Consider the following 223,716-nt stretch of genomic DNA (forward strand, 5'->3'; position numbering starts at 1 on the left):
GCTACAACAACCTGGATGAGCTGGACGGCATTCTGGCGCACATCAAATAGGCGGGGCCTCTTGGTCCATCTACATCAAATAACTTGACTGAAATCCGTTCGAGGCGTTAGCTTTCCACACACGCTGATACAAATTGATCCGTTTTGTAGGGCGTCAACAGACTTTTTCTCCTCTCGCCCGGCACTTTCAAGGCAAACAATTGCCCGTGCCGGTTGATACCGCTATGCCTTCCTCATATACTTCCCGCGCCAAAGATCAGGGGGTACCCGCGACCTTCACCTGATACACCCAGGCGTAGCCAGCGACGAAACCCGGGAGCAAGGTGGCCAATTTAGACGAATCAGCCCGCAGGACCTTGTTCTGGGGCTTGATGCGCGCCCAGACCACCAGCGTGGTCATCATCGCCGCGCTGGCCGCCGTGATCGCCGGAAGCACTATCGGTCTGGCGGCGCTCTGGGGCGGGACCATCAGCCTGATCGCCTATGCTTGGGGTGGCTTCCAAGTGTGGCTGCACCCGGGAAACCGTGCGGCCAAGCGCATGGCCGGCGCCGCGGTAAGAGCGGAGCTCGGCAAAATCGCCATCATGCTGGTGCTGTTCTGGCTGACGTTCGCCGAAGTACCGCAAATGCGCGAATCAATGACAGCAATGGTTTTGTTCCTCGCCTTCATGTCGGCGCAAATCGCCGGCTGGGTTCAGGTCGCGCGCCTGGATGCCCGCCTTGGAACGGAACATTACGGGCAAGAAGACTAGACTGTAGGTAACGATATGGCAGCGAGCTCCGCCAGCGAATATATCAAGCACCATCTAGGGAATCTCACCTATGGCCGTTTGCCCGAGGGCTACGAGCGTTTAGACCACCACGGGGATGTGGTTGAGACGCTGGAGACCAGCACCTGGACGTTCGCGCACAACGGTCAGGAAGCCGTCGACATGGGCTTCATGGCGTTCCATGTGGACTCCCTGGCGTGGGCCGGCGGTCTCGGCATCATCATGTGTCTGATGTTCTGGCTGGTGGCGCGCAAAGCCACCGCCGGCGTGCCCTCCGGTTTCATGAATTTCATGGAATCCATCATCGAATTCGTCGACAACCAGGTGCGTGACACCTTCCACGGCAAAAGCAAGCTGATTGCGCCGCTGTCTCTGGTGATCTTCTGTTGGGTGTTCCTGATGAACCTGATGGATCTGATCCCCGTCGACCTGTTCCCCAAGCTTTTCGAGTGGACCATGGTCACCTTCTTCGGCTGGGACGCGCACCAGGCCTACTTCAAGATCGTGCCCACCACCGACCCCAACATCACCCTGGCCATGTCCTTCTCGGTGATGCTGCTGATCATCGGCTTCACGGTCAAAGCCAAGGGCTTTGGCGGCTTTGTCGGTGAGCTGGCGTTCAAGCCTTTCGAGACGGATAACATCGTTCTCAAATTCCTTCTTCTGCCGGTCAACCTGGTCCTGGAAACCATCAGCCTGCTGTCCAAGCCGGTGTCTCTGGGTCTGCGGCTTTTCGGCAACATGTACGCCGGTGAATTCGTATTCATCCTGGTGGCGGCCATGATGGGGACCTGGCAGTTTATCGGCGCGTGGCCGTGGGCGGTTTTCCACATCCTGGTCATCACCCTCCAGGCGTTCATCTTCATGGTCCTGACCATCGTCTACCTGAGTATGGCGGTGGAAGAGCACTAAGTTTCATTTTCCAAACCAACTGAGCACTTACGGGAGTGTAACAATGGAAGGCATTCAATTTCTTGCTGCTGCAATCGTTGCTGGCCTGGCGGCCATCGGCGCCGGTCTCGGCTTCGGCATGATGGGCGGTCGTTTTCTGGAATCCGTCGCACGGCAGCCGGAACTGGCACCGATGCTGCAAACCCGCATGTTCATCATCGCGGGCCTGCTGGACGCCGTGCCGATTATCTGTATCGCTATCGCGTTCCTGCTGATTTTCCAGTAAATCGCGCTTTTCGAAATAAGCCCCGATTTTGGGAAATCTATGCAACGCGGATTGAGGTGTTGGCATGAATATTAATGCGACACTAATTGGCCAGGCCATCTGGTTCGCCCTGTTCGTGATCTTCTGCATGAAGTTCGTCTGGCCGCCTATTTCCAAGGCGCTGGAAGAACGGAAGCAGAAAATCGCAGAGGGCCTGAGCGCCGCGGATCGGGCTGAGCGCGATCTGGTGCTGGCGCAGGAAAAAGCCTCCTCGAACCTCAAGGAAGCCAAAGAAAAGGCGTCCGAGATTATCGAGCAGGCCAACAAACGGGCGAATCAGATCGTCGAGGAAGCCAAAGACCAGGCACGCACCGAAGGTGAGCGTCTGATCGAGAAGGCCCAGTCCGAGATCGATCAGGAGATCAACCGCGCCCGTGAAGAGCTGCGCAAAGAGGTGTCCGCTCTGGCATTGAGTGGCGCCGAGCAAGTGCTGGGCCGCGAAGTGAACCGCGACGCACACAAGCAGCTGCTGGACGACTTGGCGGCTCAACTCTGAGTGATACGGATGGCACCCCATGGCTGAATTGACCACCATCGCACGCCCATACGCCAAGGCCGCGTTCATGTTCGCCAAAGAACAGAACGCGCTGGCGGAATGGGAGCAGATGCTGGGCCTGGCGGCGGCAGTGGCGCAGGAAGCCACCATGCGTGCCTACCTGGACCAGCCGGAGCTGGACAGCGAGACACAGGCGAAAGCGATAGGCGACGTTTGTGGCGATGAGCTCAATGAGAGCGCTCGCAATTTTATCGCCCAGCTCGCGGACAACAAGCGTCTGGCCCTGTTGCCGACCATCGCAATGTTGTTCCACGAACTGGCGGCGGAAGATCAACGCACCATTGATGTGGAGTTGATCGCGCCGTTCGAACTGGAAGACGCCGAGACCGACAAACTGGTGACAGCGCTGAAGACGCGTCTGGGCCGGAATGTGCAGGTGTCCACCTCCGTTGACGAGTCACTCATTGGTGGCGTGCTGGTGAGAGCCGGCGATACCGTAATTGATGGCAGTGTGCGCGGCCGGCTTAACCGCCTGGCAGAGCAACTGAACTCTTGAGTTTGAGGGATTAGAGATGCAGCAACTCAACCCGTCCGAAATCAGCGAGATTATCAAGTCGCGCATCGCGAAACTTGATACCTCCACCGAGGCACGGAACGAAGGTACGGTGGTATCCGTATTTGACGGCATCGTGCGCATTCATGGTCTGGCCGACGTGATGTTCGGCGAAATGATCGAGTTTGAGGGCGGCATCTTCGGCATGGCCCTCAACCTGGAGCAGGACTCCGTGGGCGCCGTGGTGCTGGGTGATTACCTGGGTCTGGCGGAGGGCCAGAAGGTCCGCTGCACCGGCCGCATTCTGGAAGTGCCGGTGGGCCCGGAATTGCTCGGCCGCGTGGTCGACGCCCTGGGTAACCCGGTGGACGGCAAAGGTCCGGTGGACGCCGCCGAAACCGACGCCGTCGAGAAAGTGGCGCCCGGCGTGATCTGGCGTAAAGAGGTGAACGAGCCGGTACAGACCGGTTTCAAATCCATCGACGCCATGACCCCGATCGGCCGTGGCCAGCGTGAGCTGATCATCGGCGACCGCCAGATCGGTAAGACCGCCGTGGCGGTGGACACCATCATTAACCAGAAAGACTCTGGCATTAAGTGTGTCTACGTGGCCATCGGTCAGAAGCAGTCCACCATCGCCAACGTGGTGAGCAAGCTGGAAGAGCACGGCGCCATGGAAAACACCGTGATCGTGGCGGCCTCCGCTTCCGATCCGGCTTCCATGCAGTTCCTGGCCCCGTTCGCCGGCTGCGCCATGGGTGAGTACTTCCGTGACCGCGGCGAAGACGCCCTGATCGTTTATGACGATCTCACCAAGCAAGCCTGGGCCTACCGTCAGATTTCCCTGCTGCTGCGCCGCCCGCCGGGCCGTGAAGCCTACCCGGGTGACGTGTTCTACCTGCACTCCCGTCTGCTGGAACGCGCCGCCAAGGTAAACGAGGAATTCGTCGAGAAGTTCACCGACGGTAAAGTGAAAGGCAAGACCGGTTCCCTGACCGCACTGCCGATCATTGAGACCCAGGGCGGTGACGTGTCCGCGTTCGTACCCACCAACGTGATCTCCATTACCGATGGTCAGATCTTCCTGGAAACCAGCCTGTTCAACGCCGGCATCCGCCCGGCCATGAACGCCGGCATCTCGGTTTCCCGTGTGGGCGGTTCCGCGCAGACCAAGATCGTCAAGAAGCTCGGCGGTGGTATCCGTCTGGCACTGGCCCAGTACCGGGAACTGGCGGCGTTCGCTCAGTTCGCTTCCGACCTGGACGAGGCCACCCGTGAGCAGCTCGAGCACGGCCAGGCCGTCACCGAGCTGATGAAGCAGAAGCAATACAGCCCGATGTCCGTTGCCGAAATGGGCGTGGTGCTGTACGCGGCGAACAACGGCTACCTGAAAGGCATCGAGATCAGCAAGATCGGCGCCTTCGAAGCCGCGCTGCTGGATTATATGAACAGCGAACAGAAAGCGTTGATGGACAAGATCAACGAAAAGGGTGACTACAACGATGAGATCGAGGCCGGTATCAAAGACGCCATCGATCAATTCAAGTCCACCCAAACCTGGTAATTCGCTAAGAAAGGATTAGTCCTATGGCTAGCGGTAAAGAGATCAAAGGCAAGATCTCTAGTGTCCAGAGCACGAAGAAGATCACTCGTGCGATGGAGATGGTGGCAGCCAGCAAAATGCGCAAAGCGCAGGACCGTATGGCTGCCAGCAAGCCCTACGCGAGCCGTATGCGTCAGGTGGTTGCCCATCTTGCCAACGCTGATCTGGAGTACCGGCACATTTACCTGCACGAGCGGGAAGTGAAGAACGTCGGTTACATCGTGGTGACCTCCGACCGGGGCCTGAGTGGCGGCTTGAACGCCAACCTGCTGAAGAAGGTCGTGAAAAGCACCCGTCAGTGGGAGCAGGAAGGCGCCAAGACGCAGTACTGCGTGGTAGGCAGCAAGGGCATCGCCTTCTTCAAGAGCGTCGGCGGCGACGTTCAGGCCACCGTTAACGGCCTGGGCGACACCCCGCACCTGAGCGATCTGATCGGCTCCATCAAGGTGATGCTCGACGCCTTTGAAAATGGTGAGATCGACCGTTTGTACCTGGTGTACAACGAGTTCGTGAACACCATGACGCAGTCACCCAAAAGCATTCAGTTGCTGCCGCTTGAAGCTTCGCAAGACGAAGAGTTTCAGCGTCATTGGGACTATATCTACGAGCCTGAGCCCAAGGAAATCCTGGATGAGCTGCTGGTCCGGTTCATTGAATCCCAGGTTTATCAAGGCGTGGTCGAGAACAATGCCTGTGAACAGGCAGCGCGCATGGTCGCCATGAAGGCGGCCAGTGACAACGCCGGCGAGATCATTAATGACCTCCAGCTGGTGTACAACAAGGCGCGCCAGGCGGCCATTACCCAGGAAATTTCTGAAATCGTTGGTGGTGCCGCCGCGGTCTAGTGTCTGTTTCAGACAGCACGCGGCGAAAACGCAAGTTAAGAGGATGCAAGCATGAGTAGCGGTCGTATTGTTCAGATCATCGGTGCTGTGATCGACGTCGAATTCCCGCGCGAAAACGTGCCAAAGGTGTATGACGCTCTCACCGTGGACGGTACCGAAACCACGCTGGAAGTTCAGCAGCAGTTGGGTGACGGCGTGGTGCGCACCATCGCGATGGGCTCCACTGAAGGTCTGAAGCGTGGCCTGGGTGTCACCGACACCGGCGAACCGATTCAGGTGCCGGTGGGCACCAAGACCCTGGGCCGGATCATGGACGTGCTCGGTCGCCCGATCGACGAAGCGGGTCCGATCGGTGAAGAAGAGCGCATGTCCATTCACCGTGAGGCACCCTCTTACGCGGATCAGGCAGCCACCAACGAACTGCTTGAAACCGGCATCAAGGTGATCGACCTGGTCTGCCCGTTCGCCAAGGGCGGTAAGGTTGGCCTGTTCGGCGGCGCCGGCGTGGGTAAAACCGTGAACATGATGGAGCTGATCCGGAACATCGCGATCGAGCACTCCGGTTTCTCCGTGTTCGCCGGTGTGGGTGAGCGTACCCGTGAGGGTAACGACTTCTACCACGAGATGAAGGACTCCAACGTTCTCGACAAGGTGTCCCTGGTCTACGGCCAGATGAACGAGCCGCCGGGCAACCGTCTGCGCGTGGCGCTGACCGGTCTGACCATGGCCGAGAAGTTCCGTGACGAAGGCCGTGACGTTCTGTTCTTCGTGGATAACATCTACCGTTACACCCTGGCGGGTACCGAGGTATCGGCACTGCTGGGCCGGATGCCCTCCGCGGTGGGTTACCAGCCGACCCTGGCGGAAGAGATGGGCGTTCTGCAGGAACGGATCACCTCCACCAAGACCGGTTCCATTACCTCCGTGCAGGCGGTATACGTGCCCGCGGATGACTTGACCGACCCGTCCCCGGCGACCACCTTCGCCCACCTGGACGCCACCGTGGTACTGAGCCGTGACATCGCCTCCAAGGGTATCTACCCGGCGATCGACCCGCTCGACTCCACCTCCCGCCAGCTGGATCCGCTGGTGATCGGCCAGGAGCACTACGAGGCGGCCCGTGGCGTGCAGACCGTTCTGCAGGGCTACAAGGAACTCAAGGACATCATCGCGATTCTGGGTATGGACGAGCTGTCCGAAGAGGATAAGCTGACCGTATCCCGCGCGCGTAAGATCGAACGCTTCCTGTCACAGCCGTTTTTCGTGGCGGAAGTATTCACCGGCGCACCGGGCAAATACGTCTCCCTGAAGGACACCATCCGTTCCTTCCAGGGTATCCTGAACGGTGATTATGACCACATCCCCGAGCAGGACTTCTACATGAAGGGCTCCATCGACGAGGTTGTAGAGGCCTACAACAAACGCGGTGACAAGTAACCGCCCGGGGAGGAACACAGATGGCGATGACCGTGCATTGCGATATCGTTAGTGCCGAAAAGCAGCTGTTCTCCGGACTGGTCGAGTTGGTAGTGGCCGCCGGTGTGGAAGGGGACCTGGGTGTCATGCCCGGTCACGCGCCCTTGCTCACCCGGCTCAAGCCCGGCCCGGTTCGCGTGAAGAAGCAGAACGGGGACGAAGAAGTGTTCTACGTCTCCGGCGGCTTCCTGGAAGTCCAGCCGAAACTGGTCACCGTGCTGGCGGACACCGCCGAGCGCGCCCAGGATATGGACGGCGCCCAGGCGGAAGAAGCCAAGCAGCGTGCCAAGGAAGCCCTGGAAGGCAAGAACGCCGACATGGACTACTCGCGCGCCGCCATCACCCTGGCCGAAGCGTCCGCGCGCTTGCGTACCATCGAGCAAATCAAGAAGATGGCCAAGCGGTAACGCCCGGCTTTCGGTACAAGCTGAATTAAAAAAGGGTGGCTCTGAGCTGCCCTTTTTTTGTTATCACCACAGAACTCAAGGAAGCGGAGCATGAATCTGGCGGTAGTGATTCTCGCGGCGGGCAAGGGAACCCGCATGAAATCGGATCTCCCCAAGGTACTCCACCCGATTGCCGGGCGCCCCATGGTGCAGCACGTGGTGGACGCCGCCGGCGCCCTCGACCCGGACAACACCGTGCTGATTTACGGTCACGGCGGCGATGCCGTCCGCCAGGCGGTGACCGGTTCGCGGCTGCAATGGGCGGAGCAGGCCGAACAGCTCGGCACCGGCCACGCCGTGGCGCAGGCCCTGCCGCACCTGGAAGAAGACGTGGTGCTGGTGCTGTACGGCGACGTGCCTCTGATCCAGCCGCAGACCCTGCGTGACTTCGTCGCCCGCGTGGACGACCAGAGCCTGGCGCTGATGACCCTGACTCTGGATGACCCCTCCGGCTACGGCCGTGTGATTCGCGACGGCGACGGCAAGGTACGGCGGGTGGTGGAGCAGAAAGACGCCAGCGACGACGAAAAAGCGGTCCGCGAAATCAATACCGGCATTCTCGCCTGCACCCGCCGCTTCCTGAACGACAGCCTGCCGCGACTCTCCAACAGCAACGCCCAGGGCGAATACTACCTCACCGACCTGATCGCCATGGCCGTGGACGCGGGCATGGAGGTGGTCACCGAGCAGCCCGGCCACGCCTGGGAAGTGGACGGCGTCAACGACCGGGTGCAGCTGGCGCGCCTGGAACGGGTCTATCAGCGGGTCCGCGCGGAATCGCTGATGCGCGCCGGCGTCACCCTGCTGGATCCCGCCCGCCTGGATATCCGTGGAAACCTGCAGTGCGGCCAGGACGTCACCCTCGACATCAACACCGTGCTGGTGGGCGACGTGGTGATCGGCGACCGCGTCACCGTGGGCCCGAACTGTTTGATCCGCAACGCCCGCATCGGCAGCGGCACCCACATCGAGGCGAACTCGGTGGTGGACGGCGCGGTGGTCGGTGAAGAGTGTCAGGTGGGTCCGTTCGCCCGTCTGCGTCCGGGCACCGAGCTGGCCGCCCGGGCCAAGGTCGGCAACTTCGTGGAGACCAAGAAAGCCTATGTGGGCGAGGGCTCGAAAGTGAACCACCTCACCTACATTGGCGACAGCCGTATCGGCAAGGGCGTCAACGTGGGCGCCGGCACCATTACCTGCAACTACGACGGCGTGAACAAGTTCCAGACGGTGATGAAGGACGGTGCCTTTATCGGTTCCAATTCGTCGCTGGTGGCGCCGGTCACCATCGGCGAGAATGCCACCGTGGGCGCCGGCAGCGTGGTGACCAAGGACGTGCCCGACCAGGGCCTGGCGGTGGCCCGTGGCCAGCAGCGCAACATTCAGAACTGGTCGCGGCCGGAAAAGAAATAGGCACGGAACGGACAAAAAGGAAAAGCACATGTGTGGAATCGTCGGCGCCATTGCCCATCGTAATGTCAGCAACATCCTGATCACCGGCCTGAAGCGCCTGGAATATCGGGGCTACGACAGCGCGGGCGTGGCCCTGCTCAACGACCAGGGCCTGCTCCGCGTGCGCCGCCAGGGTAAGGTGGCGGCGCTGGAAGCGGCGGTGCGCGAGCAGAACAGTGCCGGCTTCCTGGGTATCGCACACACGCGCTGGGCCACCCATGGCCGTCCGTCCGAGGACAACGCCCACCCGCATATGTCCGGTAACGGGCTGGCGGTGGTGCATAACGGCATCATCGAGAACTTCCAGGAACTCAAGGACGAACTGGAAGCCGACGGTTACGCCTTCAGCTCGCAGACCGACACCGAGGTGATCGCCCACCTGATCCACCGCGCCCTCAAGGACACCGGCAATCTGGTGGCCGCGGTACGCGCCAGCGTGGCGCGTCTGCACGGCGCCTATGCGCTGGGCGTGATCGACCAGAATGAACCCGACCGGCTGGTGGCGGTGCGCTCCGGTTCGCCGCTGGTGGTGGGCCTGGGCATCGACGAAAACTACGTGGCCTCCGATCAGCTGGCCCTGTTGCCGGTGACCAACCGCTTCATCTTTCTTGAAGAGGGCGATCTGGTGGACGTCACCGTGGACGCCGTCACCATCACCGACGCCGACGGTGAGCCGGCGGAGCGTACCGTCCACGAACTGGACGGCACCCACGAGGACGCCGACAAAGGGCCGTACCGGCACTACATGCAGAAGGAAATCTTCGAGCAGCCCGCCGCCATCCAGCGCACCCTGGAAGGACGTATCGATTCGCCCGACGCGGTGAGCGCCGCCTTCGGCGACAGCGCCGCCGCCATCTTCGACCGGGTACGCACGGTGCAAATTGTCGCCTGCGGCACCAGCTACCACGCCGGCATGGTGGCCCGTTACTGGCTGGAAGCCATGGCGGGCATTCCCTGCCAGGTGGAAGTGGCCAGTGAATTCCGCTACCGCCGGCACGTGGTGCCGGAAGGCACCCTGTTCGTCACCATTTCACAGAGTGGTGAAACCGCCGATACCCTGGCCGCGCTGCGCGACACCGGCGGCAAGGATTACGTCGGTCGCCTGGCGATCTGCAACGTGGACGGTTCCTCGCTGGTGCGCGAGTCCGAGCTGGTGTTTCTCACCAAGGCCGGGCCGGAAATCGGCGTGGCGTCCACCAAGGCGTTCACCACCCAGCTCACCGGGCTGATGATGCTGGTGCTGGCCCTGGGCCGCCGTAAGGGCCTGGGCGACGACCAGATCGAAACGATTCTGTCCGAACTGCGTCAGCTGCCCAATCTCCTGGAGCAGGCGGCGGCCCTGGACAAGCCCATCGAAACCCTGTCGCGCGCCTTCGTGGAAAAGCACCACACCCTGTTCCTGGGCCGCGGCGTGCACTTCCCGGTGGCCATGGAAGGGGCGCTCAAGCTCAAGGAAATCTCCTATATCCACGCCGAGGCCTACCCGGCCGGCGAGCTCAAGCACGGCCCGCTGGCCCTGGTGGATAAGGAAATGCCGGTGGTGGCGGTGGCGCCCAACGACCAGCTGCTGGAAAAGCTGAAGTCGAACCTGCAGGAAGTGCGCGCCCGGGGCGGCGAACTCTATGTGTTCGCCGACAAGAACGCCCACGTTAAAGAGGGCGAGGGCATCCATGTGCTGAACATGCCCGCAGTGCCGGAAAGCATCGCGCCGATCGTCTACACCGTGCCGCTGCAACTGCTCAGCTACCATGTGGCGGTGCTGCGCGGCACCGATGTGGATCAGCCGCGCAACCTCGCCAAATCGGTCACCGTGGAGTAACCGGCCCTAGTCTTCGAACAGGGACAGATACTCCCCGTAGCCGAGCTCTTCCATCTTCTCGCGGGGGATGAACTCCATGGCGGCGGAGTTCATGCACCAGCGCTGGCCGGTGGGCGCCGGCCCGTCGTCGAACACATGGCCCAGGTGCGAATCCGCGTAGCGGCTGCGCACCTCGGTGCGGGTGGCCCACCACAGACTGTTGTCTTCGCGGGTGGTCACGAAGCGGTCGTCGATGGGCCGGGTGAAGCTCGGCCAGCCGGTGCCGGAATCGTACTTGTCCGTGGAGGAGAACAACGGCTCGCCGCTGATCACGTCCACATAGATGCCTTCTTTCTTCAGGTCGTGATACGGGTTCTTGAACGCCCGCTCGGTGGCGTCGTCACGCGTCACCTGAAAGGCGATCTCCGGCAGCGCCTTCTTGAGCACCTCATCGGAGGGGCGCTTGAACTTCTCCGGGCCTTCCCAGGGCGCACCCAGATCCAGCTCTTCCTGTTCCTCTTCTTCCTCCACCGAGGCGCTCAGCCAGGGGCGTGCGTCCGGGTCTTCCCAGTGCTTCTCCAGAAACTGATCACGGCCTGAGTTGTAGCGATAGAACTTATAGCGCAGGGCACTCTTCTTGTAATAGTCCTGGTGGTAGTCCTCGGCTTCGTAAAACGCTTTCAACGGCACGATCTCGGTGACCACGTCCTTATCGAAACGGCCGCTCTCATCGAGGGCCTTTTTGGACGCTTCCGCCAGCGCACGCTCCTCGTCGTTCTGGTAGAAGATCGCGCTGCGGTACTGCGAGCCCTGGTCAATAAACTGGCCGTCCGGGTCGGTCGGGTCGATGTGCTTCCAGAACCAGGCGAGCAGATTCTCGTAGCTCACCACCTCCGGGTCGTAGAGCACCTTCACCACCTCGGTGTGGCCGGTTTGCCCACCGGCTACCTGCTGGTAGGTGGGGTCCACCTCTTCGCCGCCGGCGTAGCCGCTGATCGCTTCGGACACCCCGTCCAGCTTTTCGAAATCCGCTTCGGTACACCAGAAGCAGCCGCCGGCGAACACGGCGCTGGCCTGGGCGGCCATGGCCGGCCCGGCCACCAACACCATTAGGAAAACCAATACGCGCATCATAGTTGCCTCCTTTAGCGAACCTTGGATGCATCCGGAGAGAGAATGTTACATCGGCCTCCCGGTCGGCACGGCCCGCCACTCCCATGATTGTGCGCCGCCCACCGTGTGGATGGCGACAACGCCGCTAACCGTTTCGCCGCGGCGCGCATCCGGGCTACCATACTTCCAGCCGGGACCGGTCCGGTCATAAAGGGAGCGATGACGATGAGCATGATCAAGGAATTCCGTGAATTCGCCGTGCGCGGCAATGTGGTCGATATGGCCGTGGGGATCATTATCGGCGGCGCCTTCGGCACCATCGCCAAGAGCCTGGTGTCCGACGTGATCATGCCCCCGGTGGGGCTGCTCCTGGCGGACGTGGATTTCGTCGATTTGTTCCTGGTGCTCAAGGGCGACGGGCCCTTCGCCACCCTGGCCGACGCCCAGGCGGCGGGCGCGGTGACGCTCAACTACGGCGTATTTATCAACAACGTGATCAGCTTCCTGATCGTCGCCTGGGCGGTGTTCTTCCTGGTGCGCGGGCTCAACCGGGTCAAGCGCAAGGAAGAACAGGCCGCCCCGGTGGAGCCGCCGCCCACCCCCGAGGTGCCGGAAGACATTCTGCTGCTGCGCGAAATCCGCGATAACCTCAAGCGTTGATGAGTGAGCAAGCCCAGGGGCACGGGCAAGGTGCCCCCCGTCAGAACGTCGAGAACTCTCACTTTTGTCTGGTCGCGGACAGCGAGGAAGCCTTCGTGCTGCGCGCCGCCACCGCGCGGCTGGCCCAGCGCACCCTGGACCTGCAGTACTACGTCTGGGAGGACGACCGGATCGGCAAGCTGCTGGTCTACCGGGCCCTGGAAGCGGCCCGCCGGGGCGTCAAGGTGCGGCTGCTGCTAGACCACGCCAACCAGCTCGGCCGGGATGTGAAATGGGCGGCGCTGAACGCGCACCCGAACGTGGAAATCCGGCTGTTCAACCCGTTCCGGGGCCGCTACAAGCACTTTATTCAGTGGCTCTATCACGCCCCCCGGCTCAACCACCGGATGCACAACAAGGCCTGGATCGTGGACGGCGAGCGGGCCATCGTCGGCGGCCGCAACCTGTCCGAGCACTACTTCGGTGTCCACCCGGAAGCCAACTTCCGCGACCTGGACATCTACGCCCGGGGGCCGATCGTGGCGGAAACCCGCGCCGCCTTCGACGCCTACTGGGACAGCGACGTCTGCGTGCGCCTGCGCTCCCTGCGCCGCCGCTCGCGGGTCCACGCCGACCGGTTGTGGCAGCAGCTGGTGGCGTGGCGTAAAAGCCTGGACGGTTTTCCCTACCGTTACGAACAGGATGTCGCCCATTTCGAAGACGTTCTCGGCGCCGCCGACCGACGACAGATTCAGGCGCCGGCCGCGCTGCTGTTCGATCCGCCGGACAAGGCCAAGGGCGCCACCCAGCGCCTGATGGGCGACCAGCTCGGCCGGCTGCTCGGGCAGCGCTCCCTGAACGAGATCCTGATCGAGGCCAGCTACTTTATCCCCGGGGACGAATTCACCGCCGCCCTGGCCGACATGCACCGCAACGGCTGCCGGGTGGCGCTGCTCACCAACAGCCTGGCCACCAACGACGTGATCGCCGCCCACGCCGCCTACGCCCGCTACCGCCCGGCGCTGCTGCGCGGCGGTGTCGAGGTCCACGAGCTGCAGGCCAACGCCCGCGCCCGCCGCCACCACGCCCGGCTGTTGCGCGGCCGGGGCCGCTCCAAGTCCAGCCTGCACACCAAAGCCATGGTGCTCGACCGCAAGGAGCTGTTCGTGGGCTCGTTCAACCTGGACCCGCGCTCGGTGAACGTGAACACGGAGATGGGCTACTACGTGGACAGCGAAGCGCTGGCCGGCGAGGTGGCGGCGTTCGTGGAGGAAGGGATGGCGCCCCAGAACAGCTACCGGGTCACGAGTGACGACCAGGGGCTGCTATGGGGCGCCGGCGACGAGCGGGGCCCGGTTCAGTACCGAAGCGAACCCCGGGTCAGTCCGTTGCGGCGGCTGGCGTCGCAACTGTGCGCGCTGCTGCCGATCGAGAACCTGCTGTAGCGCGGGTGAGCGCGGGCGCGCTCAGTCCCGCTTGCTCTGTTCCAGATTCTTCCAGTACGGGTCGCGCAGCTCGCGCTTGAGGATCTTGCCGATGGTGCTGCGCGGCAGCTCGTCGCGGCGCTCCAGGCCGGACAAACGCTGCCCCTTGCCCAGTTGCTGGTTGGCCCGCTCGCGGATCGCCTCCAGGTCGCCCTCGGCGCCCTCGCGCAGCACCACCAGGCCCAGGGGCGTTTCCCCCCACTGCTCGCTGGGGACCGCGATCACCGCCGCGTCCACCACGTCGTCGTCCTTGAGCAGCACCTTCTCCAGGTCCTCCGCGTAGACGTTGAAGCCGCCGGAAATGATCATGTCCTTGCGGCGGTCGAGCACCGACAGGAAGCCGTCCTCGTCCAGGCGTCCCATGTCGCCGGTGCGGTAAAACACCTCGCCCTCGGGGCTGGTCCACAGCAGCTCGCTGGTCTTGTCTTCACGCTTGTAGTAGCCGCGCATCATGGCGCCGCTGCGGCCCACGATCTCGCCGATCTCGCCGGCGGGCAGCTCTTTCAGGTCCTCGCCGATAATGCGCAGCTCGCAGCCCGGGCTGGCCTTGCCCACGGTGGCCCATTTGGTGGGGTTCTCGGCGCAGTTCAGGGTGGTGGTCACGCCGCCCTCGGTGAGGCCGTAGAACTCCAGAATGTTGCCCGGCCAGCGCGCCATGGCGTCGGCGATCACGTGGGCGCGCAGCGGCGCGCTGGTGGAGAACTTCACCTTGAAGCTGCTCAGGTCGAAGCGGTCGAAATCCGGTTCGGCGAGAATGCGCTGGTACTGCACCGGCACCAGCATGGCGTGGGTGACGCGGTGCTGCTCGGCCAGCTCCAGGAAGCGGTGGGCGTCGAACTTGGCCATGCTGACGATGGTACCGCCACCGAACAGGGTGGGCAGCACCGACACCAGGGTGGTGTTGGAGTACAGCGGCGTGGACACCAGGTTCACCGCCGTGTCGTCGTAGCCCAGGGCCGCCACGCGCTCCAGCTGACGGGCGCGCAGGCGGTGATCGTGGAGAATGCCCTTGGGCACCCCGGTGGTGCCGGAGCTGTAGATGATGTTGAACGGGTCGTCCAGCGACGGCGTGTGGTCCGGCGCGTCCGTGGCCGGGTCGCCCAGCCAGTCCTCGAAGGCCAGCCAGCCGTCGGCCTGGAAATCCAGGCTGATGCGGGTGTTCTTATCAATGTTGTCGAGCCCGTCGAGCAGCGGCTCGATCAGGTCGCGGTGCTTGGCGGACACGAACAGAAAACGCGCGTCGCAGTCGTTGACCATCAGCGCCAGGGTTTCGCCGGCGGCCATGCCGGACAGCGGCACCATGCAGCCGCCGGCGGTGAGGGTGCCCATGAACAGGGTCAGGTAGCGGGCGCTGTTCTCGGACAGGCCGGCCACGGTCTCGCCGCGCTGCAGACCGGCGGCGCGCAGGCGGTTGGCCACCCGGTTCACGTTATCCACGAACTGACGCCAGGTGAGCATGCCGGTTTCGTCGTACACCGCCGGTTTGTCCGGCTGGGCCGCCGCCAGCTGCTGCAGGCGTTCGGGCACGGATACAAAGGCCTCCGCGTCCATTTCTGGTGCGTAGACGGGCATCGCTTCACTTACCGCGGTCATGGGTCTCTCCCGATTAGCTGGAATTCCGTTAAAGTGGAATTTTGTTTTAAATTTGGCCAGGAAGCATACTCTCCGGTATGCCCGGGCTCAATACTGACCGGTCACGCTCCGCCGGCGTCCGCTCGACCAAAGGCTAATAACACCGTTTTCAGGGGGCGTGCTAGTTGTCTCGTAAGAGGCCTGCGGGTCCGCTTTCACCGCGGCCACAAGCAGATAACAACAATTCTGGGGAACCGCCATGGGACTCAAAAAAAGCTTGGGTATCGTTGCCGCCTGCTTGCTGGCGAGCGCCGCGCACGCGGCCACGCCGGTGAAGCTGGGCCTTAACTACCCGCACACCGGTGAATACAGTGAAGAGGGGCTGATGCAAAAGCGCGGCGCCCTGATGGCCATTGATGAAATCAACGCCGCCGGTGGCGTGCGCGGCCGGCCGCTGGAGCTGATCGAGCGCGATTCCGCCTCCCAGGCGGAGCGCTCCCGGCGCAACGTGGACGAGCTCGCCGCCGAAGGCGCGGCCATGCTGTTCGGCGGCTCGTCCAGCGGCGTCGCCATCGCCGCCAGCAAGCAGGCGCGCAAGCACGACCTGCTCTACTTCGGCACGCTCACCTATTCCAACGATACCACCGGCAAGGACGGCCACCTGGGCATGTTCCGCGAGTGCTACAACGCCTGGATGGCGGCGCGGGTGCTGGGCGACTACCTCAAGCGCGAGTACCAGGACAAGAAGTACTTCTACGTCACCGCCGACTACACCTGGGGCCACACCACCGAAGCCTCCATGCGCGAATTCACCGACACCAAGGACGGCGAGCGCCACGGCTCGGTGCTGGTGCCGTTCCCCGGCGGCCGCTACCACGAAATCGAAGAGGCCATGCAGGCGGCGGCGGACAGCGACGCGGACGTCCTGGTGATGGTGTTGTTCGGCGAGCAAATGGTGCGCGGCATGACTATCGCCCAGCAGAAAAAGCTGCCCGAACGGATGCAGATCGTGGTGCCCAATCTCACCCTCAGCATGGTCGAGCAGACCGGGCCCTTCATCATGGCCGGGGTGATCGGCGCCGCACCCTGGACCTGGAACGTACCCTACGAATACGGCTTTGAGCGCGGCCAGCAGTTCGTGGAAGAATTCTCCCAGCGCTACCGTACCCGCCCCTCCACTTCGGCGGCATCCGCCTACAGCATTGTGTATCAGTGGAAAGAGGCGGTGGAACGGGCCGGCAGCTTCGCCTCCGACAACGTGCGGCGTGCCCTGGAGGGCCACAGCTACACGCTGCTCAAGGACCAACAGCAGTGGCGTGCCTTTGATCACCAGAACGTGCAAAGTGTCTACGCCGTGCGCATCAAGGCCCGTGACCAGGTCATGAAAGACGAGTACCGGCAGAATTTCTTTGAGATTATCAGCCGCATGTCCGGCGAGGACGCCGCCATCACGCGCAGCCAGTGGCTCGCGGAACGGCGCCGCGCGGGCATGCCCGAACAACTTGAATAGGAGTTTTCATGAGCGAGCGCTTCCGCTTCCGTTTCCGGGTCCGCTACAACGAATGCGACGCCCAACTGGTGGTGTTCAATGCCCGCTACGCGGACTACGTGGACCTGGCGATGACCGAGTTCATGCGCTCCCTGGGGCGGGACTACAAGGCGTTGCTGGCCCGGGGGCTGGACAACCAGGTGGTGAAAATGACCCTGGAATGGCAGGCGCCGGCGCGCTTCGACGACGTCATCGACGTGCACGTGCGCACGCTCAAGGTAGGCAACAGCTCGTTCACGCTGGAGCACGAACTGGTGAAGGCGGAAGACGGCACCACGCTGTGCCGGGCGGAAGTGGTCTATGTGCTGATGACCACCGAACCGTTCGAGAAAACCACGGTGCCCGATGATCTGCGGGCGGCCCTGCTGGAGGGCGCGCCCGGCAAGATCATCGACCAGAGTGGCGGGGCTCCGGCAGCGACTTAGTCGCTGACCTTGAGAACCACCTTGCCCTTGGCGCGGCGCGAGCTCAGCGCCGCCAGGGCGTCTTCGTACTGCTCGAAGGGGAACACCTCGCTGACGCGCGGGTTGATCTTGCCTTCGGCGAACAGCTGCATCAGTTCCTTCACGTTCTGGATGTGCGCTTTCGGCTCCTTGGCGGTGAAGGCGCCCCAGAACACGCCCACCACGCTGCAGCCCTTGAGCAGGGTCAGGTTGGCGGGGATCTTGGGAATCTCGCCGGCGGCGAAGCCGACGATCAGGAAGCGGCCGTTCCAGGCCATGTTGCGCAACGCCGGCTCGGTGAAGCGGTCGCCCACCGGGTCGTAGATCACGTCGATGCCCTGCGGGTAGCGGCTCTTGAGCGCTTCCTTGAGGTCTTCGTCGGTGTAGTTGATCAGGTCGTCGGCGCCGGCTTCCTTGGCCACCTGCAGCTTGTCGTCGCTGCTGGCGGCGGCGATCACCTTGGCGCCCATGGCCTTGCCCAGCTCCACCGCGGCGAGGCCCACGCCGCCGCTGGCGCCCAGCACCAGCAGGGTCTCGCCGGGCTGAATGTTGGCGCGCTGCTTGAGGGCGTGATAGCTGGTGCCGTAGACCATGCTGAAGGCGGCGGCGGTTTCGTCCTTCATGCCGTCGGGCACCGGGATCACGCGGCTTTCGCCGATCACCATCTCCTCGGCGAAGGAGCCGTAGCCGGTCAGGCCCATCACCCGCATGCCGGGCTTCAGGTTTTTCACGTCCGGACCCACCTCGATGATCTCGCCGGCCATTTCGCCGCCCGGTGAAAACGGCAGCTCCGGTTTGATCTGGTACTTGCCCTCAATAATCAGGGTGTCGGGAAAGTTCAGGCCGGCCGCCTTCACTTTCACTTTGACCCCGTCACCGCTCACCTGGGGTGACGGTACGTCCTCGATCACCAGCTTGTCCGCCGGCCCCAGTTCCTTGCAGAGAATGGCGCGCATGCTTATCTCCCGAATAGTGCCTGTTATAAAAATAGCTCAGTGAAACGGACACGCTAACGCCGGCCCGTCAATTAAACAAATGCATAAGAATCATCGAACGGCATAAGCGGTGTGCATCATGGCCGACGAGTGTCAGCACTCACTTACTTCGAAGTGCCCGGATCCCGGCAGCTCCTCCACCAGTTGAGCGCCGCAGAGTTTCGAGGGCGTATAGCAGCCGGGGGCCGGTGCCTGTTCCTCGATAAAGCGCCGCACCGCCAGGGCGCCGTCCACGGTCAGCGCGTAGCCGTTGGCGGTGCGCAGCCGGATCACCCGCTGTTCGCCGGCGCCGTTACGTGCCTCGCCCCAAACGTGGGTGGTCAGGCGGGCGCGGGTTTGCTCGTCCGGCCCTTTCACGCGACGGTCCACCAGGGACTTTAAATAGCCTTGAATCACCGGCAGAGACATCAGCGGTCGGGTCACGTTGCCGGCCTTGGCGGCCCAGATCAGCCAGCGCGGCGCGGGCACGAACACCTGAATGTTTTCAATCCCGGTGCTCTGCCAGGCGGTGGTCACGTCGCCCCAGGGGATGGTCATGGCCCATTGCGGGCCGGCGCCGAAATCAATGCGCCGTACCTTCCAGCCCAGCGGCACCTCGGCGAGTTGCCCGTTGATACGGGCGCGGCCGCCGTCGGCGAGGCCTTCCACCAGGGTTTTGGCGGTGCCGGGGGACAGGCCCGAGCGAGTGGAGAAGCCCAGCGACAGCTCGCGGGCATCGGGCAGGGCTTCCTTGAGGCGGGCGGCCACGCAATCGGTGGGAATCACATCGAAACCGACCCCCGGGCAGGCGATGATGCCGGCCTGCTCGACGCGCGCCGCCTGGGCGAATACATGCTCGAACACCGCCACTTCGCCGGTGATGTCCAGATAGTGGGTGCGCGCCTTGAGACAACCTTCCAGCATCGCCCGGCTGGTGCGCGAAAACGGGCCGGCGCAGTGCAGCACCAGATCCACGTCGGCCAGCTCGTCCGCCAGGGTGTCCGGGTCGTCCAGGGAAAACACCCGGTACTCCAGCCCCTCCTGCTCGGCGAGCGGCGCCACCTTGGCCTCCCGGCGGCCGGCCAGGATCGGCTTCAGTCCCTGGCCACGGGCATTGCGGGCGATCAGCTCGCCGGTGTAGCCATTGGCACCGTAGATCATCCAACGCATAGCCATCGCTCCACGGGTTATTAATGGTGAAAGAGTACTCTCCCGCCACGAGACGTAACACCGTCCCAACCTTTCTACGAAGCGGTCTTTGTAGGAGCGGGCCTAGCCCGCGAAAGGCCGGCGAAGCCGGCCGGTAGGATCCCAGAGACTTTTCTAACGCGTACCAACAGCGTCTCTGGAATCCTGCCGGGAGCTTCGCTCCCTTTCGCGGGCAAGGCCCGCTCCCACCATCCTTTGTTTCTCGGGGCTTAGCGGTGGTTGGTGAACTCCACCACCTGTTGGAAGGTGGGGCGGTTCTGCCAGTGGATCGCTGGCACCGAGGAGAGCCCGATGGCGCGGTGCTGGATGGCGTCCAGGCTTTCGTCCACGTCCCAGTTGTCCCTGTTCGCCAGGCCGCCGAGATCGTCCAGGGCCAGCGTCAGGCTTTCCGCCAGGGCGGCGCGGCAGACCTCGGCGCGGTCGCTGTCCGCGCAGCGCAGCCGCTGGTAGGGCCGTGCGCTGTTGCCCAGGGCCTGTTCCAGCACCCGCTCCAGGTAGCCGTAGTAGCCGTTCTGGTAGGCCGAGCCGCCGGCGCCGGGCGCATTGTCGCGGCCCACCAGCGACACATTGCCGGCCGTCGTGTCTTCCAGAGCGGTGACCTGCGGCAGCAGCGTCTCGATCATCCGGGTGTACCAGGCGTCCATCAGCGCCACTTGCGCCTGGGCGTCGTATTCGCCGTCGCCGTCCCGGTCGCGCCGGTAGGCGCCGCCGTCCACCCAGGCCTGCATCATCTCCACCACCGAGGCCTCGTCGCCGGTGACCGGCGTGCTTTGCAGCAGCGCCAGGGCCTTGGGCAGCACCTCCTGGCCGCGCAGATCGACCACCGCCGCGTCGCCCATGGCCTCGACCATGTTGGCGCGGGTCACGTTGCCCTGTTGCACCAGATCCCGCAGGCGCACGTCGAGCATGTCGTTGCGGTGGGCGGAGCTGTAGGTGGCGTTGGCGTCGGCGGCCCACCAGTCGCGGGCCGGGCGGTTGTTCCAGCTGGCCAGGTAGCCGCGCTCCGGGTTGGCGTCGTTGGGGTGCGCCTCCAGGTCGATGAAGCCCTGCCAGTCGAACTGGCCGTTGCCCCAGCTGGGCAGCTCCGGGTGTACCCCGGCGGCACGGCGCGGATAGAGGCCGGAATGGAAGAAGGCGATGTCGCGGTCGTCGATGTAGAACCAGTTGAAACTGCCGGTGGTGTTGTTGAACACCTCCTGGAAGCTGCGCACGTCGTGGACGTCGTTGCGGGTCGCCTGCAGGAACGGCAGCGCGGTATCCAGCTCGGCGAAATAGGTGCTGCGCTGGCGGGTCAGCGCCACCGGCTGGCCGCCCACGGCGGCGAAGCCGATCACCGGGCCGTACTCGGCGGTGCGGATCACGCGGCGCTGCACCGCCACGTTCTGGCCGATGGTGGCCGGGTCGTCGGTGGGCACCGCCAGGTTCCAGCGCGCCGCCCAGGTCTCGTCGATCACATCGAAAGGCCGGCACTGGCCGCCCACCTGGTAGCCGCCTTCGCCGTGGGCCGGCGCCTCGGCGGGCTGGCAACGGCGCACCACGCGCACGTCGGTGAGGTCCGAGCTGCCGGAGGTGGCGCTCCAGGCGAAATCCGGGCCGCGCCCGATCACCACATAGGGCAGGCCGGTGAAGGTCATGCCGCGGCTGTTGATGTCGCCGCCGTGCACCGACATTTCCAGCAGCAACTGGGGCACGAAGTAGCTGGTTTGCGGGCCGAATACCGCCAGCGGCCGGCCGCTGGCGCTGTGTTCGCCGTTGAGCAGCAGGGCGTTGGAGATGGCGTTGGGGAAGCCGTCGCGCAGGCCCGCCACGCCTTTGGCCAGCTGGCCCACCCGCTCGCGCACCGCGAGCCGCTGGGCGTCGCTCAGCGCGCCGGGCAGGGCGGTGGGCTCGGGGGTGTCGCGCCACAGTTCATCGAACTCGATGGTGACCCGCGCCCAGCGGGCCGCCAGGGTCGGTTCGCCGTCCGGCAGGTCGGACGACGCCAGTGACAGCAGGCCGCCGAGCAACTCACCGACCGCGTCCAGCAAGCCGCCCACGGCGCCGGTGCCCGGCAGGGCCGGCACATTACCCACCGCCGTGGGGCAGGTGGGCTGGCCCGGGGGGCCGCAGGGCTCGGTGGTCAGCGGCTGGTAGCTCTGGAAGGAGCCGGCGTCGAACAGCACCGCGCCCGGGAAGCGGCCGGCCAGTTCGCCGGACAGCGGACACAGCGTCTCGTCGATCTCCGGCGGCGACTGGGTGGCGAAGCGCCGTTCGGTGGTCACCGAGGATTCGCCGTCGGTGGCGTGGCGCAGGTCGCGCCACAGTTCACAGGCGGCCTGGTCGGAGCCGGTCTGCTCGCGCAGCGCCTGAAGCAGCAGCACGTTGTCGTGCTCGCCGCCGCCGCCGCCGGCGAAGATGCCCTGGATCAGGGTGGCGATGGCCACCACGTCCTCGATCACGAAGGGCTCCAGTTGCACGCCCAGGCCCACGTATTCGATGGGTGCCTTGAGCAGGCCGCTTTGCACGTCTTCCACGTACTTGTTGAGGCCGGCCACATAGTGGACGGCGTCCTGGTAGATCTGCGCGCCGTCGTCGCCGAAGCGGGCGATGGCGTTGGCGATCTGTTCGGTGCGGTCTTCCTCCCGGTAGGGCGCGTCCACGGCGATGTCCCGGTCGAAGGAGAAGTCCGCCGGGCCGAGGAACTTTGACAGTTCGCCGCGTCCGGCGCGGCGCAGCACGTCGAGCAGGAACAGGCGGTCGGCGGCGGTCACGTAGCCGGTGCCGAACAGGGCGTCGGGGCGGCTGTCGCCGAAGATATGCGGCACGCCGAAGCGGTCGCGCTTGATCGCCACGCTGCGGTTGCCCGCCGCCACCGTGATCTCGCTTTCCCAGTCGCCGGCGTCCGGTGCCAGCAGCGGCGCGTCCTTGAAGTAGTCGCCGAGCTCGCCGTCGGTGAGGTTTTCGGGGCTGCGCACCAGCGCGTCGTACAGGTCCAGCTGGTCGTCGAAGTGCGGCTCTTTACTGAGCGCCGGCACCAGGCCGGTTTCCGCCACCAGGTCATCGAGCAGCGTGCTGATCAGGTCGGAGAGGCCGGGAATGTCGGCGGTCAGGTTGCTCAGGCCGCCGTTGTCGTCCTGGCCGGGCGGCAGCACATTGAGCACCCGGCCGTAGTCGGCGAACGGCGCGCTGACCTGGGAAGGGCGCTGCTCGGGCAGAGTCGGCTGGGCGGGCTCTTCGGGTTCCGGCTCCGGCGGTGGCGCCGGGTTATTGGGGCTGGGGGCGCCGCCGCCGTTGCCGCCGCCGCCGCCTCCGCAGGCACTGAGAAAAAGGGCCAGCAACACGCTGAGCATCAGTCGATGAATCATACCGCCTCCCGGTTATTGTTTTATGGGGTGTAGGGGTTCATCGCCAGATTGGCACGATGGTTCAAGTCGCGGGAGGCGAAGCTACAAAAAGCCAGCGAAATGCTACCCGCCGGTTAAAAAGCAACGGCTTTCATATTGACAGTGTTCAATGGCGGGTTTGATGATGAAATAACCAGAGGCCGGCCAGGAGGATAACAACATGAATACGGCGGCGATGAATACGGAATGGCGGGACACCCGCCGTTATTGGTGGTTACTGAGCACCCTCACCATGCTGTTGCCGGTGGGCGCGGTGCAGATGGTCCAGCTCACCGGCTGGCCGGTGATGTGGTGGTTCGGGTTTCTGTTCGTGTTCGGGGTGATTCCCCTGTTCGACGTGATCCTCGGCGAGGAAACCGCCAACCCGCCGGAAGACCGGGTCAGCGAGCTGGAGAACGACCGCTATTACCGCTACGCGGTCTATATCTCGGTGCCAATGCTGTACGGCGCTTTCGTCTACGCCGCCTGGGTGGCCGGCACCTGGGCCCTGCCCTGGTACAGCTACCTGGGGCTGGCGATCTCCACCGGCTGCGCCACCGGCATCGCCATCAATACCGGCCACGAGCTGGGCCACAAGAACGACCGCCTGGAGAAGTGGCTGGCCAAACTGGCGCTGGCGCCGGTGTTCTACGGGCACTTCTTCGTCGAGCACAACCGCGGCCATCATGTGCGGGTGTCCACGCCGGAGGACCCGGCCTCGTCCCGCTTCGGGGAAACCTTCTGGGAGTTTCTGCCGCGCACCGTGCTGGGCAGCCTGAAATCCGCCTGGCACCTGGAAAAGCAGCGCCTGGAGCGCCAGGGCAAATCGGTGTGGCACTGGCGCAACGACAACCTGCAGGCCTGGGGCCTGTCGGTGCTGTTATGGGGCGCGCTGATCGTCTGGCTGGGCTGGGCGGTGCTGCCGTTCCTGATTATCCAGAGCCTGTTCGGTTTCCAGTTGCTGGAGGTGGTGAACTACCTGGAGCACTACGGCCTGCTGCGGCAGAAGAAGGAAAACGGACGCTACGAACGGTGCCGGCCGGAGCACTCCTGGAACTCCAACCGCCGGGTCACCAACATCTTTCTGTATCAGCTGCAGCGCCACTCCGACCACCACGCCTACCCGACGCGCAGCTACCAGGCCCTGCGGCACTTCGACGAATCACCGCAGCTGCCCGGCGGCTACGCCTCGATGATCCTGCTGGCGTGGATACCGCCGCTGTGGTTCCGGGTGATGGACCACCGCGTGGTGGCGCACTACGACGGCGACATGAGCCGGGCCAACATCAAGCCCTCGATCCGCGACCGGGTGATCGCTCAATATTCCTGACCGCGGGCCCGGTGGGAGCGGGCCCCGCCCGCGAAAGGCAAGCAAAGCTTGCTGGCGGGATTCCAGAGAGGGAGGGTGTTCGTTCTAGTGGTGCTTTTCCAAATGCGCCAGCACGTTCTCGAGCCGGTCCACCAGCACCTTGTTGATGCTCTTCTCCAGCACCCGGCCCAGCTCGTCGTTGACCACCGCCTCGGCGAGCGGGCGGATGCGGGTGATGAATTCCGCCAGGCGCGCCACGTCCTCGCCTTCGGGCAGGCTGTTGGGGCCGTACTTCTCGTCCACCAGGTGCTCGACGATCATGTCGATAAAGCGCTCGGCGAGCTTGTCCACTTCCTGGCGCACCAGCCGCACATGGGTGAGCACCGCGTCCAGGGGCACGCCGTTTTCCACCAGCTCCTTGCCGGCGTTGTAGATGCGCGGGTAGGGCACGCGCAGGCGCATGCCTTCGGGGATCATATAGCCCAGCGACACCGCCTTGGTCATCACCTCCGGGGTGATGTCCTCGCCGAAATCGTCGATCAGATCCTGATAATCCTTGTAGGAGGGCACCTCCGGGTTCTGCCAGGAGGTCACCGCCACTTCCAGGCCGAGAATGTCGTTCAGGTCGCGGCCCTGTTCCCAGGCGCTGAGCAGATCGCGGATGTTGTTGAGCGTGTAGCCGCGCTCCAGCAGCGCGCCGATGATCTTCAGGCGGGCCAGATGCACATCGGTGTAAATGCCGGTGCGGCCGCGCTTTTCCGGCGGCGGCAGCAGGCCCCGGTCCTGGTAGGCGCGCACGTTGCGCACCGTGGAGCCGGCTTCGCGGGCCAGCTGGTCGATGGTGAACTCCTGGCGCTTTTCCAGCTCCGGAAGTTCGCCTTTACCGTCGGGCGCGCTTTGCTTGAGGCGGCGTAGAATCGCCGCCGGGGATTTCCGTGAAGAACTCATGAGCGCGATGATAGACCGGTTGCCGGCCCGGTGCCATGCATCCGGGACGCCATCGTCATGGCGCCACGTCCAGGCGGGCCAGGCGGCGCGCCAGCCCCGGCGCCCAGCGGCCGATCAGACGCATGCCGCTGGCCTCCACGCTCACCGGCACTTCGGCGCGGTTGCCCTGCACCGCGTCGACGATGGCGCGGGCCACCCGGTCGGCGGTGAAGCCGCGCTTGTGGTAAAGCCGTTGGGCGGCGTCGCGGCGGCGGCTCTGCTCGTCGTCGTCGACACCGACGAAGCGGGCCCGGCCGGTGATCGGTGTATCAATGATGCCGGGGCAGATCGCCGACACACCGATGCCCTGGTCCGCCAGTTCCGCGCGCAGGCACTCGGTGAGCATCAGCACTGCGGATTTGCTGGTGGCGTAGGCCGGCAGCGCCCGGGACGGCAGATAGGCGGACGCCGAAGAGACGTTGACGATATGGCCGCTCTTGGCCTGGTCCACCATCTGCCGGGCGAACAGCCGGCAGCCGTGGATCACGCCCCACAGGTTCACGTCCAGCACCTGCTTCCAGTCCTGCACGGTGGTGTCCAGCAGCGGGCCGGCCAGGCCGATGCCGGCGTTATTGACGACCACGTCCGGGGCGCCCAGCTCCTTGTCCACGTAGCGCGCCAGCGCCTCCATGGAGCGGCTGTTGCCGACGTCGGTCTTGCGGCTCAGGGCCTGGCCGCCGGCGTCCTGGATTTTGCGCGCGGTGCGCGCGGCGGAATCCGGATCAATGTCGGTGCACAGCACGGTGGCGCCCCGGGCGCCGAACGCCAGCGCCGTTTGCTCGCCGATGCCGGAACCGGCGCCGGTGATCACCACCAGCTTGCCGCTGTCCGGTCCGTCGGCGGCGGTCACCCGGGCCCGCTGCAGGGCCGCGTCCGCCGGCGCCCCTTCAATATGCTCGATAAAGGCTTTTAGATAGCGGGCGGTCAGCGGTGCGTGGCCCAGCAACGGGCCCCAGTGGCCGGTGTTCAGCTCCCGGCGCCACAACTGGCCGGTCCAGGGCGGCACGCTGTCCAGCAGCGCCGGGCCCACATAGCGGTCGCGGCGCGCCACCAGCAGCTGCACCGGCACCGTGGTGCGCCGCTCCCGGGGGTGCAGCAGGCGCGGCAGCATGTTGGCCCGGTAGAGCGCCACGCCCTGGGCGCCGTCCCGGGTCTGGGTGGCGCTGACCGGCGCGCTGAGGCCTTCGGTGCGCCGCAACAGGTCGGGCCAGGCGTCACCGAGGCCCAGCTTCCAGGCCATCGGCGCCAGGGCGGGGATATGGAAGGCGCCGATGTACCAGCTCTTCGCCAGCTGCCGCAGGCTGGCCGTCAGATCGGCGGCGCCGGTGCCGCGCATGCTGTGCCCGACATGGTCCAGGCAGGGCCCGGACAGGCTGGTGTAGGAGGCGATGCGCTTTTCCGCCCCCGGTTCGGTGACCGCCTCCCAGGCCTGGATCGAACCCCAGTCGTGGCCCACCAGGTGCACCGGCCGGCCCGGGCTCAGGGCATCGATCACCGCGAACAGATCGTCGCGCAGTTCTTCCAGGCGGTAGGCCTGGCGGCCGCGCGGCGAGGACGAGGCGCCGGCGCCGCGCACGTCATAGGTGATCAGGTGGTAGTCGTCGCCGAGGGCTTCGGCCACCGCGTCCCAGACGTCGCCGTTATCCGGGTAGCCGTGGACGAACAGCACCGCCGGGCCGTCCGGGTTGCCCCGCCGCCGGGTCGCCAGGTTGATGCCGTCCCGAATCACGGTACGGTGATGCCACTGTTCCATGCGTCTGTCTCTCGTCGAATCCACTTGGGGAAGAACGTTTACACCGTTTGATGTAACAGTCAAACTACGCCGTTGGCCGCCTGACCGGTTTGCCGCGTAGTTTGGGTCAATCTCGTTGATTTCTTGTTATAACCCCGCCGGCGCCGTCGAATCGAGCGCCGTCTTGTCGTAGTCTTCACGCATTAATGCCGTGCGACCCTTTAGCGTACGGTGGCCCTGCGCACTGATTCAAAAGGAGGAGAGCGTGCCTTTACACCGTCTCACGTCCATGGCCCTAGCCGGCCTGTTATCCCTGGTCATGCTGCTGCTGGCGGCACCGTCTTTGGCCCAGGAGGCGGGCGCGGACAGCGATCCCGCCTACGGCACCCTGGCGGACCTGATCGAAGACGACGCCTCGCGCAACGCGTTGATCGAGGAGCTGCGGGCCCTGCAGGCCGCCCGCGCCAGCGTTGACGAGGAAGGCACGGTCCCCGCGGAACAGATCGCCGCGGAGTCCCCCAGCGACCAACAGCCCGAAGAGGTGTCGTTCGCCCGCCGCATGGCCGCCACCACCGGGAATCTGGCCGCCAACATGGGCGAGCAGTTCGCGGCGCTCGGGGCCGCCGTGGGCGGCCTGGTGGGCGCCGGCCAAGCGCAGGCCGACGACGCCGTGGCCAGTGAGGTGAACCTGCAGGAAGTGGGCGCCGCGGCGGTCAATCTGGCGATTCTGGTGATCGCCACCTTCGTGGTGTTCCTGGTGCTGCGCGCCATCGCCTCGCCGGCTTTCCGGTCGTTCAGTGCCTGGGCCCAGCGCGGCTCGGAAAAGTTCGCCATGCTGCGCACCATCGTCGCCGTGGCGGTGGCCGCCCTGGTGGACGTGATCGTGGTGGCGCTGGCCTATGTGGCCGGCGGCTTTGTGTCCTCCCTGCTGGTCAACGAAGTGAACGCCGACGCCACCCGCCTGGCGCTGTTCCTGAACGCCTTCCTGGTGGTGGAGCTGGTCAAGGCCGCCCTGCGGATGATGTTCTCCTCCGGCTATGAAGGCCTGCGGCTGATCCCGGTGGGCGCCGGCCAGGCCCGCTACGCCAACCGTTTCCTGGCCAATCTGACCGGCTTTATCGGCTACGGCATGCTGGTGCTGGTGCCGATTCTGAATTTCCATATGTCTCCGGTGCTGGGCACCGCCGTGGGCACCCTGGTGATGCTGCTGGCGCTGCTCTATGCGGTGGCGGTGATCCTCAAGAAACGCACCGTGATCCGTGACCGGCTGCTCGATAAAGCCGAGGCGACCACCGGCCCCGGCCGGCTCGCCCTGGGCGTCAGCGCCCGCCTCTGGCACCTGGCCGCGCTGGCCTATGCGCTGATGGTGTTCGCGGTCACCGTGATCAACCCGGAAACGGCGCTGCCCTACGTCGCCCTGGCGACCCTGGAAACGCTGATCTACGTCGGCGTCGGCCTGCTGGTGTCGGTGGTGCTGACGCAGATGATCGGCAAGGAAATCCAGCTTTCCGACCGCGTTAACGAAAAGCTGCCGCGCCTGCAGGCGCGGGTGAACACCTATGTGCCCACCGGCCTCAAGGTGATCCGTGCGCTGATCCTGGCGCTGGTGGTGATCCTCTCCCTGGACGCCTGGGAGGTGTACGACCTGGCCGCCTGGTACGCCACCGCCGCCGGCGCCCAGACGGTCGGCGTGGTGATCCATATTCTGGTGATCCTGGCCGTCGCCGCGGCGGTCTGGATCGGCATCGCCAGCCTGCTGGAGCACAAGCTGACCCCGGCCGAGGACGCCGACCCGGCCACCGTGGCCCGCGCCAACACTCTGATGGGCCTGTTCCACACCACCCTGGCCATCGCCATCATCATCATGACGCTGATGATCGTGCTGGCGGAAATCGGCATCAATATCGGCCCGCTGATCGCCGGCGCCGGTGTGCTCGGCCTGGCCATCGGTTTCGGTGCCCAGAAGCTGGTCCAGGACGTGATCACCGGGGTCTTCATCCAGCTGGAAAACGCCATGAACACCGGCGACTTCGTCACCGCCGGCAGCAACTCCGGCACCGTGGAGCGCGTCGGCATCCGTTCGGTGGCGCTGCGTGATCTGTACGGCACCTACCACATCGTGCCGTTCTCCTCGGTGGACGCGGTGTCCAACTTCACCCGCGAATACGGCAACCACGTGGGTGAATACGGCATCGGCTACCGCGAGAGCATCGACGATGCCATCGTCCAGCTGGAAGCCGCCTTCGAGGAGCTCAAGGAAGGGCCGCACAAGGACAACATCCTGGCGCCGATGACGGTGGCCGGCGTCACCGCCCTGGCCGACAGCTCGGTGAACATCCGCGTGGTGATCAAGACCACCCCGGGCAACCAGTGGGCGGTGGGCCGCGCCTACAACCGTCTGGTGAAGATCTACTTCGACAAGGCCGGCATCGAGATTCCGTTCCCGCACACCACGCTGTACTTCGGCGAGGACCGGGACGGCAACGCGCCGCCGGCCAACGTGCGCATGCTCGGCGACGAGCGTGTGGTGGACACCCAAAAGGACGGCATGTCCTCCGACCGCTCCGAGTAACCCGCTCTTGTGCGAGCGGGCCCTGCCCGCGAAAGGGTGGCGTTAGCCACCCGGCGGGATACCAGAGACCTTTTTCTCCAGAGAGCCCACCCGATCCCGGCGCTCCTTGGAAAATTCAAAGGCCTGGCGCTTTCTCTGAGAGGGTGGATCTGACCCGTGGCGGTGACGCTGCCAAGTGAGCGGGGCAATGGTGGTGCCTGGAGGGAGCTGTTTGGCCAGGGAGGGCCAAACTAACAGCGGCCATGGATGGCTTGAGCGGTCCCGGAAGGCACCACCATTGCACCGCGTCTCGGATACGGAGCACCGAACATCCAAAGAGCCCACCCCTGGAGAACGGCGCAAAAAAAAGCCGGCGGGGAGCCGGCTTGAGGAATGATCGCGTCGCGATCCGGGAAGTCAGAGGGGGGTGAGGCGGTCAGGCCGCCTCTTCCAGAGCGTGGGCCACCAGCTCGTCGAACTGCTCCAGGAACTCACGGTTGTCGTGGTCCCAGGGATGGAAGCCGGGCTTGAACCAATCCAGCCACGCCTTGGCGGTGTAGCGGAAGATGCCTTTCTTGCCCAGGGTGTGCCGCGCGACCGCGCGCCAGCCCTTGCCGTCGAACAGGCCGCCGCTGACGCGCACGTTGTGCAGGTAGAACGGCAGGAACAGGGCGAAGAACACACTGGTGGAGAACACCAGCGCGAAGCTGCGCATGGCGTAGGCGCCGACCTGGTCGTCACTGCCCACCGCCAGCCGGTAGACATCGAACGCCACCGCTTTATGCTCGGTCTCTTCCAGGGCGTGCCAGTTCCACAGGGCGCGGTAGCCCTCATCGGAGCCTTCCATGATCTCCGGCAGGCTGAGCAGGCCGTCGGCGAGGATCGCGGTGAGGTGCTCCAGGGCCACGGTGCCGGCCAGCTGGAAGGACGCCGGGGTGTATTTCTGCACCGCCTTGAGCAGATTGTCGACCAGCTGCTCCTGGGCTTCGATGGGCACGCCGGCCTCATTGACGAAGCCGTTGTACTCTTCGTGCTCGCGGCCGTGCATGGCTTCCTGGCCAATAAAGGCGGTCACCGCCTTCTTCAGTTCCGGGTCCTGGACGACATCGCGATAGTGGCGCACGCTGTCGATAAAGAAGCGTTCGCCAACCGGGAAAAACAGGCTCAGGGTATTGAGAAACTGGCTCACGTTGCGCCCGTCCTGGTGCCAGGTCAGCGCTTTGCTGGGGTTCAGCTTGAAGCGCAGGTTCCGGCGGGTGGGCAGTATGTTGATCGCCATGGTTAAGTACCTCTGATGATTGTTACATTGAACGATGATACATTCGCCCGCGCAGTGGGCAAGTGGCCCTTGGTTAAGGAAGGCATGTCGTGACGGCAAATAAACAAGAAAAGGCAAATCGTTTACTTGAGGCGCTGATCGCTCATCTCAGCGAGTCCCTCGACCCGGACCGCCTGGACGACTGGCTGGAACAGGAGCTGGACGCTCTGCTGGCTCAGGCCGACACGGTGCGCCTGAGTGAAGCGGTGACCGCCGAGCAGATCGGCGTCACGGTGCGCAAATACGCGGTGCAGATGGAGCTGGGCGGCGGCATTCCGGAGCTGGTGGGCGAGATGGTGGATCGTCTCTATAACCACGGTATCCAGGGAGAGCGCCGGGTCGGCGAGCTGGTGGACGAGAGCACCGTGGCGGCGCTGGTCGACAAGGTGCTGGAGATCCCGCTGTCCCGGCGGGGCGTGGGCTGGCTGAGCAGCAACCCGGTGTTGCTGGCACTGCTGGCCGGCGGCGCCCATCTGGGCCTCAAGACCTGGCTGCACCAGGGCATCCCGGAAAGCCTGCGGGGCCTGGTGGGGCGGCGGTTGCCGCCGCGCTGGCGGGCCAGCCTGGAGATGCGTCTGCAGGAGTGGCTGCTGGAGCGCACCGAGGCGCTGCTGTCCGACCCCTGGCTGTACAGCGACGATAACCTGGGCGAGCTGCGCGAACTGGTGCTGGTGGCCTGGCAGGACTTCGCCGAGCGCCCGGTGACCGAGTTGCGCGAGCTGCTCAGCAGCGAGGACATCCAGGAACTGTTCGTGATCGGCTATGATTTCTGGCGGGAGTTCCGGCACAGCGATTACTTCGCCACCATGCTGGACACCGGCATCAATGCCTTCTTCGAAAAGTACGGCGACACCACCCTGCGCGACCTGATCGACGAAGTGGGCATTGCCCGCGACGACCTGCTCGATGACGCCCGCCGTTTCGCGCCGCCGGTGCTGCGGCTGCTGCGCGAGCGTGGCCTGCTGGACGCCTGGCTGCGCCGTCATCTGGCGCCGTTTTTCGAGAAGCCGGAGACCCTGGCGATTCTCGACCAATAGCCGGCAAGCGGAGGGTCAGGCGGGGCCGTCCCCGGCCTGGCCCTGTTGCTGCAGCGCCAGGATGTCGTGCAGTTGATCCTCCGGCACCGGCCGGCTGATCAGGTAACCCTGAATGCTGTCGCAGCCCATTTCGCGCAGGATGTTCAGGTGCTGGTCGGTTTCCACCCCTTCCGCCACCACGCTCATGGTCAGGCTGTGCGCCATCTCGATGATGGCCCGGGTGATAGCCGCGTCGTCCGGGTTGTCCGCCAGGTCGGTGATGAAGGTGCGGTCGATCTTGAGCGTATCCACCGGGAACCGCTTCAAATAATTAAGCGATGAGTAACCGGTGCCGAAGTCGTCCAGGGACAGGCCCACGCCGCGGGCGCGCAGCCGCTCCAGCAGGGCGATGTTCTGGTCCATGTCTTCCATGATCAGGCTCTCTGTGAGCTCCAGTTCCAGCAGTTCCGCCGGCAGGCCGGTGAGCGCCAGGATGCGGTCCACCACGTCCGCCAGGTTGCCTTTGCGGAACTGATGGGCGGACAGGTTCACCGACACGCGGATATCGCCCAGCCCCCGATCCAGCCACTGCCGCGCCTGACGGCAGGCGCGCTCCAGCACCAGCTCGCCGATCGCGGAAATCAGGCCGGATTCTTCCGCCAGCGGAATGAACTCGGACGGCGCCAGCAGGCCCATGGTCGGGTGCTGCCAGCGCACCAGCGCTTCCACCGATGAGATGCGGCTGTCCGCCAGGTCCATCTTGGGCTGGTAGTGGACCACGAATTCGTTCTTGAAGATCGCCTTGCGCAGGCTGGTCTCCAGCGCCAGCTGTTCCACCGACGCCATCTGCATGCCGGTACGGTAGAACTGGAAATTATTGCCGCCGCTGCGTTTCGCCTGATGCACCGCCATCTCCGCCTGGTTGATCATCGACTGGGCTTCCTGGCCCGGGTTGGGGAACACGCTGATGCCGATGCTGGCGCCCAGCAGCAGTTCATGGCCGTCGATCAGGAACGGCTTTTTCATCATGTTGATCAGTTTCTGGCAGAGCACGCCGATCTGCGCCTCGGCGCCGCAGTTTTCCAGCACCAGGGTGAATTCGTCGCCGCCCACCCGGGCCAGGTTTTCATCGTTGACGCCGCACCGGCAGATGCGCTCCGCGGCCAGCTTGAGCAGGCGGTCGCCGATTTCATGGCCGAGGCTTTCGTTGATCGGTTTAAAGCGGTCCAGGTCGATCATCAGCAGCGCCGCTTTTTCCCGGTTCAGCCGCGCCAGGGTCAGCGCCCGCTGCAGACGTTCGCGGAACAGCGCCCGGTTGGGCAGGCCGGTGAGGCGGTCGTAGTTGGAGAGAAACTGCACCCGCTCCTCGGCTTCCTTGCGCGACGTCAGATCGGACAGCATCCCCACATAGCGGATCACCCGTTGTTTCTCGTCCAGCACGCTGCTGATCTGCAGCCATTCCGGGAAGGGCTCGCCGTTGCGCCGCCGTTCGTTGATCTCGCCTTCCCAGAACCCGGTGCGGCGCAGCGCCAGGGTGATCGCGCGGTAAGTGCTGCGGTTGCGGTCGATGTGGTCGGTGTCGGCGATGGTGCGGCCGAGCACGTCCTGCTCCGGGTAGCCGGTGATCTGCTCGAAGCGGGCGTTCACCGCCAGGAATTGGAAGTTGCGGTTCAGAATGAAGATGCCTTCCGGGGCGTTCTCGAACACCGTCGCCGCCAGCCGCTGCTGTTCCTGGGCTTCGCGGGTGGCGGTGATGTCCCGGCGGGTGCCGATCATGCGCAGGGCGCGGCCCTTGTCGTTCCAGTCCACCACCCGGCCTTCGTCCTCGATCCAGCACCAGGGGCCCTCGGCGTGGCGCAGCCGGTAGATGGCGTGGTAGCGGTCGGTCTCGCCCTTGAAGTGGGCGATCATGGCGCGGCGGATGGCGGGGAAATCGTCCGGGTGGACCAGTTGCTGCAGGTCGCCGAAGAAGTTTCTGAAATACTCGCTTTCGTAGCCCAGCAGCCGGTCGAAGTTGGTGTGGTAATTGGTGCCGGTGACCAGATTCCAGTCCCACAGCCCGATGTTGCTGGCGTCCAGCGCCAGTTGCAGGCGCTCGCCGGTGGCGCTTAATTCCCGGTTGGCCTGCTCCAGGGCGCGGGTGCGGTCGCTGACCATGGACTCCAGCCGGTCGTTGGCTTCCTGCAGGCGCCGGCGCGCCTCCTTGCGTTCCATGATTTCGTCGGCCAGTTTTTCATTGAGCGCTTCGGCGTTGGCCCGCGCCCGGTCCAGGTAGTCAATCAGCGCGGTGTTGCTGATCTGCAGATCCAGGGCCTGGTGCGTGGTCATATTGATGCGGCGGGCGGCGACGAACAGAAAGGCGCCGGTGGCCACCAGCATGGCCGCCAGGGCCGGCTCGTTGTCGTTGGCCAGCAGCAGCTGCACGCACGACGGCGCCAGCAGGCAAATCTGATACATGAGCACGGTGGGCAAATGGCTGCTGTACGCCGACAGCGCCAGGATGCTCAGGCCGGTGCCCAGGCTGCTCATGGTCAGCTGCGCGTAGAGCATCGACTCGGAGAGCAGGGTGTCCGTGGGGTTGAACAGAAAGCCGCCGATGCCCATCGCCACCGCGGTGGCCAGCACGCTCACCGACACCTTGCGCAGATCGGCGCGGTCGCCGTTGCGCAGCGGCCGGCTCAACAGCAGCCAGCTCACCCGGGCAAGAATCAGCGTGGTGACCGCCAGTGCCCACACCAGCAAGGTGGCGCGCGGCACCGGCGAGTCCCAGTAAGCCCAGGTCGCCGCGATCACCGCCAGGCCTTCCAGCACGTTCATGCCTTTGATCCCGGAAAGGAGATGCTGGCATTGAGCGCGGGTCACGGCCTGCTGCTGCTTGCTTGGTTGTGACTCGAATGCTGTCGACACGGATAAAGATTCCAGGCTCGGAGCCTTGGGCGCCGGTGAGTAAGTCGCTCCCGCGTATGGCTCGGGAACCCGTAGGCATAAGTGACGCCCGGCTTTTTCTTTGGCAGTTTACCCAGCCCCACCGCGAAGGGAAACCGGATCACCGGGGCTGCGTCACAACCTGCCGCGCCAAAGCGGCGGTTCTGGTAAACTCCGCCGCCATGGATGATGTGACTTCCCTTATTGAAGGCCTTAACCCGGCTCAGCGCGACGCGGTGACCGCCGAAGACCGGCACCTGCTGGTGCTGGCCGGTGCCGGCTCGGGCAAGACCCGGGTGCTGGTGCACCGTATCGCCTGGCAGATCGCCACCGAACAGGCGTCGCCGTTCGGTATTCTCGCCGTGACATTCACCAACAAGGCGGCGGCGGAAATGCGCGGCCGCATCGAGCAGCTGCTCGACATGCCCGCCGGCGGCATGTGGGTGGGCACCTTCCACGGCATCGCCCACCGCCTGCTGCGCCAGCACTGGCAGGAAGCGGGCCTGCCGCAGAACTTCGAGATCATCGACGCCGACGATCAGCAGCGTCTGATCAAGCGGGTGATCCGCGAGCTGGGGCTGGACGAACAGCGCTGGCCGGCGCGCCAGGCCACCTGGTTCATCAACGGCCAGAAGGACGAGGGCCTGCGCGCCGCGCATATGGACGTGGCCGGCGGCGACCTGTTTCTGCAGACCATGCAGAAAATCTATCTGGCCTACGAGGAAGCCTGCGCCCGGGGCGGCCTGGTGGACTTCAACGAGATGCTGCTGCGTGTGCTGGAGCTGTTCCGCGACAACGACGAGCTGCGCGGGCACTATCAGCGCCGCTTCCGGCACATTCTGGTGGACGAGTTCCAGGACACCAACGCCATTCAGTACGCCTGGCTGCGGCTGCTCACCAACGACGACAACGCCGCCACCATCGTCGGCGACGACGACCAGTCCATCTACGGCTGGCGCGGCGCCAAGATCGAGAACATCCACAAGTTCAGCCGTGACTTCCCCGACACCCGTACCGTGCGCCTGGAGCAGAACTACCGCTCCACCGGCACCATCCTGAACGCCGCCAACGCGGTGATCAGCGTCAACAGTGACCGGCTCGGCAAGGAGCTGTGGACCGACGGCGGCGACGGCGAGCCGATCCGCCTGTACGCCGGGTTCAACGAGGTGGACGAAGCGCGCTTTATCGCCGGCAAGGTGGAAAGCCTGGGCCAGCAGGGCATGGCGCGCCGGGAAATGGCGGTGCTGTACCGCTCCAACGCCCAGTCCCGGGTGCTGGAGGAGGCCTTTCTGCAGGCCGGTATTCCGTACCGCATCTACGGCGGCCAGCGCTTCTTCGAGCGCGCCGAGATCAAGAACGCCCTGGCCTACCTGCGCCTGCTCAACAACCGCCGGGCGGACGCCGCCTTCGAGCGGGTGGTCAACACCCCCACCCGGGGCATCGGCGCCAAGACCCTGGAGATCCTCCGCGATCTGGCCCGCCAGCGCGGCGTGCCGCTGTGGGACGCGGCGGCGGCGCTGATCAACGAGCGGCTGCTCACCGCCCGCGCCGGCAATGCCTTGCTCGCCTTCCTCAAGCTGGTGGACAAGCTGGACGAGGAAACCGAAGGGTTAGGGCTGGCGGAAACCACCGAACACGTGATCGCCGCCAGCGGACTGCTGGATTACCACGGCCAGGACAAGGGCGAAAAAGCCCAGCAGCGCCTGGACAACCTGCGCGAGCTGGTTTCCGCCACCCGCCAGTTCGGTGACGAAGAGGGCGAGGAGGATCCGCTCAGCGCCTTCCTGGACCACGCCGCGCTGGAATCCGGCGAAGGCCAGGCCGATGCCCATGAGGACGCGGTGCAGATGATGACCCTGCACTCCGCCAAGGGGCTGGAATTTCCGGTGGTGTTCATCACCGGCCTGGAAGAGGGCCTGTTCCCGCACCAGATGTCCTCGGACGATCCGGTGCGTCTCGCCGAGGAGCGGCGGCTCTGCTACGTGGGGCTGACCCGGGCGATGCGCGAGCTCTACCTGACCCACGCGGAAAGCCGGCGCCTGTACGGCAACGAAACGCTCAACCCGCCCAGCCGCTTTCTGCGGGAGATTCCCGCCGAGCTGGTCGAGGAGGTGCGCGCCCGGGCCGGCTTCAGCCGTCCGCTGGGCGGCGGGGCCGGGGGGCCGCGCCAGCAGGACGCCAATGGTATTGTGTTGGGGGCGCGCGTCCTGCATCCCAAATTCGGTGAGGGCACGGTGCTGCATTTCGAGGGCCAGGGGCCCAATGCGCGGCTGCAAATCAACTTCGACGGCGTCGGCACCAAATGGCTGGTCAGCCAGTACGCCCGACTCGATGTGATCTAGGGCCGCCCGGCGGCCCACTAACAATAAAACCAACGGGAGAGTTCCATGGATCGTCGTAAATTCGTCTCCGCGCTGGGCCTCGGCCTGGGCGCCGCGGCGCTGGCCGGTTGCGGCCAGAACGAAAGCGAGAACAAGCCGGCCGCCGGCGGCGACAACGCCCCGGCCAAAGCCGCCGATAACGAAGTCCGCGAGTGGAAGCTGGTCACCGCCTGGCCGAAGAATTATCCGGGCCTGGGCACCGGCGCCAACCGCTTCGCGGAACGGGTCACCGCCATGTCCGGCGGCCGTCTGACCATCAAGGTGCACGGCGCCGGCGAGCTGGTGCCGGCCATGGGCGTATTCGACGCGGTGCGCGACGGCAGCGCCGAGATGGGCCACTCCGCCTCCTACTACTGGAAAGGCAAGCACCCGGCCACGCCCTTCTTCACCGCGGTGCCGTTCGGCCTCACCGCCCAGGAGCTCAACAGCTGGGTCAACTTCGGCGGCGGCCAGGAGCTGTGGGACGAGTTGTACGGCGAGTTCGGCCTCAAGCCGCTGCCGTGCGGTAACAGCGGCACCCAGATGGCCGGCTGGTTCCGTAAGGAGATCAACAGCCTGGAAGACATCAAAGGGCTCAAGATCCGCGCCCCCGGCCTGGCCGGCGAAGTGATGCAGCGCATCGGCGCCACCCCGGTGCAGATGCCCGGCGGTGAGGTGTTCACCTCCATGCAGACCGGCGCCCTGGACGCCGCCGACTGGGTCGGCCCCTATAACGACCTGACCTTCGGCCTGCACAAAGTGGCCAAGTACTACTACTACCCCGGTTGGCAGGAACCCGGCGCCATGCTGGAGATGATGATCAACAAGGAGAAGTGGGACGCGCTGCCGGAAGATTTGCAGGCCATCGTCAAGAACGCCGCCGAAGCCGAAAACCAGCACATCTACGACGAGTTCACCGCGCGCAACGCGGAAGCGCTCAAGCAGTTGGTGAACGAGCACGGCGTCGAGCTGCGCCGGCTGCCGGACGAGGTGCTTGAGGTGCTGGAAAAAACCAGCCAGGAGGCGGTGGAGGATCTGGTCGCCGGCAACGACCAGGCGCGGCGGATTTATGAGTCCTATCGCGACTTCCGGGATTCGGTGATGCCGTACATCGCGGTGGCCGAGCAGTCCGCGCTTAACGTCCGTTCCACGGTGTTGGGCCAGAAGGCGCCGTAAGGCGCCCTTCGGCGTTTCAGTCCCGGGGCACCGAGCGGGTGCGGCCGTTCTCGTCGATGGCGACGAACGTGAAGTGCCCCTCGGTGACCTTCGCCAGACCGCCCTCATCCTCGACGATCCACACTTCCACCAGAATCTGCATGGAGCTGCGGCCGATGTCCTGCATCCGCGTGTAGCAGCTCACCACCGCGCCCACCGGCACCGGCCGCAGAAACGCCATGGAGTCGATCGCCACCGTGGCGACCCGGCCCTTGGCGCGCGCCCGCGCGGTCACCGCGCCGGCCAGGTCCATCTGCGATACCAGCCAGCCGCCGAAAATATCCCCGTTCCAGTTGGCGTTCTCGGGCATGGCGATGGTTTGCAGGGCCAGCGTGCCCTGCGGTTGGGGAATGTCGTCGTTGGTCATGTCTTGTTATCCATATAAAAGCCCCGGCAACCAGGTGGCCAGTTCCGGGAACAGCGCCAGGATGCCGAGCATCGTCAATTGAATCAGGATGAAGGGTATCACGCCTTTATAGATCTGCGAGGTGCGCACTTCCGGCGGCGCCACGCCGCGCAGATAGAACAGCGCGAAGCCGAACGGCGGCGTCAGGAACGAGGTCTGCAGGTTGAGCGCGATCATCACCCCCAGCCACACCGGGTCCACGCCCATGGACAGCAGCACCGGCCCCACGATCGGCACCACCACGAAGGTGATTTCCATAAAGTCGAGGATAAAGCCGAGCAGAAACACGATCAGCATCACCACCAGGGTGGCGCCCAGCACGCCGCCGGGCAGGGCGTCGAACAGGTGCTCCACGGTCTCGTCGCCGCCGAACGCGCGGAACACCAGCGAAAACAGGCTGGCGCCGATCAGAATCATGAACACCATGGCGGTGACGCGGGTGGTGCTGCGCACCGTTTCGCGCAGGATGTGCCGGTCCAGATGGCGGCCGAACGCGGCCAGCAGCAGGGCGCCGAAGGCGCCCACGCCGGCCGCTTCCGTGGGCGTGGCCAGGCCGGTGAGAATGGAGCCCAGCACCGCGGTGATCAGCAGCAGCGGCGCCACCAACCCGCCCAGCAGGGACACCGCCTCCGCGCCGCCTTCGATGTTGGCGTCTTCCCGTTTCATGGCCGGCGCCTGCTCCGGCCGCAGGGTGCTGATCACCACCACGTAGAGCAGGTACATGCCGACCAGAATCAGGCCCGGTACCAGCGCGCCGACGAACAGATCCCCCACCGACACCGTGTCCAGCGACCACAGGCCCTGGCGCAATTGGGCTTCCTGGTAGGCGGTGGAGAGCACGTCGCCGAGCAGCACCAGGGCGATGGACGGCGGAATGATCTGCCCCAGGGTGCCGGTGGCGCAGATCAGGCCGGTGGCCAGGCCCGGGTTATAGCCGTGGCGCAACATGGTGGGCAGCGACAGCAGCCCCATGGTCACCACGGTGGCGCCGACGATGCCGGTGCTGGCGGCCAGCAGCGCGCCCACCAGTACGATGGCCAGGCCCAGGCCGCCGGGGAACACCGCCAGCAGGCGCCCCATGCTGGCCAGCAGGCGCTCGGCGACCCGGGATTTCTCCAGCATCACGCCCATGAACACGAACAGCGGCACCGCCATCAGGCTGGTGTTTTCGATGATGCCGAACAGCCGTCCGGGCAGGAACGTCAGGTCGGTCATGCTCAGGCTGCCGCCGAGCAGGCCGCCGGCGGCGAATATCAACGCCACGCCGCCCAGGCAGAACGCCACCGGGTAGCCGCTCAGCAGGGTCACGCCCACGGCCACGAACATCAGCAGGGGGATCAGCTCCATGCGTCCCCCTCGTCCTCAAGATCCTCTTGCGGCGGGGTGGCGCCGGCCAGCGTCAGGCCGTGGCGGATCAGCTCCGCCACCGCCTGCAGGGTCAGCAGCGCGGGCAGCGCCAGCAGCAGGCTCTTGAGCAGGAACACCAGCGGCAGGCCGCCGTTGTCGGACTTTTCCAGGCCGGCCCAGCTGCGCATCACATACTGAAAACTCAGTCCGAAGATCGCCGCGCACACTGGCAGCAGCAGGAACAGCGTGCCCAGCACATTGACCAGTGCCCGCTTGCGGGGGCTGAAATGCTGGTAAAACACGTCCACCCGTACATGCTCATCCAGGGCCAGGGCGTAGGCGGCGCCCAGCATGAACAGAGAGCCATGCAAATAAATGAGGCTCTCCTGAAGGGCGATATTGCCGATGCCGAACCCGTAGCGCAGCACCACCACCAGCACCATCAGCAGCACCATGGCCAGGGAAAACCAGGCGCACAGATGCCCGACGCCGCAGGTGAAGGCGGTCAGGCGCTGTTGCCAGCGTTTCAGGAGCTGCAGGCGTTGTCGGGTCAAAATAGCCTCGCCGGGGGTGTCCGATGCGGCGCGATTATACGGGTGATGGGCGCCGGGGTCAGCAAAACCGGGCCCCCGGGCGTCCCGGGCGCAGCGGTGCGGGTGCGCAAAGAGTCCGGTTTATGTAATGTTGCTGTCACATATCGCCTCTAGCATGCGTCATGCCTGAAGAGAAGAAGCCGGGTTGAGACCAACGCCGGCGCCATGCAACCAGGAGGCTAACAGTGAAATTTCAAATGAAAGCGACTCTCGTCGGCGCCGCCGCCGCCGTGGCCCTCGCCAGCGCCCCGGCCACCGCGATCGCCCGTGACACCATTTCCATCGTGGGTTCCTCCACGGTATACCCGTTCGCCACCACCGTGGCCGAGCGCTTCGGTCGTAGCGGCAACCCGACGCCGAAGATCGAATCCACCGGTTCCGGCGGCGGCCTGAAGCTGTTCTGCCAGGGCATCGGCACCGAGAACCCGGACATCACCAACGCGTCCCGCCGGATGAAGGCGTCCGAGTTCGAGATGTGCCAGAAGAACGGCGTTAAAGAGATCACCGAAGTCGTGGTCGGCTATGACGGCATCGTTATCGCCAACTCCGTCGAAGGCGAGAAGGTCGACCTGTCCAAGCGCGATATCTTCCTGGCGCTGGGCAAGGAAGTGCCGGATCCGAAGGGCGGCGAGAAGCTGGTGCCCAACCCGTACAAGACCTGGAACGAAGTGAACTCGGACCTGCCGAACACCAAAATCGAAGTGCTGGGCCCGCCGCCCACCTCCGGTACCCGTGACGCGTTCAACGAGCTGGCCATCGAAGGCGGTTGCAAAACCTTCGACTGGATCGCCGCCATCAAGAAAGAAGACAAGTCCAAGTACAAGTCCATCTGCCGCAGCATCCGTGAAGACGGCGCCTACGTGGAAGCCGGCGAGAACGATAACCTGATCGTGCAGAAGCTGGGTTCCAACCCGCAGGCGCTGGGCGTATTCGGCTACTCCTTCCTGGATCAGAACCGTGGCAAGGTACAGGCCGCCACCATCGAAGGCGTTGAGCCGCAGATGGAAACCATCGCCAGCGGCGATTACCCGGTATCCCGCTCCCTGTTCTTCTACGTGAAGAAAGCGCACGTGGGCGTGGTACCCGGCATCGAAGGCTACATCAAGGAATTCACCAGCGAACGCGCCTGGGGCCCGGACGGCTACCTGGTCGACAAAGGTATGATTCCGCTGCCGGACGACATGCGCGCCAAGATGGCCAAGCAGGCACAAAGCCTGAAGAGCATGACCGGTAAGGAACTGTAAGACAGGACGTGGGCTTACGCAGGGACGCGTAACGAACCAAGCCCGGTGACGCTGAGTCACCGGGCTTTCTTCGCCCCGGCGGGGCGCGGATAAACCCGGTTTTTTCTCTCAAACCTCAGGTTTGCGCGAGAAAATCATCCACTCGGAGTTGTTGGCATGCAAACAGGCAACCTGTTGTTGCTGCTGGTCGCCATGGTGGCGGCGGCCTACTACATAGGCTGGCAAAAATCCCTGGCCCAGGCGCGGCCTTTGGGGGGAATACGCCACCTTGAGTCGCTGCCCTTCTACTACGCGATGCGGGCGGCACTGTGGTGCGCGATCCCGGCGCTGGTGGTACTGGGCACCTGGCTGATCTTCGACGACGCCATTATCCAAAGCACGGTGATGCTGAGTCTGCCGGAGGACGTCCGTCCGGCCACCGAAGGCGGTCGGGGCCTGCTGCTCAGCCAGATTCAGAACGTCGCCAGCGGCGCCCTGGCGGCGGATTCGGTGCGCCCCGAGATCGCCGGCGCCGCCGAGTTGCTGCGCGGGCTGCGCGGCACCAACACCATGGCGCTGACGGTGGTCTTTATCGTCGTCGCCATGCTCGGCGGCGCCTGGGGCTGGCTGAAGATCGCGCCGCAACTGCGCGCCCGCCAGCAGGTGGAAAAGATCCTGCGGGTGCTGTTCATGCTGTGCGCGCTGGTGGCGATCATGACCACGGTCGGCATTGTCATGTCGGTGCTGTTCGAGTCGATCCGTTTCTTCGGTCAGGTGTCGCCGGTGGACTTCCTGTTCGGCACCCAGTGGAGCCCGCAGACCGCCCTGCGCGCCGACCAGGTGGCCTCCGAAGGCGCCTTCGGCGCCATCCCGCTGTTCATGGGCACGCTGCTGATCTCGGCCATCGCGCTGCTGGTGGCGGTGCCGGTTGGCCTGATGTCGGCCATCTACCTGGCCGAATACGCCCACGCCAAGGTGCGCGCCGTGGCCAAGCCGTTGCTGGAGATCCTCGCCGGTGTGCCGACCGTGGTCTACGGCTTCTTCGCCGCCCTGACCGTGGCGCCGTTCATCCGTGACGTGGGTGAAAGCATCGGGCTGGACGTGGCCTCCGAATCCGCGCTGGCCGCCGGTCTGGTGATGGGCGTGATGATTATTCCCTTTGTCTCCTCGATTTCCGATGACGTGATTACCGCCGTGCCCCAGGTGATGCGTGACGGCTCCCTGGGTCTGGGCGCCACCAAGTCCGAGACCATTCGCAAGGTGGTCTTCCCGGCCGCGCTGCCGGGCATCATGGGCGGCATTCTGCTGGCCGCGTCCCGCGCCATCGGCGAAACCATGATCGTGGTGATGGCGGCGGGCCTTGCCGCCAACCTGACGGTAAACCCGCTGGAAGCGGTCACCACCGTTACCGTGCAGATCGTCACCCTGCTTACCGGTGACCAGGAGTTTGACAGCGCCAAGACGCTGGCCGCCTTCGCGCTCGGTCTGATGCTGTTCATTACCACCCTGGTGCTCAATGTGGTCGCGCTGCACATCGTCAAGAAATACCGGGAGCAGTACGAATGAACCGACTGACAATCCACCGGGAGGCGGCGTAATGAGCGAGACCACGGCGAAAGTACGTAAAAGCCTGGCGCGGCGTTATCGGCAGGAGAAGCGTTTCCAGGCTTACGGCATTCTGTCCATCGGTGTCGGGCTGCTGGCGCTGCTGATTCTGTTCACCGACATTATCGGCAAGGGCCACAGCGCCTTCTTCGAGCACTACATCCAGCTGGAAATCAGCCTCGACCGGGACGTGCTCGGCGTGGACGACGCCAGCGACGACGAGCAGCTCAACTACGCCAATTTCGGTGGCGTCATCAAGGAAGCGCTGCGCGAGCGCTTTCCCGGTGTCGACGACCGTCAGCAGCAACGCCAGCTCTATGCCCTGGTGAGCAGCGGCGCCAGCTACAACCTGCGCGACGAGCTGAAAGCCGACCCCAGCCTGCTGGGTGGCACCCGCAACCTCTGGTTGCTGGCCGACGACGATGTCGACCTGTATCTGAAAACATCCGAGAAAAAGCGGCCCGAGGCCCGTCTCGGCGATCAGCAGAAGCAGTGGATCGAAGATCTGGAAGCGGCCGGTGATACGGAAAAGCGTTTCAACGCCTCGTTCTTCTCCCACGGTGATTCCCGCGAGCCGGAGCTGGCCGGTATCGGCAGCGCCATTGTCGGCTCCTTCTTCACCATGCTCGTCACGCTCTGCCTGTCCTTCCCGATCGGCGTGGCGGCGGCGATCTATCTGGAAGAGTTCGCGCCGCGCAATAAATTCACCGATTTCATCGAGGTGAACATCAACAACCTGGCGGCGGTGCCGTCGATTATCTTCGGTCTGCTGGGTCTGGCGATCTTTATCAATCTGTTCGGGTTGCCCCGTTCGGTGCCGCTGCTGGGCGGTCTGGTGCTGACGCTGATGACGCTGCCGACCATCATTATCACCAGCCGCGCCGCGATCAAGACCGTGCCGCCCTCAGTGCGCGAAGGGGCCCTGGCCCTGGGCGCGTCGAAGATGCAGGTGGTGCTGCACCATGTGCTGCCGCTGGCGCTGCCGGGCATGCTGACCGGCTCGATCATCGGCATGGCCCAGGCACTGGGTGAAACCGCGCCGCTGCTGTTGATCGGCATGGTCGCCTTTATCGTCGACATTCCCGGTGGCCCCACTGACCCGGCCACGGTATTGCCGGTGCAGATTTATCTGTGGGCGGACAGCCCCGAGCAGTCCTTCGTGGCCATGACATCGGCGGCGATCATGGTCCTGCTCGCCTTCCTGATCACCATGAACACGCTGGCGGTGGTACTGCGCAAGCGCCTTGAGCGCCGTTGGTAAGGAGAGGAACATGGATACCGCACGAGAACTGGACAACCGCAACCGCGCCGATGATGATGCGGCGAAGCCCTTGATCGACGTGGAAGAAAGGTCAATGCAGGATACTCCCTACCCGGAAAAAACCGTGGGTAAGCCGTTCGTGGACGCGCCCAAGATGAAGCTGCGCCACGTGAACGTGTTTTACGCCGACAATCAGGCGATCCATGACGTCAGCCTGGATATCGGCAAGAACGAAGTGATTTCCCTGATCGGTCCTTCCGGTTGCGGTAAATCCACCTTCCTGCGGTCGCTCAACCGCATGAACGACACCATTGATATCTGCCGGGTGAAAGGCGAGCTGCACCTGGACGAGCAGGACCTCTACGACCCCAAGCTGGACGTGGTGGAACTGCGCGCCCGGGTCGGCATGGTGTTCCAGAAGCCCAACCCGTTCCCCAAGTCGATCTACGACAACGTGGCCTACGGCCCGCGGCTGCACGGTCTGGCGGACAAAAAATACGATCTTGATGAAATCGTCGAGAACAGCCTGCGCAGCGCCGGCCTCTGGAACGAGGTGAAGGACCGTCTGCACTCTTCCGGCACCGGCCTCTCCGGTGGCCAGCAGCAGCGGCTTTGCATCGCCCGCACCATCGCGGTGAGCCCGGAAGTAGTGCTGATGGACGAGCCCTGTTCGGCGCTGGACCCGATCGCCACCGCCAAGATCGAAGAGCTGATCGACGAGCTCTCCGAGTCCTACACCATTGCCATCGTCACTCACTCCATGCAGCAGGCCGCGCGCGTATCCCACCGCACCGCCTACTTCCACCTGGGGCGGCTGATCGAGGTCAACGACACCGAAACCGTATTCACCAGGCCGGAGCACGAGCTCACGGAAGCCTACATCACCGGCCGCTTCGGCTAAGGCCAACGGGTCCAAGGAGAGACAACATGGATCGCATGCATTTTGGTCAGCACAGCTCCTCGCAATTCAACGAGGCGCTGGAATCCATCCGCAACCATCTGATGGAGATGGGCGGCCTGGTGGAAAAACAGGTGGTGGACGCGCTGGAAGCGCTGCTGCACGCCGACTCCGCCCTGGCGGAAAAAGTGCTTACCACGGAAGACCGGGTCGACGACCTGGAAATCCAGATCGACGAAGAGTGCGCCCGCGTACTGGCGCTGCGCCAGCCGGCGGCCTCGGACCTGCGGTTGATCATCGCCGTGTCCAAGGCGGTGTCGGACCTGGAGCGCATCGGTGACGAGTCCGCCAAGATCGCCGCCATGGCGCTGCAACTGGCCGAGGACGGTGAATCACCGCGCGGCTACGTGGAAGTCCGGCACATCGGCAACCACGTGCGCAACATGCTGCGCGACGCCCTGGACGCCTTCGCCCGCTTCGACGCCGACAAGGCCGTGGAAGTGGCCGCCGAGGACAGCGAAGTGGACCTGGAGTACCGCTCCGCCATGCGCGCCCTGGTGACCTTCATGATGGAAGACCCGCGCGCCATCTCCCGGGTGCTCAACATCATCTGGTCCCTGCGCGCCCTGGAGCGCATCGGCGACCACGCCCGCAACATCGGCGAGCAGGTGATCTTCCTGGTCAAAGGCACCGACGTGCGCCACATCTCCATCGACGAAATGGAAAAAGAAGTCCGCAAAAAGGACTAACCCCTGTCCGGGCCCGCGATGAATGCGGGCCTTGTGGAAGCGTCCTGTAGGAGCGGCCTGTGGGAGCGGGCCCCGCCCGCGAAAGGGCGGCTACGCCGCCCGGCAGGATTCCAGAGACCTTGAAAAAGATCGGCGTCTGCTCCAATATATCCGTAATTCCGAATATACGAATATAGGCTCCCACCGCGCCATGACCAACCTCACCGCCACCAAACTCTGCAAATGCCTCGGCGACGACCTGCGCCTGAGCCTGGTCTGCCTGATGGACGTGCAGCGCGAGATCTGCGTCTGCGATCTGGTGGACGCGCTGGACGCCCCCCAGTCCACCATTTCCCGGCATCTGGCTCAGCTTCGCCAGTGCGAACTGGTGGTGGCGCGCCGGCAGGGCACCTGGATGCATTACCGCCTTAACCCCGAGTTGCCGGAGTGGGCACTCACTGTCATCGAAACCCTGGCCGAGCCGGCCCGGGCACAACTGGGCCTGCGCACACCGGCGCCGGTCTGCTGTTAATGGAGACTCCCATGGAACTGCCCCTGAACGTGCTGTTTCTGTGTACCGGCAACTCCTGCCGGTCGATTCTCGGCGAAGCGCTCGCCAACCACCTCGGCGAAGGCCGCATCCGCGCCCGCAGCGCCGGCAGCCAGCCCACCGGGCAGGTGCACCCGCGTGCCCTGGCGGTGCTGGAACGCCACGGCGTGCCGGTGGACCAGCCCGCCTCCAAGTCCATGGACGATCTGGAAGGCCAGCGCTTCGACGTGATCATTACGGTGTGCGACGCCGCCGCCGGCGAGGCCTGCCCGGTGTGGCTGTCCGAGGCCGCCAAGGTGCACTGGGGCATCCCCGATCCGGCCGGCGCCGAGGGCAGCGACGACGAAATCGACGCCGTCTTTGAGCGCACCTACCAGCGTCTGCGCCAGCGCCTGGAAAAGCTGGCGGCACTGGACCTCGCCGCCACCACGCCGCTCGGCCTGGTCGCCTCCATGCAGAAGATCCACCGCGAGCTGGGTCAGGAATAAAGGATCGCAATCGATGCCGTTTTTTGAGCGTTTTCTCAGCGTCTGGGTGGGGCTGGCGATCGTCGCCGGCGTCGCCCTCGGACTGGCGGTGCCGGGCCTGTTCCAGGCGGTGGCCGCCTTCGAGGTAGCCCATGTGAACCTGGCGGTGGCGGTGTTCATCTGGGTGATGATCTACCCGATGATGATCCAGATCGACTTCGCCGCCATGAAGCGCGTCGGCGACAAGCCCAAGGGCCTGCTGCTCACCCTGGTGGTGAACTGGCTGATCAAGCCGTTCACCATGGCGGCGCTGGGCTGGCTGTTCTTCAAGGTGCTGTTCGCCGACATGGTGGACCCGCAGACCGGCAGCGAGTACATCGCCGGCATGATCCTGCTGGGCGTGGCGCCGTGCACCGCCATGGTGTTCGTGTGGAGCCACCTCACCAAGGGCGACGCCAACTACACCCTGGTGCAGGTGTCGGTGAACGACGTGATCATGGTGTTCGCCTTCGCCCCCATCGCCGCGCTGTTGCTGGGCGTCAGCGACATCACCGTGCCCTGGGACACCCTGGTGCTGTCCACGGTGCTGTACGTGCTACTGCCGCTGGTGGCCGGGGCGCTCACCCGGCGCTGGCTGAGCGGGCGCGGCGGTGAGAAGGCGGTGGACGATTTCGTGCACGCCCTCAAGCCGGTCAGCATCCTGGGCCTGCTGGCCACGGTGGTGCTGCTGTTCGGCTTCCAGGCGGAGACCATCCTCGCCAAGCCCCAGGCCATCGTACTGATCGCCATTCCGCTGCTGATCCAGACCTACGGTATCTTTCTGGTCGCCTTCGTCGCCGCCCGCTGGCTGCGCCTGCCCCATAACGTGGCCGGTCCGGCCTGCCTGATCGGCACCTCCAACTTCTTCGAGCTGGCGGTGGCGGTGGCGATCAGCCTGTTCGGGCTGTCCTCCGGCGCCGCCCTGGCCACGGTGGTGGGCGTGCTGGTGGAGGTGCCGGTGATGTTGTCGCTGGTGGCGATTGTTAACCGCACCAAGCACTGGTTTGAGGACGGCGGTGAGCAGTGAACAGTTAAGAGTGAACAGTTAAGAGTGAACAGCTAAACCAAAAGTGTTGAAGTTATCGCCATGACAGACCTTTTTAATCTCGACGACAACTGCTTCCAGGTTCCCGGCGTGGACCGCGTGTTCCAGGATCAGCCGTCCACTCACAAACCCCGGATTCTGTTGCTTTACGGGTCCCTGCGGGCGCGCTCGTTCAGCCGTCTGGCGGTGGAGGAGGCGGCACGCCTGCTGGAGGCCATGGGCGCCGAAACGCGGATCTTCGACCCGCGCGGGCTGCCGCTGCCGGACGCCGAGCCGGCGGAGCACCCCAAGGTCCAGGAACTGCGCGAGCTGGCGCAGTGGTCCGAAGGCATGGTGTGGTGCTCGCCGGAGCGCCACGGCGCCATGACCGGCATCATGAAGGCGCAGATCGACTGGATTCCGCTGGCGCTGGGCGGCGTGCGCCCCACCCAGGGTAAAACCCTGGCGGTGATGCAGGTGAGCGGCGGCTCGCAGTCGTTCAACACCGTCAATCACCTGCGCGTGCTGGGCCGCTGGATGCGCATGGTGACCATCCCCAATCAGTCGTCGGTGCCCAAGGCGTTCCTGGAATTCGACGACAACGACCGCATGAAGCCGTCCCCCTACTATGATCGTATAGTCGACGTCATGGAGGAGCTGGTGAAATTCACCCTGCTGGTCCGTGATCGCAGCGACTACCTCACCGATCGATACTCCGAACGCAAGGAGAGCGCGGAAGAGGTGTCCCGCCGGGTCAATCAGCGCACCATGTAAGCCCGTACCTGGCCAAAAGGGGAAGCCATGCCCGCCGAAACCCTGTCCCGCTTCCCCCTGGCGGTGATTGTCGCCGCCCAGTTTCTGGGCACCTCGCTGTGGTTCAGCGTTAACGGCGTGGGGCTGTCCCTGGGCCAGGAACTGGGCCTCACCGAGACCGACCTGGGGCGCCTCACCATCGCCACCCAGGCGGGCTTTATCCTCGGCACCCTGGCGCTGGCGGCCACCGGCCTGGCCGACCGCTTCCGCGCCAGCCGGGTGTTCGCGGTAGCGGCGGTCCTGGGCGCGCTGATCAACGGCGCCTTCGTGCTGGTGGCCTGGCAGCCCGCGGCAGCACTGGTAATGCGCTTCGCCACCGGGCTCTGCCTGGCCGGTATTTACCCCCTGGGCATGAAGCTGGTGATCAGCTGGACACCGCGTCACACCGGCGCCGCCCTGGCCTGGCTGGTGGGCATGCTGACCCTGGGCACCGCCGTGCCGCACCTGTTGCGCGGCGCCACCCTGGGCCTGCCCTGGCAGTGGCCGCTGCTCACCGCCTCGCTGCTGGCGCTGGTGGCGGCGTGGCTGATCCGCGCCCTGGGCGACGGCCCCCATCTGCCGCCGCCCGGCCGGAAGAAGCCGCTACGCGAAGGCTTCGCCGCCTTCGCCAGTGGCGATTTCCGCGCCGCCGCCCTGGGCTACTTCGGCCATTGCTGGGAGCTCTATGCGTTCTGGACGCTGACACCGCTGCTGGTGGCCCGGGAGCTGCAGCGCCTGGGCGCCGATCAGGCGCTGGTGCCGTGGCTGGCGTTCCTGGTGATCGCTTTGGGGCTGGTGGGCTGTGTTTATGGCGGTCGTGTCAGCCGCGGGCGCGGCAGCCTGTGGGTGGCGAGGGCGGCGCTGGCCGTATCCGGCCTGCTGTGCCTGGTCTATCCGCTGCTGGGAAGTCTGTCCCCTTTTCTGCTGCTGGCGCTGTTGCTGCTGTGGGGCTTCACGGTGATCGCCGATTCGCCGCAGCTTTCCGCCCTGGCCGCCGCCACCGCGCCGCGGGACCGGGTCGGCTCGACCCTGGCGGTGATGAACGCCATCGGCTTCGCGCTCACCATTCCGGCGATCTTCCTGGTCTCTGAGTTCTGGTCGGCGCTGGATCTGCGCGTCGCCTGGCTGCTGTTGCCGGGGCCGGTGGTGGGGTTGTTCTACCTGTGCCGGGCGCGGCTATAGCTGGGATTCCAGCGCCACCGCCACACTTTCCCCGTCGTCCCCCAGCCACAGCTGCCCGTCCTGGATCATGGCGTTCAGGCGCATCTGGCGGTGGGCCAGGGACGCCAGCGCCGCTTCGGTTTCCGGCATCACGCGCAGCACGGTGAGGTTGTCGAAGCGGTCCAGCTTGCGGCCCAGGGCCTCGCGCCAGGCCAGCGGCGCCTGGCGGCCGTAGGTGTAGACCACCACGGCATCGGCCAGGCCGCAGGCCTTGCGCAGCCGCTTCTCATCCGGCATGCCCAGCTCGATCCACTCTTCCAGGGTGCCGTTGGGGTGGTGCCGCCACAGATCCGGCTCGTCGGTGGACGACAGGCCCCGGGTGAAGCTCAGGTCCTCGTGGGCGTGGCGGGCGAAGGCCATCAGCCGCAGCATCATGCGGGCCTCGGTTTCCGAGGGGTGCAGCGCCACCGTCAGGTTATGGGTGGCGTAGTAATCCCGGTCCATATCCGAAACGGTGAGTTCGGCTTTGTAGATGGTGGCGGTAAGGGCCATGGCATAGCTCGCTGTGATTCGCGGTCAGATCAACGCCCAGACGCCGAAGGCGATGAACAGCGCCGCGCTGATCCGGTGGGCCCAGGTCTCGAAACGCTCGCCGGCGAGGCGGTGGGCCACCCAGATCACCGGCAGGTTGGCGGCGATCATACCCGCTGTGGTGCCGAGAAGCACCGGCCAGAACTCCTGAAAGCGCACTGCCAGGGCCACGGTGGCCACCTGGGTCTTGTCGCCGATCTCGGCGATGAAGAACAGGATCAGGCTGGTGAGGAAGGGGCCGAAGCGGACACTCTCGTCCACGCCCTCGTCCTTATCCGGGATCAGCATCCACAGCCCCAGGGCGATAAAACTGCCGCCCAGAATCCAGGTCAGCCAGTCCGCCGGAATGGCGTCGGCCAGCCAGTCGCCGAACCAGACACTGAGGCCATGGTTGACCAGCGTGGCGACCACCACGCCGGCGAGGATCGGCCAGGGCTTGCGGAACCGGCACACCAGCGCCAGCGACAGTAACTGGGTTTTATCGCCGATTTCGCCCAGGGCGACCAGCAGGGTGGAAGAGAGAAAAGCGTCCAACGGAAAACCTTACAGGGGCGGGACCGAACGATTACCAGAGACACTGCCCACCGATCCCGCCCCCGCGGAATGCAGACAATGTCTCAGGTCTCGTCGATCCATCCGCCGATGCGGCGGAGGACACGGCCACCATGCGCATTGAGGCGCAAATATGTTGACGACCGTCCAGGGTGGGAACCCGGGTGACTACTCCCCCAAGACGGCGGAAACCTTAGCCGCGGCAGGGATTTAAATCAAGCGCCGAACAGCCAGCCGCTGATCAGCCGGCCCGGCGCCAGGGTACCCAGCCCGGCGCCCACCAGCCCCAGATAGGCACCCACCAGGAAATTACGGTGCGTATCCAGGCGCCGGCGGCGCACCGCCAGCATCGAGATCACCAGGCACACCAGGGTCCACACGGACAGCAGATGTATCACGCTGAACGGCCCCAGCAGCGCCAGGCCGCCGCTCAGCCAGAACGACGACACCGCCGTGACCACCATGGCCAGCACCCACGACCAGCCGAGCCAGCGGTGCCGCCGCGACCCCTTCGCGGACAGCAACTGCACGGCACCGAAGACCAGCGCCCAGAGCGCCGCGACGAGATGAATCCAGACCGCCACCATCACTTTTCTCCCCCGGCGGGCTGGGCCCGTACCGGCTTAATGTGTATGCTGTGAACATAAGATAGAAAAGGATGTGTACAGTGTCAACATCAAACAAGGATCCCTCTCCGGACCGCTACCACCACGGCGACCTGCGCCGGGCCCTGGTGGACGAGGCCCTGGTGCTGCTGGCGGAAAGCGGCGACGGCGGCTTCAGCCTGCGCGAGCTGGCCCGCCGGGTGGGCGTCACCGCCAACGCCAGCTACCGCCATTTCGCCAACAAGGACGCGCTGCTGCAGGCGCTGGCGTCGGAGGGGTTCCGGCGCCTCAGCGCCGCCCAGCGCGAGGCCGAAGCGCGGGCGGAGGGCGACGAAAAACTGCTGGCCGGGGGGCGCAGCTATATTCGCTTCGCCCACGCCAACCCGGCGCTGTTCCGCTTGATGTTCAGCGTGATTCCGCCGCACCGCCGCGAAGACGAGCTGCGCGAGGCCTCGCGGGCGGCGTTCGAGACCCTGCGCCAGGCGGTGTCGCGTGGCTGGCCCGGCGGCGAGCCGGACCCGGACAGCGTGACCCGGGCGGCGCTGCGCGCCTGGGCGCTGGTGCACGGGTTGGGGCAGTTGCTGCTGGACGGTCAGCTGGACTGGCTGGAGGAGGATCCGCTGGGGCTGGCGGAGGCGGTGCTGGCGGACACCGTCTAGCGCTATACTGCCGGCCCGCGCCAGGCCCACGTCAGGAGAGCCCATGAGCGACGACCGCTTTCTCGATATCGAAACCAAACTGGCCTACCAGGAAGACCTGGTGGCCAGCCTTAATCAGATCGTCAGTGACCAGCAGCGCAAGCTCGACGAGCTGGAAGCCGCCTACCGCAAACTGGTGGACCGGGTGGTGGAGCAGAGCGAGGAGCTCGCCGCCCTGCGCATCGAGGACGCCCCGCCGCCGCACTATTAAAACGCCGGCGGACGGTCAGCCGCTGGCCAGGGCGGTGGGCTTGCTGACCAGCCGGCTGGCGGGGAAATGGCAGGTGAAGTTGCTGCCGCTGCCGAGCTCGCTTTTGATCTCCAGCTTGCCGTTATGGCGGATCATCACATGCTTGACGATGGCCAGCCCCAGGCCGGTGCCGCCGGTCTGGGTGACGCGGCTGTTGTCCGGCCGGTAAAAACGCTCGGTGAGGCGGGGGATGTGCGCCGGGTCGATGCCGATGCCGTTGTCGCGCACCGAAAGGTGGGCGCCGTCGGCGTCCTGCCACCAGTGAATGCGGATCACGCCGTGGGCGGGGGTGTATTTCACCGCGTTGACGATCAGGTTGCCGAAGGCGCTTTCCAGTTCCGCCGGGTTGGCGATCAGGCGGGCGCTTTCCGGCACGTCCAGCTCGATGGTCTGCTGCTTCTCCGGCGCCAGCGCCAGGGCGCTTTCGCGCATGCGCTGCAGCATGCCGTGCACCGCCACCGCCTGTTGCAGGTTGTCCGCCTCGGTGTTCTCAAGGCGCGACAGCAGCAACAGGTCCTGCACCAGCGCCTCCATGCGCTGGCTCTGGGCGTCCATTTGCGTCAGCGCCCGGCGCAGCCGGGTCTGCTCCTCGGGCACCGTGTCGAGCAGCGTTTCCAGGTAGCCCTTGAGCACCGTGAGCGGCGTTTTCAGCTCATGGCTGACGTTGGCCACGAAGTCCTTGCGCATCTGTTCCAGGTGGTGAATGCGGGTCACGTCCCGGGCCAGAATCAGCTGATCGCCGACGCCGAACTCGGTGATGCGCAATTGCAGGATGCGGTTGTCGTCCACCGGCGAGGGTATCTCCAGCGGTTCGCGGAAATCGCCCTGGGTCAGGTAGTCGGTGAAACGCGGGTGGCGGATCAGGTTGGTGAGCGGCTGGCCCAGGTCCTTGTCGGCGCGGAAGCCGAGATGCCGGCCGGCGGCGTGGTTCCAGTATTCCAGGTAGCCGTGCTGGTCGATCAGCACCACCACGTCCTCCAGGGCGTTCACCGACTGCTGGGCGCGCACGATGATGCTCTGCAGGTTGTCCTGGGCGCGCCGTTCCTTCTGGAAAAGGTGCTCCAGGCGGGTGTAGAACTCACCCCAGAGGCCGACGCTGTCCGGCGGTTCGGTGTGCTCCTCGCGCACCAGCCAGGCGTACAGGGCGAACAGCTGCCGGGTGCTCCAGATGATATACAGCGACAGGCCCGCCACCAGCGGCCAGATGCTGCGCAGGGCCAGACAAACCGCCACGGACACCGCCACCAGGATGACGATGCGGTTCACTTCCTTGCCGAGACTGGCTTTCATGCCCGCCGGATCTTTCATTCACCGCCCTTCCGGCTCCGTTGGTCCGCGTCGCGGACCCGATCATTATGACGCCTGACTGGACTTCACCGAGAACCGGTAACCGGTCCCGCGCACCGTCTGGATGAAACCATCGAACCCGTGCGGCGACAACGCCTTGCGCAGGCGCCGGATGTGCACGTCGATGGTACGGTCTTCCACGTAGACGTTGGCGCCCCACACCTGGTCCAGCAACTGGGTGCGCGAGTAGGCCCGCTCCTGGTGGCTCATAAAGAACTCCAGCAGGCGGTATTCCGTGGGGCCCATGTCCACCGGGTCGCCGTTGGCGCTGATCCGGTGGCTCACCGGGTCCAGGCACAGGCCTTCCACGTCGATGGCTTTCTCCGCCGCCACCACCGAGGTGCGGCGCAGCACCGCCTTGATGCGCGAGATCAGCTCGCGGGTGGAAAACGGCTTGGTGATGTAGTCGTCGGCGCCCACGTCCAGGCCCTGGATCTTGTTGTCCTCTTCGCTCTTCGCCGTAAGCATGATGATCGGCACTTCGGCGGTGGCGTCCTCGCGCTTGAGGCGCCGGGCCAGCTCGATACCGCTCACCGACGGCAACATCCAGTCCAGCAGCACCAGGTCCGGTCGCTCGTCGACAATGTACTCGTGGGCGCGCTGGGCGTTGTCCGCCTCCAGCACGTCGAAATCCGCCAGCTCCAGCGCCACCGCCACCATTTCGCGGATCGCGGGTTCGTCGTCAACAATCAGAATTCGATTACGGGACATGGCTTATTCTCAGGGGTTGCCCATTTAAGTGCCCCTATTACATTGCCTTTTTATGACATGATGATGACAACTTTGCACGCTTCTCGCGGCGGCGGCGACCCCGCCGCCCGCGATCACGGGCCGGGCGCGGCCAGCAGGTATTGAAAATAAAGTCCCGCGAACACGCTGGCCCCGGCCCAGTGGTTGCTTAGAAAAGCGTGGAAGCAGGGCCAGGGCTCGCGGTAGCGGATGCGCCACTGCTGATGGGCGAAGCCCGCCGCCATGCCGGCCAGGCCCAGATACCAGGGCCAGGTGAAGCCCAGCCGCTGGCCGAGCACCCACAGCGCCACCAGGGTCAGCACCTGCAGCGCGCCGACCATCACCTTGTCCAGATCACCGAACAGGATGGCGGTGCTTTTAATGCCCACCTTGAGGTCGTCTTCCCGGTCGCACATGGCGTATTCGGTGTCGTAGGCCACCGTCCACAGCAGGTTGGTGGTGAACAGCAGCCAGGCGATTTCCGGCACGCTCTCGGTCTCGGCGGCGAACGCCATCGGAATCGCCCAGCTGAAGGCGGCGCCCAGGAACAGCTGCGGCAGATAGGTAAATCGCTTGGTGAAGGGGTACAGCACCGCCAGCCCCAGGCCGCCGAACGACAGCACCAGGGTGAAACGGTTGAGGCACAGCACCAGGCCCAGCGCGATCAGCCCCAGGGCGGCGAACAGCATCAGCGCCTGGCGGGCGGACAGGGCGCCGGTGGCCAGCGGCCGGCCCCGGGTGCGCGTGACATGACCGTCGAAGTCGCGGTCGGCGAAATCGTTGATCACGCAGCCGGCGGCGCGCATCACGAACACCCCCAGCACGAAAATGACGATGTGTTTGAGGCTGGGCGTGCCGCCGCCGGCGATCCACAGCGCCCACAGGGTGGGCCACATCAGCAGCATGCTGCCGATCGGCCGGTCCAGGCGCATCAGCTGGATCCAGGGCCAGAGAGCGGGGTAGCGGTGTTCCACGAAAGCCAGCATAGGCGTCCTCAGCGATCCATGTCCTCGACCCGCCGCCATAGCGCGGGCAGGAAGTGCTCGGCCACCAGCAAGGGCCGGCCGCGCTTGATGAACCGGGATTGTCGCCCCCAGCAGGGCGTCTGGCCAGAGGGGGCGGCGCCGTGGCGCACCCAGACCCGGTCACGGCGCGCCATGGGCCGCCGGTACAGCTCGCTGCCCAGCGAGCGGCTGCCCATGTGCGCCAGGCCGCGGTTGGGTCCGCGCAGGCTGGCCAGCGGCAGCACGCTGCGCGCCTCCACCATCGGCTCCTCGTCCACCAGCAGGGTGACTTCCCGCACCAGGGCGCGGCCACGGCCGATGCGGCCCAGCAGCTGCTGCTCGGCGAGGGTGGGGCGAATAATGCGGTCCTCACGGGGTACCACCCGGAAGGCGCCGTACAGGCGCAGGCGGGCGGTCAGGGAGCCGGGGTCGGCCAGCCAGTCGCGCACCAGCGGCGGCAGGCTGAGCTGTTCCTGGGGACGCCAGCGGGCGTCGGCGCGCATTGCGGTATCGGGCATGGGGACTCGCTTTGCTCGCGCCCGGGGCGCGGGATCTCGAGCGCGCGACTATGGCCCATGAAGCGCGGATCGGCAAGACGTCGGCCGTCGGGCAACGCTACCATTATCCGCTGTCATTGATTTTTCACGCGCCCGTGGATACGTTAGCGGCCCCTGGAAGGGCCCGCGTACCGGGCCCGGCTTCCCCCGACCAGACGAGGTTCAGCATGAAAAAATGGGAATGCGTGGTTTGCGGCTTTATTTACGACGAGGAAGAAGGCCTGCCTGAAGAGGGCATCGAACCCGGCACCAAGTGGGACGACATTCCCGATGACTGGGTGTGCCCGGACTGCGGCGTCGGCAAAGAAGACTTCGAGATGGTGGAAATCTGAAACAGGACACTCCCATGAATCCAATCGTGATCATCGGCTCCGGCCTGGCCGGCTTCAACACGGTCAAGGAATTCCGCAAGCTGGATAAAGAGACGCCGGTGGTGGTGCTCACCGCCGACGACGGGCGTAATTACTCCAAGCCCATGCTCTCCACCGGCTTCACCAAGGAAAAAACCGCCGATGAGCTGGCCATGGCGACCCCCGAGCAGGTCGCCGAGCAGTTCAACGTGACGGTGCGCACCGGCGTCCACGTGGCCGGCATCGACACCGACAAACAGCGCGTGCTGCTGCCCGATGATCACCTGGATTACAGCAGCCTGGTGCTGGCCCTGGGCGCCGACACCTGGACGCCGCCGTTGGAAGGCGACGCCGTCGGCGAGGTGTTCTCGGTCAACGATCTGATGGATTACGGCCGTTTCCGCCAGGCCCTGGAGGGCAAGCGTGAGGTCACCATTCTCGGCGGCGGCCTGATCGGCTGCGAATTCGCCAACGACCTCTCCAACGGCGGCTTCCAGGTCAACCTGGTGGAGCCCATGGGCCGCTGCCTGCCCATGCTGCTGCCGGAGCCGGCTTCCGCCGCCGTCGGCCGCGGCCTGGAAGACCTGGGTGTGCGTTTCCACTTCGGCCCCCTGGCCAAGGCCGTGCACCACGGCAAGGACAACCCGGACAAGCTGGTCACCGAGCTCTCCGACGGCACCCACCTGGAATCCGACGTGGTGCTCGCCGCCATCGGCCTGCGGCCGCGCATCGGCATCGCCAAGGACGCCGGTTTGAAGACCAACCGGGGCATCGTCACCGACCAGAGCCTGCGCACCAGCGCCGACAACGTCTACGCCCTGGGTGACTGCGCCGAAGTGCAGGGCCATGTGCTGCCCTATGTGCTGCCGCTGATGGCGTCCGCCCGGGCGCTGGCCAAGACCCTGGCCAGCGAGCCGACGCCGGTGAGCTACGGCGTGATGCCGGTGACCATCAAGACGCCGGCCTGCCCGGTGGTGGTGTGCCCGGTGCCCGAAGAGCTGGAAGGCGACTGGGACACCGAGGAAGAGGGCAACACCGTCAAGGCCCTGTTCCGCGACCGCGACGGCAACCTGCGCGGCTACGCCCTCACCGGTGACGCGGTGAAGGAAAAAATGAAGCTCAATAAAGAGCTTCCGGCGCTGATGCCATGAAGTTCCGTCTGATCCTGATGGTCCTGGGCTGGCGACTCGCCTGGCTGGCCGGCCGCGACGAGGGCTTCCGCAAGCAGCTCGCGCACCGCGACGTGGTGATGCAGTGGCGCACCTTCAACGGCGGCGTGGCGCGCTGGTATCACTTCCAGCCGGACCGGGTGACCAGCCGCCGGGGCCTGCACCCGACGCCGTCCGTGACCCTCAATTTCAAGGACGCGGACTACGCGTTCCGCACCCTCAAGGCCTCCGGCAAGAACCAGATGGCGTTCATGGAAGGCATGCAGGCCGGCGACATCAAGGTGGAAGGCGACCCCGGCCACCTGATGTGGTTCATGACCCTGATGAAGTTCATTCTGCCCAAGCGCTGATCCGGTACCACACCCACCCCATCAGCACGCCGCGGCTGGCCATGAACAGATTCATGGCCAGCCACAGGCCGTGATTGCCCCAGCCGCTGGTCAGCCACCAGACCGGAAAGAACAACGCCGTGGCCACCATCATGGTGTTGCGCATCTGCCGGGCCAGGGTGGCGCCCACGAACACGCCGTCCAGCCAGAAGCCGGCGCTGGCGGTGAGCGGCAGCAACAGCATCCAGGGCAGGTAGGTGGTGGCGGTGTCGCGCACCCCCGGCAGATCGGTGAGCAGGCGGATCAGGGGGCCGCCGCCGGCGACGAAGGCCAGCAGCGCCGCCGCGGCGATGATCAGCGTCCACTTGCCGGTGCCGGCCACCGCCGCGCCCAGGGCGCGCCGGTCACGGCGGCCGGTGGCGTCGCCCACCAGGGCCTCGGCGGCGTTGGCGAAACCGTCCAGGGTATTGCTGAGCAGCAGCAGGAAGGTGATCAGCACCGCGTTGGCGGCCAGCACCGTGTCGCCCAGCCGCGCGCCCTGGGCGGTGAAGAAGAAAAACACCGTCAGCAGCGCCAGGCTGCGGATAAAAATATCCCGGTTCACCGCCAGCAGTTGCAGCATCGGCGCCACCTGTTTGAGCGCGCCCACCGGCAGCGCCCGCCAGGCGGCGCCGAAGATCTCCCGGCGCAGCCAGAACAGCCCGCCGGCCAGGCCCAGGTATTCGGACACGGCGCTGGCCACCGCCACGCCGCGCACATCGAAATGCCACACCTGCACCAGCAGCACATCCAGCAGCACATTGCTGGAGTGCATCAGAACGGTCATTTTCAGCGGCACGCTGGTGCGGTGCAGGCCGATGGCGAAGCCGATCAGCGCGAAATTCCCCAACGCCGCCGGCGCGCCGAGAATACGGATGCCGATGTATTCCCGCGCCAGCCCCTGCACCTCGTCGCTGCCGCCCAGCAACCACAGCGCCGCGTCGCTGAGCAGCGGCCGCAGCAGGATCAGCGCGCTGCCCACCAGCGTCGACAACAGCAGCGCCCGCAGCAGCACCACCAGAGTCGCCTCACCGGCGCCGCGCGCCTGGGAGGTGAACCCGGTGGTGCCCATGCGCAGGAAGTTGAACGAGAAATACAGAAACATGAAGACGTTGCTGCCCAGCGCCACCGCCGCCAGATACACCGGCGAATCCAGATGGCCGACCACGGCGGTGTCCACCAGGCCGAGCAGCGGCGCGGTGATATTGGAGAGCAGCAACGGCCACGCCAGCATCCAGATGCGGCGGTCCAGGGCGGGGTCCTTCGCGATCATGGCTAGGCGTCGGGTCGGCGCAGCAGGGTGAAGCCGAACAGCACGGCGGCGGCCACCACGATCGACGGGCCCACCGGAGTGTCCGCGTACCAGCTCATCGCCAGCCCCAGGGACACGGCGGCCAGCCCCAGCAGGCTGGCCAGGGCGGCCATCTGTTCCGGGGTGCGCGACAGGCGGCGGGCGCCGGCGGCGGGGATCACCAGCAGCGAGGTGATCAGCAGCACGCCGACGGTGCGGATGGCGCCGGCGATCAGCAGCGCCAGCAGCAGCATCAGGATCAGCCGGGTGCGGGTCACCGGCACGCCCTCCACCTGGGCCAGGTCTTCGTTCACGGTGATGCTGAGCAGCGCCCGCCAGTGCCAGGCCAGCAGCACCAGAATCAGCACCGCGCCGGCCCACAGCGCCAGCACGTCGCCCCAGTTCACCGCCAGCAGATCGCCGAACAGGTAGGCGAACAGATCCACCTGCACGCTCTTCTGCAGGCTGATGGCGATCACGCCCAGCGCCAGGGTGGTGTGGGCGACGATGCCCAGCAGGGTGTCGCCGGTGATCTGGCGCTGCTGCTGCAGCCCCGCCAGGGCGCCGGCGATGGCCAGGCAGGCCACCACCACGGCGACGTACAGGTTCACGTCCAGAGCCAGGGCCAGGGCCGCGCCCAGCAGGGCGCCGTGGGCCAGGGTGTCGCCGAAGAACGCCATCCGCCGCCACACCACGAAGGACCCCATGGGGCCGGCCACCAGGGCCACCGCCAGGCCCGCCAGCAGCGCCGGCGCGAGCAGTTCAATCATGGTGGTGGCCCCCCGTGTGCCCGTGGTGGTCGTGGTGCGGGTCGCCGCTCAGGTCATGGTCGTGGTCATGATCGTGGGTGTACACGGCCAGATTGGGCATGCCGCCGCTGGGGCCGAACAGGCGGTGGTAGGCCGGGTCGCGGCTGACCGCCTCCGGGGTGCCGGAGCAGCACACATGGTGGTGCAGGCACACCACCTGGTCGGTGCGCGCCATCACCAGGTGCAGGTCATGGGAAATCAGCAGAATGCCGCAGCCGGTCTCGTCGCGGACCTGGCCGAGCAGGCCGTAGAGGGCGTCCTGGCCGGCCACGTCCACGCCCTGGGCGGGCTCGTCGAGCACCAGCAGGTCGGGCTTGCGCAGCAGCGCCCGGGCCAGCAGCACCCGCTGCATTTCGCCGCCGGACAGCCCGCGCACCGCGCGCCGGCGCAGATGGGCCACGCCGGTGCGTTGCAGGGCGTCGCGGCGGGCGCGGGTGCGGCCCGGCGCCGCCAGCCAGAGAAAGCGGTCGACGGTCAGTGGCAGGCTTTCATCCACCTGCAGGTGCTGAGGCATATAGCCCACGCGCAGGCCCGGGCGGCGCTCCACGCGGCCGCGATCGGGCCGCGCCAGGCCCAGCACCAGCCGCGCCAGGGTGCTCTTGCCGGCGCCGTTGGGGCCGATCAGCGTGGTGATGCGGCCCGGCTCCAGGGTCAGGGAGACGTCGTCGAGCACGCTGTGCGCCCCATACGCCAGGCCGGCGCCGTGCACCGCCACCAAGGTTCCCGTGTCAGCCCGCTGCTGCGACATGTAACAGCCCCCGTTGAACAAAGCGGTGATGATATACTATTTCCCCGGTCAATCGCTTGGGCCCGGCGGCGCCGTTCCGGCTTGACGGCTCGGGCACACTGATTGCACTGACGCTCCCGATGAGCACTTTCACGGTTCCGGACATACCCATGCGATACCTGCTCGTTCCTCTTTTGTTGGCGCTGTGCGCGCCGTTACCGGCGCGTACCCTGGTGGCCAGCGTCGAGCCCCTGGCCATGGTGCTGCGCGACCTGTACGGCGACAGCGCCGAGGTGGTCACCCTGCTGGAGGCCAACCAGAACCCGCACAACCCGATGTTGTCGCCGCGCCAGATGCTCACCCTCCGCCGCGCCGACCTGCTGGTGTGGCTGGGCGAGGCGGCGGAGCCGGCGGTGGCCAGCCTGGCGGCGAAACGTGACGGCGACAGCCTGGCGTTGCTGTCGCTGCCCGGCGTCACCCGCCGCGAGGGCGGCCACCGTCATGACGGCGAGCACGACCACGGCCACCACCACGAAGCCGGCGAGCTGGACCCGCATCTGTGGCTGGACCCGCGCAATATGGCGCTGCTCGCCAAGGCCCTGGGCGACCGGGATCAATTGCCCGAGGGGCAGCCGGCGGCGTTCCTGGCCGACCTGGAACGGACCGAAACGGCGCTGCGCGAGCGTCTGGCGCCGGTGGCCGATACCCCCTGGCTGACCTTCCACCACCCCTGGGGCTACTTCCAGCAGCGGCTGGAGCTGCGCGCGCCGGTGATCGTCAGCGAGCAGCTCGGCGCCGGCCCCAGCAGCCGTCGCTTCGTGGCGCTGGCGCAGCAGTTGGAAAGCGAACAGGTGCGCTGCGCGATCCTCGAGCCGGAGGCCCAGGCCGACCTGGTGGCGCGCCTGTGCCCGGACTGCCGGCGGGTGGCCCTGGACCCGCTCGGCCGCGACGTCCCCGCCCGTGGCCAGGGCAATGATTACAGCCACTGGCTGAGTGAACGGGTGGCGGCGACGTTCGCCACCTGTCTGGCGCGATGACGCGGGACTGGCCCGGGCGCCGCTTTTTGGCCCGACCGGGTCCATTGAGCCGGCGCGTGAAACCGGTATGCTGATGCGTTTGTCGGGTCAAGGAGAAGGCATGGGGCAGTCGCAGGGTGCGCAAGACGAATCGGCCACGGAGGTCCTGCCGGACCTGGGCCGTCTCGCGCTCACATGCTGGGATTACGCCTGGCCGCTGCGGCGCGAATACGGCCCCGGCGGCGGCGCCGTGGAGCGCGCCCTGGACGAAGCGGTGGAACGCGGCTTCAACGCCGTTCGCCTGGACCCCTATCCGCATTTGCTGGCCACGCCGGCCAACAGCGTCCACCTGGACCGTTGCGAAATCTTCGCCGAGCCGGACGCCCGCCGGGGCATCGGCGCCGGCGCCGAGACCGTGCAGATTCGCAAAGCGTTCCGGCGCCTGCTCAACGGCGCCGCCGACCGCGGCCTGAAGCTGTGGCTGAGCGGCTTTTTCATCGCCGACAGCCGCGCCCGCCGCTCGTTCGTGCGCCGCCCCGCCGACTTCATCGACGTCTGGGTGCAGACCCTGGAACTGGTGCGCGAATGGGGCCACCTGGACACCGTGGTGGCGGTGGATTTCTGCCACCATTTTCCGTTTCCGCCCTGGAGCCACGGCGTTATCCGCCGGGTGTTCGGCCAGCCGCCCCAGCGGTCCCTGCCGGAGCGTTGGCGCAGCGAGCAGGAGCAGGCGGTGGAGCAGTACCTGTTGGAAGTGCCGCGCGCCCTGCGTGCGCTGTTTCCGACCATCCATTTCGGGGTCAGCGCCGCCGCCGGCGAGACCGACCATCTGCGCCAACTGGACACCAGCGAGCTGGATTTCCTGGAACTGGGCCTGTGGCTGGACGACGACCCGCGCTACCGGCTGGCCACCGGCGCCGATCTGCCGGTGCCCGGGCTGCTCGACCGGCGCCTGGGCGCGCCGCTGCGGCGGGCGCTGATGGAAGCCACCGGCGAGCACTGGCGCGGCCGCCTTCAGCAGCAGCTACAGCGGCGGCTGGCGTTCACCCGCCTGCGGCGCCTGCAGCCGGTGCTCGGTGAAGGGTATCTCAATCCGCAGGCGACCCCGGAGCAGCTGCCCCGGGGCTGGGCCGGGTTCACCGAGGCGCTGGTGGGCCAGGCGGTGGCGGACGGCGTGGCGGTGATGACGCCCACCAGCCTGGCCCGGCCGCACAGCCCCTGGCTGTGGCGGGAAGCCGACTGGCTGGCGCACCTCAACCATCTGATTCTGACCGGCCCGGGCCGTTAGTCGTTGCCATCGCCGAGGGCGTTAAAGCGATAGCCGAAAATCCGCGCGAACTCGGCCGGGTCCTTGCTGCCCTGGCCCTCCGACTCCCCGGACACCGGCCCGGCCAGACGCGACAGCCAGAAGCGCAGCGCCGCCACCGCCAACGCCAGCGCCAGCACGGATTCGTCCCACTCGCCCCCGCCGTCCCGGTAGCCGGCCAGCAAGGCGCCCTGCCGGCGCGGTACCGGGCGCCCGTCCGAGGCCACCGCCCAGTCGTTCAGCGCCACCGCCAGATCGTACTCGGGCCGTTCCAGGCAGGCGTTGTAGAAATCCAGCACCCCGGTGAGCCGGCCCTCGGCGTTGAACAGCGCGTTGTCGCGGAACAGATCGCCGTGGATCAGGGTGCGGGTGGCGGGTACTTTCCGCCAGCGGCGCAGCACGGTCTCGGCGCGGTGCTGGTCGTCTTCATTCAGGCGGCACAGGTGCTCGCCCAGGCTTTTCAGGCGCCGGCGCTCGTCGGGCAGCGCCTTTCCCGCTTCCGTCGGCTGGCGGTGCAGGGCGGCGAGCAGGGCGCCCACCTGCCGGCAGTGCTCGCTGCCCACCTCGAAACAGTGCTCGCCGGGCAGGCGCGGCACCAGCACCGCCGGTTTGCCGGCCACGTGGCGCAGCCGCTGGCCGTGGCGGTCCACCAGCGCCGCCGGCACCGGCAGGCCCGCCGCCGCCAGGGTCGCCAGCAACGCCAGATAGGGCGCCAGGGCCTCGCCGTCGAACTGCTCGAACACGGTCAGGACTACCGCCCGCGGGCCGCCGTCCTCGGCCCGGGCGTCGATCAGGAAGGTGCTGTTCTCAATGCCGTGGCGCGCCGCCTGCGCGTGCTCCAGCCGCAGCGCGTAGTCGGCCAGCAGGGCGGCCAGGTCCCGATCATCGACACGGGTATAGACGGACATCAACGTTTCCTAGTGTTCAACGCGAAAAAAAGGCCGGGGATGACCGGGCCGTTTGCTTGGGGCGATGGTATAACCCCTGTCCATTGGTGGAAATACACGCCGGGTTTAATTAAGGAGAAACCATGTCCCTGCAACACAAGATCGAGCGCACCACGGTGCGGACCCTGATGAAAATGCCCGGCGCCCTGGCCGGCCGGCTGGCCGGCATGGTGGAAAGCGTCAGCCGCGAGGGGCTGGACCCCAAGCTGCGCCTGCTGCTGGCCCTGGGTGACGGTCGCAAGGGCTTCCACGAGTTGCCGCTGGCCCAGGGCCGCGCCCTCTACGGGCACATGATCGACATGCTCGACGTGGACCGGCAGGAGGTGGCGCTGACCCGGGATATCCGCGTGCCGGTGGAAGGCGGCGATATGCTGGTGCGTCTGTATCGCCCCAAGAGCGCGCCCACCGAGGACAGCCCGGCGATCATGTTCTTCCATGGCGGCGGCTTCACCATCGGCAGCGCCGTGGAATACGACCGCCTGTGCCGCCACATCGCCAACGTCACCGGCGCGGTGGTGCTGAATGTGGACTACCGGCTGGCGCCGGAACACCCCGCGCCCACCGCCGCCGACGACTGCATCGCCGCCTGGCGCTGGCTCGGTGAGCAGGCCGGCGACCTGGGCATCGACACCCGGCGTCTGGCGACCATGGGCGACAGCGCCGGCGGCAATCTGTCCATCGTGGTGGCCCAGCAAGCGGCGCTCCAGGGGCTGTCCGTGCCCAAGCTGGTGGTGGCGGTGTACCCGAAAACCGACGGCGCCTCGGATATGCCCTCGATCACCCAGCTCGGTGGCGGCCAGGGCGGGCTGGATGGCGACATGATCCACTGGTTCCACAACCATTACATTCAGGACGACACCCTGGTGGGCGATTACCGCATCTCGCCGCTGCGCAACCCGGACATCGCCGGCCACCCGGACACCATCGTGGTCACCGCCACCGACCCGCTGCGCGACGAGGGCCTCGCCTACAGCGAGAAGCTCAAGGACGCCGGCGTCAACGTGGTCAACCTGGACTACCCGGAGCTGGTGCACGGCTTCATCACCATGGGCGGCGCCATCCCCAGCGCCCGCAAAGCGGTGAACGCCATCACCCGGCAGATCAAAGAGCGCCTCTGACCGCGGATCCTGTGGGAGCGGGCCCGCTCCCACAAGGCGCTCCTGCAAGGTCTTGCGTTACACTATGCGCTCCATGTCTTATCCAACCCCAAGGACTGCCATGACCGAGCGTAAACCGATCATCCTTGTCGACGGCTCCTCCTACCTGTACCGGGCCTTCCACGCGCTGCCGCCGCTGACCACCTCCACCGGCCAGCCCACCGGCGCGGTGCGCGGCGTCGCCTCGATGCTGCGCAAGATGATCAACGACTACGACCCCGAGTACATGGCGGTGGTGTTCGACGCCAAGGGCAAAACCTTCCGCGACGAGCTGTTCGAGCAGTACAAGGCCAACCGGCCGCCGATGCCCGACGAGCTGCGCGAGCAGGTGCAGCCGCTGCACGATCTGATCCGCGCCATGGGCCTGCCGCTGATCATCGAGGACGGCGTCGAAGCCGACGACGTGATCGGCACCTTCGCGCGCATTTTCAGCGCCGAACAAAAGCCGGTGCTGATCTCCACCGGCGACAAGGACATGGCGCAGCTGGTCAACGACCACGTCACCCTGATCAACACCATGAACAACGCCGTCTACGACATCGACGGCGTGCGTGAAAAATTCGGTGTCGGCCCGGAGCTGATCATCGATTTCCTGGCGCTGATGGGCGACAAGGTGGACAACATTCCCGGTGTCCCCGGGGTCGGCGAAAAGACCGCCCTGGCCCTGCTCACCGGCCTGGGTTCGCTGGAAAACATTTACGACAACCTGGACAAGGTCGCCGAGCTGAATTTCCGTGGCGCCAAGTCCATGGGCAAGAAACTGGAAGAGCATCGCGAGCAGGCGTTTCTCTCCTACGAGCTGGCCACCATCAAGGTGGACTGCGAGCTCAAGGAAGCCCTGGACGACCTCAAACTGCTGACGCCCGACGCGGAAAAGCTGGCCGGTTACTACCGCGATCTGGAATTCAAAGGCTGGCTCAATGAATTGCTGGAAGGCGATGACCCGGCGGTAGAGGGCGCTCCGGACATCGAGAGCGAACAAAGCATCGACCGGGACGGCTACCAGACCGTGCTTACCGAGGAAGAACTGGACGCCTGGCTCGACAAACTTAAGAAAGCCGAGCTGTTCGCTTTCGACACCGAAACCACCAGCCTCAATTACATGGAAGCGGACCTGGTGGGCGTCAGCTTCGCCACCGCCGCAGGCGACGCCGCCTACGTACCCTTCGGCCACGACTATCCGGGCGCGCCGGATCAGCTCGATCGCGCTCTGGTACTGGACAAGCTCAAGCCCGTTCTCGAAGACGAACAGAGCAAAAAAGTCGGCCAGAACCTCAAGTACGATATGAGCGTACTGGCCCGCGCCGGCATCACCCTGCGCGGTGTGGAATACGACACCATGCTGGAATCCTACGTGCTCGACTCCGTGGCCACCCGCCACGATATGGACTCCCTGTCGCTGAAATATCTGGGCCACAAAAACATCAGCTTCCAGGAGATCGCCGGCAAGGGCGTCAAGCAGCTCACCTTCAACCAGGTCGGGCTCGATGAAGCCGGCCCCTACGCCTCCGAAGACGCGGACATCACCCTGCGCCTGCACCAGACCCTGTGGCCGCGCCTGGAAAAGGAAGCGGGCCTGAAAAGCGTGTTCCACGACATCGAAATGCCGCTGGTGCCGGTGCTCAGCCGCATCGAGCGCAACGGCACCTACGTGGACGCGGACATGCTAAAAAAGCAGAGCACTTTTCTCGCCAAGCGCATGATGGAGCTGGAAGAAAAAGCGTTCGAGGAAGCGGGCCAGAAATTCAATCTCGGCTCGCCCAAACAGCTCGGCGAAATTCTTTACGAAAAACTGGAAATCCCGGTCATCAAGAAGACGCCCAAGGGCGCACCGTCCACCGCCGAAGCCGTGCTTCAGGACCTGGCGCTGCAAGGCTACCCGCTGCCCCAGGTGATCATGGACTACCGGGGCGTTTCTAAACTCAAGAACACCTACACCGATAAGCTGCCGGAACTGATCAACCCCAACACCGGCCGCGTGCACACCTCCTACCACCAGGCGGTGGCCGCCACCGGCCGGCTGTCGTCCAGTGATCCCAACCTGCAGAACATTCCGGTGCGCAGCGAAGAAGGCCGCAAGATCCGCCTGGCGTTCTCGGCACCCCAAGGCAAAAAGATCGTCGCCTGCGACTACTCACAGATCGAACTGCGCATCATGGCGCATCTGTCCGGCGACAAAGGTCTCACCCACGCCTTTGAACACAACCTGGACATTCACCGCGCCACCGCCGCCGAAGTCTGGGGCAAAACCCTCGACGACGTCAGCGACAACGAACGCCGCAACGCCAAGGCCATCAACTTCGGCTTGATCTACGGCATGAGCGCCTTCGGCCTCGCCAAACAACTCGGCATCCCGCGCGGCGAAGCCCAGGAATACATCGACCGCTACTTCGAAAAATACCCCGGCGTAAAACGCTACATGGAAAACACCCGCGCCGACGCCGCCGAAAAAGGCTACGTGGAAACCCTGTTCGGCCGCCGCCTCTACCTGCCGGAAATCAACAGCCGCAACGGCCAGCGCCGCCAGGCCGCCGAGCGCACCGCCATCAACGCGCCCATGCAAGGCACCGCCGCCGACATCATCAAGCACGCCATGATCAAGGTTCACCACTGGCTGGAAGACAGCAAACTGGACGCCCTGATGATCATGCAGGTGCACGATGAGCTGGTGTTCGAAGTGAAGGAAAGCCAGGTCGACGACCTGGTCAAAGAAGTCGCCCAGCGCATGGAAGCCGCCGCCAAACTGGACGTGCCGCTGATCGTCGACGCCGGGATCGGGAACAACTGGGAAGAAGCGCACTAAAAGCAGAAAAGGGGAGAAGCAGGATGCTTAACACTTTGGGTGAGACCAAGGCGCCTTCGGCGCGGCAACTTACGGTGCTTTGGTTTGTGCCGCTTTCCGCACCACTGATGATCGGGGTGGCGCTGTCACTCTTGGCGATGTTCGCACACTACCCGCCACCGGCTGAGTTGCTGAGCAGGGAAACGCTATGGGGTGTCAGCCTTGCCGCCATGGCGTTGGTGTTGTTGGTCGGCCGGCGGTTGCGCAATCTTGTCATGGCCCCGGAGAGGATCGCGCATCGACCGTTGCCTGGTAGCGCCGAATCTTCGCGGGATATTAAGACGCAGGCGGCGTCCAAGGTGCAGCACAGCATGTTCATACTTCTGGGCCTGTTGAACTTCGTATCCGTGTTGGTGGTGGCCGCTTGTTTCATGCACGCGGACGCGGAACTGGCGCTGCTTAACGGCGTTTATACCCTGGTGCTGGCGGTCGTTACCAAGCCGGACTTTGCGTTGGCAATGCGCGAGACCGAAGCGGTACTGCGACGCCGGGGCTAAACCCTCGGGAGACCGTTCGATGGAAAAACAGTTCTGGGAAGAAAAATGGGAAGCGCAGGAGCTGGGCTTCCATCTGTCGTTCGTGCACCCGATCCTGAAGCGTAATCTCGCTGCTTTCGATCTGCCCGCCGGGGCGACGGTCTTTCTGCCGCTGTGCGGCAAGACGCTGGATATCGGCTGGCTGCTGGAGCAGGAGTTGCGTGTGGTCGGGGTCGAGCTCAGCGAGTTGGCGGTGAGCCAACTGTTCGAGTCGCTGGGCGTTAGTCCGGACGTGTCCTCCTGGGGCGACGGCCGGGTGTGGCGCCACGGCGCGCTGACGGTGTTCCAGGGTGATGTCTTCGCGCTCACGGCGGACGACCTGGGTGACGTGGCGATGGTCTACGACCGGGCGGCGCTGGTGGCTTTGCCGGCGGCCATGCGCGAGCGCTATGCGTCGCACCTGGCCTCTGTCACGGCGCACGCCCCGCAGTTACTGATTACCTTCGAGTACGACCAGGATCGCATGGACGGGCCGCCGTTCGCTGTGCCCGCCGAAGAAGTGAAGCGCTTGTATGGCAGTAGCCATGCGCTGGACTGCCTGTCCCGCAAGGACGTGATCGACAACCAGCCGGCGTTCCGCGAACGCGGTCTCGACCGTTTCGAGGAAATCGCCTGGCGGTTGGCCCCTCTCTGACCCACCGTTCTGACACCCTTTTACATCCCCCGCCTTGTGCTCGCCTCTGTAGCCACTAAGTTGGAAGCATTCGACTTCCGATGATTTCAGTGAGGAGACGGACCATGTTGAATGTGAGCGGGGAGACCGTGTGCCGCCTGGTGGAATTGGCCCAAGCCTTCCAGGCGCGGGACACGGTGGCCATGCCGGAGGACGCCGGCAACCCCATCGACGATGCGGCTGGCGCGGAGGCGCTGACGGAGCCGGCGGGCGGCGAAGAGGACGGCTCGGTGGCGGAGTTCCGCACCATTATCGAGGACCTGGAGCCGGATCAGCAGACCGAGGTGGTGGCGCTGATGTGGCTGGGCCGTGGCGATTTCCAGGAGGACGAGTGGGAGGAGGCCCTGCGTCTGGCCCGCGACGAGTGGACCCCGGACACCGCCGACTTTCTGCTCGGCCACCCGCTGCTGTCCGAATACCTGGTGGAAGGCCTCGCCGTGTTCGGCGTGCAGTGCGACCTCTAATAATACCGGTCGGCAACACTGGTCATCGCCAATGCCTACCAGCGGAACGCCACCAATAAATTCAATTTGTAGCCACCATAGGGAACCTTCACTGCCGTCATAAAAATGTCACGGCTATAGTCCTTCGCGTTTGCGAATCATTCACAACGCGAGGAGAGACCGTGAATATAACAAAAGCCGCCTTAGTGGCCGCCTTTACGCTTGCAACGTCCACGGCCGTGTCGGCCAGCCCCCTGGGTCAGCCCGGGGGCTACCACCACGGCTATCAGAAAAGCCCCGCCCGTTCGCCGATGGCCAGCCCGTACTGGTGGCCGGAAACCCTGGATCTGCGCCCGCTGCGCCAGCACGCGGAAAAATCCAGCCCGGTGGCGGACGATTTTGATTACGCCGAGGCCTTCGCCGAGCTGGATCTGGACGCGCTGAAAGCGGACCTGCGCGCGCTGATGACCGACTCTCAGGATTGGTGGCCCGCGGATTACGGCCACTACGGCCCGTTCTTTATCCGCATGGCCTGGCACAGCGCCGGCACCTACCGCGTGCACGATGGCCGCGGCGGCGCCCGCGGTGCCCAGCAGCGTTTCGAGCCGCTCAACAGCTGGCCGGACAACGTCAGCCTGGATAAGGCCCGCCGTCTGTTGTGGCCGCTCAAACAGAAGTACGGCAACAGCATTTCCTGGGCCGACCTGATGGTGCTGGCCGGCACCGTGGCCATGGAAGACATGGGCTTCAAGACCTATGGCTTCGCCGGCGGCCGCGAGGACGATTGGGAAGCGGACATCACCTACTGGGGCTCGGAGACCGAGTGGCTGGGCGATGAGCGCCACGACGAGGACGGCAAGCTGGAGAAGCCGCTGGCCGCCGTGCAGATGGGCCTGATCTATGTGAACCCGGAGGGCCCCAACGGCAAGCCGGATCCAATGCTCTCGGCGCAGTCGATCCGTCAGAGTTTTGCCCGCATGGCCATGGGCGATGAAGAGGTGGTGGCGCTGATCGCCGGCGGTCACACCTTCGGCAAAGCCCACGGCGCGCACAAGCCGGAGGAGTGCCTGGAAGCGGAGCCCGCCGCCGCGCCCATCGAGCAACAGGGCCTGGGCTGGAAGAACAACTGCGGCTCCGGCAAGGGCGCCGACACCTACACCAGCGGCCTGGAAGGCGCCTGGTCGGTGAACCCCACCGCCTGGACGCACCAGTACCTGGACAACCTGTTTGGCTATGAGTGGGTGCAGACCAAGAGCCCGGCCGGCCACATTCAGTGGATCCCCGCCGACGGTCAGGCCGCCAATCTGGTGCCGGACGCGCACATCGAAGGCAAGCGCCATGCTCCGATCATGTTCACCACCGACCTGGCGCTGAAGGTCGATCCGCAATACCGCAAGATCGCCAAGCGTTTCCATGAAAACCCGGAAGAGTTCGAGGACGCCTTCGCGCGCGCCTGGTTCAAGCTGACCCACCGGGACATGGGCCCGCGCGCCGGCTACCTGGGCCCGGACGTGCCCGACGAAGCCTTGATCTGGCAGGACCCGATTCCGGAAGTGGATTACAAGCTGGTCTCCATGGGCGACGCGGAAGACCTTAAAGAGGAAATTCTCGCGTCCGGGCTCACCGTGCCGCAGCTGGTGCGCACCGCCTGGGCCTCCGCCTCCACCTTCCGGGGTTCCGACCTGCGCGGCGGGCCCAACGGCGGCCGGGTCGCGCTGGCGCCGCAAAAGGACTGGCCGGTGAACGACCCTGAAGAGCTGGATCAGGTGCTGGCGACGCTGGAACAGATCCGCGCCGACTTCAACGAAGGGGGCCTGTTCCGCCGCAGTAAAATCTCCCTGGCGGACATGATCGTGCTGGGCGGTGCTGCGGCCATCGAGAAAGCCGCCGCCGACGCCGGCCACGACATTGAGGTGCCGTTCACCCCGGGCCGTGCCGACGCCACCCAGGCCATGACCGATGTGGAGGCGTTCGCGGTGATGGAGCCCCAGGCGGACGGATTCCGGAACTACTTCAGTGAAGAGAGCCGGCTTTCCCCCACCGACAGCCTGGTGGACAAGGCCGACCTGCTGACGCTGAGCGTGCCGGAAATGACCGTGCTGGTGGGCGGCATGCGCAGCCTGGACGCCAACGTGGACGGCGCCGACCACGGCGTATTCACCGATCGCCCGGGCACCCTGAGCAACGACTTCTTCGTCAATCTGCTGGACATGTCCACCCGGTGGGCGCCGTCGGAAAACAACGAAGGTCTGTACGAAGGGCGCGATCGCCAGAGCGGCGAGCTGAAGTGGACCGCCACGCCGGTGGACCTGATCTTCGGTTCCAACGCCGAGCTGCGCGCGGTGGCGGAGTACTACGCTCTCAGCGACAACGACGATAAGTTCGTGAGCGACTTCGTGGCCGCCTGGACCAAGGTGATGAACCTGGACCGCGCCGCGCTCTGACACCCTGCTTCAGAACTTTTTCAGGCAACCCTCCCGCCGGCCCGTGCAAGGCCGGCGGACTTCCCCTAGCGGCGACACCCTGTCGCCGCTTTTTTTTTGCGCTAGCGGGCCAGTTTCTTCACCGGCGTAAAGCTGGTGTCCGCTTTCAGCCGCTGGACCCGTTTCGGGAACTGCTCCCGGCGCGCCCGTTCGCCCAGCCGTATCAGGCTCCGGTTCACCGACGGCACGCTCTTGCGCACCAGCTCCGCGCCCAAACGTAACGGTATCTGCGCCGGCCACACGTACTTGGTGGCGGTGCGCGGCAGCCCCAGCTTGTCGCCGGCGTCGTCGCCCAGGACGTAGCGGGTATAGCCGGCGCGCAGGGTGTATTCCAGCTTGCCGAGACGCTTCGCCAGCCAGCCGTCGCCGCTGTCTTGCAGCGAGGCCCGGGCCAGCGCCTCGCCCAGGCGGCGGCTGTCCTCGTCGCTCTCGCCGATGGTGGCGATCACCTGGTAGAGCGCGCGCATGGCATCCGCCTCGCAGGCCGGCAGCAGGCGTTCGTCCACGCCCATCAGGTAGCCCACGTAGCGCCACAGGTGCACCACCGCTTCCCGTTCGCGCTTGCTGAACAGAAAGCCCAGCGAGCGCAGGCCGGAGAGAAAGATCACCGAAAATTCCAGGATCGTGGCCATGGAATCCCACTGGTTCAGCGGGTGCCCCCAGGCCGGGTCCCACTTGTCCGACTTGAGCAGCATGGCGCGCACCTGGGCGTGCATCAGGCGCACGCGCACGGCGCTTTTGAAGCCGTCCCGGTCCCGCTCCAGGCCGCCGGGGGTGGTCACGTCGATCCAGAATTTGCCGGTCTCCACCAGCCGCCGGTTGGCCATGCGGTCCAGCTCGCCGGTGAACGCCAGCGGCTTGGCCGCCGCCGCCGCCAGATAGCCGCCCATCAGGGACAGATTGCGCAGCACCAGCTCGCCGGCCAGGCCCACCCGGTGGGAGACCTCGCAGGCCAGCCGCAGCTGCGCCCGGTCCAGCCAGATGGGTTCGTGGTCGACCTGGTGAAACAGGGCGGTCAGTTCTTCCGGCGGATCGTCGAGGGTGTGCAGGCCCTGTTCCAGGGCCTGGTCCAGCAGTTTGCGGCCCTGGCCCGCGGGCAGGCGGTGGTACATGGCGACCACCGCGTCGGCGAGCGGGTCCCCGGCCAGCATCGCCTGGCGGATCGACGCCATCTGCCCCGGCGTCGGGTGCGGGTCGGAGCCGAGCAGCCATTTGAACAGGCGCCGACCGCGCCGCATGCCGGGGCGGTCCGGGTCGCCGACCCGGTTAAGGCGGGCCGGATCGGTGAGGGGCTCGCGGATCATGGCGGTCATGGGGCGCTCCTTGCAGCGTGCGGCTGGCAATGTAGAACCGGTGAGTTCTATGCAGCATATCAAGCCGCCGTGCCGATGACATGACCGGAATGATCAGCGCGGCCGGTGTTTTCGGGCACCGGCCCGGAGCGGCTTACCAGGGCAGCTCGCTGCCGTCGGAGTGCCAGAAGGTGCCGGTGTTGTCCAGGTTGAGCTCGTCCATGCGCTGCACCAGGCGGTGGGCGGCCTTCTCGGCGGTGATGTGCCCGGTGTGGCCGGTCATGTCGGTCTGCACATAGCCCGGGTGCAGAATGGCCACGGCGATGCCCTTGTCCTTCAGGTCCACGGCGAGGGATTTGCCGGCGGCGTTGAGCCCGGCCTTGCTGATGCGGTAGCCGTACTTCTTGCCGGAATCGTTATCGGCGATGGAGCCCATGCGCGAGGTCATTAGGCCCACCTTGGCGCCGTCACCGAGGTTGTCCAGCAGGGCATGGGTGACGCGCAACGGGCCCAGGGTGTTCACTTCGAACTGCTTCTGGATCTGCTCGAAGTTCATGTCCTCCAGGGTTTCGCTCTCCATCATGCCGGCGTTGTTGTAGAGCACGTCCACGGGGGTGTCGCCCAGTTCCTGTTTGAGCGTTTGCACGTCCTCGGCGCGGCTCACGTCGATGCCCTCGATAACGCGCACGCCCAGATCGTGCAGGTCTTCGCCGCCCTTCTTCACGGCGGACGAGCGGCACACCGCGATAACGTGATTGCCGCGCGCTTTCCACAGGCGCGCCATGTCATAGCCGATGCCACGGTTGGCACCGGTGATTACGATGGTCTGGCTCATTGGTTCCGTCCTTGCGGTTGCATAGCGATGCCCCACAACCTGGGGCCTGCCGGCGCGCGGGGCAACCCGGGGGCGGTGTCCAAAACAGACTTTTACGTTCACTGCGTGGCAGTATTCGGCGCCGGGCGCGGGAACCTGTTACATTCCAAGTCCTTCACAATTTCCAGGTTAAAAGGATCGACCCATGACTATTTCCGTAGGCGATAAGATTCCCGACGTCACCATCAAGACCAACGGCGCCAAGGGCCCCGAGGACCTCTCCACCGGCGAGTTTTTCAAAGGCCGTAAAGTGGTGTTGTTCGCGGTGCCCGGTGCGTTCACTCCGGGGTGTTCCAACACCCACATGCCCGGCTTCGTGGTGGAAGCGGACGAGCTGCTCTCCAAGGTGGACGTGATCGCCTGCCTGGCCACCAACGACGCCTTCGTGATGGACGCCTGGCAGAAGGATCAGAACGCCGAGCGCATCACCATGCTGGCGGACGGCAACGCGGAATTCGTCAAAGCCCTGGGGTTGGAACTGGACGCCACCGGCGGCGGCATGGGCATCCGCAGCAAACGCTTCGCGCTGGTCGCCAATGACGGCGTGGTGGAATACCTGGGCGTGGATGAAAAGGGCGTGGAAGACAGCAGCGCCCAGACCGTGCTCAAGCACATCTGAACGCGCCGTGGCCGGGGCCGAGCGCCCCGGCCGTGATTCAGCGTTTCAGATATTTGGCCGCCATCGCCTTGACCGACTGGCGGATCTGCGGGCCGGCCTCCGGGTCGCCTTTCAGGATCGAGCTCAGGTAGCCCTTTACCTGATCCATCTCCAGATGGGTGGGCAGCGGTGGCACGTTGGGATCCACCACCGCGTTGATCACCACCGGACGGTCCGCGTTGAGGGCGTCCTCCAGCACCGCCACCACCTGGTCCGGGTCGTCCAGCCGCAGGCCGCGCAACCCCAGCATCTCCGCGTAGCGGTCGTAGTCGAAATCCGGCAGCGCCTGGGACGATTCGTACTTGGGATCGCCTTCCATCACCCGCTGCTCCCAGGTCACCTGGTTCAGGTCGCGGTTGTTCAGCACCAGAATCACCAGTCTCGGGTCCGGCCATTCCCGCCAATAGTGGGCGGCGGTGATCAGCCCGTTATTGCCGATCATCTGCATGGCGCCGTCGCCGACCATGGCCACCACCGGTTTGTCCGGCTCGGCGAACTTCGCCGCCAGGGCGTAGGGCACGCCGTTGCCCATGGAGGCGAGCCCGCCGGAGGTGGTGCCTTGCACCTTGCCGTTGACCTTCAGAAAGCGCGCGTACCAGTCGGTGGCGGTGCCCACGTCGGCGGCCAGCCGGGTGTCGTCCGGCAGCCGTGACGACAGCTCCCAGAAAATGCGCTGCGGATTAAGCGGCTCGGCGCTGGTGTAGGCGCGCGCTTCGACGGTGTCCCACCAGTCGGCGATCCGTTCTTCCAGATCCGCGCGCCAGCTTGTGTCCTGTTTCGGCGTGACCCGCTCCAGCAGCGCTTGCAGGGTGGCGGCGGCGTCGCCGTGCAGGTTCACCTCGGTGGGGTAGCGCAGCCCCAGGTTGGCCGCGTCGATGTCGATCTGCACCGCGCGCGCCTGATCCTCCTCGGGCAGAAACTCCGCGTAGGGGAAGCTGGTGCCCACCAGCAGCAGGGTGTCGCAATGGCGCATCATGCGGTCACTGGGTTCGGTGCCCAGCAACCCCAGGGTGCCGGTGACGCCCGGCTGGTAATCGGAAATCATGGTCTTGGCGAGCACCGCCTTGGCGATGCCGGCGCCCAGCGCGTCGGACAGCTTCAGCAGCGGCTCGACGGCGTCCTTGACCCCGGCGCCGGCCAGGATCGCCACTTTTTCGCCGGCGTTGAGCACCTCGGCGGCGGCGTCCAGGTCGGTGGCGGCGGCGTGCCGCACCGACGGCCGGTAGCCGACCCCGGACCAGGTGGCGCCGTGGCCGCCGGGTGGCTCCGCCATGGGCTCGTCCTGCAGATCATTGGGCACCACCACCACGCTGACGGTGCGCTCCGCCTCGGCGATGCGCACCGCCCGGTCGATCACGTGGCGCGCCTGGGCCGGTGCCATCAGCGTCTGCACGTAGCCGGCGGCGTCCTTGAACAGACTGCCCAGGTCCACCTCCTGCTGGAAGTCCGAACCCAGGCTGATGCGCGCCTGCTGGCCGACCACCGCGACCACCGGCATATGGTCCTTGGCGGCGTCGTAAAGGCCGTTGAGGGCGTGAATCGCCCCCGGGCCGGAGGTGGTCACCACGGCGCCCGGGCGGCCGGAGTATTTGGCGTGCCCGCAGGCCATGAACGCAGCCAGTTCCTCGTGGCGGGGTTGCACCAGGGTCACGCCGTCGTTGCGGCGCAGCGCGCTCATCACGCCGTTGATGCCGTCACCGGAATAACCGAACACGCGGTCGATGCCCCATTGCTGCAAGCGATCGACAATGAAGTCGCCTACCGTTGCCTTGCTCATACTGCCTCCTTGGCTATCGCAAAAACTCACGCAGCCTGCGCAAGCCGGTTTCGATGGTGTGCATGTCGGCGGCGAACGACACCCGCAGCCGTCCGGGGGCGCCGAAGCCGCTGCCCGGCACCACCGCCACGCCGGCCCTGTGCAGCAGCGCCTCGGCCAGCTGGCGGTCGTTGTCGATGCCGTCCAGGCGCGCGATCGCCTCGCGCACATCCGGGAAGGCGTAGAAGGTGCCGTCCGAGCGCGGGCACTGCACGCCGGGTATCTCGTTCAGCGCCGGCACGATGTGGTCGTGGCGGCGCCGGTAGGCCTCCACCATGCGCCGCACCGGCGTCTGGTCGCCGAGCAGCGCTTCCGTGGCGGCGTACTGGCTGATGCTGGCGGCGCCGGCGGTGCTCTGACCCTGCACCTTTTTCATCGCCGCGATGGCCTCGGCGGGGCCGGCCACGAAGCCCACCCGCCAGCCGGTCATGGCGTAGGCCTTGGACACGCCGTTGACGATGAAGCAGCGGTCCGCCAGATCCGGCGCCACGTTGAGCAGGTTGCGAAACGGTTGGCCGGTCCAGTTCAGGTGCTCGTAGATGTCGTCGCTGACCACGAACACCCGCGGGTAGCGGCGCAGCACCGCGGCCAGGGCGTTCAGGGTGTCGCGGTCGTAGAGGCGCCCGGTGGGGTTGTTGGGGCTGTTCAGGAACACCAGCCGGGTGGCGTCGGTGAGCGCCGCGTCCAGGCGCTCGGCGCGCGGCCGGTAACCGTCCTCGGCGTCGAGATCCAGATAGACGGTCTGCGCCTCGGCCAGCGTCACCTGGGCGGGGTAGGTGACCCAGTAGGGGCGCGGCACCACCGCCTCGTCGCCGGGGCGCAGCAGCGTCTGGCAGAGATCGTAAAGCGCCTGCTTGGCGCCGCAGGTCACCAGGATCTGATCGTCTTGAAAATGCAGGTCGTTATCACGGCGGAATTTTTCGCGCACCGCGTGCTTGAGGCCATCGTAGCCGTCCACCGCGGTGTAGTGGGTGAACCCCTGGTCGATGGCCTGGTGGGCGGCGCGTTTGACGCCGTCCGGGGTCGCGAAATCCGGTTCGCCGGCGCCCAGGCGGGCCACCGCGTCGCCGCCGCGGTGATCGGCCTGGATGGCCGCCGCTTCGGCGTTGATCTTCAGCGTCAGCGACGGCTGTATGCGTTCGACTCGGTCAGCGTAGGACATCCTTGCCTCCTGACGGAAATGCCCTTCAAGGGGTACGCCGATCAAGGAAGCGTGAAAAGGGAGGGAAGGGAAAAAGGTGTAAAAGGCCCCGAGGCTGGGAACTAGAAACGGTGCGGCGGCAGCACCACGCTGTGGACGCGCTCCCCGCGCAGCCGGGTTTCGCCTTGGTAGCGTTCGCCGCCGGTGACCGTGAACTCAAAGGCGTAGATGCGCCACAGGCCCCAGCGGCCGCGCTCGTCACGGGCCAGGCGGAAGCGCTTGAGGCCCACGGTCTGGTCGAGCAGCAGAACCTCTTCGCGCTCGCAATGCCGCCGGGTGGCGCGCAGCGCCGTTTCGCGAATGCGCTGGGAGCGCCAGAACAGCGCCGCGCCGATGGCCAGCGCCGCGAGCAGAAGAAGATCGGTGAGATTCAGGTTCACAACGGTTTCCGTTTCCCGGTAGTAAGGTGCACCATGATAAGCGTCGGACGTGGACGTTAAAACGCCGGCCAGGAGATACCATGAACGCATTGTTTGAAAAGCTTCGCCGGTTGTTCGGCGGGGCGCCTGAACCCGCCCGGGAAGACGCCGAGGTGCGCATGCACTATCCGGAACCGGGCCCCCACACCCATATGGGCGAGCACGGCGCCGCCCACCCGGACGACGACCCGGAGGATCTGCACCGCGGCCGCCGCCGGCTGAAGGAAAGCCACACCAGCCACTGGGACCTGGACTACATGTCCCGCGAGGAGATGGAGAAGCTTGCCGAAGCCAGCCGTCAGGCCCGGGATAAAGAACACCGGGATTAACTTTTCAGCCGGTATCCGGTTTTGAAAATCCACCAGATGGTGGCCAGGCACAGCAGCATGAACATCACCGTCATGCCCAGGCTCACCGCCACGTTCACATCGGCCACGCCGTAGAAGCTCCAGCGGAAGCCGCTGATCAGGTACACCACCGGGTTGAACAGCGTCACCGTTTGCCAGAACGGCGGCAGCATGTTCACCGAGTAGAAGGTGCCGCCCAGGAACGTCAGCGGCGTGACGATCATCATCGGGATGATCTGCAGCTTCTCGAAACCGTCCGCCCAGATGCCGATGATGAAGCCGAACAGGCTGAACGTCACCGCCGTGAGCACCAGGAAGAACAACATGGCGAACGGATGCTCGATGCCGAAATCCACGAACAACCGTGAGGTGGCGAGAATCAGCAGGCCGAGAATGATCGACTTGCTGGCGGCGGCGCCCACATAGCCGAGCACCACCTCCACATAGGACACCGGCGCCGACAGCACCTCGTAAATGGTGCCGCTGAACTTGGGCATGTAAATACCGAACGAGGCGTTGGAGATGCTCTCGTTGAGCAGCATCAGCATGATCAGCCCGGGGATGATGAAGGCGCCGTAGCTGATGCCGTCGATCTCCACCATGCGTGACCCGATCGCCGAACCGAACACCACGAAATACAGCGAGGTGGAAATCACCGGCGAAGCGATGCTCTGCATCAGGGTGCGCCAGGTGCGGGCCATTTCGAAAAGATAGATCGCGCGAATCGCATGCAGGTTCATTGGCTGTCTCCGGCCGCGGGTTGCGGGGTGTCCGTGCCGCCCGGTGTGCCGTTGTGGACCAGGTCGACGAAGATTTCTTCCAGCGAGCTTTCCCGCGTGCGCAGATCGCGGAACTCAATGCCCAGCTCGCCCAGGCGGCGCAGCAGGCCGGCGATGTCGCCGTGCTCGTGGCGGGCGTCGAAGCTGTACACCAGCTCGTGGCCGTCGGCGGACAACGTCAAGGACATCGGCGCCAGGCTTTCCGGCACCGCCGACAGCGGCTCGGAAAGCTGCAGGCGCAGTTCCTTGCGGCCCAGCTTCTCCATCAGGGTGTGCTTGTTTTCCACCAGCACAATCTCACCCCGGTTGATCACGCCGACCCGGTCGGCCATCTCCTCCGCTTCCTCGATGTAGTGGGTGGTGAGAATAATGGTGACACCGTTTTCGCGCAGGCCGCGCACCATTTCCCACATATCCCGGCGCAGCTCCACGTCGACACCGGCGGTGGGCTCGTCGAGAAACAGAATGCGCGGTTCATGGGCGAGGGCCTTGGCGATCATCACGCGCCGTTTCATGCCGCCGGACAGGGCGATGATCTTTTCCTTGCGCTTGTCCCACAGGGACAGGTCACGCAGCACTTTCTCCACATAGGCCGGGTTCTTGGGCTTGCCGAACAGCCCGCGGCTGAACGTGACCGTGGCCCAGACCGTCTCGAAGGCGTCGGTGGACAGCTCCTGGGGCACCAGGCCGATGGTGGACCGGGCGGCGCGGAAATCCCGCACGATGTCATGGCCGTCGGCCAGCACGGTGCCGGCGGTGGGATTGACGATGCCGCAGATGACGCTGATCAGGGTCGTCTTGCCGGCGCCGTTGGGGCCCAGCAAGGCAAAAATCTCGCCCCGGCGTATTTCCAGATTCACGTCCTTGAGAGCCTGGAAGCCGGAGTCATAGGTCTTGTTGAGTTGTTGCACGGAAATGATAGGACTCACGACCACTCCTTGAATGTTTTTGTTGCGCTCCCGGTGTGTCGTTCGGGCGCCGCGAAAAACGACACCGTAGTATGCCTGAGACGACAGGCCCCGGTCGTGCACGGGTTCATGACACCGTCCGGTAGTCGGCGCCCGCCCGGGCGTCGCGCAGCGCGGACGCCCACCAGCGCAATTGCGTCAGCAATACGTTCAGGTTGCGGTCCTCCCGTTCCATATCCCGCCAGCGGTGCTGCGGGTCGAAGTGCGCCCACACGTTGGGGAAGCTGACCACCTGACGGATGGTGGTGGCGTGCAGTTCGGCGAATATCTGGCGCAGTTGTTCCACGGCGCGGCTGCCCCCGGAAAGACCGCCGTAGGAGACGAACGCCACCGGTTTGGCGTGCCAGGGTTCATTGAAGCCGTCGATGAAGTGCTTCAGCGCCGCCGGGAAGCTGTGATTGTACTCGGGCGTCACCACGATGAAGGCGTCGGCCCGGCTGAGGCGGGCGGCGATGGCCTTCTCCGTCGCGCCGTCGGTACCGCGTAAATCGGTGAGACCCTCGGCAAGAGGGTCGATGATATCCAGCGTATAGTCGGCGCGCGCCTCGACCCGGTCGGCCACCCAGCCGGCAACCGCGTCACAGAGTCTTCCGTTGCGGACACTGCCGTAGATCACCGCGACCTTGATGGGTTTTGACATGGTTGGTCTCCTCACTTGTGTGCTGATCGTTGGACGGCACTTTGAGACCTGAAGTAAGGTTGAGATCAATAGCCATTGGGAAAGGTTGTCACGATGAGCAAGATAGCGGCCGCCGATATCGGCAAGGCGCTGACGCCGGGGGAAGTGGCCCGGCGCAGTGGCGTGGCGGTGTCGGCATTACACTTCTACGAGAAAAAGGGGCTGATCCACAGTCATCGGAGCAGCGGCAACCAGCGCCGCTACAGCCGTGACGTGCTGCGCCGCGTGGCGGTGATCAAGGTGGCGCAGCGGATCGGTATTCCACTGGCGGAGATCGGCCGGGCGCTGGCGGAGCTGCCGGACGGCCGCACCCCCAACGCCCACGACTGGAAGCGGCTGTCGGCGCATTGGCGCCATGATCTGAACGAGCGCATTCAAAGCCTGACGCAGCTCCGTGACCAGCTCGACGGCTGCATCGGCTGCGGGTGTTTGTCGATCAACGCTTGCCGGCTTCGCAACCCGCTGGATGAGTTGTCCGAGGACGGCCCCGGCCCGCGTCTGCTTAAGCCCGACTGATTCCACCGGCTGTAAATTCCGGTAAACAAAAACGCCGTTGGCGGCGGCTTCGGGTATCTTGGACGTCACTCACGACCCAGGATTCAAACCTCACAGCCAGCGCCCAGGGGAGGGCCAGCCATGACGTTGTTCGAAGCACTCAGAGAAGACCATGACACCCAGCGGACCCTGCTGGGCCTTTTGATCAAAACCCACGGCGACAGTGACGGCCGCGAGGAATTGTTCGAAAAAGTGAAGAAGGCGCTGACCAGCCACGCCGCCGCCGAGGAACGGGCGCTCTACATTCCGATGATGGAATTGGACATGACCCAGGAAAAAGCCCGCCACAGTGTCGCCGAGCATCACGAGATCGATGAACTGGTGGAAGAACTGGAAGATACGGATTTCAGTTCGCCGGGCTGGCTGGCCGCCGCCAGGAAGCTGCACGATCTGGTCACCCACCACCTGGACGAAGAAGAACAGGAGGTGTTCCAGCTCGCCGGGCGTGCCCTGAGCGACGACGCCAAGGCGCGTCTGGCGGACACCTACCGGGACGAAATGGCCGCCGCTCAATAAACCGGCCGGGCCTCAGTCCCGCTCCCAGGCCCGCAGCGCCGTTTCCAGCGTGCCGATGTCCGCCGCATGGTGCGCCATGTCCGCCCAGGGGTCGTCTTTCTGGCCGAGGCGCCGGAACAGGTTGTCGACGCGGTAGCGGCGCGGCCCGATATCCGCGTCGTTCACCTCGTTCCAGTCCAGCGGCGTGGCCACCGGCGCGCCCGGTTTGGCGCGCACCGCGTAGGGCGCCACCGCGGTCTGGCCGAAGGCGTTGCGCATGATGTCCAGGTAGAGCCGGCCGTGGCGTTTGTTCTTGCGCTGCTCAGCGGTGAGCGCGTCCGGGTGGCGGGCCACCAGGTGATCCGCCAGGCGCCGGCAGGCGCGCCGCACCCGGTCGAAGTCGGCGCCCGGTTTCAACGGCGCCACCACGTGCAGCCCGCGCGAGCCGGTGGTTTTCACGAACGGCGTCAGGCCGGCGTCGCGCAGTGCGTCGCCCACCTGCCAGGCGGCCCGGCGCACCGGCTCGAAATCATCGCCGGGCGGATCCAGGTCGAACACCAGTTGGTCGGGCCGGTGCGGCCGGTCCACCCGGCTGAGCCAGGCGTGCAGTGTCAGCGTCGCCTGGCTGGCCAGATAGACCAGATCGGCGGCGCGCTCGCAGAGAATATGCGTCACCGCGCCGGTGCCGCCGGGGTGATCGATGGACGCGGCGGGCAGCCAGTCCGGGAAATGATCGCTGCGGTTCTGCTGATAGAAGCCGTGCGCGCCGATGCCGTCCGGAAAGCGGTGCAGCGTCAGCGGGCGGCCGCGCAGGTGCGGCAGCATCATCGGCGCCACCCGCTGGTAGTAGTCCGCCAGATCCGATTTGCTCAGGCCGTGTTCCGGGAACAGCACCTTGTCCGGATGGGACAGGGTGATGGTCTCGCCGTCCACGGTCAGGGTGCGGTCACTCATGGTCGTGCTCCGCCTTGCCGTCGCGGGCGATGCGCGCCAGGGTGCGGCCGCTTTTCACCGAACGGTTCTGCGTGGAGGTGGGGTTGCGGCGCGCGTCGGCGTGCTCATCGTCCATCTTGATCAGCAGCCACTGGGGTTTGTCGCCGTCGCGGAAACGCTTCAGCGCGTAGCCGCCTTTCAGTTTGTCGCCGTCCAGCCACACTTCCAGCAGGCCGTCGCGGTAGGCGCTGGCCATGTCCTTGGGCGGGTCCTTGTCGGCGAGCAGATTGCGGTAGCCGCCCCGGTCCCAGACCATCACGGTGCCGGCGCCGTAGTGGCCTTCGGGAATCACGCCTTCGAAATCGGCGTAGTCCAGCGGATGGTCTTCCACCTGCACCGCCAGCCGCTTTTCGCGCGGGTCGGTGGACGGGCCCTTGGGCACCGCCCAGGACTTCAAAGCGCCGTCGAACGCCAGCCGGAAGTCATAATGCAGCCGGCTGGCGTCGTGCTTCTGGATCACGAACCGGGGCGCGTCGCCGTTGCCGCCGGCGGGCTCGCGGCTGGCGCCCAGGTTGCGCTTGCGGCGGTACTCATTGAGCGGGTCCTTGCTCATGGCGGTCTCCGTGCTGGTTGCTCGCCTGTCCGCCAGCATAGCCCCCCGGCGCGGACGAAATCAGCGGCCAAGCGTAAAAAATCTTCAAGTCCCCGGCCTGTAACAGGCGCTGTGATAAAGTTGCCGCATGAGTATTCTGCAGCTGCCCCACGATAAGCCGGCGGCCGTGTTGATCGACTGGCACGCGACCCTGGTGGACACCCACGACGCCATGTACCACGCGGTCGACGATGTTTTGCCCAGGCTTAAGGAGCTGGGTCTTTGGGACCGGCTGCTCAAACCGGAAGAATCGAAGACCATCGAGGACGCCAAGCTGGTCAAGTACGTGCGCGAGAACAACAAGCTGCACCCCAAGATCACCGCCCAGCGGAAAATCTCGCGCACCGATATCTTCGAAGTGCTGTTCGGCGCCGACGGCGACGCCAAGCGCCGCATCCATCAGGCCTTCGACGATTGCTATAAAAAATACGTGGACGAAGTTCACCCGCTGGAGAGTGACATCCGCGTTCAACTGGAGCGGTTGCGCCAGTCCGGAGTGCCGGTGGCGTTGATCTCCAACCGCAAGCGGGAGTTCCTCGAGCACGAGCTGCGCATCGTCGACGGCACCGGCTGGGAGGATCTGTTCGACACCATTGTCTGCGGCGACGACGTGGAACACCGCAAACCGGCGCCGGACATGCTGCTCAAGGCGCTGGACAACCTCGGCCTGACGCCGGCGGAGAACTGCTGGTACGTGGGCGACAGCACCACCGACGTGATCGCCGCCAAGGAAGCCGGCATCACCGCGATCTTCTATAACGGCGCCGGCTGGCCGGACTCCTGGCTGGACAAGATTTTCCCCAACACCGTCAGCCACCCGCACCGCCCGGACGCGGTGGTCACCAGCATCGCCGACCTGGTGCACCTGGCGCGGGTGATGCTCGCCCAGGGCAAGCGGGTGGACCGGGCCAGGGGCTAGGCTCTCATCGTCTTGCGATTGGCCCGCTGTGAATGTGGCACCATGGTACGATCTTTCGCCATCGACCGCCTTCACAGCAGGACACACCGATGAATCAATACGCCGGACCCGCCCCCGAAGCGCGCCTTCATGCCTTCCGTGATGACGCCCTCGGTGACCACGACGCCACCGCCCTGGCCGACCTGTTGCGCCGTGGCGAGCGCAGTGCGGCGCAGCTCACCGACGCCGCCATCGAGCGCATCCAGGCGGTGAACCCGGCGCTCAACGGTCTGGCGCTGGACACCTTTGAAACGGCCCGCCGAAGCGCGGACCAGCGCCTGCGGGACGGCGGGGAATTCGCCGGCGTGCCCAGCCTGATCAAGGACAACATCGACGTGGCGGGCCTGCCCACCGGCCACGGTGCCCGAGCCGTGCGACCGCGCAACGCCGCCAAGGACAGCCATTTCGCCCGTCAGTATCTGGACCAGGGCTTCGTGCTGCTGGGCAAAACCCGGCTGCCGGATTTCGGCTTCAGCGCCACCACCGAGTACGCCGGCGCGCCGGCCACCCGCAACCCCTGGGCGCCGGGCTATTCCAGCGGCGCCTCCTCCGGCGGCAGTGCCGCCCTGGTGGCGGCCGGCGCGGTGCCCATCGCCCACGGCAACGACGGCGGCGGCTCGATCCGCATTCCCGCCGCCTGCTGCGGCCTGGTGGGCCTTAAACCCACCCGCGGCCGGCTGGTGAAATCGGAAGCGTCCCGGTCGTTGCCGATCGACATCATCGCCGAGGGCGTGCTCACCCGCAGCGTGCGCGACACCGCCAATTTCTTCGCCGCCGCCGAGCAGTATTACCGCAACCCCAAGCTGCCGCCGATCGGCCGGGTGGAAGGGCCGGGCCGGCGGCGCCTGCGCGTGGGCCTGGTGGTGGACTCGATCACCGGCAGCCCCACCTGTCCGCAGACCCGGGCCGTGGTGGAGGACGCCGGCCATTTGCTGGCCGGGCTCGGCCACCGGGTGGAAGAGGCGCCGGTGCCGCTGGAGCGCCGCTTTATCGACGACTTCGTGCTCTACTACGGCTTTATGGCGTTCATGGTGAGCACCTTCGGCCGCGCCCTGTTCGGGCCCGGCTTCGACCCCCGGCAGCTGGACGGCCTGACCCGGGGCCTGAGCCGCTATTACCGGCGCAAGCTGTGGAAGACACCGGCGGTGCTCTACCAGCTCAAGCGCACCTGGCAGGCCTACGCCCGCTCGTTCCAGCATTACGACGTGGTGCTGTCGCCGGTGCTCGCCCACACCACGCCGCCGCTCGGCTACCTGAGCCCCAATGTGGACTTCGAGGTGCTGATCGACCGGCTGATCAAGTACGTCAGCTTCACCCCCGCCAACAATGCTTCCGGCAGCCCGGCCCTGTCGTTGCCGCTGGGCGAAAGCCGCGAGGGCCTGCCCATCGGCGTGCAGTTCTCGGCGCTGCAGGGCGACGAAAAAACGCTGCTGGAGCTGGCCTTCGAGCTGGAGCAGGCGCGCCCCTGGCGACGTATTCAGAACTGACGGGACGGCCACCTTGAAACCGGATTTATAGACCTTATAGTCACGCTGCCGGGCTCCCTCCTGGCGGCGGCCCGGCCTGATAACGCCAATCTGGACCTGATCCCAAATCTCAGGAGGTGATTTGATGTCAGTGCAGACGCCCACCCGACCCATTACCGGACCGGCTCCGGCGATTCAGGACCCTTACCCCACCCGTCTGGCGAAAAAGCCGGACATGCCCTGGCTGAACCGCCGCGAAAAAGTGGTTAAGGGCCAGGCCGCCGACGGCCCCCTTTCCCAGCAACAACTGGACGAGTTCGAGCAGCGCGGCTTTCTGTTCGAGCCGGACTTCCTGGATCAGCGGGAAGTGCAGGAGCTCACCGGCCATTTGCACGAACTGCTCGCCCGGGATGAATTCCGGGGCCGGGATTTCAGTGTCACCGAGCCCGGCAGTGAGGAAATCCGCTCCCTGTTCGCGGTGCACTTTCTGTCCGAACGTTTCCGCCAACTGGCCCGTGACCCGCGCCTGACCGGCCGCGCCCGGCAGATACTGGGCGGCGATGTCTATGTGCACCAGTCACGGATCAACTACAAGCCGGGCTTCCACGGCAAGGGATTCAACTGGCATTCGGACTTCGAGACCTGGCACGCCGAGGACGGCATGCCGTCCATGCACGCGGTGAGCGCCTCCATCGTGCTGACCGACAACCACCACTTCAACGGGCCCCTGATGCTGATTCCCGGCTCGCACAAGGTGTTCGTGCCGTGCCTGGGCGCCACCCCGGACGACCACCACAAGCAGTCCCTGAAGACCCAGGAATTCGGCGTGCCCGGCAACGACGTGCTGCAGGCGCTGATCGAGCGGGGCGGTATCGAGGCGCCCACCGGCAAGGCCGGCGGCCTGATTCTGTTCGACTGCAACACCCTGCACGGCTCCAACGCCAATATGTCGCCGGACCCGCGCAGCAATGTGTTCTTCGTCTACAACCGCCGCGACAACGTTTGCGACCGGCCCTACGCGGCCCGGCGGCGCCGTCCCTCGTTCCTGGCCCACGGGCCCGGGGAGACGTGGACGCCGTAACCCGGTCCGGTGTCAGAGTTCGCGGTGTTTGAAGAACGTCTGGATGCTGGAAAAGTCCTTGCCGCCCAGGCCCTGGTTGCCGAGGGCGGCGTACAGGCTTTTCGCCAGTGAGCCCATGGGCGTGCTGGACTGGCTGGCCAGCGCCGCTTCCAGCGCCAGGCCCAGATCCTTGTTCATCAGTTTCACCGCGAAACCGCCGTTGTAGTCGTTGCTGGACGGCACGCCCTCCATCACGCCGGGCCAGGGGTTGTACACCTCCAGGGACCAGTTGCGTCCGGAGCTGGCTTTCATGATGTCGGAGAGCACCGCCGGGTCCAGGCCGTGGTCGGCGCCCAGTTGCAGCGCTTCGGCGGTGCCGATCATGTGCACGGCCAGCAGCATGTTGTTGCAGATTTTCGCCACCTGGCCGGCGCCGTTGTCGCCGGCGCGGAACACGTTCTTGCCCATGCAGTCGAGCACCGGGCGGGCGCGTTCCACCGCCGCTTCCGGGCCGCCGCAGATAAACGTCAGCGTGCCCGCTTTGGCGCCGCCGACACCGCCGGACACCGGCGCGTCGATCATGGTGCGGCCGCTGTCGGCGGCGGCGCTGGCCACCCGGCGGGCGGTGTCGGCGTCGATGGTGGAGCAGTCGATGATCAGGGTGTCCGGGTGGATGGCGTCCAGCACGCCGTCGTCACCCAGATACAGGCCGGTGACCGCGCCGGCGGAGGGCAGCATGCTGATCACCACCTCGGCGCCGGCCACCGCCGCCGCCGGGTCGGCGGCCACGGCGACGCCGTCCGCTTCCACGGTCTTGAGCAGCTCGGGCACCAGGTCGAAGGCGGTCACCGTATGGCCGGCCTTGACCAGATTGGCGGCCATCGGCCCGCCCATGTTGCCGACGCCGAAGAATCCGATGTTCATATTGTTCTCCTTTTTGAATCGGGCCTTATAAAAAGCTCAGGTCTTTCAGTACCCGGCGGGCGATGATCACCCGCATGATTTCGTTGGTGCCTTCCAGAATCTGATGCACCCGGCTGTCGCGCACATAGCGCTCCAGCGGGTACTCCTTGATGTAGCCGTAGCCGCCGTGCAGCTGCAGGGCCTGGTTGCAGACGTCGAAGCACAGGTCGGTGGCGAGCCGCTTGGCCATGGCGCAGAAGGTGCCTTTGTCGGCGTCGCCGTTATCCAGCTTCCAGGCCGCCAGCCGCACCATCTGCTGGGCCGCCACCAGGTGGGTGGCCATGTCCGCCAGGGTGAACTGCACGCTCTGGAACTCGCTCACCGGCTGATCGAACTGGCGGCGCTCCTGCACGTAGCTCTGCGCCTGGGCCAGCGCCGCCGAGGCCGCGCCCAGCGAGCAGCTGGCGATATTGATACGGCCGCCGTCCAGGCCCGCCATGGCGATCTTGAAGCCCTGGCCCTCGTCGCCGATGCGGTTTTCCACCGGGACGCGCGCGTCCTCGAGAATCACCGCCCGGGTGGGCTGGCTTTTCCAGCCCATCTTGTCCTCGTTGCGGCCGTAGCTGACGCCGGGCGTGTCCGACGGGATCGCGAAGCAGGAAATGCCGCCGGCGCCGGGCCCGCCGGTGCGCGCCATCAGCACCAGCAGGTCGGTGTCGCCGGCGCCGGAGATGAACGCCTTGGCGCCGTTCAGCACATACTCGTCGCCGTCGCGGCGGGCGCTGGTCTTCAGCGACGCCGCGTCGGAGCCGGCGCCGGGTTCGGTGAGGCAATAGGAGGCCAGCGCCTCGCCGCTCATCAGCGGCCCGTTCCAGCGCTGGCGCACCGCCTCGGAGCCGAACCGGGACAGCATCCAGGTGGCCATGTTGTGGATGGTGATGAAGGCGGTGGTGGAGGTGCAGCCCGCCGCCATCTGCTCGAAGATCAGCGCCGCGTCGAGCCGGCTCAGGCCCATGCCGCCCTGGTCCTCGTCGCAGTACAGCGCGCAGAAGCCCAGCTCGCCGGCGCGGCGGATGGTGTCCTTGGGGAAGGTGCCGTGCTGGTCCCACTCGGCGGCGAACGGCGCCAGCTCCTTATCGGCGAACTGGCGCGCGGTGTCGCGGAACGCCAGCTGCTCGTCGGTGAAGTTGAAGTCCATGGCTATTTCAGGTTGATGGTCATGTTGGGGCCGCCGTGGGCGCCGTCCGGGATGTCGTCGTCGAACCAGCGGCTGGTGACGGTCTTGGTCTCGGTGTAGAAGCGCACCGCCTGTTTGCCGTAGGCGTGCTGGTCCCCGTAGAAGGATCCCTTCCAACCGGTGAAGCTGAAGAACGGCAGCGGCACCGGGATCGGCACATTGATGCCCACCTGGCCCACTTCCACCTCGTGCTGATACTTGCGCGCGGCGGCGCCACTGGCTGTGAAGATCGAGGTGCCGTTGCCGTAGGGGCTGTTGTTCACCAGCTCCAGGGCCTCTTCCAGGGTATCCACGGTCATGCAGCACAGCACCGGGCCGAAGATCTCTTCTTTGTAGAGCGCCATGTCCGGGGTCACGTCGCTGAACAGGGTGGGGCCCACCCAGTTGCCGTCCGGCAGCCCGTCCACGGTGCAATCGGAACCGTCCAGCAAACAGCTGGCGCCTTCCTCCTTGCCCTGCTTGATCAGCGTCAGCACCCGGTCGCGGGCCTTGGGGCTGATCTGCGGGCCATAGGCGGCGTTCTCGTCGTCCCAGGCGCCGGGGCGGATTTTCGCCAGCTCGTCCTTGAGTTCGTCGATCCACTGTTTGGACTCGCCCACGAACACCGCCACGCTGATCGCCATGCAGCGCTGGCCGGCGGCGCCGCAGGAAGCGCCCACCAGGTTGCTGATCACCTGATCCTTGCGCGCGTCCGGCATCACCACCATGTGGTTCTTGGCGCCGGCGAAACACTGGGCGCGTTTGAGGTGGTCGGTGGCGGTGCGGTAGACGTGCTGGCCCACCGGCACCGAGCCGACGAAGGACACCGCCTTGATCTCCGGGTGGGTGAGCAGGGTGTCCACCTGTTCCTTGCCGCCGTGGACCACCTGCAGCAGGTTCTTGGGCGCGCCGGCGCGCAGGAACAGCTCGGCGAGAATATTGGGGGTCATCGGGTCCTGCTCGGAGGGCTTGAGCACGAAGCTGTTGCCGCAGGCGATGGCCATCGGGAACATCCACAGCGGAATCATCGCCGGGAAGTTGAACGGGGTGATGCCCGCGCACACGCCCAGCGGCTGGGTCCAGGCGTGGCCGTCGATACCGCGCGCCACGTTTTCCACCGTCTCGCCCATCATCAGCGAGCCGATGTTGGCGGCGTGCTCCACCACCTCGATGCCGCGCCACACATCGCCCTTGGCGTCCGCGAACACCTTGCCGGTTTCCTTGGCCAGCACCTCGGCGATTTCATCGTGGTGCTCCTTGAGCAGGTGCTGGTAGCGCAGCATCACCCGGGCGCGCTCGGACACCGGGGTTTCCCGCCATTCCAGGAACGCCTCGCGGGCGGACTGGATGGCGCTCTCCATTTCCTCGGCGGTGGCCGCCGGCACTTCGCAGAGCACCTCCTGGGTGGCCGGGTTGGTGACTGGAATCCAGGTGTCGGTCCGGCTTTGCTGGAATTCGCCGTTGATCAGTTGCGGCAGTCGCGTGCTCATGGAGCCTCCGAAAGTGGGGGTGTTGTTCTATTATTGCTATGATTTACCACAGTATCGTCCCCATGCGGATGGTTTCTATTGACCAGTAATGGACTATATTGCGGTATGGATTCCAGTGACGTCCCGGTTATCGAGACCTCCCAGTGGCCACTGCCCCGGGACGGCCGCCGCATTGTGGTGCCCCAGGCGCTGATCCAGACGCTGGGCGCGCACCCGCTGTGCGGCGACTGCCTGCCCCACGGCGTGGGCTACTACCCGCGCGCCGCCGGCCATCAGATGGGGCGCGCCTCGCCCCGCGATCATCTGCTGATCTATTGCGTGGCCGGACGCGGTGAAGTGGATCTGGACGGCGACGCCCACCCGGTGGGGCCCGGCGACGTGCTGCTGTTCCGGGAAGGGCAGCCGCACCGCTACCGGGCCCGCCCGGACGACCCCTGGACCATCTACTGGGTGCACCTGGGCGGCGCCGCCGTGGATGCGTTTTTCGACGCCATCGAGCCGGATCCGCGCGTCGGGCTGGTGCCGGTGGGTCTGCACTCGCGGCTCAGCGAAGAGTTCGAAGTGCTGCTGGCCACCGCGGAGAGCTTCCAGATTCACCATCAGGTGCACGCCGCCAATGTGCTGCGCGGCCTGCTCACCTTCCTGGCGCTGGTACGCCGCCGCCAGCAGGCGCGGCAGGCGGCGCTGGACGTGGACCGGGTGCAGAGCTACCTGCAAAGCCGCCTGCACGAACGGCTGGCCCTGGACGACCTGGTCGCCGCCACCAGCACCCTGTCGCGCTATCACTTTATTCGCGAGTACAAACGCCTCACCGGGCAGACGCCGATGCAGGCGTTTCAGCACCTCAAGATCAGCCGTGCCTGCTACCTGCTGGACGTCAGCGACCTGGGCGTCAGCGACATCGCCCGCCACCTGGGCCACGACGACCCCTACTATTTCTCGCGCCTGTTCAAAAAAGTAATGGGCGTGGCCCCGCGCCACTACCGCCGCGAACGCTCCTCCCACTAACCCACCTTGTGCGAGCGGGCCCAGCCCGCGAAAGGGTGGCTTTCAGCCACCCGGCAGGATGCCAGAGACGCTTTTAAGACGCCGCCGATCGCCAAGTAAGAAACGCCTCACCCGCCTGCCCCACAGCGCTTTCCAGACCATCCCGGCGCTTCACATCCCCGGGCTCACGCGGCGGATCCTGCAACGCCTTCTGCAAACGCTGGCGCTGCCCCCGGGGCAACTGTTCCAGCCAGTGGCGGTCCGCGTCGCCCAGGGTGAGCGGGTCACGCCCGGCGTGGTTGCGGTGGCTGACCTGATGCCAGTGCTCCAGGGCCCGGCCCAGCACCACATAGCCGAACTGCGGATCGCGCACCGGCCCGAAGCCGGCCTCGGCGCCGCCGGTGAAGCGCTCCAGCACTTTCAGCGCGCCCAGTTTGTCGGCGTACTTGCCGCCGTAGAAGACGCTGCCGGCGGCGCCCAGCACGCCGCCGATCAGGGCACCGGCCCCCAGCGAGTGGCCGGCGGCGAGCGCGTCGATGCCGGCCCCGCCCAGGGCGCCGGCGCCGAAGCCGGCGGTGGCCAGGTAGGTGCGGCTGACGCCCCAGGTCCGGCGGGCCTGCTCGCTGAACAGGTCGCTGCCCGGCTGCCACGCCAGGGCCTGCTCCCGGCGGCGCAGGTGGCGGTGCTGATAGAGGGCTTCCACGTCGCGGCGCAGGCGCTGCTCCCGCTGGCGCTGCCAGTCCCGCCAGCGTTGGCCGAGTTCGTGCTCGAGGGCGTCGCGGTTGCCGTCGTCGCGCAGCCGGCCGGTTTCCCGGTGGGTGAGCATGTCCGCCAGGGCGGCGGCGATCAGTTGCAGCGCCTGATGCTGGCGGTGCCGGCGCTGATCGCGCAGATGGTGGGTGGCCTCCTCAAGCGGCGCTTCCCATTCCGGGGCCAGCTGGCCGAAACCGCGCAGCAGGCTCAGATGGGCCTCGAAGGGGGCGTGCACCGCGTCGAAATCGCGCACGATCTGGAAGTACTGACCCAGGGCGGCGCGCCAGTCGGCCAGGTGGTCGCCCGCGCCGATGCGGTTGATCAGCGCCAGGCTGGGGCGGCCGGTCCAGCGCAGGATTTCCATTTCCGCTTCCTGCTCGCGGCTGTAAGGCACCGCGCCGTCCACCACATAGAGAATGCCGGCGCCCTCCAGTATCGGCGTCAGCAGCTGGCATTCGTCATGGAAACGGGGGTCGTCGCGGTGCTGGGTGACGAAGGCGCGCACCGTGTCCGGCCGGTCCGACGCGGACAGGCTGTGCGCCTGCAGCCAGGCCAGCACCCGGCGCGGGCGCTGGAAGCCGGGGGTGTCGATCAGTTCGTACAGCAGCCGGTCGTCCACGCGCAGCGGGTAGTGGCCGTTCTCCCGGGTGGTGCCCGGCTCCAGGGCGATGGCGATGCCGTCGTTCTGGGCCAGGGTGGCGACAATGCTCGACTTGCCCTTGTTGGGGTGGCCGACCACGGCGAAACGGGGCAGGGGGCGCTCGCTCATGGGCGACACAGCCTGACCGGCCGGTGCCGGTCCACGAAGCGTTGCCACTGGGCCAGCAGCGCGCCGTCCACCAGAGCGGTTTGATCGTCGGCGGCGAGCGGCAGCAGCACGATGTCGGTGTCCGCCGGCAGGCTGTGGCGGGCGTCGTCGAGGAAGTCCGCCAGTTCGCCGGTGGGCGGCTCCCAGCCGCGCGTCAGCACCACCACCGGCAGGCCCAGGTCGGCGCGGGTGAGGGTGTCGCGGTCCTGTTCCAGGCTGGCGCTGCCGCCGGCTTCGAGCACCTGCATGGGGGCGTCCTGGAGCAGGTTTCGGGCGAGGTCGGCGCTGCCGGCGCCGGCCCAGCGGATCACCACGCCGCTTTCCGGCGGCGGCGCCAGCGTGTCGGCGGGCGGTACCGCGGGGCCGGCGCCGGCGGCGACCGGTGCCGGGCCGCTGTCCACCCAGGGCGTGGCGAAGCGCTGGCGCAGCGCCGCCCAGCCCGGGTGGCGTCGCAGCAGCACGCCGGCGCGGTGGTTCAGGTGCAGCCGCGCCAGCCCCAGCAGGATAAGCCGGGGCAGCAGCACATAGCAGAGCCACAGCATGGCCAGGAACGGCCACCAGGCGCCCAGGCGTTCCGGGTCGGCGGGAGCCTCACCGCCGAGCCGGAAGTAACGGGATTGCTCCACCAGTTCCAGGCCCGGCACGGCGCCGGGCAGCCAGCCGCGCCAGGGCCAGGCAAGCTGTTCCACCAGGGCGTGATAGGCGGGCGCGGAGGTCTGCAGGGTGGTGCTCCAGCCGAACGCCAGATCGCGCACCAGCACCTGGACCAGCAGGGTGAGCAGGGCGGTGGCGGCGAACGCCAGGCCGGCGCCGTGGGCGGCGCGGGCGGCCAGCTGCGGGTGCAGCTGGCGGAGTACCGGCGGCGCGCCGTCGCCCCGGCCCAGCAGCCGGCCCCAGGGGCGCCGGCCGCTTAACGCCTGGGCGGTGGTGGCCAGGGCGAGCAGCAGTTGCAGCAGGGCCAGCGCCAGAATCAGGGTGACGTTGATGCGGCCCTGGCCGTCCACGTACAGCACGCCGAGCATGGTCAGCACGCCCAGCACCGCGCCGGCCAGGGTCAGCGCGGCCCGGCCGCGGCGCCAGGGGCGCAGCGCCGCGCCGGCGCCGGGGGCGTCCACCGCGCTCAGCCAGGCGGCGGCGTCCGGCGGCGGCGCGCCGTCCTGTTCACGGGCCAGCGCCAGACGGCGGTCGCGGCGATGCAGAAAGTCCGGCGTGTGCTGCTGGTCGCGGCGGTATTGCGCGTCGAAGTCCAGTAACCGGCGTACGGGCGAAAGCGGCAAAGCGGTGTCCTTGGACGTTATTTAACCGGCACGGTATAGGCGACGCCTTCTTTGGCGCAGCCGCTGCAGGCGTTGCTGTATTCGCCCAGGGTTTCGCCGTTCTTGTCCAGGCCGATCACCGGGCGGTATTCCATGGTGCACATTTGCGGCCGCGGTTCCGGGCAGGGGCGGGCGTTGTCGGGGAGGTTCGCCGGGGTATGGGCGCAGCCCGCGGCTGCCAGGATCAGCGTAAGGCCGGCGAGAGGGAAGCGAATCATGGGTGTCTCCGGGGTCGGTTGCGTGTTTTATCCTGGGTCCATGTTAAAGGTGGACCCGGGGCGGGCAAGCAAGTTCTTTAGTCGCCGGGCCGACCGTGGCAATATTTTTGACCTGATTTCCAACGGGGACACCATGAATCACGTTGATTGGCGCGCGGAAGCGGCCGCCATCTGGCGGCCCAGACAGCAACGGCTGAGACCGGTGCGGCACCTGGACCCGGTGGCGCTGGACGATCTGCTCGGCGTGGACACGCAGAAACGGAAGCTGGTGCAGAACACCGAACGCTTCCTGGCCGGCAAGCCCGCCAACCATGCGCTGCTGTGGGGCAGCCGGGGCACCGGCAAGTCGTCGCTGGTGAAAGCGCTGCTGAACGAATACGCGCCGCGCGGGCTGCGCATGATCGAGGTGGAAAAGCACGACCTGGTGGACCTGCCGGAGATCGTCGATGATCTGCGCGAGCGCGCCCAGCGTTTCGTGGTGTACTGCGACGACATTGCCTTCGAGGACGGTGAAACCCAGTACAAGCACCTGAAAAGCGTGCTGGAAGGCTCGCTGGAGCTGCCGCCGGAGAACGTCCGCCTGTACGCCACCAGTAACCGCCGCCACCTGGTGTCCGAGTACCAGGCCGACAACGAGCAGAGCCGGGTGGTGGGCCGTGAGATCCACCACGGCGACGTGGTGGAAGAGAAGATTTCCCTGTCCGACCGGTTCGGCCTGTCGCTGAGCTTTTACCCGATCAATGAAGCGCAGTATTTCCAGATCGTCGATCACCTGTTCGGCGAGGTCGCCGACCGCGACCGGCTGCACATTCTCGCCCGCCGCTTTTCCATGGAGCGCGGCGGGCGCTCCGGGCGCACCGCCCGGCAGTTCTATAATCAATTCGTGGGCGAGCTCTGATACCCGGGTGGCGGGCCGGTCTTGTGTTCGCCCCGGATCGGCGTGGCATACTACGGACCCTTTTCAGTGATTCGGTTTTGTATGGACTGCCAATTGCGGCACCACAGAATGATCAGTATGCCCGCCCACTGCCCGCGGCGGGGCCGCCGCCCCTATTTCCCGGATCCGCCCGTTGTCACGCTGAGTTGATGATTTACTGATAAGCTCGACGCGGCGTTGCCGCAACTGACAACGGATTGCCTATGAATCTTTCCATTCTGGTGCTGCTGCCCTTTCTGGGGGCCGCACTGCCGCCGCTGGCCGAACGTTTCAGGGCCTCGCGCACGCTGCTGGCGCTGAGCGCCGCGGCGTTGCCGGCCCTGGCGCTGGCTTTGATGGTGGCGCCCGCGCGACGGGTGATCGCCGGCGAAACGGTGCTCTCTTCACTGCAGTGGCTGCCCAGCCTGGGCCTGGACCTGGCGTTCCGCCTGGACGGCCTGGCGCTGATGTTCGCCATGCTGGTGCTGGGCATCGGCCTGCTGATTATTCTGTACGCGCGCTACTACCTGTCCGCCGATGAAAAAGCCGGGCGGTTTTACGCCTACCTGCTGCTCTTCATGGGCGCCATGCTGGGGGTGGTGACCAGTGACAACCTGCTGCTGCTGGTGGTGTTCTGGGAGCTCACCAGCCTCAGCTCGTTCTTGCTGATCGGTTTCTGGTCGCACAACAGCGGCGCCAGGAAGGGCGCGCGCATGGCGCTCACGGTCACCGGCCTGGGCGGCCTGGCGCTGCTCGCCGGGGTGCTGCTGATCGGCCAGGTGGTGGGCAGCTATTCCCTGGGCGAGGCGCTGGCCAGCGGCGACGCCATCCGCGCCAGCGGGCTCTACCCGCTGATTCTGTGCCTGGTGCTGCTGGGTATTTTCACCAAGAGTGCCCAGTTCCCGTTCCACTTCTGGCTGCCCCATGCCATGGCGGCGCCGACGCCGGTAAGTGCTTACTTGCACTCCGCCACCATGGTCAAGGCGGGGGTGTTTTTGCTGGCCCGCTTCTACCCGATGCTGGCGGGCACCAACCTGTGGTTCGACCTGGTCACGCTGGCCGGCATGGCGACGCTGCTGTGGGGGGCGCTGGCGGCGCTGTTCCAGCACGACCTGAAAGGGTTGCTGGCCTATTCCACCATCAGCCATCTGGGTCTGATCACCCTGCTGTTCGGCCTGAACACCGAGCTGGCGGCGGTGGCGGCGGTGTTCCACATCATCAACCACGCCACCTTCAAGGCGTCGCTGTTCATGGCCGCCGGCATCATTGATCACGAAACCGGCACCCGGGACATGCGCCGTATCAACGGCTTGTGGCGTTACATGCCGTACACCGCGGTGCTCGCCATGGTGGCCTCGGCGGCGATGGCCGGGGTGCCGTTGCTCAACGGCTTCCTGTCCAAGGAGATGTTCTTCGCCGAGACCCTGCAGTCCGACCGCCTCGGGGCCCTGAGCTGGGTGCTGCCGCTGGGCGCCACCCTGGGCGGCGTGTTGTCGGTGGCCTATTCGGCGCGCTTTATCCACGACGTCTTCTTCAACGGCGAGCCGGTGAACCTGCCCAAGTTTCCGCCCCATGAGCCGCCCCGTTACATGAAAGTGCCGGTGGAGATACTGGTGGCGTTGTGCGTGGCGGTGGGCGTGTTCCCGGCGCTCACCGTGGCCGGGCTGCTGGCGGTGGCCGGCACCGCCACGCTTGGCGGCACCCTGCCGGAATACCATCTTTCCATCTGGCACGGCTTTAACCTGCCGTTGCTGATGAGCGTCATCGCCCTGGTCGGCGGCGTGCTGGTCTACAGCCAGCGGCAGCGCCTGTTCCGGTGGCACGCGCGCCTGCCCGAGATCAACGCCAACCTGATTTTCGAGCGCGCCATGCAGGCGGTGGCGGGGTTCGCCGGGGCGTTGAGCGGGCGCTTGCGCAACGGCTCCCTGCAGACCTATGTGGCCTGGTTGCTGGCGGTGGTCTCGCTGGTGCTGCTGACGCAGCTGGGGCCGCGTTTGCTGAGCGGCGACCGGGCGCTGCTGCCCCTGGACGGGGTGGCGCTGCTGGCCGGCGCCATGTTGATCGTGGCCGCGGTGATCACCGCCATTCTGCACCGCCACCGGATGACGGCGATCATGTCGATCAGCGTGGTGGGGCTGGTGGTGTCGCTGGTGTTCGTGCGCTTCTCGGCGCCGGATCTGGCGCTCACCCAGCTTTCCGTGGAAGTGGTCACGGTGATGCTGCTGATCCTGGCGATGTACTTTCTGCCGGTGCGCACCAGCGCCGAATCCGGCGTGTTCAGAGTGTTCCGCGATCTGTTCCTGTCGGTGGTGGTCGGCGGCGGCGTCGGCGTCATGGCGTTCGCCATGATGACCAGCGACTTCAACAGCATCAGCGGCTTCTTCCTGGAGAACGCGAAGCCGGGCGGCGGTGGCACCAATGTGGTCAACGTGATCCTGGTGGACTTCCGGGGCTTCGATACCTTCGGTGAGATCACCGTGCTGGGCATCGCCGCCATGGGCATCTACGCGCTGCTCAAGGATCTCAAGCTGACCTCGCCCCGGGCGGATTCCACTGGCCGGCCCTGGGCGCGGGACGCGCACCCGCTGGTGCTGGTGACCATCTCGCGGCCGTTGCTGCCGCTGGCCCTGCTGGTGTCGGTGTACATCTTCCTGCGCGGCCATAACCTGCCCGGCGGCGGCTTTATCGCCGGCCTGGTGACGTCGGTGGCGCTGTTGCTGCAGTACGTGGCCTCCGGGGTGGGCTGGATGCACCACCGCATGCCCGGCGACTACCACCCGGTGGTGGCGCTGGGCCTGCTGCTGGCCGGGATCACCGGGGTGGCCTCCTGGTTGTTCGGCCATCCGTTCCTGACCAGCACCTTCGATTACATCCACTGGCCGCTGGTGGGCAAGTTCGAGGTGGCCAGCGCCATGCTGTTCGATACCGGTGTGTTCCTCACCGTGGTGGGCGCCACGCTGCTGATGCTGGCGAACCTGGGCAAGCTGTCGCTGTTGGACGACAAGGGCGCCGGCACCGGCGCCGGGAATGACCCTGACCAAAGCGGCCAGAGAGGAGGCGCCTGATGGAAGTGATGCTTGCGTTGATCATCGCGACGCTGGTCGGTTGCGGCGTCTATCTGACCCTGCGCGCGCGCACCTTCCCGGTGATTCTGGGCATTACGCTGCTCAGTTACGGGGTCAACCTGTTCGTGTTCGTATCCGGCCGCTTGAGCCTGAACCAGGTGCCGGTGGTGGGCATGTCCGAAAACGCCAGCGACCCCTTGCCCCAGGCGCTGGTGCTGACCGCCATCGTGATCGGTTTCGCCATGACCGCCTTTCTGGTGGTGCTGGCCCTGCGCGGCCAGGGTGAAATGAAGAGCGATCACGTGGACGGTGGCTCCGACGGGGAGGACGGCTGATGGAACATTTGATCATCGCGCCGATTCTGATCCCCGCGTTCGCGGGCATGCTGCTTTTGCTGGAGGTCCGCGAACGCCAGCGCCTGCGCCGCCTCACCGGTCTGCTGGCGACCCTGGCATTGATCCCCGTGGCGCTGGGCCTGTGGCAGCAGGCGGCCAGCGGCGATATCGGCGTGTATCAGCTGGGTGACTGGCGGGCGCCGTTCGGCATCGTGCTGGTGCTCGACCGGCTGAGTGCCCTGATGGTGCTGCTCACGGCGGTGCTGGCGCTGCCGGCGCTGATCTACGGCAGCCGTGGCGACGACCGGCGCGGCGCCAACTTCCACGCGTTGTTCCAGCTGCAGCTGATGGGCATCAACGGCGCCTTCCTGACCGGCGACCTGTTCAACCTGTTCGTGTTCTTCGAGGTGCTGTTGATCGCCTCCTACGGGCTGGCCCTGCACGGCCGTGGCCCGGCCCGGGTGAAGGGCGGCATTCACTATGTGGTGCTCAACCTGATCGGTTCGGCGCTGTTCCTGGTTGCGCTGGGGCTCGCCTACGGCACCACCGGTACGCTCAATATGGCCGACTTTGCGGTCAAAGTGAGTGAGATGGAGGGTAACAGCCTGGATCTGGCGCGCCTTTCCGGCCTGCTGATGTGGGTGGTGTTCGGCCTGAAGGCGGCGCTGTTCCCGCTCTACTTTTGGCTGCCGGCCACCTACGCCAGCGCCACGGCGCCGGTGGCGGCCTTGTTCGCGATCATGACCAAGGTGGGCATTTACGCCATCGCCCGGGTGTACGGCCTGGCGTTCAGCGGCGGCGCGCTGGCCGGGCTGGGCCGGGACCCGCTGTGGATTCTGGCGCTGATCACCCTGGGCCTGGCGGCGGTGGGCGTGCTCGGCGCCCGCCGCCTCGGCGAAATGGTGGCCTATTTGCTGGTGATGTCGGTGGGCACGCTGGTGGCCGGGCTGGCCTGGTCGTCGCCGGAGGCCTTCGGCGCCATGCTTTACTACCTGATCCACTCGACCCTGGTGTGCGGCGGCCTGTTTCTGCTGGCGGACCTGGTGTCCCGGGGGCGTGGGGAACTGGCGGACCGGCTTGAAGCGGGGCCGTCCCCCGTCGGCCGCGGGGTGCTCGGCGCGCTGTTTTTCGCCGGCGCCATCGCCGTGGTCGGCCTGCCGCCGTTATCCGGCTTTATCGGCAAGGTCGCCCTGATGCAGGCGGTGCCGGCGCCGGTCTATTGGTTGCTGTTGCTGGGCGGCGGCCTGATCGCCCTGATCGGCCTGAGCCGGGCCGGGTCGACGCTGTTCTGGCGGGCCACCGGCGACGGCGAAGAACGCAGCCTGGACGGGCCGCGCCTGGCGGCCACGGTGGCGCTGCTGGCCACCACCCCGGCGCTGGCGATCTGGGGCGAGCCGGTGCTTGAAGCCTGCCTGGCGGTGGCCGGGCAGTGGGCGCAGCCCGGCCTGTATATCGACGCGGTGCTGGGCGCCGGGGAGAGTGCGTTATGAGTCGAGTATTGCCGTTTCCGCTGTTGAGCCTGTTTCTGTGGGCCACCTGGATGCTGCTTAACGGCTTCTCCTGGGGGCACGCCCTGCTCGGTCTGGTGCTCGCGGTGGTGCTGCCGCTGGGCACCCAGTCTTTCTGGCCCAATGTGCCGCGCCTGCGCAACTTCCCCAAGCTGGTGCGGTTCGTCTTGGTGGTGCATTGGGACATTCTCACCGCCAATATGGCGGTGGCGATTCTGATCCTCGGGCCGCCCCGGCGTTTGCGGCCCGGGTTCGTGGAGCTGCCGCTGGACCTCACCGACGAGTTCGCCATCACGCTGCTCGCCAGCACCATCTCGCTGACGCCGGGCACGGTCAGTGCCGATGTCAGCGAGGACCGGCGCACCCTGCTGATCCATGCCCTCGACGTGGACGACCAAGACGCCATGATCCGGCAGATCAAGCAGCGCTATGAGCGGCCACTGAAGGAGATTTTCGAATGCTAGAGACCGCGCTGACGATTGCCTTCGGGCTGTTCGTGCTGGCCCTGCTGCTCAACCTGTACCGGTTGTTGCGCGGGCCCACGCTGCCGGACCGGGCCCTGGCCCTGGACACCATGTACATCAACACCATCGGGCTGATCGTGCTGTACGGCATTTCCTCGGACAGCAAGCTCTATTTCGAGGCCGCCATGCTGATCGCGTTGATCGGCTTCGTGAGCACCGTGGCGGTGGCCAAATACATGTTGCGTGGCGACATCATCGAGTAGGGACGACACTATGAACGAGATCGTTGAATTTCTGGTCAGTGCCTTCATTCTGGTCGGGGCGGTGTTCGCGCTGGTGGGGTCCATCGGCCTGGTGCGGCTTTCGGATTTTTATCTGCGTCTGCACGGCCCGACCAAAGCCAGCACCCTGGGCGTGGGCGGCACCATTCTCGGGTCGCTGCTGTTTTTCTCCTGGCAGGAGCGGGCGTTGCAGCTCCAGGAAGTGCTGATCGTTCTGTTCCTGTTTATCACCGCACCGGTATCGGCGCACATGCTGGCCAAGGCGGCCATGCACCGCAATCTGAAGCGCCGGGAAGATACCCGCGGCGGCCCCTGGAAGCAGTAGCCGCAAGCGGGTTTAATAGTGCTTGTTGTGCAGGAATTATGAAATTTGTAAAAGGTATTAGGACGTGGAAACTTTTTCCAAAGGCGGCCAGTCCTAATCAATAGCTACGGACCGGTACCCCCGATCCCCCAGTACCCTCACCGGTTCGTAGCTTCTGGACACCCCGGTCTCTCCCCCAGGAGGCTGGGGCGGCAAGCCTCCCTGGCAGCGCAGTCGTTCCCTTCCCCCACTTGCTGCCAGGGATTTTTTTTGCCCACTGAAAAGTGGGACTTCCCCTCTTCCTTCTTCTTGCCGTTCACTGAAGCAAGAGGCATGCCTGTTTTTGGAAATCGGTAAAAGACGTTTTATGTCAGTGGGTTACACTGAGTCGGCACGCTTTGGCCGGTGCCGCCCCTGCGCCAGAGCGGTGTCGTAAAACGTCGCCGGAGTGACGGACCCGGTCAGCCCGCCGGGTCCGGCGGCACCGCCAACCAGGTGCCGAGCTGGCGCCAGGCCTCGTCGCAGCCGCTGCCGTTGGTGGCGGAAAACAGCTGGGCGCTGAGCGGCGCCGGGTGATCGCGGACGTCCTTGAGCACCTGCAGCAGGGTGTTCTTGGCGGCGCCGTACTTGAGTTTGTCCGCCTTGGTGATCAGCAGGTGCAGCGGCATGCCGGCGCGCGCCGACCATTCCAGAATCAGACGGTCGAAATCCTTGAGCGGATGGCGGATGTCCATCAGCAGCACCAGCCCGGTGAGGCTTTGCCGGCGCGCCAGATAATCGTCCAGGTCGCGCTGCCATTGCTGGCGGGTCACCTTGTCCACCTTGGCGTAGCCGTAGCCGGGCAGGTCCACCAGGCGCCGCTCCTCGTCCAGCTCGAAGAAGTTCAGCAGCTGGGTGCGGCCCGGGGTCTTGGAGGTGCGCGCCAGGGTCCGCTGGCCGGTGAGGCGGTTGATGGCGCTGGATTTGCCGGCGTTGGAGCGGCCGGCGAAGGCCACCTCGAAACCCGCGTCCGGGGGGCACTGTTCCACGTTCTGGGCGCTTTTCAGGAAGCGGGCCTGGTGGAGAAGGCGCTGGGTCGGATCTTGGGCCATTATCGGTCTCTCAGTGAGCGCGGACAGCGAATACCCGCGCCTTTAATAAGGCATATGACGGGAGCGAACCTCTAGTATATAATGCGCGCCGTCGCGCGTTCGCCGTGCGGCCGACGTTCTACAGGTGTTTGTGTGCAAAGGCAAATTCGGCGCCGACGCCTGAGTAAGCCAGCATGTCGCCAGCTCATGGGGAGATTCACATGAAAGGTTTTGCCACGGGGCTCGCCCTCGCCATCGCTATGAGCCTGTCGGCCGGTGCCCAGGCCGAATCCGTCAAAGAGCTCTATGATCAGAGCTGCACCTACTGCCATGCCAGCGGTGCCGCCGGCGCCCCCAAAACCGGGGACCAGGCCGCCTGGAAGCCGCGCATGGACAAAGGCATGGACACGCTGGTCAAGCACGTCGAGGAGGGCTACAACGCCATGCCCCCGGGCGGCATGTGCGGCGACTGCTCCAAAGAAGATTATCGTGCTCTTATTGAATACATGACCAAGTAATCCCTGCTCTTGAAGGAAAGGCCATGAAGTGTTTCAAGCTGTTCGTGCTGTTGGCTGCCGTGGTGGCCACCCCCTTCGCCCTGGCCGAGGGCGACCCGGAAGCCGGTAAAGAGAAAGCCCAGGTATGCGCGGCCTGCCATGGCCCGGACGGCAATTCCCCCTCCGGCCAGTACCCGAGTCTGGCGGGGCAGGGCGAGCGCTACCTGATCAAGCAGCTTAAGGCCTACAAATCCGGTGAGCGCGAGAACGCCATCATGCAGGGCCAGGCCGCCAATCTGAGCGAGCAGGACATGCAGGACCTGGCCGCCTTCTTCACCGAGCAGTCCGTGAAAACCGGCCAGGTGAAGCCGGACCTGGTGGAAATGGGCGAGCGTATCTATCGCGGTGGCGACGTGGAGCAGGGCATCCCCGCCTGCGCCGGTTGTCACGGCCCCGCCGGTCAGGGCGTCGACGCCGCCGGTTTCCCGGCACTGGCCGGCCAGCAGCCCGCCTACACGGAAAGCCAGCTGAAAGCGTTCCGCGCCGTCGGCCGCGAGGACATCGGCGACATGGCCAAGCGTGACAACGATCCCCAGGCGATGATGCGCACCCTGGCGGCGAAGATGAGCGACGCCCAGATCCAGGCGGTCTCCAGCTTCGTGGCGGGTCTCTCCGCGCCGGAGCGCGACAGCGACGAATAACCCGCTGTTGATCGGCGTTCAGCGAAAAGGCAGCCTCCGGCTGCCTTTTTTGTGGCCGCCGTTCATGGGCAAGACGGCGCCAATGCGGTAATAATGCAACTTTCCGTGACCGTGGGGAGCGTTTTCGCGTTATCACGGTCCTATCTGCCACGATCAAAGTGGAACAGCCAACAACAAGGAGAACCTCATGTTGCGAACGGTTATGGCGGTACTGCTCGGCCTGACTCTGACGGCGGCGGCCTGGGCACAGGAATCCGGCGGCGAGCACGCCCGCTACGCGGAAGGGACCCACTACAAGGTTCTGGATAATCCCGGCAATGTGGACGAGCCCGGTCAGGTGGAAGTGCGCGAGTTCTTCTCCTACATCTGCCCGCATTGCTTCAGTCTGGAGCCGGTGATCGAGGACTGGCTGGAAGACAAGCCGGAGCACGTTAACTACGTCCGCTCGCCGGTGACCTTCCTGCAGAACGCGGAGCCCCTGGCCCGCGCCTACTATGTGGCGGACATCCTCGACAAGGTGGATGAGATCCACAAACCCCTGTTCGACGCCATTCACAAGCACCGGGAGCCGCTGTTCACCCCCACCGCGCTGGCCGACTTCTTCGCCAAATACGGCGTGGAAGAGGATGAGTTCAACCAGCTCTACAGCTCTTTCGGGGTGTCCACCAAGCTGCGTCAGACCGACGCGCTGGCCCGCGACTACCAGATCCGCGGCGTACCGTCCTTCGTGGTCAACGGGAAGTATCTGATTCTTCGCGACGGCCTGCGTAACAATCAGGAAATGTTCGACGTGATCGACTTCCTGGTGAAGAAGGAACGCCGCTAGCCCTTTCGGGAGTTCAAGCTGAATGCTGTTGGAGCGCGCGCGAACCGCGTACCAGTCCTGGAAAACCCGGCCCGCCGGGTTTTCCTTCGTACGCGAAGGCCACCGCCGCACCCGCCGGGTGCGCGAGGTCACCCTGCCGGATGACACCCTCAGGCTGCTGAGCTTCAACATTCAGGCGGGCATCGGCACCAGCCGGTTCCGGGAGTATTTCACCGGCAGTTGGAAGCATCTGGTGGCGCACCCGCGCAGTGTCGAGACCATCGAGCAGATCGCCGATGTGGTTCGCCATTTCGATGTGGTCGGCCTGCAGGAGGTGGATGGCGGCAGTTTGCGTTCACGCAACGTGAATCAGCTGGTGCATCTGGCGTCCCTGGCCGATTTCCCCTTCTGGCATCAGCAACTCAACCGCAACCTGGGCCGGCTGGGCCAGTTCAGCAACGGCTTTCTGAGCCGCCTGACGCCCTATTCCGTGGAGGACCACATCCTCCCCGGCCTGCCCGGGCGCGGCGTGATCCTGGTCAAGTTCGGCCACCCGGTGGAGCCGCTGGTGCTGGCGGTGGTGCACCTGGCGCTGGGCGAGAAAATGCGCAACACCCAGTTGGCCTACATCACCCGCCTGCTGTCGCCGTTTCGTTACGCCGTGGTGGTGGGTGATTTCAATTGCCGGCTGGAGCACCTGGGCAGTTCGCCGCTGGCGGAGCTGGGCCTGCGCGCCGTGGAGGGCGACCTGAACACCTTCCCGAGCTGGGCCCCGGACCGGCACATCGATCATATCCTGGCGTCCCCCGAGCTGGAGGTCAGCCACAGCCGGGTGCTCACCGACTGCCTGCTTTCCGACCATCTGCCCCTGGCCACGGAAATCCGCATCCCCGACGCGGTGCGGGCCGCCACCCTGGAGCACCGGCTGCCGCTGATCGACTGAGCGGCGCTAGGACAGTTTGATCGGCAGCGTTTCCGCGGCGCGCAGGGCCGGCGAGCGGAGAATCCTCGCCGCCAGTTCGTTCTGCCGGCGGGTGCCGGTTTTCCGGAACACCGACTTCAGCTGCCCGCGCAGCGTATCCACCGACAACGACAGACCGGCCGCCAGGGTCTTGAGGTCGCCGCCTTCGGCGATGGCCCGGGCCACGCGGGCTTCCGCCGGGGTCAGATCAAACAGCTCGGCGATCTGCCCCTCGTCCACGGCGCCTTCGTACTCGGGCGCATGAAAGTACACCAGCGCGCGACCTTCCGGCGCCAGCAGAGCGGCGCTGTTTTCCGGTGCCATCGGGCTGACCATGCACACCAGCTGGCCGCCGCCGCGCCGGGGCAGGGTGACGGCACCTCCCGGGTGGCGCCAGTCCCGGCCCGCGCCGACGATCACCTCGTTCACCAGCGCCATGAAACGCTCGCGGAGGTCCTGCCGTTTCGGTGCCAGACGCCCATGCCGACAGCTCAGCGCCTCCTCCTTGGCGATCAGCGCCTGGGCCCGGTCGCAAAGGAATGCCACCCGGCCGCCGTGGCCCAGCACCGCGTACGGCCGGTGCCCGGCCAGCCGGCCACCGCGGCTGCTCCATTCCAGTTGATGGAGATGGCGGGTCAGATCGATGGCCCGGCGCACATGGGGCACCAGTTCATTGAACCAGGCGGTGTCCTGGGCCTCGTAGGGGCCCTGTCCGCCGGTGCGCTGCACCAGCAGCTGGATGGTGTATTCATCGGTCTGGTAGACGGTACCGCAGACGCCGTGGTGGATATCCAGCTTGCGGGCCCAGTCGTTATAGAACTCGGTCTTGTAAAAACGACGCTGACGGCAGGAAAAATCCAGGTAGGTGGAGTACAGGCGGCCGGCGGGCTTCTCCTTCAGTTCCGGTCGCCAGGGGCAGGTGTTGACGAAATGATCCACGTAGTTCTGGTGGGCGCGGTCGTCGATATTGATTTTGCTGCTGGAGCGCACCGTCTCCGCCGCCTTGTCGAGCACCAGCAGGCGGGCCGACCGGGATTGGCTGACGGCGACCAGCTGCTGGAGAAAGCCGCGCCAGAGCGACTGATCCGTGGGTGTGGCGTAAAGCGTATCCAGAAGCGCCTGATGGCCCGCCCCGGTGTAAGGCAGCCTGCCCGAACCTTCCATAAAACCCCCAATGTGTTCTTGTCCCCCGCGACCAACTATGTCACAAAACAAAGCGCGCCGGCGTCGCCGCCGCGTCAACGTAACGATTGGACTACCGACCGCAAAATGCCGACACCGCGAATTACGCTGCCGTCACGGGTGGAGACGTTTTCTTGAGAGTGTTTGTCTACGGCACGCTGCTGGCCGGGGAGAGCAACCACGCCTGGCTGAAGGGCGCGTCATGTCTCGGCCGGTGGACCACGCCGCCACGCTTCACGCTGACCGATCTGGGCCCTTACCCGGTGCTGTCGTCGGGTGGCCGCACCCGCACCGCCGTGACCGGCGAGGTCTATCGGATCAGCCGCCTGATTCTGCAGCGCCTGGACGTGCTTGAGGGCTATCCGGCTGACTACCAGCGGCGCCTGATCGACACGCCCTGGGGGCGCGCCTGGGTGTACCTGCGCGCCAGCGCCCCGGCCGGGCGGCCACTGCACCATGGCGACTGGCGGCGCCGTCCGCTGGCGCATCGAGCCTTTTATCCGCTTAGGGGGAAACAACTTGGAACGGGAAGTCATACTGAGTGACGGGCGCCGGCTGGCGGCCACCGAGAAGAACGGCGCCGGCGACACCCTGGTGGTGCTGGTGCACGGCTGGTGCTGCCGGCGCGGCGACTGGCACGCCTACCTGGACAGCGCGCCGGAGACGGTGAGTTTTCTGGCGCCGGATCTTCCCGGCCATGGCGACTCCGCCGCGACCCCGGGCACCTGGACGGTGGCGGGCATGGCGCGGGATATCGCCGACCTGGTGCGTGCCCGGCGGCCAGGCCGGGTGGTGCTGGTGGGCCACTCCATGGGCGGCGCCGTGGCCCTGGAGGCGGCGGCGCTGCTGGAATCCGTGGCCGCCGTGGTGTTCGTCGACACCTTCATCATTCCCTACGGCGATCTGTCCGAGGACGACGCCGCCGGCATCGAGCGCGGCTTCCACGAGGATTTCCCGGCGGCGGTGGGCAGGCTGGTGGACGCCAACACCTCCGACGCCATGCCGGAGCACCGCAAACAGGCGCTCGGCGGCCAGATGGCCTCCGCGCCCGCCGATAAAATGCTGCCCCTGTGGGGCGACCTGTTGCGCTGGAACCCGGAGCCCGCGTTCGCCGCCGTGACCGCGCCGCTGTTCGCGATCAACGGCGAAATGATTCCGGAAGCCGCGCGCCAGCGTTGCGCCGGCCGCGTCACCGAAACGGTGCTGGCGTACCCCGGCCATTTCCCCCAGTGGGAGCAGCCGGACGCGTTCAGCCAGGCCCTTACCAAGCAGCTCGAAGCGCTGCGGCTTTAGCGGGCCCGGTGCTTCAGTAGCGCGTCTCCGCCATGCCGGAGAACTGCTTGGCCAGATAGGTGGCGTAGTTGTCGGTCATGCCGGCAAGAAAATCCAGCGCCCGCATGATGCACTGGTAGAGCCGCTCCTGTTCGTCCATGTCCGCCAGGCCGTCCGGAAAGCTGTGGCGGCCGATCAGGTCGATGATGCGCTCGTGGCGGTAGTTGCGCGTGGCGCCGCGGGCGTGGGACAGCGACGCCTCGATCAGGCCGTCCAGCAGGGCGCCCATCACCTCGAAGGCGCCGATTTCCAGCTCGATCTTGCGCGGGTGCTCGAACACCTTGCCGCGCGCCAGCTGCTTGGCGTTCTCCACCACGTCGTAGACCGCCGGTTCGCAATGGTGCAGCAGGTCGCCGTCCATGCTGCCGGCCAGCAACGGCTGGTGGTTGGCGACGAAGGCCTCGACCCCCGCCTCGATAAACCGTTCGATGATCTTGCCGCGCAGCAGCGCCGCCTTGCGGCCGTCGCGCAGCTCGGAATGGACCAGGCGGCGCACTTCGTTGTTATCCGGCAGCGCCGGTTGCAGCAGGGCGTAGACCTCGTCCCAGTGCAGCAGGTCCATCTCCAGCCCGTCTTCCAGATCAATGATCGCGTAGCAGAAGTCGTCCGCCGCCTCCATCAGGTAGGCGAGCGGATGCCGGCAATGGCGGCCGGGCGCCAGCTCCCTGAGCCCGGTGGCCGCGCACACCTCCTGGAAGGCGTCGGCCTCGGACAGGAAGGCGCTGTACTTGCCCGGCTTGAGGCCGCCCTCGGCGGCACGGGACGACAGCCAGGGGTACTTAAGGAAGGTGGCCAGGGTGGCGTAGGTCAGGCGCATGCCGTCGTCGTACTGGTGGTATTCGCTCTTGGTGAGGATGCGGAAACCCTGGGCGTTACCCTCGAAGTAGATCAGGTCGGATTGCTGTTCCGGCGTGAGCAGGTCCAGATAACGCTGGCCGCGCTCCTGGAACCAGGCGCGGATCGCCCGCTCGCCGGTGTGGCCGAACGGCGGGTTGCCGATGTCGTGGGCCAGGCAGGCCGACTGCACGATATCGCCCAGGTCGGTGGCGCCGGCGCCCTCCGGCAGGTGGCCGAGGGCCTGCAGGCGCTCGCCGGCCCGAATCCCCAGGGTGCGGCCCACGCAGGACACTTCCAGGGAGTGGGTAAGCCGGTTGTGCACGTGGTCGTTGGTGGCCAGCGGGTGCACCTGGGTTTTGCGCGCCAGGCGCCGGAAGGCGCCGGAGAAGATGATCTTGTCATGGTCACGCAGGAAGGCGGTGCGGCCGGTCTCGTCCTTGGCGTCGCGGTGTCCCAGGCGGCCCTTGTTGAGCAATTGTTCCCAGTTCATGGTTTGAGTATCCGTCCGGGGCCGGTCGTTGAAATGGTGAAGGCCGCCCCCACGCTGTGGGAAACGGCGAATGAAGTTCATCACATCTTGATGCCGCGTCTGTCAGCGTCAAGCGGAATATCGACAAGGAGCCACTATGAATTTGGACAAGCCACTTCTGATGCTGGTCACCAGCGCATCGCAGATGGGTCAGGGGCAACAGACCGGTCTGTGGCTGGAAGAGTTTGCGATCCCCTACCAGATTTTCCGCGACAACAAGGTGCCGGTGCGTGTCGCCAGCCCCACCGGCGGCAAGGTGCCGATCGATCCCCGCTCGGTGCCCGACGATGAGCAGAAAGAGCAGTGGAAGGACGCCATCGCCGAGCTGGAGGACACCCGCCCCCTGGAGGAAATCTGGGAAGACGGCTTCGTCGGGGTATTCGTGCCCGGCGGTCACGGCGCCATGTTCGACATGCCCGACAACCCGCTGGTGGCCGGCGTGCTGGAGCGTACCTGGGCCCAGGGCGGTGTAATCAGCGCGGTCTGCCACGGCCCGGCGGCGCTGGTCGGGGTGCGCGACGAAAACGGCGTGCCGCTGGTCAAGGACCGCCGTGTGAGCTGCTTCACCAACGAAGAGGAGCGCGAAGTGGGCCTCGACGAGGTGATGCCGTTCCTGCTGGAAAGCCGTCTCCAGGAGCTGGGCGCGGAGATCCACAACAAGGGCAAGTTCGAGCCCCAGGTGGTCACCGACGGGCGCCTGGTCACCGGTCAGAACCCGCCGTCCAGCGAAGTGACCGCGAAAGCGGTGGTGGACGCGCTATACTCGGACTAGGCGCACCGCCGGGCCGGCGGGCCTGAGTGCCCGCCGGCGTTACCGCCCTTTGATAAGGAGAAGGTCCATGAGTCTTTTCGACTACAAGGCACGCACGCTCAACGGCGAGGAAAAGCCCCTCTCCGACTACAAGGGCAAGGTTCTGCTGGTGGTGAACACCGCCAGCAAGTGCGGCTTCACGCCGCAATACGAAGGGCTGCAGAAGCTGTACGCCAACTTCGCCGACCGGGGGCTGGAAGTACTGGGTTTCCCCTGCAACCAGTTCGGCCGCCAGGAGCCCGGCGAGGCCGAGGAAATCGGCGCCTTCTGCGAGAAGAATTACGGCGTCTCGTTCCCGATGTTCGAAAAAGTGGACGTCAACGGCGACAACGCCCATCCGGTGTTCAAGTTTCTGAAATCGGAATCGCCGGGCCTGCTGGGCACCGAGGCGATCAAATGGAACTTCACCAAGTTTCTGGTCGATCGCGACGGCAACGTGGTCAAGCGCTACGCGCCGAAAGACAAGCCGGAAAAGCTCGCCGACGACATCGAAGCGCTGCTCTGAGGCCCGTCAGGCGGGCAGCACCGCGTAGTAGATAGCGTAGAAATGGCAGACACTGCCGCCCACCACGAACAGATGCCAGATGGCGTGGTTGTACGGCAGCCGGTCGGCCAGATAAAACACCACGCCGGCGGTATAGGTGATGCCGCCGGCGAGCAGCAGCCAGAAGCCCAACGGGCTGACCGTGTCCATCAGCTCCCCGGACGCGAACATCACCAGCCAGCCCATGGCCAGATAAATCCCCACCCGGGCCAGTTTGTAGCGGTTACCGAAACGCAGCTTCAGAACGATACCGGTGAACGCCAGCCCCCAGATCACGCCGAACAGGGTCCAGCCCACGGTGCCGCGCATATTGACCAGCAGAAACGGCGTATAGGTGCCCGCGATCAACGCGAAAATCGCGCAGTGATCCAGCATCTTGTAGAGCGCCCGCCAATGCGGGCGCCGGCTGCCGTGGTAGAGCATGCTGGCGCCGTACAGCAGCGCCAGGCTGGCGCCGAACACGCTGAAGGAAACGATTTTCCAGGGGTCGCCCTGGACGCTGGCCGACGCCACCAGTACCGCGGTGCCGGCGATGCTCAGCAGCAGGCCGATGGCATGGGTGAGGCTGTTGATCACCTCTTCGATCAGAGGGTAGTCCGGCTGACCCGGCTCGGAAGACGCGGAGGGTGTAGAAGGTGTCGTCATACACGTTCCTTGAGTGTTAACCCGCCGTTCACTGAAAACGCGCATCATGAGCGCTGGCTTTGCGGCTTGCAAAGCGCGGATAAAGGTTCGATTGCACCAAGCTATGACGAGTATATCGAAAATGAGTTCGCGGTTCCGACCCCAAGGGCTTAGCGTGAAGGTATTGGAGTCAATCCGGACATTCCCGCAAAGGAGAGCACCATGATTGAACACAGCAAAGAAGTCTCCCAGGAGCTGAGTAAACTGCTCGCGGAGAGTTATACCCTGTATTTGAAAACCCACAATTACCACTGGAACGTCACCGGCCCGATGTTCCACAGCCTGCACCTGCTGTTCGAACAGCAGTACACCGAGCTGGCGACGGCGGTGGACACCATCGCGGAGCGCATTCGCGCCCTGGGCGATAAAGCGCCGGGCAGCTACGCGGCCTTCGCCCGTCTGTCTTCCGTGAAGGACGCCGAGGGCGAGCCGGACGCCACGGAAATGCTGAAGACGCTGACCGCGGACCATCGCATCGTGGCGGAGCGCGCCAACAAGGTGCTCAAGCTGGCCGCCGGCCATGAGGACGAAGGCACCGCGGCAATCGCCAGCGAGCGTATCGAGATCCACGAGAAGGCCGCCTGGATGCTGTCCGCCCACCTGGGCGATTGATAGCGAAGGGCTATTCGCTATATAGAAACTATCCGTTTTATTGATGAGGGCGCGGTGGCTACCATGCTCTCATCATTCAGCCACATTCCGATGCACCGAACAGGAGGAAGCATTTAATGTTGGAGAATCGTGAAGGCGAAAAAGTACCTGAAGTTACGTTCCGTACCCGCGAAGGGAACGAGTGGAAAGACGTTACCACTGATGATCTGTTCGCCGGCAAAAACGTAGTGGTGTTCGCCCTCCCCGGCGCGTTCACGCCGACCTGTTCGTCCACGCATCTGCCGCGTTACAACGAACTGGCGCCGGTGTTCAAAGCCAACGGCATTGACGAAATCATCTGTCTGTCGGTGAACGACGGCTTCGTGATGAACGCCTGGGCCGGTGATCAGGACGCCAACAACATCCGTTTCATTCCGGATGGCAACGGCGAGTTCAGCGAAAAGATGGGCATGCTGGTCGGCAAGCAGGATCTGGGTTTCGGTCCGCGCAGCTGGCGCTATTCCATGCTGGTGAAGGACGGCGTGATCGAGAAGATGTTCATTGAGCCGGAGAAGCCCGGCGACCCGTTCGAAGTGTCCGACGCCGACACCATGCTGACCCACATCAACGGTGAAGCGTCCCTGCCCCAACGGGTGACCATCTTCACCAAGCCGGGCTGCCCGCACTGTGCCCGCGCCAAGCGCGAACTGCGCGACGCCGGCTTCAAGTTCGAGGAAATCGAACTGGGCAACCGTGGCCTGAGCTACAGCACCCTGGCCGCCGTCACCGGCGCCGGCACCACGCCGCAGGTGTACATCGAAGGCCAGCGTATCGGTGGCGCCGACGAGCTGACCGACTGGCTCAAAGCCACCGCCTGAAACCCATTACGCGCTCACCGTAATGCTCAACCCCGGGCAAAAGGATGTGCCCACGGGCGCGGGTTCGCCCCGCGCCATGATCTTCCCCAACTGGCCGGCTCCCCGCCGGCCTTTTTTATGCGTGGCCGCCGCGGTCTCCGGGCGGGCCACCCGCGGATTAAAAAATGGCACAACCGGCCCTGGAGTGTTCCGGGTGCGCTGGCCCATATTGACGGTCATTACTCAAGGTTCCAGTGAGGCGTCGTCGAGGCGCCGCTCACCGCGACAGGGAAGATGATTGCTATGAACGCCAAAGCCCCGATTTCCCCGAACGAGCCGCGCCGCACCAACGGCAGCGACATTCAGCCCCGGCGTATGGATTTCCAGTTCGACCCGGACATGCCGCGCTACTGGTTCGCCGGCGACCAGTTCAAGACCATCCTGCTGACCGCGTTGTCCTGTACCTTCCCGGAAGGCGAGCGCTTCTTCGTGCGCTCGGTGCGCCACTACCAGAAACGGATCACCGACCCGGATCTGCGCGAGCGGGTGAAAGGGTTCATCGGCCAGGAGGCGCACCACGGTAACGAACACGAACAGTTCAACGCCTTCATGGAGAGCAAGGGCGTGCCCACTCAAAAGGTGCACGATTATGTTCATGAAGGCATGAAGTGGATCGCCAAGAAGTTTTCTCCGGAGCGGCAGCTCGCCAAGACCTGTGCCCTGGAGCATTTCACCGCCATGCTCGCCGAGCTGATGCTTGAGGAGCCCGAGTTCCTGGAAGGCATGGACGAGCGCATGCTGCCGCTGTGGCTGTGGCACGCCATCGAGGAAAGCGAGCACAAGGCGGTGGCGTTCGACGTCTATGCCGATCAGGTGGGCAGCTACTGGGTGCGCACGTCGGAGATGGCGCTGACCACGGTGGAATTCATCGGCTTCACCATCTTCCACTACATCCAGCTGCGCCAGGGCATGGACGACAAGCGTGATTTGCGCTCGGTGGGCAACGGCCTGAACTGGCTGCTCGGCCGCCCGGGCTGGCTGCGCCGGCTGGGTCGTTCCTACGCCGCTTACTACAAGCCGTCGTTCCACCCGGAAAAGAAAGACAGCCGCGCGGTGCGCGAGCGCGCCCTGGCACGGCTGGCCGAGATGCTGGACCGGCCGGAGCTGGCGCCCCGCTAACGCTCCGTTCAGTCGCGCAGTATCCGCGGCCGGGGAATCTCCTGGTCGCGGAACAGCGCGGTGACCCGCAACACCACGTCACTCTGGAACGCTTTTTCGTAGCGCACGTCCAGCACATAGGCCTTGGAGCGGAACCGCACCGCCAGGGCGTTGCCGATTTCCACCTCTTCAATGGCGAAGGTCACCGGCTTTTTCAAATAGGCGTAGCGGCTGGTGACGATCACTTCCTCGATAATGCCGCGCACCTGTTCCAGGTCCGCCTGCACCGACACATGGAAGTCGGTGACCACCATCATGTCCAGCTCGCCGGCGTTGCCGGAGGCCACCACGTCGGTGATGAAACGGGCGTTGGGAATCGTCACCAGGTTGTCGTCCAGCGTCTGCACGCGCACCGCGCGCAGGCCGATGGCGACGATCTCGCCGTAGGTGTCGCCGAAGCTGATCCGGTCACCGACCTGGAACGGCCGGTCGAACAGCAACAGCAGGCCGGCCACCAGCGACGCCGCCACGTCCTTGAGCGCGAAGCCCAGCGCCACCGCGATCGAGCCCGCCGCCGCCAGGATGAATTCCCGCGGCGGGTTGAGCACCCCGACGATCAGCGCGCCGGTGCCCAGGGTGTAGATCAGAAAGCCGATCAGCGTGGTGATCTGCAGGATCAGAAAGCGGCGTGCCGGCACCTTGTCCATCAGCGAGCCGCTGACTTTCTGAATGCCCCAGTTCAGCGCCCACAGGCAGAAGCCGCCGGCCACCAGCAAAAGAATGGCGTAGGCGTTGAACAGGTCCACCACCACCGCCAGGTCCGTGACAATATCGCCGCTTTCATTCATGGAGCAGATTCTTCCTGGTCAGATGGTTGATCACGGTGTGGTACCAGAGCGGCACCAGCCGGTACCGGCCGTCGTCGCTCTGGCGGATAAAGCCGGCGTCGAAGCCCGCCTTCAGGGCGTAACGCACCACGTTTTCCGGCAGGTCGGTGGCGGCCACGATCTCCCCGCTGGACAGGTTTTCGTGGGTGGCGATGGCGGCGTACACGAACAGCAGATTCTCGCCGGCCTTTTCCACCGCGGTGCCCTGCGGTTTGGCGGGCAGCCCCACCAGCACCTGGCGACGGGTCACCTTCACCGAGCTCAGCCACAGCCTCAGCGCCGCCATCGGGTTACCCCGGCAGGCGTCCCACAGCAGGCTGAAGTAGCGCTGCTCGGCGTTGCGCACATTGCCCGCCTCCGGTCCCCGGGAGGACAGCAGCACCTCGTCGTAACGCAGGGTCTGGCCGGAAAGATGATGCCGCGACAGAATCAGGGAGCGAATCTCGCTCTGCCCCCAGCGCTTCACCCGCACCACATTGCGGAACTGATACTCCCGGCCGAACACATTGCACAGGTACGCCCAGCTCTGGTTGTTGAGCAGCACCAGCCAGAACAGATTGTCCAGGCGCGCGTTGGTCAAACGCAGCAGCGTGCGCCAGCCTTCCAGACCGCCGATCCGGGCGAGGAAGAAATTCTGCGCTTCATCCAATACCAAAAGGGTGGGGCGGCGCTGCTCATCGTTCTTCACCAGGCTGGCGGGGCCCTCCTCGAGAGACTCGTCCAGGGCCTCGGCGACCAGGGCGATGACGTCCTCCGGGGCCAGGGTCTTGGGCGGCACCGCCACGGACACCACCCGCAGGCCCTCGTCGTTTTTCTCCAGGGCGCGGGTCAGGCGGCGCGCCGCCATGCTTTTGCCGCTGCCTTTCTCGCCGGCCACCAGCAGGGTGTTCTCGTCGGTTTTGTCCTCGCGCCAGCGTTGAATCGCCTTTTCCATGGCGTCGGTGAGCCCGGTATCGATAAAGGGCGCCGGCTCGTCGTCGGGCAGGCCGGCGTCGAACCACTGCTGGTACTCGCGGGCGGGCCGGGTGTCGTCTTCGGCCTTGTCGTCCTCGTCGCCGCTTTGCGCGCGCATCCGGAACCAGCGCGCCTTGAGGCGCAGGTACCAGTCGGCGCCGGCCAGCAGCTGGTCCAGGTAACGGAACACGAAGTACACCAGAGCCACCGGGAGCAGCAAGGGCGCGGTCCAGGAGAACAGCCGCTGACTAAGCAGGCGCGCCGCCAGGGGGTCGAGCCGCGACGGCAGAATGCTCTGCAGGCACACCAGGTAGTCCTCGCCGCGCTGCGTCAGCAGGCGGCCGATGGCGGCGTACAGCGCCACCCCCAGCAGCAGCCCGCTGAAATCGTGCAGCAGGCCGCCGCCGAGCAGTTGGTCCACCGCCAGGAACAGCGCCCAGGGCAGCGTCAGCCAGACCGCCACGCGGCGCGCCCGTTCGCCGGCCTGGTTGGCCTGTTCGCCGTTCAGGTAGGTGCCGGCGCCCTGGGCCACGCGCAGCACCAGCCATTCGCCGATCAGCCAGGTGAGCCCGAACACCACGTACAGCCGGGCCAGCGGCAGTAGCCACAGCAGCAAGCGGGTGGAGGGCGCCTGCAGCGCCGGTTCCACCAGGTCGAGGGCGAACCAGGGAATCAGCCACGGCAGCAGCGGCGCCAGCCCCGCCACCAGTCGGCTGAGGTTCCACAGCCAGCGGCGCCCGCCGCTGGCTTCCATGACGCGTGCGTGCAGCGACAGCAGGGCGCTTTTGCCGCGCCGGCTGAAATGGATCAGCACCGCGAACAGGGCGATACCCAGCAGCAGCGCCAGGGCGTTGCTGAGCAGCGGCAGATAGCGGCGCATCTCGCCGTTCAGGCGCCCCTCCTGGAAGGTGAGCTGGAACGCCTGATAGAGACGGTCCACGGCCAGCCCGGTTTCCAGATCAATCACCGTCAGCGCGGCGTCGAGCCCGCCGCCCCCGGTCAACAGCGACAGGCCGCCGGCCTGATCCCATAAAGCGGCGCGCAGCGCCAGCACCTGGCGTTGCGCCTCGGCGCTTTGCCGGCGCCAGAGCATCTCCTGGGCCGGTTCCGCCGCGCTCAGCCAGGGCGGGGTGCCCGGGCGCCGGGCCAGCCGGTCCAGCGCGGTGAAGGCGGCGGCCGGGTCCCGGCGCAGCAGCGGGGTCAGGGCGATCAGGCCGGCCAGGCGCTCGCGCAGATAATCGTCGGAGCCGCCCTCGGCCGGGGCGCCGGCCAGGTTCTGATAGAGCTCGTGCCAGGTGGTCAGGGCGCGCCGCTGTTCGTCGGCCAGCTCAAACCATTGCAGCCGTTTCGCCCGGCGTTGTTCGGTGAGCCGCAGGGTTCGTTCGCGCACCCCTTTGTACTCCGGGGCCAGGGCGTCGCAGCCGGGCACCACGGCGGCGGGCGCCCGCGACGGCGGCGGCGCGCTGCCGGTGGGGGCGGCGCCGAGCGCGTCGGTGAGCGCCGCCGGCGCCACCGGTTCCCCGGCCAGGGCCGCGTCCAGGTGCTCAAGATGCGTCTCCAGCCGCTGGTTGCCTTCGCGCCACTGGTTGAGCGCGGCCTGTTCGCGCTGGCACTGGGCGTCGCTGGCGGCAAGGGCCGGACCGGTAAGCCATAACGCCACAAGGACGAAATAAAACCGGTGCCGCCGCGAAAACCCCATGGTCTGTTCCTTTTTAATGGTTTCGCGCCATTGTAGGGACGCTGTGAGCGGGCGTCATCCGCGCCGCGGCGGTGTATAGTCGGGGTACGGACGTGATGATCGCGGCGGTGACAAGGAGATTGGCAAATGGCTTCGTTAGTGGTCAGGGATCTGATGGTGCGGCACCCGCCCTCTCTGGTGGCGGGCACCGAAATGACGTCGGTGGTGGCGACACTGTTGAACGGGCGCTATACCGGCTTGCCGGTGATCGACGGCGATCACCGGGTGATCGGTTTCGTCTCCGAGCAGGACTGCCTGCGCCATTTGCTGGTGTCCAGCTATCACCAGGAAGGGTCACTGCGGGTGGAAGAGCTGATGCACGATCAGCCGCTCACCGTGCGCGAGGACGATTCGGTGGTCGACGTGGCCGGGCTGATGGTCAAGCAGAAGCCGAAAATCTACCCGGTGCTGGACAGCGGCGACCGGCTGGTGGGCCTGCTGACCCGCCGGGCGGTGCTGCAGGCGCTGAACGACAGCCGCCGCGGCGATTGACCGCCGGCTGCTGGTCCGCCAGCCGCTGGGACGCCAGCCGCTACATACAAGTTTGCCGGCGTCCGCGTCGCTAGTGTTTGAGGTAGTGTGAACAGGCCCTAAAACAACAAGAGGAGTGTTGTCATGCGTGATCTGTCGACTTTTCTACATGATTACGGCGACAGCCATCGCCACCCGGTGAACCAGTGGGTGCATATTTTTTGTGTGCCGGCGATTTTCGTCTCCACGCTGGGGCTGTTCTGGCTGATTCCGGTCGGCCAGTGGCTGGGCCTGGAAGGCGCGGCGGCCTACTGGGTCAACGGCGGCACCCTGCTGGCGGTGCTTTGCATGCCGTTCTACCTGCGGCTTTCCATGGGGGTGTCCCTGCTGATGCTGGGCTGGCTGGCGGTGTCCATCGCGGTGGTCACGCTGGTCGACCGCAGTGCCCTGTCGCTGGGCTGGAGCGCGCTGGTGCTGTGGCTGGTGGCCTGGGCGGTGCAGGTCTGGGGCCACAAGGTGGAAGGCAAGAAGCCGTCGTTCACCGACGACCTGGTGTTCCTGCTGGTGGGCCCGGTGTTCGTCAGCCTGGAGCTGGCCTACAAGCTGGGGCTCAGCCGCACCCCGGGCCACGGCCGCCCGTCCTGAACCGGGCGCCGAATGGCGGACGCTGAAGCGCGCCCCCGCTCGCCCCTTTTCCTTTGGGAAGGGGGCTGGTGCATGCTGGCGCCGCATCTGCATAACCGGCCGCACAGCCATGTGGCGGCGTCGCTGCTGGTGAGCCTGGGCCGTGAGCCGATTCGCGTGCAGCTGGCCGGCCACTGGATCACCGCCGAGGCGGTCTGGGCGGCGCCGGATGTGGACCAGGCGCTGGACAGCGACGGTCCGGTGGCGGTGCTGCACCTGGACCCGGACCACCGTGCCTGGCGGGCGCTGCGGTTGCAGGGCCCGGGCGGTGAGTTTCCGCTGGCCGAACATCCCCGTTTCCGCGCCTGCCTGAACGAGCTGGCGGCGTCGCCGTCCGCCGCCGCGGCGTTGGCGGCGCGCGCCACCCTGGAAGCCGGTGAACCCCGTCCGCTGGATCCGCGCGTGGTGCTCGCCTGCCGCGCCCTGCGCCGGGGTGACGACGCCGCCGGCCTGGGCGGCGCCGCCCTGGCCGAGGCGGTGGGGTTGTCCGAATCCCGGTTCCGGCACCTTTTCCGCGAAGAACTGGGCGTCAATCTGAAGCGCTTCCAGCTGCATCTCAAGTGCCAGCGGGCGCTCACTCTGTGGCGTGACGGCATGAGCCTCACGGATCTGGCGCTGGCCGCCGGCTTCTACGATCAGCCGCATCTCAATCGCACCCTCCGTGCCATGTTCGACACCCTGCCTTCCCGCTATGCTAGAGCCTTCCCCATTCAGGTGGAGCATCTCGACGAGCCCCGCCTTCACGATCAATAAAAACCGGGAGTTATCATGGAGTACCAGCACATCCGCACCGAGCTGGCGGACAATATTCTCACCGTCACCCTGAACCGCCCTGACCGCATGAACGCCTTCACCCTGCGCATGAAAGACGAACTGGTGCATGTGTTCGGCGAGGCGGACCGCGACAACCAGGTGCGCGCGGTGGTGGTCACCGGCGCCGGGCGGGCGTTCTGTGCCGGCATGGAGATGCAGCCCGAGGACGGCGGCCATGTGTTCGGTTACGACGATGCCGAGGGCGAGGAGCCGCCGGTGGACACCATCCGTGATTCCGGCGGCGAGGTGTCGCTGGCGATCTTCAATTGCCGCAAGCCGGTGATCGGCGCGCTCAACGGCGCCGCCGTGGGCGTCGGCATCACCATGACCCTGCCGATGGATTTCCGCCTCGCCGCCGAGGGCGCCAAGATCGGTTTCGTCTTCACCCAGCGCGGCCTGACGCCGGAGGCGTGCTCCACCTGGTTCCTGCCCCGCGCGGTGGGCATGCAGAAAGCGCTGGAGTGGGTCTACAGCGGCGACATCTTCCTCGCCGAGGAAGGCCTGGAAGCGGGCCTGTTCCGCAGCCTGCACGGCAAGGAAGAGGTGCTCGACGCCGCCCTGACGCTGGCCCGCAAGCTGATCGCCAAAAGCTCACCGGTATCGGTGGCGCTGGCCAAGCAGATGCTGTGGCGTAACCCCACCTTCGACCATCCGATGCAGGCCCACGCGGTGGAGTCGAGAATGATCTACCGCGCCAATGAGTTCTGGGACGGCAAGGACGGCTTCACCGCCTTTTTGGAAAAACGGGACCCGGTGTTCGATACCGATCTCAACCATGTGCCCGCGGAGTTTAATTTCTGGCCCGAACCGCCGTTGAAATAACCCGCTAAAAAATCGAAGACCCAGCGAGGACACCATGAAAAAAGAGACCATAGCGATTCACGGCGGGTTCGCCGGTGATCCGGAAACCCACGCCGTGGCGGTGCCGATCTATCAGACCACCAGCTACTACTTCGACGACACCCAGCACGGCGCGGACCTGTTCGACCTGAAAGTGCCGGGCAACATCTACACGCGCATCATGAACCCGACCAACGCGGTGCTCGAAGAGCGCGTCGCCCAACTGGAAGGCGGCATCGGCGCCCTGGCGATGGCCTCGGGCATGGCCGCCACCACCGCGGCGATCCAGACCCTGGCCCGCGCCGGCGACAACATCGTCTCGGTGAGCCAGCTCTACGGCGGCACCTACAACCTGTTCGCCCACACCCTGCCGACCATGGGCATCGACGTGCGCATGGCGGACGGCCGCGATACGGCGGCCATGGCCGCGGCCATCGACGAGCGCACCAAAGCGGTGTTCTGCGAGTCGATCGGCAACCCGGCCGGCAACATCGTCGACCTGGCGGCGCTGGCCAAGGTGGCCCACGACGCCGGGGTGCCGCTGATCGTCGACAACACCGTGGCCACGCCGGCACTGTGCCGGCCGTTCGAGCACGGCGCGGACATCGTGGTGCATTCCCTGACCAAGTACATGGGCGGCCACGGCACCACCGTGGGCGGCGCCATCGTCGATTCCGGGCGTTTCCCGTGGAAGGACAACCCGCGCTTCCCGCAATTCAACGAGCCGGACCCCAGCTATCACGGCGTGATCTATTCCGAAGCCATGGGCGAGGCGGCGTTCATCGGCCGTGCCCGGGTGGTGCCGTTGCGCAACATGGGCGCCGCTCTGTCGCCGATGAACGCCTTCCTCATCCTCCAGGGTATCGAGACCCTGGGCCTGCGCATGGAGCGGCATTGCGAGAACGGCCTGGCGGTGGCCCGCTACCTGCGGGATCACAAGAAAGTGGCCTGGGTAAACTTCGCCGGCCTGGACAGCGACCAGGACTATCAACTGGCGCAGCGTTATATGGACGGCGGCGTGCCCGCGTCGATTCTCAGCTTCGGCATTGAAGGCGGCCGCGACGCGGGGGCCCGGTTCATCGATGCGTTGCTGCTGATCAAGCGTCTGGTGAACATCGGCGATGCCAAGTCGCTGGCCTGTCACCCGGCCACCACCACCCACCGGCAGTTGGACGAGGCGGAGCTCAAGACCGCCGGCGTCAGCGCCGACCTGGTGCGTCTGTCCGTGGGCATTGAGCACATCGACGACATCCTCGCCGACATCGAACAGGCGCTGGCCGCCGTTTAGTCGGGGCGCGCCTCCCGGAAGCGGGCCGGTGTGCTGCCGGTCCAGCGCTTGAACGCCTTGGCGAAGGCGCTCTCATCGGAAAAACCCAGATCCTCCGCGATCCGGCCGGTGCGGGCGCCGTTCGCCAGGGCCTGTTCGGCCAGATCCTGCAGTAAGGTATCCCGCAACAGCTTGAAGCTGGTGCCTTCGTCCGCCAGCTTGCGGATCAGATGGCGCCCGCTCATGCCCAGTTCCCCGGCGATGCGCTCCTTGCCCCAGCGTGGGTGATCGCGGATCAGGGTGCTGACGCGGGCGCCCAGGGACTGGCTGTCCAGGCGCGTCAGCAGCTCGTCGGCCAGGCCGCGCAGGTGGCGGCACAGGGCCGGGTTGGCGTGGATCAACGGCAGAGCCAGTTGATCGCTGGCGAACACCAGGGCGTTGTCGGCGCGGTTGAAATGCACCGGCAGCCCCAGTTTGTCCTGGTACCGCTCGGGTTGAGCCTGGGCCGCATGGCGGAACGTCAGGTGGTCCGGGCGGAAGGCATCGCCGGTGCTCCACCGGGTCAGATGAATCAGGCTGGCCATGACCGCTTCCACCCGCGTGGTGCGCCGTGTCCGGTAGACCGGCTCATAGCGCACCTCGCAGAAGCGCGGGCCGCGCGCCACCTGGAAGGCGCCGCCCTCGCCGACGATCGGGTGGTAATCGATCAGCGATTCCACCGCCTCGTCCAGCGTCTCGCAGCTCATCAGAATCATGCCGGCGGTATCCAGGTGCCCGACCTGCAGCGCCAGGCCCAGATCCACGCCCACCAGCGGATCGCCGGCGCCCTCGCAGAACGCCTCCCAGAGCCGGTCCTGGCTGGCCAGGTCGACCCGCTCGCGACGGTCGAGGCGTGCCACCAGGTCGCCGGGCAGGGCCAGCCCCAGGCGCTGGGCGGCCTGTATGATGGCTTGCGAGAAGTGCACCGTGACGGTGGGGCTGTGGCTCATCGAAAAGTCCTGGATGGAAAGGTCCTGAATTAACCGTACTCGGGTCGCGAATCAGCCGTGCCGGGCCAGGCTCGCCCGGTTAGGGTCTTAAACCATACTGAAATAATAACAAGCAGGCGTTACCCATGTACGCAGTGATCGGCGCCGGCCCCATGGGCCTGGCCACGGCAAGAAACCTCAGTAAACAGGGTCTGCCCTTCGTCGGCTATGAGTTGAACGGCGACGTGGGCGGTTTGTGGGACATCGATAACCCCCACAGCACCATGTACGAAACCGCGCATCTGATCTCCTCGAAGCGGATGACCGAGTTCCGCGAATTCCCCATGGACGAGCGGGTGGCCACCTACCCGCATCACGCGGAGCTGAAGCGCTACTTTCAGGATTACGCCCGGCATTTCGGTCTCTACGAGCATTACCGGTTCAACACCCGGGTGCTGTCGGTGACGCCGGAAGGCGAGGGCTGGCGCGTTACCGTGGAACGGGACGGCGAGCAGAGCAGCCGCTGGTTCGACGGCGTGCTGATCGCCAGCGGCACCCTGCATACCCCGAACCTGCCGGCGCTGCCCGGCCACTTCGACGGCGAGATACGGCACGCCCGGGAGTACCGCGACCCGTCCCTGTTCCGCGACAAGCGGGTGCTGATCGTCGGCTGCGGCAACTCCGCCTGCGACATGGCGGTGGACGCGGTGCACCAGGCGAAAAGCGTGGATCTGTCGGTGCGCCGGGGTTACTACTTCCTGCCCAAGTTCATCGGCGGCCGGCCATCGGATTCCATCGGCGGCAAGATCAAGCTGCCGCGCCGCCTGAAGCAGTGGCTGGACGCCCGGCTGATCCGCATGATCATCGGCCGACCCAGCGACTACGGCCTGCCGGACCCGGACTACCGGCTGTACGAGGCGCACCCGGTGATCAACTCCCTGGTGCTGCATCACCTCGGCCACGGCGACATCACCCCGCGCACCGACATCGCCGACATGCAGGGCCGCACCGTCACCTTCACCGACGGCGGCCGCGCCGACTACGACCTGATCCTGCTCGCCACCGGCTACAAGCTGGATTACCCCTTTATCGACAGCGACCTGCTCAACTGGCAGGGCGACGCGCCGCGCCTGTATCTGAACGTGTTCCACCCGCACTACGACAACCTGTTCATGATGGGCATGATCGAGGCCGCCGGTCTGGGCTGGGAGGGCCGCAACGAACAGGCCGAGCTGGTGGCGCTGTATCTCAAGCGCCGCGCCGAGGGCCATGCCGCCGCCGCGCGCCTGGAGAACACCAAGCGCGAGCGCGCCGGGGAATCCCTGGACGGCGGCTATCGTTATCTGAAGCTGTCGCGCATGGCCTATTACGTGCACAAGGACAGCTACCGGGCCGAAGTGGCCCGTCAGCGCCGGGCACTGCAAGAACAATAACCAGGAGGCGACGTATGTCCCCCGATAACCCGATTGATTTCAGCACCGGCAGTCTGGTCGTGCTCAATGTGATCCTCGCTCTGATGATGTTCGGGGTTTCCCTGACCCTGCGTGGCGAGGATTTCCGGCGCGTGCTGCGTATGCCGGAAGCGCCGGCGGCGGGGCTGCTGGCGCAGTTCGTATTGCTGCCGGCGCTGACCTGCGTGATCACCTGGTTTCTCGACGTGGAGCCGGAGCTGGCGCTGGGCATGATCCTGGTGGCCTCCTGCCCGGGCGGCACCTTTTCCAACATCATGACCTGGCTGGCGCGGGCCAATGTGGCGGTGTCCGTCAGCATGACGGCGGTGTCCAGCCTGGCCGCCACCGTGCTCACGCCGCTGAATTTCGCGCTCTACGGCTGGCTGAACCCCAACACCCGGGCGATGGTCACCGAGATCGCGCTCGACCCCTGGAACATCCTGCTGCTGGTGGCGCTGGTGCTGGCGTTGCCCCTGGTGCTGGGCATGCTGGCCGGCCGTCACTTTCCACGCTTCGCCGAGCGTGCCCAGAAGCCCATGCGCGTGATCACGCTGCTGGTGCTGTTCGCCTTCGTGGGCCTGGCGTTCGGTAAGAACATGGATGTGTTCCTGGAAAACGCGGACCGTATCGTGGCGCTGGTGATCGGCCAGAACGCCCTGGCACTGGGCGTCGGCGCCCTGGCCGGGCTGCTGGTGGGCCTCAACCGTGCCGACCGGCGCGCGGTCACCATGGAGGTGGGCATCCAGAACTCCGGTCTCGGGCTGGCGATTCTGTTCACCTTCTTCCCGCAGGCCGCGGGCATGATTCTGATCGCCGGCTTCTGGGGCGTCTGGCATCTGGTCAGCGGCCTGGCGCTGGCGCTGATCTGGTCGCGTTCCGCCGAGCCGGTGGCCAAGGAGGGCCTATGAGCCGGGTACTGATCACCGGCGCCGGCGGTTATATCGGGCGCCTGCTCGGCGAGCGGCTGGCCGAGGGCCACACCGTGCTGGGGCTGGATGTGCGGGTGCCGCCGGGGCTGCCGTTTGACTGCCGGGAAGGGGATATCCGCGACCCCGCACTGGGCGAGCTGCTGCGCGAGCAGCGCATCGATACCGTGGTCCACCTGGCCGCCGTGCTGGAGGACTCCGGCGACCGGGCCCGGGATTACGACATCGACGTGAACGGCACCCGCAATGTGCTCGACGCCTGTCTGAGCGCCGGGGTCGGCCAGCTTATCGTCACCAGCTCCGGCGCCGCCTACGGCTACCACCCGGACAACCCGGCCTGGCTGGACGAGCAGGACCCGCTGCGCGGCAATCCGGAATTCGCCTATTCCGACCACAAGCGTCTGGTGGAGGAGATGCTGGCGGACTACCGGCAACGCCATCCGGCGCTGCGGCAGTTGATTCTGCGCCCCGGCACCGTGCTCGGCGAGGGCACCCGCAACCAGATCACCGCGCTGTTCGAGCGCAAGCGGATACTGGCCATCGCCGGCGCGGACTCGCCGTTCGTGTTCATCTGGGACCGGGACGTGGTGGGCGCCATCGTGCGCGGCGTGGAGACCGGCGCCGAGGGCGTCTACAACCTGGCCGGCGACGGCGCCCTGGGCGTGCGCCAGGTGGCGGCGATGCTCGACAAGCCGGTGCTGGTGCTGCCGGCCGGCCTGTTGCGCGCTGCCCTGGGGCTGGGACACCGGCTGGGGCTGACGCCGCACACGCCGGACAAGCTGAATTTTCTCCGCTACCGGCCGGTGCTCAGCAACCGGCGCTTGAAAGAGGAGTTCGGTTACCGGCCGGAAAAGACCTCCGAGCAGGTGTTCCGCCTGTTCGTCGACGCGGCGCGGGCCAGGAGGCAACTATGACCGCCCCGACCACCACGCTGATTACCGGCGCCGCGTCCGGCCTGGGCTGGTCCCTGGCCAGGGCGGCGTTCGCGCGCGGCCACAGTGTGATTCTGGTGGACCGGGACGCCGATGCCCTGGCGGAGAAGCACGCCGAGCTGGCCGCCGAGGACGGGCACCGGGTGCGTCACTTCGCCGTGGATCTTACCGACGGGCCGGCCCTGGAGCGCTTGATCGAAGCGGTCACCGCCGGCGGCCGGCTGGACGTGCTGATCAACAACGCCGGCATCACCCACCGCTCGCCGGCGGCGCGCACCGAAATGAAGGTGTTCCGCCAGGTCATGGCGGTGGACTGGGAAGCGCCGGTGGCGCTGACCCTGGGCTGCCTGCCGTTGCTGCGCGAGAGCGGCGGCTGCGTGGTCAATATCGGCTCCATGGCCGGCTGGATGCCGGTGCTGGGCCGCGCCGGCTACTGCAGCGCCAAGGCGGCGCTGACCCAGTTCTTCGAAGTGCTGCGCGGCGAGGTGGCGGACCAGGGCATCCGCGTGCTGATGGTGTACCCCAGCTTTCTGGCCACGCCGATCGAAACCAACGCCCTCGGCTTCGACGGCAAACCCGCCGCCCACGCCCGCTCGTCGGTGGGCAAGGTGCGCAGCGCCGACTGGATGGCCGAGCGCATTCTGGAGGCGCTGGCGCGCGGCGAAAAGCGGCTGTTCCCGGACCGCTTCACGGTGTTCGCCAGCCTGTTGTGGCGGCTGGCGCCGAATACCTATCATCGTTTGATGCGCCGCCGCTTCGCCGTGGAACTGGAATCCTGAATGCTGGAACTGTTGCTGTCCCCGTGGGTGTTGCTGGGGCTGTTCGTGCTGCTGGCCTACACCACCGAGGCGATGACCGGCTTCGGCTCCATCGTCATCGCCCTGTCCCTGGGCGCGCTGGTATTGCCGATGGATACGCTGATGCCGGTGCTGGTGCCGCTGAACCTGCTGCTCAGCGGCTACCTGTCGATACGCTACCGGCGGCTGGTGCACTGGCGCCTGTTGTTGCGCGGCATTCTGCCGTTGATGGCGGCGGGCACCCTGGCCGGTTATCTGGCGCGGCCCTGGCTGGGCCAGGCGTTGCTGCAAACCCTGTTCGGTGTGCTGATCGCGGTGTTCAGTGTCCGCGAGCTCTGGCGCCTGCGCCGCGGGCCCGCGCCGGCCCGGCCCCACGGCGCCGGCTGGGGGCGGGTGTGGATGCTGCTGGCCGGGGTCACCCATGGCCTGTATGCCTCCGGCGGGCCCTTGCTGGTGTACGCGCTGAGCGGCGTGGACCTGGACAAAAGCCGTTTCCGGGCCACCCTGATCATGGTCTGGTTCACGCTCAACGGTCTGCTGACCCTGGGGTATGCCGCCCAGGGGGCGCTGCAGCCGGTGTGGCCCCAGCTTGCCGCGCTGGCGCCGGTGGTGCTGGCGGGCATCGTGCTGGGCGAGATCCTGCATCATCGCGTCGATGAGCATCGCTTCCGCCAGGTGCTGTTCAGTGTGTTGTTGCTGGCCGGACTGGCCTTGGTGTTCTAGGATTTAAGGCAGCAACAAGGAGGGCGCCATGTCCGCAGTGGAAATTCGACCGGTGAGCGGCATTGCCGTGGAGCCGTGGCTGGACGAGCTCGCGGATCTGCGTATCCGCATTTTTCGCGATTACCCTTACCTCTATGACGGTTCGGTGGAGTACGAACGGGACTACCTGGACCGCTACGCCCGCTCCAAGCAGAGCGTGGTGGTGTTGGCCATGGAGTACAACCGTCTGATCGGCGCCGCCACCGGCCTGCCGCTGACCGACGCCGACCCGGAATTCGTGGCACCGTTCGAACGCCACGGCCCGCCCCCCGAGCAGGTGTTTTACTTCGGCGAGTCGGTGTTGCTGCCCGAGTACCGGGGCGAGGGCGTGGGCCACCGCTTCTTCGATCTGCGCGAGTTGTACGCCCAGGACTTCGGCTACCCGCTGACCGCCTTCTGCGCGGTGGTGCGCGACCCGGCCCACCCGCGGCGCCCGGCCGATTACCGCTCGCTTGAGCCGTTCTGGCGGGGGCGCGGCTACCGGCCCGAGCCGGCCCTCACCGCCCGTTTCCCCTGGAAGGATCTGGGTGACAGCGAGGAGACCGAAAAGACCATGCAATTCTGGATGCGTGACGCCGATCAGGCGGAAGCTGAAATGTAAAATGTGAACGTCTAGTACGTTCGCCTCATGAAGGAAGCGTCAACGCCGGTCTATAGTCGAACCCACTGGAGGGGGTAACTATGGATTGGTCCTACCTGAAGGGTCGCCTGCTGCGCGGCCTGCTTATTATCGTGCCGCTGGCGCTGCTGGCGGCGTTGATCGCCATGGCGGTGGCCGGGTAAGCCCTCCGCCCGTGCCGGTATGACGTCGAGGCCGGCGTTACCGCCGGCGTAAGAGCGCCACCGGATTGTTCGCCATCACCAGTTCCCAGCCCTGCTCCCGCGCCAGCCATTGGAAGGTGGCCGGCTGCCAGAAACACACATGGGTGGGGTCGCGCCGGTAATGCCAGCGCGGAAAATGCCCGTCGTCGGTCAGGAAGCGGGTCATCACCCCCAGCCAGCCCCCCGGTTTCACCAGCGCCGCGAATCGTCGCCACTCCCGCTCCGGCCAGTGCAGGTGCTCCAGTACCTCGGTGCAGGTGACGAAATCGTACTGCTGATCGAGCACCGCCGGGTCCGGGGCGTAAATCGGATCGTAGATCCGCATCGGGTGGCCGCGTTCCTCCAACATGCGGGCCAGGGCCGGGCCCGGGCCGCAGCCGAAATCCAGCCCCCGGTCGCCGGCGCCCAGGCGCTCGCACAGCGGCGCCCCCAGCTGATCCAGGAAACGCCGGTAGCCGGGGTCGTCCGGTTCATTGCGGTGCAGGTCGTACTGGGCTTTTTCGTCGGCGCGGTCGGGTAACTGGGTAACGCCGAGAAACGTCAGGTGGCAGCGCGGGCAACGCAGATAGCGGCGCCCTTCCACGGAGGCGAAGAGCTCGGCGTTGGGTTGCCCGCACAGGCGGCAGTCGCTCATGGGGCGGTCAGCCACTCCCGCAGGCTGTCGTAGGTGCGCGGGTCTTCCAGCATCGCCATATGGCCCATGCGATGGAACAGCCGCCGGGTGAGGTTGTCGGCGTCGGGGTAGAGCCGTTCGGCCAGGGCGCTGTCCACCCGCACCAGCCAGTCGCCCAGCGGGTTGTCGGCGCCCTCGTCACTGAGCGAGCCGGCCAGGAACAGTTGTTTCACGTGCGGGTCCAGCGGCACCTTGCCGCTGGGCCGGGCTTCATCCAGTGGCCGGTCCCGCCATTGCTTTTCCAGCACGTAGCCGAAGCGCAGGTCGCGGATGCCGTCGGAGCGCAGATTGCCCAACCGCATCAGGGGCCGGGAGTAGGGGGTGACGCCCAGCAGCCGGTTGGCCTGGTTGCCGACCCGCTCGAGCACCGCCCCCTGGTGGGGCGCCCCGAGGCACGCCAGATGGCTGATGCGGTCGACCCAGGCGTCGCCCCGTTCGCGGCCCTGATGCAGGGCGCTGCGCGACACCAGGCCGCCCATGCTGTGGCCGATCAGAATGACGCGGGAGGGCAGCGCGATGCCGGCCAGCAGATCGGCCAGTGCACGGCCGTTCTCGGAAATATGCAGGCCGGTGTTGTAGCGCAGCGTGCGGGTCTGGGCATCCAGTTTCGGGCCGGCCCAGTCGCTGAAGGCGCGGGCGGCCGGGTTGTTCCAGCAGCCTTCGTTCAGGCATAGCCCGTGCACGAACAGAATCAGGGTGTCCCGTTCCAGGGACGGCGCCTGGGGCAGCATGGTCATCGGCAGCGCGTAGTCGCTGTCCTGGGTGTGCAGCAATTGCCCGAACACGCCGTTGACCACGCTGCGCAGGTCCAGGTTGTCGCGCAGCTCCTGGTCCGGATCGGCGGCCAGATTGGCGAACCCGGCGAGATTGCCGGCCTGGCGAAACCCGTAACGGATCAGGTCGTAGACGATGGGCGCGGCGGTATAGCCTTCGCCCCGGATCTTGAACGGGTTGGCGATGGTGCCGTGCATATCCTGCACCACCTGTGTGACTTCTCCGCCCATTGTTGTTAGTAGCTGGGCGAGCCCGCCCAGTTGTTGGCTCAGTCTTTTCATCCCCGGCTCCTCATGCGCTTATCGATCATAGCAGGGTTGGTGCGGCGTCCCAACGCCGCCCGGAGCCGCGCAGCGCCGGTTTGTCGGAACGTAAAATAGAGGAAAATCAAAGGGGTGGCCCCTGTTCACTGGCGAAGCGGAACGATAGATTGCTCCTCAACGATCACGACACGTCGAGGAGTGACTATGCGTACGTTCAGTAAAGGACTGTTAGTAGTAGTGTTTGGTGGCCTGCTGGGTCTGGCCGGTTGCGATCAGCAAGGCCCGATGGAAAAAGCTGGCGAAAACGTCGACGAGGCCGTTGAGGACGTCACCGAAGATCAGGGCCCCATGGAAGAGGCCGGTGAAGAGATGGGCGAAGCTTGGGATGAAACCAAGGAAGCCGGTAGCGAAATGGGCGAAGCCATGGACGGTGACGACAGCTAATACAGCTTCGTCAGCGACAAAAAAACCGCCGGTCACCCCGGCGGTTTTTTTATGCCCGGACGCCGGCGACGCCCGGGCCGAAAAGATACATTCGGCTACATCCGTTCACCCAAACGGGACGCATTGTGTCTTTGGTGCTCCCCCCCGGCTGGCTAGAGTGAATGCGTATTGGGTGGCCCTTTGCCACCCGTGATCAGGGGCGAATATTGCGGGCCGCCCGGCCCGTTAACCAGGAGTGATCCGATGGCTTCCGAGGGACAAAAGGCGGCGTCCGAATCGCCGTTGCGGCTCGCCATCGAGGCGCTTCACGGCCGCGCCCGGGCCCTTTCCGAGTACTACTCCGTATACCGTTCCGGGGCCGGCCCCCGGGCCCGTGGCCGCCGCCATCAGCGGGTCCGCGAGCTGCGCCACGATATCGTCCGCCTGCAGGCCTGGGCCTGGTACTTGTCGGTGGCCGATCGCCGGCCCTGGTGGTGGCGCGCGCTCTACCGGCTCAGTGGCGTGTTCGGCCGTGATCGGCGCGAGCAGGCCGGCCGGCGGCGCCACCGCCGCGCCGGCATTCAGCGCCTGAGCAGCTTCAGCGTGGTGGACCGGGCCTATGTGGCGCACATGGAGGACTTCCAGGGCCGCTTGCTGACCCTGCAGCTGGCCCAGCAAAGCCGGCCGGACCCGCGCCGCGCGGTCTGCCAGCAGCGGCTGGAAGACGCCGTGCGCAAGCTCGCCGAACACCGCCGCTGCCTGGCCGAAAACGCCGGCCGGGTGGCGGTGATCTGTTGGGCGCTGGCCCGGGTGCTGCGCGTGCGCGGCTGGCTGGGTCTGGACCGCGGCGAGCCCTGCGTGGTGGATTCATGAGCGCGTTATCCCGCGACCTCGATACCCGCCTGCCGGTGGTGTTCACCCTGGCCGACCTGAAGCAGCAGCTGCCCGGCGACGAGCAGGCCGCCATGGCGTTGGCCCTGCGCTGGCTGGAAAGTGGCCAGGTGCGTCAGGTGGCGCCGCCACGGCCGGTGTTCATCCGGCTGGGCAGCGGTGAGACACCCGCCGAGGCGGATCTGTGCCTGGCGCTGCGGCGCGCCTTCCCCTCCCTGGTGGTGGTGGGCGGCTCCGCGCTCTGGCGCCAGGGCATCAGCCACGAGCGGGATGCGGTGCTGGACTGCGCGGTCAGCGAGCCGGTGGACCGCTGCCCGCTGCCCGGCGTGCGCCTGCACCAACGGCCCGCCGGCTGGCTGGATGTGGTCTCCCGGGCCGGGGGACTGCACGGGCATCTCCACGAGGTGCCGCTGTTGAGCGCGGAAATGGCGGTGGCCGACGCCGCCCGCTTCACCGATGTCTGGGTGCCCGACCGGGACCACCTGGACTGGCGCGCGCTTAGCGCGGAGCGCATCACCGCCGCCCAGGACGCGATGAACTCTTTGTGACCCCCCTGCAATAAGACGCCGGCGCATTGACCCCTTGCCGTCTCAAGAGTATAAATGCGAATCGTTATCAGGATCACTTTGAGTTCACTATGCTGTTCCTTCTCGCCGCGGTGCTGCTGACCGGCACCGCGTTACTGTATCTCTCCGACCGCCAGCAGCGGGCCCTGGCCCAGCCGTTGCCGGCCGCCGCCCGCCTCGCCGGCGTGATTCTGGTGGTCGGTGGTTTTGCCGGCTGGGGTTGGCGTTTGGGGCCGGGCGTGGGGTTGTTCACCGCCTGCTGGGTGTTCGCCCTGGGCGCCATCTCGCTGCCCATGCTGGTGGGCCATCTGGTCGACAGCTACCGGCGCCCCGGCGCCTCCGGAGAGAGGGCATGAGGGCGCTTTTGGGGGGGGTGCTGGGCTTGCCGCTGGCGGCCATGTTGTGCGGCCTGCTGGCGGCGGCGATGCCGGTGGACTGGCACGACTGGCTGGTACTGATGATGTTGCTGTGCCTGGTGTTCTGGGCCGCTTTGATCGTGCTCGCCGGGGTTGCGTCCAGCCATTGGCGTGCCGGCGTGGTACTGCTGGCGGCCAACGGCCTGGCCTGGCTGTTGCTGCAAACCACCACGCTTTACGGGGGGGCCTGATGCGCGTCGACACCATGAAACGGCAGATCGATCTGCATGCCTGGGTGGGTATTGTTTCCGGGTTGGCCTTGTTCGTGGCGTTCTTCGCCGGCGCGGTCAACATGTTCCACCATGAGCTGCATCACTGGCAGGAGCCCTGGGAGACCGCCGAAGCCGGCGACGCCAACATGCAGGCCCTGCTGGACACGGTGATCGCCAGAAATCCGGAGGCCGGCAACTGGCTGTTCCTGATCCCCGGCGACGAGCCCGCCGCCATCTGGCAGGAAAGGGTGGACGGCGAGGCGGTCTGGCACACCGAGCACGCCAGCGACTTCAACGATGCCGGGGAGGCCGTCGAGCGGCCGCATTCGGAGCTGGCCGGGTTCATCAACGAGCTGCATTTCCAGCTCGGCATCCCGACGGTGGGGCTGTACCTGATGGGCGTGATTTCGGTGCTGTACGGCGCCGCGCTGATCGGTGGCCTGGTGATCCACTGGCCGAAAATGAAAAAGGAATTCTTCGCGCTCAAGCACCAGGGCAATCTGCGCCGCTATTGGAAAAACCTGCATAACCTGGTGGGGGTGATCAGCTTCCCGTTCCATCTGATCTTCGCGGTCACCGGCGCCGCCATGGGCTGTTTCGCCTTGCTCACGCTGACACTGGGCGCCCTGGTGTTCGGGCCCCAGTTCCAGGGTGCCGCCACCGAGGCCATGGAGGCCTGGCCGACCCCGGAAGCGAGCGGTAACGCCGCCGCCATGGCGCCGGTGGACCAGTATCTGGCCACCGCCCGCGAGCAGCTTCCGGACATGGAAGTGGGCTGGATCGAGTTGCAGCAGTACGGCGATGAAAACGGCGTGGTCGACGTGGGCGGCTCGGTGCCGGGCAATGTGGCCCACCACGCCCATGTGGTGATGCGCGCCGACAACGCCGAGCTGCTGACGGTGTCCGCGCCCGGCGCGCGGCCGTTCAATCATTTCCTGCTGTCGCCGGTCTATTCGCTGCACTTCGGGGATTATGGCGGCCTGTTCGTGCGCCTGCTGTATTTCGTGCTGGGGCTGCTGGGCTGCCTGCTGTTCGTCTCCGGCAACATCATGTGGAGCGAGCGGCGCACCGACCGCCAGGGCCCGAGCCGGGCGGCCGCCATCATGTTGCGCCTCACCCTGGGGGTGACCTTCGGCGTGATGGCCGGTATCGCCGCGTCCTTCATGGCCAATAAGCTGGCGATGTATTCGCCCTGGCCCGGCACCACCGTGGTGGCGGAAAAAGCCGCCTTCGTCGCCACCTTGCTGGTGGCGGTGCTGAGCGCGTTCCGTTTCCCGCCACTGACCACGGCGCGGGTCTGGCTGCCCCTGTGTGCCGCGCTCTATGTGCTGGTGCCGGTGCTGCAGGGTGCCATCGAAGGGTTCGCTTCCTGGCTGGATCCGGACCGCCTGCTGGTCAACGGCTCGCTGCTGGCGATCGCCGCCAGCCTGTTCCTGGTCGACCGCCTGCGGGTGCGCCGTCTGCGACAGGCCGGGCCGCATCCGCTCTGGGTGAGCGGCGTCCGCCGGGGCGCGGCCGGGCCCGCCGAGGCCGGCGTCGCCTGAACGCCGGGCCGGGTCCCGGCCGCCGCCGCGCGTCTTTTTGTACGCCGCTTTGCCGCCCGTTAGCCACCCGATAGGCGACGTTCGCTGCTGAAGCGGCGCTTTGTATCTGTCTGTAGCCTTTCCCGTCCGCGCCGTCATGGCCCGGTCATCCCGTAAAGGAATACTCGCGCCTTGTTCTGGTACGGGGGTTCCTTATGAGCGGTTGGCAGGATTCAGGGCGGGCACGCCGGTTTTGCATGGTGCCGGTGTTCTTGATCACCGCGTTGCTGGCGGCCTGTGGTGGGGGTGGGGGTAGCTCGGACAGTGACCCGGCGTCGCCCGAGCCCTCCAACCGGGCGCCCCAGGCGAGACTGGAAGGTCCGGCCCGGCTGACCGCCGGCACCGAGGGCACCTTCCGGCTCACCGCCGAGGACGACGACGGCCGGATCGAGTCGGTGACCTGGACCGTGGACGGGGCCCTGACCGTGGTCGAGGAGCAGCCACGCCGCCTGACGGTGCGGGTGCCGACTTCGGCGGTGGACGGCGAAGCCCGGGTTCGGGTGCGGGTCACCGACGACGGCGGCGCCTCCGCGGAGGCGGTGAGCACGGTGACCATCGAGGCCGCCGGCGGCGATGCGCCCCGCGTGGACGCCGGCCGGGACCAGCGCGTCGATGAGGGTGAGGCCCTGCAGCTCAACGGTGGCGCCACGGTGTCCCCGGGGCGCTCCCTGCGGCGCCTGGGCTGGCGGCAGACCCACGGGCCCGAAGCGGTCATCGACGGCGCCAGGGACCAGAACCTGTTGACTATCGTCGCGCCGCAGGTGGACGCCGATACCGCGCTGACCTTCGAACTGGAAGCCGAGGATTCCAGTGGCGCCGTGGGCCGCGATACGGTCACCGTCACCGTGGTGGATACCTTCAACAACCCCCTGCCGACGGTGGATGCCGGCGACGACCGCACCGTCACCGCCGGCGAGCGGGTGGTGCTGGACGGCACCGCCAGTGACGACGGCGCCGTGGTCAGCGTGCTGTGGCGGGTGACGCCGGGCGGCCCCGCCCTGACCCTGGAGGGCGACGACCGGCTGCAGGTGGCGTTTACCGCGCCGCCGGTGGCCGAGGCCACGGACGTCGAGCTGTCGCTGACCGCCGTGGACGATCAGGGCGGGCGCGCCAGCGACCGCGTCACCGTCACTATTCTTCCGGCACCGGCCAACGCTGCCCCCCGTATCGATGACGCCTATGCCGACCCGGGCGTCGCCAGCGGCGGCGAAACCGCACGGCTGCTGGCGGTCGCCTCGGACCCGGACAACCACCCGTTGCAATACCGCTGGACGCAACGGGATGACGGCGCGCCGGCGCTGGCGATCGACAACGCCGACACCGGCGACGCCCGGGTCACCCTGCCGCTGCTCGAGGAGGCCACCGTGTTCGGCTTCGAGGTGACGGTGTCCGACGGCGACCGCGAGACCAGCCGCACGGTGACCCTGCAGGCGACGCCCCGGGCGGAGGCCTCGCCGGGTGTGTTCCAGTGCCTGCTCAGCCCGCTGCAGGCCGGTTGCCCGCTGGCGGTGCTGGGCGGGTTGCTGGACCCGGACGGGATCGGCGCCTGCCTGGGCGATCCGCGTGATCCGGCCTGTCCGTTCTCGGCGCTGGCGAGCCTGGATGATGGCGTGGCGGGGTGCCTGCGCGATCCCGCCGGCGGCGGCTGCGAGGCGATTCTGGGCAAGCTCACCGACCCGCTCTACGTGCTGGAAACCCTGCCCCAGGCGGCGCCCGCCGACCAGTGCACGCCGGCCTTCGACGCGCGCACTTTCGAGCATTACATCGGCGCCATTCACGAACACACCGGTTATTCGGACGGCGCCATCAGCTCGCGGCCGGCGGAGGTGTTCGAGCGCACTCGGGCGCTGGGCCTGGATTTCACCGCCGTCACCGACCACTCGGACAACACCCGCCTGCCGCTTTCCGTTAACGGCGATTGTTTTTCCGAACGCTTCTTCGAATGTCTGATCGCCGATGACGACGCCCCCTTCGATTCGTTCCGCAAGTGGTCCGCCACCGAGGAACAGGCGCTCGCCGCCAGCGACGACGGCTTCACCGCCATCCGGGGTTTTGAGTGGACCTCGGACCGCTTCGGGCACATCAATCTGTTGTTCGGCGACAACGTGATCAACGCCAAAACCGGCCCCGGCTACGCGGTGTCCATGGGCCTGTTCTGGCAATGGTTCAGTTACCCCGCCGCGTTCGGTGGCGGCGGCGACAGCCTGCTGGTGTTCAATCACCCGGGGCGCGAGGACGCGCTGGAACAGATCGTCGAGCCGATCGGCGGCGATCCCGCCTACACCTTCAACGATTTCCGCTACGTGCCCGCCGCCGACCGCCGCGCGGTGGGCCTGGAGGTGTTCGGCAAAGGCTCGGAGTACGACTCCGGCGGCCCCGGCGGCAGCTGGCTGGCCTACGCGCTGGATAAAGGTTGGCATCTGGGCGCGGTGGGCTCGGAGGACCATCACGATGAGGAATGGGGCGATCCGGATCTGCCGAAAACGGTGTTGATCGCCCGGTCCCGCGACGCGGCGGACTTAAAGGAAGCGTTGTCCGCGCGTCGCTTCTACGCGGTGGCCCAGGGCTACAACGACCTGCGCATGACGGTGCGCGTGGACGACAAGCCCATGGGCAGCCGTCTGCGCCGCCCGGAGGGACAGCAACTGCCGTTGCGGGCATCGCTGAGCCGCGCCGGCGCGGATTTCACCGGGCGCATGGAGCTGGTCACCAACGGCAACCGGGTGGTCGCCACCGGCACCGGCGCGAGCTGGACCGCGACGCTCACCGTCGGCGACCAGGAGCGGTATTATTTTCTCCGCATTCTGGATCCGGACACGGGCCGCCCGGTGGCGTTCTCCAGCCCGGTGTGGGTGTTGCCCGGGGCGTCCCCGTTGCCGCTCTGCGAAGCCGACGGTGGCGGCGCCGGATCAATCCTGTAGCAGGCGGTCGAGACGGTCGAGGAAAAACGGAATTTCCTGTTCCAACTTGAACAGGCGAGGGGAGAACAACCAGGTCTGGGTGATGCCCATCAGATAGGTGTAGCACAGCAATCCCAGCTCGTCGGCGCCGTGGCGATCACTGATGAGCTGCTGTTGCTGGGCCTGCGTGACCAGGTTGGTGAGTACCGAGACCACGTCCCGGGTGAGTTTGCGCTCCCGTTTGAGGGTGCGCTCCATGGTCGAGGTGAGCTCGGTTTTATTGAGCAGAATTTCAAACGACTGACGGTGCCAGCGGTTATCCACCAACAGGCGCAGCCATTGTTCCGCGAATTCATGGATGGCGTTTAACGGATGTGCCAGCTCACCGCGTGCCTGGTTGATCAGGTCGGCCAGCGGCTGCTGCGAAAACGAAAGCACTTCCTCGAACAATTCATCCTTGTTGTTGAAGTGCCAGTAAATCGGTCCCCGGCTGAAGCCCGCCTCGGTGGCGATCTTGGCCAGCGTGGTGTTGGTGTAGCCGTTGCTGCTGAAAAGCTGCAACGCCACTTCGACGATTTTGCGGCGGGTTTTTTCCGCGTCTTCTTTTGTTCGTCTCATCGGCAACGCGGCCGCCACGCGCAAGCGAAACGTGGCGGCCGGCCTCCCTGTGCGGATTAATCTTACAGTTCGCCGTCGTCGGCCATCTGCATGTAGGTGGTGTCAAAGCGCAGCTTGATGTTGCCTTTGTCACCCAGCACCTTGCCACCCGGGAAGGCGATGCCGATAAAGTCCGCACTGGGGGCGCCTTCGCCGAGCAGACCGTGTTTGAACGAAAACTGACGCACGTCGTCCATGGCCTGGAAGGCTTCGTCGCTGTTGGCGAAGGCCACGGCGGTATCCGGCTCCCAGAACATCTTCATGCCGGCCAGTTGGTCTTCGTAACCTTTCTGGTCGGTGCCGGAGGCCTGGCCGAGAAAGGCGCGGGCGTCCTCGCCTTTCTGGGTGTTGCTCTCCAGGATCGCCATCACTTCGTACCAGGCGCCGGTCAGTGCCTTACCCAGCTTGGGATTGTCCTTCAGGGTTTCGGTGTTGACCAGGGTCAGGTCCTTGATGTGGCCGGGGATCTGGCTGGAATCGAACACGATCTCGGCGCCGGGGGTGGCGGCGGCTTCGGTGAGCAGCGGGTTCCAGGTGACGATGTTGCGCACGTCATCGCTGCTGAACGCCGCCACGATGTCGGCGTCCGAGGTGTTGACGATGTTCACGTCCCGCTCGCTCAGGCCCTGTTCTTCGAGCGCCCGGGCCAGCAGATAATGAGACACCGACAATTCCACCAGGTTGATGGTTTCGCCTTTCAGCGACGCCACGCCGCCTTCCGGGTCCTTCATCACCAGGCCGTCGTTGCCGTTGGAGTAGTCGCCGATCAGCAGGGCGGTGGAGTCGACACCGCCGGCGGCGGGGATCGACAGGGCGTCCATGCTGGTCAGGGTCACCGCGTCGTACTGGCCGGCGGTGAACTGGTTGATGGATTCGATGTAATCGTTGATCTGGGTGATCTCCACATCGATGTCGTACTTGTCGGCCCACTTGTCCATGATTCCGGATTCATCGGCGTACTTCCAGGGCATCCAGCCGGCGTAGATGGTCCAGGCCAGCCTGAAGCTGTCGCGTTCCCCGGCCTGCGCGGTGGACGGTGCCAGGAAAGAGGCGGACATCACCCCGGCCAGCGCCAGCGCACCGGTCCAGTGAAGAGTGCGTTTGATTAACTTCATGGTGTTCTCCTGTACGGTCGGATCAGAACATTTTCAGGTAGCGTTTCACTTCCCAGTCGGAAACCAGGTTGTGGTACTGCTCCCACTCGGAGCGTTTGAAGTCGATAAAGCTGTCGAACATCAGGTCCCCGAACACGTCACGGGAAAGCGGGTCCGCCTCGAAGGCGTCCACCGCTTCGCCCAGGGTGCGCGGCAGCATTTCAATGCCCATCGCCTTGATCTCGGCGAGGCTGTGGTCGTTCATGTTTTCCCGGTGCGGTTCACCCGGTTCCAGTTTTTCGCGAATCCCTTCCAGGCCGGCGGCCAGCATCATCGCCGCGCCCAGATAGGGGTTGCCGCTGATGTCCGGGGCGCGGCATTCCACGCGGCCGCCCTGGGACGGAATGCGCAGCATGTTGGTGCGGTTGTTGTTGCCGTAGCAGCAATACACCGGCGCCCAGGTGGAACCGGACATGGCGCCGCGCTGCACCAGACGCTTGTAGCTGTTCACGGTGGGCGCGATCACCGCGCAGATGGCGCGCGCGTGTTTCAGCACCCCGGCGATAAAGTGGTAGGCCAGCGGTGACACACCGCACTGGTGCGGGTCGTCGCCGTCCGGCTCGAACAGGTTCTTGCCGCTGTCGATGTCCGCCAGGGACATGTTGAAGTGGGCGCCGCTGCCGGTGCGGTCGGCGAACGGCTTGGCCATGAAGCTGGCGAAGGCGCCGTGCTTGCGGGCGATCTCGTTGGCCATCATGCGGAAGTACACCAGACGGTCGGCCATGTTGAGGGCGTCGGTGAACATGAAGTCGGTTTCGAACTGGCCGTTGGCGTCCTCGTGGTCGAAGGAATACACGTCCCAGCCCTGTTCGTTCATGGCGTCCACGATCTCGTCGATGATCGGCAGGTTGTCCATCAGCACGCTGGGGTCGTAGCAGGGCTTGTCGAGCACATCGCGGTCGCTGATCGGCGCGAAGCCGCCGTCCTCGGTGTCCTTGAACAGAAAGAACTCGGTCTCGATGCCCAGGTTGAAGCTGAAGCCCAGCTCGGCGGCGGCCGCCAGCTGGCGTTTGAGAATATGCCGGGAGCAGGCCTGGAACGGCTCGCCGTTCAGGTGCAGGTCGCTGGCGAACCAGGCGAGCTGACGGTTCCAGGTGCACTGGGTGGCGCTGGCCGCGTCGGGCATGGCCGCCACTTCGTCGTCGTTGATGTCCTGGGGCACACCGTCCAGGGCGGCGCCGGTGTACAGTTCCGAACCCTTCATCATACGGTCCAGGTGGTTGAGCGGCACGAACTTGCCCTTAATGGCGCCGTGGATATCCACGTAGCTGGCCATGGCGTACTTCACGCCTTTTTCCGCCAGATCCTGGCGCAGGGATTCAACGGGTTGGTACGCATTCATCGGTTTCTCTCCTGTCGGTTCCGTCGCTGGGCGCTCAGGGTGCGCCTTGGCACGATTCCTTCATTCAATATACATGCCAGCCTGTATATATAATTTCGGACGCGCGGCCTTCCCGGCCTGTTCGATCCGGCCTGCAAGGAGAGAAACAGTGGTTCAGAAACAAGGGTTTAGCAGAGAGATTCGACTGGGCGATCTGCCGCTTAAAAAAGGCGGTGTGCTGCGCGATGCCGTGCTGACCGGCTACCAGATCGGTGCGTTGAACGCGCGCCGGGACAACCTGGTGATCGTTCCCTGCTACTACGGTGGCACTTATGAGGGCAGCCTGCCCCTTGTTGGTGCGGGCGGCCCGCTGGCCGGCGGCGACTACTGCGTGGTGCTGTTTGATATGTTCGGCAACGGGCGCGCCAGCTCGCCGAGCCGGTGCCACCCGTCACAGGCGGGGCATCGTTTTCCCGCCGTGACTCTGGACGACAATGTGGAGGCCCAGCGCCGGGCGTTGCAGGCCTGGTTCGGCGACGTGGACATTGCCCTGGCCACCGGCTGGTCCATGGGCGGGATGCAGTCCTATCTGTGGGCGGCGCTGCATCCGCAGCGGGTGCGGCGCCTGCTGCCGGTGTGCGCCACCGCCCGCTGCTGGCCCCACAACCGGGTGTTTCTCGACGGCGTGCGCAGCGCCTTGATGGCGGACCCGGTGTACAACGGCGGTGATTATCAACGGGCGCCCGAGGCCGGGCTCAAGGCGTTTGCCCGGGTCTACGCCGGCTGGGCCTATAGCCAGGCGTTTTTTCGTCGCGGCCTGTACCGGAATCTGGGCTTCACCGATATCGACGCGCTGCTGCGCTTCTGGGAACAGGACCATCTGGCCCAGGACGCCAATGACCTGCTCGCCGTGATGCATGCCTGGGAGAGCGCCGACCCCGGCGACAACGCCCGGTACGGCGGCGACTACCGCGCCGCCCTGGGCGCGATCAGCGCGCGCACGCTGGTCATGCCGTCGCGGACCGATCTGTACTTCACCGTCGAGGACGCCCGCCACGAGGCCGGGCTGATTGCCGGTGCCCGCGTCGAGGTGCTCGACTCCGACTACGGGCACGCCGCCGGCGCCCCCGGCCGCGAGCCGGTGGCCATGGCGCAGTGGTGGCGTACCATGGCGGGCCTGCTTGCTGCTCCCTGAGCTGCTAATATTCAGCCATTAAATGACGTGGAAGGCCGGAGCCATGACAGCGAGGACCGAGATACGAAACTCCAAGAGTAAAAGCCGGGCGCTTAAGGGGACCCGCCTTGAGCTGACGCTGGCGGCGGAGCAGGTGTTCGCGGTAAAGGGTTTGCAAGGCGCCACGTTGCGTGAGATTCGTGAGCAGGCCGGGCAGAGAAACGAGTCCGTCATCCACTATCATTTCGGTTCCCGCGAGGCGATCGTGGAGTCGGTGTTGCAACTGCGCTCCGCGCCAGTGGACGCACGCCGAACCGAAATGCTTGATCAGGCACTGGCGGCAAGCAACGGCATGCCGTTGAGCACTGAGCAGATATCCCGTTGTTGTCTCATGCCGCTGGCCGAGTTGCTTCTCGACGGCTCTTCCCCAGGTCATTACATGCGCTTTTTGATACAGCTACGCGTGGACCGTGCTGTCTGGCGCCAGTTTCGTGGTCTTTACGGGTTGGGGCTGGAGGCTTGTCTTGCCGCCCTGCGCGACTGTAAACCCTACATGCCCGTGCAGATTGTCGATCAACGCTTTATAAGCGTCATGGATATGCAGGTTAATGGCCTGGCCGCGCTGGAGCAGATTCAGCACGCTCAAGGTTCCGCGTTCCGCTACGACGACGCGCGTGTGCGTATTGAAGATTTGATCGCCACCGGGGCGGCGATGTTTGATGCCCCGTTGTCGCCGGCCGTTGTGGCGGCGCTGGATAAGAGCACGGAACAGGTTCGCAAGGACGAAGGCAGAGGTTGAATGGTTACCGCGCAGCAACTGCAGCAACAATGGGCCGACATGGACGCGTCGCGGGCCCGGCGCATACAGCGGGACACCGCGACGCAGGTCAGGCTGAGCGACGATTTGCCGCCGGTGCGCACGGTTGCCGGCGTCGATGTGGGGTTCGAGAACGCCGACACCGCCCGTGCCGCCATTGTGGTGCTGGATTACCGCACCCTGGAGCCGCTTGATTACGCCCTGGCGCGACTTCCGGTGGCCTTTCCGTATGTGCCCGGGCTGCTGTCGTTCCGCGAATGTCCGGTGATCCTGCGCGCGCTGGAACAGCTTCGGGTGGGGCCGGATGTGCTGCTTTGCGATGGCCACGGTATCGCCCACCCGCGCCGGCTGGGTATCGCCGCGCACCTGGGCGTGCTGACCGGGCTGCCCACGGTGGGAGTCGCCAAGAAGCGCCTCACCGGCCGCCACGGCGAGGTGCCGGAGGGGCGCGGCGAATGGACACCGCTGCTGGACCGCGCCGGCGACACCCTGGGTGCCGTCCTGCGCACCCGTGTCAGCACCCGGCCGCTGATCGTGTCCCCGGGCCACCGCACCGATCTGGCCACGGCGCTGGAACTGGTGATGGCCTGCACCACCCGTTATCGGCTTCCCGAAACCACCCGTTGGGCGGACGGCCTGGCCTCGAACCGGGGCCAACGATGGCTCGCCCGCCTGGATGCGCTGCGCTAATCTGGATCGACAACATCGATAACAACCAGGGAGAGCGTACATGGACCATCTCAGAACATACCGCTGGCTGTCGCTGACCGCGCTGCTGCTGGGCGCCGCCGCCTGCAGCACCACGCCACCGCCGCCGCCGGAAGCGGAATACGGTGAACCGGTCGTCGTCGAGGGGCCGTTGCCCTACCTGGGCGTGCACGGCCTGGGCATCGACCCCCAGGGCCGGCTGCTGGCCGGCAGCGTGGTGGGGCAGTCGTTGTCCCTGGTGGACCGGGAGAGCGGCGCGGTCAGCCCGTTCGTGGGGCCACCGACGGGCATGGCCGATGACGTGGCGTTCGGGCCCGACGGCGAAGTCGCCTGGACCGCCTATCTGGTCGGCGAGCTGCGCATCCGCAACGCGGCCGGTGAGATTCGTACCGTGGCCAGTGGCCTGCCCGGGCTGAATTCCCTCGCCTATACCGAGGACGGCCGCCTGTTCGCCACCCAGGTGTTCATGGGCGACGCGCTCTACGAAATCGACCGCGGCGGTGAACAGCCTCCGCGCAAGATCATCGAAGGCATGGGCGGCCTCAATGGCTTCGAGTTCGGCCCCGACGGCCACCTGTACGGCCCGCTCTGGTTCAAGGGCGAGGTGGTGCGCGTCAATGTGGAGAGCGGTGAGATGGACACCGTCGCCGACGGCTTCCGGATACCGGCGGCGGTGAACTTCGACGGCCAGGGGCGCCTGTATGTGGTCGACAGCGCCACCGGCGAGCTGCTGCGCCTGCGACCGGATAGCGGCGAAAAAGTCCGGGTGGCCAGGCTCAAGCCGTCGCTGGACAACCTCGCCATCGATAAGAAAGCCGGCCTGCTTTATGTCTCCAACATGGCCGATAACAGCATCCAGGAAGTGGATCTGGCCGACGGCCGGGTTCGTGACCTGGTGCGCACCCGTCTGGCCGCGCCCTCCGGTCTGGCGATGGTCGGCGACCAGCTGCATATCGCCGACACCTTCGCCTACCGGGTGATGGACACCGGCAGCGGCGACATCCGCGAAGAGGGCCGCATGTGGGCGTCCCATCTGGAGTACCCGCTCAACGCCTGGGCGGACGAGCACGTGGTGGTGCTGACCAGTTGGGCCACCGGCACGGTGCAGGTGTTCGACCGCGCCAGCGGTGGAATGACCCACGGTTTCCACGACTTCCAGGCGCCCCACGACGCCGTGCAGCTGGCCGATGGCAGCCTGCTGGTGGCGGAGCTGGCCACCGGCCGTCTGCTGCGTGTCAGCGGTGAGCAGGGCGAGCAGCGGGAAGCGGTGGTGGTGGCGCTGGCCGGTCCGGCGGGCATGGCGTTCAACGCGGACCGCTCAACCCTGTTCGTGACCACGGCGGGCGGTTCGGTGTGGGCGGTGAACCCGGCGGACTGGTCCAAGCGGCGGGTCCGTGACGGCCTGGCGATGCCGGAAGGCATCAGTGTCAGCGCGGCCGGTAAGCTGCTGGTGATGGAAGTGGGCAAGCAGCGCCTGCTGGAGATTGATCCGGTGGACGGCGCCACCCGCACGCTGGCCGAGGACCTGCCGGTGGGGCTGCCGGCGCTGGAGGGGCTGCCGCCCACCGGGGTGTTCAACGACGTGGTGGAAGCGGCCAACGGGGATCTGTTCTTCACCGCCGACCGCGACGCCGGGCTGTACCGCCTGCCCCGGCGCTGACCTTCGTGCCTGCTACTGACTGGCGGGCAGCGTGATCCAATGACGGTCGTCCGGCGTCTGGCCGGACACCGTCTTCACCACCGCCAGGTAGTCGCCGACGAACTCCACGATTTCCACCCGCCCCACGCTTTGCCCGGGGCGGAACGCCACCACCTGGCCGGAGGGCGCGCGTACCGCCTTGCCCGGCTCCCGCACGTCCAGCCGCTGGCCCTGATTCAGACCGTTAACGCGGCTGGCACTGATATACAGGCCGCCGTCCTCGCCCTGGAAGACGCGGCTGGACCAGGGGGCCATGGCCACGCGCCGGTTGATCTCGTCCATGAGCGCGTCGGCACCGGCTTCACTGTTGGCGAAGCGGTCGATGCGGTAGTGGGCATTGAGGCTGGTGTCGTGCAGCTCGGCGCTGAGCCCGTTACCGTCCTGTGCCGGCGATATTTCCACCAGCATGCGAACCCCGGGATAAGCCGCCAGGCTGGCCAGGCACGCTTCCGCGGCCGTGTCCTGCCGGCAGGGCTCGGCGCTGTCCAGTGTCTCGGCGACCAGGCCGCCGGGCAGCGGGCGCAGCCCCTGTTCGGAGGCGTCGCTGTAAAGCGTGCTGATCAGGGCTTCGCCGTCGCTGATGGAGGGCGACAGCACCAGGCCGATATTGGCCAGCGGCGCTTCGCCGTCGGCGGTATCGGGGCGTTCCGCTTTGCCGGCGCTGGCATTATTGATCCAGCGCTCCCAGAACGGGGTTTCCCAATTGGGTGTGTCGGTATTGAAAGCGGCTTGCGAGTCCACCAGGGCGGTGGTGTCTTCGGTGGTCATGCCTTGGGTGGCACAGCCTGCCAGGGTACCGACGCTCAGCGGGCCGGCGATCAGGGCGGCGATCAGCGCGCGCCGGGGGATGATTTGAGTCATGGCGGTGGTTCCGGATACGTAACAATGAAGAAAGAGTGTGCGCAACCCTCGGTGGGCTTGTCCAGCGCCGTTTCAGGCTTTTAAAAACGACGAAACCGGGGCAGCTTGCACTGTCCCGGTTCCGAAGTGGTACACACTAAGTGGTACTAAGTGGACCTGTTGCTTAGAAGCTCACAGCCAGGTTAACGCTGGCGGCTTGTACGTCGTCCTGGGAGAAGTCAGCACTGGGCAGAGCGCCCAGCAGCGTGTTGCCGGACAGAGCGCCCGCTTCGTTCTCTTCCAGAATGCCGTAGGTTACCCAAGTGCGCAGAGTCTTGTTCACCTGGTAGCTCAGCTGCAGGTCGTAGAAAGTGCTTTCGTCGCTGACGCTGTTGCTGCCGCCCGGGGGGGCCGGGTTGTCGATGTCCAGCTGGCCCACGGCGCCGGTGATGGCGAGTTTCGGGGTTACGTTCCAGGTCAGTTTGCCGGCGAGCACGGACTCATCGTAACCTTCGACACCGTAACTCTGCGCCATGGTGTAAAGGCTGGTCGGGTTAGCGGTGCTCTCCGGGTTGTTTTGGATCAGGCTGGAGTACGTGTCGAAACCGGGGGAGATGTAGCCGCCATCCTGAGCGCCAACATATTGTACACCCCAATCCATTACCCCTACGGAGCCTTCCAAACGAATGTACTGGGAGAGGGCATCTTCGGTTACAAACTGGCCATTATTCGCCGGAGTAGTAACCTTGCCATTGGTGAAGTAGTTGGCGCCCACGGTTGCTTTCGCGACTTCGCCGATATTACCGGAGATATAGCCTGAAAACAGATCGGCACCACTAACTACGTAAGGGCCAGAGGTGTTTGTCGCCTGAGTAATATCGCCCTCATAGTTTTTTAAGTATTTGATGTACAAAGCACTAATGTCCAGGCCCATGGGCTTGCTCACGAAACCGAAGACAAACTGGTCACCGTTGTCAGTGTTTTCAAACGTGTCCAGGTCGCGACGGCGGTCATAGATGGCCAGAACCTGGAAGGTCTTGCTGAACGGTTGGATCAACAGGACGCGGTCACGGCGGTCGTCACAGACCAGGAAGCAGTTGTTGTAGCTGGTCGCCTGACGGCCCACGCGCAATACGGTATGGCCGAAGGGGATCTGCAAGTAGCCCAGGTCCAGACGTACGTTGTCACCGGTGTTGGTGGCGTTGAATGCCTGGGGGTTGGTGGGGCTGTTGCGGGTACTGTCACCGGACCAACGGTCGCCGGCCAGTTCCACGCTGGTGTGCAGGGAAATGCCGGTGTCTTCGTCCAGGAAGTCGCTCTTAACGCGAATCAGATGGGCGAAGCCGTTGTCATTATCGTTGCGAGGATCACCGACGACGTCGAAAGCGTCGGATTGTGCGTAAAAACCGGTGGCGCGGTATTCAACGCCGAAATCGGTTTTCAGTGCCTGGGCAGCGGGGGACAGCGCGGTGGCGGCGCCGAATACGGAAGCCAGGCCGATTGCTTTGGTCAGAGAAGAGATGCGGAGTTTACGGTCGGCACTGCTGTTCAGCGCCCCCTGAGCTTTATTGGTCCACTTAAGTGCCATTGTTTTTGTCCTGTTTTCTTCGAAGTTTATTGGTATTTGAGGGCTTATCCGGTTATCCAGCGCCGGCCTCGAAACCCTCTTATATGCCCTTCCCAGGGCATCGTCTCCCGAGCGGACACCTTTACGAAGAAAGAGTCCACTAGACTTTCGGCGAATACCTGAAAAATCAGCTGTTCACCCGGTTGTCACGAACTATCTTAGAACTCCTCTTGTCACAGACGCAATACTGTAAAACGCCAAAATACCCTTTGGTATGTGGTTTATTTTCAGAGCCGGAGGACAAATCCGGACGGCAATGTGAACACTGGTAAATTAAAGGATGGGCCGCCCTGACTTTTTAATGTAAACAAAAATACCGGTCGGTATGTACGGGGTGTTCCGGGCGCCTGAATCTTTAATAGTAGCGGCATCCGTGTTTTCGAAAAATGGAACAGGTCACAGGCCGCCGTTTCATTTTTCAGGAAAGGAACAAGTGTTCACTAATATCGGAGGGGGTTGGTCGGGGGCGGACGCCCTTTCTCTGGCAAGTCGAAAGTGTTGCAAGATATGTCCCTGAACGCCGCCCCGGCCCGGTTACCGGCTTACTCGAAAGGCGGCTCGCCCTGCCAGTCGAAGAAATCGGGCAGGTCCTCGGACACCTTGTCGGGGAAGACGGCGGCTCTTTTCTGCAGAAACGATTCCACGCCTTCGCGCACATCGGCGGATCCACCCCGTGACTTCATCGCCCGGCTGTCGAGTTTGTGCGCTTCCATGGGGTGCTCGGCACCGGCCATGCGCCAGATCATCTGACGGATCATCGCCACCGACACCGGCGCGGTCTGGTCGGCGAACTCCTTCGCTAGTGCCAGCGCCGCCGGGTAGAGTTCGTCCGGTGCATGCACCGAGCGCACCAGCCCACGCTCCTTGGCTTCCGCCGCGCTGAACACCCGCCCGGAGAAGCACCACTCCAGCGCCGAGGAAATGCCCACCACCCGGCTCAGAAACCAGGATGACGCCGCTTCATTGACGATGCCCCGGCGCGAAAACACGAAGCCGAACTTGGCATTTTCGGAGGCCATGCGCACGTCCATGGGCAACTGCATGGTCACGCCGACGCCCACCGCCGCGCCGTTGATCGCGCCGATCACGGGCTTGAGGCTGCGGTGGATGCGCAGGGCCACCTGGCCGCCACCGTCACGGTGGGCGTCGTCCGGGTTGGCGCCTTCGCCGCCGCGCTTCTTATAGTCGAAGGTGTCGCCGCCGGAGGACAGGTCGGCGCCGGCGCAGAAGGCCCGTCCGTGGCCGGTGACGATCACCGCGCGTACCGCGTCGTCGGCATCGGTGTAATCGAAGGCGGCGAGCAGCTCATCCTTCATTTCCCGGGTAAAGGCGTTCATGCGGTCCGGGCGGTTCAGATACAGCGTGGCGATGCCGTCATCGACGGTGATCTCCAGGGTGTTAAAAGAAGGCGTTTCCATGGTCTCTCCCGATGTTATTAAGTGTCTGTTTGATGGTGATGCCTGATAGCGGGCTTGCGGGCGGATCAGCCGCCGGCCTCGCCCACGGTGATGATTTTCAGGGTGTTGGTGCCGCCGCCCACGCGCACGGCGTCGCCCTTGGTGAGGATCAGGCGGTCGCCGTCCTCCACCAGCCCCAGCCGTTGAAGCTGATTGGCCGCGTCCCGGTTGACCTGGCCGGGGTCGCTGGCCATCTCGAAGTGCTGGGGCTCCACGCCCCGATACATCGCTACCCGGCGGCGGGTGCGCGGGTCCGGGGTAAAGGCGAAGATCGGCATGCCGGAGCGTACCCGTGACATCAGGCGCGCGGTGGTGCCGGTCTCGGTCATGGCGATGATCGCCTTGACGCCGTTCAGGTGGTTCGCCACATGCATGGCGGCGCGGGCGATGGCCTCGTCATTGTGGCTCATGCCCTGTTCCGGGCGGTCCTCGCTGGGCCGGCTCTGATAGGTGCGCTCGGCGCCGCGGATAATGCGGTCCATGGCCTGCACCGTGGCCACCGGGTAGTCGCCGACCGCGGTTTCCGCCGACAGCATCACCGCGTCGGTGCCGTCGAGCACCGCGTTGGCCACGTCGGACACTTCCGCGCGGGTCGGCTGGGGGCTGTGGATCATGGATTCCATCATCTGCGTGGCGGTGATCACGAACCGGTCCAGGGCGCGGGCGCGACGGATGATGTGCTTCTGTACGCCCACCAGCTCGGCGTCGCCGATTTCCACCGCCAGGTCGCCGCGCGCCACCATCACGCCGTCGGCGGCGATAATGATGTCGTCCAGCACCGCCGGGTCGGCGACCGCTTCCGCCCGCTCGATCTTGGCGACCATGTCGCCGTGACCGCCGGCTTCGCGATACAGGGCGCGGGCCTGATGGATGTCGTCGGCGTGGCGGGGGAACGACAGCGCCAGGAAATCCACTTCCAGGGAGGCCGCCAGCTTGATGTCCTCGCGGTCCTTGTCGGTGAGGGCCTGGGCGTTGAGTCCGCCGCCCTGGCGATTGATGCCTTTATTGTTGGACAGCTCGCCGCCCACCAGCACCCGGCACTCGACGCGGCTGCCGGCGACGTTCTCGACGCTCAAGGCGAGCAGGCCGTCGTTCAGCAGCAGGGTGTCGCCGGCCCGGCAGTCGTCGGCGAGCCCGGCGTAGTCGGTGCCCACCTGGCCGCTGTCGCCGGCCTCCTTGTCCAGGGCGGTGTCGATGGTGAAGGGCTGGCCGGGTTCCAGCATCACAGGACCGTCGCGGAAACGGGCGATGCGAATCTTGGGGCCCTGCAGATCGGCGAGGATCGCCACGTTGCGGGCCTGCGCGTCGGCCTGTTCGCGGACGCGGGCGGCGACGGCGCGGTGGTCGTCGGCGCTGCCGTGGGAGAAATTAAGGCGGAAGACGTTGACGCCGGCGTCGATCAACCGGGCAAGGAGATCGGCGTCTGAGGAGGCCGGGCCGAGGGTGGCGACGATTTTGGTGCGTCGGAACATGGGGCTGCCTTTTGCTGGGATCGGGTCAGGTGGGTTTCATTGTTGCAGATATTGAGGATCAGGTGAGGGGGCGGAGTGTTTGCGGATGTGTTTTGGGGCGTTTCCGTGAGGATTGATCGAAACGGCTTTTGGCCGTTTCGACCCCTGCGGGGCTTCGCGGCCTTTGGCCGCTCGTCGCCAACTCGCTTGTAAAGCGAGTTGGTCGAACCTGGAGAGGTCGATCCGACGGGCGTGCCAAATAAAAAGGCCCACCCCCTTCGCGGGGGTGGGCCTTTTTATTTGGCACGCCCGAGAGGATTCGAACCTCTGACCTTTGCCTCCGGAGGGCAACGCTCTATCCAGCTGAGCTACGGGCGCAAAACTTGTTGTCACAAAACCTGTCCGGCGGCGCCTTTAGTGGGCGGGGTGCCGATTCAGGACGCGCATGATAGCCGTTTGGGTGGGCGGCGTCCATGCTCCGCGCGGCCTTCGGCCCGGTGGGCCTGACCCTGTCAGCTGCGTATAATGCCGCCGCCGCTTCGTTCCGGTCGGGCGGCTGATGGTCCTGTCTCTTACGGGTTTCCGGCAGGTCCGTCCGCTACACGAGCCCGTTTGTCCGGGAGTTCAAGAAATGAATCCATACTGGTGGGTCCTGTTGGCGGCGGTGGTGGTGGAAATCGCCTGGGCGATGAGCCTGAAGTGGATACAGATGCAGCCGGGGGTGGCGTCGATCAGCACGTCGCTGGTGCTCACGGCGCTCAATATGCTGGCGCTGTCGTTCGCCATGCGGGGCATCCCGGTGGGCACCGCCTACGCGGTCTGGACCGGGCTCGGGGCGGTCGGCATTACCCTGCTGGGGGTGGTGTTTTTCCAGGATCCGCTGGGTACCGCGCGGTTGGGCTTTCTGGCTCTGATCATCGTCGGCGTGGTGGGGTTGAAGCTTTCCACGCAGGGCGGTTGACGGCGCCGCGCCGCCGGGCATTTTACAATCTTTTCCCGCGATCCGATGATGGATTGGGTACGCTTCAGCGGTATTGGATGGAGTAGAAACGGTGCGCATTGCTTATTTAGAAGACGATCACGCCCAGGCCGAGCTGGTCACTCACTGGCTACGCGAGGCGGGGCACACCTGCATGCATCTCTCCAGCGGACGGGAGTTCATGAGTCTGTTGCGCAGAGACACCTTCGATTTACTGGTGCTTGACTGGGAAGTCCCCGACATGAGCGGTTACGCGGTGCTCGGGGAGGTGCGGGCCAGCGGCAATAAAACGCCGGTGCTGTTCGCCACCCAGCGTGATGATGAGTCGTCGATTGTCGGCGCACTCAGTCAGGGTGCCGATGACTATATGGTTAAGCCTGTGAAACAAGCGGAATTGCTGGCCCGTCTCAACGCGCTCGGGCGCCGGGCGGGCGTCGCTGACATGGATGATCAAGGAATGATGACCGTGGGACCCTGGACGATCGATCGTGGTCGCCGCCAGATTACCCTGGACGATGAGCCGGTCAAGCTCACCGACAAGGATTACGAGCTCGCTTGCTATCTGTTTCAGAACGTCGGCAAGCTGATGTCCCGTGCCCACCTGCTGGAGAAAGTCTGGGGCATCATGACCCCGATCGAATCCCGCACCGTGGACGTGCACATCAGCCGCATTCGTCGTAGTTTGCAGATCCGCCCCGAGCGGGGCTACCGCATCAAGACGGTCTACCAGCACGGTTACCGCCTGGAACCGATCGACGATTGACCCGCCGGCGACCGGTTCGCTGTCGTTCCCCACTACCGTCGACTCCCCCGCGCCTCGGGACAGCGGTGCCCTGCCCGTGGCGCCGCGCCTGCGGCCCGAAAGGCGCTTTTCGGCAAAATCCCTGTTCCGGCCGTAAACGCCCGGTGGTACCGTTACGCTACGTTGGACCGGCCACGGTGGTCCTGGGCACCGTGGCGGCCGAACTACTACTGACGTTATAGGATTTCATGGCGAAACTCGGCTCCGAGCAACGACGCTACCTGGTGGAACACCTGTCCGTGCTTCTGGTGGTCGCCGGGCTCTGCGTATTGCTCTCGATCAGCGGTGGCTTGTCGTTCTTCAACCGCTACGTCTACGACAACCTCATGCAGTGGCTGCCCATGGAGCCGTCCGGCGACGTGCTGATCGTCGGCATTGATGAATACAGCCTCCGCGAGGTGGGCCGCTGGCCGTGGGACCGGCGCATTCACGCGCAGATTATCAACCAGCTGGAAGAGCAGGGCGCCCGCGCGGTGCTGATGGATCTGATTCTGTCGGAGCCGGACCGCAGCCGTCCCCAGTCCGACCAGGCGCTGGCGGAGGCGATCCGCGCCGCCGGACACGTCTATTTGCCGGTGCACGTGGAGCAGCTGCGCTCCGGCGGCCAATTGATCGAGGTGCTGCCCCACGCCGAGTTCGCCCGCGCCGCCAAGGGGCTGGGCCATGTGGACCTGGAGCTGGACGGCGATGGCGTGGCCCGTTCGGTGTTCATGCGCTCGGGCATCGGCCAGCCCTGGTGGCCGCACATTACCCAGGCGTTGCTGGAAGGCGAGGGCCTGATCTCCACGGATCTCTACCCGGCGGGGGACGAAGGCGCTTTCGCCGGCCTCGCCAATGTGCGCAAGTACCCCCGCTATATTCCGTTCGCCGGCGGCGCCGGCACCTACCCCCAGGTGTCGGCGGTGGACCTGCTCGAAGGCCGGGTGCCCGACCAGTTGGTGAAGGACCAGTTCGTGTTCATCGGCGCCACCGCCGCCGGGCTCGGCGACATGCTGCCGACCCCCATGGCCGGCCAGGGCGAGCTGATGGCCGGCGTGGAAATCAACGCCAATATTTTCGACGCGCTGCGCCGTCATCAGCTGATCGAGCGGCTGGACACCGTGCCGACCCTGCTCGTCAGCCTGCTGCTGGCGCTGCTGGCGCCGTTCCTGCTGCCCTTCGTGCTGCCGCGCTGGAGCATCCCCCTGGTGATGGCCTCTCTGGCCCTGACCGTGGCGGTCTGCTACGGCCTGCTGGCGCTGTTCAATCTCTGGTTTCCGCCGGCGGCGGCGTTGCTTTCGGCCATCGTCGCCTATCCGCTGTGGACCTGGCGGCGCCTGGAATACTCCATGGCCTACATGCGCAACGCACTGGCGCGGCTGGCCGAGTACAGCGACCTCAACCGCCGTTTGACCGAGCCGGCGCCGATGTCGCGCATGCTGAGAATGCTCGACCAGGTGCTGCCGGTACGCGCCTGGCGCCTGCAGACCCAGGGCGGCGCCCCGGTTTCCGGCGGCGAGGCGCTGGCGCCGGTGGACTGGCGCGGCCAGCTGGCGCGCCGCTACCCGTTCCGCCACGAGGGCAAGCGCTATGAGCTGTGGGTGGCCTGGCGTCAGGGCCTCGACGCGGACACCTACGATTACTGGATCCGCGCCATGCTGGCCCGCACCGAGGCGCGCCGCCCCAGCGGCGGGCCCCGCTATGAGGTGATCGAAAAGCACATCGAACGGCTGCGCTCCGAAGAGCAGCGCCAGCAGGCGCTGACCCGCTTTTTCCAGGTCGGTCTGGCGCAGATGAGCGAGGGCGTGCTGATCTGTGACGCCTGCGGCGGCGTGGTCTTCATCAACCCCCAGGCGGCCTACCTGCTCAGCCTGGAAGGCGTCGGCCAGGACACCCTGGGGCTGGCGGATATCGGCCGCGAACTGGAATTCCACGGCGACCGCGACTGGATGGGGCTGCTGCAGGAGGTGCTCGCCGACGGCCGGGTGCAGAAAGAGTGCCGCAACCGGCGCGGCATGGATCTCTACCTGGACATGATTCTGGTGCACGCCGGCGATCAGCCCGGGCGCATGCTGATCGTCAGCCTCAAGGACATTTCCGACGTCAAGCAGGCCATGCGCACCCGCACCGAAATGTTGGACTTTCTGTCCCACGACCTGCGCTCGCCGATGGTCTCGGTGCTGGCGCTGATCGGCAAGATGCGCCACGGCGAGGACGGCGAACGGCTGCGGGACTTCCTCGACAACGTGGAGCACTACGCCCAGCGCAACCTGAATATCGCCGAGCAGTTCCTGCAACTGGCGCGGGTCGAGGCGGAAGAATCCGTGGAGATGGTGGAGCAGGACATGCTCGACGTGGTCGAATCCGCCATCGACCAGGTGCAGATCCAGGCCCAGAGCCGGGGCATCACCCTGCGCTTCGACTACGATCAGGAGCAGGACGTCTGGGTGCGCGGCAACAACGAGCTGCTCGAGCGCCTGGTGGTCAACCTGCTCACCAACGCGGTGAAATACAGCCACGAAAACGGCAAGGTGCTGGTGCGCCTCTATCCGAAGGCGGCCAGGTGTGCTGTGACGTGCGCGATGAGGGCGTGGGTATTCCGGAAGCGTTCCAGGACAAGCTGTTCGAACGCTTCAGCCGCGCCAGCACCAGCGGCGGCGCGCGCACCCGCGGCGCCGGCCTGGGCCTGCGTTTCGTCAAGGTGGTGACCGAGCGTCACGGCGGCACCATCCATGTGGAGAGCGTTCCGGACGAAGGCAGCTGCTTCCGTCTGGCGCTGCCGCGCATCGATGTGGGCGGCCTCTAGGCCGCGCTTTCCGGGCGCTTTTCACGGCGCCGTGAGTGCTCCGCGCTAAGCTGTTTCCACGATAGGCGTCGATGGCGCCTTTTTCCCGGTGTTTTCTGCGGGTATAATTCCGCCGCCCCCGGGGCAAGTCATAGCTATCAGAGGTGTCATAGTGAATAAAATGCTGACCGCCAGCCTGGTCCTTCTCGCCACCGTTTTCGCCGGCAACGCCGCGCTGGCGGCGGAGAAGTCTTCTTATCCCCTGGGTGAGCGCTCTATTCTCAGCGACCGCGCCACCGCCGAGCGATTGAAGCCGGTGGGCAGCGTCTGCGTGGAAGGCGAGGACTGCGGCAGCCAGATGGCCGATGCCGGCGATGCCGGCTCCGGTGAGCCGCGCGACGGCGCCACCGTCTACAGCAGCGGCTGCGCCGCCTGCCACGACTCCGGTGCCGCCGGCGCGCCCAAGACCGGCGACGCCGGTGCCTGGGCCTCGCGCATCGACAAAGGCATGGACACCCTGGTCAAGCACGCCTACGAAGGCTTCAACTCGATGCCGGCCAAAGGCATGTGCAGCGACTGTTCCGAAGAGGAAATCGCCGCCGCCGTTGAATACATCGTGGACAAGAGCCAGTAATGCGCCGGTTCGGGCCCGCCCTCCTCGGCGGGTTGCTGGTCTCGTTGCTGCTCGCCGGCTGCGGCGACGCGGACGGTCCCGCCGCTGCGTCGGGCGCTGCCGCGTCCGAGGCCGCTGAGCCGCGGGCCGCCGCGCCCAGCGCCGATAAGCCGGCCGCGGAAGGGGGTGATACCGCCGCCCGTGAGCCCGCCGGAATCTACGGTCGGTACTGCGTCAACTGCCACGGCACCGGCATGGCCGGCGCCCCCATGGTGGGCCCGGAGCACCGTCTGATCTGGTCCGAAGAGATCGAGGAAGAAGGCTTCCCGACGCTGGTGAAGATCGCCATCGAAGGTCAGAACGGCATGCCGCCGCGCGGTACCTGCTTTGATTGCAGCGATGAAGAGATCGAAGCCACGGTGCTGTACATGCTCAAGGAAAGCGGCGCCAAATAGTCCCCGGCGCCCCGGTTCTAGTCCAGCAACGCCTTCAGGTTGGCGATGCTGGCCTGGGCCACCTGATCTTCCTGTTCCTCGTCTTTCTTGAACCCCTCGCCGATATACTGAAGATCGTCCAGCGGCAGCTCTTCCAGGAAGCGGCTGGCCAGGGTGTCCACTTTCTCACCGTACTGTTTGCGGGTCAGCGCCTGGGTGATCGCCAGGCTTTCGCGGGCGCGGGTGATGCCCACGTACATCAGGCGGCGCTCCTCGACGATGTTGTCCTCCTCGATGCTGGTGCGGTGCGGCAGCAGTTCCTCCTCCACGCCCATCATGTAGACGTGGGGGAACTCCAGGCCCTTGGAGGCGTGCAGGGTCATCAGTTGCACCCGGTCCGAATCGTCTTCCTCGTCCTGCTGTTCCAGCATGTCCATCAGCACCAGTTTGCTGATCACCGCTTCCAGGTCGGAGGCGCCTTCCTCGTCGTCTTCCTGTTTTTCCAGCATGCGCTGGATATTGCGCACCAGTTGCCAGACGTTCTCCATGCGCTTCTCGCCGATGCGCGGGCTGGAGGCGTTCTGCATCACCCAGCTCTCGTAATCCATCTCGGTGATCAGTTCGTTGACCGCCTGCAGGCTGTTGTGGCCGAAGCAGGCGCGGCGCTTCTCATCCAGCCAGGTCTTGAAGGCGCGCAGCTTGTCCGCCGCCTTGCCGGCCATCACCTCGCCCAGGGCGAAGTCGTCGCACACATGGTAGAGGCCCTGGTCCCGCTGGGCGGCCCAGCCGGCCAGTTTCTCCAGGGTGGCCGGGCCGATCTCCCGGCGCGGCGTGTTGATCACGCGCAGGAAGGCGTTGTCGTCGTCTGGGTTGACCAGCAGGCGCAGGTAGCACATCAGGTCCTTGATCTCGCCCCGCGAGAAAAAGCCGGTGCCGCCGGACACCTTGTAGGGAATCTGCAGTGCCTGCAGCTTCATCTCCAGAATCCGTGACTGGAAATTGCCCCGGTAGAGCACCGCGAAGTCCTTCCAGTGCAGGCCGCGCTGCAGGCGCCGGTGGAAGATGTCCCCGGCGATCCAGTCGGTCTCGGCGTCCTCGTCGCGCAGCGCCGCGATGCGGATCGCCTCGCCGTAGCCGTAATCGGACCACAGGCTCTTCGCGAACACGTGGGGGTTGTTGGCGATCACCGTGTTGGCGGCCTTCAGAATGCGACCGGTGGAGCGGTAGTTCTGCTCCAGCTTGACCACTTTCAGGTCCGGCCAGTCTTCCTGCAGCTTGGCCAGGTTTTCCGGCCGCGCACCGCGCCAGGCGTAGATCGACTGGTCGTCGTCGCCCACCACCGTGAAGCGCCCCTCCGGGTGGGTGAGCATGCGCACCAGTTCGTACTGGGCGCCGTTGGTGTCCTGGTACTCGTCCACCAGCAGGTACTGAATGCGGTGGCGCCATTTCTCCAGAATGCGCGGCTGCTCGCGGAACAGCTGCGCCGGCATCAGGATCAGATCGTCAAAATCCACCGCGTTGCAGGCGCGCAGCATGCGGTTGTAACCCTGATAGGCGATGGCGGCGCGCAGCGCGTCGTCGCTGTCGGCGTGGCTGACCGCTTCGTCGGGCAGAATCAGTTCATTCTTCCAATCGGAGATGCGCTTTTGCACCGCGTCCACCGCCGCCAGATCCTTCTCCGATTCGCCCTGACGCAGGATTTCCTTGAGAATCTCCTTGCTGTCGGTCTGGTCGAGGATGGAAAAACCGCGTCGCAGCCCGCTGGCGGCCAGTTCCTGCTTGAGAATGCGCAGGCCCAGATTGTGGAAGGTGGAGACGATCAGCCCCCGGGTGGAGCCGCGTTCGGTGAGGCTCTGCACCCGCTCCTTCATTTCCCGCGCCGCCTTGTTGGTGAAGGTGACCGCGGCGATGCGGCCGGAGGGCACGCCTTTCTCGGCGATCAACCAGGCGATTTTGCGGGTGATCACGCTGGTCTTGCCCGAACCCGCCCCCGCGAGCACCAGCAGGGGGCCGTCGGTGTAGAGCACCGCTTCCTGTTGGCGGGGGTTGAGAGACGACATCGATACTCCGGCGGGGCTGATGGACGAAGCGCGTATCATAGCAGCCGGAGCGCACCCTTTAGGAGCCGTGATTGATGAGACTGGACCGCTTTCTGGGGCAGCGGAAAAGGCTGGGACGGCGCGGCGTGCGGCTGTTGCTGGCCGCCGGCCGCGTCACCGTGGACGGGCGGGTGATCCAGGACGGCCGCCACGAGGTGGGGCCCTTCACGCCGGTGGCGTTGGACGGCGAACCCTTCACCGTGCGCCGCGCCGCCTACTGGATGCTGCACAAACCGGCCGGCTGCGTGAGCGCCACCCGCGACCGCCACCATCGCACGGTGCTGGACTGCCTGGACCCCGCCGACGCCACCGACCTGCATCTCGCCGGGCGGCTCGATTTCAACAGCACCGGGCTGATGCTGCTCACCAATGACGGGCGCTGGTCGCGGCGTCTCAGCGACCCGCGCCACAAACTGCCGAAGGTTTACCGGGTGCGCACCGAGGACCCGATCACGCCGGACTACGCCGCCGTGTTCGAGCGCGGGCTCTATTTCCCCTATGAAGACCGCACGACCCGCCCGGCCGGCCTGGAGATCCTGGCGCCGCGCGAGGCGCGGGTGACGCTGTACGAAGGGCTCTATCACCAGATCAAGCGCCTGTTCGGGCACTTCGACAACCGGGTGGTGGCCCTGCACCGGGAACGGATCGGCCCGATACGGCTGGACCCCTCGCTCGCACCGGGGCAGTATCGCGCCCTCGGCGCCGACGAAATTCGTCTGCCGGGCCCCGCCGAGCCCGATGTTCAGGAGCTCCGCCGACCATGACTTCCACCGTGGCCGTCTTCGCCGACGTGCAGAACCTGTATTACACCGCCCGCCAGGCCCACCAGCGCAACGTGGATTACAACGCGCTCTGGGCGCGCGCCACCGGTGGGCGCCAGGTGGTGGCCGCCCACGCTTACGCGGTGGAGCGCGGCGATGAGAAGCAGCGTCAGTTTCAGAACATCCTGCGCGCCATCGGTTTCAACGTGAAGCTCAAGCCCTTCCTGCAGCGCGCCGACGGCTCCGCCAAGGGCGACTGGGACGTGGGCATCACCATCGATATCATGGAGCAGGCGCCCAGCGTGGACCGGGTGGTGCTGGCGTCCGGGGACGGCGACTTCGCCATTCTCGCCGACCACATCCGCGCCCGGCACGGCTGTCAGGTGGAAGTCTACGGCGTGGCGCCGCTCACCGCGGCGGCCCTGATGCGCGCCGCCGACGATTTCATTCCCATCGAAGGAGATTTGCTGCTTGGCTGATTCGCCCACCGGCCCGGCGCGGCTGGATTTCTTCGTCGCCCACGCCGCCGGCCTCAGCCGCAAGCAGGCCAAGGCGCTGATCCGCGGCGGCGCGGTGACGGTGACCGGTGAAGACGGGGCGCCGCGCACCGGCCTCAAGGCCAACAGCAGCGTGGCGCCGGGGGAGTGCGTGCGGCTCGACGGCGCCGTGCTGACGCTGCCCGGCGAGCGCTACCTGATGCTGCACAAACCGGCCGGCCGGGTGTGCGCCCTGGAGGACGCCCTGCCCACGGTGATCGATCTGATCCCCGCCGAGCAGCGCCGTGGCCTGCGCATCGTCGGCCGCCTGGACCGGGACACCACCGGTCTGTTGCTGCTCACCACCGACGGCCAGTGGGCCCACCGCCTGATGTCGCCGCGTCACCACTGCGCCAAGCGCTACCGGGTGACCACCGCCGAGCCGCTGGACGACGCCCAGCTGACGCGGCTGCGCGACGGGGTGGTGCTGCACGACGACCCGGCGCCCACCCGGCCCGCCGAGGCGCGGGCGTTGAGCGACACGGAACTGCTGCTGACCATCAGCGAAGGCCGCTACCACCAGGTCAAACGGATGCTGGCGGCGGTGGGCAACCGGGTGGTCGCCCTGCACCGCGAAGCGGTGGGCCACATTGAACTGGCCCCGGACCTGCCCGCCGGCGCCTGGCGCCCGCTCACCGACGCGGAAATCGGCTAGCGCAGCTCGCCCTGCAGCGCCATCACATCCACGGTCCGCGACCGGTCCAGCGGGTCCACCAGCGTGTGCGCGTCCTGATACACCCGCGGCGTCTGGTACAGCGCGACCAGCGCCCGGGCGTGGCTGGGGCAGACATAGCGGTCCGGCATTTCCCGTTGCAGCCAGGCGCGGACCTTGGGCGCCTGATCGGAGCCCATCTTCGGAAACAGGTGGTGCTCCACATGGTGGCTGAAGTGGAAATGCAGCGGGTCCAGCCAGCGCAGCTGACGCACGCTCATGGAATTGTCCACCGGGTGGTTGTTGTCCATCTGCGGGCGCAGCATGTGGTTGGTGAGAATGTAGCCCTGGCCCAGGGCGTTGGCCATCATCAGCGGGATCAACACCGTGAACAGCGCCAGCGGCCCGGACAGCACCGCCAGAACCAGCCAGGCGGCGCCGCACAGCAACGCCTGGCGAATCGCCTTGTTGCGCTCGAACCCTTTGAATTCCTCGCGGCGGCGGGTCTGCATCCACAGTACCAGCTGGGCGTGGAACATGAAGGAATAGAGCAGGAAAAAGTAGCTGTACCAAGTGCCCGAGCCCGGCGCCAGCTTGGTGAAGTTGGCCAGCTTGGGGTGCTTGTTGTAGCGGTGGGCGGTGCCGAACGAATCCGGGTCCCGGTCGCCCAGGTTGGTGTGCGCGTGGTGGGCCACGTTGTGCCAGCGGCGCCAGAACTCCGGCGGAATCATCATCGGGCCGAAGCCGATCCAGCCGAACAGGTTCTGCAGGCGCCGGCTCATGCCCAGGGCGCCGTGCAGCACCTCATGGGCGAGCAGCGCCTGGCAGCCCAGGGTGTGGCCCACCACCACGGCGATCAGCAGATTACCCCACCAGGGCAGGCCCAGCGTCAGAATCGCGGCGATGCCGCCGACGATCACCAGGCTCATGGGCAGAAACCAGATCGCGCGCCACGGCCGGGCCCGGAACGCCGACGGCCCCAGGTCCTGCTTCATTGCATCGCGAATGGCGCGGGCGTCGTCGGCGCCGAAAGTGCGCTGGTAGCCTCGGGTGTCGCTCATGGGGTCCTCCGGAAGGAAATGGCAACGGGTGGATGTCACAGCGCCGCTATTCTCACCGTGCCCCTGTCGACGGCGAAGGGCTGCGCCGGACAGTGACCTGTCATTTTCGGACAAAGCCGCGAACAGGTGTATTCTCTTGGCCATGAGCGTACAGATCGCGGATCTCCCCAGCCTCGCCGGCGACCGCACCCCGATTCCGGTCAACTATGTCCGCAATCTGGTGGAGCTGGTCCATGAGTTCGGTCTCGACACGGACCGGCTGCTGGCGCATGTGGGCCTGACCCAGGCGGAAGTGTACAGCGCCGAGCCGGCACTGCGCTTCGAGCAGTTCCAGCGGGTCATGGCGGGCGCCCGGGACCTCAGCGGCGACCCGGCCATCGGCCTGGCGCTGGGCCGCCAGCTCACTGTCACCGCCCACGGGCTGCTCGGCTACGCGGCGATCAGCAGCGCCGACCTGGGCGAGGCGCTGGAACTGCTGGAGCGCTATTTTCGCACCCGCACCCGCCTGTGCCTGCCGCGTCTGAGCCTGGAGGGCCGCTGGGTCCGGTTTTGCCTGGCGGAACCCTACGACCTGGGCGATATCCGCGAGCCCTATCTGGAAGTGGTCACCGCCGCGCTGGTGGGCGGGCTGCGCTATTTGCTCGATGACCGCCTGCAGGACGCCACCCTGGAACTGCCCTACGCGCCGCCGCCCCATGCGGAGCGTTACGCCGAAGTGCTCGGCATGCCGGTGGTGTTCGGCCGTGAAGTGGCGGCGCTGCGCTTCCCGGCACGGCTGATGAAGGTGGCGTTTCCGCTCTCCGACCCGGCCTCCCGGCGCATGGCCGCGCACAAATGCGAAGAAGAGCTGCAGCGCCTGGAGGCGGACCTGGACTGGGCCTCGCGGGTGCGTGCCCGGCTGATGCAGGCGGAGGGCATGCTGCCCAGCCTCGATCAGCTGGCGGCCAGCTTCCATCTCACCTCCCGCACCCTGCGGCGCTATCTGGCGGCGGTGGGGGTCAGCTACCGGCACCTGCTGGAAGAGGTGCGCATGGCCCGGGCGGTGCGCTACCTGCAGGCCAACCTGCCGGTGCAGAAAGTCGCCGACCTGCTCGGCTACGCCGACCCCAGCAATTTCACCCGCGCCTTCCGGCGCTGGACCGGCCACCCGCCCAGCTTCTACCAGAACGGCTGAACCGACACATCCGCTTACCCAACCGCCGCCGGTGCGCGCCGTGGGCGCTTGAGCGCGGCCCCGCCCGGCGTTAGGGTTTTGCTCTTCTTTCCTATTCCTCCACCTGATAAAGAGACCCCCATGAGCGAGAACCGATTCGACGTCAGCGGCAAACGTATTCTGATCACGGGGGCGTCCAGCGGCTTCGGCGCCCACTTCGCGCGGGTGCTGGCGGAACAGGGCGCCGACCTGGTGCTCGCCGCGCGGCGCGTGGAAAAGCTGGAAGAAACCGCCGGCGCGGTGCGCGCCCTGGGCCGGGACGCGGTGGTGGTGCCCATGGACGTGGCCGACCACGCCAGCGTGGAGGCCGCCTTCGAGCGCATGCCGGCCCTGGATGTGGTGGTCAATAACGCCGGCATCAGCCGCGACGGAGCCACCGACACCCTGAGCGAAGAAGACTGGAGCGCGGTGGTGGACACCAACCTGAATGGCGTCTGGGCGGTGAGCAAGTTCGCCATCCAGCAGTGGCGCCGCGACGGCCGCCCCGGCAACATCATCAACATCGCCTCGATCCTCGGCCTGCGCGTGGGCGCCATGCTCGCGCCCTACACCGTGGCCAAGGCGGCGGTGGTTCAGTTCACCCAGTCCATCGCCCTGGATTACGCCCGCCACAATATCCGCTGCAACGCCATCTGCCCCGGCTATGTGGAAACCGACATCAACCGGGAATTCTTCCAGGGCCCCCACGGCGAGAAGCTGATCAAGCGCATCCCTTACCGCCGCCTGGGCCAGATCGACGAACTGGTGGGGCCGCTGTTGCTGCTCGCCTCCGACGCCTCCAGCTACATGAGCGGCGCGGCGATCCCGGTGGACGGCGCGCATCTGTGCAACACGCTTTAAGGCTTGAGCAGGTTCTGGCGGTAGCTCAGCGCCTCGCGGAGATGCTCCCGGCGGATCACCTCGCTGCCGGCCAGGTCGGCGATGGTGCGCGCCACGCGCAGGCTGCGGTGAAGCGCCCGGGCGGACAGCTCCAGGCGTTCCATCACCCCGGTGAGCCAGGCCTTGTGCGGGCCTAATGCCTCCATCAGTCGCTCCGCGTCGAGCTCACGGTTAAGCCGGCCCTGGCGGTGCAGCTGGCACGCCCGGGCGGCCAGCACCCGCTCCCGCACCCGTCGGCTGGGCTCGCCGTCCGCGGCCCCCAGCAAAGTATCCGGCGACACCGCCGGCACTTCCAGATGCAGATCGATGCGATCCAGCAGCGGACCGGACAGCCGTCGCTGATAGCGCTTCGCTTTCTCGCACTCGTAGCCGCAGCTTTTCTCCGGGTCGCCCAGGTACCCGCACGGGCAGGGGTTCATCGCCGCCACCAGTTGGAAGCGGGCCGGAAACGTCACCTGTTGAGCGGCCCGCGCGATGTGTACCTCGCCGGTTTCCAGCGGCTCGCGCAGCACCTCCAGCACCCGCGGCTGGAATTCCGGCATCTCATCCAGAAACAGCACACCTTCATGGGCCAGGGATATCTCGCCGGGGCGCGGCCGGCCGCCGCCGCCCACCAGCGCGGCAGCGGAGGCGGTGTGATGCGGCGCCCGGTAGGGCGGCTGCAGGAACGCGCCGGCGGGGCGCGCGTGACGCAGCGAGTGGATCGCCGCCACTTCCAGGGCCCGCTCCCGGTCCAGTGGCGGCAGCAGGCCGGGCAGGCGCGAGGCCAGCATGCTTTTGCCGGCACCGGGCGGACCGCTCATCAGCAGGGAGTGGCCGCCCGCCGCGGCGATCTCCAACACCCGCTTGGCGGCCGGCTGACCGCGAATCTGAGACAGACAAGGGGCGCCCCCGGTGTCGTCGCCGGGCGAGGCCGGTGGGGCGTGGAGCGGTAGCCGGGTGTCCCCCTTCAGGTGCGCGCACAGTTCGGTGAGGCTGTTCACCGCCAGGGTGTCCGCGCCGGCGAGGGCGGCTTCGTCACCGTTCGCCGCCGGCACCACCAGGGTGTGTCCGTCGCGGGCCGCGGCCAGCGCGCCGGGCAGCACCGCCGGCACCGGGCTCAGCGCTCCGGACAGTGCCAGCTCGCCGATCCACTCCATGTCTTTCAGATCGACGCGCCCCAGCTGTCCGCTGGCGAGCAGAATGCCCACCGCGATCGGCAGGTCGAAGCGGCCGCCGTCCTTGGGCAGGTCGGCCGGCGCCAGATTGACGGTGATGCGCTGTTGCGGGATGCGAAAACCGCCGTTGATCAGCGCCGAGCGGACCCGGTCCTTGCTCTCGCGGACGGCGGTATCGGGCAGGCCCACCATGGTGAAGCCGGGCAGGCCCGGGCCCAGATGGATTTCGACGCGCACCGGTATGGCACGGATTCCCAGGGTGGCGCGGCTGTGGAGCAGGGCGATAGACATGGCCCGAGCATAAGCGGCCGGCGGTGCGGGCCCTGTACGCCGTCGCCCTCGATCCGCGTGCGCCGATGGCGCTACTTAATGTAGGAGAGTCAGGAACGCTGCTCCAGCGCCGCCACTTCCTTCTCCAGAGCTTCCAGCCGGGCGCGGGTGCGCTCCAGCACCTGCTGCTGAATCTCGAATTCCTCACGGCTGATCAGATCCAGCCGGGTCAGCGTCTCATTGAGCACGGCGCGCACGCTGTGCTCCACCTCCTGGCGCAATTGCCCCAGGTCTCCGGGCAGATGGCGGCTGATGTCGCTCATCAAACGATCGAGAAAGGCTTGGCTTTGCATGGCCACAGGCTCCACTATTTGCAACACGGGCGGGTCAGGGTGCGATGGTACCACCGCCCTCGATGTTATGGGGCGTCTCAAGAGCACCGTAACGGCGTGCACCATTTTGGGAAGTGCCCCGCAATGGTGCACTATATTGCCGCAACCGACCCCGGAACACCCCGGGGTTGCAGTTCTAACCCTCTGAAAATGCGTGACTTTTAAAAATTGGCATGGGTCGTGCAGCTAACGGGCTAGAGCGTTCGCGCGAGTGGATGGATCGGGAACCAAAGAGGGGCCTGAAACCCAACGGACGTTAACGGACGCGTTATAAGCGTTTGAAGGAGATAGAAATGAAACTGGTTACAGCCATCATCAAGCCGTTCAAATTGGACGACGTGCGTGAAGCACTGTCCGAGATCGGCGTTCAAGGCATCACCGTTACCGAGGTGAAAGGCTTCGGGCGCCAAAAAGGTCACACCGAGCTGTATCGCGGCGCGGAATACGTGGTCGATTTCCTGCCCAAGGTAAAAATCGAAGTGGCCATCGCGGAGACCAGCCTGGATCAGGTTATCGAGGCGATCACCAAAGCGGCCAACACCGGGAAAATCGGCGACGGCAAAATCTTCGTCACCACCCTGGAGCAGGCCATCCGTATCCGCACCGGCGAGACCGGCGAGGACGCGATCTAAGTTTAGAGAACGCAAGTTTAGAAAATGTGTAACACGACCCATGCCAAGGTCCTGAACACGCTTCCAATTCTCGGAGGGTTGCAACGTGGAAAATCAAATCTTTGAACTTCAGTACGCCATCGACACCTTTTATTTTCTGGTGTGTGGCGCACTGGTAATGTGGATGGCGGCGGGCTTCGCGATGCTCGAAGCCGGCCTGGTGCGTGCTAAAAACACCACCGAAATTCTCACCAAGAACGTGGCGCTGTTCGCCATCGCCTGCCTGATGTACCTGGTCTGCGGTTATTCGATCATGTACGGCGGCGGCATCTTCCTGAACGGCATTGAAGCCTTTGATCTGGCCGGTGTGCTGGCGGACTCCGCGGAAGCGGGTTTTGACGGCGGCTCGGTCTACTCCGGCGCGTCCGATTTCTTCTTCCAGGTAGTGTTCGTCGCCACCGCCATGTCCATCGTTTCCGGTGCCGTGGCCGAGCGTATGAAGCTGTGGGCCTTCCTGGCGTTCGCGGTGGTCATGACCGGTTTTATCTATCCCATTGAGGGGTCCTGGACCTGGGGCAGCGCCGACGTGTTCGGCATGTACAACCTGGGCGACCTGGGCTTCTCCGACTTCGCCGGTTCCGGCATCGTGCACATGGCCGGTGCGGCCGCCGCGCTCGCCGGTGTGCTGCTGCTGGGCGCCCGTAAAGGCAAGTACGGTCCCAATGGCGAAATCCACGCGATCCCCGGCGCCAACCTGCCGCTGGCGACCCTGGGTACCTTCATCCTGTGGATGGGCTGGTTCGGCTTCAACGGCGGTTCCGTGCTCAAGCTCGGTGACGCCGCCAGCGCGCACTCCGTGGCCATGGTGTTCCTGAACACCAACACCGCCGCCGCCGGTGGTGCCGTTGCCGCGCTGATCGTGGGCCGCTTCCTGTTCGGCAAGGCCGACCTGACCATGCTGCTCAACGGCGCCCTGGCCGGCCTGGTGACCATCACGGCCGAGCCGTCCACCCCGACCGCGCTGACAGCCACTATCTTCGGTGCGATCGGCGGCGTGCTGGTGGTGTTCAGCATCGTGACCCTGGACAAGCTGAAGATCGACGATCCGGTCGGTGCCATCTCCGTGCACGGTGTGGTCGGCTTCCTGGGCCTGATGCTGGTGCCGATCACCAACGACGGTTCCAGCTTCTCCGGCCAGCTGATCGGCGCCCTGACCATCTTCGTGTGGGTGTTCGTGGCCAGCCTGATCGTGTGGGCCATCCTCAAGGCGATCTTCGGCATCCGCGTCTCCGAAGAGGACGAGTACGAAGGCATGGATATCGTGGACTGCGGTATGGAAGCGTACCCGGAGTTCGTGAAGAGCTGATCCGTCTTCTTCCAATCTGTCTTGCTCCAACCTACAGGGCGCCTTCGGGCGCCCTTTTTTGTTTCGGTGAAACAAGTCTCTGGTATCCTGCCGGGAGCGGCGCTCCCTTTCGCGGGCCGGGCCCGCTCCTACAAGTCATCACCGAGTATTGTCTGTGTTTGCTGATCTGAATCTCCATGAACGTTTATTGCGCGCCCTGGAAGAGCTGTCGCTGAGTGAGCCCACGGCGGTGCAAACGGCGGCTATTCCCCCCGCTCTGGCGGGTCGGGACCTGCGCGTGGTGGCGCGGACCGGCACCGGCAAGACCGCCGCCTTCGTGCTGCCCATGCTGCAGCGATTGCTGGAAGAGAAGGACCGGGGCATCGGCACCCGGGCGCTGGTGCTGGCGCCCACCCGGGAGTTGGCCCGGCAGACGCTCAAGCAGGTGCAGGCGCTGTCGCGCTTCACCTTTATCAAGGCGGAAGCGGTCACCGGCGGCGAGGACTTCAAGGTGCAGGCGGCGCGCATCCGCAAGAACCCGGAGGTGCTGGTGGGCACGCCGGGCCGGCTGATCGAGCATCTCGAGGCGGACAATCTGGCGTTGTCCGAACTCAAGGTGCTGGTGCTGGACGAATCGGACCGCATGCTCGACATGGGCTTCAGCGACGACGTGCTGCGTCTGGCGGCGGCCTGCAACCCGGCCCGGCAGACGCTGTTGTTCTCCGCCACGCCGGGCGGCGCGGCCATGGACGCCATGGTGGCGCGGGTGCTGCGCGAGCCCGAGTCGCTGATGCTCGACAGCGTGCGCGAGCTCAATCAGCAGGTGCGCCAGCAGATCATCACCGCCGACGACCGCTCCCACAAGGAGCGCCTGGTGCAGTGGCTGCTTGCCCATGAGCCCCACCGCAAGGCGATCGTGTTCACCAACACCAAGGCCACCGCCGACCGCCTCGGCGGAGTGTTGCGCTCCACCGCCCACAAGGTGTTCGTGCTGCACGGCGACAAGGACACCAAGGACCGCAAGCTGGCGCTGGAACGGCTGAACAGCGGCGCGGTGACGGTGCTGGTGGCCACCGACGTGGCCGCCCGGGGCCTGGACGTGGACGGCCTGGAGCTGGTGATCAACTTCGATATGCCGCGCAGCGGCGATGACTACCTGCACCGCATCGGCCGCACCGGGCGCGGCGACGGCGAGGGCGTGGCGATCTCGCTGGTGGAGAGTTTCGAGTGGAACCTGATGGCGAGCATCCAGCGCTATCTGCGCCAGGAGTTCGAGTTCCGGGTGGTGGAGGCGCTGCGCGGCCGCTACCTGGGCCCCAAGGAGCGCAAACGCTCCGGCAAGGCGGTGGGCAGCAAGCACAAGAAGCTGAAGAAGAAGGCGCTCGCCCAGTCGGCCAAGGCGGCCGGCAAGAAGCCGGCGGCGAAGAAGAAGGCGGCGCGCAAGCGCCCGGCGCCATCGCCGGCGCCGGATACCCAGGGCGGTTTCGCCAAGCCCAAGCGGCGCAAGAACCCGGGGCCGCTGGACTAGTTTCCGGCGGCCGGGCGTCAGGTCATTTTCTTGACCAGGGAGAGGGGCAGGACCTTCATGGCGAACCCCAGCGGCGCCCAGGGCCAGGACGGCACATAGGCCTTGGCGGGTTCTTTCTCGATGGCGCGGACCAGCGCCTTGCAGCCGGTCTCGGTGTCCACCATGAACGGCGCTTTTTCCACTTTCTCGTTGATTTCCGAACGGATGTAGCCCGGGTAGAGGGTGCTCACGGTGATCGGCTTGCCGATCATCTCCATGCGCAGCCCTTCCGCCAGGCTGGCCACGCCCGCCTTGGTGGCGGCGTAGGTGTTGATGTTCTTGCGCATGCCGCGCACCGCGCTCATCGAGGAGATCACCACCAGATGGCCGTTGTTCTGGGCCCGGAAGATCTCCATGGCCGCCTCGCACTGGGCCAGGGCGGCGACGAAGTTGGTCTCCGCGGTCTGCCGGTTGGCGTGGAAATAGCCGGTGCCCAGCGGCTGGCCCTTGCCCATGCCGGCGTTGACGATGATCCGGTCCAGGCTGCCCAGCTCGGTGCGGAACGCACGGAACACGTCGAACACCTGGTCGTAGTGGTTCACGTCCAGGGGTTTGACCAGCACGGTGATGCCGGGGTGGGCCTGTTCCAGTTCCGCTTTCAGGGCGTCCAGCTTGTCGGTGCGCCGCGCGCACAGGGCCAGGTTGCGGCCCCGGGCGGCGAACAACCGCGCCATGCCGGCGCCCAGGCCGGAGCTGGCGCCGGTGATGAGAATATTGGAACGGGTACTCATGGCATTATCCTTGTCGCGTGCGTGGACCCCGGATCACAGCGTGGCGAGGAAATCGGACAGCGCCCGGTTCACCGCTTCGGGGTTTTCTATCGGCGAATGGTGCCCGGAATCGGCCACCGTGACCAGCCGCGCCCCGGGGATGGCGTCGACGATGCGCTGCGCTTTTTCCGGCGGCGTTGCCCGGTCCAGTTCGCCGACGATCACTAAAGTAGGCGCACTGATCGCGCTGATATCGCCGCTGATGTCGTCACGGGTAAAGACGTTCTCCAACGCCAGCTCGATGCCGTGGCGGTCGTGGGCCAGGATCAGCGCCTTCTCGTGGGCCACCCCGTCCGGGTTGGCGTCGCGCCAGGGCTTGGCGTACAGGAATTTCTGCATGCGCGTGACCACCTCATCGCGCTCGGCGTCGCTGCCATGGGCGAACCGCGACTGCTGCTGGCGGTGCACCGGCAGCAGGTCGGCGTCTTCCGGGTCCGCGGAGGTGTCCAGCAGCACCAGGGCGCGCACCCGCTCCGGGTACTTGAGCGCCAGTCGCATGAAGGTCATGCCGCCCTGGGACAAACCCACGAAAATCGCCTGGTCATAACCCAGCTGATCGAGCAGGGCGACGCTGTCGTCGGCCATGTCGTAGAAGCTCCAGCCCTTCTCGCGGTAGCCGGAGCCGGTGTGGCCGGGCCAGTCCAGGCTGACGCAGCGGTAGCGGTCGCGCAGCGCCTCGATCTGCGCCTCGAACATGGATTTGTCCGCCAGGACCCCATGGCCGAACACCAGCAGCGGGCCTTCGCCCTCGTCCAGGTAGGCGTAGCGCTGGCCGTTCAGTTCGATGGTGTGGTGGGTGAACGCCATGGTGGGCCTCGTGATCGCCGGTTAGCGGTAGGTGAGCATGTCGCCGGCCAGATGCAGGTGCTCGTTGAGCGTGGCCAGGCGCAGACGGCCGGTGTTGACCAGCAGCCGGGTGACGCTGGTGTTGATCAGGCCCCGGTTGAAGGTGATCAGCGCCTCCTGGTCCAGCTCAAGCAGGTGCTGAATGGCCACGCTGATGGCGCCGCCGGAGGTGAACACCAGGGCGCTGTCGCCGCTTTCCAGCCGGTTGGCCAGGCTGTACAGGGAGGCCAGCACCCGCTCGCGGAACGCCGGCCAGGTTTCCTGATAGTCGTCTTCGTTGCGCTGCCAGCGGCGCAACGCTTCCTCGAAACGGGCCTGGAAGGCGCGGCGCGGGTTGTCCTGTTCGTTCATCCAGCGGGTGAGCACCGCCCGGTCCTGGGACTCGGGCCAGTGCACCCGCATCAGGGTCTGGTGGTCGTATTCGTTGAAGCCGGTGTCGGTGGCCCATTCCTGCGGCAACCCCAGTGCTTCCAGTGTCGCCTGGGCGGTTTCCCGGTGACGCTGCATGGCGCCGCACACCACCCGCGGCGCGCCCAGATTCTGCTCGCGCAGATGGCGGCCGAGGATGCGGCTCTGTTCCCAGCCGGCGTCGGACAGGGCGTCGTAGTTCTCGGCGCCGAAACTGGCCTGGCCGTGACGGATCAGGTAAATCACTGGCATCGAGGGTCTCTGCTTATTCCCGGAAGTTGACCCCATGCTAGGGGGCGGTTTTCAATTAATCTAATGAATCTGAAAAATACACCTGGATAAGCCCCATGCATGTCTCCCGCTTCGATCTGAACCTGTTTGTGGTCTTCGACGCTATCTATACCGAAGGCTCCCTGACCCGCGCGGCGCGCGTGCTCAACCTGACCCAGCCGGCGGTGAGCCACGCCCTGGGGCGGTTGCGCGACCGTCTTGAGGACCCGTTGTTCGTGCGCCAGGGGGCGCGCATGGTGCCCACCAGCCGGGCGCGCGCCATGGTCACCCCGGTGCGCCATGCGCTGGGCGGGTTGCAGCGTTGCCTCAGCGACGAGGGCGGCTTCGACGTGGCGGACGCGGAGCGCACCTTCGTGGTCGGATTGCGCGACGGGCTGGAGGGCTGTCTGCTGCCGCCGCTCACCGCCGGCATTCTTGAAGAGGCCCCCGGCGTGCGGCTGCAGTCGATGACCGTGGCGCGCCGGCAATTGGCCACGGAACTGGCCAGCGGCCGGTTGGATCTGGCCGCCGACGTGCTGTTGCCACTGCCGGACGCCATCGAACACCGCCCGGTGATGAGCGGGCCGCTGGTGGTGATCATGCGGCCGGGCCACCCGCTGGCCGGCAAGCTGGACCTGCCGGCCTATCTGGCAGCGCAGCACGTGCTGGTGTCTTCGCGCCGGGAAGGGCCCGGCATGGAGGATTTCGGCCTCTCCCGCCTCGGCTACCGGCGCAATATCCGCCTGCGTTGCCAGCACCACATGGCGGCGTTGTCCACGGTGATGGGCTCGGACCTGCTGCTCACCCTGCCGGGCCTGCTGGCGCGTCAGCTGGCCCCCGCCGGCAGCCACGTGGAGCCGCTCCCCGCGGACGTTCCCGGCCTGGAGCTGCACCTCTACTGGCACCGGGATCAAAGCGCGGACCCGGGCCACACCTGGCTGCGGCAAAGGGTGATGGCGATGCTGGCGGAACAGCAGAGCGAACCCGGCTAAGACACCTTACTGACGCCACCTTCACGCTTACCCAATTCGCCTTATTGCATATCCACAGGGTGCAAGAGCAACCTCGTCACTTGTGACGTGAGTCACATTTTTTGGTTGTGATAATAAAAGTACCTTGGGGATAGAAAAATGGGATGGTTCAAGGATTTTTGGCTGGTTGACTGGCCGATGGTGATACGTCGTGTGGTTCTGATTCTGGTGCTGGGGGCGGTGGCCTGCGCGGTGGCGGTGGCCGTGGGCGGCTGATCGTGAGCATCATCGGTGCGGGTCGGCCGCGCCTTTCCCCTGTTAAGCGAAGCCGGTGCATACTGGGTCGACCTCTGTAGCCTGTACAAGGAGACCCCATGACCGCCCCCGCGATTCTTGTGGTCGGCGCCGGTGACGCCACCGGCGGCGCCATTGCCCGACGTTTTGCCCGTGAAGGCTTCACCGCCTGTGTCACCCGCCGCACCGAGGACGCCCTGACGCCGCTGGTCGAGCGTATCCGGGAGGAGGGCGGGCAGGCCCGCGGCTTCGGCTGCGACGCCCGCGACGAAGATCAGATGCAAGCCCTGGTGGACACCATCGAGACCGAAGTGGGGCCGCTGGAGGTGGTGGTTTTCAATATTGGCGCCAATGTTCATTTTCCGATCCGCGAGACCACCGCCCGGGTCTACCGCAAGGTGTGGGAAATGGCCGCGTTCGCCGGCTTTCTCACCGGCCGGGAGGCGGCCCGGGTGATGGTGCCGCGCGGCCGTGGCACCATCCTGTTCACCGGCGCCACCGCGTCGCTGCGCGGCGGTCGCGGTTTCGCCGCGTTCGCCGGCGCCAAATTCGCGCTGCGCGCGCTGGCGCAGAGCCTGGCCCGTGAGCTGGGTCCGGAGGGCATCCACGTCGCCCATCCGATCATCGACGGTGCCATCGACACCGCCTTTATCCGTGATAACTTCCCGCAGCGTTACGCGCTCAAGGACCAGGACGGCATCCTCGATCCCGAGCACATCGCCGATGCGTACTGGATGCTGCACCAACAGCCCCGCGATACCTGGACCCACGAGCTGGACCTGCGCCCGTGGATGGAAAACTTCTAACAAACGATGAATGAATGGAGAGCCGCCAATGAGCCGCGAGCTGGAATTTTTCTTCGATGTGGGCAGCCCCGCGTCCTATCTGGCGTGGACCCAGGCGCCGGGCCTGTGCCGGCGCACCGGCGCCACCCTGCGCTACCGGCCCATGTTGCTGGGCGGCGTGTTCAAGGCCACCGGTAACGCCTCGCCGGCGGCGGTGCCCGCCAAGGGGCGCTACAGCGGCCGGGATATGCAGCGTTTCGCGCGCCGTTACGGCGTCACCCTGAACCAGAATCCGCACTTTCCGGTGAACACCCTGATGGCCATGCGGCTGGCCACCGCCGCTCTCGACAGCGAGCAGCGCGATACCGTGCTGGCCGCCCTGTTCGAGGGGATGTGGCTGCAAGAGCGGGATCTGTCGGACTTGGACGTGCTCGGCCGCACCCTGGCCGAAGCCGGTCTGGATTCGGCGCACTGGGCAACTCTGGCCCAGGATCAGGCGGTCAAGGACAACCTCAAGGCGACCACCGAAGAAGCGGTGGAGCGCGGCGTCTTCGGCGCGCCCACCTTCTTCGTCGGTGAGGAGATGTTCTTCGGTCAGGACCGTCTCGACTTTGTCGAGGAGGCGTTACGGGCCTAGCCCGTGGCTCAGGACAGCGCCTGTTCCATGAACGGCGGCAGCACCAGTGCCGCTTTGTGGATGTCGGCGCTGTAGTAACGGGTCTCGAAGCTCTTGCCGGTGGCGTCCGCCTGGCGGAAATCCGCCACGTCGTGATCCTTGCCCGCCAGGGTGCAGCTCCACCAGCCGCTGGGGTACACCGGCTGCGGGAACGGCAGCGTGCGGGTATGGCTGAAGCCGGCCTCGCGCATGTTGGCGTGCAGGTCGAGGATGATGGTGTCGCTGTGCAGCAGCGGTGATTCGGACTGCTGCACCAGCACGCCGCCGTCGGCCAGGGCGCGGTGGCAGTGGCGGAAGAACTCCGCCTTGAACAGACCTTCCGCCGGGCCCACCGGGTCGGTGGAATCGACGATGATCACGTCGAAGCGGCCCGCCTCGCACTCTTGCATGAACTTCACGCCGTCCTCGAAGCGCAGCTCCGCCCGCTCGTCGCTGTTGGACTCGCACAGCTCGGGGAAATACTTCTCGGAAAAGCGCGTCACCTGCTCGTCGATATCGATCTGCACGGCGCTGGCCACTTCGCCGTGGCGCAACACTTCCCGCAGGGTGCCGCAGTCGCCGCCGCCGATGATCAGCACGTTGCGCGGTGCCGCGTGGCTGAACAGCGCCGGGTGGGCCATCATCTCGTGATACAGGAAATTGTCCCGGGTGGTGAGCATGGTGGCGCCGTCAATGGTCATCAGATAGCCGAAGGTATCGGTGTCCCACATTTCGATGTGTTGATAGTCGGTCTGTACCGATTCCAGCTTTCGTTTCAGACGCAGGCCGAAGGCGGTGCCGGCGGAGTCGAAATGCTCGATGAACCAGTTGTCTTTTTCGGAGCTCATAAAGGGGTGTCCGCTAAACGCTTCACAGAAGGCCGCTATTGTAAGCGTTCGGCGTCAATGTAGAAGCGCCGGGGCGCGGTATCCGAGCAACTATTTTTGTCCGCCGGCGGCCCCGGCAGGCATAATGCGGCAAAGCACGCAGCCGCCAAGGAACCGTCCATGACCCAGCCCCAAAGCCCGTTTGACGCCATTTACAATGTGCAGCGTTGGGGTGACGGCTATTTCCGGATCGGCAAGGACGGCCACCTGCATGTTCGCCCCCAGGGCGATCAGGGCGGGGAGGCGACCCTGGAAGCGGTGTTGCAGGCGTGCCGCGCCGCCGGGTTGCGCACGCCGGTGCTGGCCCGCTTCTCGGGCATTCTGCGCGACCGGGTGCGGCGCCTGGCCGGCGCCTTCCGGGGCGCCATCGGGGAGCAGGACTATCGGGGACGCTATACCCCTGTGTATCCGATCAAGGTCAACCAGCAGCGGCGCGTGGTGCATGAAATTCTGCGCGCCCGCGAAGAGGGCGAGCCGGTGGGGCTGGAGGCCGGCTCCAAGCCGGAGCTGCTGGCGGTGCTGGCGCTCTCCAACCCCGGCGACGTGGTGGTCTGCAACGGCTACAAGGACCGTGAATACCTGCGCCTGGCGCTGATGGGCGAGAAGCTCGGCTTCCAGGTGCAGATCGTGGTGGAAAAGCTCTCCGAGCTGCCCATGCTGCTGGAGGAAGCGCGGGCGCTTGAGGTGTCGCCGCGCATCGGTTTGCGGGTGCGCTTGATGAGCATCGGCAAGGGCAACTGGCAGAACACCGGCGGCGAAAAGTCCAAGTTCGGTCTCAGTGCGCCGCAGTTGATCGAGGCGGTGGAGCACTGCCGCCGGGCGGGCAGGCTGGACTGCGTGCGCATGCTGCATTTCCACCTGGGCTCGCAGATCGCCAACATCCAGGACATCAAGGCGGGCATGCGCGAAGCGGCCCGCTACTATGTGGAACTGCGCCAGCTGGGCGCCGCCCTGGATACCGTGGACGTGGGCGGCGGTCTGGGCGTGGACTACGAAGGCACCCACTCCCGCTCCTACTGCTCGATGAACTACAACCTGGCGGATTACGCCTGGCACATCGTGCATACCCTGAGCGAGCAGTGCCGCCGCAGCGACGTGCCCGAGCCGCATTTGATCTCTGAATCCGGGCGTGCGCTCACCGCCCACCATGCGGTGCTGCTGGTCAACATCACCGACGAGGAACGTCAGGCCACGGCGCGGGTGACCGCCCCCGGCGATTCCGACTGCGTGGAGCTGCACGAGCTCTGGCGGTTGAATCAGGTGCTGAGCGGCGAGCACCCCAATCTGCTTGAGGTGCACCCGGAGCTGCTCGGCGCGTGGCAGGACCTGCACCTGCGTTACCTGAACGGTGAAGTGGATATCCGCGGCCGCGCCCGCGGCGAACAGCTCTACACCAACGGGCTGCTGGCGCTGCGCGCCCGTCTCGACCCGCGCCGCCGTCAGCAGCGTGATCTGCTCGACCGCCTTAACGAAATCCTCGCCGACAAACTGTTCGTTAACTTTTCCGTGTTCCAGTCGGTGCCGGATGTGTGGGGCATTGATCAGGTGTTCCCGGTGCTGCCGTTGTCCGGCCTGGACCAGCCCGCCACCCGGCGCGGTGTGCTGCAGGACATCACCTGCGACTCCGACGGCCGTATCGACCAGTACGTGGACGGCGAAGGGGTGGAAGCCACCCTGCCGTTGCCGGAAACGCTGAACGGGCACCTGGGCATTTTCATGGTCGGCGCCTACCAGGAAATCCTCGGTGATATGCACAATCTGTTCGGCGATACCGATTCCGTGGACGTGAACCTCAACGAGCGCGGCGAGATTGAGCTGACCCACGCGATCCAGGGCGACACCGTCAGCTCGGTGTTGCGCTATGTGAATTTTGATCCGGAACGGCTGCTGGCGACCCTGGAAGACCGCTGCCAGCAATCCCAGCTTCACGACGATGAGCGCCAGCGTTTTCTCGGTGAAATCCGGGACGGTCTGGCGGGCTACACCTACTTGGAATAACCGCATGGACGATCAGAAACGGGCCCGTCAGCAGGCCACCCTGGCACGCCTGGACCGCTTCAGCCGGTTCACCGATTCCAGCATTCGCATTCCTTTTACCCGCTTTGAACTGGGCGCCGAAGCGCTGATCGGCCTGGTGCCGGTGATCGGCGACGCCGCCGGCCTGGTGCTGTCCGGTTACGTGCTGCTGGAAGCCCAGCGCGCCGGCGTCAGCGGCGCCACCAAGCGGCGCATGCTGCGCAACATGCTGGTGGATTTCGTCGGCGGCCTGGTGCCGGTGGTCGGCGACGCCTTCGACGCCATTTTCAAAGCCAACACCCGCAACACCCGGCTGGTGCGCCAGGACCTGCTTAAGCAGCTGGGCGCGGAGGCGCCGCGGCGGTTCCCCTGGGGCACTCTGGTCGGGCTTTCGATACTGTTCGGCGTGATCACCGCCGCCGGCGTGGCGCTGTTGGCGTAACCCGGCCGTGACGTTACGGTGAAACGCGCCGTTGACAGGTAAAAAGCTGTAACAGGATGCTGTTATTCTCAATTTGGAGGCTGATACTGGCGAAGTGATTAGAAGGCTCAAACAAGAACAGCCTCTCAATCAGGGAACGCACGTATGATTTCGAGCGACGCTTGCCAAAGGAGCTCCGGATGACCACCTCATCGCCTTCCCAGGAATCGGAATCCCTGGATCAGCAGGACCGTATCAACCCGGTCGTTTTTTACGGCTCGGGCCTGGCCATTCTCGTATTCGCCCTGTGGGCGATGTTCTTCACCGAAGCGGCGGGCACCGTGATCTACGCGGCGCTGGCCTGGATCTCCAACAGCTTCGGCTGGTTCTACTTTCTCGCCGTGGTGGCTTACCTGGTGTTCGTGATCGCCATCGCCTGCTCGCGCTACGGCTCGATCAAACTGGGGCCGGACCATTCCGAACCGGAATTCAACATTGTTACCTGGGCGGCGATGCTGTTCTCCGCCGGCATCGGTATCGATCTGATTTTCTATTGCATCGTCGAGCCGGTGACCCAGTTCATGGAACCGCCGGTGGGCGAGGGCGGCTCCGTGGAAGCCGCCCGCGAAGCCATGCAGCTCACCTTCCTGCACTGGGGGCTGTCTGGCTGGGGCATTTATACCCTGGTGGGCATGTCGCTGGCGTTTTTCAGCTATCGCCACGGTCTGCCGCTGACCATCCGCTCCGCGCTGTATCCGATCTTCGGTAAGCGCATTTACGGCAGCATCGGCAACACCGTGGACATCGCGGCGGTGCTGGGCACCGTGTTCGGCGTCGCCACCAGTCTCGGCATCGGCATTATTCAGCTCAACTTCGGCTTGAACTATATGTTCGGCGTGCCGGAAAGCACGCTGACCCAGGCGCTGCTGGCGGTGGGCATCGTCGTGTTCGCCGCCATCTCCGCGGCCACCGGCGTGGAGAAAGGGATCCGTCGCCTGTCGGAATTCAACATGCTGCTGGCCGTCGTGCTGGTGCTGTTCGTGCTGATCGCCGGCGACACCCGCTTCCTGCTGGACGCCTTCGTGATGAACGTGGGCGATTACATTTCCAACTTCATCCCCATGTCGTTCGACACCTACGCCTTTGACCCGCCGCAGGACTGGCTCAACGCCTGGACGGTGTTCTTCTGGGCCTGGTGGATCGCCTGGGGGCCGTTCGTGGGCCTGTTCCTGGCGCGTATTTCCCGGGGCCGCACCATCCGTGCCTTCGTCACCGGCACGCTGATTCTGCCGCTCACCTTCATGATGGCGTGGATGTCGATCATGGGTAACTCGGCCATCGATCTGGTGATGAACGGCGCCACCGAGTTCGGTAACGAGGCGGTCGGCAATCCCGGCTCGGCGATCTACCTGTTCCTGGAAAATCTGCCCTGGGTCACGGTGACCACGGTGGTGGTGACGATACTGGCGATTGTATTCTTCGTGACCTCCGGCGACTCCGGCTCGCTGGTGTTGTCCAACCTCACCTGCTTTATCCGTGACCCGGCCAACGACGCGCCGGCCTGGATGCGCATCGCCTGGGCCACGGTAATCGGGCTGGTGACGGTGGCGTTGTTGTCCACCGACGGCCTCAACGCCTTGCAAAGCGCGGTGGTGATCATGGGCCTGCCGTTCGCGTTCGTGCTGTTCCTGATGATGATCGGCCTGTTCAAGGCGCTCAGAGTGGAAGGCATGAAAACCACCAGTAACCGTGACGCCCTGGCCGGCCACCTGTCCGCGCGCATCGCCTCCGCCCGCGACCACAGTAACTGGGCGCACCGCCTCAGCCGGGCGATCAGCTTCCCGGGCCTGAAGCAGGTTCAGAAATTCCTGGAAGGCACCGCCCGGCCCGCCTTCGAGGACGTCAAAGCGGCGCTGGCGGAGAAGGACCACAAGGTGGAGATCTCCGTCGGCGAGGGCGACCAGGAGCATCTCGGCCTGGTAGTCGATCTGGGCGGTGAGGGAGACTTCGCCTACACGCTCTGGCCGCGCCAGTGCGCCATGCCGTCCTTCACCATCCGCGCCCAGCAGCGCCGCTCGGTCTACTACCGCCTGGAAGTGCACCTGCGTGAAGGCGGCCTGGGCTATGACGTGATGGGCTATTCCCGCGAGCAGTTGATCGAGGACGTGGTGGATCATTTCGAGAGCCACCTGCAGTACCTGCATCTGCGCCGCGAGAAGAGCCCCGGCGGCGCTTCGGAAATACGCGGCGACTACGAGGAGGGTGAATCATGAGCGAGACGGCCTACGACGCCGAGTTCGATTATGTGATCGTCGGTGCCGGCTCCGCCGGCGCCGCGCTCGCCCACCGGCTCAGCGAAAGCGGTGACCATTCGGTGCGTGTGCTGGAATACGGCGGCAGCGACAACTCCATCTTTATCAAGATGCCCACCGCCTTCTCCATTCCCATGAACATGAAGCGCTACGACTGGGGCTTTCATTCCGAGAAAGAGCCCGGCCTCAAGGGCCGCAGCCTGCACCAGGCGCGCGGCAAGGTGCTGGGCGGCTCCTCGTCGATCAACGGTCTGGTGTACGTGCGCGGTTGCGCCGGTGACTTCGAAGAGTGGGAAGAGCTGGGCGCCGCCGGCTGGGGCTACCAGGACGTGCTGCCTTACTTCAAACGGGGCGAGGACTGCGTCTACGGTGGCGATGCCTACCGCGGCGACCAGGGTGGTCTCACCACCTGCAACGGCAACAACATGAAGAACCCGCTCTACCGCGCCTTTATCAAGGCCGGCGAGCAGGCCGGCTACGGCTACACCGAAGACTACAACGGCTACCGCCAGGAAGGCTTCGGGCGCATGGACATGACGGTGCGCGACGGCGTGCGCTGTTCCACCGCCATGGCCTACCTCAAGCCGGCCATGAACCGCCCCAACCTGGACATTCAGACCCACGCCCTGACCACCCGGGTGATCATGGACGGCAAGACCGCCGTGGGCGTGGAATACCGCCAGGGCGGCAAGACCCGCCGGGTGCGGGCGCGCAAGGAAGTGATCCTGTCCGCCAGTTCGTTCAACTCGCCTAAGCTGCTGATGCTGTCCGGCATCGGTCCGGCGGACCACCTTAAGGAACACGGCATCGAGGTGGTGCACGATCTGCCCGGCGTGGGCCGCAACCTGCAGGATCATCTGGAAGTCTGGGTGCAGCAGGAGTGCACCCAGAAGATCACCCTGAACAGCTGGCTCGGCCCTCTGGCGAAAGCCTGGATCGGTGCCAACTGGCTGTTCCTGAAACGGGGCCTGGGCACCTCCAACCAGTTTGAATCCAACGGCTACATCCGCAGCCGCGCCGGCATGAAGTACCCGGACATCCAGTTCCACTTCCTGGCCGGGGCCATCGCCTACGACGGCTCCAGCGCCTTCAAGGGCCACGGTTTCCAGGTGCACCTGGGCGCCAACAAACCCAAGAGCCGGGGCTGGGTGAAGCTGAAATCCGCCGACCCGGAAGCGCCGCCGGAAATCGTCTTCAATTACTTCGCCGAAGAAGAGGACAAGGAAGCGTTCCGCGCCGGGCTGCGCTGGACCCGCGAGATCTTCGCCCAGCCGGCGCTGGACGAATACCGTGGCCAGGAAGTGTCACCGGGCCCGGACGTGCAAACCGACGCGCAGATCGATCAGTGGCTGGCGGAAACCGCCGAGACCGCCTACCACCCGGCCGGCTCCTGCCGCATGGGCACCGACGCCATGGCGGTGGTGGATCCGGAATGCCGCGTCCATGGCGTGCGCAATCTGCGCGTGGTGGACTCGTCCATCATGCCCACCGTCACCAACGGCAACCTCAACGCGCCGACCATCATGATCGGCGAAAAAGCCGCCGACCATATTCTCGGCCGCACGCCGCTGCGCAGCGACGCGCCCAGCTTCGCGCCCGACGACTGGCAGACCTCTCAGCGCGTCAGCGCGCCCGAGCGAACCGTCTAGAGCCGGCCGGCAGGATCCCAGAGACCTTGTTGGTGCCGCCGTTAGAAAAGGCTCTGGGATCCTGCCGGGAGCTTTGCTCCCTTTCGCGGGCGGGGCCCGCTCCCACAAGGCCGGCTCTCGCCATCCTCAATAAGGCGCTTCAACATCCCCTTGCGCCACATACACCGTCTTCAAGCGTGTGTAGTGCTCGAACGCCCGGCGGCTGTTTTCCTTGCCGACGCCGGACTGCTTGAAGCCGCCGAACGGCATCTCGATCGGGGTGATGTTGTAGTGGTTGATCCACACAATGCCCGCCTCCAGCGCGTCGGCCATGCGGTGAGCCCGGTCGATGTCCCGGGTGAACACGCCGCCGGCCAGGCCGAAGGGGGTGTTGTTGGCCCGCGCCAGCACTTCTTCCTCATCGCTGAAGCTGAGCAGCGACATCACCGGGCCGAAGATCTCCTCGCGGACGATGGTCATGTCGTCGTTCAGGTCGTCGAACACCGTGGGCGACACGAAGTTGCCGTTCTCGAAGCCGGCCACCCGGGCCCGCTCGCCGCCGATCAACACACTGCCGCCTTCCTGCTTGCCCTTTTCAATGTAGTCGAGCACATGCCGCATGTGCCCCTCGCTGATCAGCGGGCCCACATGGGTCTCCGGGTCGAGCGGATCGCCCAGTACCATCTTGCCGGTGCGCGCCAGCAGTTTTTCCACGAAGGCGTCCTTCACCGATTCGTGCACGAACACCCGGGTGCCGTTGGTGCACACCTGGCCCTGGGTGTAGAAATTACCCAGCAGCGCGCCGGACACGGCGTTATCCAGGTCGGCGTCCTCGAACACGATCAGCGGCGACTTGCCGCCCAGTTCCAGGGTCACCGCTTTCAGGGAGTCAGAGGCGGCACGCATCACCGCCTTGCCGGTGCCCACCTCGCCGGTGAGCGAGACCTTGTCGATGCCCGGGTGCGCGGTCAGCGCCTGGCCGGTTTCCGCGAAGCCCTGCACCACGTTGAACACGCCGTCCGGCAGGCCGGCTTCCTGGAATACCTCCGCCAGACTCAACGCCGACAACGGCGTCAATTCAGCGGGTTTGAAGATCATCGCGTTGCCGGCGGCCAGCGCCGGCGCCGACTTCCAGGCGGCGATCTGCAGCGGGTAGTTCCAGGCGCCGATGCCGGCGCACACGCCCAGGGGTTCCGGGCGGGTGTAGAAAAAGCCGCCGTCCACCTGCTGGTACTCGCCCTGCAAGGAAGACGCCTGGCCGGCGAAATACTCGAGACAGTCGGCGGCGGAATCCACGTCCGCTTCCGGCGTCTCCGAGATCGGCTTGCCGGCGTCCAGGGATTCCAGGCGCGCCAGATCATCGCGCTGTTCGCGCAGCAGCTGGGCGGCGCGCATCAGCACCCGGCCCCGGGCGGTGCCGTCCATGGCGCGCCACTGCGCCAGGCCGTCACGGGCGGCCCGGACCGCCCGGTCCACGTCCTTGGCGCCGGCCACCGCCACCCGGCAGATCACGTCGCCGGTGGCCGGATTCAGGTTATCGAAAAACTCGCCGTCGGTGCCTTGCTGGTAATGTCCGCCGATCCATAACAGGCGGTCTTTTTGGCGTTCCATAGGGGTACCTCGATGGCAGTGGGTCACCCGGCCGGTGCGGCCAGATGCTCGATAAAACGTCGGGTGCCGGACAGCAGCGGCTCGTCGAGCCCCTCGCTGCGGCGGCGCAGGGTGTTAAGGGCCTGCTGCGGGTGCGTGCTTTGCCGCCACTGACGGTGGCAGAACAGCCGCACCGCGAACGCGGTCAGGAACGAGGGGTTCTTGCAGGTCGCTTTCGTTACACAGGGGCAGGGCCGGAAAGCGCGCCGCCAGCGCGGCGGCGAAAGCGCCGTCGCCCAGGCCCAGGACGCCGCCGTGCGGGCCGTGGACCGGCGTGGTGCCCAGTCCGCAACTGGGCGAGCGGGCCTTGAACACGAAGCCGTCGAGCGGGGTGTCGATATTGCGGGCCTGGGCGCCCAGGGCATCGGTATGGTCCTGGTCGGGCCGGGCTACGCCGCGCACCCGCTGTTCGCCGTCCAGGGTCACCACCTGGATCGGCGGGCGCGGCACCGGCAGGCCGATGGCCACCTCCGGACACACCTCCACGAAACGCACCAGGGGGCCGAGTTCGCGGTGCAACAGAGGTTCGTCGCGGTGGCCGCCGTCGTAGCGGACCGGGCGGCCGAGCAGGCAGGCACTGACGCCCAGCCGTGGCCGTCGGTGCGCTGGCGGGGCCGTTTCGAAGCCCATTTTTTGCAGTAAATCCGGTAGCATGGGGAATCCTCTCCCAACCTGTACCGATTGTCCCATGAAAGGTGTGATCCTCGACAGCCAGACCCTCAAGCCTTCGGAGCTGGACTTTTCCGATCTGGAAAAGCTGCTGCCGGAGTGGACATTCTATGAACAAAGCGGCCCGGACGATGTAAAAAACCGTTTGCGGGGCGTGACCGTGGCGATCACCAATAAAGTGGTGATCGACGCGGACACCCTGGCCGCGTCGCCGGATCTGAAGCTGATCTGCATCTCCGCCACCGGCACCAATAACGTGGACCTGGAGGCCGCCCGGCGGCAGGGCGTGGTGGTTTGCAACGTGAGCGGCTACGCCACCGCCACCGTGGCCCAGCACACCCTGGCGCTGATGCTCGGCCTGGCCACCGCCTGGCACCGCTACGACGCCGACGCCCGGGCCGGCCGCTGGTCCGAGTCCGACATGTTCTGCCGCATGGATTACCCGGTGGTGGAACTGGCCGGCAAGACCCTCGGCCTGATCGGCCACGGCGACCTGGGCCGGCGCGTGGCGGCGCTCGCCGAGGCGCTGGGCATGACCGTGCGGGTGGCGGCTTCGCTGCGCCCCGGGGCGGACAACAGCGGCCGGGTGCCGCTGGACACCCTACTCGGCGAAGCCGATGTGATCAGCCTGCACTGCCCGCTCACCGGCGCCACCGAGAAAATGGTCAACCGGGATTTCCTGGCCGCCATGAAACCCGGCGCCTTTCTGATCAACACCGCGCGCGGCGGCCTGGTGGATGAGCCGGCGCTGGCGGAAGCGCTGCGCGGCGGCCGTCTGGGCGGCGCCGCCCTGGACGTGCTCAGCCAGGAGCCGCCGCCGGCGGACCATCCGCTGCTGGCGCCGGACATCCCCAACCTGATCATCACCCCGCACAGCGCCTGGGTGAGCCGCGAGAGCCGCCAGCGGCTGCTCGACGGGGTGGCCGCCAATATCCGGGCCTGGCGGACCGGCCGGCCCACCAATGTGGTCAATGGTCTGCACAGCGCCTGAAACCGGAGATTAAGAATGTGGTTACAGCGGATTCTTACCCTGGCGCCCCGTGGCCGGGGCTTTCATCTGGTCAGCGGCGAGGTGCGCGACGCCCTGCCGGAGCTGTCGGAATACCGGGTCGGGCTGTTGCACCTGTTTCTGCAGCACACCTCCGCCTCCCTGGCGATTAATGAGAACGCCGACCCGGATGTGCGCGGCGATCTGGAGCGCCACTTCAACGTGATGGTGCCGGAGAACGCGCCGCATTACGCGCACACCCTGGAAGGGCCGGACGATATGCCGGCGCATATTAAAACGGTGTTGATCGGCGAGAGCCTGACGGTGCCGGTGCGTGACGGGGCGTTGGCACTGGGCACCTGGCAGGGCCTCTATCTGTGCGAGCATCGCGACCACGCCGGAAGCCGGCGCATGGTCGCGACGCTGCAGGGCGAGAAGCGCTGACGCCGCCCGCGCGGGGTGTTGCTACTGCGAAATCCACTGCAGGAACTGGCGGCGCTCCTCCTGGGTGGCCTGGTTCCACTGGGCTTTCAGCGTGTCCAGATAGCTGGCCTGGCTGCTGGCCCTGGCGCCGCCCTCGGAGCCGTTAGCCGTGCCGCTTTCCGCCGGCGCCGCCGGTGCCGGCGTTACTGCTTCGGCCGCCTTGGCTTTCGGCTGCACCGCGGTGGCCCCCTTGGTTTCCACTTCGGTGCCGGTGATCGGCGCCAGGAAGCCCCGGTTGAGCACCAGGCCGCTGGCCTGGCTGGGCGTCTTCTCGCCGCTGTTCATGTTTTCCACCCAGCCGGAAAAGTCGTCTTCAAGGGCGCGTGCCTGGGTGACGTTCTGCGGGCGCTCGAAATCCAGGCGATAGAACTCGCCGGCTTCGCCGTCCACCACGAACAGGGCCGGGTCGGACTTCATCACTTCGTGGTTGTCGGCGTCCAGATCCCACAGCCGCTTGTAGTAGGCCAGGATCTCATAGCGCCCTGGGGTCACCTTGAGGTCCTTGTGGTCGGTATTGAAGAAGGTGTTGACCCCGTCCACTTCGCTGCCGTTGATGGTGAAGACTTCCAGGTCGGAGGGCACGCGAATCGTCAGCACCTGGCTGTCCGGTTGTTTGGCGCCCTCGTAGAGTTGCACCACCGGGCTGCGGCTACAGGCGGTGAGCAGAAAGGCGGCGGCCGCGATCAGCGCGAACGAACGCAATAAAGCCATGATGTTCTCCCGGTTTGCGGACCCGCCAGTGTGGCGGACCCGTGTGATGTTTTTATGACGGTCAGGGGTAGGGCCAGGCCCTAGAAGCCCCAGGTGGTCAGGTTCGACGGTGGTTCCCCGTTCGCCAGGCTGTTCAGCCCGCGCACGCAGCGCACGATCCACCAGATCACGATGATCACCAGCAACAGCCAGCCGATCAACGCCAGCGTGGTGATGCCCGCGATCAGGTTGTACAGCAGCCCAATCCAGAAGGTGCGGTACTGAAAGCGGAAGTGGGCTTTGTGCGGCTCCGGTGCGTCCGGCGCTTGCAGATGGGCGATCACCGCGCCCACCAGCGCCGTGACGCCGCCGGTGAGCAGGCCGATCAGCAGCAGCGCGTAGTTGATCCGGACCAGCTGGGAGCGGGTTTCCGCACTGCTCTCGCTCACGGCATTTCCTGGTCGGTCAGATCCGGTGCCGGGGCGTAGCAGGTGGCCATGCACTCATCCATGGTCTCGAACGGCACCTGGCCTTCGCAGCCGCCCCAGGCGAATTCCTGGCAGCTTTCGCTATCACTGTCGTAGTAATAGCCCGGTATGGCGGCGCGGCACTGGCCGCTGTCCGGCGCCTGGTGGCAGGCGTCCGGCAGGGGGTGGGCGTTGCGTCCGCTCTGGCAGCCGGCCAGCGTCAGGACAAGGGCGGACAGGATCAACAGGACACGCATCGGTGCTTCTCCTTGTGCGGTGGTAGCCCACACTATACCCGGACCGGCGGACGGTCTCAGCCCATCAGTTTGCCGCGGAACAGGAAAAACACCGCGCCCAGCAGGCACAGCCCCGCCTTCAGCGCGCCGAGATCTCCACCGGCAGGCCGTCCTTGGGCATGGCGAGAGGCACCAGCTGCACCGGCATTTCGTAGCCGTCACGCACGGACACCCGGTAGCGCCGCAGGAAGTGGAACAGGAAGGTCTTGGTCTGCAGTTCCGCGAAGTTCAGCCCCAGGCATTTGTGGTGGCCGCCGCCGAACGGAATCCACTGGAAGTGGTGTTTCTTGTGCTCGGCACGCTCGTCGCTGAACCGCTCCGGATCGAAGCGTTCCGGGTTGCTCCAGTACTCGGGCATGTAGTGGGTGTACAGCGGCGACAGGTTGACCAGGGTGTTCTTGGGAATGCGGTAGCCCTGGAAGGTCACCTCCTCGGCGGTGCGGCGCGGGAAGGCGGTCAGTGCCGGTCTCAGGCGCAGGGTTTCGCGGAACACCCAGCCGGTCTTGGTCATCTTTTCCAGGTCACTGTAGCCGAGCCGGTCCGGATGTTCCGCGGCGGCGGCCACCTGGTCCATCTCCTCCGCCAGGGTGTCCTGCCACTCCGGGTGTTTGCAGAGCAGGTAGATCAGCGAGCAGAGCGTGCTGGTGGTGGTGTCGTGGGCGGCGAACAGCAGGAAGATCATGTGGTTGGTGACGTCCTGGTCGCTCAGGCCGCCCTCTTCCTCGGCCGCCTTGCACAGCTCGCTGAAGAAGTCCGGGGTGTCCGCCTGGCGTTTTTCCGGGATCAGCCCGGCCACGAACTGCTCCAGATAACGCCGGCCGCGCAGGCCCCGGTACCAGAGTGTCCCCGGTATCGGCAGGCGCAGCACCGCCAGCGAGGCGTCCGCCGCGTCAATGAAGGACTGGTTCACTTTGTCCGCTTCCGGGCCCATGCGCAGGCCGAAGAAAATCTGCGCGCCCACGTCCAGCAGCAACGCCTTGATGCGGTCGAAGAAGGTGAAGGTTTCGCCGGTGGGCCAGGCCTTCAGGCCGCTTTCCACGCTCGGCCCCATACGGTCGATGTAGCTGGCCAGGGCCGGTTTTTTGAACGCCTGCTGCATGATACGGCGGTGAAACTTGTGGTCGGCGAAATCGCGCAGCATCAGGCCGTCGGTGAACAGCCGCTCGAGAATCGGATTCCAGGCCGCCCGGCTGGAGAACACGTGCTCCTTATCGCGCAGCACGAACTCGTTGGCGTCCGGACCGAGCAGGGTGACGCCGCGCTGAAACAGCACGCTGCCGCGATACACCAGGCCGTAGCGCTCGGCCTTGCTGTGCACCAGACCGTGGTAGTCACGCAGAAACGCCAGCGTGTGGCCGAGCAGCGGCAAGCCGTAATCCCCCGGGATATGGCTCAGGTCGCGCTGTGGCATTTTTGGTAGTTGCGCCGCTCTTTCCTGGGCGCTGTCCATGGAACCCATAATTATTTCCCGTTTAAAAACCGCATTACCGGCAATGTACTGCCGTCCCGGTAAGCGGCGCCAGACGCTGTTGGCAGGTGTCAATCGCCACTGTCCGGCCGGGTAGGGGGGCGTTGAATACGGGCTGGCCGGGGCCGGCGCCGCTTCTCTAGGATGGGGACATGACAGACGACCTAATCACGGTGTTCGGCGGCAGCGGTTTCCTCGGCCAGGACGTCACCCGGGTGCTGCTCGCCCGGGGCCATACCGTCCGCTTGGTGGCCAGGCACCCGCAACACCCCCGCTTCGGCCGGGACCAGGAGAAGCGGCTGCAACGCCGCGCCGCGGACATCAGGGACCCGGGCGCGGTGCGCGATGCGGTGGCCGGCAGCCGCGTGGTGATCAATGCGGTGTCCCTGTACACGGAGCGCGGCGACCTGACTTTCGAGGCGATCCACGTGCGCGCCGCCGCCGGGCTGGCCGCCGCCGCCCGTGACGCCGGCGTTGCGCGGTTGCTGCAGGTGTCCGGTATCGGCGCCACCCTTAACTCGCCGTCGCCGTACATTCGCGCCCGGGCACGGGGCGAAGCGGCGGTGCTCGACGCCTTTCCCGACGCCGTAATCGTGCGGCCCGCCTCGCTGTTCGGCGCCGGGGACGCGTTGATTCGCTCCCTGGCGATGCTCAGCCGCGCCCCGGTGATTCCGTTGTTCGGGCGTGGCCTGACGCGGTTGCAGCCGGTCTGGGTGGAGGACGTGGCCGGGGCGCTGGCACGGCTGGCGGACCACACCGCGCCGGCGGCGGGGCTCTATGAGCTGGGCGGCGCCGAGACGCTCCGGTACCGGGCGCTGGTGGCCGCCGTGTGCCGTCATCTGGGGCGCCGCCGGGTGCGGCTGGCGGTGCCCTTCGTGCTCTGGCATCTGCTGGCGATGGGGTTGTCGCGGCTGCCGTCGCCACCCCTGACGCGGGACCAGCTCTGGCTGATGGCCAAGGACAACGTGGCCTCCCGGGAGGCGGACGGCTTCGCCGCCCTGGGCATGCGGCCACGGGGTGTCCGCGAGGCCTTGCCGGTCTGCCTGGGGCCGCCCCGCTAGACGTCGCGCTTAAAGGTGCGTCGGGTTGTGCAGGTCGCGCTGGTCCATGGGCGGTGGCGACCACTGATAAATCCAGGTTTCGGTGAGCGGCTCGCCGTTGTCCTTGCGCTTGAGATAGAGGCGCAGGTTGATCGGTGTGGTGTCGTCTTCCGGCGGCACCACGTCGAACATGGCCCGGTAGCCGTTGATGGCGTGCAGCGGCCGTGCCGAGGTGATCTCCACGCGGCCGGACGAGTGCTCGATCACCGGCACCACTTCCACGTCGCCGGCCAGGCCGTCGATGGGCCCGCCCAGGAAGTCCACCGCGAACCGCCAGCTGAAGTATTCCCGGGTCTGCCCGACCACGCCGCCGAGGCCGGTGCGGGTGGCCACACAGCGCGCCAGTGACGGCCGCGGCGCGCGGCCGGTCCAGGACAGGCGGTAGGCGAACAGGGCTTCCTCGCCGGGCTGTACCGGCTTGTCCGGGTTCCAGAACGCGACAATGTTGTCGAAGGTTTCGTCCAGGGTGGGGATCTCCACCAGCTGGATGCTGCCCTTGCCCCAGTCGCCCCGGGGTTCCACCCACAGGCTGGGGCGGCGTTCGTAGAACACGCCGTCGTCCTGGTAGTGATCGAAATTTCGGTCGCGCTGCAGCAGCCCGAAGCCGCGCGGATTGTGGTCGGCGAAGGCGTTGAAGCGCAGCTGGGGCGGGTTGACCAGCGGCCGCCAGATCCACTCGCCGCCGCCGGTGTGTATCGCCAGGCCGTCGGAGTCATGAATTTCCGGGCGCCAGTCCCAGGCCACCCGGCGGCTGTTTTCGCCCACCTGGTACATGCTGGTGAGCGGCGCCACCCCCAGCCGCTCGATCGGCTTGCGCGGGTAGAGGGCGGCGTCCACGTCCATGATCACGTCCCCGGACACCCGTCCGATGATAAAGCGGTAGGCGCCGGTGACGCTGGGCGAATCGAGGAAGGCGTAGACGATCACCTGGTCGGCGTCCGCCGGGCGTTCGAACCAGAAATGGGTGAATTCCGGAAACTCTTCCGGCTCCGACATGGCGGTGTTCACCGCCAGGCCCCGTGCCGACAGACCGAACTGCAGCGACGCGCTGGTGGCGCGGAAATAACTGGCGCCGAGAAAGGCGGCGATGTCCCGTTCCCAGTCGCTGTGGTGCAGCAGCCGGAAGCCGGCGAAACCCAGCCCCTCGGGCAGCGACGAGGTGTCCAGATCGGTGTGGCTGAAGTCGAACAGGTCGGTGCGGTAGGGAATCGGCCGGGCCCGGCCGTCCACCACTTCGTGCATCTTCACCGGGGTGTGGAAATTGAGGCCGAGATGGAAGAACTGCATGCGGAAGGCGGCGTCCCGGTCGTCCGCCCACAGCGCCTCATCATCGCGATACTGAATGCCCTGGTACTGGTCCCAGGACAGGTCGTCGATGGCCGGCGGGAGGTCCAGGCGGTGGCTGTGGTAGCGCTGCCCGGCGAAATGCCGCGCCATGCCTTTCAGCCAGGCGTAGCTGAACGGTTCGCCGGAGCCTTCGCCGTGGGCGCCGGCGGGCTGGCTGAGCACCCGCGCCAGGGCCGGCGCCGCCGGCAGCAGGGCGCCGCCGAACAGCCCCAGGGCCTTCAATACTGAACGTCGATCCATGTCGTCCTCTCCACTGTTTTCGTCGCCGTTGCGGCGTTCCGCTGTGCGAATAGAACGCCGGAGCGCGGCTAAGTTCCAGCCCGGCGGGCCAGAAACCCGGAACAGAACACTACCAGAGCGGCGCACAAGAGCACCGTGCCGCCGATCTCGAAAATCAGCGGGCCGCCGTTGGGGTGGGCGTACAGGGTGGCCATGGCGTAGGCGGCGCCGGCCTGGCCGACAGCGAACAGCGCGGTGGCGCGGCCCCAGGCGTGGGTGGCCCGGTGCGCCGGCACCAGCTCGGCCACCCGGCCCATGGTGCCGGCCACCATGGCCGGAATCATGGCGCCGACCACGAACGAGGACAGCGTCACCACCGCCAGGCCGGGCAGCAGCATCGGCATCATCACCGCCAGCCCCTTGCAGGAGAGCGCGCCGATCAGGGTCCAGTGCCAGCCCAGGCGCCGGGCGGCGGCGCCGGCCAGGAACGGGCCGCTGATTGCGCCGAAGGCGAACACCGCCCATTGACCGGCGGCGGCCCAGGTACCGAATTCCCGGTAGCGTTCCAGGTAATCGACCCAGAATACGGTATGCGGCACGAAGCCCACCGCGTCCATCAGGTAGGCGGCGTACAGCATGATCAGCAGAATGCCGGCACCGTTACCGTTGGCCGGGGCCTCCGCCACGGTGGGCATGGCCGGCCAGGCCCGCCACACCAGCAGGGTGGGCACCACGCAGGCCGCCGCCAGACCCACCCAGGCCAGCGCCAGCCCCTGGGTGATCAGCAGCGGCACCAGGGTGGCGGAGAACAGCACGCCCAGGCCGACGCCGGCGAAGATCCAGGTGGTGCCCCGCTTGCGCATGGATTCCGGCAACTGGGAGGCGATCAGCGACGGCGCGATCACCATCAGAAAGGCGCCGGTGACCCCGGCCACGAAACGCCACAGGCTGAACCACCACACCGGCGCCGCCCAGGCGCTGGCCAGGAAACCCAGCCCAACCAGCAGCACCGACGCCTTGATCACGCGGGTGGGGCCGAACCAGCGGCTGACGCGGCTCGCCAGCACCGCCCCCACCAGATAACCGAGCAGGTTGGCGGCGCCGACATAGCCGGCGTCCGCCTCGTTCAGCCAGCCGGCCGCGATCACGCCCGGCAGCAAGGCGGCGTAGGCGAAACGCCCCAGGCCGATGCCCACCAGGGTGGCGGAGCCGGCCATCAGCACCAGACGGCCGGGCGACAAACTCGGGTTGGGGGTCATGAGGGCTCCGGATGGGTCAATTCAGTGGCCCAGTTAATCAGAGCGCTTTTATAGCGGGAAATGGTTTTTGTAAATAGCGGGGATCGGATGCTCTATCAAGCAACCTTGGTGAGAGGTTGCCCGGCAAGCAAAAGGCCGGCGCAGGCCGTCCTCTCGCAAGCAGGCTCACTCCCATAAGGCCCCTCGCGGGGCCTCGGGGGCTTACTCTTCGTGGCCTTCGGGCCCGTGCACGTGGCCGTGCTCTTTCTCTTCGTCGGAAGCTTCGCGTACTTCGGTCACTTCCACGTCGAAGTTGAGGGTCTCACCGGCCAGCGGGTGGTTGCCGTCCACGGTGACCTGATCGCCTTCCACCTCGGTGATGGTGAAGATGCGCTGGCCCGCTTCGGTCTGCGCCTGGAACTGCATGCCCGGCTTCAGCTCGCCACCGGCGCCTTCAAAGGCGGACGTGGGGACTTGCTGGATCAGGCCTTCGTGGCGTTCGCCGTAGCCTTCTTCCGGGGTCACGGTAACTTCCAGCTTGTCGCCGGCCTGCTTGCCCACGAGCGCCTTTTCCAGGCCGGGGATGATGTTGCCGTGGCCGTGGAGGTAGTTCAGCGGTTCTTCACGCTGGCGCGAAGAGTCGATGGTCTGGCCCGCTTCGTTGGTCAGGGTGTAGTGGAAAGCCACTACGGTGTTCTCTGCGATTTGCATTGGGCGCCCTTTTGGGGTTGATGAATGTCCGACGCTGGGCGTCTCGGATGCCCGTAATGGTAACAGCCCCGTCGAGGGCTTGACCAACGCGGCGGCGGCCGTGGGCCGTGGCAACTGGCGCGAAATGACCGGCCGGGGCCGTAATGCTAAGGTTTTGAAAGACTTTTACCGTTGCACGGCGGCGCCGTTGCGGCATCATAGACGGCGCCTTGAATGGGCGGATTCCGATACAGGGAGCGCAACCGTGAAGACCCTTCCAGAACTTTTTGCCAACAATGACGAGTGGCGTCACCGGACCGAACAGAACCAACCTGGCTTCTTCAAACAGCTGGAGGGCCAGCAAAGCCCCCGTTTTCTATGGATCGGCTGTGCCGATTCCCGGGTGCCCGCCAACCAGATCGTCGGCCTGATGCCCGGCGAACTGTTCGTGCACCGCAACGTGGCCAACCTGGTCAATCACACCGACCTCAACCTGCTGTCCGTGCTGCAGTTCGCCGTGGATGTGCTCAAGGTGGAGCACATCATGGTGGTCGGCCATTACGGCTGCGGCGGCGTGCGTGCCGCCACCGAGGATCAACCCCACGGGCTGATCGACAACTGGCTGCGCCAGGTGCGCGAGCTTTACCTGCGCAACCGCAAGGCCCTGGCCGAACTGCCGGACGACGGTGCCCGCCTGGATCGCATGTGCGAGCTGAACGTGGCCCGCCAGGTGATCAACGTGGCCAACACCACCGTGGTCCAGGAAGCTTGGCGCCGCGAGCAGCCGCTGAGTATCCACGGCTGGATCTACTCCATCGCCAACGGCAAGCTCAGCGACCTGGACCTGGGTGTGAACAACAACCCGGAGCTGCGCACCCTGGAAGCGGACAGCTACAACGGTTGACCGGCGTTAATGCGCGTGCCCGCTGCCTCCGTGGTTGTGCCCGTGCCCTGACGGCGTTGTCGCGTGCTCGCCGTCACCGCCGGTCAGGTTAGCCCATTGCGATTCGGACATGTCCGGCAGGACATGCAATAGCGCCACGATGTCCCAGAGTGTCTCGTCGTCGTGGCTGGGGCCCCAGGCCGGCATGCCGCTCATTTTAATGCCGTGTTTGATCGTCCAGAATGCGCGGCGCGGGTCATGGATGCCGTGATCGGTCAGGTCCGGTGGTTGTGGATAGAGCCCGTCGCGCATGGCGCCGCTGCCTTGGCCCGGCGCCAGGTGGCAGCCGACGCACATGGCTTGGTATTGTTCCGCGCCCGCAGCCACGCGAGCGGGGTCGGAGAGGTCCCCGGGGACCGTTATGTCCTCCGCCCGGGCATCCACCGAGCGATGGCGGGCATAGCCGATCAACGCCTCGGTGGCCGACCAGTGCGGCTCATCGGCCGCGAAATTGTAGGCGCCGCTGACAACAAACACGCCCGCGCCCAACAGCAACAGGGCCACCAGCACCGACCACGCTTTTAATGTTTTCATAAACGCTCCTCGGATGTGCATTTGCGGTAATGTCTTGTGGTGAAAGGGTGCGCCGCCGAGCATCCGTTAATCGGGGCTCGACGGCGCCCGAGGGCTAGAACCAGAAGCGAACACCGGCCACCAGCGTGGTCTCGGAAACGTCGTCTCCAGCGCCACGGGTTTTGGCGGCGGTATCACCGAACTGCCGTTCCCAGTTCACGCCGATATAGGGCGCGAACTCGCGGCGGATCTCGTAGCGCAGTCGCAGACCGGCTTCGATGTCCGTGAGACCTTCGCCGATGCCGAGTTCTTCATCTTCCTTGCCGTAAAAGTTGGCTTCCACCGCCGGCACCAGGATCAGCTTCTGGGTAAACAGAATTTCGTATTCCGCCTCCAACCTCAGGTTGGTGAGTCCTTCCTCACCGACGAACAGGGTGGCCTCGCTTTCGAACAGATAGGGCGCCAGCCCTTGAACCCCGAAACTGGCCCAGTCCCGGTTCGGATCGTCCGGCTGCCAGTCCCGGCGGGCGCCGAGCTGCCAGTCCCAGAACGGTGCGAAGGCTCGGTTCCAGGCAACCCGGGTCTCGAAGCCTTCGGTTTCGCCGCCGTTGTCCATCAGGCGTTCGCCTTCGGTGCTGAGATAGAGCTTGTTCAGGTCGCCGCCGTACCAGGCGGCGGCTTCCCAGGCGGCCACGGTGCCTTCATCGGCGTCGCGGGCTTCGAACTCATCGACGATCACACGGCTGAACGCCGGCTCGTGCTTGTCCACCGCCTGAACCAAGGGTGACAGTGCTAGCAAAGCAGCGGCGGTTATCAGATGTGTCTGTTTCATGACCGTGCCTCCTTCGTCGTTGCGTTGTCGACCACGCGCACCTCGCGGAACATGCCGGCCTCCATGTGGTAAAGCAGATGACAGTGGTAGGCCCAGCGTCCGGTGGCATCGGCGCGCACCAGGTAGCTGAGTTTCTCGCCGGGTTTCACGGTGATGGTGTGCTTGCGCAGCAGTCGCCCGCCGCCCAGTTCCAGGTCGCTCCACAGGCCGTGCAGGTGAATCGGGTGGGTCATCATGGTGTCGTTGACCAGGGTGATGCGCGCCCGCTCGCCGTGGTAAAGCTCCAGGGGTACGGAGTCGGCGAACTTGATGCCGTTGAAGCTCCACATATAACGGCTCATGTTGCCGGTCAGGTGCAAGACGATCTCGCGGTCCGGCGTCAGGCTGTCCGGCGGGCCGCCGGCGGTCTCCATGTCCGCGTAGGTGAGGACCTTCCAGTCGCGTTCGCGCAGGCCGATGCCGGGATCGTCGAGCATTGCCGCCGGCGCCATGGCGCGCATGTCCACGCCCGGCCCGTATTCGGAATCCAGATGCTGGACGGCGCTGGTGCGCGGCGCCAGATCCGGGTTATCCGCCACGAACGCGAACGGCACCTTGTGGTCGCCGTCGTGCTGCATGCCTTTATGCTGCATCCCGGCATGTTTCATACCACCGTGACCCATGTCGTCGTGCTGCATGCCCTTCATGGCGCCATGGTCCATCTTGCCGTGATCCATCGCACCGTGGTTCATGCCTTCCATGTCGCCATGGTTCATGCCGGCCATGCCGCCCATACCCATTTCGGTGTGCCCCAACAGCGGCGGCGGGTCCATCTCCGGCACGGCCGCGCTCATGGCCGGGTCGGGGGTGAGGGTGCCGCGCGCGAAGCCGGAGCGGTCGATGCTTTGCGCGAACACGGTGAACGCTTGCTTTTTCTCGGGGGTGACGATCACATCGATGGTTTCCGCCACGCCCAGCCGGCATTCATGGAAGCGCACCGGTTTCACCGGCTGCCCGTCCATAGCCACCACGGTCATATCCAGGCCGGGGATGCGAATATCGAAGAACGTCATGGCGCTGGCGTTGACGAAGCGCAGCTTCACTCGTTCGCCGGGTTTGAACAGACCGGTCCAGTTGGCGTTCGGGCTGCGACCGTTAAGCAGGTAGGTATAGGTATAGCCGGTGACGTCGGCGAGGTCGCTCTGGCTCATGCGCATGGTGTTCCACATGTGCCGGTCCTTGAGCGTTTGCACCACGCCTTTTTCACGGAAGTCGCGCAGCGTGTCGAAGATCGTGCGCTCGTTGAAGTTGTAGTAGTGGCTGAGCTTTTTAAGGGTGGCGTAGATTTGCTCGGGTTTTTCGTCGCTCCAGTCGGACAGCACCATCACGTAGTCCCGATCCACCGGTTCCGGGTCCGCCTCGGCGGGATCAATGACGATAGCGCCGTAGACCCCGCTTTGCTCCTGGAAACGGGAATGGCTGTGATACCAGTAGGTGCCGTTTTGTTTGATCGGAAAGCGGTAAGTGAAGGTCTCGCCGGGCGCGATGCCGTCGAACGACAGCCCGGGCACGCCGTCCATCTGAAAGGGCAGCAGCAGCCCGTGCCAGTGGATGGAGCTGGTTTCCGGCAAGTAGTTGGTGACGTTAAGCGTTACGGTGTCGCCTTCCCGCCAGCGCAGGGTGGGCGCAGGCAGGCTGCCGTTGACCAGCGTGGCCGGGCGCGTGGTGCCGGTGAGATTCACATCGGCACCGCCGATCGCCAGGTTGAACGTGTTGCCGCTAAGCGTGGCGGCGCCGGTCTGGCCCTGGCTGGCGAGCAGTTTGGCGGGGCTCATGCCGAGCCCGCCGATGCCGAGAGCGCCGGTGCCCAGGGCCAGACCCTGGACGAAGCGACGACGCCCCATAAGAGGTGAAGTGGTCATGTCACGACTCCTGAATAGAAAGAGGTGCGCCCACGGGCGCATGGAACCTTTTAAATCGGGAGTAGTGCGGACGGTGGCCGCCAGGGGGAGGCGTGGAAGCCGGCGAGCCGCTCGCCGGCGCGGGCGATGTGACGCCTGGGGGTGACCAGGGGCGGTCGCGCCGGCGCCAGGCTGGCCGGCATGCCGTTGGCCTGGCAGGCCTGGGTGCAAGAGCAGGGCGCGCTATCGTGGGCGTTGCCCTGGCAATGGATCTGAACGCTGGCACTTCCGGCTTGCGCGCCCGCGCACGGCATTTCACTGGTGGTGCCGTGTGCCGGCCCCGCCATTACGTGGGCCGCCTGTACCGGCGACCACAGCAGCCCGCCCGCCAGCCAGAGCAGCAGAATCAGAAAACCAGGGCGGGACCGCAGTGATGAATTCATAGTAGAACTATAAAACCCCGGGGCAGCCCCGGGGTCAAGTTAAAGCGGTGGGAGGAGTTAGCGGCGCACGCCGCTGGCATTGAGGTGGCTGCCGCCGTCCACCAGGATCGCTTCGCCGGTGGTCAGGTCGCCGCCGATCACCAGCCCCAGCACCGCCTGGGCCACGGTTTCCGGGGAGGCGGCGTCGTTCAGGGCGGCGCCGGCCTTGGTCTTGGCCAGCAGGTTGGCGTAAGCCTCCTTGCCCAGCCCTTTCTCCAGCCATTCGCCCTGCACGAAGCCCGGGCAGATGGCGTTGACGCGGATCTCCGGGCCCAGCACCCGGGCCAGGGATTTGGTCATCGTCAGCAGGGCGCCCTTGGAGGCGGCGTAGGCGATCGAGCTGCCCACCCCGGCGAGGCCGGCGATGGAGGCCATGTTGATGACCTGGGCGGTGCCCGCCTGGCGCAGCGCTTTCTCGGCGGCGCGGGTCATCTGGTAGGGCCCCACGGTGTTCACCGCGTAGAGGTGCAGGAAATCGTCCTTGCTCAGGCCATCCAGGTCCTGGTGGGCGCAGAACTTGGTGGTGCCGGCGTTGTTGACCAGCACGTCCAGGCGGCCGAACTCCGCCAGGGTCGCTTCCACCAGGGTCTGGCACTGGGTGTCGTCGGACACGTCCGCCTGCTGAACCAGGGTGCGGACGCCGAACGCCTCGCAATCCTTGGCCACGGCGCGGGCGCCCTCTTCGTTACGGCTGTAATTGATCACCACGTGGCAGCCCTGCTCCGCGAACAGACGGGCGGTGGCGGCGCCGATGCCGGAAGACGAACCGGTGATCAGAGCCACGGCGTTTTTTAGTTTCATGTTGATAGTCCCGAGACAAACGAAAAAGAAAATCGACGTTAACACGCCGGCCGCTGAAAGCGCATCGGGTTGCTAGGGGGCGGGGCCGGCGGCCTGGCGGAACAGCCCGGCCAGGTCGTCGAGCTGCTCGTGCAGTTCGCCGTTCACTTCCTTGGTGAGCACATGCAAGAGAATCATCGCGTTGATTGGCGCGTCGGAGCCGTCGGGGTGACGGAAACGACGCACGAAACAGCGGTTCAGTTCCCCCAGATTGCGGTAGGCCCGGTCCATATCCTCCAGGTTCAGCGGCAGCTCGGGGTTGTCCCGTTTCGCCAGGTAGCGCTGCAGCAGAAAGAAGCCGGCGGCGCGCGTCAGGGTTTCCGTTTCCGTGCTCACCGGCAGATGGAACAGGGCCATGGGCCGCAGGAAGCGGGTGTGCGGGCAGTCGCTGAGTGCGCACACCAGCCCGAACAGGGAGCTGAGCGCCCGCTGCGCCGTGGTATCCAGCAGGTATTCCCGCTCCCGGGTGGCGACGCGCAGATGAATGGGGTCGAAGGAGTGACCCAATTGTTGTTCGGGGAGCAGCCACGCCAGGTTGCGGGCGATCGGACAATAGCGGTGTTCGTCGCGGCTCAGCGGGCAGTGCGAGCACTGGCAGTGTTCCAGCAGGGCCCAGTCCGGGGGCACGAAATCCGGGTCCACGGCCAGGCCGTGGCTCTCCGGTTCCTGGTGCAACTTGATGTGGGTTACCTGCCCGTCGGTGTCGGTCAGCTGGTAGTGGATATCAGGCTGCATGGGCACGCTTCTTTTCCGCCAGCGGCAGGCGGATGTCGATGCGGGTACCCTCGCCGGGCGCGCTGGTGGCGGTGAGGGTGCCGCCGTGGCGTTGAATAATGTCCTGGGAGATGGACAGCCCTAGGCCGGTGCCCTGGCCGATCGGTTTGGTGGTGAAGAACGGCTCGAAGATCTGTTCCAGCTGGGCCGCGTCCATGCCCGGGCCGTTGTCGGTCACCGACAGGCAATACGACTGCTCGTCGCTGTGCGCTTCGATGCGGATCTCGCCATCCTGCTCCACCGCCTGGGCGGCGTTGACCAGAATGTTCATCAGCACTTGAGAGAGCTGACTCTCCGAACCGTTCACCGGCGGCAGATCCGGCGGCAGGTGGGTGGTGACCCGCACGCGCTCCAGTTCGTGGCGTGCCAGGTTCATGGACGTGGCCACGCAGCGGGACAGATCCACCGGCTGATAGCGTTCCTGCTCGTTATGGGAAAAGTGCTTCAGGTCGCGGATGATTTTCTTGATCCGGTCGATGCCTTCGCTGGTTTCGCGCATCAGGTGGGGATGATCGTTAAGAATCATTTCCAGCGAATCCATATTCAGGCGCAATGACTGTTCCGCCTGCAGAAATTGTTCAAAGCGTTCCGGGCTGATACGGCGGCGCAGCCCGGCGATCACCTTCGACAGGGTGGTCAGGTACTGCTCGCTGCGGCGCAGGTTGGCGGAGACGAAGGCAATCGGGTTATTGATTTCGTGGGCGATGCCCGCGGAAATCGTGCCCAGGGAGGCCATTTTTTCCGAATGCAGCAGCATCGACTCCACCTGGTTGATCTTATCGTCCTTGTCGCGCACCGCCTGGATCAGTTCACTGTTCTGCGCCTTGATCTGGGTGATGTCGGTGCCGAAATAAATATAGCCGTCGTCCTCATCGGTGATGTACGACAACGGGAAAATAAACATATTCACCCAGTACAGCTCACCGTCCTCGCCCCGGCCGCACACCTCGCCGCTCCAGACGCCGCGGCGCGCCTGCTCGCAGCGCATGAAATGCGCGCTCAGCTCAGGGCGGTCCTTGGGGTGGTGCATGCTTTCGTGCTGGCCGATCAACTGCCGGAAGGAAAAACCGCTGAGTGACAGAAAGCGGTCGTTGGCGAAGGTAATGATGCCTTTTTCGTTGGTGGTCATTACACAGTATTCATCGATGATCCGCGCCAGCGGACCGAGCACCCGTTTGTTGAGTTTGTACTCGTCCGCGTTCACTTCGATCAACCGGAGTTTGCGGCCGAAGGAGCTCTGGCTCAGCGAGGCGAATTCCGACAACTTGGCTTCCACGTTCATGGAGGCCCGGTAGGTTTTGTACATGAAGAAAATGATGATCAGCAGGATCACCGTGGAGGACATCAGAAACAGCCCCTGGCTCCCCAGCCCGGCAAACGGCCCCTGTAACGATGTAAATAGATCCATGCGGGTTACTCCCCGTCGTAACCCATGCTTCTGAGGGCTTCGCGCTGGTCGCGAACGGTCTGCGCGAGAATTTTATTTTCCACCAGGATATCGCGGAACTTCAGCCCCTCTTCGACACTTTCCAGCAACTGATCGTCGTCCCAGGGTTTGGGCACGAATCGGAAGGCGCCGGCCTGATTGATGGCGGACATCAGGGTGTCGATATCGATCACTCCGGTCAGCAGGATACGGATGGTATCCGGCTGCATGGTCCGCAGCTCCTGCAGCATTTCGATGCCGTCCATGTCCGGCATCCGGTAATCGGTGATCACCGCGTCGAATACCGTGGTGCGGGCGCGCCGTAACGCGGTGGCGGCGTCCGTGTAGGTTTCCACTTCCCAGTCCGGCCGCGTCGCCAGAACCCGGTTCAGCGCCTTGAGAATATAATCTTCGTCGTCGACAACCATGATGCGGTACATGGTGATCTCCCCTTGCCCCTTGAACCTGTTCAAATTATCGGCGCCGCTGGTTAAAAAGTCATCACCGTTCACGGCGCGCTCATTTATTCTACGAAGATACTACTACGGATTCCGCTTGAACAATCCATTTCATCGCCTTGCCGGGACCCCTTGTCGCCCCGTAATTCTCAGGCGCCGCCCGGGGTGATGATGGATTTGGTCACCGAACCGGTGGCGATCAGCTTCTCGCTGCCGTCGGGTTTCACCGCCAAGGCGTCCGCGCGCATTGCCGCCAGGGTCCGGCCGAGCCGGTCCACGCGGGCGCGGATAACCACCCGGTCGCCTTTGAAGGCGGCGCGCAGCACACTGGTGTGGGTCTCAATCGACACCGGATGCTTGTCCGCCTCCAGCAGGGTCAGGCAGGCGAAGAAGCAGGCCACGTCGAAGAACGTGTAGAGCATGCCACCGTGAAGCGAGCCCTCCGGGTTGAGGGTGAAGTCGTTGAGTTCGATTTCCACTTCGCTTTCGCCGTCGGCGGCCTTATGCAGGCGCAGGCCACAGGCGCGGTGAAGCGGGTGGGACAGCACGTCGTCACGGACTTCTTCGAAACGGCTGGGCATATCATTCTCCTTGGCCGGGTGTGTCAGGGGCGTTGAGTATAGGACAAAATGTCCGGTTGCCGAACGAGGTAGAGGCCGGTAGCATTTAGTTCATGATCCGTCTTCTGAATGCCCTCACACTCCTTGCGGTCCTGACCAACAGCCTGGTCTGGAGTGGCGATGTGGTGGCGCATACCCTGGACAAGGACGGACATTCCCACGCTGAGGCCACCAACGAGCCCTCCCAGCTTCACATCGTCACCTCCACGCCTCAATCGGACGACGGAGACGGTGATCGGCATCACTGCTGCCATCAGGCTTCCCACTTGAGCGGACTGAGTGCGGTCCCGGTGGCATTTACGGTGATTAGTAGCCCGGCATTGTCGATTGCTCCCAGCAGTCCTCCTATCAGCGGATTCTTTCGCTCCCCCTTCCGACCTCCCTCTGTCTGATTCACTGGACAAGTTTGACGGCGCTTCAGCGCCGATTTGATTCCCTGAATCACGCATACAGAGGTCTTTATGAACCGACCGTGGAAGTTGGTCGTGCCGGCGGCGTGTGTCGCCCTCGGCCTGGCGGGTCCTGTGCCCGCCGATCAGTTCAGCATGGGGCGGGTGGGCGATTATCTGGCCGAAAAGCCGGTTAACGAATCCGTCTCTCTTTCACTGCAGCAGGCGCTGGAAAAGGCGCTCCGGCGTAACAGTGCGCTGCAGTCGGCGCGCGCTGGCGTCGGACGTTTCGAGGGCCGTCTGACACACGCCAGTCGGTGGTTGCCCGCCAATCCGGAATTATCTCTGCAGGTCGCGGAGAGGGACCAGGACGGACAATCCAGTACCGATAAGGGCATCCGATTGTCCCAGGAAATTTGGATTGGCGGGCAACGGGGGCTTGGTAAAGCGGCGGCGTCCGCACGGTTGACCGCCGCCGAGCAACGGCTTGCTTTTCTCGAAACCAGTGTGCGCGCGCGAGTGCGCCTTGCCTATCTGGAAGCCTTGCTGGCCCGGGAAAGCGTTGAAACCGCTGAGCGAGCCGAGACCCTGACTGGAAAACTTTACCAGTTTGCGTCACAGCGTTTTCAGGCCGGGGCCGCCACCCAGCTAATACTCAATACCGCCCGTATTGGTGCCGCCCGCGCCCGTGCGGCACTGGTTGATGCCCGCCGGGATCATAAACGGGCTCGATTGGCGCTGATGGAACTGCTGGTGATGGATCCGGAAAGCGCCCGTTTGCGTTTGACCAGTGAACTGAGCCTGGACCGCTTTAACCTGCCGAGTATGGGCCCGCTGTTGGGAGAGGCGCTCAAGCGCCGCCAGGACCTGGTCGCCGCGGCCAGGGAGGTTGTCGCCGCGCGCAAGACACTGTCCCTATCAAAACGCCAGCTGATTCCAAATCTCAAAGTGTTCGGTTTCATGAAGGAAGAAGAAGGTGCGGACGTTGCGGGTCTGGGCGTGTCCATGCCCATTCCGGTGTGGGATACCCGCTCCGGTGAAAACCAGGTGGCGCGCGCGGAGCTGGAGCAGGCGCGCATCGAAGAAGATGCGTTGCGCTTGCAGGTTCGCACCGAAGTGATTGGCGCGGTAACCGACTACAACGCCGCTCGACAACGGCTTGAGGTATTCGGCAAGGATGTCCTGGCCAGCGCCGAGGAAAACGTCCGGCTCACAGAAAAAGCGTTTCGCGCCGGTAGTGTTGGCGCGCCGACCCTGGCCATGGCCCAGGACGATCTTATCAACACGCGAAGGGAATATCTGGATGCGCTGCGTGAAGCGATTGGCGCCGCCGCGGCCCTGGAGAGGTCCACTGGCGGTGTGGTGGCGCTGCGTGAAGCCGGAACCGAACAACTGAAGAACGCGGGAGATTCCGAATCATGAAAGTAGCCACGACGATCACGACAATGGTGTTAACTCTGGCGTTGGCGGGATGCGGTGATGCTTCTCCCGGACATGACGATGAGACCGGCCACGCCAAAAAAGAGGCGGGCCACGAAAGGTCGGAATCGGGCACCGAACACGGCGACCATAATGAAGAAGCGGGCTCGAAAGTCTCTTTAACTTCGGAGCAAAGCGCCTTGTTGAACCTCAAGACCGACAAGGTGCCCGGTGGTCGAGCCGATCAAACCATCCAGGTGCCGGCCAGCGCGCATTTCAATGCGGACCGTATCGCCCATGTGGGCCCCTTGCTCTCGGGCAGAGTGGAGAAAGTGGTTGCCGACCTCGGAGACCGGGTGGAACCCGGTGATCCACTGGCTGTCCTGTCCAGCCCGCGACTGGGCCAGGTCAAGGCGCGCTACTTGAGAAAACAGGCGGAGTTCGAGGCCGCGGCCGCCGATTTGCGCAGGCAAAGCCGCCTTGCGAAACAGAATATCGTCAGCCAGGCGGACCTGCTGGACACCCGCGCCCTTTATCGCGGTGCCCGCGCGGAAAGAAACGCCGCAAAGGCGGCGTTGCGGGCCATGGGGCTCACCGCAGAGCAAATAGCCGCGCTGGATCAGAACGATGACCTGAGCCGGTATGTATTGACCAGCCCCCTGGCCGGTGTCGTGGAAGAGCGCGATCTGGCGCCGGGGCAGATACTTTCGACGGAGCAGACCCCGATTATGGTGGTCGACGCGAGCTCTCTTTGGGTGTTCGGTCAAGTGTACGAGAAAAACGCGGATTTGGTCGCCGTGGGCCAGCCGGCGCGTTTCGACACCGTGGACGCAGCGGTCGATGGAAAAATCGACTGGGTGGCCAGCCGGCTTGATCGCGAGACCCGCACTTTGAAGGTCCGTGCGTTGATCGATAACTCTTCTCACAACATTAAAGCCGGCCAGTACGGTGATCTGACCATAACCCGCCAGGTGGCCGATCCGGTGCCTTTGGTGCCTGTCGATGCGGTGCAGACCATCAACGGGCAGACGCACGTTTTTGTGCCCGGTGACAAAGACGATGAGTATCGTGCCCAGGAAGTGCAAACCGGCGAGGAAGCCAACGGTTTAATCGAGATCAAAAGCGGTTTGCAGATTGGCGCTTCCGTAGTGACGTCCGGCGCTTTTGACCTTAAGTCCGCGCTCACCGCCAGCGGTCGTAGCGCCGCGCACGGCCACTGATCGGGAGTTCAATATGATCGAAAGATTGATTGATGCCGCGCTGCGTAACCGCTTGCTGGTACTGGTATTCATGCTCGGTGTCGCCGGTTGGGGGGTGCTCTCCTGGCGGCAGTTGCCGGTGGATTCGTTCCCGGATGTGACGCCAAGCATGGTGCAGATTTTCACCGCCTCGCCCGGCTTGTCGCCGGAGGATGTGGAAACCCTGATCAGTTATCCGGTGGAAATATCCATGTACGGCCTGCCGGGTCTGAAGCGGGTGCAGAGCACCTCGATCTTCGGGCTCTCCAGGGTCAATGTGTATTTCTCCGAAGACACAGATGTCTACTTCGCACGCCGCCTCGTGATGGAACGACTGGCCAAGGCGCGCGCCGAGATTCCCGGCGACCTTGGCGAGCCCCAGTTGGGGCCCATCACCAGCGGCCTCGGTCGGGTGATGATGTACACCCTGGAAACCGAGCCGGACAGTGACATTTCGTTGACGGAGCTGCGTGAGCTGCAGGATTGGGTGGTCAAGCCCATGATGCGCACGGTGCCGGGGGTGACCGGCGTGTTGTCTCTCGGTGGCTATGAAAAGCAGTACCAGGTCCGGCTTGATACGCGCGCTCTACTGGCGCGGGACCTTACCGTCGCGGATGTACGCGGAGCTATTACCGCTAACAATAAGAATGTGGGCGCCTCCTTTATTAATCGCGCCGGGGAAGAGAACGTGATCCGCGGTTATGGATGGGTGCCCCCGGGTAACGCCGGCTTGGATGCTATCCGTGACATCGTCATCCGTGCCCACGAGAGCACTCCGGTAACAGTCGGTGACGTGGCGAGTGTGGAGTATGGGCCGGCCATTCGCCGCGGTGCGCAAATTGCCAGTGGTGCCGAATCGGTGGGCGGCTATGTTCTTAAGCTGCTTGGTTCCAATACCAGTCAAGTCCTAAAGGACGCCAATCAAAAGCTTGAACAAATCAACGGCGCACTGCCCGACGGTGTCAGGGTAAAAGCGTTCTACTCGCAAAAGGAGTTGATCGATAAGGCGGTGGGAACCGTGGAGTCGGCGTTACTGCAGGGCGCGGTGCTGGTGATATTGATTTTATATCTCCTGTTGGGGAATCTGCGCTCCACGCTGATCGTGGTCGCCAGCCTGCCTCTCTCCGCGCTGTTCGCGTTCATCGCGATGCGCTATGTGGGGCTATCCGCCAACCTCATGAGTCTGGGGGGGTTGGCTATCGGCCTGGGCATGATGGTGGACGGTTCGGTGGTGATCCTGGAAAACATCTTCCGGCATATGGAAAATCGCGCCGAGGAGAATGTTTCCATGGCCAGGCTGGCCAGTGAGGCGGCGCGTGAGGTGGCGCGCCCCATTGTGTTTGCCAGCAGTATTATCATCATCGTCTTCCTGCCGCTTTTCACGCTGCAAGGCGTGGAAGGGAAAATGTTCTCGCCGATGGCCTACACCATCGCCTTCGCATTGCTCGGCGCCATGATTGTAGCATTGGTGCTGGTGCCCGCGCTGATGACCTATGCCTTCAAGAAGGATGGCAACTACGGTGAGCCGCGACTGGTGGGCTGGTTAAAGGATCGTTATCAGCCCGTGCTGGACAAGGTTATGGCCTGGCCCAAGGTGGTCGCCGGCGCGGCGGTACTGGTTCTGGTGCTGGGTGTATCGGTGTTTCCGCTCCTGGGCAGTGAATTCGTGCCGACCCTTCGTGAAGGGACGCTCATGGTGCGCTCTACCCTGCCACCGGCTGCCAGCCTGGACAGTGCTATCGGTTATGCCAAACGCATACAAACGGTGTTCGAGGAATTCGAACCGGTAACCGGCACCTACTCCAGAGTCGGGCGCGCTGAGGTGGGCGGTGACCCCGAACCCGTAAATGTCATCGCCACCACCATCACACTCAAACCCCTTGGTCAGTGGTCCGGCGACTACGACTATGAAGGGTTGCAGTCGGCCATGTCCGATGCGGTGGCGGACCGGCTGCCGGGGCTGGCCAATAATTTCTCTCAGCCGATTCAGTTACGTACCGACGAACTGTTATCCGGTATCAAGGCACAGATCGCGATCAGTATATTCGGTGAAAACTTCGGAGAACTCGCCCGTATCGGTGAGCAGGTCAAACGTATCGCGCAAGCCACGCCTGGCGCTGTCGATGTGCGCATGCAGCAGCAAGGGGGCAAGCCGCAGATCCGAATCCGACCGGACAGGGAGGCGATGGCCCGCTACGGTTTGAGCGTCGACCAGCTGTTCGCCACTGTGGAAACCGGTATCGGCGGCGACGCGGCCGGTCAAGTGTTCGAAGGTATTAAGCGCTTTGATCTGTTCGTGCGGCTGCGCGAGGAGCAACGCGACACGGTGTCGGCGATTGAAGACCTTTTGATCCGAACGCCGGCCGGCGCGGTGATACCGCTGACCCGCGTCGCCGATGTGGAGCGCTTCATCGGCCCGAAAATGATCTCCCGCTCCAAGGCCAGCCGGCGCCTGTTCGTGCAACTGAACGTGCGCGGCCGGGACATGGGCGGGGTGGTCACGGAGATACGTCGTAAGGTCGCCGAACAGGTGGATATGCCGACCGGCTATTTCGTCGAATACGGCGGTCAGTTCGAGAATCAGCAACGGGCCATGAAGCGTCTCTATCTGGTCGTGCCTGTGACTCTGGCGCTGATCTTTCTGCTTCTGTACACCGCCTTTAACAGCTTGCGTTATGCCGCGCTGATTTATCTGAATGTGCCGATCGCCACCATGGGTGGGATTTTCGCATTGTGGCTATCGGGCATGTATCTCTCCGTATCCGCCGCCGTCGGCTTTATCGCCGTGTTCGGCGTCGCGGTACTCAACGGCGTGGTCCTTGTGAGCTACATAAACCAATTGCGTGACGAAGGCATGGACGTTTTCGAAGCCGCCCGAACCGGCGCCATGCGGCGCTTGAGACCGGTGCTGATGACCGCGCTTACCTCTATGCTGGGCCTGCTTCCGCTGCTGATCGCCGATGGCATTGGCGCCAACGTTCAGCGTCCACTCGCCGCCGTGGTCGTGGGGGGCTTGATAACCTCCACCTTGCTGACCCTGCTGGTCATTCCGGTGGTCTATCCCTGGTTTGCCGGCGCCCGCCGGGACGATGTTGAATTCTAAAATCTGAGAACGGCCGGCATCGTCGATGGCGGCCGATAAGGAGACCGTAATGAAAGAGATAAAAGCTTACGTACGAAACAACATGGTCAACAAGGTGATTGACGCCTTAGCGCAGCTGCCGGAGCCGCCTTCGGTGGCGGCCGTTCCGCTGGAGACCTATGGTCACGGCGTCATTGACGACGCCTACGGTCGATTACGAATGACAAAGCTGGAAGTCGACATCGCCGATGCTCGCGTCGGGGAAGTCGTGGCGCTAATCGAACAGGCGGCAAAGACCGGGGAAGGGCATCCCGGCGACGGTCGGATTCTCATCACAAATGTGGAGGCCGCTTTGCGAATCGATACCGGTGAGCGTGACGAGGAAGCACTTAAGTGATCCGATTATCCAAGATGGCCCCGCTCAGAGTTCCGGCGGAAATCTCTGTTAACACTGCGTCGTCCGCAAGCTCTGGCGGCTGAGATACTCACAAGGAGAGCAACCATGTCACATGACCAAGAGCATACACGTATTGACCCTGCTTCCGGCGATCGCCGTGTATCCATAGCCATTTGGGCCAATGGTATTCTGACCGTGGCTCAGGTCGTCGGTGGTATACTCTCGGGAAGCCTCGCGCTGATCGCGGATGCCCTGCATAATTTTTCCGACATGGCCGCCTTAGTGGTCGCCTTCGCGGCGCGCAAGATCTCGGGACGACCGGCCGACGAACGGATGACGTTCGGCTACGGGCGCGTCGAGGTGGTGGCCGCCCTTATTAACTATACTACATTGATTTTAATCGGCTTTTATCTGATCTACGAGGGTGGGATGCGAATCATCAATCCGCCCGAAGTGCAGGGCTGGACGGTAGTTGTCCTCGGTGGAATTGCATTGATGGTTGACGCCCTTACCGCATTTCTGACTTATTCAATGCAGAAAGGCAGCGTTAATATCCGCGCTTTATTCCTGCACAACCTGTCGGACGCCTTCGCCTCTATTGCCGTGGTTGTCAGTGGGGCGCTTATTATTCTTTATGACATGTGGTGGATGGACCCGGCGATCACCATCGGGATTGCGCTTTACATCCTCTATTTGGCTTTCACCGAGATAGATGGTCCCATTCGCACACTGATGCTGGGCAGTCCGCCCGATATCGATAACGAGGCCGTTATAGATACGATGGCGAACGTAGCGGGCGTCGTGGACGTCCATCATGTGCATCTGTGGCAGATGGAGGAGCACGAAGCGGCGATCGACTGCCATGTGGTGTTGACGGCGGATGCTTGGTCACGAATTGAAGGCATCAAGAGTCGGATTAAACGGCAGTTGAAGGAGCGGTTTGATATTGGCCATTCCAGTCTGGAATTCGAGCATGAGCACAGTCAACATGAGAACGCTAATCTATACGGCCACGGTCGGCCCGGAGAGGGCGATGAAGCACATGTTATCGAGATTCTAAAGGATAACAGTGATGTCATTGGTCTCGAATGCCGCGGCAAGCTGTCTCTAGATGACTTGAAGGGCATACATATTACACTTCACAAGCGGCTTGCAAAGGCCCATGAGCCCGGCCTGGTTATTGATCTGACTGACTTCGAAGGTTATAAGGGCTTATCCGCCATACATGAGGATTTGAAGATGGACATCGCTCACAGAAGCGACTTTGATCGAATCGCGGTAGTCGGCGACCGAAAGTGGATTGAGCTGGGAACGTCGCTCGTCAGCGCTCTGACCTCTGCTGAAATGCGCTGGTTCGACACGTGTGATCGAGATAGTGCGGTCCAATGGGCGAGCCGGAGATGACGTGGCATGATAGTGTGCGGGCATCCGATTCGAAAACATACTAGCCCGGTTTGATAACGCCCATAACGTTGAGCTCTGATGCAAAAAAAAGCGCTTTATGCGTTTCTAATCATTTTCTCGTTGATGTTTTTCGTCAGTCTGGCTATGAATCTGTACACTGGCCGTGCCGTCTATTTGGCCCCTGTTATTGGGCTTGGCGGCATGCTGTGGTCTGTGCTTCGGCTGCGAGGTTGCACTCACATAGCGGGTGTGCGAATCGGTCGTGAAGACAAGGGGTGAATGAGATTGGGGCGGCGCTCGAAGCCATCAAGGCAGGCTCGTCATGCATCGTTGAATGGCTTTAACTCTTAAGCGCCAGAATGCGCCTGGCACCGTTCAGCACAATCACACCCGTGATTGTGCCGATAATTAGGTCCGGATAATTAGATCCGGTCCACGCGACCAAGGCGCCGGCGGTAATGACTCCCATGTTGACCACCACGTCATTGGCAGAGAATATCCAGCTTGCTTTCATATGCGCCCCGCCCTCTCGATGTTTGGATATGAGCAGAAGGCAGCTGATATTGGCAATCAGTGCGACGAACGCGATAGCCATCATCACCAGCGATTCAGGTTCACTCCCGAATGCAAAGCGTCTCATCACTTCCACGAGTACGCCTATAGCTAGAATCAGCTGGAGTACACCAGCAAGGTTGGCGGCGCGCACCTGCATTTTCACACCATGCCCAACCGCATAAAGGGCGATTGCGTACACTGCCGCATCGGCAAAGTTGTCCAGCGATTCTCCGAGCAGTCCGGTGGACTGGGCGATCAAGCCGGCAGTCATCTCCACCACGAACAAGAGAGCATTGATACCCAGCAGCCAACGCAGACTGCCGGATTCCTGCTCCGCAGAGAGGGTCGAAGATCCGGCGGCCTCGACGGTTTCGGGATCGGTAGCGATGGTCCCTTGGAGCGAGGCTCCTAGCCCTAAGGTGGCTAGCTTTTCAGTGATAGGGTCAGCCTCGCCATGATGTACGACCTCCAATCGGCGGTTCGACAGGTCAAAGGCCAGCGTGCGGACCTCTTCAAAACCGCTCAGAGCCAAGCGGATCATTCGTTCTTCTGACGGACAGTCCATCTTGGGTACCCTATAAGTGCTGGTCCATGCCCCTAATGCTCCGGAGCCGTCAGCACTATCGGTGCCCGATGGGGTTGTTGCACTACGGCCAGAGGGCCTGTCAAAGGATTGGCTCATGAAACAGGTCCAGTCGCAAAACATGATATAGCCATTCAAAACCATATGGTGGCTATAAGGTCAATAGGGTAAAGAAAACGGTGAGGAGAAGCCTGATGCTCATTAGTCAGTTGGCGCGCATGGTAGGGGTCGACACTCAGACGATTCGCTTCTATGAGCGGCAAGGTCTGTTGCCGCCGCCGGACCGGCAGGAGAATGGTTATCGTATTTATACCTAAAAACACACTGAGCAGTTGGCCTTCGTCCGCCACTGTAGGGTTCTGGACCTTTCACTGTCTGAGATTTCCGAACTGCAGAAATGCCAGGGCGATCCGCATCAGTCTTGTGCCGTCGTTAACGTCTTGGTTGACGAGCATATCTCCCATGTGCGGTCGCGGATAACGGCTCTGTTGGAGCTCGAGGAACAGCTCATTTCGCTAAGAAAGCGTTGCAACGATGACCGCGAGGTTGAGACTTGCGGGGTTCTTGCTGGAATTAGCGAAGCTGACTTTTAAGAAAGCTCCAAGCGTCATCATCGGATATTCGATGGTTGGTTGCTTACTGAGGGCCAAGAACTTTTAGTCTCATAGAAAACGTGGATCGACGTCGAAGTCCTTTAGTTCTTTATGGAGGTGCCTGGTTTCGTGCGATGATCTTGGCGGCGATAGGCGAGGTGATCATTTGAACCACGGCAAAAAAAGCGGACGGGATCGCTATTTCTGATGGCAAGCCCGATGCGGCCACGAAAGCAGCGGCAATACTGAATTCCTTTTTGCTTACGGTGAAGAGGTATGTAATCACATCCCTGCGATCATTGGTTAGTAGCCGTGAGGCCACTCCTACTAAATAGCCAATCAGATTCAGGCACAAGGCCGCCCCCGCAATGACAAAAGCGTACCAGCCGTAGTTAATAATGATTGCCGCATTTGGCCCTACCACGGCGAGCAGTATCAATAGGTAGATAATTGAACCCAGCCCCGCGTAATGGGAGTCGTGCCGTGCGAACAAGCCTCGAAATCCTGTACGCAAGCTCACACCCAACACAGTAGGGACGAAAACGATCAATACCAGTTCCAGGATGATGGATCCAAGTGGCGCTTCCAGTTGTATTCCCGTGAGCCATAGGAAAAGAAAGGGAACGATGAACGGAGACAGTGCTGTGTTGATGGCGTTGAATACCGCAGCCAGAGCAACATTGCCCCGCGCCATCAGTACCAGAAGGGGGGAGGAGACATCGGTTGGCAGAGTGCCAAGTAAGGTTTGCCCCGCAGCCAGTGGGCCACTTCCAAAAAAAAGGCGTCCGGTTAACCACCCGGCAATCGACATGGGTCCATAGACCAAGCCTAGCGCCAGGAATTGCCTTGACGGCTTACGTAGCACCGTTCGTACATCGTGCGCGTCGAAGGTGAGGCTGATAATGAACATCAGAAACGCCAGTAATGGCCCGATGCCAGGTTCCAGGAACTGACCGGTTTCTGGGATTGCTAGCCCTAACCCGGCTACAAAAATGACAAACCATACAAGTTTGGATTCGACAAAAGAAATTAATTGGTTCATCTAATTGCTTTCTGGTTACAGCAGCGCGCTGACACCCAGCACGCCGGCGAAACCGACGGAATAGGCCACCAGCAGATAGCCGGAGTACTTCAGGTAGCTGCCGAAGGTGAGCGATTCCACCTTGCTCATCGCCACCACCCCGGCGGCGGAGCCGATCACCAGCAGTGAGCCGCCCACGCCCACCGCGTAGGTGAGGGTCAGCCACTGCGGCAACGTCATCTCGATGCCGGAATTCAACAGCGCGGCGGTCAGCGGCACGTTGTCGAACAGCGACGACACCAGGCCCATCACATAGTTGGCGGCCAGCGGCGGCATCACGTCGTACAGGTGCGGGAAGTAGGCCAGCACGCCCAGCTCCTTGAGCATGCCCACCAGCAGCAGCACGCCGAGGAAAAACAGCAGGGTGTCGAACTCGATCTTGCGGATGTATTCCAGGGTGGGCTCGTCGCGGTTGAGAAACTGCACCACCATGAACATCAGCGACAGGCCGAACAAGAACATCAATACCGGCGGAATGCCGAACAGAATATTGCCGCCGATGGTGGACAGGATGGTGGCGAAGAACAGCCCGGCCACCACCTTGTCGCCGCCGTTGATGTGCACTTCTTTCTTTTCCAGCACCAGCTGGCCGTCCAGGCCCCGGGAGAGCATCAGTGACAGGGACGCCACCGCCAGAAAAGCGGGCAGGCTGAGCAGCAGCAGATGGGGGATTTCCACCTTGTCGGCCAGGAAGATCATCAGCGTGGTAACGTCGCCGGTGATCAGGGCGGTGCCGCCGGCGTTCACCGAAAACACCACCAGCACCACGTAACGCAGCAGCTTGTCCGTGGGCAGGTTCAGATTCAGCAGAATCGCGATGCACACCAGGGTGGCGGTGATGTTGTCGGCCATGGACGAGAAGCAGAACGCGAACAGGCCGGTGAGCAGCATCAACTGGCGTTCGCTCATGCGCTCGGGAATCAGCCGGTTGACGATGCCGTCGATAATGCCCTTGCTGGACAGATAGGCGACGAACGTCATCGCCGCCATCAAAAACAGCCACAGCGAGGCGATATCCAGCAGGTTGTCGTCCAGGGCGAGCATCAGCGCTTCGCGGGTCTCGCCGGCGGGCGGCGAAATGAAATACAGCACCCAGACCAGCGAACCGAAAAACAGCGTGGTCTTGGCTTTGTCGATATGAACCACGTCTTCCACAACAATGGAGACGAACCCGAGAGCTACGAGACACAGCAGCACGGCGGACATGGCGGACTTCCAGGCAGGACAGGGGAAAAGACGGCGGCGATTCTAACGCCGATACGTCAAGAAAGCGACCTACCTGTTTCGCGGATGGCTCTTTACTGCTTGCCGGCCACCGCCTCCAGGGGATGGTCGTTTCGGCACAGGCGGTGATCGCCGAGCACCTCGATCACCCCGCAGTGGGCGACATCGCCGCCGGCGCACCCTTTGATCATACGGTCCAGTTCGTCACGCAGCGCGCACAGCGCGCCAATGCGGTCGTCCACCGCGTCCCGGTGGCGCCGCGCCAGTGCATCCACGGCGGCGCAATCGCGGTGCTCCTGGTCCGACAGGGCGAGCAGCTCGCGGATCGCTTCAATGCGGAAGCCCAGCTGCCGGGAGTGGCGAATAAAATGCAGCCGGTCACGATGGCGCTCGCCGTAGCGCCGCTGGTTGCCGGCACTGCGCGCCGGCTCGGGCATCAGGCCGATCTTTTCGTAGTAGCGGATGGTCTCCACCTTGCAGTCGGTGGCGCGGCTTAACTCGCCGATTGAAAGCATGCGGCTTCCCTCGTCTATCTGTAGTGACTACAGCTATTTAACCGAAATGGCGAGGTCAGCGAAACCGCCAATCCTGGGCATTGAAATAAGCATCATTTGGTGACATATTTGGTGCTAACCTGACACTTGGAGAGGAGCAGCAGGATGCGGACCACGATCAATATCGATGACGACTTGCTGGCCGAGGCCCAGCGGCTCACCGGCGTTAAGGAACGTACCCAGATTATCCGTGATGCCCTGGTGGCATTGATCGAACGGGAGAGCGCCTTGCGGCTGGCGCGCCTGGGCGGCTCCGAGCCGGATCTGGCGGTGCCCGGGCGCCGCCGGCCATGATTCTGGTGGACACGTCGGTGTGGGTGGACCATCTGCGCGCCGGCGACCGGGAGCTGGCCCGCCTGTTGGAGCGTAACCAGGCGCGGATACACCCCTTCGTGGTCGGCGAGCTGGCCTGCGGCAACCTGAGCCGCCGCCGCGAGGTGCTGGATTTGCTGCGGGGGTTGCCACCGGTGCCGGTCGCGGACCAGGACGAGGTGTTGTTCCTGATCGAGCGGCACGGTCTGATGGGGCGGGGTATCGGTTTCATCGACGCGCATCTGCTGGCCGCAACGCTGCTCAGTCACGCCACTTGTCTGTGGACCCGGGACAAGCGGCTCGCCGAGGTGGCGCGAGACCTGGGCGTGGACGGCGCACCGGGGCCGATGATTCATGATCGGGCTTGACCCTGTAGTGGCTACAGGTATTTCAATTGACATCCTGAGTTCACTGAAAGCAGGACGGGTCCATGAAACCTCGCCTTCGCCGGGCTTTCCGCCATGAAATGGATCTCGCGCGCCTCGCCTATCAGGAAGGCGACTGGCAAGCGGCGTTCCGTCATCTTGAGCGAGCGCACATTATCGGACAACGGTTTATCGGCCCGCACACCCTCGCGCATTGGTGGATGCTGCGAGTGGGGTGGAGACGCAGGGATGCTCGGGAGGTCCGGGGTCAGTTACCGCGACTGGTGGCGGCATTACTGCTGTCACGAATCTGGGTGCCCGCCGGTAACACCGGCGGCGCGGATGTCAGCCCGATCAAGCCGATGCCGATACCCGCTGATCTGGTGGCCCTATTGCGCCGACGGTGATTTTGACGCCATGCGCGCGTTGCCGTACTGTTTCCGCTCTGATTAAGGTGGTGTGCATGTTGAAACGTTGGGTCGCAGCAATGCTGGTTGTGTTCCTGGCCGTTAACGGGCTGGTGGTGGCGGGAGATTCCACCATCCATGCCAGCCATGACACTCCAGGCCTGTCGTTGCACGCCGACGGTGATATTAAAAACGTTTCAGCTGCTTTTCCGATGGACGCCGACGATGGCGGTTATCATGATTGTCACAACCCCGCTTGCTACGCGCCTTTAAGCGCCAGCGTGGCGGGTGCCCACTTCGCTCTTGGCAACACCTGGCCGCCGAATCCGCGTCCGGGCGCAGTGCTGTCTGGGCGCCAACCTCCCGTTCCCCCACCGAATACGGTGTCGTTCTAGCGTACTGAATGACCTCCGGCGTCCCGCGCCGTCGTTTCCCGTATTTGGAGCATAGTTTCATGCATCACCGTACTTTGTGCGGCGGCCTTGCCGTCGTGTTCGGCGGTCTAGTGCTGGTCTGGCCCTTGGCCACCGGCGCCGACACCATCGATTTGAAATCCGTGAATCTGACGACCGTCCTGTCCCGGGTGCTCGAGCGCAACCCTGGTCTGGATGAATACCCCTATCGTTTCCGCGCCGCTGATGCGGCCGTTGTTCAAGCGGGCATCCGCCCCAGTACCGAAGTCTCCCTGGAAGTGGAAAATATCGCCGGCTCCGGGCAATGGGCCGGCACCGACGGTGCGGAAGTCACGTTGGCTTTGAGCCAGACCGTCGAGTTGGGCGGTCAGCGCGACGCCCGGATGGAGAGTGCTCGCCGGGCCGGAGAAGTGAGTCGTCTGGACTACGATCTCGCGCGTCTTGACTTGCTTGGCGAAGCGAACCGGCGCTACTTGGCGCTTGTCGCCGCCGAGCGCCGCGTGACCCTGGCCGAGAAGGCCCTGGGCCTGGCCGGTGACGCCGAACAGGCCGCCCAGCGGCGCGTTGCCGCTGGCGCCGCTCCGTCATCCGAACGGCGTCGTTTGGTGCTGTCCCGGCAGGCGGCGGAACGAGACCTGGAACGGTCCCGCATGGATCGCCGTTCCGCCAGCCAACGGCTTGCTGCCCTGTGGGGAGAGACCGGTGAGCAAGGTTTGCGTGCCGCCGAAGAGCTGCTGCCCTTGCCGGACCTTCCCGGTTTGAAGCAATGGCGCGGACGTCTGGATCAGGCGCCGAGGTTGCGCGAATTCGCTTCTCTAACCCGTCTCGCTGAGGCCCGGGCCCGGTTGGCGCAAGCCAATGGCAGCCGTGACGTACGCTTTTCCGTGGGCGCTCGGCATGATGAATCCAGTGGCGATCAAGCCGCGGTGTTGGGGTTCTCCATGCCGCTTAATCTGAGCAACCCCAATCGTGGTAACGAGGCCCTTCGGCTGGCTGAAGTGGACCTTCTCGAGTCGCGCAGAAGTGCCGCGCGCATCGAGCTGTTGTCGCTGGTGGAGGGCTTGTACCTGGAGCTACAACAACGCCGCACCGAGGTCCGCTCGATTCTGGAGCAATCCCTGCCGGAAGCCCGGCGGCTCTACGAGGAAGTCCAGGCCGGCTATCGTCGCGGGCGCTACAGCGTCCTTGACCTGATTGACGCCGCTCATTCCCGTCTGGCCCTGGAGCGTCGAGTTACCGACCTGGCTGAGGGCTTTCATCAGCAACGCAATGAACTGGAGCGCCTGACCGGCACTTCCCTGGCCGCCGAAGCGCGTGCGCAAGGAGATTCCCAATGAACCGATTTATTCTGAGTGTGTTGTACGCTGGCCTGCTATCTGCTGTCACCACCGGTGCCTGGGCGGCAGGCGCGAGTGGTGGCGATCATGCTGAACGCCAGGAGCGTGAGGGGCCGCACGGGGGACGCCTGCTGGAGAAAAATGAATTCGGTCTGGAGCTGACGATATTTGAAGATGGCGTTCCACCTGAATATCGAGTCTACGCTTACCGGAACGGAAAACCCCTGGACCCGGATCAAGTAGATTTGACCATCAGGCTGGACCGTCTGGGCGGACAGCGAGACCGTATTACCTTTGTCCCGGAGCGTGACTACTTGCTGGGCCAACAGCCAGTGGCCGAACCGCATTCCTTTGATGTCACCGTGGAAGCCAGCCTGGACGGAGAGACGTATCAGTGGCGTTTCGAAAACCATGAAGGCCGCACCCTTATCCCTGAACGTCTGGCGAAAGCCTCCGGTCTCGGTACCGAAATCGCCGGTGAGCGAACCCTGGAGCGCACGCGCCAGGTCACCGGCCGGGTCGAAGCAGATCCAGACAAACTATACCGGGTCACCGCCCGCTATCCGGGCACGGTTGAGCGGGTGCTGGTGTCGGTGGGCGACCGGGTAAAAAAAGGCCAGCCGCTGGCGCGGGTGGAAGCCCGGGAGAGCCTCACCCTGCAGACGGTGACCGCACCGGCGGATGGCGTGATTACAGAGCGCTTTCTGAACGCCGGAGCGGCCACCAGCGGCGAACCAATTGTTGAGATCGGCGATTTCTCCACCCTTTGGCTGGAGCTGCATCTGTTCCCTCGTGATCTGGACGCTGTGTCCCCAGGGCAGGCTGTGCGCCGAGCGGACGACGCTACTGTGTTGGGCGCAGTGGATTACCTGTACCCCCGAGCTGACGAGGACAGTCAGGTCACCCGGGCGCGGGTAGTGGTCAACGACCCACCCGCCGATCTGCGCCCTGGCATGTTGATTGGTGCCCAGGTGGTGATTGAAAAGAAGACGGTGCCGTTGGCGGTACGCCGGGAAGCGATTCAGAGTTTCCGCGACATGCCGGTAGTGTTTGCCCGCTTCGATGAAAAGTATGAAGTGCGGATGATCAAACAAGGCATGAGTGGCGCGGATTACGTGGAAGTCACCGGTGGTTTGGAGCCAGGCACCGAATACGTGACTGAAAACAGTTTCCTAATCAAGGCCGACGTCCTTAAAGACGGCGCCACTCACGGCCACTAAGTGCTTAAGCACTAAGGAGATCTCATGATCGATGCTTTCGTGGGCTTGGTGGTCCGCCGGCGCTGGTTGGTGATGGCGCTGACCGCGTTGCTGGTGTTGGTGGGCATACGTAGCGCCGTGCAATTACCCATCGACGCGGTACCCGACATCACTAATGTCCAGGTGCAAATTAATACCAGTGCGCCAGGCTACTCGCCACTGGAATCGGAACAACGTATCACCTATCCGGTGGAAACGGCGATGGCCGGGCTGCCTAATCTCGACTACACGCGCTCGGTATCCCGATACGGTTTGTCACAGGTCACGGTAGTGTTCGAGGAGGGCACCGACCTGTACTTCGCCCGCCAGCGGGTGGCGGAAAAACTGCAAAGCGTGCGCGGGCAACTGCCCGAAGGCATGGAACCGGAGCTCGGTCCCATTGCCACCGGACTGGGTGAAATTTTCATGTACACCGTGGAAGCCGACCCGGGCGCCCGCAACGAGGAGGGTGAGCCCTACGACGCGGAAGACCTGCGTACCCTGCAGGACTGGGTGGTGCGGCCTCAGTTAATGCTGGTGGACGGCGTTACAGAGGTGAACACCATTGGCGGCTTCCAGCGCCAATATGAAGTGGCGCCGGACCCGTCGAGGCTGATCGCCCACGAACTGAGTTTGAGAGATCTGTCAGCGGCCTTGCGCGACAACAATTTAAACCTCGGTGCTGGTTATTTGGAACGCAACGGCGAGCAGTGGCTGGTGCGTTCCCCGAGCCAGGTGGCGAGCCTGGATGAGATCGCTGAGATCGTCGTGGCGCGACGCGGTGATACCGTGATACGTGTGGCGGACGTGGCGGAAGTCCGCTTCGGTAAAGAGCAGCGCACCGGCGCGGCCACCCGCAACGGTGAGGAAGTAGTGCTCGGTACCACCTTCATGCTGATCGGCGAAAACAGCCGGGAAGTGGCCAAGTCGGTAGCGGAACGTCTTCAGGAGGTTAATCGTTCCTTACCCGACGGTGTGCGTGCCGAGCCGATGTACGATCGCACCTCTCTGGTCGAAAAAACCATCGCCACGGTGGAGAAAAACCTGTTCGAAGGCGCGTTGCTGGTGGTCGTGGTGCTGTTCGCCCTGCTGGGCAACTTCCGTGCCGCCCTGATCACCGCCGCGGTCATCCCATTGAGCATGTTGTTCGCGCTCACCGGCATGGCGGCCAACCGGGTCAGTGGCAATCTGATGAGCCTGGGCGCCATCGATTTCGGCTTGATCGTCGACGGTGCCGTGATCGTGGTGGAGAACTGTCTGACCGGTCTGGCGGCGGCTCAGAAGCACCATGGGCGTTTGCTCACTTTGAAAGAGCGTTTGGACACCGTCACCCGGGCCACCCGGGAAGTGTTCAAGCCCAGTGCCTTTGGGGTGTTCATCATCATGGTGGTATACCTGCCGATCTTCGCGCTCACCGGCGTAGAAGGGAAGATGTTCCACCCCATGGCATTCACCGTGGTAGCGGCGCTTACCGGGGCGCTGATTTTATCGGTGACCTTCGTGCCGGCCGCCGTCGCCCTGTTTGTACGAGGTCGGGTGGGCCATCAGGATAACCCGGTGATGCGGGTGGCGCGGCGACTTTACCAGCCGGCTCTGGATGTCGCTCTGCGTGCTGCGGTGCCGGTATTGCTGGTGGCGGGGGTGTTGGTTGTTGCCAGCGGAGTCCTGGCGACCCGACTGGGCACCGAGTTCATCCCGCAGTTGGATGAGGGCGATGTGGCGGTCCACGCGCTGCGCATCCCCGGCACCAGCCTGAGCCAGGCATTGGAGATGCAGGAACAGGTGGACCGCCGTTTCCTGGAATTCGACGAGGTGGACAAGGTGTTCGCCAAGCTAGGCACCGCCGAGGTGGCCACCGACCCGATGCCGCCCAATGTGGCGGACACCTTTGTGATTCTGAAGCCCCGTGACCAATGGCCGGACCCGGATCGGCCCAAAGCGGATTTGGTGGCCGCCATGGCCGAGGCGGCGGAAACGCTGCCGGGCAACAAGTACGAGTTCACTCAGCCGATTCAGATGCGTTTCAATGAGCTGATCGCAGGGGTGCGCGCGGATTTGGCGGTGCGCTTTTACGGCGATGATCTGGCTCAACTGGAAGCGCTGGGTGAGCAGGCGGTATCGGTGATCAACAGGGTGCCCGGCGCCGCCGACGCCCGTCTGCAGCCGCTCTCAGGCCTGCCGGTGCTCACTGTTACACCGGACCGGGAAGCATTGGGCCGCTACGGTCTTAATGCCTCGACCGTACAGCGGACGGTGCGTGTCGCGGTGGGCGGCGAGACCTTGGGTACCGTATACCAGGGTGACAGCCGCTTCCCGTTGCGTTTGCGCTTGCCGGCGGAGAACGTGGCGGATCTGGACACCCTGAAGCGGCTTCCGATAGCGGTGCCCGGAGGTCATGACCCCGGCTATGTGCCGCTGGAAGAAGTGGCGGAGGTGGCGTTGACGCCGGGGCCTAACCAAATCGATCGCGAGAACGGCAAGCGTAATGCCATTGTATCCGCCAACGTGCGGGGCCGGGACCTGGGCTCATTTGTCGAGGATGTGCGGACGGCGGTTCGTGAGGAGATTGATCTGCCCACCGGTTATTGGGTGGACTATGGCGGTACCTTTGAGCAGCTGCAGTCCGCCTCCCGGCGTTTGGCCATCGTGGTGCCGCTTTCGCTATTGCTAATCTTCGCGTTGTTGTATGGGGCGTTCGGCAGCGCTCGCGATGCGCTGATTATTTTTACCGCCATTCCCCTGTCGCTGACCGGGGGCGTGCTGGCCCTGTGGGCACGCGACATCTCCCTGTCGATCTCCGCCGGGGTCGGGTTTATTGCCCTGTCCGGTATTGCCGTGCTCAATGGCGTGGTGATGCTGTCTCATATCAAGGATCTGATGGCGGAGGGCATGCCATTGCGGGACGCGGTGCGTGAGGGCGCGCTGCGCCGCCTGCGACCAGTGCTGATGACTGCTTTGGTAGCGGGGCTTGGTTTCGTGCCGATGGCCTTCAACACCGGCATCGGCTCGGAAGTGCAGCGTCCTCTGGCCACCGTTGTGGTTGGAGGGATCGTCACCGCTACCCTGCTTACTCTGGTGGTATTGCCGGCGCTGTACAGCCGGTTTGGCCGCAAAACGGTTGAACAAGTTTAACCTGGACCTTAACCCGAAACAGGGCGCCACCGTTTGGGCGCCCCGTCAGTATGATATGGGATTGACGATGAACTACTGGCCGTGCCTGTGCGTCGCCGGTACCGGTCGAGGACCAGGCCGAAGTCCTCTTTCTGATCGGGCTTGACCCTGTAGTGGCTACAGGTATTGGAATGTGCTGAAACGGATCGAAGGAGCCGGCCAGTGCACACCCATCACCATCATGACCATGCTCACCCGCACGGCGCGCCAAAGGATTTCGGGCGCGCCTTCGTGATCGCCATCACCCTGAACCTGGGGTTCACGGCGGTGGAATTCGTGTACGGCTTCCTCGCCCAATCCTCGGCATTGATGGCCGACGCCGGGCATAACCTGTCCGATGTGCTGGGCCTGGTGCTGGCCTGGGGCGGGGCGATGCTGGCGCGCAAAGCGCCGGACAGCCGCTTTACCTTCGGGCTGCGCGGCAGCTCGATTCTGGCGGCGCTGGGCAACGCCATGTTCCTGATGATCGCCTGCGGCGCCATCGGCTGGGACGCCATCCGGCGGCTCGCCGATCCGCCGGAAGTGGCGTCGGTGACCGTTATGGTGGTAGCGGGCATCGGTGTTCTGATCAACCTGGCGTCGGCCTGGTTATTCGCCAAGGGCAGCAAGGGCGATTTGAATATCCGCGGTGCTTTCCTGCATCTGGCCGCCGACGCGGCGGTGTCGGTGGGCGTGGTGCTGGCCGGTCTGGCGATACTCTATACCGGCTGGAACTGGCTCGACCCGGTGACCAGTCTGCTGATCACCGTGGTCATCGTGATCGGCACTTGGGGCCTGCTGCGCGAATCCCTGAAGCTGGTGCTGAACGCGGTGCCCGCGAACATCGATCTTCCCGAGGTGGACGCCTGGTTACGTGACCAGCCGGGCGTCACCGGCATTCATGACCTGCACATCTGGGGCATGAGCACCACGGAGAGCGCGTTGACGGTCCATCTGGTGATGCCGGACGGCTTCCCCGGCGACGCCTACCTGGACCGGGTGGCGGACGGGCTGCAACACCGTTTCAGCATTGCCCACAGCACCCTGCAGGTGGAGCGGGGCGATAACGCCCACTTCTGCGTGCTGCACGCGCCGAACGACGGCCAAACCGATTGACCACCGAACCGCACGGAGACTGGCATGGCATGTTGCGAACCGGAACTGGATAAGCAGGCGCCCGTCGCCTACCGAAACGCGCTGATCGCGGTGCTGGCGATCAACCTGGTGATGTTCGGCGTCGAGGCGGCGGTGGGCCTGTTTTCAGGATCCCGGGCACTGCGCGCCGACGCGCTGGATTTCCTGGGTGACGCCGCTACCTACGGCATCACCCTTTGGGCGCTGGGGCAATCCCTGACCTGGCGATTTCGCGCCGCCCGTATCAAGGGCTTCTCGCTGCTGCTGCTGGGGTTGCTGGTGCTGGCGGACAGCTTGGTAAGCCTGATAACCGGGGCCGCGCCCCCCGGGGTGATGATGTCCGGCATCGGCGCCTTGGCGCTGGTGGCCAACCTCACCAGCCTGATGCTGCTGGTACGCTACCGCCAGGGTGACGCCAATATCCGCTCCGCCTGGCTGTGCACGCGCAATGATGTGCTCGCCAATATATCGGTGATCGTCGCCGGCCTGCTGGTGCTGGCCAGCGGCAGCCACTGGCCGGACGTGCTGGTGGCGATGGCGATTGCCGGTTTGTTCTGCCATAGCGCGGTGTCGATCCTGCGCCAGGCCGACGCGGAGCAGCGTGCCGGGGACGCGTCGGGTGGTGACTGCCACGACCCGGCGCGTTAGTCTGCCCGGCATTTCCGCCCCAACGGCATCTTCATGAGTTTTCAGAACGAAGACCTGATCGCTGTCTGTCAGCGCACCATGCCTTTCGGTAAATACCAGGGCAGGCCGTTGATCGATCTGCCCGAATCCTACCTGCTGTGGTTCGCCGACCGCGGCTTTCCCCGCGGCGAACTGGGCCGTCTCATGGCCCTGGCGATGATTCTCAGCGTGGAAAATCTCAAGCATCTGGTGGCGCCGTTTCGCGAGTGAGCGGCCGGCGTGCACGGTGGTTGCCGGTTTGACGCATATTCTTTGCATCTTTTATCGGTACCTTTGAGGTCGACACATTCTTTTCTGGGCAGAGTATTCGGGCAGGGTCATGACACGCTGGATCAAACGTCGTTTGCTAATCGTTTCGCTGGTGGTCCTGGCCGTGCTGGCCGCGTCCTGGTGGTGGCTGTCGGGTAACGGCGCCACGGACGGGCAGTGGCAGACCGCCCGGGCCCAACCCGCCGACATCGAGGATGTGGTCACCGCCCTCGGCACCCTGGAGCCCTACGATTACGTGGATGTGGGCGCCCAGGTGTCCGGCCAGTT

The 223,716-nt window shown here is 65.2% G+C and carries 217 protein-coding genes, 1 tRNA gene and 3 pseudogenes (2 of these 221 running past the window's edge); 135 read left to right on the forward strand and 86 right to left on the reverse strand.

Annotated elements, in window-relative coordinates:
- From ACMG4O_RS03225 to glmS, 12 genes are all read left to right on the forward strand, one after another.
- A protein-coding gene (locus ACMG4O_RS03225; protein WP_142947984.1) for a ParB/RepB/Spo0J family partition protein crosses the window boundary here: on the forward strand, positions 1-50 show its 3' portion. Its footprint begins 871 nt before the window's first position; the window shows 50 of its 921 coding nt (coding positions 872-921); its start codon lies beyond the left edge, outside the window; it ends in the stop codon at positions 48-50.
- Positions 51-322: 272 nt separating this feature from the next.
- Positions 323-751, forward strand: coding sequence for an ATP synthase subunit I (locus ACMG4O_RS03230; protein WP_255442257.1), 429 nt, complete (start codon positions 323-325; stop codon positions 749-751).
- 15 nt (positions 752-766) lie between these two features.
- On the forward strand, positions 767-1,681 hold the full coding sequence (gene atpB, locus ACMG4O_RS03235; RefSeq protein ID WP_142947985.1) for a F0F1 ATP synthase subunit A: 915 nt from the start codon (positions 767-769) through the stop codon (positions 1,679-1,681).
- Between the two features lie 43 nt (positions 1,682-1,724).
- Positions 1,725-1,946: a F0F1 ATP synthase subunit C gene (gene atpE, locus ACMG4O_RS03240; RefSeq protein ID WP_007151035.1), complete on the forward strand. Its 222-nt coding sequence runs from the start codon at positions 1,725-1,727 to the stop codon at positions 1,944-1,946.
- A 64-nt stretch (positions 1,947-2,010) separates the two neighbouring features.
- Complete coding sequence (locus ACMG4O_RS03245) at positions 2,011-2,481, forward strand: F0F1 ATP synthase subunit B (protein WP_142947986.1); 471 nt, start codon at positions 2,011-2,013, stop codon at positions 2,479-2,481.
- 19 nt (positions 2,482-2,500) lie between these two features.
- On the forward strand, positions 2,501-3,037 hold the full coding sequence (locus ACMG4O_RS03250) for a F0F1 ATP synthase subunit delta (RefSeq protein WP_142947987.1): 537 nt from the start codon (positions 2,501-2,503) through the stop codon (positions 3,035-3,037).
- A 16-nt stretch (positions 3,038-3,053) separates the two neighbouring features.
- Positions 3,054-4,598 (forward strand): F0F1 ATP synthase subunit alpha, encoded by a 1,545-nt coding sequence (gene atpA / locus ACMG4O_RS03255; RefSeq protein ID WP_142947988.1) that lies wholly within the window; start codon positions 3,054-3,056, stop codon positions 4,596-4,598.
- A gap of 23 nt (positions 4,599-4,621) precedes the next feature.
- Entirely contained in the window at positions 4,622-5,482 is an 861-nt protein-coding gene (atpG, locus tag ACMG4O_RS03260; RefSeq protein WP_414434431.1) for a F0F1 ATP synthase subunit gamma, read from the forward strand.
- Between the two features lie 51 nt (positions 5,483-5,533).
- Positions 5,534-6,919, forward strand: a complete 1,386-nt coding sequence (gene atpD / locus ACMG4O_RS03265; RefSeq protein ID WP_142947990.1) for a F0F1 ATP synthase subunit beta — start codon at positions 5,534-5,536, stop codon at positions 6,917-6,919.
- 20 nt (positions 6,920-6,939) lie between these two features.
- Entirely contained in the window at positions 6,940-7,365 is a 426-nt protein-coding gene (locus ACMG4O_RS03270) for a F0F1 ATP synthase subunit epsilon (protein ID WP_142947991.1), read from the forward strand.
- Between the two features lie 90 nt (positions 7,366-7,455).
- Positions 7,456-8,814, forward strand: a complete 1,359-nt coding sequence (gene glmU / locus ACMG4O_RS03275) for a bifunctional UDP-N-acetylglucosamine diphosphorylase/glucosamine-1-phosphate N-acetyltransferase GlmU (RefSeq protein WP_142947992.1) — start codon at positions 7,456-7,458, stop codon at positions 8,812-8,814.
- A 28-nt stretch (positions 8,815-8,842) separates the two neighbouring features.
- Positions 8,843-10,672 (forward strand): glutamine--fructose-6-phosphate transaminase (isomerizing), encoded by a 1,830-nt coding sequence (gene glmS / locus ACMG4O_RS03280; protein ID WP_370183656.1) that lies wholly within the window; start codon positions 8,843-8,845, stop codon positions 10,670-10,672.
- 6 nt (positions 10,673-10,678) lie between these two features.
- Here glmS and msrA read toward each other — a convergent pair whose 3' ends face one another.
- A complete protein-coding gene (gene msrA / locus ACMG4O_RS03285; RefSeq protein WP_414434432.1) occupies positions 10,679-11,785 on the reverse strand; it encodes a peptide-methionine (S)-S-oxide reductase MsrA in 1,107 nt (368 codons plus the stop codon).
- Positions 11,786-11,989: 204 nt separating this feature from the next.
- Here msrA and mscL point away from each other — a divergent pair, with 204 nt between their 5' ends.
- Positions 11,990-12,424, forward strand: coding sequence for a large conductance mechanosensitive channel protein MscL (gene mscL / locus ACMG4O_RS03290; protein ID WP_142947994.1), 435 nt, complete (start codon positions 11,990-11,992; stop codon positions 12,422-12,424).
- A complete protein-coding gene (locus ACMG4O_RS03295; protein ID WP_414434433.1) occupies positions 12,424-13,848 on the forward strand; it encodes a phospholipase D family protein in 1,425 nt (474 codons plus the stop codon). Before mscL ends, ACMG4O_RS03295 begins: the two co-directional genes overlap by 1 nt.
- Before the next feature lie 21 nt (positions 13,849-13,869).
- On the opposite strand, the gene ACMG4O_RS03300 is transcribed toward ACMG4O_RS03295, so the two are convergent.
- Complete coding sequence (locus ACMG4O_RS03300) at positions 13,870-15,480, reverse strand: class I adenylate-forming enzyme family protein (protein WP_414434434.1); 1,611 nt, start codon at positions 15,478-15,480, stop codon at positions 13,870-13,872.
- A 238-nt stretch (positions 15,481-15,718) separates the two neighbouring features.
- Here ACMG4O_RS03300 and ACMG4O_RS03305 point away from each other — a divergent pair, with 238 nt between their 5' ends.
- Both ACMG4O_RS03305 and ACMG4O_RS03310 read left to right on the forward strand, forming a co-directional pair.
- On the forward strand, positions 15,719-16,969 hold the full coding sequence (locus ACMG4O_RS03305; protein WP_414434435.1) for an ABC transporter substrate-binding protein: 1,251 nt from the start codon (positions 15,719-15,721) through the stop codon (positions 16,967-16,969).
- 8 nt (positions 16,970-16,977) lie between these two features.
- Positions 16,978-17,433: an acyl-CoA thioesterase gene (locus tag ACMG4O_RS03310; protein WP_142947998.1), complete on the forward strand. Its 456-nt coding sequence runs from the start codon at positions 16,978-16,980 to the stop codon at positions 17,431-17,433.
- Here the strand turns inward: ACMG4O_RS03310 and ACMG4O_RS03315 are convergent.
- From ACMG4O_RS03315 to ACMG4O_RS03325, 3 genes are all read right to left on the reverse strand, one after another.
- Positions 17,430-18,407, reverse strand: a complete 978-nt coding sequence (locus ACMG4O_RS03315) for an NADPH:quinone oxidoreductase family protein (RefSeq protein WP_194855308.1) — start codon at positions 18,405-18,407, stop codon at positions 17,430-17,432. The genes ACMG4O_RS03310 and ACMG4O_RS03315 overlap by 4 nt on opposite strands.
- A 132-nt stretch (positions 18,408-18,539) precedes the next feature.
- Entirely contained in the window at positions 18,540-19,595 is a 1,056-nt protein-coding gene (locus ACMG4O_RS03320; RefSeq protein ID WP_414434436.1) for a saccharopine dehydrogenase family protein, read from the reverse strand.
- Positions 19,596-19,843: 248 nt separating this feature from the next.
- Positions 19,844-22,978, reverse strand: a complete 3,135-nt coding sequence (locus ACMG4O_RS03325) for a penicillin acylase family protein (RefSeq protein ID WP_414434437.1) — start codon at positions 22,976-22,978, stop codon at positions 19,844-19,846.
- A gap of 199 nt (positions 22,979-23,177) precedes the next feature.
- On the opposite strand from ACMG4O_RS03325, the gene ACMG4O_RS03330 reads away from it, so the two are divergent.
- Positions 23,178-24,326, forward strand: a complete 1,149-nt coding sequence (locus tag ACMG4O_RS03330) for an alkane 1-monooxygenase (RefSeq protein ID WP_370183670.1) — start codon at positions 23,178-23,180, stop codon at positions 24,324-24,326.
- A gap of 84 nt (positions 24,327-24,410) precedes the next feature.
- On the opposite strand, the gene ACMG4O_RS03335 is transcribed toward ACMG4O_RS03330, so the two are convergent.
- On the reverse strand, positions 24,411-25,253 hold the full coding sequence (locus ACMG4O_RS03335; protein ID WP_067609793.1) for a MerR family transcriptional regulator: 843 nt from the start codon (positions 25,251-25,253) through the stop codon (positions 24,411-24,413).
- A gap of 55 nt (positions 25,254-25,308) precedes the next feature.
- Complete coding sequence (locus ACMG4O_RS03340) at positions 25,309-27,045, reverse strand: SDR family oxidoreductase (protein WP_414434438.1); 1,737 nt, start codon at positions 27,043-27,045, stop codon at positions 25,309-25,311.
- Positions 27,046-27,289: 244 nt separating this feature from the next.
- Between ACMG4O_RS03340 and ACMG4O_RS03345 the strand changes: the two genes are divergently transcribed.
- Complete coding sequence (locus tag ACMG4O_RS03345; protein ID WP_414434439.1) at positions 27,290-29,596, forward strand: mechanosensitive ion channel domain-containing protein; 2,307 nt, start codon at positions 27,290-27,292, stop codon at positions 29,594-29,596.
- A gap of 415 nt (positions 29,597-30,011) precedes the next feature.
- Here ACMG4O_RS03345 and ACMG4O_RS03350 read toward each other — a convergent pair whose 3' ends face one another.
- The gene (locus tag ACMG4O_RS03350) at positions 30,012-30,854 is read right to left on the reverse strand and encodes a metal-dependent hydrolase (protein WP_370210535.1); all 843 of its coding nucleotides are present in this window, start codon (positions 30,852-30,854) and stop codon (positions 30,012-30,014) included.
- An 89-nt stretch (positions 30,855-30,943) separates the two neighbouring features.
- On the opposite strand from ACMG4O_RS03350, the gene ACMG4O_RS03355 reads away from it, so the two are divergent.
- On the forward strand, positions 30,944-31,930 hold the full coding sequence (locus ACMG4O_RS03355) for a hypothetical protein (protein WP_335628233.1): 987 nt from the start codon (positions 30,944-30,946) through the stop codon (positions 31,928-31,930).
- Positions 31,931-31,945: 15 nt separating this feature from the next.
- Here the strand turns inward: ACMG4O_RS03355 and ACMG4O_RS03360 are convergent, their stop codons facing one another.
- Positions 31,946-34,726 (reverse strand): GGDEF domain-containing phosphodiesterase, encoded by a 2,781-nt coding sequence (locus ACMG4O_RS03360; RefSeq protein ID WP_142947703.1) that lies wholly within the window; start codon positions 34,724-34,726, stop codon positions 31,946-31,948.
- A gap of 290 nt (positions 34,727-35,016) precedes the next feature.
- Between ACMG4O_RS03360 and uvrD the strand changes: the two genes are divergently transcribed.
- Both uvrD and ACMG4O_RS03370 read left to right on the forward strand, forming a co-directional pair.
- Positions 35,017-37,176 (forward strand): DNA helicase II, encoded by a 2,160-nt coding sequence (uvrD, locus tag ACMG4O_RS03365; RefSeq protein WP_414434440.1) that lies wholly within the window; start codon positions 35,017-35,019, stop codon positions 37,174-37,176.
- Between the two features lie 45 nt (positions 37,177-37,221).
- Positions 37,222-38,370: a TRAP transporter substrate-binding protein gene (locus ACMG4O_RS03370; RefSeq protein WP_414434441.1), complete on the forward strand. Its 1,149-nt coding sequence runs from the start codon at positions 37,222-37,224 to the stop codon at positions 38,368-38,370.
- A gap of 16 nt (positions 38,371-38,386) precedes the next feature.
- Here ACMG4O_RS03370 and ACMG4O_RS03375 read toward each other — a convergent pair whose 3' ends face one another.
- The 3 genes from ACMG4O_RS03375 to ACMG4O_RS03385 are packed head-to-tail and all read right to left on the reverse strand — an operon-like array spanning position 38,387 to position 40,716.
- Entirely contained in the window at positions 38,387-38,776 is a 390-nt protein-coding gene (locus ACMG4O_RS03375; RefSeq protein ID WP_067610440.1) for an acyl-CoA thioesterase, read from the reverse strand.
- A gap of 6 nt (positions 38,777-38,782) precedes the next feature.
- Positions 38,783-40,162, reverse strand: a complete 1,380-nt coding sequence (locus tag ACMG4O_RS03380; RefSeq protein ID WP_335628232.1) for a TRAP transporter large permease — start codon at positions 40,160-40,162, stop codon at positions 38,783-38,785.
- Positions 40,153-40,716, reverse strand: a complete 564-nt coding sequence (locus ACMG4O_RS03385; RefSeq protein WP_414434442.1) for a TRAP transporter small permease subunit — start codon at positions 40,714-40,716, stop codon at positions 40,153-40,155. Before ACMG4O_RS03385 ends, ACMG4O_RS03380 begins: the two co-directional genes overlap by 10 nt.
- A gap of 236 nt (positions 40,717-40,952) precedes the next feature.
- Here ACMG4O_RS03385 and ACMG4O_RS03390 point away from each other — a divergent pair, with 236 nt between their 5' ends.
- The 10 genes from ACMG4O_RS03390 (at position 40,953) to ACMG4O_RS03435 (ending at position 50,524) form a co-directional block, all read left to right on the forward strand.
- A complete protein-coding gene (locus ACMG4O_RS03390; protein WP_142947699.1) occupies positions 40,953-41,999 on the forward strand; it encodes a substrate-binding domain-containing protein in 1,047 nt (348 codons plus the stop codon).
- Between the two features lie 156 nt (positions 42,000-42,155).
- A complete protein-coding gene (gene pstC, locus ACMG4O_RS03395; protein WP_142947698.1) occupies positions 42,156-43,544 on the forward strand; it encodes a phosphate ABC transporter permease subunit PstC in 1,389 nt (462 codons plus the stop codon).
- Positions 43,545-43,575: 31 nt separating this feature from the next.
- Positions 43,576-44,844 carry a phosphate ABC transporter permease PstA gene (gene pstA / locus ACMG4O_RS03400; RefSeq protein ID WP_335628231.1) on the forward strand — a complete coding sequence of 423 codons (1,269 nt, stop codon included), beginning with the start codon at positions 43,576-43,578 and terminating at the stop codon, positions 44,842-44,844.
- 10 nt (positions 44,845-44,854) lie between these two features.
- Positions 44,855-45,745: a phosphate ABC transporter ATP-binding protein PstB gene (pstB, locus tag ACMG4O_RS03405; RefSeq protein WP_414434443.1), complete on the forward strand. Its 891-nt coding sequence runs from the start codon at positions 44,855-44,857 to the stop codon at positions 45,743-45,745.
- Positions 45,746-45,771: 26 nt separating this feature from the next.
- Positions 45,772-46,491: a phosphate signaling complex protein PhoU gene (gene phoU / locus ACMG4O_RS03410; RefSeq protein ID WP_142947695.1), complete on the forward strand. Its 720-nt coding sequence runs from the start codon at positions 45,772-45,774 to the stop codon at positions 46,489-46,491.
- Positions 46,492-46,681: 190 nt separating this feature from the next.
- Positions 46,682-47,002: a metalloregulator ArsR/SmtB family transcription factor gene (locus ACMG4O_RS03415; protein WP_370233594.1), complete on the forward strand. Its 321-nt coding sequence runs from the start codon at positions 46,682-46,684 to the stop codon at positions 47,000-47,002.
- Between the two features lie 11 nt (positions 47,003-47,013).
- Entirely contained in the window at positions 47,014-47,508 is a 495-nt protein-coding gene (locus ACMG4O_RS03420; RefSeq protein ID WP_142947693.1) for an arsenate reductase ArsC, read from the forward strand.
- 13 nt (positions 47,509-47,521) lie between these two features.
- On the forward strand, positions 47,522-48,553 hold the full coding sequence (arsB, locus tag ACMG4O_RS03425; RefSeq protein ID WP_370233595.1) for an ACR3 family arsenite efflux transporter: 1,032 nt from the start codon (positions 47,522-47,524) through the stop codon (positions 48,551-48,553).
- A gap of 60 nt (positions 48,554-48,613) precedes the next feature.
- Entirely contained in the window at positions 48,614-49,324 is a 711-nt protein-coding gene (gene arsH / locus ACMG4O_RS03430) for an arsenical resistance protein ArsH (protein ID WP_142947691.1), read from the forward strand.
- Between the two features lie 27 nt (positions 49,325-49,351).
- On the forward strand, positions 49,352-50,524 hold the full coding sequence (locus tag ACMG4O_RS03435; RefSeq protein ID WP_414434444.1) for an MFS transporter: 1,173 nt from the start codon (positions 49,352-49,354) through the stop codon (positions 50,522-50,524).
- On the opposite strand, the gene ACMG4O_RS03440 is transcribed toward ACMG4O_RS03435, so the two are convergent.
- The 3 genes from ACMG4O_RS03440 to ACMG4O_RS03450 form a co-directional block, all read right to left on the reverse strand.
- On the reverse strand, positions 50,519-51,055 hold the full coding sequence (locus ACMG4O_RS03440; protein ID WP_142947689.1) for a YaeQ family protein: 537 nt from the start codon (positions 51,053-51,055) through the stop codon (positions 50,519-50,521). The two genes, ACMG4O_RS03435 and ACMG4O_RS03440, sit on opposite strands and share 6 nt — an antisense overlap.
- A gap of 24 nt (positions 51,056-51,079) precedes the next feature.
- Complete coding sequence (locus ACMG4O_RS03445; protein ID WP_414434445.1) at positions 51,080-51,628, reverse strand: TMEM165/GDT1 family protein; 549 nt, start codon at positions 51,626-51,628, stop codon at positions 51,080-51,082.
- Positions 51,629-51,861: 233 nt separating this feature from the next.
- Positions 51,862-52,233: a DUF2306 domain-containing protein gene (locus ACMG4O_RS03450; RefSeq protein ID WP_142947687.1), complete on the reverse strand. Its 372-nt coding sequence runs from the start codon at positions 52,231-52,233 to the stop codon at positions 51,862-51,864.
- Positions 52,234-52,313: 80 nt separating this feature from the next.
- Here ACMG4O_RS03450 and ACMG4O_RS03455 point away from each other — a divergent pair, with 80 nt between their 5' ends.
- Together ACMG4O_RS03455 and ACMG4O_RS03460 are read left to right on the forward strand one after the other, a co-directional pair.
- Entirely contained in the window at positions 52,314-52,910 is a 597-nt protein-coding gene (locus ACMG4O_RS03455; RefSeq protein ID WP_255442187.1) for a TetR/AcrR family transcriptional regulator, read from the forward strand.
- A gap of 43 nt (positions 52,911-52,953) precedes the next feature.
- Entirely contained in the window at positions 52,954-53,160 is a 207-nt protein-coding gene (locus tag ACMG4O_RS03460) for a SlyX family protein (protein ID WP_142947685.1), read from the forward strand.
- Between the two features lie 15 nt (positions 53,161-53,175).
- On the opposite strand, the gene phoR is transcribed toward ACMG4O_RS03460, so the two are convergent.
- The 4 genes from phoR to ACMG4O_RS03480 form a co-directional block, all read right to left on the reverse strand.
- Positions 53,176-54,507, reverse strand: coding sequence for a phosphate regulon sensor histidine kinase PhoR (gene phoR, locus ACMG4O_RS03465; RefSeq protein ID WP_414434446.1), 1,332 nt, complete (start codon positions 54,505-54,507; stop codon positions 53,176-53,178).
- A gap of 45 nt (positions 54,508-54,552) precedes the next feature.
- Positions 54,553-55,257, reverse strand: coding sequence for a phosphate regulon transcriptional regulator PhoB (phoB, locus tag ACMG4O_RS03470; RefSeq protein ID WP_067609780.1), 705 nt, complete (start codon positions 55,255-55,257; stop codon positions 54,553-54,555).
- A 113-nt stretch (positions 55,258-55,370) separates the two neighbouring features.
- Positions 55,371-56,261, reverse strand: a complete 891-nt coding sequence (gene ubiA, locus ACMG4O_RS03475; RefSeq protein WP_142947684.1) for a 4-hydroxybenzoate octaprenyltransferase — start codon at positions 56,259-56,261, stop codon at positions 55,371-55,373.
- A gap of 8 nt (positions 56,262-56,269) precedes the next feature.
- Positions 56,270-56,797 (reverse strand): chorismate--pyruvate lyase family protein, encoded by a 528-nt coding sequence (locus ACMG4O_RS03480; RefSeq protein ID WP_370185081.1) that lies wholly within the window; start codon positions 56,795-56,797, stop codon positions 56,270-56,272.
- Positions 56,798-57,003: 206 nt separating this feature from the next.
- Between ACMG4O_RS03480 and rd the strand changes: the two genes are divergently transcribed.
- The 3 genes from rd to ACMG4O_RS03495 are packed head-to-tail and all read left to right on the forward strand — an operon-like array spanning position 57,004 to position 58,705.
- The gene (gene rd, locus ACMG4O_RS03485; RefSeq protein WP_067608246.1) at positions 57,004-57,168 is read left to right on the forward strand and encodes a rubredoxin; all 165 of its coding nucleotides are present in this window, start codon (positions 57,004-57,006) and stop codon (positions 57,166-57,168) included.
- 14 nt (positions 57,169-57,182) lie between these two features.
- Entirely contained in the window at positions 57,183-58,337 is a 1,155-nt protein-coding gene (locus ACMG4O_RS03490) for an NAD(P)/FAD-dependent oxidoreductase (protein ID WP_414434447.1), read from the forward strand.
- Positions 58,334-58,705: a hypothetical protein gene (locus ACMG4O_RS03495; protein WP_142947681.1), complete on the forward strand. Its 372-nt coding sequence runs from the start codon at positions 58,334-58,336 to the stop codon at positions 58,703-58,705. The genes ACMG4O_RS03490 and ACMG4O_RS03495 overlap by 4 nt, the downstream gene beginning before the upstream one ends.
- Here ACMG4O_RS03495 and ACMG4O_RS03500 read toward each other — a convergent pair.
- The 3 genes from ACMG4O_RS03500 to znuC are packed head-to-tail and all read right to left on the reverse strand — an operon-like array spanning position 58,686 to position 61,571.
- On the reverse strand, positions 58,686-59,996 hold the full coding sequence (locus ACMG4O_RS03500; protein WP_414434448.1) for an MATE family efflux transporter: 1,311 nt from the start codon (positions 59,994-59,996) through the stop codon (positions 58,686-58,688). The genes ACMG4O_RS03495 and ACMG4O_RS03500 overlap by 20 nt on opposite strands.
- Before the next feature lie 2 nt (positions 59,997-59,998).
- Complete coding sequence (gene znuB / locus ACMG4O_RS03505) at positions 59,999-60,784, reverse strand: zinc ABC transporter permease subunit ZnuB (RefSeq protein WP_414434449.1); 786 nt, start codon at positions 60,782-60,784, stop codon at positions 59,999-60,001.
- Entirely contained in the window at positions 60,777-61,571 is a 795-nt protein-coding gene (znuC, locus tag ACMG4O_RS03510; RefSeq protein WP_142947678.1) for a zinc ABC transporter ATP-binding protein ZnuC, read from the reverse strand. The genes znuB and znuC overlap by 8 nt, the downstream gene beginning before the upstream one ends.
- A gap of 149 nt (positions 61,572-61,720) precedes the next feature.
- Between znuC and ACMG4O_RS03515 the strand changes: the two genes are divergently transcribed.
- Both ACMG4O_RS03515 and ACMG4O_RS03520 read left to right on the forward strand, forming a co-directional pair.
- Positions 61,721-62,587: a metal ABC transporter solute-binding protein, Zn/Mn family gene (locus ACMG4O_RS03515; protein ID WP_194855328.1), complete on the forward strand. Its 867-nt coding sequence runs from the start codon at positions 61,721-61,723 to the stop codon at positions 62,585-62,587.
- A gap of 100 nt (positions 62,588-62,687) precedes the next feature.
- Positions 62,688-63,854, forward strand: coding sequence for a cellulase-like family protein (locus ACMG4O_RS03520; RefSeq protein WP_142947676.1), 1,167 nt, complete (start codon positions 62,688-62,690; stop codon positions 63,852-63,854).
- Here ACMG4O_RS03520 and ACMG4O_RS03525 read toward each other — a convergent pair.
- A complete protein-coding gene (locus ACMG4O_RS03525; protein WP_414434450.1) occupies positions 63,851-64,780 on the reverse strand; it encodes a phosphotransferase in 930 nt (309 codons plus the stop codon). The two genes, ACMG4O_RS03520 and ACMG4O_RS03525, sit on opposite strands and share 4 nt — an antisense overlap.
- A gap of 122 nt (positions 64,781-64,902) precedes the next feature.
- Here ACMG4O_RS03525 and ACMG4O_RS03530 point away from each other — a divergent pair, with 122 nt between their 5' ends.
- The 6 genes from ACMG4O_RS03530 (at position 64,903) to katG (ending at position 72,914) form a co-directional block, all read left to right on the forward strand.
- The gene (locus ACMG4O_RS03530; RefSeq protein WP_142947674.1) at positions 64,903-65,937 is read left to right on the forward strand and encodes an alpha/beta hydrolase; all 1,035 of its coding nucleotides are present in this window, start codon (positions 64,903-64,905) and stop codon (positions 65,935-65,937) included.
- Positions 65,938-66,037: 100 nt separating this feature from the next.
- Positions 66,038-68,779 carry a DNA polymerase I gene (gene polA / locus ACMG4O_RS03535; protein ID WP_414434451.1) on the forward strand — a complete coding sequence of 914 codons (2,742 nt, stop codon included), beginning with the start codon at positions 66,038-66,040 and terminating at the stop codon, positions 68,777-68,779.
- A gap of 23 nt (positions 68,780-68,802) precedes the next feature.
- Complete coding sequence (locus tag ACMG4O_RS03540) at positions 68,803-69,315, forward strand: hypothetical protein (RefSeq protein ID WP_414434452.1); 513 nt, start codon at positions 68,803-68,805, stop codon at positions 69,313-69,315.
- Between the two features lie 19 nt (positions 69,316-69,334).
- Positions 69,335-69,988, forward strand: coding sequence for a thiopurine S-methyltransferase (tmpT, locus tag ACMG4O_RS03545; RefSeq protein WP_414434453.1), 654 nt, complete (start codon positions 69,335-69,337; stop codon positions 69,986-69,988).
- 104 nt (positions 69,989-70,092) lie between these two features.
- Positions 70,093-70,491, forward strand: coding sequence for a DUF3775 domain-containing protein (locus ACMG4O_RS03550; protein WP_142947671.1), 399 nt, complete (start codon positions 70,093-70,095; stop codon positions 70,489-70,491).
- Between the two features lie 161 nt (positions 70,492-70,652).
- Positions 70,653-72,914, forward strand: coding sequence for a catalase/peroxidase HPI (gene katG / locus ACMG4O_RS03555; RefSeq protein ID WP_414434454.1), 2,262 nt, complete (start codon positions 70,653-70,655; stop codon positions 72,912-72,914).
- A gap of 101 nt (positions 72,915-73,015) precedes the next feature.
- Here the strand turns inward: katG and ACMG4O_RS03560 are convergent, their stop codons facing one another.
- Positions 73,016-74,266, reverse strand: a complete 1,251-nt coding sequence (locus tag ACMG4O_RS03560; protein WP_142947667.1) for an oxygenase MpaB family protein — start codon at positions 74,264-74,266, stop codon at positions 73,016-73,018.
- 133 nt (positions 74,267-74,399) lie between these two features.
- Positions 74,400-75,080 carry an SDR family oxidoreductase gene (locus tag ACMG4O_RS03565; RefSeq protein WP_194855335.1) on the reverse strand — a complete coding sequence of 227 codons (681 nt, stop codon included), beginning with the start codon at positions 75,078-75,080 and terminating at the stop codon, positions 74,400-74,402.
- A gap of 184 nt (positions 75,081-75,264) precedes the next feature.
- Here ACMG4O_RS03565 and ACMG4O_RS03570 point away from each other — a divergent pair, with 184 nt between their 5' ends.
- Complete coding sequence (locus ACMG4O_RS03570; protein WP_142947665.1) at positions 75,265-75,738, forward strand: peroxiredoxin; 474 nt, start codon at positions 75,265-75,267, stop codon at positions 75,736-75,738.
- 37 nt (positions 75,739-75,775) lie between these two features.
- Here the strand turns inward: ACMG4O_RS03570 and ACMG4O_RS03575 are convergent, their stop codons facing one another.
- From ACMG4O_RS03575 to ACMG4O_RS03585, 3 genes are all read right to left on the reverse strand, one after another.
- Positions 75,776-77,554, reverse strand: a complete 1,779-nt coding sequence (locus ACMG4O_RS03575) for a thiamine pyrophosphate-requiring protein (RefSeq protein ID WP_414434455.1) — start codon at positions 77,552-77,554, stop codon at positions 75,776-75,778.
- Between the two features lie 13 nt (positions 77,555-77,567).
- Complete coding sequence (locus ACMG4O_RS03580) at positions 77,568-78,755, reverse strand: pyridoxal phosphate-dependent aminotransferase (protein WP_414434456.1); 1,188 nt, start codon at positions 78,753-78,755, stop codon at positions 77,568-77,570.
- Between the two features lie 101 nt (positions 78,756-78,856).
- Complete coding sequence (locus ACMG4O_RS03585; protein ID WP_142947662.1) at positions 78,857-79,174, reverse strand: DUF3301 domain-containing protein; 318 nt, start codon at positions 79,172-79,174, stop codon at positions 78,857-78,859.
- Between the two features lie 80 nt (positions 79,175-79,254).
- Here ACMG4O_RS03585 and ACMG4O_RS03590 point away from each other — a divergent pair, with 80 nt between their 5' ends.
- Positions 79,255-79,542 (forward strand): hypothetical protein, encoded by a 288-nt coding sequence (locus tag ACMG4O_RS03590; protein ID WP_414434457.1) that lies wholly within the window; start codon positions 79,255-79,257, stop codon positions 79,540-79,542.
- On the opposite strand, the gene ACMG4O_RS03595 is transcribed toward ACMG4O_RS03590, so the two are convergent.
- From ACMG4O_RS03595 to ACMG4O_RS03605, 3 genes are all read right to left on the reverse strand, one after another.
- Positions 79,539-80,300, reverse strand: a complete 762-nt coding sequence (locus ACMG4O_RS03595) for an ABC transporter permease (protein WP_194855338.1) — start codon at positions 80,298-80,300, stop codon at positions 79,539-79,541. The genes ACMG4O_RS03590 and ACMG4O_RS03595 overlap by 4 nt on opposite strands.
- Entirely contained in the window at positions 80,297-81,268 is a 972-nt protein-coding gene (locus tag ACMG4O_RS03600; protein ID WP_194855339.1) for an ABC transporter ATP-binding protein, read from the reverse strand. The genes ACMG4O_RS03595 and ACMG4O_RS03600 overlap by 4 nt, the downstream gene beginning before the upstream one ends.
- Positions 81,269-81,374: 106 nt before the next feature.
- Positions 81,375-81,947: an NADPH-dependent FMN reductase gene (locus ACMG4O_RS03605; protein WP_370186259.1), complete on the reverse strand. Its 573-nt coding sequence runs from the start codon at positions 81,945-81,947 to the stop codon at positions 81,375-81,377.
- A 93-nt stretch (positions 81,948-82,040) separates the two neighbouring features.
- Here ACMG4O_RS03605 and soxR point away from each other — a divergent pair, with 93 nt between their 5' ends.
- Together soxR and ACMG4O_RS03615 are read left to right on the forward strand one after the other, a co-directional pair.
- Complete coding sequence (soxR, locus tag ACMG4O_RS03610; RefSeq protein WP_370186258.1) at positions 82,041-82,502, forward strand: redox-sensitive transcriptional activator SoxR; 462 nt, start codon at positions 82,041-82,043, stop codon at positions 82,500-82,502.
- A gap of 120 nt (positions 82,503-82,622) precedes the next feature.
- The gene (locus ACMG4O_RS03615; protein ID WP_142947657.1) at positions 82,623-83,057 is read left to right on the forward strand and encodes a hemerythrin domain-containing protein; all 435 of its coding nucleotides are present in this window, start codon (positions 82,623-82,625) and stop codon (positions 83,055-83,057) included.
- A gap of 12 nt (positions 83,058-83,069) precedes the next feature.
- Here ACMG4O_RS03615 and ligD read toward each other — a convergent pair whose 3' ends face one another.
- Together ligD and ACMG4O_RS03625 are read right to left on the reverse strand one after the other, a co-directional pair.
- Positions 83,070-83,990 carry a non-homologous end-joining DNA ligase gene (gene ligD / locus ACMG4O_RS03620; protein ID WP_414434458.1) on the reverse strand — a complete coding sequence of 307 codons (921 nt, stop codon included), beginning with the start codon at positions 83,988-83,990 and terminating at the stop codon, positions 83,070-83,072.
- Positions 83,983-84,582 carry a DNA polymerase ligase N-terminal domain-containing protein gene (locus ACMG4O_RS03625; protein ID WP_370186254.1) on the reverse strand — a complete coding sequence of 200 codons (600 nt, stop codon included), beginning with the start codon at positions 84,580-84,582 and terminating at the stop codon, positions 83,983-83,985. Before ACMG4O_RS03625 ends, ligD begins: the two co-directional genes overlap by 8 nt.
- 127 nt (positions 84,583-84,709) lie before the next feature.
- Between ACMG4O_RS03625 and ACMG4O_RS03630 the strand changes: the two genes are divergently transcribed.
- The 3 genes from ACMG4O_RS03630 to thpD all read left to right on the forward strand — a co-directional run bounded on the left by ACMG4O_RS03630 (position 84,710) and on the right by thpD (position 88,126).
- Positions 84,710-85,540, forward strand: a complete 831-nt coding sequence (locus ACMG4O_RS03630; RefSeq protein WP_142947654.1) for an HAD family hydrolase — start codon at positions 84,710-84,712, stop codon at positions 85,538-85,540.
- An 89-nt stretch (positions 85,541-85,629) separates the two neighbouring features.
- A complete protein-coding gene (locus ACMG4O_RS03635; protein WP_194855345.1) occupies positions 85,630-87,066 on the forward strand; it encodes an amidase in 1,437 nt (478 codons plus the stop codon).
- Positions 87,067-87,190: 124 nt separating this feature from the next.
- Positions 87,191-88,126, forward strand: coding sequence for an ectoine hydroxylase (gene thpD / locus ACMG4O_RS03640; RefSeq protein ID WP_142947652.1), 936 nt, complete (start codon positions 87,191-87,193; stop codon positions 88,124-88,126).
- Positions 88,127-88,138: 12 nt separating this feature from the next.
- On the opposite strand, the gene mmsB is transcribed toward thpD, so the two are convergent.
- The 3 genes from mmsB to ACMG4O_RS03655 are packed head-to-tail and all read right to left on the reverse strand — an operon-like array spanning position 88,139 to position 91,714.
- Positions 88,139-89,029 (reverse strand): 3-hydroxyisobutyrate dehydrogenase, encoded by an 891-nt coding sequence (gene mmsB / locus ACMG4O_RS03645; RefSeq protein WP_370186252.1) that lies wholly within the window; start codon positions 89,027-89,029, stop codon positions 88,139-88,141.
- Between the two features lie 25 nt (positions 89,030-89,054).
- Entirely contained in the window at positions 89,055-90,206 is a 1,152-nt protein-coding gene (locus tag ACMG4O_RS03650) for an acyl-CoA dehydrogenase family protein (RefSeq protein ID WP_194855346.1), read from the reverse strand.
- A 2-nt stretch (positions 90,207-90,208) separates the two neighbouring features.
- Positions 90,209-91,714 (reverse strand): CoA-acylating methylmalonate-semialdehyde dehydrogenase, encoded by a 1,506-nt coding sequence (locus tag ACMG4O_RS03655; protein WP_214012911.1) that lies wholly within the window; start codon positions 91,712-91,714, stop codon positions 90,209-90,211.
- A 105-nt stretch (positions 91,715-91,819) separates the two neighbouring features.
- Between ACMG4O_RS03655 and ACMG4O_RS03660 the strand changes: the two genes are divergently transcribed.
- The gene (locus tag ACMG4O_RS03660; RefSeq protein ID WP_414434459.1) at positions 91,820-92,722 is read left to right on the forward strand and encodes an AraC family ligand binding domain-containing protein; all 903 of its coding nucleotides are present in this window, start codon (positions 91,820-91,822) and stop codon (positions 92,720-92,722) included.
- 73 nt (positions 92,723-92,795) lie between these two features.
- Here ACMG4O_RS03660 and ACMG4O_RS03665 read toward each other — a convergent pair whose 3' ends face one another.
- The 3 genes from ACMG4O_RS03665 to ACMG4O_RS03675 are packed head-to-tail and all read right to left on the reverse strand — an operon-like array spanning position 92,796 to position 95,796.
- Positions 92,796-94,223, reverse strand: coding sequence for a GTPase/DUF3482 domain-containing protein (locus ACMG4O_RS03665; protein ID WP_414434460.1), 1,428 nt, complete (start codon positions 94,221-94,223; stop codon positions 92,796-92,798).
- Positions 94,220-95,539 (reverse strand): DUF2868 domain-containing protein, encoded by a 1,320-nt coding sequence (locus tag ACMG4O_RS03670; protein WP_414434461.1) that lies wholly within the window; start codon positions 95,537-95,539, stop codon positions 94,220-94,222. Before ACMG4O_RS03670 ends, ACMG4O_RS03665 begins: the two co-directional genes overlap by 4 nt.
- Positions 95,540-95,556: 17 nt before the next feature.
- The gene (locus tag ACMG4O_RS03675) at positions 95,557-95,796 is read right to left on the reverse strand and encodes a kazal domain protein (protein ID WP_142947645.1); all 240 of its coding nucleotides are present in this window, start codon (positions 95,794-95,796) and stop codon (positions 95,557-95,559) included.
- Between the two features lie 133 nt (positions 95,797-95,929).
- On the opposite strand from ACMG4O_RS03675, the gene ACMG4O_RS03680 reads away from it, so the two are divergent.
- The 7 genes from ACMG4O_RS03680 to ACMG4O_RS03710 all read left to right on the forward strand — a co-directional run bounded on the left by ACMG4O_RS03680 (position 95,930) and on the right by ACMG4O_RS03710 (position 102,690).
- Positions 95,930-96,694 (forward strand): ATP-binding protein, encoded by a 765-nt coding sequence (locus ACMG4O_RS03680; RefSeq protein WP_142947644.1) that lies wholly within the window; start codon positions 95,930-95,932, stop codon positions 96,692-96,694.
- 242 nt (positions 96,695-96,936) lie between these two features.
- Positions 96,937-99,777 (forward strand): monovalent cation/H+ antiporter subunit A, encoded by a 2,841-nt coding sequence (locus ACMG4O_RS03685; RefSeq protein ID WP_414434462.1) that lies wholly within the window; start codon positions 96,937-96,939, stop codon positions 99,775-99,777.
- Positions 99,777-100,112 (forward strand): Na+/H+ antiporter subunit C, encoded by a 336-nt coding sequence (locus ACMG4O_RS03690; RefSeq protein ID WP_142947642.1) that lies wholly within the window; start codon positions 99,777-99,779, stop codon positions 100,110-100,112. The genes ACMG4O_RS03685 and ACMG4O_RS03690 overlap by 1 nt, the downstream gene beginning before the upstream one ends.
- Positions 100,112-101,602 (forward strand): monovalent cation/H+ antiporter subunit D, encoded by a 1,491-nt coding sequence (locus tag ACMG4O_RS03695; RefSeq protein ID WP_414434463.1) that lies wholly within the window; start codon positions 100,112-100,114, stop codon positions 101,600-101,602. Before ACMG4O_RS03690 ends, ACMG4O_RS03695 begins: the two co-directional genes overlap by 1 nt.
- Complete coding sequence (locus tag ACMG4O_RS03700; RefSeq protein WP_142947640.1) at positions 101,599-102,084, forward strand: Na+/H+ antiporter subunit E; 486 nt, start codon at positions 101,599-101,601, stop codon at positions 102,082-102,084. The genes ACMG4O_RS03695 and ACMG4O_RS03700 overlap by 4 nt, the downstream gene beginning before the upstream one ends.
- Positions 102,078-102,347, forward strand: coding sequence for a K+/H+ antiporter subunit F (locus tag ACMG4O_RS03705; RefSeq protein WP_142947639.1), 270 nt, complete (start codon positions 102,078-102,080; stop codon positions 102,345-102,347). The genes ACMG4O_RS03700 and ACMG4O_RS03705 overlap by 7 nt, the downstream gene beginning before the upstream one ends.
- A gap of 10 nt (positions 102,348-102,357) precedes the next feature.
- Complete coding sequence (locus ACMG4O_RS03710; RefSeq protein WP_142947638.1) at positions 102,358-102,690, forward strand: Na+/H+ antiporter subunit G; 333 nt, start codon at positions 102,358-102,360, stop codon at positions 102,688-102,690.
- A 440-nt stretch (positions 102,691-103,130) separates the two neighbouring features.
- On the opposite strand, the gene yihA is transcribed toward ACMG4O_RS03710, so the two are convergent.
- On the reverse strand, positions 103,131-103,760 hold the full coding sequence (yihA, locus tag ACMG4O_RS03715) for a ribosome biogenesis GTP-binding protein YihA/YsxC (protein WP_142947637.1): 630 nt from the start codon (positions 103,758-103,760) through the stop codon (positions 103,131-103,133).
- A 200-nt stretch (positions 103,761-103,960) separates the two neighbouring features.
- Between yihA and ACMG4O_RS03720 the strand changes: the two genes are divergently transcribed.
- From ACMG4O_RS03720 to ACMG4O_RS03735, 4 genes are all read left to right on the forward strand, one after another.
- Positions 103,961-104,257 (forward strand): c-type cytochrome, encoded by a 297-nt coding sequence (locus ACMG4O_RS03720; protein WP_067610052.1) that lies wholly within the window; start codon positions 103,961-103,963, stop codon positions 104,255-104,257.
- A gap of 23 nt (positions 104,258-104,280) precedes the next feature.
- Complete coding sequence (locus ACMG4O_RS03725) at positions 104,281-104,937, forward strand: c-type cytochrome (protein ID WP_142947636.1); 657 nt, start codon at positions 104,281-104,283, stop codon at positions 104,935-104,937.
- Positions 104,938-105,124: 187 nt separating this feature from the next.
- Positions 105,125-105,763, forward strand: a complete 639-nt coding sequence (locus ACMG4O_RS03730; RefSeq protein WP_067612190.1) for a thiol:disulfide interchange protein DsbA/DsbL — start codon at positions 105,125-105,127, stop codon at positions 105,761-105,763.
- A 22-nt stretch (positions 105,764-105,785) separates the two neighbouring features.
- The gene (locus ACMG4O_RS03735) at positions 105,786-106,685 is read left to right on the forward strand and encodes an endonuclease/exonuclease/phosphatase family protein (RefSeq protein ID WP_414434464.1); all 900 of its coding nucleotides are present in this window, start codon (positions 105,786-105,788) and stop codon (positions 106,683-106,685) included.
- Positions 106,686-106,691: 6 nt separating this feature from the next.
- Here ACMG4O_RS03735 and ACMG4O_RS03740 read toward each other — a convergent pair whose 3' ends face one another.
- The gene (locus ACMG4O_RS03740) at positions 106,692-107,867 is read right to left on the reverse strand and encodes a helix-turn-helix transcriptional regulator (protein ID WP_414434465.1); all 1,176 of its coding nucleotides are present in this window, start codon (positions 107,865-107,867) and stop codon (positions 106,692-106,694) included.
- 158 nt (positions 107,868-108,025) lie between these two features.
- Here ACMG4O_RS03740 and ACMG4O_RS03745 point away from each other — a divergent pair, with 158 nt between their 5' ends.
- A complete protein-coding gene (locus ACMG4O_RS03745; protein WP_414434854.1) occupies positions 108,026-108,430 on the forward strand; it encodes a gamma-glutamylcyclotransferase in 405 nt (134 codons plus the stop codon).
- Positions 108,405-109,178 (forward strand): alpha/beta fold hydrolase, encoded by a 774-nt coding sequence (locus ACMG4O_RS03750; protein ID WP_414434466.1) that lies wholly within the window; start codon positions 108,405-108,407, stop codon positions 109,176-109,178. Before ACMG4O_RS03745 ends, ACMG4O_RS03750 begins: the two co-directional genes overlap by 26 nt.
- Before the next feature lie 13 nt (positions 109,179-109,191).
- Here ACMG4O_RS03750 and ACMG4O_RS03755 read toward each other — a convergent pair whose 3' ends face one another.
- Positions 109,192-110,544, reverse strand: coding sequence for a deoxyguanosinetriphosphate triphosphohydrolase (locus ACMG4O_RS03755; protein ID WP_142947631.1), 1,353 nt, complete (start codon positions 110,542-110,544; stop codon positions 109,192-109,194).
- Positions 110,545-110,680: 136 nt separating this feature from the next.
- Between ACMG4O_RS03755 and ACMG4O_RS03760 the strand changes: the two genes are divergently transcribed.
- Positions 110,681-111,355, forward strand: a complete 675-nt coding sequence (locus tag ACMG4O_RS03760; RefSeq protein WP_142947630.1) for a type 1 glutamine amidotransferase domain-containing protein — start codon at positions 110,681-110,683, stop codon at positions 111,353-111,355.
- A gap of 67 nt (positions 111,356-111,422) precedes the next feature.
- Positions 111,423-111,899, forward strand: coding sequence for a glutathione peroxidase (locus ACMG4O_RS03765; RefSeq protein WP_142947629.1), 477 nt, complete (start codon positions 111,423-111,425; stop codon positions 111,897-111,899).
- A gap of 6 nt (positions 111,900-111,905) precedes the next feature.
- On the opposite strand, the gene trhA is transcribed toward ACMG4O_RS03765, so the two are convergent.
- Positions 111,906-112,583, reverse strand: coding sequence for a PAQR family membrane homeostasis protein TrhA (gene trhA / locus ACMG4O_RS03770; protein ID WP_142947628.1), 678 nt, complete (start codon positions 112,581-112,583; stop codon positions 111,906-111,908).
- Between the two features lie 201 nt (positions 112,584-112,784).
- Between trhA and ACMG4O_RS03775 the strand changes: the two genes are divergently transcribed.
- The 3 genes from ACMG4O_RS03775 (at position 112,785) to ACMG4O_RS03785 (ending at position 115,249) form a co-directional block, all read left to right on the forward strand.
- The gene (locus tag ACMG4O_RS03775) at positions 112,785-113,234 is read left to right on the forward strand and encodes a Dps family protein (RefSeq protein ID WP_142947627.1); all 450 of its coding nucleotides are present in this window, start codon (positions 112,785-112,787) and stop codon (positions 113,232-113,234) included.
- Positions 113,235-113,350: 116 nt separating this feature from the next.
- Positions 113,351-114,091 carry a glutathione peroxidase gene (locus ACMG4O_RS03780; protein WP_067604764.1) on the forward strand — a complete coding sequence of 247 codons (741 nt, stop codon included), beginning with the start codon at positions 113,351-113,353 and terminating at the stop codon, positions 114,089-114,091.
- 282 nt (positions 114,092-114,373) lie between these two features.
- Positions 114,374-115,249: a metal-dependent hydrolase gene (locus ACMG4O_RS03785; RefSeq protein WP_142947626.1), complete on the forward strand. Its 876-nt coding sequence runs from the start codon at positions 114,374-114,376 to the stop codon at positions 115,247-115,249.
- A gap of 8 nt (positions 115,250-115,257) precedes the next feature.
- Here the strand turns inward: ACMG4O_RS03785 and ACMG4O_RS03790 are convergent, their stop codons facing one another.
- Positions 115,258-116,076 (reverse strand): mechanosensitive ion channel family protein, encoded by an 819-nt coding sequence (locus ACMG4O_RS03790; protein WP_142947625.1) that lies wholly within the window; start codon positions 116,074-116,076, stop codon positions 115,258-115,260.
- Entirely contained in the window at positions 116,069-118,768 is a 2,700-nt protein-coding gene (locus ACMG4O_RS03795) for an AAA family ATPase (protein WP_370202535.1), read from the reverse strand. Before ACMG4O_RS03795 ends, ACMG4O_RS03790 begins: the two co-directional genes overlap by 8 nt.
- A gap of 126 nt (positions 118,769-118,894) precedes the next feature.
- Between ACMG4O_RS03795 and ACMG4O_RS03800 the strand changes: the two genes are divergently transcribed.
- From ACMG4O_RS03800 to ACMG4O_RS03820, 5 genes are all read left to right on the forward strand, one after another.
- Positions 118,895-119,299, forward strand: a complete 405-nt coding sequence (locus ACMG4O_RS03800) for a CBS domain-containing protein (RefSeq protein ID WP_142947623.1) — start codon at positions 118,895-118,897, stop codon at positions 119,297-119,299.
- Positions 119,300-119,422: 123 nt separating this feature from the next.
- Entirely contained in the window at positions 119,423-119,923 is a 501-nt protein-coding gene (locus ACMG4O_RS03805) for a DUF962 domain-containing protein (protein ID WP_142947622.1), read from the forward strand.
- Positions 119,924-119,995: 72 nt separating this feature from the next.
- Positions 119,996-120,715, forward strand: a complete 720-nt coding sequence (locus ACMG4O_RS03810) for a helix-turn-helix transcriptional regulator (RefSeq protein ID WP_194854860.1) — start codon at positions 119,996-119,998, stop codon at positions 120,713-120,715.
- 15 nt (positions 120,716-120,730) lie between these two features.
- The gene (locus ACMG4O_RS03815) at positions 120,731-121,597 is read left to right on the forward strand and encodes a crotonase/enoyl-CoA hydratase family protein (RefSeq protein WP_414434467.1); all 867 of its coding nucleotides are present in this window, start codon (positions 120,731-120,733) and stop codon (positions 121,595-121,597) included.
- Positions 121,598-121,631: 34 nt separating this feature from the next.
- Complete coding sequence (locus tag ACMG4O_RS03820) at positions 121,632-122,903, forward strand: O-acetylhomoserine aminocarboxypropyltransferase/cysteine synthase family protein (RefSeq protein ID WP_414434468.1); 1,272 nt, start codon at positions 121,632-121,634, stop codon at positions 122,901-122,903.
- On the opposite strand, the gene ACMG4O_RS03825 is transcribed toward ACMG4O_RS03820, so the two are convergent.
- A complete protein-coding gene (locus ACMG4O_RS03825) occupies positions 122,900-123,871 on the reverse strand; it encodes an AraC family transcriptional regulator ligand-binding domain-containing protein (protein ID WP_414434469.1) in 972 nt (323 codons plus the stop codon). The genes ACMG4O_RS03820 and ACMG4O_RS03825 overlap by 4 nt on opposite strands.
- Before the next feature lie 125 nt (positions 123,872-123,996).
- Here ACMG4O_RS03825 and ACMG4O_RS03830 point away from each other — a divergent pair, with 125 nt between their 5' ends.
- The 6 genes from ACMG4O_RS03830 to ACMG4O_RS03855 are packed head-to-tail and all read left to right on the forward strand — an operon-like array spanning position 123,997 to position 129,319.
- The gene (locus tag ACMG4O_RS03830) at positions 123,997-125,283 is read left to right on the forward strand and encodes a flavin-containing monooxygenase (protein ID WP_370209978.1); all 1,287 of its coding nucleotides are present in this window, start codon (positions 123,997-123,999) and stop codon (positions 125,281-125,283) included.
- A 14-nt stretch (positions 125,284-125,297) separates the two neighbouring features.
- Positions 125,298-126,209, forward strand: coding sequence for a bile acid:sodium symporter family protein (locus ACMG4O_RS03835; protein ID WP_142947616.1), 912 nt, complete (start codon positions 125,298-125,300; stop codon positions 126,207-126,209).
- Positions 126,206-127,141 (forward strand): SDR family oxidoreductase, encoded by a 936-nt coding sequence (locus ACMG4O_RS03840; protein WP_370185058.1) that lies wholly within the window; start codon positions 126,206-126,208, stop codon positions 127,139-127,141. The genes ACMG4O_RS03835 and ACMG4O_RS03840 overlap by 4 nt, the downstream gene beginning before the upstream one ends.
- Complete coding sequence (locus ACMG4O_RS03845; protein WP_370185056.1) at positions 127,138-127,938, forward strand: SDR family NAD(P)-dependent oxidoreductase; 801 nt, start codon at positions 127,138-127,140, stop codon at positions 127,936-127,938. The genes ACMG4O_RS03840 and ACMG4O_RS03845 overlap by 4 nt, the downstream gene beginning before the upstream one ends.
- A complete protein-coding gene (locus ACMG4O_RS03850; RefSeq protein WP_335628183.1) occupies positions 127,939-128,679 on the forward strand; it encodes a sulfite exporter TauE/SafE family protein in 741 nt (246 codons plus the stop codon).
- A 28-nt stretch (positions 128,680-128,707) separates the two neighbouring features.
- Positions 128,708-129,319: a GNAT family N-acetyltransferase gene (locus ACMG4O_RS03855; protein ID WP_142947613.1), complete on the forward strand. Its 612-nt coding sequence runs from the start codon at positions 128,708-128,710 to the stop codon at positions 129,317-129,319.
- Positions 129,320-129,538: 219 nt separating this feature from the next.
- Here ACMG4O_RS03855 and ACMG4O_RS03860 read toward each other — a convergent pair whose 3' ends face one another.
- Both ACMG4O_RS03860 and ACMG4O_RS03865 read right to left on the reverse strand, forming a co-directional pair.
- Positions 129,539-130,174, reverse strand: a complete 636-nt coding sequence (locus tag ACMG4O_RS03860; RefSeq protein ID WP_370202549.1) for a class I SAM-dependent methyltransferase — start codon at positions 130,172-130,174, stop codon at positions 129,539-129,541.
- Complete coding sequence (locus tag ACMG4O_RS03865) at positions 130,171-131,268, reverse strand: alpha/beta fold hydrolase (RefSeq protein WP_194854850.1); 1,098 nt, start codon at positions 131,266-131,268, stop codon at positions 130,171-130,173. Before ACMG4O_RS03865 ends, ACMG4O_RS03860 begins: the two co-directional genes overlap by 4 nt.
- A 186-nt stretch (positions 131,269-131,454) precedes the next feature.
- Between ACMG4O_RS03865 and ACMG4O_RS03870 the strand changes: the two genes are divergently transcribed.
- The 7 genes from ACMG4O_RS03870 (at position 131,455) to ACMG4O_RS03900 (ending at position 138,262) form a co-directional block, all read left to right on the forward strand.
- The gene (locus tag ACMG4O_RS03870) at positions 131,455-131,694 is read left to right on the forward strand and encodes a hypothetical protein (RefSeq protein ID WP_142947610.1); all 240 of its coding nucleotides are present in this window, start codon (positions 131,455-131,457) and stop codon (positions 131,692-131,694) included.
- A gap of 243 nt (positions 131,695-131,937) precedes the next feature.
- On the forward strand, positions 131,938-132,546 hold the full coding sequence (locus ACMG4O_RS03875; RefSeq protein WP_370202550.1) for a hypothetical protein: 609 nt from the start codon (positions 131,938-131,940) through the stop codon (positions 132,544-132,546).
- Positions 132,543-133,112, forward strand: a complete 570-nt coding sequence (locus ACMG4O_RS03880; protein WP_414434470.1) for a hypothetical protein — start codon at positions 132,543-132,545, stop codon at positions 133,110-133,112. Before ACMG4O_RS03875 ends, ACMG4O_RS03880 begins: the two co-directional genes overlap by 4 nt.
- A gap of 89 nt (positions 133,113-133,201) precedes the next feature.
- A complete protein-coding gene (locus tag ACMG4O_RS03885; RefSeq protein WP_142947607.1) occupies positions 133,202-133,486 on the forward strand; it encodes a hypothetical protein in 285 nt (94 codons plus the stop codon).
- A complete protein-coding gene (locus ACMG4O_RS03890; protein ID WP_194854846.1) occupies positions 133,483-133,737 on the forward strand; it encodes a hypothetical protein in 255 nt (84 codons plus the stop codon). The genes ACMG4O_RS03885 and ACMG4O_RS03890 overlap by 4 nt, the downstream gene beginning before the upstream one ends.
- Positions 133,737-135,302: a PepSY-associated TM helix domain-containing protein gene (locus ACMG4O_RS03895; protein WP_414434471.1), complete on the forward strand. Its 1,566-nt coding sequence runs from the start codon at positions 133,737-133,739 to the stop codon at positions 135,300-135,302. Before ACMG4O_RS03890 ends, ACMG4O_RS03895 begins: the two co-directional genes overlap by 1 nt.
- A gap of 194 nt (positions 135,303-135,496) precedes the next feature.
- Positions 135,497-138,262: a PKD domain-containing protein gene (locus ACMG4O_RS03900; RefSeq protein WP_414434472.1), complete on the forward strand. Its 2,766-nt coding sequence runs from the start codon at positions 135,497-135,499 to the stop codon at positions 138,260-138,262.
- Here the strand turns inward: ACMG4O_RS03900 and ACMG4O_RS03905 are convergent.
- The 3 genes from ACMG4O_RS03905 to glnT all read right to left on the reverse strand — a co-directional run bounded on the left by ACMG4O_RS03905 (position 138,251) and on the right by glnT (position 141,394).
- On the reverse strand, positions 138,251-138,859 hold the full coding sequence (locus ACMG4O_RS03905) for a TetR family transcriptional regulator (RefSeq protein ID WP_194854843.1): 609 nt from the start codon (positions 138,857-138,859) through the stop codon (positions 138,251-138,253). The genes ACMG4O_RS03900 and ACMG4O_RS03905 overlap by 12 nt on opposite strands.
- A 62-nt stretch (positions 138,860-138,921) precedes the next feature.
- Complete coding sequence (locus tag ACMG4O_RS03910) at positions 138,922-140,013, reverse strand: putative urea ABC transporter substrate-binding protein (protein ID WP_414434473.1); 1,092 nt, start codon at positions 140,011-140,013, stop codon at positions 138,922-138,924.
- A gap of 22 nt (positions 140,014-140,035) precedes the next feature.
- The gene (gene glnT, locus ACMG4O_RS03915; protein ID WP_142947601.1) at positions 140,036-141,394 is read right to left on the reverse strand and encodes a type III glutamate--ammonia ligase; all 1,359 of its coding nucleotides are present in this window, start codon (positions 141,392-141,394) and stop codon (positions 140,036-140,038) included.
- Between the two features lie 148 nt (positions 141,395-141,542).
- On the opposite strand from glnT, the gene ACMG4O_RS03920 reads away from it, so the two are divergent.
- The 4 genes from ACMG4O_RS03920 to ACMG4O_RS03935 are packed head-to-tail and all read left to right on the forward strand — an operon-like array spanning position 141,543 to position 145,732.
- The gene (locus tag ACMG4O_RS03920) at positions 141,543-142,568 is read left to right on the forward strand and encodes an alpha/beta fold hydrolase (protein ID WP_414434474.1); all 1,026 of its coding nucleotides are present in this window, start codon (positions 141,543-141,545) and stop codon (positions 142,566-142,568) included.
- Between the two features lie 43 nt (positions 142,569-142,611).
- Positions 142,612-143,346: a TetR/AcrR family transcriptional regulator gene (locus tag ACMG4O_RS03925; protein WP_185956858.1), complete on the forward strand. Its 735-nt coding sequence runs from the start codon at positions 142,612-142,614 to the stop codon at positions 143,344-143,346.
- Positions 143,347-144,054, forward strand: a complete 708-nt coding sequence (gene nfi / locus ACMG4O_RS03930) for a deoxyribonuclease V (protein WP_142947598.1) — start codon at positions 143,347-143,349, stop codon at positions 144,052-144,054. It abuts the gene before it with no gap.
- A gap of 40 nt (positions 144,055-144,094) precedes the next feature.
- Entirely contained in the window at positions 144,095-145,732 is a 1,638-nt protein-coding gene (locus tag ACMG4O_RS03935) for a hypothetical protein (RefSeq protein ID WP_414434475.1), read from the forward strand.
- A gap of 12 nt (positions 145,733-145,744) precedes the next feature.
- Here the strand turns inward: ACMG4O_RS03935 and ACMG4O_RS03940 are convergent, their stop codons facing one another.
- The 5 genes from ACMG4O_RS03940 to ACMG4O_RS03960 all read right to left on the reverse strand — a co-directional run bounded on the left by ACMG4O_RS03940 (position 145,745) and on the right by ACMG4O_RS03960 (position 151,524).
- Positions 145,745-146,632 (reverse strand): hypothetical protein, encoded by an 888-nt coding sequence (locus ACMG4O_RS03940; protein ID WP_414434476.1) that lies wholly within the window; start codon positions 146,630-146,632, stop codon positions 145,745-145,747.
- Between the two features lie 163 nt (positions 146,633-146,795).
- Positions 146,796-148,199 (reverse strand): hypothetical protein, encoded by a 1,404-nt coding sequence (locus ACMG4O_RS03945; RefSeq protein ID WP_414434477.1) that lies wholly within the window; start codon positions 148,197-148,199, stop codon positions 146,796-146,798.
- 581 nt (positions 148,200-148,780) lie between these two features.
- Positions 148,781-149,656 (reverse strand): crotonase/enoyl-CoA hydratase family protein, encoded by an 876-nt coding sequence (locus ACMG4O_RS03950; RefSeq protein WP_414434478.1) that lies wholly within the window; start codon positions 149,654-149,656, stop codon positions 148,781-148,783.
- A gap of 65 nt (positions 149,657-149,721) precedes the next feature.
- Entirely contained in the window at positions 149,722-151,167 is a 1,446-nt protein-coding gene (gene pyk, locus ACMG4O_RS03955) for a pyruvate kinase (protein ID WP_414434479.1), read from the reverse strand.
- Positions 151,168-151,447: 280 nt separating this feature from the next.
- A tRNA-Arg gene (locus ACMG4O_RS03960) sits at positions 151,448-151,524 on the reverse strand.
- Positions 151,525-151,777: 253 nt separating this feature from the next.
- Between ACMG4O_RS03960 and ACMG4O_RS03965 the strand changes: the two genes are divergently transcribed.
- The 6 genes and pseudogenes from ACMG4O_RS03965 to ACMG4O_RS03990 all read left to right on the forward strand — a co-directional run bounded on the left by ACMG4O_RS03965 (position 151,778) and on the right by ACMG4O_RS03990 (position 156,759).
- Positions 151,778-152,107 (forward strand): DMT family transporter, encoded by a 330-nt coding sequence (locus ACMG4O_RS03965; RefSeq protein WP_194854835.1) that lies wholly within the window; start codon positions 151,778-151,780, stop codon positions 152,105-152,107.
- Between the two features lie 91 nt (positions 152,108-152,198).
- Positions 152,199-152,888, forward strand: a complete 690-nt coding sequence (locus tag ACMG4O_RS03970) for a response regulator transcription factor (protein ID WP_194854834.1) — start codon at positions 152,199-152,201, stop codon at positions 152,886-152,888.
- 227 nt (positions 152,889-153,115) lie between these two features.
- A pseudogene (locus ACMG4O_RS03975) lies at positions 153,116-155,164 on the forward strand (CHASE2 domain-containing protein); the annotation flags it as partial.
- Positions 155,165-155,496: 332 nt separating this feature from the next.
- On the forward strand, positions 155,497-155,712 hold the full coding sequence (locus tag ACMG4O_RS03980; protein ID WP_414434480.1) for an ATP-binding protein: 216 nt from the start codon (positions 155,497-155,499) through the stop codon (positions 155,710-155,712).
- A gap of 160 nt (positions 155,713-155,872) precedes the next feature.
- Positions 155,873-156,325: a c-type cytochrome gene (locus tag ACMG4O_RS03985; protein ID WP_142947723.1), complete on the forward strand. Its 453-nt coding sequence runs from the start codon at positions 155,873-155,875 to the stop codon at positions 156,323-156,325.
- A complete protein-coding gene (locus ACMG4O_RS03990; RefSeq protein WP_142947589.1) occupies positions 156,325-156,759 on the forward strand; it encodes a c-type cytochrome in 435 nt (144 codons plus the stop codon). Before ACMG4O_RS03985 ends, ACMG4O_RS03990 begins: the two co-directional genes overlap by 1 nt.
- A 17-nt stretch (positions 156,760-156,776) precedes the next feature.
- Here the strand turns inward: ACMG4O_RS03990 and rep are convergent, their stop codons facing one another.
- The gene (rep, locus tag ACMG4O_RS03995; RefSeq protein WP_414434481.1) at positions 156,777-158,798 is read right to left on the reverse strand and encodes a DNA helicase Rep; all 2,022 of its coding nucleotides are present in this window, start codon (positions 158,796-158,798) and stop codon (positions 156,777-156,779) included.
- A 74-nt stretch (positions 158,799-158,872) separates the two neighbouring features.
- Between rep and ACMG4O_RS04000 the strand changes: the two genes are divergently transcribed.
- The 3 genes from ACMG4O_RS04000 to ACMG4O_RS04010 are packed head-to-tail and all read left to right on the forward strand — an operon-like array spanning position 158,873 to position 160,789.
- Entirely contained in the window at positions 158,873-159,601 is a 729-nt protein-coding gene (locus ACMG4O_RS04000) for a pseudouridine synthase (RefSeq protein WP_142947587.1), read from the forward strand.
- Positions 159,598-160,077, forward strand: a complete 480-nt coding sequence (locus ACMG4O_RS04005) for an NYN domain-containing protein (protein ID WP_142947586.1) — start codon at positions 159,598-159,600, stop codon at positions 160,075-160,077. The genes ACMG4O_RS04000 and ACMG4O_RS04005 overlap by 4 nt, the downstream gene beginning before the upstream one ends.
- A complete protein-coding gene (locus tag ACMG4O_RS04010) occupies positions 160,070-160,789 on the forward strand; it encodes a pseudouridine synthase (protein WP_370210776.1) in 720 nt (239 codons plus the stop codon). Before ACMG4O_RS04005 ends, ACMG4O_RS04010 begins: the two co-directional genes overlap by 8 nt.
- Here the strand turns inward: ACMG4O_RS04010 and ACMG4O_RS04015 are convergent.
- Entirely contained in the window at positions 160,786-161,847 is a 1,062-nt protein-coding gene (locus ACMG4O_RS04015) for a fatty acid desaturase family protein (RefSeq protein ID WP_142947584.1), read from the reverse strand. The two genes, ACMG4O_RS04010 and ACMG4O_RS04015, sit on opposite strands and share 4 nt — an antisense overlap.
- 142 nt (positions 161,848-161,989) lie before the next feature.
- On the opposite strand from ACMG4O_RS04015, the gene ACMG4O_RS04020 reads away from it, so the two are divergent.
- Together ACMG4O_RS04020 and ACMG4O_RS04025 are read left to right on the forward strand one after the other, a co-directional pair.
- Entirely contained in the window at positions 161,990-163,021 is a 1,032-nt protein-coding gene (locus ACMG4O_RS04020; protein WP_142947583.1) for an AraC family transcriptional regulator, read from the forward strand.
- A gap of 120 nt (positions 163,022-163,141) precedes the next feature.
- Positions 163,142-163,900, forward strand: coding sequence for an SDR family NAD(P)-dependent oxidoreductase (locus ACMG4O_RS04025; RefSeq protein WP_370184716.1), 759 nt, complete (start codon positions 163,142-163,144; stop codon positions 163,898-163,900).
- Here ACMG4O_RS04025 and ACMG4O_RS04030 read toward each other — a convergent pair.
- Entirely contained in the window at positions 163,897-165,387 is a 1,491-nt protein-coding gene (locus tag ACMG4O_RS04030; protein ID WP_414434482.1) for a YifB family Mg chelatase-like AAA ATPase, read from the reverse strand. The two genes, ACMG4O_RS04025 and ACMG4O_RS04030, sit on opposite strands and share 4 nt — an antisense overlap.
- A gap of 89 nt (positions 165,388-165,476) precedes the next feature.
- Positions 165,477-165,719, reverse strand: a complete 243-nt coding sequence (locus ACMG4O_RS04035) for an accessory factor UbiK family protein (protein ID WP_414434483.1) — start codon at positions 165,717-165,719, stop codon at positions 165,477-165,479.
- A 332-nt stretch (positions 165,720-166,051) separates the two neighbouring features.
- Here ACMG4O_RS04035 and glnK point away from each other — a divergent pair, with 332 nt between their 5' ends.
- The 3 genes from glnK to ACMG4O_RS04050 all read left to right on the forward strand — a co-directional run bounded on the left by glnK (position 166,052) and on the right by ACMG4O_RS04050 (position 169,242).
- Complete coding sequence (glnK, locus tag ACMG4O_RS04040) at positions 166,052-166,390, forward strand: P-II family nitrogen regulator (RefSeq protein WP_142947580.1); 339 nt, start codon at positions 166,052-166,054, stop codon at positions 166,388-166,390.
- 85 nt (positions 166,391-166,475) lie between these two features.
- Positions 166,476-167,735 carry an ammonium transporter gene (locus ACMG4O_RS04045; protein ID WP_414434484.1) on the forward strand — a complete coding sequence of 420 codons (1,260 nt, stop codon included), beginning with the start codon at positions 166,476-166,478 and terminating at the stop codon, positions 167,733-167,735.
- Between the two features lie 154 nt (positions 167,736-167,889).
- On the forward strand, positions 167,890-169,242 hold the full coding sequence (locus ACMG4O_RS04050; RefSeq protein WP_414434485.1) for a DEAD/DEAH box helicase: 1,353 nt from the start codon (positions 167,890-167,892) through the stop codon (positions 169,240-169,242).
- A gap of 17 nt (positions 169,243-169,259) precedes the next feature.
- On the opposite strand, the gene ACMG4O_RS04055 is transcribed toward ACMG4O_RS04050, so the two are convergent.
- The 3 genes from ACMG4O_RS04055 to ACMG4O_RS04065 are packed head-to-tail and all read right to left on the reverse strand — an operon-like array spanning position 169,260 to position 171,557.
- Positions 169,260-170,012 carry an SDR family oxidoreductase gene (locus tag ACMG4O_RS04055; protein ID WP_194854824.1) on the reverse strand — a complete coding sequence of 251 codons (753 nt, stop codon included), beginning with the start codon at positions 170,010-170,012 and terminating at the stop codon, positions 169,260-169,262.
- Between the two features lie 33 nt (positions 170,013-170,045).
- Positions 170,046-170,858, reverse strand: a complete 813-nt coding sequence (locus ACMG4O_RS04060; protein WP_414434486.1) for an alpha/beta fold hydrolase — start codon at positions 170,856-170,858, stop codon at positions 170,046-170,048.
- Between the two features lie 21 nt (positions 170,859-170,879).
- The gene (locus ACMG4O_RS04065) at positions 170,880-171,557 is read right to left on the reverse strand and encodes a histidine phosphatase family protein (protein ID WP_142947575.1); all 678 of its coding nucleotides are present in this window, start codon (positions 171,555-171,557) and stop codon (positions 170,880-170,882) included.
- A 95-nt stretch (positions 171,558-171,652) separates the two neighbouring features.
- Between ACMG4O_RS04065 and ACMG4O_RS04070 the strand changes: the two genes are divergently transcribed.
- The 3 genes from ACMG4O_RS04070 (at position 171,653) to ACMG4O_RS04080 (ending at position 174,262) form a co-directional block, all read left to right on the forward strand.
- The gene (locus ACMG4O_RS04070) at positions 171,653-172,567 is read left to right on the forward strand and encodes a LysR family transcriptional regulator (protein ID WP_142947574.1); all 915 of its coding nucleotides are present in this window, start codon (positions 171,653-171,655) and stop codon (positions 172,565-172,567) included.
- Positions 172,568-172,920: 353 nt separating this feature from the next.
- On the forward strand, positions 172,921-173,646 hold the full coding sequence (locus ACMG4O_RS04075) for an SDR family oxidoreductase (RefSeq protein ID WP_194854822.1): 726 nt from the start codon (positions 172,921-172,923) through the stop codon (positions 173,644-173,646).
- A 28-nt stretch (positions 173,647-173,674) separates the two neighbouring features.
- On the forward strand, positions 173,675-174,262 hold the full coding sequence (locus ACMG4O_RS04080; protein ID WP_414434487.1) for a 2-hydroxychromene-2-carboxylate isomerase: 588 nt from the start codon (positions 173,675-173,677) through the stop codon (positions 174,260-174,262).
- 8 nt (positions 174,263-174,270) lie between these two features.
- Here the strand turns inward: ACMG4O_RS04080 and speE are convergent, their stop codons facing one another.
- Complete coding sequence (speE, locus tag ACMG4O_RS04085; RefSeq protein ID WP_370202589.1) at positions 174,271-175,128, reverse strand: polyamine aminopropyltransferase; 858 nt, start codon at positions 175,126-175,128, stop codon at positions 174,271-174,273.
- Positions 175,129-175,287: 159 nt separating this feature from the next.
- Here speE and speA point away from each other — a divergent pair, with 159 nt between their 5' ends.
- The 4 genes from speA (at position 175,288) to betA (ending at position 181,565) form a co-directional block, all read left to right on the forward strand.
- Complete coding sequence (gene speA, locus ACMG4O_RS04090) at positions 175,288-177,165, forward strand: biosynthetic arginine decarboxylase (protein WP_414434488.1); 1,878 nt, start codon at positions 175,288-175,290, stop codon at positions 177,163-177,165.
- A gap of 4 nt (positions 177,166-177,169) precedes the next feature.
- Positions 177,170-177,625, forward strand: a complete 456-nt coding sequence (locus tag ACMG4O_RS04095; protein WP_142947569.1) for a DUF4112 domain-containing protein — start codon at positions 177,170-177,172, stop codon at positions 177,623-177,625.
- A gap of 179 nt (positions 177,626-177,804) precedes the next feature.
- On the forward strand, positions 177,805-179,877 hold the full coding sequence (gene betT, locus ACMG4O_RS04100) for a choline BCCT transporter BetT (protein WP_414434489.1): 2,073 nt from the start codon (positions 177,805-177,807) through the stop codon (positions 179,875-179,877).
- Positions 179,874-181,565 (forward strand): choline dehydrogenase, encoded by a 1,692-nt coding sequence (betA, locus tag ACMG4O_RS04105; protein ID WP_414434490.1) that lies wholly within the window; start codon positions 179,874-179,876, stop codon positions 181,563-181,565. The genes betT and betA overlap by 4 nt, the downstream gene beginning before the upstream one ends.
- A 126-nt stretch (positions 181,566-181,691) precedes the next feature.
- Here the strand turns inward: betA and betB are convergent, their stop codons facing one another.
- Together betB and ACMG4O_RS04115 are read right to left on the reverse strand one after the other, a co-directional pair.
- The gene (betB, locus tag ACMG4O_RS04110; protein WP_370186014.1) at positions 181,692-183,155 is read right to left on the reverse strand and encodes a betaine-aldehyde dehydrogenase; all 1,464 of its coding nucleotides are present in this window, start codon (positions 183,153-183,155) and stop codon (positions 181,692-181,694) included.
- Between the two features lie 114 nt (positions 183,156-183,269).
- On the reverse strand, positions 183,270-183,848 hold the full coding sequence (locus tag ACMG4O_RS04115) for a DUF523 domain-containing protein (RefSeq protein ID WP_414434491.1): 579 nt from the start codon (positions 183,846-183,848) through the stop codon (positions 183,270-183,272).
- A 34-nt stretch (positions 183,849-183,882) separates the two neighbouring features.
- On the opposite strand from ACMG4O_RS04115, the gene ACMG4O_RS04120 reads away from it, so the two are divergent.
- Positions 183,883-184,854, forward strand: coding sequence for a 2-hydroxyacid dehydrogenase (locus ACMG4O_RS04120; protein WP_370202196.1), 972 nt, complete (start codon positions 183,883-183,885; stop codon positions 184,852-184,854).
- A gap of 15 nt (positions 184,855-184,869) precedes the next feature.
- Positions 184,870-185,295: a secondary thiamine-phosphate synthase enzyme YjbQ gene (locus ACMG4O_RS04125; protein ID WP_370202195.1), complete on the forward strand. Its 426-nt coding sequence runs from the start codon at positions 184,870-184,872 to the stop codon at positions 185,293-185,295.
- A gap of 21 nt (positions 185,296-185,316) precedes the next feature.
- Here ACMG4O_RS04125 and ACMG4O_RS04130 read toward each other — a convergent pair whose 3' ends face one another.
- The 4 genes from ACMG4O_RS04130 to ACMG4O_RS04145 all read right to left on the reverse strand — a co-directional run bounded on the left by ACMG4O_RS04130 (position 185,317) and on the right by ACMG4O_RS04145 (position 188,246).
- Positions 185,317-186,045, reverse strand: a complete 729-nt coding sequence (locus ACMG4O_RS04130; RefSeq protein WP_370202194.1) for a DUF2057 domain-containing protein — start codon at positions 186,043-186,045, stop codon at positions 185,317-185,319.
- A gap of 80 nt (positions 186,046-186,125) precedes the next feature.
- Positions 186,126-186,473, reverse strand: coding sequence for a DUF4870 family protein (locus ACMG4O_RS04135; protein ID WP_142947561.1), 348 nt, complete (start codon positions 186,471-186,473; stop codon positions 186,126-186,128).
- Positions 186,470-186,748 carry a BPTI/Kunitz-type proteinase inhibitor domain-containing protein gene (locus ACMG4O_RS04140; protein ID WP_194854813.1) on the reverse strand — a complete coding sequence of 93 codons (279 nt, stop codon included), beginning with the start codon at positions 186,746-186,748 and terminating at the stop codon, positions 186,470-186,472. Before ACMG4O_RS04140 ends, ACMG4O_RS04135 begins: the two co-directional genes overlap by 4 nt.
- A 118-nt stretch (positions 186,749-186,866) precedes the next feature.
- Positions 186,867-188,246, reverse strand: a complete 1,380-nt coding sequence (locus ACMG4O_RS04145) for a cytochrome P450 (RefSeq protein ID WP_194854812.1) — start codon at positions 188,244-188,246, stop codon at positions 186,867-186,869.
- Between the two features lie 161 nt (positions 188,247-188,407).
- On the opposite strand from ACMG4O_RS04145, the gene ACMG4O_RS04150 reads away from it, so the two are divergent.
- Positions 188,408-189,316 (forward strand): complex I NDUFA9 subunit family protein, encoded by a 909-nt coding sequence (locus ACMG4O_RS04150; protein ID WP_194854811.1) that lies wholly within the window; start codon positions 188,408-188,410, stop codon positions 189,314-189,316.
- Between the two features lie 9 nt (positions 189,317-189,325).
- On the opposite strand, the gene ACMG4O_RS04155 is transcribed toward ACMG4O_RS04150, so the two are convergent.
- The 3 genes from ACMG4O_RS04155 to ACMG4O_RS04165 form a co-directional block, all read right to left on the reverse strand.
- Positions 189,326-190,942 carry a glucan biosynthesis protein gene (locus ACMG4O_RS04155; protein WP_194854810.1) on the reverse strand — a complete coding sequence of 539 codons (1,617 nt, stop codon included), beginning with the start codon at positions 190,940-190,942 and terminating at the stop codon, positions 189,326-189,328.
- Between the two features lie 68 nt (positions 190,943-191,010).
- On the reverse strand, positions 191,011-192,180 hold the full coding sequence (locus tag ACMG4O_RS04160) for a YbfB/YjiJ family MFS transporter (RefSeq protein ID WP_194854809.1): 1,170 nt from the start codon (positions 192,178-192,180) through the stop codon (positions 191,011-191,013).
- 201 nt (positions 192,181-192,381) lie between these two features.
- The gene (locus ACMG4O_RS04165; protein ID WP_194854808.1) at positions 192,382-192,870 is read right to left on the reverse strand and encodes an FKBP-type peptidyl-prolyl cis-trans isomerase; all 489 of its coding nucleotides are present in this window, start codon (positions 192,868-192,870) and stop codon (positions 192,382-192,384) included.
- 244 nt (positions 192,871-193,114) lie between these two features.
- Between ACMG4O_RS04165 and can the strand changes: the two genes are divergently transcribed.
- The gene (gene can / locus ACMG4O_RS04170) at positions 193,115-193,753 is read left to right on the forward strand and encodes a carbonate dehydratase (RefSeq protein ID WP_142947552.1); all 639 of its coding nucleotides are present in this window, start codon (positions 193,115-193,117) and stop codon (positions 193,751-193,753) included.
- A gap of 6 nt (positions 193,754-193,759) precedes the next feature.
- Here can and ACMG4O_RS04175 read toward each other — a convergent pair whose 3' ends face one another.
- The 9 genes from ACMG4O_RS04175 to ACMG4O_RS04215 all read right to left on the reverse strand — a co-directional run bounded on the left by ACMG4O_RS04175 (position 193,760) and on the right by ACMG4O_RS04215 (position 201,578).
- The gene (locus ACMG4O_RS04175) at positions 193,760-194,326 is read right to left on the reverse strand and encodes a c-type cytochrome (RefSeq protein WP_142947551.1); all 567 of its coding nucleotides are present in this window, start codon (positions 194,324-194,326) and stop codon (positions 193,760-193,762) included.
- Between the two features lie 94 nt (positions 194,327-194,420).
- A complete protein-coding gene (locus ACMG4O_RS04180; protein ID WP_142947550.1) occupies positions 194,421-195,137 on the reverse strand; it encodes a copper resistance protein B in 717 nt (238 codons plus the stop codon).
- Positions 195,134-197,038, reverse strand: a complete 1,905-nt coding sequence (locus tag ACMG4O_RS04185; RefSeq protein ID WP_260547336.1) for a copper resistance system multicopper oxidase — start codon at positions 197,036-197,038, stop codon at positions 195,134-195,136. The genes ACMG4O_RS04180 and ACMG4O_RS04185 overlap by 4 nt, the downstream gene beginning before the upstream one ends.
- A 50-nt stretch (positions 197,039-197,088) precedes the next feature.
- Positions 197,089-197,460, reverse strand: a complete 372-nt coding sequence (locus ACMG4O_RS04190) for a hypothetical protein (RefSeq protein ID WP_142947548.1) — start codon at positions 197,458-197,460, stop codon at positions 197,089-197,091.
- Between the two features lie 57 nt (positions 197,461-197,517).
- Positions 197,518-198,300, reverse strand: coding sequence for an SDR family NAD(P)-dependent oxidoreductase (locus tag ACMG4O_RS04195; RefSeq protein ID WP_142947547.1), 783 nt, complete (start codon positions 198,298-198,300; stop codon positions 197,518-197,520).
- 72 nt (positions 198,301-198,372) lie between these two features.
- On the reverse strand, positions 198,373-199,074 hold the full coding sequence (locus ACMG4O_RS04200; protein WP_138773372.1) for a DUF6901 family protein: 702 nt from the start codon (positions 199,072-199,074) through the stop codon (positions 198,373-198,375).
- On the reverse strand, positions 199,064-200,521 hold the full coding sequence (locus tag ACMG4O_RS04205) for a sensor histidine kinase (RefSeq protein ID WP_414434492.1): 1,458 nt from the start codon (positions 200,519-200,521) through the stop codon (positions 199,064-199,066). Before ACMG4O_RS04205 ends, ACMG4O_RS04200 begins: the two co-directional genes overlap by 11 nt.
- Positions 200,522-200,526: 5 nt before the next feature.
- Complete coding sequence (locus ACMG4O_RS04210; RefSeq protein WP_138773370.1) at positions 200,527-200,979, reverse strand: response regulator; 453 nt, start codon at positions 200,977-200,979, stop codon at positions 200,527-200,529.
- Between the two features lie 167 nt (positions 200,980-201,146).
- On the reverse strand, positions 201,147-201,578 hold the full coding sequence (locus tag ACMG4O_RS04215) for a PaaI family thioesterase (RefSeq protein ID WP_194854803.1): 432 nt from the start codon (positions 201,576-201,578) through the stop codon (positions 201,147-201,149).
- Positions 201,579-202,078: 500 nt separating this feature from the next.
- Between ACMG4O_RS04215 and ACMG4O_RS04220 the strand changes: the two genes are divergently transcribed.
- The 6 genes and pseudogenes from ACMG4O_RS04220 (at position 202,079) to ACMG4O_RS04245 (ending at position 209,546) form a co-directional block, all read left to right on the forward strand.
- Positions 202,079-203,428 carry a TolC family protein gene (locus tag ACMG4O_RS04220; RefSeq protein WP_194854802.1) on the forward strand — a complete coding sequence of 450 codons (1,350 nt, stop codon included), beginning with the start codon at positions 202,079-202,081 and terminating at the stop codon, positions 203,426-203,428.
- A complete protein-coding gene (locus ACMG4O_RS04225) occupies positions 203,425-204,645 on the forward strand; it encodes an efflux RND transporter periplasmic adaptor subunit (RefSeq protein ID WP_194854801.1) in 1,221 nt (406 codons plus the stop codon). The genes ACMG4O_RS04220 and ACMG4O_RS04225 overlap by 4 nt, the downstream gene beginning before the upstream one ends.
- A 13-nt stretch (positions 204,646-204,658) precedes the next feature.
- A complete protein-coding gene (locus ACMG4O_RS04230) occupies positions 204,659-207,766 on the forward strand; it encodes an efflux RND transporter permease subunit (RefSeq protein WP_142947545.1) in 3,108 nt (1,035 codons plus the stop codon).
- 49 nt (positions 207,767-207,815) lie between these two features.
- Positions 207,816-208,142, forward strand: a complete 327-nt coding sequence (locus ACMG4O_RS04235; RefSeq protein WP_194854800.1) for a P-II family nitrogen regulator — start codon at positions 207,816-207,818, stop codon at positions 208,140-208,142.
- Positions 208,143-208,247: 105 nt separating this feature from the next.
- Positions 208,248-209,159: pseudogene (locus ACMG4O_RS04240) on the forward strand (cation diffusion facilitator family transporter); the annotation flags it as partial.
- Between the two features lie 60 nt (positions 209,160-209,219).
- Positions 209,220-209,546: an STAS/SEC14 domain-containing protein gene (locus ACMG4O_RS04245; RefSeq protein ID WP_348320636.1), complete on the forward strand. Its 327-nt coding sequence runs from the start codon at positions 209,220-209,222 to the stop codon at positions 209,544-209,546.
- A gap of 340 nt (positions 209,547-209,886) precedes the next feature.
- Here ACMG4O_RS04245 and ACMG4O_RS04250 read toward each other — a convergent pair whose 3' ends face one another.
- Positions 209,887-210,783: a cation transporter gene (locus tag ACMG4O_RS04250; RefSeq protein WP_194854798.1), complete on the reverse strand. Its 897-nt coding sequence runs from the start codon at positions 210,781-210,783 to the stop codon at positions 209,887-209,889.
- A 95-nt stretch (positions 210,784-210,878) separates the two neighbouring features.
- Here ACMG4O_RS04250 and cadR point away from each other — a divergent pair.
- Positions 210,879-211,277: pseudogene (gene cadR / locus ACMG4O_RS04255) on the forward strand (Cd(II)/Pb(II)-responsive transcriptional regulator).
- Between the two features lie 109 nt (positions 211,278-211,386).
- On the opposite strand, the gene ACMG4O_RS04260 reads toward cadR, so the two are convergent.
- The 3 genes from ACMG4O_RS04260 to ACMG4O_RS04270 form a co-directional block, all read right to left on the reverse strand.
- Positions 211,387-212,319 (reverse strand): bile acid:sodium symporter family protein, encoded by a 933-nt coding sequence (locus ACMG4O_RS04260; protein WP_194854797.1) that lies wholly within the window; start codon positions 212,317-212,319, stop codon positions 211,387-211,389.
- A gap of 15 nt (positions 212,320-212,334) precedes the next feature.
- Positions 212,335-213,564: a sodium:proton antiporter NhaD gene (gene nhaD / locus ACMG4O_RS04265; protein ID WP_067604968.1), complete on the reverse strand. Its 1,230-nt coding sequence runs from the start codon at positions 213,562-213,564 to the stop codon at positions 212,335-212,337.
- Positions 213,565-213,656: 92 nt separating this feature from the next.
- Complete coding sequence (locus tag ACMG4O_RS04270) at positions 213,657-214,097, reverse strand: MerR family transcriptional regulator (protein ID WP_138773361.1); 441 nt, start codon at positions 214,095-214,097, stop codon at positions 213,657-213,659.
- 144 nt (positions 214,098-214,241) lie between these two features.
- Between ACMG4O_RS04270 and ACMG4O_RS04275 the strand changes: the two genes are divergently transcribed.
- From ACMG4O_RS04275 to ACMG4O_RS04325, 11 genes are all read left to right on the forward strand, one after another.
- Entirely contained in the window at positions 214,242-214,430 is a 189-nt protein-coding gene (locus ACMG4O_RS04275) for a type II toxin-antitoxin system VapB family antitoxin (RefSeq protein WP_067604960.1), read from the forward strand.
- Entirely contained in the window at positions 214,427-214,816 is a 390-nt protein-coding gene (locus tag ACMG4O_RS04280) for a type II toxin-antitoxin system VapC family toxin (RefSeq protein ID WP_067604959.1), read from the forward strand. The genes ACMG4O_RS04275 and ACMG4O_RS04280 overlap by 4 nt, the downstream gene beginning before the upstream one ends.
- A gap of 62 nt (positions 214,817-214,878) precedes the next feature.
- Complete coding sequence (locus tag ACMG4O_RS04285; protein ID WP_067604957.1) at positions 214,879-215,220, forward strand: DUF3703 domain-containing protein; 342 nt, start codon at positions 214,879-214,881, stop codon at positions 215,218-215,220.
- Positions 215,221-215,276: 56 nt separating this feature from the next.
- A complete protein-coding gene (locus tag ACMG4O_RS04290) occupies positions 215,277-215,615 on the forward strand; it encodes a hypothetical protein (RefSeq protein WP_138773357.1) in 339 nt (112 codons plus the stop codon).
- A gap of 59 nt (positions 215,616-215,674) precedes the next feature.
- On the forward strand, positions 215,675-216,970 hold the full coding sequence (locus ACMG4O_RS04295; protein ID WP_194854796.1) for a TolC family protein: 1,296 nt from the start codon (positions 215,675-215,677) through the stop codon (positions 216,968-216,970).
- Positions 216,967-218,190 carry an efflux RND transporter periplasmic adaptor subunit gene (locus ACMG4O_RS04300; protein WP_194854795.1) on the forward strand — a complete coding sequence of 408 codons (1,224 nt, stop codon included), beginning with the start codon at positions 216,967-216,969 and terminating at the stop codon, positions 218,188-218,190. The genes ACMG4O_RS04295 and ACMG4O_RS04300 overlap by 4 nt, the downstream gene beginning before the upstream one ends.
- A gap of 24 nt (positions 218,191-218,214) precedes the next feature.
- Positions 218,215-221,340, forward strand: coding sequence for an efflux RND transporter permease subunit (locus ACMG4O_RS04305; protein ID WP_067604952.1), 3,126 nt, complete (start codon positions 218,215-218,217; stop codon positions 221,338-221,340).
- A gap of 201 nt (positions 221,341-221,541) precedes the next feature.
- A complete protein-coding gene (locus ACMG4O_RS04310; RefSeq protein ID WP_414434493.1) occupies positions 221,542-222,474 on the forward strand; it encodes a cation diffusion facilitator family transporter in 933 nt (310 codons plus the stop codon).
- Positions 222,475-222,498: 24 nt separating this feature from the next.
- Positions 222,499-223,140, forward strand: coding sequence for a cation transporter (locus tag ACMG4O_RS04315; RefSeq protein WP_142947540.1), 642 nt, complete (start codon positions 222,499-222,501; stop codon positions 223,138-223,140).
- A gap of 33 nt (positions 223,141-223,173) precedes the next feature.
- Positions 223,174-223,389 carry a DUF3820 family protein gene (locus ACMG4O_RS04320; protein WP_414434494.1) on the forward strand — a complete coding sequence of 72 codons (216 nt, stop codon included), beginning with the start codon at positions 223,174-223,176 and terminating at the stop codon, positions 223,387-223,389.
- A 109-nt stretch (positions 223,390-223,498) separates the two neighbouring features.
- Positions 223,499-223,716, forward strand: partial view of an efflux RND transporter periplasmic adaptor subunit gene (locus ACMG4O_RS04325; protein ID WP_414434495.1) — the beginning only. It continues 922 nt past the right edge of the window; 218 of the gene's 1,140 nt are visible here — the first part of the coding sequence; its start codon is at positions 223,499-223,501; the stop codon falls past the right edge of the window.

Source organism: Alloalcanivorax venustensis (assembly GCF_047495515.1).
Taxonomy (GTDB): domain Bacteria; phylum Pseudomonadota; class Gammaproteobacteria; order Pseudomonadales; family Alcanivoracaceae; genus Alloalcanivorax; species Alloalcanivorax venustensis.

Coding starts and splice junctions, on each gene's coding strand:
- betB (WP_370186014.1), bottom strand. CDS start 183,155: ATGGAACGCCAAAAAGACCGCCTGTTATGGATCGGCGGACATTACCAG.
- ACMG4O_RS04270 (WP_138773361.1), bottom strand. CDS start 214,097: ATGCTTTCAATCGGCGAGTTAAGCCGCGCCACCGACTGCAAGGTGGAG.
- pstC (WP_142947698.1), top strand. CDS start 42,156: ATGCAAACAGGCAACCTGTTGTTGCTGCTGGTCGCCATGGTGGCGGCG.
- ACMG4O_RS03775 (WP_142947627.1), top strand. CDS start 112,785: ATGATTGAACACAGCAAAGAAGTCTCCCAGGAGCTGAGTAAACTGCTC.
- ACMG4O_RS04280 (WP_067604959.1), top strand. CDS start 214,427: ATGATTCTGGTGGACACGTCGGTGTGGGTGGACCATCTGCGCGCCGGC.
- ACMG4O_RS03895 (WP_414434471.1), top strand. CDS start 133,737: ATGCGCGTCGACACCATGAAACGGCAGATCGATCTGCATGCCTGGGTG.
- ACMG4O_RS04190 (WP_142947548.1), bottom strand. CDS start 197,460: ATGAATTCATCACTGCGGTCCCGCCCTGGTTTTCTGATTCTGCTGCTC.
- ACMG4O_RS03935 (WP_414434475.1), top strand. CDS start 144,095: ATGGACCATCTCAGAACATACCGCTGGCTGTCGCTGACCGCGCTGCTG.
- ACMG4O_RS03760 (WP_142947630.1), top strand. CDS start 110,681: ATGAATTTGGACAAGCCACTTCTGATGCTGGTCACCAGCGCATCGCAG.
- ACMG4O_RS04165 (WP_194854808.1), bottom strand. CDS start 192,870: ATGCAAATCGCAGAGAACACCGTAGTGGCTTTCCACTACACCCTGACC.
- ACMG4O_RS03380 (WP_335628232.1), bottom strand. CDS start 40,162: ATGGAGCTGATCCCCCTGCTGATGTTCGTGGCCGTGGGCGTGACCCTG.
- ACMG4O_RS04285 (WP_067604957.1), top strand. CDS start 214,879: ATGAAACCTCGCCTTCGCCGGGCTTTCCGCCATGAAATGGATCTCGCG.
- phoR (WP_414434446.1), bottom strand. CDS start 54,507: ATGAAAGATCCGGCGGGCATGAAAGCCAGTCTCGGCAAGGAAGTGAAC.
- ACMG4O_RS04315 (WP_142947540.1), top strand. CDS start 222,499: ATGGCATGTTGCGAACCGGAACTGGATAAGCAGGCGCCCGTCGCCTAC.
- ACMG4O_RS03880 (WP_414434470.1), top strand. CDS start 132,543: ATGAGCGCGTTATCCCGCGACCTCGATACCCGCCTGCCGGTGGTGTTC.
- ACMG4O_RS04275 (WP_067604960.1), top strand. CDS start 214,242: ATGCGGACCACGATCAATATCGATGACGACTTGCTGGCCGAGGCCCAG.
- ACMG4O_RS04260 (WP_194854797.1), bottom strand. CDS start 212,319: ATGAACCAATTAATTTCTTTTGTCGAATCCAAACTTGTATGGTTTGTC.
- nfi (WP_142947598.1), top strand. CDS start 143,347: ATGGTTACCGCGCAGCAACTGCAGCAACAATGGGCCGACATGGACGCG.
- atpD (WP_142947990.1), top strand. CDS start 5,534: ATGAGTAGCGGTCGTATTGTTCAGATCATCGGTGCTGTGATCGACGTC.
- ACMG4O_RS03450 (WP_142947687.1), bottom strand. CDS start 52,233: ATGGTGGCGGTCTGGATTCATCTCGTCGCGGCGCTCTGGGCGCTGGTC.
- ACMG4O_RS03720 (WP_067610052.1), top strand. CDS start 103,961: ATGAAAGGTTTTGCCACGGGGCTCGCCCTCGCCATCGCTATGAGCCTG.
- ACMG4O_RS03855 (WP_142947613.1), top strand. CDS start 128,708: ATGTCCGCAGTGGAAATTCGACCGGTGAGCGGCATTGCCGTGGAGCCG.
- ACMG4O_RS03515 (WP_194855328.1), top strand. CDS start 61,721: ATGCGATACCTGCTCGTTCCTCTTTTGTTGGCGCTGTGCGCGCCGTTA.
- ACMG4O_RS04145 (WP_194854812.1), bottom strand. CDS start 188,246: ATGGGTTCCATGGACAGCGCCCAGGAAAGAGCGGCGCAACTACCAAAA.
- ACMG4O_RS03825 (WP_414434469.1), bottom strand. CDS start 123,871: ATGAGCCACAGCCCCACCGTCACGGTGCACTTCTCGCAAGCCATCATA.
- ACMG4O_RS03650 (WP_194855346.1), bottom strand. CDS start 90,206: ATGGACTTCAACTTCACCGACGAGCAGCTGGCGTTCCGCGACACCGCG.
- ACMG4O_RS03675 (WP_142947645.1), bottom strand. CDS start 95,796: ATGATTCGCTTCCCTCTCGCCGGCCTTACGCTGATCCTGGCAGCCGCG.
- ACMG4O_RS03480 (WP_370185081.1), bottom strand. CDS start 56,797: ATGCCCGATACCGCAATGCGCGCCGACGCCCGCTGGCGTCCCCAGGAA.
- ACMG4O_RS03785 (WP_142947626.1), top strand. CDS start 114,374: ATGAACGCCAAAGCCCCGATTTCCCCGAACGAGCCGCGCCGCACCAAC.
- rep (WP_414434481.1), bottom strand. CDS start 158,798: ATGTCGTCTCTCAACCCCCGCCAACAGGAAGCGGTGCTCTACACCGAC.
- ACMG4O_RS03925 (WP_185956858.1), top strand. CDS start 142,612: ATGACAGCGAGGACCGAGATACGAAACTCCAAGAGTAAAAGCCGGGCG.
- ACMG4O_RS04230 (WP_142947545.1), top strand. CDS start 204,659: ATGATCGAAAGATTGATTGATGCCGCGCTGCGTAACCGCTTGCTGGTA.
- ACMG4O_RS04200 (WP_138773372.1), bottom strand. CDS start 199,074: ATGCAGCCTGATATCCACTACCAGCTGACCGACACCGACGGGCAGGTA.
- ACMG4O_RS03435 (WP_414434444.1), top strand. CDS start 49,352: ATGCCCGCCGAAACCCTGTCCCGCTTCCCCCTGGCGGTGATTGTCGCC.
- betA (WP_414434490.1), top strand. CDS start 179,874: ATGAGCGAGACGGCCTACGACGCCGAGTTCGATTATGTGATCGTCGGT.
- ACMG4O_RS03350 (WP_370210535.1), bottom strand. CDS start 30,854: ATGGCGATCAACATACTGCCCACCCGCCGGAACCTGCGCTTCAAGCTG.
- ACMG4O_RS03780 (WP_067604764.1), top strand. CDS start 113,351: ATGTTGGAGAATCGTGAAGGCGAAAAAGTACCTGAAGTTACGTTCCGT.
- znuB (WP_414434449.1), bottom strand. CDS start 60,784: ATGATTGAACTGCTCGCGCCGGCGCTGCTGGCGGGCCTGGCGGTGGCC.
- glmS (WP_370183656.1), top strand. CDS start 8,843: ATGTGTGGAATCGTCGGCGCCATTGCCCATCGTAATGTCAGCAACATC.
- ACMG4O_RS03860 (WP_370202549.1), bottom strand. CDS start 130,174: ATGAGCGACTGCCGCCTGTGCGGGCAACCCAACGCCGAGCTCTTCGCC.
- atpB (WP_142947985.1), top strand. CDS start 767: ATGGCAGCGAGCTCCGCCAGCGAATATATCAAGCACCATCTAGGGAAT.
- betT (WP_414434489.1), top strand. CDS start 177,805: ATGACCACCTCATCGCCTTCCCAGGAATCGGAATCCCTGGATCAGCAG.
- ACMG4O_RS03845 (WP_370185056.1), top strand. CDS start 127,138: ATGACCGCCCCGACCACCACGCTGATTACCGGCGCCGCGTCCGGCCTG.
- ACMG4O_RS03965 (WP_194854835.1), top strand. CDS start 151,778: ATGAATCCATACTGGTGGGTCCTGTTGGCGGCGGTGGTGGTGGAAATC.
- ACMG4O_RS03590 (WP_414434457.1), top strand. CDS start 79,255: ATGAACGCATTGTTTGAAAAGCTTCGCCGGTTGTTCGGCGGGGCGCCT.
- ACMG4O_RS03735 (WP_414434464.1), top strand. CDS start 105,786: ATGCTGTTGGAGCGCGCGCGAACCGCGTACCAGTCCTGGAAAACCCGG.
- ACMG4O_RS03330 (WP_370183670.1), top strand. CDS start 23,178: ATGAATACGGCGGCGATGAATACGGAATGGCGGGACACCCGCCGTTAT.
- ACMG4O_RS04320 (WP_414434494.1), top strand. CDS start 223,174: ATGAGTTTTCAGAACGAAGACCTGATCGCTGTCTGTCAGCGCACCATG.
- ACMG4O_RS03730 (WP_067612190.1), top strand. CDS start 105,125: ATGTTGCGAACGGTTATGGCGGTACTGCTCGGCCTGACTCTGACGGCG.
- ACMG4O_RS03660 (WP_414434459.1), top strand. CDS start 91,820: ATGGATTCCAGTGACGTCCCGGTTATCGAGACCTCCCAGTGGCCACTG.
- ACMG4O_RS04290 (WP_138773357.1), top strand. CDS start 215,277: ATGTTGAAACGTTGGGTCGCAGCAATGCTGGTTGTGTTCCTGGCCGTT.
- glnT (WP_142947601.1), bottom strand. CDS start 141,394: ATGAATGCGTACCAACCCGTTGAATCCCTGCGCCAGGATCTGGCGGAA.
- ACMG4O_RS03390 (WP_142947699.1), top strand. CDS start 40,953: ATGAAAGCGACTCTCGTCGGCGCCGCCGCCGCCGTGGCCCTCGCCAGC.
- ACMG4O_RS03985 (WP_142947723.1), top strand. CDS start 155,873: ATGCTGACCGCCAGCCTGGTCCTTCTCGCCACCGTTTTCGCCGGCAAC.
- ACMG4O_RS04235 (WP_194854800.1), top strand. CDS start 207,816: ATGAAAGAGATAAAAGCTTACGTACGAAACAACATGGTCAACAAGGTG.
- ACMG4O_RS03570 (WP_142947665.1), top strand. CDS start 75,265: ATGACTATTTCCGTAGGCGATAAGATTCCCGACGTCACCATCAAGACC.
- arsB (WP_370233595.1), top strand. CDS start 47,522: ATGCCGTTTTTTGAGCGTTTTCTCAGCGTCTGGGTGGGGCTGGCGATC.
- ACMG4O_RS03415 (WP_370233594.1), top strand. CDS start 46,682: ATGACCAACCTCACCGCCACCAAACTCTGCAAATGCCTCGGCGACGAC.
- ACMG4O_RS04160 (WP_194854809.1), bottom strand. CDS start 192,180: ATGACCCCCAACCCGAGTTTGTCGCCCGGCCGTCTGGTGCTGATGGCC.
- ACMG4O_RS03460 (WP_142947685.1), top strand. CDS start 52,954: ATGAGCGACGACCGCTTTCTCGATATCGAAACCAAACTGGCCTACCAG.
- ACMG4O_RS03245 (WP_142947986.1), top strand. CDS start 2,011: ATGAATATTAATGCGACACTAATTGGCCAGGCCATCTGGTTCGCCCTG.
- ACMG4O_RS03740 (WP_414434465.1), bottom strand. CDS start 107,867: ATGGAAGGTTCGGGCAGGCTGCCTTACACCGGGGCGGGCCATCAGGCG.
- ACMG4O_RS03805 (WP_142947622.1), top strand. CDS start 119,423: ATGCGTGATCTGTCGACTTTTCTACATGATTACGGCGACAGCCATCGC.
- znuC (WP_142947678.1), bottom strand. CDS start 61,571: ATGTCGCAGCAGCGGGCTGACACGGGAACCTTGGTGGCGGTGCACGGC.
- ACMG4O_RS04005 (WP_142947586.1), top strand. CDS start 159,598: ATGACTTCCACCGTGGCCGTCTTCGCCGACGTGCAGAACCTGTATTAC.
- ACMG4O_RS04205 (WP_414434492.1), bottom strand. CDS start 200,521: ATGGATCTATTTACATCGTTACAGGGGCCGTTTGCCGGGCTGGGGAGC.
- ACMG4O_RS04025 (WP_370184716.1), top strand. CDS start 163,142: ATGAGCGAGAACCGATTCGACGTCAGCGGCAAACGTATTCTGATCACG.
- ACMG4O_RS03890 (WP_194854846.1), top strand. CDS start 133,483: ATGAGGGCGCTTTTGGGGGGGGTGCTGGGCTTGCCGCTGGCGGCCATG.
- ACMG4O_RS03605 (WP_370186259.1), bottom strand. CDS start 81,947: ATGTCAAAACCCATCAAGGTCGCGGTGATCTACGGCAGTGTCCGCAAC.
- ACMG4O_RS03680 (WP_142947644.1), top strand. CDS start 95,930: ATGAATCACGTTGATTGGCGCGCGGAAGCGGCCGCCATCTGGCGGCCC.
- ACMG4O_RS03560 (WP_142947667.1), bottom strand. CDS start 74,266: ATGACCGCCATGATCCGCGAGCCCCTCACCGATCCGGCCCGCCTTAAC.
- ACMG4O_RS03530 (WP_142947674.1), top strand. CDS start 64,903: ATGTCCCTGCAACACAAGATCGAGCGCACCACGGTGCGGACCCTGATG.
- ACMG4O_RS03495 (WP_142947681.1), top strand. CDS start 58,334: ATGAAGTTCCGTCTGATCCTGATGGTCCTGGGCTGGCGACTCGCCTGG.
- ACMG4O_RS03755 (WP_142947631.1), bottom strand. CDS start 110,544: ATGAACTGGGAACAATTGCTCAACAAGGGCCGCCTGGGACACCGCGAC.
- pyk (WP_414434479.1), bottom strand. CDS start 151,167: ATGTTCCGACGCACCAAAATCGTCGCCACCCTCGGCCCGGCCTCCTCA.
- ACMG4O_RS03725 (WP_142947636.1), top strand. CDS start 104,281: ATGAAGTGTTTCAAGCTGTTCGTGCTGTTGGCTGCCGTGGTGGCCACC.
- ACMG4O_RS04180 (WP_142947550.1), bottom strand. CDS start 195,137: ATGAAACAGACACATCTGATAACCGCCGCTGCTTTGCTAGCACTGTCA.
- ACMG4O_RS04220 (WP_194854802.1), top strand. CDS start 202,079: ATGAACCGACCGTGGAAGTTGGTCGTGCCGGCGGCGTGTGTCGCCCTC.
- ACMG4O_RS03520 (WP_142947676.1), top strand. CDS start 62,688: ATGGGGCAGTCGCAGGGTGCGCAAGACGAATCGGCCACGGAGGTCCTG.
- ACMG4O_RS03835 (WP_142947616.1), top strand. CDS start 125,298: ATGTCCCCCGATAACCCGATTGATTTCAGCACCGGCAGTCTGGTCGTG.
- ACMG4O_RS03500 (WP_414434448.1), bottom strand. CDS start 59,996: ATGATCGCGAAGGACCCCGCCCTGGACCGCCGCATCTGGATGCTGGCG.
- ACMG4O_RS03420 (WP_142947693.1), top strand. CDS start 47,014: ATGGAACTGCCCCTGAACGTGCTGTTTCTGTGTACCGGCAACTCCTGC.
- ACMG4O_RS03270 (WP_142947991.1), top strand. CDS start 6,940: ATGGCGATGACCGTGCATTGCGATATCGTTAGTGCCGAAAAGCAGCTG.
- ubiA (WP_142947684.1), bottom strand. CDS start 56,261: ATGCTGGCTTTCGTGGAACACCGCTACCCCGCTCTCTGGCCCTGGATC.
- ACMG4O_RS03540 (WP_414434452.1), top strand. CDS start 68,803: ATGCTTAACACTTTGGGTGAGACCAAGGCGCCTTCGGCGCGGCAACTT.
- ACMG4O_RS04030 (WP_414434482.1), bottom strand. CDS start 165,387: ATGTCTATCGCCCTGCTCCACAGCCGCGCCACCCTGGGAATCCGTGCC.
- ACMG4O_RS03885 (WP_142947607.1), top strand. CDS start 133,202: ATGCTGTTCCTTCTCGCCGCGGTGCTGCTGACCGGCACCGCGTTACTG.
- ACMG4O_RS03850 (WP_335628183.1), top strand. CDS start 127,939: ATGCTGGAACTGTTGCTGTCCCCGTGGGTGTTGCTGGGGCTGTTCGTG.
- ACMG4O_RS03795 (WP_370202535.1), bottom strand. CDS start 118,768: ATGGGGTTTTCGCGGCGGCACCGGTTTTATTTCGTCCTTGTGGCGTTA.
- ACMG4O_RS03790 (WP_142947625.1), bottom strand. CDS start 116,076: ATGAATGAAAGCGGCGATATTGTCACGGACCTGGCGGTGGTGGTGGAC.
- ACMG4O_RS04195 (WP_142947547.1), bottom strand. CDS start 198,300: ATGAAACTAAAAAACGCCGTGGCTCTGATCACCGGTTCGTCTTCCGGC.
- ACMG4O_RS04035 (WP_414434483.1), bottom strand. CDS start 165,719: ATGCAAAGCCAAGCCTTTCTCGATCGTTTGATGAGCGACATCAGCCGC.
- ACMG4O_RS03635 (WP_194855345.1), top strand. CDS start 85,630: ATGAATCAATACGCCGGACCCGCCCCCGAAGCGCGCCTTCATGCCTTC.
- phoU (WP_142947695.1), top strand. CDS start 45,772: ATGGATCGCATGCATTTTGGTCAGCACAGCTCCTCGCAATTCAACGAG.
- pstB (WP_414434443.1), top strand. CDS start 44,855: ATGGATACCGCACGAGAACTGGACAACCGCAACCGCGCCGATGATGAT.
- ACMG4O_RS03810 (WP_194854860.1), top strand. CDS start 119,996: ATGCTGGCGCCGCATCTGCATAACCGGCCGCACAGCCATGTGGCGGCG.
- pstA (WP_335628231.1), top strand. CDS start 43,576: ATGAGCGAGACCACGGCGAAAGTACGTAAAAGCCTGGCGCGGCGTTAT.
- ACMG4O_RS03700 (WP_142947640.1), top strand. CDS start 101,599: ATGAGTCGAGTATTGCCGTTTCCGCTGTTGAGCCTGTTTCTGTGGGCC.
- ACMG4O_RS04300 (WP_194854795.1), top strand. CDS start 216,967: ATGAACCGATTTATTCTGAGTGTGTTGTACGCTGGCCTGCTATCTGCT.
- ACMG4O_RS03800 (WP_142947623.1), top strand. CDS start 118,895: ATGGCTTCGTTAGTGGTCAGGGATCTGATGGTGCGGCACCCGCCCTCT.
- ACMG4O_RS04125 (WP_370202195.1), top strand. CDS start 184,870: ATGTGGTTACAGCGGATTCTTACCCTGGCGCCCCGTGGCCGGGGCTTT.
- msrA (WP_414434432.1), bottom strand. CDS start 11,785: ATGATGCGCGTATTGGTTTTCCTAATGGTGTTGGTGGCCGGGCCGGCC.
- atpA (WP_142947988.1), top strand. CDS start 3,054: ATGCAGCAACTCAACCCGTCCGAAATCAGCGAGATTATCAAGTCGCGC.
- ACMG4O_RS04065 (WP_142947575.1), bottom strand. CDS start 171,557: ATGCCAGTGATTTACCTGATCCGTCACGGCCAGGCCAGTTTCGGCGCC.
- ACMG4O_RS03360 (WP_142947703.1), bottom strand. CDS start 34,726: ATGAACGTGCTGGAAGGCCTGGCGGTGATCGCGGCGACCTGGGCTTAC.
- ACMG4O_RS03815 (WP_414434467.1), top strand. CDS start 120,731: ATGGAGTACCAGCACATCCGCACCGAGCTGGCGGACAATATTCTCACC.
- ACMG4O_RS03310 (WP_142947998.1), top strand. CDS start 16,978: ATGAGCGAGCGCTTCCGCTTCCGTTTCCGGGTCCGCTACAACGAATGC.
- ACMG4O_RS04250 (WP_194854798.1), bottom strand. CDS start 210,783: ATGAGCCAATCCTTTGACAGGCCCTCTGGCCGTAGTGCAACAACCCCA.
- ACMG4O_RS03300 (WP_414434434.1), bottom strand. CDS start 15,480: ATGACCGCGGTAAGTGAAGCGATGCCCGTCTACGCACCAGAAATGGAC.
- ACMG4O_RS03320 (WP_414434436.1), bottom strand. CDS start 19,595: ATGCGTTGGATGATCTACGGTGCCAATGGCTACACCGGCGAGCTGATC.
- rd (WP_067608246.1), top strand. CDS start 57,004: ATGAAAAAATGGGAATGCGTGGTTTGCGGCTTTATTTACGACGAGGAA.
- atpG (WP_414434431.1), top strand. CDS start 4,622: ATGGCTAGCGGTAAAGAGATCAAAGGCAAGATCTCTAGTGTCCAGAGC.
- ACMG4O_RS03945 (WP_414434477.1), bottom strand. CDS start 148,199: ATGGCACTTAAGTGGACCAATAAAGCTCAGGGGGCGCTGAACAGCAGT.
- ACMG4O_RS04080 (WP_414434487.1), top strand. CDS start 173,675: ATGAGCCGCGAGCTGGAATTTTTCTTCGATGTGGGCAGCCCCGCGTCC.
- ACMG4O_RS03950 (WP_414434478.1), bottom strand. CDS start 149,656: ATGGAAACGCCTTCTTTTAACACCCTGGAGATCACCGTCGATGACGGC.
- ACMG4O_RS04140 (WP_194854813.1), bottom strand. CDS start 186,748: ATGCGTGTCCTGTTGATCCTGTCCGCCCTTGTCCTGACGCTGGCCGGC.
- polA (WP_414434451.1), top strand. CDS start 66,038: ATGACCGAGCGTAAACCGATCATCCTTGTCGACGGCTCCTCCTACCTG.
- ACMG4O_RS03375 (WP_067610440.1), bottom strand. CDS start 38,776: ATGACCAACGACGACATTCCCCAACCGCAGGGCACGCTGGCCCTGCAA.
- ACMG4O_RS04225 (WP_194854801.1), top strand. CDS start 203,425: ATGAAAGTAGCCACGACGATCACGACAATGGTGTTAACTCTGGCGTTG.
- ACMG4O_RS03690 (WP_142947642.1), top strand. CDS start 99,777: ATGGAAGTGATGCTTGCGTTGATCATCGCGACGCTGGTCGGTTGCGGC.
- ACMG4O_RS03315 (WP_194855308.1), bottom strand. CDS start 18,407: ATGCGCGCCATTCTCTGCAAGGAACTGGGGCCGGCGGACAAGCTGGTG.
- speA (WP_414434488.1), top strand. CDS start 175,288: ATGACCCAGCCCCAAAGCCCGTTTGACGCCATTTACAATGTGCAGCGT.
- ACMG4O_RS04000 (WP_142947587.1), top strand. CDS start 158,873: ATGAGACTGGACCGCTTTCTGGGGCAGCGGAAAAGGCTGGGACGGCGC.
- uvrD (WP_414434440.1), top strand. CDS start 35,017: ATGGATGATGTGACTTCCCTTATTGAAGGCCTTAACCCGGCTCAGCGC.
- speE (WP_370202589.1), bottom strand. CDS start 175,128: ATGAGCTCCGAAAAAGACAACTGGTTCATCGAGCATTTCGACTCCGCC.
- ACMG4O_RS03870 (WP_142947610.1), top strand. CDS start 131,455: ATGCGTACGTTCAGTAAAGGACTGTTAGTAGTAGTGTTTGGTGGCCTG.
- ACMG4O_RS03865 (WP_194854850.1), bottom strand. CDS start 131,268: ATGAAAAGACTGAGCCAACAACTGGGCGGGCTCGCCCAGCTACTAACA.
- ACMG4O_RS03250 (WP_142947987.1), top strand. CDS start 2,501: ATGGCTGAATTGACCACCATCGCACGCCCATACGCCAAGGCCGCGTTC.
- trhA (WP_142947628.1), bottom strand. CDS start 112,583: ATGACGACACCTTCTACACCCTCCGCGTCTTCCGAGCCGGGTCAGCCG.
- nhaD (WP_067604968.1), bottom strand. CDS start 213,564: ATGTCCGCCGTGCTGCTGTGTCTCGTAGCTCTCGGGTTCGTCTCCATT.
- ACMG4O_RS03325 (WP_414434437.1), bottom strand. CDS start 22,978: ATGATTCATCGACTGATGCTCAGCGTGTTGCTGGCCCTTTTTCTCAGT.
- mmsB (WP_370186252.1), bottom strand. CDS start 89,029: ATGAACATCGGATTCTTCGGCGTCGGCAACATGGGCGGGCCGATGGCC.
- ACMG4O_RS03295 (WP_414434433.1), top strand. CDS start 12,424: ATGAGTGAGCAAGCCCAGGGGCACGGGCAAGGTGCCCCCCGTCAGAAC.
- ACMG4O_RS03990 (WP_142947589.1), top strand. CDS start 156,325: ATGCGCCGGTTCGGGCCCGCCCTCCTCGGCGGGTTGCTGGTCTCGTTG.
- ACMG4O_RS03840 (WP_370185058.1), top strand. CDS start 126,206: ATGAGCCGGGTACTGATCACCGGCGCCGGCGGTTATATCGGGCGCCTG.
- ACMG4O_RS03665 (WP_414434460.1), bottom strand. CDS start 94,223: ATGAGCGAGCGCCCCCTGCCCCGTTTCGCCGTGGTCGGCCACCCCAAC.
- ACMG4O_RS03875 (WP_370202550.1), top strand. CDS start 131,938: ATGGCTTCCGAGGGACAAAAGGCGGCGTCCGAATCGCCGTTGCGGCTC.
- ACMG4O_RS03615 (WP_142947657.1), top strand. CDS start 82,623: ATGACGTTGTTCGAAGCACTCAGAGAAGACCATGACACCCAGCGGACC.
- yihA (WP_142947637.1), bottom strand. CDS start 103,760: ATGGCCCAAGATCCGACCCAGCGCCTTCTCCACCAGGCCCGCTTCCTG.
- ACMG4O_RS03440 (WP_142947689.1), bottom strand. CDS start 51,055: ATGGCCCTTACCGCCACCATCTACAAAGCCGAACTCACCGTTTCGGAT.
- soxR (WP_370186258.1), top strand. CDS start 82,041: ATGAGCAAGATAGCGGCCGCCGATATCGGCAAGGCGCTGACGCCGGGG.
- ACMG4O_RS03900 (WP_414434472.1), top strand. CDS start 135,497: ATGAGCGGTTGGCAGGATTCAGGGCGGGCACGCCGGTTTTGCATGGTG.
- glnK (WP_142947580.1), top strand. CDS start 166,052: ATGAAACTGGTTACAGCCATCATCAAGCCGTTCAAATTGGACGACGTG.
- ACMG4O_RS04215 (WP_194854803.1), bottom strand. CDS start 201,578: ATGCCCAGCCGTTTCGAAGAAGTCCGTGACGACGTGCTGTCCCACCCG.
- ACMG4O_RS04060 (WP_414434486.1), bottom strand. CDS start 170,858: ATGGCGTTCACCCACCACACCATCGAACTGAACGGCCAGCGCTACGCC.
- ACMG4O_RS04120 (WP_370202196.1), top strand. CDS start 183,883: ATGAAAGGTGTGATCCTCGACAGCCAGACCCTCAAGCCTTCGGAGCTG.
- phoB (WP_067609780.1), bottom strand. CDS start 55,257: ATGTCCCGTAATCGAATTCTGATTGTTGACGACGAACCCGCGATCCGC.
- ACMG4O_RS04210 (WP_138773370.1), bottom strand. CDS start 200,979: ATGTACCGCATCATGGTTGTCGACGACGAAGATTATATTCTCAAGGCG.
- ACMG4O_RS03940 (WP_414434476.1), bottom strand. CDS start 146,632: ATGACTCAAATCATCCCCCGGCGCGCGCTGATCGCCGCCCTGATCGCC.
- ACMG4O_RS03525 (WP_414434450.1), bottom strand. CDS start 64,780: ATGTCCGTCTATACCCGTGTCGATGATCGGGACCTGGCCGCCCTGCTG.
- ACMG4O_RS03580 (WP_414434456.1), bottom strand. CDS start 78,755: ATGTCCTACGCTGACCGAGTCGAACGCATACAGCCGTCGCTGACGCTG.
- ACMG4O_RS03565 (WP_194855335.1), bottom strand. CDS start 75,080: ATGAGCCAGACCATCGTAATCACCGGTGCCAACCGTGGCATCGGCTAT.
- ACMG4O_RS03710 (WP_142947638.1), top strand. CDS start 102,358: ATGAACGAGATCGTTGAATTTCTGGTCAGTGCCTTCATTCTGGTCGGG.
- ACMG4O_RS03630 (WP_142947654.1), top strand. CDS start 84,710: ATGAGTATTCTGCAGCTGCCCCACGATAAGCCGGCGGCCGTGTTGATC.
- ACMG4O_RS03830 (WP_370209978.1), top strand. CDS start 123,997: ATGTACGCAGTGATCGGCGCCGGCCCCATGGGCCTGGCCACGGCAAGA.
- ACMG4O_RS04055 (WP_194854824.1), bottom strand. CDS start 170,012: ATGAGTACCCGTTCCAATATTCTCATCACCGGCGCCAGCTCCGGCCTG.
- ACMG4O_RS04150 (WP_194854811.1), top strand. CDS start 188,408: ATGACAGACGACCTAATCACGGTGTTCGGCGGCAGCGGTTTCCTCGGC.
- ACMG4O_RS03765 (WP_142947629.1), top strand. CDS start 111,423: ATGAGTCTTTTCGACTACAAGGCACGCACGCTCAACGGCGAGGAAAAG.
- ACMG4O_RS04185 (WP_260547336.1), bottom strand. CDS start 197,038: ATGACCACTTCACCTCTTATGGGGCGTCGTCGCTTCGTCCAGGGTCTG.
- tmpT (WP_414434453.1), top strand. CDS start 69,335: ATGGAAAAACAGTTCTGGGAAGAAAAATGGGAAGCGCAGGAGCTGGGC.
- ACMG4O_RS03340 (WP_414434438.1), bottom strand. CDS start 27,045: ATGGAACAGTGGCATCACCGTACCGTGATTCGGGACGGCATCAACCTG.
- ACMG4O_RS03625 (WP_370186254.1), bottom strand. CDS start 84,582: ATGAGCAAGGACCCGCTCAATGAGTACCGCCGCAAGCGCAACCTGGGC.
- ACMG4O_RS03490 (WP_414434447.1), top strand. CDS start 57,183: ATGAATCCAATCGTGATCATCGGCTCCGGCCTGGCCGGCTTCAACACG.
- ACMG4O_RS04305 (WP_067604952.1), top strand. CDS start 218,215: ATGATCGATGCTTTCGTGGGCTTGGTGGTCCGCCGGCGCTGGTTGGTG.
- glmU (WP_142947992.1), top strand. CDS start 7,456: ATGAATCTGGCGGTAGTGATTCTCGCGGCGGGCAAGGGAACCCGCATG.
- ligD (WP_414434458.1), bottom strand. CDS start 83,990: ATGAGTGACCGCACCCTGACCGTGGACGGCGAGACCATCACCCTGTCC.
- arsH (WP_142947691.1), top strand. CDS start 48,614: ATGACAGACCTTTTTAATCTCGACGACAACTGCTTCCAGGTTCCCGGC.
- ACMG4O_RS04075 (WP_194854822.1), top strand. CDS start 172,921: ATGACCGCCCCCGCGATTCTTGTGGTCGGCGCCGGTGACGCCACCGGC.
- ACMG4O_RS04015 (WP_142947584.1), bottom strand. CDS start 161,847: ATGAGCGACACCCGAGGCTACCAGCGCACTTTCGGCGCCGACGACGCC.
- ACMG4O_RS04095 (WP_142947569.1), top strand. CDS start 177,170: ATGGACGATCAGAAACGGGCCCGTCAGCAGGCCACCCTGGCACGCCTG.
- ACMG4O_RS03685 (WP_414434462.1), top strand. CDS start 96,937: ATGAATCTTTCCATTCTGGTGCTGCTGCCCTTTCTGGGGGCCGCACTG.
- ACMG4O_RS03335 (WP_067609793.1), bottom strand. CDS start 25,253: ATGAGTTCTTCACGGAAATCCCCGGCGGCGATTCTACGCCGCCTCAAG.
- ACMG4O_RS04115 (WP_414434491.1), bottom strand. CDS start 183,848: ATGCTACCGGATTTACTGCAAAAAATGGGCTTCGAAACGGCCCCGCCA.
- ACMG4O_RS03550 (WP_142947671.1), top strand. CDS start 70,093: ATGTTGAATGTGAGCGGGGAGACCGTGTGCCGCCTGGTGGAATTGGCC.
- atpE (WP_007151035.1), top strand. CDS start 1,725: ATGGAAGGCATTCAATTTCTTGCTGCTGCAATCGTTGCTGGCCTGGCG.
- ACMG4O_RS04070 (WP_142947574.1), top strand. CDS start 171,653: ATGCATGTCTCCCGCTTCGATCTGAACCTGTTTGTGGTCTTCGACGCT.
- ACMG4O_RS03695 (WP_414434463.1), top strand. CDS start 100,112: ATGGAACATTTGATCATCGCGCCGATTCTGATCCCCGCGTTCGCGGGC.
- ACMG4O_RS03910 (WP_414434473.1), bottom strand. CDS start 140,013: ATGAAGTTAATCAAACGCACTCTTCACTGGACCGGTGCGCTGGCGCTG.
- ACMG4O_RS03705 (WP_142947639.1), top strand. CDS start 102,078: ATGCTAGAGACCGCGCTGACGATTGCCTTCGGGCTGTTCGTGCTGGCC.
- ACMG4O_RS04175 (WP_142947551.1), bottom strand. CDS start 194,326: ATGAAAACATTAAAAGCGTGGTCGGTGCTGGTGGCCCTGTTGCTGTTG.
- ACMG4O_RS03655 (WP_214012911.1), bottom strand. CDS start 91,714: ATGAGCACGCGACTGCCGCAACTGATCAACGGCGAATTCCAGCAAAGC.
- ACMG4O_RS03820 (WP_414434468.1), top strand. CDS start 121,632: ATGAAAAAAGAGACCATAGCGATTCACGGCGGGTTCGCCGGTGATCCG.
- ACMG4O_RS04130 (WP_370202194.1), bottom strand. CDS start 186,045: ATGGCTTTATTGCGTTCGTTCGCGCTGATCGCGGCCGCCGCCTTTCTG.
- mscL (WP_142947994.1), top strand. CDS start 11,990: ATGAGCATGATCAAGGAATTCCGTGAATTCGCCGTGCGCGGCAATGTG.
- ACMG4O_RS03370 (WP_414434441.1), top strand. CDS start 37,222: ATGGATCGTCGTAAATTCGTCTCCGCGCTGGGCCTCGGCCTGGGCGCC.
- ACMG4O_RS04295 (WP_194854796.1), top strand. CDS start 215,675: ATGCATCACCGTACTTTGTGCGGCGGCCTTGCCGTCGTGTTCGGCGGT.
- ACMG4O_RS03595 (WP_194855338.1), bottom strand. CDS start 80,300: ATGAACCTGCATGCGATTCGCGCGATCTATCTTTTCGAAATGGCCCGC.
- thpD (WP_142947652.1), top strand. CDS start 87,191: ATGTCAGTGCAGACGCCCACCCGACCCATTACCGGACCGGCTCCGGCG.
- ACMG4O_RS03305 (WP_414434435.1), top strand. CDS start 15,719: ATGGGACTCAAAAAAAGCTTGGGTATCGTTGCCGCCTGCTTGCTGGCG.
- ACMG4O_RS04155 (WP_194854810.1), bottom strand. CDS start 190,942: ATGGATCGACGTTCAGTATTGAAGGCCCTGGGGCTGTTCGGCGGCGCC.
- ACMG4O_RS03575 (WP_414434455.1), bottom strand. CDS start 77,554: ATGAGCAAGGCAACGGTAGGCGACTTCATTGTCGATCGCTTGCAGCAA.
- ACMG4O_RS03905 (WP_194854843.1), bottom strand. CDS start 138,859: ATGAGACGAACAAAAGAAGACGCGGAAAAAACCCGCCGCAAAATCGTC.
- ACMG4O_RS04020 (WP_142947583.1), top strand. CDS start 161,990: ATGAGCGTACAGATCGCGGATCTCCCCAGCCTCGCCGGCGACCGCACC.